Consider the following 230,686-nt stretch of genomic DNA (forward strand, 5'->3'; position numbering starts at 1 on the left):
ATATGGTTCATTAGCGATTGAAGGCACCGGTAATGCTTTATCAGTTAAAGCAATTAACGATAGCAAATAACGCTAATCAAATTACTCTTTCAGTGATACAAAAAACAACTTCGCTCCTAACGTAATGGGAGCGACGAAGTGCATCATAATGATACCAAATACTGCTGTAACTAAATAAGATCTAAAAAAAGAGAAATCGCTTGTAATAAAAATAGTGACACCAATAAAAAAAAGCAAGAGATGCAAAGAAACCATAAATAAAAATATTCTTTTGAGGTTAATTATTGTGACCTCTAATGAAGAATTGTTTCCTGTTGCTTGTTTGTATATAAACTTTATGTCCCTTTTGGAAATAAATTTTTTTCCTATCAAAGTCTTCTCTATACTTTTATCGTCCATAATAACCTACTATCCGCATTAAACAATTTCATATGATATCTGATTTTTGTGTGATACTGCAATCATACAACTTAAAATTAGGATTTTTGCTTGCACAGTTTATACTTAGCACCAGTAATAGCTGTCGGGTTCACTGATATCAAAGTTGCTTGAGATAAAAGCCAGATTATAATTTTTATATACTAATAAAAGATGCCAGAAAGCAAAGTTGGCCTAACGTCATTTTTTCCCCACCGGTGGATTTCATATTTATTATCAACAATTGTTACCCCATTTGGCTGCTGCCCCGAAACTGTTCGTAACACGCATTGATGATGTCTCTGCTGATAACTCCGGTGACAAATAATTTCAATATGGAACTATCTGCGCATTTTTTTACCTTTAAATGCTGAGGAACTTTCTGCACACAGCCAAACCCTATGATTCACGTTTAGAAGTAAAGCTGATTTTTATTTATCAAATTGATTTTTAAAGTAATTTACAGAATTATTGACCTATCGACTTATCCCGTAACCACCACTATATTTCTCTGTAGAAACACGTGCATAACGGTATGCAGCCCTATTATTAGTTGTTATCATTATTACCGCTCTCACAAAGGATATAGTTTGTATAATACTTCAAACTATAAACGTATTTTCTATTCCCTCCTTTTTAAATTTCTGACGGTGAAGCATGGCCTTGGTATCGCAAGCTCGGAGCTTGGGTAAGTACTTTTTATTGCTTGATAACTTATTAGTTGTGTTGGGTTTCTTCGTTGTTTTCCCACTCATCTCTATCCGATTTGTCGATCAGTTAGGTTGGGCTGCGGTACTCGTGGGTCTGGCGCTGGGATTAAGGCAACTGGTGCAACAAGGGCTTGGCATCTTCGGCGGTGCTATCGCTGACCGTTTTGGCGCAAAACCCATGATAGTCACCGGTATGTTGATGCGTGCGGCAGGGTTTGCCTTAATGGCGATGGCCGACGAACCCTGGATACTGTGGCTAGCTTGTGCTCTGTCTGGTTTGGGAGGAACCCTCTTTGACCCGCCACGTACCGCCTTGGTTATCAAGTTAACTCGCCCCCATGAGCGTGGCCGTTTCTATTCCCTCTTGATGATGCAAGACAGTGCGGGAGCAGTCATCGGTGCATTGATCGGCAGTTGGCTGTTGCAATACGACTTTCATTTTGTCTGCTGGACCGGCGCGGTTATCTTTATATTGGCCGCAGGCTGGAACGTCTGGCTGCTGCCGGCTTATCGAATCTCCACCGTACGTGCGCCGATGAAAGAAGGCCTGATGCGCGTGCTACGTGATCGCCGTTTTGTCACCTATGTCCTAACCCTGACTGGATATTACATGTTGTCGGTGCAGGTCATGCTGATGCTGCCGATTGTAGTCAATGAAATTGCCGGCTCCCCTGCCGCGGTTAAATGGATGTATGCCATTGAAGCCGCACTCTCACTGACTTTGCTCTACCCGATTGCCCGCTGGAGTGAAAAGCGTTTTCGCCTTGAACAGCGTTTAATGTTCGGTTTGTTGATAATGACATTAAGCCTGTTCCCTGTAGGCCTGATTACCCATCTGCAAACATTGTTTATGTTTATTTGCTTCTTCTATATGGGTTCTATTATTGCCGAACCCGCCCGCGAGACACTGAGTGCTTCACTGGCAGATTCGCGCGCACGCGGTAGCTATATGGGCTTTAGCCGTCTTGGACTGGCCCTCGGTGGCGCGCTGGGTTACACCGGCGGGGGTTGGATGTACGATACCGGCCGAACGCTGGAAATGCCCGAGTTACCCTGGTTCCTGCTGGGCGTTATTGGTTTAATTACACTCGTTGGGCTGTACTGGCAGTTTAATCAACGCCGCATTGAGTCAGCCATGTTAAGCGGCAGCTAGCGTGTCACTCGCCGGAGCAGCCCGCTCCGGCGTTACCCATCCCGATTCAGGGTTATCTGATTGGCAACCAGCATACTCTGCTGCACTATTCTCCATCCCAACCATCATTGAACAAACAGGGTAAATAATACAAAACGATATGCTAACCAGTTACTATTAGGTCAATTCGGTTTGTTTAATGTCATTGTTACGAGGCTTTAATGAATAAATTAATGTGGGGCGCTGCGGCGCTGGTGGTTACTGCGACACTGGTTGGCTGTAACCAACTGACTCAGTACACTTTGAGCGAACAAGAAGTTAATGATTATCTGCAAAAACATAATAACTATGAAAAACAGATTGGTATCCCAGGGCTGGTTGATGCTCATATCACGTTAACACAATTGCAGAGCCAAATTGGTCGTGCTGAACCCGGCAAAGTCACATTAACCGGTAATGCCAAAGTCGATATTACGTCGATCCTTGGCCCTCAAACTGCCGACATGACATTAACCTTAAAAGCGCAACCAACATTTGATCGCGAAAAAGGTGCCATCTTCCTGAAAGATATGGAATTGACTGACTATACGGTGAAACCGGAGAAAATGGATTCAGTGATGAAAGCACTGACACCTTATTTAAATCAGTCACTGAAATCTTATTTTGATCAGCAACCTGCTTATGTGCTGGACGGTGAAAAGAGTAAAGCTGAGGCGATGGCGAAAAAATTGGCAAAAGGCTTAGAAGTGAAACCGGGCCAATTAGTCATCCCACTAACGGACTAATTGGCACCGCACATTTAATCATAATGATACGGGGTGCTTACTCCTCCGTATCACTGTTTTCTGAAAGTTCATCCCACATGGCCTGCAATGCTTCGCGGCTCAGCTGTGCCAAAGTGCGATAAAAACCACTGGTGGCATGAGCTTCAACTTTACCCAAAAAACGGCCACACCAAGGCAGTAGATAAGCATCAAACAGTTCGATTTGCGCCGCCACTTCATCTTCCGCAGCTTGATCTTCCAGCCACGAGGCCGCCAGTAATAAACCACCAAAATGGTCTGTTGGCGCTTCTCCTAGCGGCATACCGCGTTGTTGAAGAAAAGCTCTAACCTCGGCTTCTGGGCGAGCATCTTCATAATCGGAACCATAAGGCGAAACACTGCGTTCGTCGCCCACAAACAGAGCATTATAATCCGCGGCCAGAGCTTCAGGCAGATACTCCTGTTGCAGACGTACCAATAACTCACTTTGTTCTAGTGGCCAATGCTGTTCTAATTTACCCTGACTGATCAACGTAAAAAGTGGTTCTAACAGTGGGTCCTGTGGCTGACGATAAAAAAGCGACCCAAGAACGCGACACACCAGAGAAAAATCATTCATTTACATAATCCTGTTTCTTATTGGTTTCTAAATCAAAGAAATGTGACAACGTCACATAAAAATCACAACCCGGCCAACTCCGGTATCGGCGCTCGGCCACGCTGCTCAAGGAAATTCAGCAAACGTCGCGGGCTGACATTCAAAATTCGCTCTTGCGGGAAATTCACTTCAGCAATAATGCGCTCACAATGTTCAAAAATTCCCAATGAATAAGCAATATGGGAATCCGAACCCAAGGCCAGCCAGCCACCAGCATCCCTTACTGCTTCAGCAATCGCGCGACAATTCGCTTCGCTCCCTTTACGTGAATGTGTAAATGATGAGTTATTCAATTCCAGCGCCACATTATATTTTGCAGCAGCTTCAGCAATCGCTTTAATATCAACCGGATACTTAGGATTACCGGGGTGGCTGATGATATGCACATTCCCCTGCGCCATAGTGGCAATCATCGCCTGAGTGTTAGCGGCCTTATCTTGAGGCGGGAACACTGGCTCGTGGAAACCGGCAATTAGCAAGTCTATGGCATCCAGCATCGGGCCGGTACAATCAATGTCGCCGTCCAGATTTTTAATATTCGCTTCGATGCCACGCAAGATCCCCACGCCATCAACCAACCGCGGCCATACTCGCATGTTCATAAAGTGCCAATAATGCGGGGCATCAGCCATATCCGGGCCATGATCAGTAATGGCAAACAGTTTGATATTTTTTAGCTTAGCTTCGGCGATATAATCGTGCAGGGTACTATAAGCATGGGTGCTGGCAATGGTATGCATATGTAAATCAACAGGATACATGACTACTCCACAAGGTCTTTTTAAGGCGGGATAGCTTTTTTGCAGGCAAAGCATAGTGCGCTAATGATAGCAGGAATTCTTCTCATCAGCAGCGCTAAAACCTCGCCGGCAATCTCGTTAGTCCCCTCAAACCGTAGCAGCCCCTAAATCAGTACCCCCTCACAACATCAACCAACCCAACAGGTTCCCTTCCTGCTTCCATTGCCTGAATATTGGCAACCACCTGATCCATTGCTACCTCTGGCAAGGTAACCGCAGCAATATGTGGCGTAATGGTGACTCGGGGATGGCTCCAGAAAGGATGCATTGACGGCAGTGGTTCTTCAGCGAACACATCTAATGTCGCCGCCGCGACTTGCCCGGCATTCATTGCTGCCAGTAAATCCCGCTCCAATAAGTGCGCTCCCCGTGCAATATTGATGATATAGGCATTGGCATTCAGTTGTGAAAAGAGAGACTGATTAAGGATACCGGCTGTCTGTGGGGTATGGGGCAAGAGATTAATCAGCAATTGTGTCCCCTGAATGAAAGCGGGTAACTTTTCTTGACCAGCGAAACTGGTCACTCCATCAATGTGTTTTGGCGTACGGCTCCAACAACGGACAGTAAAGCCAAACTCGGCCAGCTTGTGGGCAACACTTTTCCCTAATACGCCCGCGCCGAGAATGCCTATGGTGAATTTATCGTGTTGATGCGGTTCGAGGGGTTGCCACAACTTCTGTTGTTGTTGCAGCTGATACTCATCCATACGACGGAAATAGCGTAATACGGTTGCCACGACATATTCTTGCATCTGCAAAGACATCCCGGTATCTTCCAGCCGCACCAATGGCACGCCCGCAGGTAATGTTCCGGGATGACGCCGCTCTTGATCCAATATAGCGTCCACCCCCGCCCCCAACGCAAACACCCCTTTTAGTTCAACACGACTGGCGAGCATCTCCTGAGGTGGCTGCCAAACCAGCGCATAATCTGCCGGTTGGGTGTCACCACGCCGCCATTGCCTGATATTCGCGGTGGGTAAGCGCGACTGTAGCCCTGATAACCACTGTTTTGCCTCAAAGAATGGGTGATAAAAAATAATATTCATTATTTGCCAGCTCCTTGCGAAAGTATTGAATAGACTTTCGCGATTAGCTCGCAGATGCAAGCGCTACTCGCAAGAAATGACGATGAAATCAGCAAATTGCTGTAACTTTAGCTAAACAACGACAAAGCGCACATAAGAGGGTTGACGCTGGGCACACTTTTGCCTACATTACGCCGGTCGGCCCCATTGAACGTGGCTGATGGTACAAGCAGTAACACGGTGAGGTGTCTGAGTGGCTGAAGGAGCACGCCTGGAAAGTGTGTATACGTGTAAGCGTATCGAGGGTTCGAACCCCTCCCTCACCGCCATATTAAAGTGAAAAGCCCATGAGATTAATGGGCTTTTTTTCATTTCAGACTGTTGATAATAATTTTCGTGGCATACCAGCAACTATACATAACCTTTGTCATTAATTGATTATGTAGCCCTGTGGCATCCCATGCTACAACGTGAGGCGTATTTCGATTTTGGAATATAATCCACAGGGGGTATAAATATATGAAACTTTCTTTTATTTCTTTGTTATTTCTCTTTTATCTACAAACTTCATTTGCTTCCCCTCTTATAGTCGCTCATCGGGCTGGTACTGCCGACTTCCCTGAAAATACCCGGCATGCTATTAGTAAATCCTTGTCAAATAACGTTGATATGGTCTGGATTACCGTTCAACTCAGTAAAGACGGTGTACCGGTGCTATATCGGCCCAAAGATTTAAGCGAGTTAACTGACGGTGATGGCCCAGTTTCTAAATATACGTTTGATGAATTACTATTATTAGATGCGGCTTATCACTTTAAGCAGGGTGACCCCTATATTTACCGTGGCTGGGGATACAAGATTTCTTCATTGTACTCGATACTTTTATCCTACCCTAAGGTAAAGTTTATTATTGATATTAAATCCCCTGATGCTGAGCCAGAAGTAATGGCTGACGCCATAATAAATTTAGAAAATAGCACCGAGTCAGCTGATCGACTCTTTTTCTATTCTACTGAACAAAAATATCTCGATGCACTCCCTCAACATTTTAATAAATTCGAATCACGTAATAAAACCCGCAAAATTCTGGCTAATGCCGTTATGGCTGATAAATGCATAATTGCCAAGAATAGGAGCAATTCATTCCCCAATAGCCAAAACAAATATTATGCTTTTGAATTAAGACGCGATGTAAAAGTCGTGGAGAAGTTTACCTTGGGTAAAGGGACGACCCGTACCCAATTGGTTTGGAATCAGTCAGCAATGGACTGTTTCAGAAGAAGCGAAGAGGCAAAAATCTTGCTGATTGGCATAAACTCAGCCGAGGATTATCAATTAGCTAAAGATCTTGGCGCAGATTACGTGATGGTTGATTCCCCAAGTCAGGCACAAAAGTGGCGTTAAACTCATCTTATTTGTTTGTGAATCAGTCTATCTGCGCGCGGAATAACCAGATGACAAACAACAAATAAATACTGCTTGACCATCTGCTTGCCGGTCACTATAGTACCGCCCCGTTGCAGTGCATAGCGCAGTAACGAAACGGTGAGGTGTCTGAGTGGCTGAAGGAGCACGCCTGGAAAGTGTGTATACGCGTAAGTGTATCGAGGGTTCGAACCCCTCTCTCACCGCCATATTCGAGCGAAAGGCTCTGACGAAAGTCAGGGCCTTTTTCTTTGGTACCAAATTCGGAGTCTATACCCAAAATAATTCGAGTTGCGGGAAGGCAGCAATTGAGTAAATCCCGATGAGCTTACTCAAGTAAGTGATTCGGGTAAGCGAGAGCAGCCAACGCACATGCAGCTTGAAGTATGACGGGTATATTCATTATAAAGAGCGTCGGCGTTTGTCTTTAACCATGCGGTCACCCAGCGGAGAAAAAGGCATTAATCGGCTATAAACCACCTGATTACGACCTTGATTTTTCGCCTGATACAGTGCTTCATCCGTCATTTTCAATGCCTTTAACATCGACATCCCCGGTAAATAAATAGAGGCCCCAATTGAAATTGTCGCCTTAACTTTTCGTCCATCAGGCAATTGCACATCTAAACTCTCTACACGCATCCGAATACGCTCTGCAACCGCTTTAATAGCTTGTGGATCATGGCTATGAGTAATAATAATAAATTCCTCACCACCGTAGCGACCCACAAAATCTTCATCCCTGACGGCTGTCATCAACAATTTCCCAACTTCGGTTAATAGGATGTCACCACCATCATGGCCATAAGTATCATTAACGGACTTAAAGTGGTCGAGATCCAAAATAAGTAAACCGCATGCCTGGCGATTGTGATGAATACTACTCAGGCGATAATCGACACTTGACCGGTTATTCAACTGGGTTAATTTGTCGATGTTTGCTCGATTTTTCATCGCGAAATACGCATAAATATGGCGCTCTTTAAAATTAAGAGCGTGATAACAAATAGCTAAACAAAGCGCAGAAATAAGTTGATATACCACAATCTGCGTCCAAAAGAGAGTATTAGGAACCAATAAAACAGCGGTAAGCATTCGATAGATGGCAATTAAGATAATAGTGGTATAAAAGATACGACTACTCTTTTTCTCCCATACTTTGGAAAACAAAAGAGGAATAATCACTATTGTTATTAATACGTTGTCTAATGTCACCCAACCGGTGAAAGTGAAATTTATCACCAATGCAGTTAAACCACTTAGCCAACCGCCATAAAACGTGACCAAAATAATCGGGATCAGCTCGAAACTGTAGAAATACGCCCCAGAAATAACCCACTGATCTTGATTGAGGTAAAGTGATACTAGCCCCGATATTAGTCCAAATACAATACGCTTCCAAACCTCTCCATTATAGGAGAAAGGGCTGTTCTTACTTAAGGCAAAATAACCAATAGAGAGAGTTGCATAAGTGACACAGGCATCTCGGTATAGCGTCGACAAAGAATCTAATTCACTCATGGCGTAGCATCAGTCCTTTGAATTCTCAGTGTTGATTTTTGGCCGCACACCTGCAGCCGATTTTTTTCTAAAATCAAGTCACGTTCTTGCCCTAAATTATTCATCGGAACCTTAGATATTATGCAGAGATTGATAGTTTCTAACCTAAATCTTAGCTGTGAGATAGGCTTTATTCCTGAATAATTTTATTATGCGGCCTCCGCCTATCCTGGAGTAACAGGATATCCCCTAATCATTTAAACCCCTTCAAACAAACTGCATTCTTCTATTGTTAATACTTTTTACTCAGTTTCTAACACTTGATGCTCAAAGCATGCCCTACTCGCGATAATAGGCAGTTTGAATTCCGCCTTACAGAAAATTGTCTTGCCGGTCATGAATCCGTTCATTTAAACCACTTTATAAAACCAGCTGTTATCTCTATTTCTACCAGAGATTGATATACATCTAGATCTCATGCTGTGAATTGGCGTATCGTGGTTATCTGCTACTCGAGACGGACCCTTATTGGCCCGCCATTTATTTTGTCTTTTCTTTATTTGGTTTGCACCTTAGATGAAAACGCACGGAATTAACGGCATTAGGCCGTTCAGCGCGATTATTGACGCTTGCTGGCGAGAAACCTATACACTTCAACGCTTTATAAAAGATATAATTGCCGGTATTACTGTCGGCATTATTGCTATCCCACTGGCTATGGCACTGGCAATTGCCAGTGGTGTTCCCCCACAGTACGGCTTATATACCTCGGCAATTGCCGGGATTGTTATTGCGGTTAGCGGTGGCTCCCGTTATAGCGTATCTGGCCCTACCGCGGCCTTTGTGGTTATCCTTTATCCGGTATCACAACAGTTTGGCCTAGCCGGGTTATTACTGGCGACATTGCTTTCTGGCGTGTTTTTATTGTGCATGGGGCTAGGCAGATTAGGCCGATTAATTGAATATATTCCGCTGTCAGTCACGCTTGGCTTTACCTCGGGAATTGGTATCACCATCGCCACCATGCAAGTGAAAGATTTCTTCGGTCTACACTTGCCGGAGGTGCCGGAAACTTATGTGGGCAAAGTAGCAGCACTTGCCCAGGCACTGCCAACCATCAACTTCAGTGATACGTTAATTGCAACTGTCACTCTGATGGTATTAATTCTCTGGCCACGATTAAAATTAAAGTTACCGGGTCACTTACCTGCACTCGTCGCCGGTACCGCTGTTATGGCGGTTTTATCGTTATTTGATCATCAAGTTGCTACTATCGGCTCACGTTTTGGCTATTTATTGGCTGATGGCACACAAGGCCACGGTATCCCCCCTATTTTGCCGCAATTTGTCTTACCCTGGCATCTCCCAGCCGCCAATGGACAAGAATTTGTTTTAAATTGGGCAACACTTTCGGCACTGCTGCCAGCAGCCTTTTCGATGGCGATGCTCGGGGCGATTGAGTCGTTATTATGCGCAGTGGTTCTTGATGGCATGACTGGGCAAAAACATCATTCAAACAGTGAGTTAGTCGGCCAGGGGCTCGGTAATATGGTAGCACCGTTCTTTGGTGGTATCACCGCCACTGCGGCTATTGCACGTTCGGCAGCTAACGTCCGTGCAGGCGCAACCTCACCGGTATCAGCAATTATTCACGCCCTGTTGGTGTTACTGGCTTTATTGGTTTTGGCACCGATGTTGTCATACCTGCCGCTGGCCGCCATGGCCTCGTTGCTGCTCATCGTGGCCTGGAATATGAGTGAGGCGCATAAAGTGGTCGATTTACTGCGCCGTGGCCCTAAAGATGACATTATCGTCATGCTGTTGTGTATGAGTCTGACAGTATTATTCGATATGGTGATTGCTATCACGGTAGGTATTGTATTGGCCTCACTGCTGTTTATGCGCCGTATTGCCCGCATGACCCGTCTAAGTGAAATTCCTACTGAAATGAATGAACATCGGCTAGTGTTGCGCGTTAATGGGCCACTGTTCTTCGCCGCCGCAGAGAGGATATTTAACGAATTACTCAGCCGTAGCGAAAATTACGATACCATCATTCTGCAATGGGACGCGGTACCAGTTCTGGATGCAGGAGGGCTGAATGCGTTTCTACGCTTCACAGAGGCCTTAGGCGAACATCAGCAACTCATTATCACCGATATTCCTTTCCAACCGCTGAAAACGCTGGCAAGAGCGCGGGTGCAACCTATTGAGGGTAAGTTGAGCTTCTACGGCTCACTCCCTGAGGCTTTAACGGCCTTAGCGACAAAATAACCTTTTCCGCGATCAAAAAAGGCAGTGTAGATGACCTACACTGCCTTTTGGTCTATTCACCGCAACAACGTCAAGGAAGCAGGTGATAGATTGGATTACTTGCTGGTATCAAGTTCCGGGAAGCTTTTCACCAAATCATCAATCGCTTTCATCTGCACCAAGAACGGCTCCAGCTTGTCTAATGGCAACGCCGATGGGCCATCACATTTAGCGCTGTTCGGCTCTGGGTGAGCTTCAATAAATAGCCCAGCCAAACCAACAGCCATGCCCGCACGAGCCAACTCAGCCACTTGAGCACGGCGGCCGCCTGATGCTGAGCCAAACGGGTCGCGGCACTGCAATGCATGAGTCACGTCGAAAATCACCGGATGACCGCCCGTCGCTTGTACCATCACATTGATACCTAACATATCAACAACCAGATTGTCATAACCGAAGTTACTACCACGATCGCAAAGAATAACCTGATCATTACCGGCTTCTTTGAATTTCTCAACGATATTACCCATTTGGCCTGGGCTAACAAACTGAGGCTTCTTCACGTTGATAACCGCGCCAGTCCGTGCCATCGCTTCAACTAAATCAGTTTGACGCGCCAGGAATGCGGGCAATTGGATAACATCCACCACCTCTGCAACAGGCTGGCACTGGCTTATTTCGTGAACATCGGTGATCACTTTTACGCCAAATTGCTGTTTCAGTTCCTGGAAAATTTTCATCCCTTCTTCCAGGCCAGGACCACGGTAAGAGTGAATTGAAGAACGGTTGGCTTTGTCGAACGAGGCTTTAAAGACGTAAGGAATACCCAGTTTCTGGGTGACAGTCACATAATGCTCGCAGATGCGCATCGCCAGATCGCGAGACTCAAGCACGTTCATGCCGCCAAACAGCACGAAAGGCAGGTCATTCGCTACCTTGATATCGCCAATGCTAACCACTTTCTGTTTCATACAAATACCTTTATAAAGGATAAATCGAAATTAATTACAGTGAGTTATTACTCAACAAGGTGATTACCATAAATATACCCAAAATAATTCGAGTTGCAGGAAGGCGGCCAACGCACATGCAGCTTGAAGTATGACGGGTATCAGTGCAACGTCACTCGTTGTTGCTCAATAGAGTGGATCTGCATTTTTATCATTTCAGCGATAGGGTCTTCCGGGCACTGTTCGACAAAATAGCTTAAATCAGAGATAGCAATATGGTTGCAATCCAGTTGAGCATAAATCAGGCCACGGTCGCGGATTTCATACGGGTCATCGGGATCAAAAGCCAACACCGCTTCACTGGCACGTAAGGCCAGTTCCATCTGCTTCTCTTCCATTAATGCGGCTTTTAAAGTGTCGAGCATTTTGCGCACAATCAAGGTGTTTTCCGCTTCTTCCAAATCTTCATCTTCCAATTCGGCACTCAAGCCCAGATTGCCCTTGATCCACACTTCGAGCATATGCTCGTTCAGTGTTTCACCGTTCAACGGGTTAATCAGCCACATTTCTTCGTCTAGCCAATCCGCGCGAAGAATCAATTGGGTTGGAAAAATAACAGGCATCAATGGCAAGTCCAGTTGATGCGCGATATGCAAGAAAATCACCCCTAGTGATACCGGAGTCCCCTGCCGCTTATCCAGTACTTTATCCAACCAGATAGCATCTGACAGGCGGTAAACACCACCCGCACCACCAAACTTCCACTTACGATAAAACAGATCGATAAGCACTTCTAATTGCTGATCCTGATTGAGACCGTCGGGCATTGCAGCCCTGGCATCATCAACGAGCTGTTGTAGTTGATTGCGTACATCAGCCAGTGGAAAATTCTGTCGAATCTCCTGGGTAACCAGTAACACCCCATCACACAGGGACGCGTTGTTAAATTCGAAATCAGCAATGCTACTCATAGATATCCCATCAGCAGTGGTAACTTAGTTGTTGCCAGTTTTATAATTAAATACAGGCAACCCAATGCGAGTATAAAGGCAAGCCAGCGACGATTCTGGCTGCGAGTTCGCTTACCTAATGCAACATAGCCAAGCAGGATATAGATAATAACGCCAAACAACTTTTCAGTCAGCCAGGTTCCTTGCGGACTGAAAGGATAAAATCCAGTCATAAAAATCAATACAATGCCGCTGACAAACAGCAGCGTATCATTGATATGCGGCGTTATTTTTACCCAGCGTCTATCCATCATAGCTGAACCGCGACATTTCCAGAAGAAACGTAACACAAACAGCGTAATACTGATAACCACTGTGAGTAAATGCAAATACTTCATGGCGATGTAGTCAACCCACATGTCTCTCAGTCCTTAATTTATGCTGAACGGGAATTTTCTTGTTTAAGTACCCATTGACCCAAAGTCACACGATCATTATTACCATAATCTTTATACGTCATTACAGCACTAAATCCGCTATTGTGGAGCAGCTTCTGTACCGCTGTGGCTTGTTGCCAACCATGCTCCAACATCAACCATCCCCCCACCTCTAAATAAGCCGGAGACTGGCGAATAATCTCAGTCAAATCAGCTATCCCCTCAGCCTCAGCCACCAGCGCACTATGTGGTTCATAGCGCACATCACCTTCATTAAGATGGGGGTCATTGGCATCGATATAAGGAGGGTTGCTCACAATCAGCGTAAATCGCCCGCTCACCGAGTCAAACCAGCTACTTTGCAGGAAATCCACATTATTTATCGCGAGTTTTTTGGCATTATGGCAGGCCAGAGCAACAGCATCAGCTTTAATATCAACCCCCATCACCGCGCAATCTGGGCGCTCGCTGGCTAATGCCAAAGCAATGGCACCAGTACCAGTTCCTAAATCCAGAATACGGCATGGAGTGGCAGGCAAATGCGCCAACGCTTGCTCAACTAAGCATTCGGTGTCCGGGCGAGGAATTAATGTGGCGGAGGAAACACTCAACGGCAGCGACCAAAACTCGCGCTCCCCCACCAGATAGGCAATCGGCTCACCTTGTTCACGCCGCACGGCCAATGGCTCTAACACCGCCAATTGCTCGGCGGTAAGTTGGGTTTCACCAAAGGCCAATAAATAGGTGCGGGCGCGCCCTGTAACGAAACTCAGGAGAATTTCGGCGTCGCGCTTTGGGCTGTCACTTTGGTTAAAACGGGCTGCCGCTTGCGACAGCCACTGCTGATAATCCATTAATCTTGCTCGGACAACGCAGAGAGCTGATCAGCTTGATATTCCTGCACAATCGGCTGGATAAGCATATCCAGTTTACCTTCCATCACCTCATCCAAACGGTAAAGTGTCAGGTTGATACGATGGTCTGTCACACGCCCTTGCGGGAAGTTATAGGTACGATTGCGGTCAGAACGGTCGCCAGAGCCTAATAAGTTACGGCGTTCAGAGGCCTCGGCTTGCTGCCGTTTTTGCATCTCTGCGGCACGAATACGTGCGCCCAACACTGACATCGCCTTGGCTTTGTTCTTATGTTGCGAGCGCTCATCCTGACATTCCACTACAATTCCGGTGGGAATATGGGTAATACGAATGGCTGAATCCGTGGTGTTAACGTGCTGACCACCCGCACCTGAAGAGCGGAAGGTATCGATGCGCAAGTCACCCGCATTGATTTCCGGCATTTCAGCTTCGGGAATAGCCGGCATCACCGCCACAGTACAAGCCGATGTATGGATTCGGCCTTGCGATTCGGTTTCTGGCACACGCTGAACACGGTGGCCACCCGACTCAAATTTTAACTGCCCAAAGACACCATCACCGGATACCTTGGCAATCACTTCTTTATAACCGCCATGTTCACCTTCACTGGCGCTCATGATTTCCACTTTCCAGCGACGGGCTTCAGCGTAGCGGCTATACATACGGAACATGTCACCGGCAAAAATAGCCGCTTCGTCACCACCGGTTCCGGCGCGGATTTCCAGGAAGCAATCACGCTCATCATCAGGGTCTTTTGGTAGCAACAGAACTTGCAGTTGTTGTTCCAGCTCTTCACTACGAGCTTTAGCTTCTTTCAGTTCGTCCTGCGCCATTTCGCGCATTTCGGGATCGTCGAGCATCATTTCTGCTGCTTCGATATCATCTTGTACACTGCGCCATTCTTTGAAACAGCGAGTAACATCCGTAAGTTGCGCATATTCACGTGATAACGCGCGGAAACGGTCTTGGTCGGCAATAACATTGGCATCGCCAAGGTGCGCTAATACTTCTTCGTGGCGCTCTTGTAACGCTTCCAATTTGGCAACAATAGAAGACTTCATCCGTGGTTTTAAACCCTGTAATTAGAGGAAACTAATGCTGATCCAGCCCAAGGCTGTCGCGTAATAATTGCAACCGCTCCATATCGCCATCACTGGCTGCTTGCTGGAGGGATTTGGTGGGAGCATGGATCAGGCGGTTGGTTAGCTTATGGGCCAGTTCATTTACCACCTGTTCAACATTGGCACCCTGCTCAATGGCGGCTAACGCTTTTGCCGTCATCTCACTACGAACTTGTTCAGCCTGAGAGCGATAATCACGAATGGTTTCGACCGCCCCCTGAGCGCGTAACCAGGTCATAAAATTCATGCTTTCTTGCTGTACTATCGACTCGGCCTGAACTGCGGCAGCCTGACGTTGCGCCATATTGTGCTGAATAATCGCCTGTAAATCATCAACGCTGTATAAATAGGCATTCGACAGTTTACCGACTTCCGGCTCAATATCACGCGGCACCGCGATATCAACAAACAACATAGGTTGATTGCGGCGACTTTTCAGCGCGCGCTCCACCATCCCTTTACCAATAATGGGCAGCGGGCTGGCGGTCGAACTGATAATAATATCGGCATCGGCTAAACGCGCATCAATCTCTGGCAATGTAATCACCTCTGCTCCGACCTCTGTCGCCAGCGCTTGAGCGCGCTCGCGGGTCCGGTTAGCAATAATCATATGCTTGACTTGATGCTCTCTCAGATGCCGAGCCACCAGCTCAATGGTTTCCCCCGCGCCAACCAACAATACATTCAGCTCTGACAGTGACTCAAAGATTTGCCGTGCCAATGTACAGGCGGCAAAGGCCACCGAAACTGCGCTGGCACCAATTTCAGTTTCTGTGCGAACCCGTTTGGCGACCGAAAATGTTTTTTGGAATAAACGCTCCAATTCGCCAGAGAGCGATTGCTCGCGTTGCGACTCTGCAAAGGCTTTTTTCACCTGTCCCAGAATTTGCGGCTCGCCCAACACCAGGGAGTCCAGCCCGCTGGCAACGCGCATCAGATGGCTGACAGCGTCATTGCCATGATGCCAATAGAGGCTTTTTTTCACTTCATCCGGGCTGAGTTTATGGTAGTTACACAGCCAGGCAATCAGTTGTTCGTGCAGGTTTTCTTGCTGTTCTACGCTGAGGTATAACTCAGTTCGGTTACACGTAGACAACACGACACCGCCCTGCACCAACGGCTGTTGGAGCAAGCTAGCAAGTGCCTGATCGATCGATTCAGGTGAAAATGTCACCCGTTCACGTAACGATACAGGAGCGGTTTTGTGGTTAATGCCTAATGCAAGCAGAGTCATGAGAACGGCTTCGAGTAATACTGATGTTAGTATGGATTCTCGTCTGAACCGCATTCTACTTGATGCGCGGGATCAATAAAAGTCGCAGTGCATCATCCTAAGTATTATCCCAAATTATGTTCAATAATTGATTATATGATGTACAACATAGAACAAGATATTGACGCTCAGCCCTCAGATCGCTAGCGTGAGCAACAATGATGCCCATTATTCAAACACATCAATCGAATTTGCTTTATCATATTGTTGCTTTATAAAACGTGCGCCAGTGAAAAACCCTGCGACCGATAGGATTTATACCCATATGCCTCAGCGCAAAATCAGTTTTTATCGCCTACTTCCATTAGCTACTTTGCTATTAACCGCCTGTAGCACCACACCACCATCCGGCCCTGCGACCAGCCCAACATCGCCACAATGGCGTCAGCATGAGCAACAGTTGCAGCAGTTGAGCCAGTTTCAAACCCGCGGTGCCTTTGCTTATCTCTCAGAAAAACAAAAAGTTTATGCACGTTTCTTCTGGCAACAAACTGCCCCTGAGCGCTATCGCCTGTTGCTGACCAATCCGTTGGGGAGCACCGAATTAGAATTGGTCGTACAACCCGGTGTGACCCAATTGACTGACAATCAAGGCAAACGCTATGTCAGTAATGATCCACAAGAAATGATTCAAAAATTAACCGGGATGTCGATTCCGTTGGAAAGTTTGCGCCAATGGATTCTGGGCTTGCCAGGTGATACCACTGATTTTACTCTCGACGACAAATATCGCCTGAAACAGCTGACTTACCAACAAGATGGCGTAACCTGGGTGGTTGATTATCAAGAATACAATACTCAGGTCACACCGGCATTGCCTAGCCGCATGGAGCTCAGTCAGGGTGGTCAGCGTATCAAGCTGAAGATGGATAACTGGACGGTCAAATAGTATGGCGAATACCAATCAATACGTCTGGCCGTCACCCGCTAAATTGAATTTGTTTCTCTATATCACCGGGCAACGCGCTGATGGCTATCACCTATTACAGACGCTGTTCCAGTTTCTCGATTATGGCGACGAACTGACGATTGTACCCCGCGATGACGATCAGATTCGGCTATTAACCCCCATTATCGGGGTGGAAAACGAACAAAATCTGATAATCCGCGCGGCACGATTGCTGCAACAACATCCCAGCTCAGCAAAAGTACCTCGGGGGGCGGATATTAGCATCGATAAACGCTTGCCAATGGGTGGCGGTTTGGGGGGCGGTTCGTCCAATGCGGCAACGGTGCTAGTCGCACTCAATACCCTGTGGCACTGTGGTCTATCTGATGAAGAATTAGCCGCTCTTGGACTCACATTGGGGGCCGATGTACCGGTATTTGTTCGCGGTCATGCAGCCTTTGCCGAGGGAATTGGTGAAAAGTTGCACCCCGCAGAGCCTATAGAGAAGTGGTATTTGGTGGTTCACCCCGGAGTAAACATCCCAACACCGATTATTTTTTCCGATCCTGAATTAAAAAGAAATACGCCAATTCGCCCACTGGCGGCGCTTTTAAGCGCTCCGTACGCAAATGATTGCGAACCAATCGCAAGAAAACGTTTTCGCGAGGTTGAACAGGCTCTTTCATGGCTGTTAGAATATGCCCCGTCACGCCTGACCGGAACCGGAGCTTGTGTCTTTGCAGAATTTGACACGGAGTCATCGGCACGGCAGGTGTTAAGTATTGCCCCGGAGTGGTTGCACGGTTTTGTTGCCCGTGGAGTGAACCTTTCGCCACTGCATCGCGTACGCTCTGGGAAAATGGAAAACAGTGAGCACAGATAAGAATGCACTACAAAGGTCTAGATCATGGCACCACTGACCTGAGTTTGTGAAAATACCTGTCTCATTTGATTGAAAGCCGGTTCATAATACTGTTTTGGCTTTAAATACCCGTATGTATATTGCAATCAGTATGAATAGTCGCCCGTGATTACTGATCTGACAATATCTTCTCTGGACGCATGCCTGAGGTTCTTCTCGTGCCTGATATGAAGCTTTTTGCTGGTAACGCCACCCCGGAACTAGCACAACGTATTGCCAACCGTTTGTACACCAGTCTTGGTGACGCCGCTGTAGGTCGTTTTAGCGACGGCGAAGTGAGCGTGCAAATCAACGAAAATGTACGCGGTGGTGATATTTTCATCATCCAGTCCACCTGCGCACCCACGAACGATAACCTGATGGAACTGGTTGTCATGGTTGATGCCCTGCGTCGCGCCTCCGCAGGACGTATTACTGCTGTTATTCCTTACTTCGGTTACGCCCGCCAGGATCGCCGTGTGCGCTCCGCTCGTGTGCCTATCACTGCCAAAGTTGTTGCCGATTTTCTCTCAAGTGTTGGGGTTGACCGCGTATTGACAGTGGATCTTCATGCTGAACAGATCCAAGGCTTCTTTGATGTTCCGGTTGATAACGTATTTGGTAGCCCAATCCTGCTGGAAGACATGTTGCAGCAGAATCTGGAAAACCCAATCGTCGTTTCTCCAGACATTGGCGGCGTTGTTCGCGCCAGAGCCATCGCAAAACTGCTGAACGATACTGATATGGCGATTATCGACAAACGCCGTCCACGCGCTAACGTTTCTCAGGTGATGCATATCATCGGTGACGTAGCTGGCCGTGATTGCGTGTTGGTTGACGATATGATCGATACCGGTGGCACTTTGTGTAAAGCGGCTGAAGCCTTGAAAGAACGTGGTGCTAAGCGTGTGTTTGCCTACGCGACTCACCCGATCTTCTCTGGTAATGCGGTTGAAAACATCAAGCACTCCGTGATTGACGAAGTGATTGTTTGTGACACTATTCCGTTGTCAGCTGAAATCAAAGCATTGAAAAATGTACGTACTCTGACACTGTCCGGCATGTTGGCTGAAGCCATCCGCCGTATCAGTAATGAAGAGTCAATCTCTGCGATGTTTGAGCATTAATCAACATTGAGTTGTGGATATCCCTGCGGTGCTAACTGGCCGCAGTTAACTGTGATGAGCCACTTTTGGGCATCATTGTCTGGGTGTTCATAACTTAAAGAAAAACCCGTTGAAGCGGCTGCTACAACGGGTTTTCTACTTTTGGTCTATAGGTTCTTGATCTGCGGATTCTTGGGCCGTCATTAACTCCTCCTGAACATCAGCTCGATTTAAAGCTGCGGTAACAGGTTATATTTTGTCATACACTTCGGGCAACACTCAGATGTTATGAGTGGCGCTGGTTGCGATTGCAGCGTTTATCAAAGTGCTTAACCCACCAATAACGGTCTGCAACTTCTTCACGCCCACCAATACGAGCGCCGACCAGCCATAACAGTGCACCAACAAAAATACTCATCACTGCGCCGTGGGCAAAGAATTGCGGTAAACCAAATTGTGTAACTTCGGCCAAAATTGAGTAACCTACCCCAACGACCATTGTCACCAAACCCAGTCCCATCAGCACATTACCGAGTCTTGCTGCGCTTTTACGTTTCATATGCCACCTCCACTTGGGTTGCCAATAAATAATCACTACGTTCAGCATCCGAAACTGCTTGCTTAATGCGATTATTCATGTCCACTTAATAACTAAGTATAGTCAGGCTGGCAGTAAAGGTATTGCGCTTGCGATCACAACTGGCGAATATATTCCGACAAATCTTTACATTTTCCAGCCATTTGGCACTAAAGTTGAATTGTTACACAAATGAACTATTCACCGTTCTAATTATTAACCCCCAGCAAACTCACACCAGCAGTTTTGTCATTACGCGCCATGACAGGTAAACTGTCACACTTTAATTCCTTTAGTAATAGCGAATGACGACGTGAGTAGCATTAAATTAATCGTTGGGCTGGCAAATCCGGGCGCAGAATATGCTCAAACCCGCCATAATGCGGGAGCCTGGTATGTGGACTTATTGGCACAGCGCCATAACCAACAACTGAAAGAAGAGAGCAAATTCTTCGGTTATACCGCACGGTTAAATCTGGCAGGCCAAGATGTGCGCTTGCTGGTACCGTCTACCTTTATGAATTTAAGTGGCAAGGCTGTTGCGGCAATGGCAGGGTTTTACCGCATCTTGCCAGAAGAAATTTTAGTCGCACACGATGAGCTGGATATCCCACCGGGTGTGGCGAAATTGAAGCTAGGGGGCGGCAACGGTGGCCACAATGGTCTGAAAGATATTCAGAGCAAACTCGGTAATAACCCAAATTTCTATCGTTTACGCATTGGTATCGGCCATCCTGGCGATAAAAGTAAAGTTACTGGTTTCGTTCTGGGCAAACCACCGGCCAGTGAACAAACCCTAATTGACGACGCCATTGATGAATCTATTCGCTGTACTGAAGTGCTGCTGAAAGAAGATATTACCAAGGCTATGAATCGCCTGCATTCTTTCAAAGCGGGCACGCAGTAGAGGTTTACCTAATTCCCCGGAAACCGCCTTGCACCGGGGAATTAACCTTTCACTTTATTGATTTTTGTTGCACAACGCATTGATGCCCTGCTGACCTTCACCGGTCAGGACAACACCGCCAATAATGACTCTAACCCGCCCTAGAAAATGATTACTTTTGGCGTCATATTCATCCGCAATATCTTGCAGTTCATCAGTGCAAAAAAGCGTATCCCAATCGGCAGCTTTTTTCTTATTATCTGATAAATCGTGGCTACGCTCGAACTTGTCATTGATGGCAGTGAATTTCAGTTGAACACCGTCAAAATCCTCATAAAGTGTTTTTTTCTGGTAACCCACATATCTTACGCTTTTGTCTGATCGGTTTTCTATTTGCAGACCATATTGATCAACCAACTCTGCAAAGCTTGGCCCAGCAGGCTCAGAATCTGCCGTCAGAAACCACATTCCCAAGATCCCCACCACTCCCCCAAACAAAATCACTATCAGCCATTTATAGATATTCATTTCCATGGGAATAATCCAAATTCAGTATGCTGACCCTAATGTTTAGTTATCGGACATTAAGCAAAAAACTTCAGGTAACGGAAGCGTGATCCAGAGCACAGAGTTAGAAAAATCAATTACCTATCGGATATTACGATAAAAGCAATTCACACAATGAAACAGCATGATCGAGATAAATCGTCAGAATGTGTATAATGGCGGCATAAATTTTGATTACATCGGCCCGTTAACCCTAACGAGTTGATTTTTAAGTTATTTAAGGTGATATAAAACATGGGATTCAAATGCGGTATTGTGGGCCTGCCTAACGTTGGTAAATCCACCCTGTTCAACGCGTTGACACAAGCGGGTATTGAAGCCGCTAACTTCCCGTTCTGTACCATTGAACCCAATACGGGTGTGGTGCCAATGCCGGATCCGCGTCTGGACCAACTGGCCGAGATTGTAAAACCTCAGCGCATTTTGCCAACCACGATGGAGTTCGTGGATATCGCAGGCCTGGTAAAAGGGGCCTCGAAAGGTGAAGGGCTGGGTAACCAATTCCTGACCAATATTCGTGAAACCGAAGCGATTGGCCATGTAGTGCGTTGCTTTGAAAATGACAATATCATCCATGTTGCTGGTAAAGTTGATCCCGCTGATGATATTGACACTATCAATACTGAACTGGCTCTTTCCGATCTGGAAACTTGCGAACGTGCTATTCATCGCGTGCAGAAGAAAGCTAAAGGCGGCGATAAAGATGCTAAAGCTGAACTGGAAGCACTGGAAAAATGCCTGCCGCATTTAGAGAATGCTGGCATGCTGCGTGCATTGAACCTGACTGCAGAAGATAAAGCGGCCATCCGTTACTTGAGCTTCCTGACGCTGAAACCAACCATGTATATTGCTAACGTCAATGAAGATGGTTTTGAGAATAACCCATATCTGGATCAAGTGCGTGCCATTGCTGCCGCTGAAGGTTCAGTCGTGGTTGCAGTGTGTGCCGCGGTTGAATCTGACATCGCTGAGATGGAAGATGCAGACCGTGCTGAATTTATGGCCGAGTTGGGTATTGAAGAGCCAGGTTTGAACCGTGTGATCCGTGCCGGTTATGAATTGTTGAATCTGCAAACTTACTTCACCGCCGGTGTTAAAGAAGTCCGTGCCTGGACCATCCCTGTAGGTGCAACAGCGCCACAAGCTGCCGGTAAAATTCACACCGACTTTGAAAAAGGCTTTATCCGCGCCCAAACTATCGCTTTTGACGACTTTATTACCTACAAAGGTGAGCAAGGTGCAAAAGAAGCAGGGAAGATGCGCTCAGAAGGTAAAGATTACATCGTAAAAGATGGCGATGTGATGAACTTCTTGTTCAACGTCTAAATAAAATTTGTTGTCTCATGGGGTTTCGCTGAATCTCATAAGAATCGAAAACGCCATAAAATCCACGCAGTTGCGTGGATTTTTGTTGGCAGAGCACACATTGTTCCGTTCTATGCCAGTAGCAGACGTGGCTAACTCTGCACTGCATTAATTATTGGGGAGCAGGTCAATCAGGCTGGTTGGCAAAATTAAGAATGGTGGCTTAGTGCTGCACTTCGGACTTGAATCTGCTAATAGTCCAGCGTCGCCTTATTTAGAACGGCTTTCTATAGGTTTTTTTATAAATAAGCGCGGCGTAATGCCACGCCTCAGACCGCTGACAAATCCTAAGGATTCGATCTTGCAAGGTGAAACCGGTAGAAGAGTAAAGCGTCCGCGCCAAGGACCGTGAGGCTCGAGCCCCTGAGAAGGGTTTACGGCGTCTTTATGATCTACCTGTTTTCACCGTTGCGGGCACTTTGTCATTAATCTCAAGCGCGGCTTAACGCCACGCTTTGATTTAAGTACAGAATGCGTTTTCACTCGGTTACTGCGGAATAGGTGTTACCAACGGCTCGCCAGAAAAATAGGCATTAACATTTTCCAGCACCAGACGCGACATCTCTTTGCGCGTTGCCCAAGTAGCACTGGCCATATGCGGTGTGGCGACCACATTTGCCCGATGTAACAATGCTTGCGGGACTTGCGGTTCGTCGGTGAAAACGTCCAGACCGGCCCCCCCGAGTGTCCCCTCTTCGATGGCTTCAATCAGTGCCCGTTCATCAACTACCGAACCACGGGAAATATTGATCAGAATGCCTTCTGCGCCGAGGGCATTCAACACATCGCGGTTAACGAGACCGCGGGTTTCTGCGCCACCGTTAGTACAGACCACCAGAAAATCACTCGCCTCCGCCAGCGATAGCAATGTTGCATGGAAGGTGTAATCCATGTCGGCAAGTGCGGCTCGATCCGTATAGGCGATCGACATATCAAATGCGGCAGCGCGTTTGGCGATAGTACGCCCAATACGGCCCATGCCAATAATGCCTAACCGCGCCCCTGAGACTTTACGGGTCCACGGGTAACCGCCCTTCTGCCATGCACCCTCTTCGATAAAGCGTTGTGCTCCGGGGATCTGACGTGACGTTGCCAGTATCAACCCCATGGCCAGGTCAGCAACGTCATCCGTTAAAACGCCGGGGGTATGGGTCACGGCGATATCACGCTCTCTTGCTGCGGCAACATCAATACCGTCATAGCCCACACCAAAGTCGCTGATGAGTTCAAGGTTAGGTAGCCGTTCTATAAATTCTCGACTGACCACGGCTTCGCCGTTGGTGAGTACTACACGAAACTCGGCGGCCAACCGGTCAAACTCCCCAGCGGCCATGTCGTTGTATTCATATACGTCGTATAGCGCGTTCAGTTGTGCATTCAACTGATCTGGTAGCGATGCCTGTTTTAATACTTTATGTTTAACCGCGATATTCTTCATAACGAGACCTTAATGTTGCGAAAGCGATGAGGCTGACGATTTTGTCGCCATTATTTTGGATGGGCGACCGACATAGATACCGACGATACCGCCGATAACCAGTGCCGTAGCAATGATCAATAAGCCATAATGGAAACTGCCGGTGACATCCTTTATTCTGCCCAGCAATGGCGGCAATCCCAGACCGGCAAAGTTGGCAATAGCATTAATGAAGGCGATAGAAGCCGCCGCAGCGACACCCGCTAATTTTTCGGTCGTTACCGCCCAGAATATTGGGGTCAACGCGAAATTAAAACCAACGGTCAATACCAGCATAATATAGGCAATAAAGAGGTTACTGGTGTATATCGACGCGGCCAACAGTAAGCCGGAAATAATCAACGGCACCCCCAGATGCAGCGAGCGCTCTTTGGTCAGATCCGAGTGACGTCCATTTACGTACATAAAGAGAGCTGCAAAGGCAAAAGGAATAGCCGACAAAACGCTAATAACGAAATTGCTCTGTTCGGTAGCGACACTTTTAATAATTAACGGCAGGAAGAGTGTAATACCAATTGAGCAAAATGCTTGCAAGAACCACACCAGACTCAATAGCAATACCACTTTATTCTTGAGTGCACTGGTCCATGAATGATGTTTCCCAACGACTGCGGCACCATTATCTTGTTGTAACGTGGCGTTTAGCCATTTTTTCTCGTCTGCACTCAGCCAGGTGGCATGGTTTGGCGTATCCGGCAGACGTAACAGTACCAGGCAGCCGAGAATGATGGCTGGGATACCTTCCATCGCAAACAGCCAACGCCAGCCCGCGATATCAGCAATACCGTGCATATTGAGAATACTTCCGGAAATCGGTAATCCAATCACTGACGCCAGCACCGATCCCATATAGAAGAATGACATAGCACGGGCACGGTTACTCTTGGGAAACCAGCAGGAGATATAGTAGATAATCCCCGGCGTAAACCCGGCTTCGGCCATGCCCAACAAAAAGCGCATCACGTACAGTTGTGTCGGCGTTTGGACCAATGACATCCCAGCGCTAACAATCCCCCAAGTAATCATGATGCGCGCAATCCAGATGCGAGCACCAACCCGAGTCATAATGACGTTACTCGGTATTTCAAAAATGATGTAGGAGATATAAAACATACCTACACCCAGGCCATACATACTGGCAGACAAGCCCAAATCGGCATTCATTTGCAGTGCCGCAACGGATATATTGGTTTTATCCAGATTGGCAACAAAGTAGCAAATAATAATAAACGGTATTATTTTTGCGTTTAATTTCTTTAGTGTTGTAGAGCACAGATCGATGTTCATTAATATCACCTTAATGAGTGTACCCCTGGTGTCAGGGCATAAGATGGCCATTCCACGTAATGTGGATTCAAAACAAATATTTATATATCGATATTTTTATTAATTACTTTATTGATATAGTTTTACTGTATATCCCTATTATTTAAAAATATATAGGATAGGTTACCATTCGGCTACAGCACCATCTTCATAACGCCAAATTGGATTACGCCAATCAGGTGCATTCTTACTGCGCTCAATGACCAGCTCTTCATTAATTTCAACGCCCAGTCCTGGTTTATTTAACGGATAGAAATAACCATCGGTCATGGTAAAATCTTCTTTATTAATGACATAATCCAATAATTCAGCCCCCTTATTATAATGGATCCCCATACTCTGCTCTTGGAATACCGCATTACGCGCCACAAAATCCAGATGTAGGCAAGAAGCCAGTGCGATCGGCCCTAATGGGCAATGCGGTGCCAGCGAAATATCGTAAGACTCCGCCATCGCCGCTATTTTGAAGCATTCCGTGATTCCACCCGCGTGCGACAAATCCGGCTGGATGATGGCTAAACCACCGTCGGCTAATACGCGTTTGAAGTCAAAGCGCGAAAACATGCGTTCACCGGCAGCAATGGGAATATGCGTTTGTGCGGCCAGACGAGGATAATATTCGGCCTGCTCGGCCAGTACCGGTTCTTCAATAAATAGCGGGCGGTAAGGTTCAAGCTCTTTGATCAGGATCTTCGCCATAGGTGCATTGACGCGGCCATGGAAGTCGAGCCCAAACTCAATGCTGTTACCGAATGCTTCACGTATTTGCGCCACGACAGCAACGGCGTCGTCAACTTTACGTGAGTTGTCTATCAAGCCCATCTCTTCGCAACCATTGAGTTTAAAGGTATCAAAACCAATGCCTTTCAACTTTTTAATACCTTCAATCACATCCGCTGGGCGGTCGCCGCCAACCCAACTGTAGGCTTTAATTTTATCGCGAACCAGGCCACCGAGCAGTTGATAGACAGGAACGCCCAGGGCTTTGCCCTTAATGTCCCACAGTGCCTGATCGATGCCGGAAATCGCGCTCATCAGAATCGGGCCACCGCGATAAAATCCACCGCGATAAAGCGTCTGCCAAATGTCATTGATTCGCGCCGGATCCTGCCCGATCACATATTCAGACAGCTCATGCACAGCGGCCTCAACACTGCGGGCACGGCCTTCAACAACCGGCTCTCCCCAACCGACAATACCTTCATCCGTTTCTATCTTCAGGAATATCCAGCGCGGCGGCAGCCGGTATGTGGTTAGTTTAGTCACTTTCATCGGGTCGATTCCTTATAGGCTTTAACAAAGGCTTTGGCTTGCTGTATCGTACGTTCAACCGACTGCCCGGCGCGGTAGAGATCACTGCCCAAGCCTGCACCGACACAACCGGCATTAAGATAGATATGTAAATTTTCAGGAGTGATACCCCCCACCGCAAAAACCGGAACTTCTGGCGGTAACACAGCTTTCAACGCTTTGATGTAATCCGGCCCAAATGAGTTGGAAGGAAAGATTTTCAGCGCCTGAGCGCCCGCATCCAGCGCATTGAAGGCTTCCGTCGCGGTCGCACAGCCAGGGCAAACGGTCATGCCATACCCAACCGCTCGGCGAATCACTTCCGGCTGAATATTGGGGGTGACCACCAGACGGCTGCCCATCGCATGCAGTTCATCAACTTGCGCAGGTTGCAAAACTGTACCAGCACCAATCAGCGCGCGATGCCCAAACTCTTTCACCGTGTCACTGATGCTGCGCTGCCAGTCAGGAGAGTTGAGTGGGATCTCCACTGCATCAAAACCAGCCTCCAACAATGCTGCCACATGCGCCTGAACATCTTGTGGCGTGATGCCGCGCAAAATAGCGATCAATGGAAGATCAGTAGTCCAACTCATTGATAATACTCCTCATACCAGTCTGGAAAGCGCGGTTGCCTTCCAGCGTTTGCCAGGTTAGTCCGGCAAACTTCAATGCTTGCTGATAACGCACGGTCAATTTCGGACTACCAATTAAGGTTATTGGCTTATCGCCAGTGGCGCAGTACTGCCGCTGCATTTGTGCCACTTCATTGCCGATCAACAGCCCTGATAACCATTCACTGACAGCGCTTTTATCTAATTGCCCCAATACATGCGCCGCACGGGTCTCAAAAAGACTGCGAATAATGTTGGTTTCTTTGAAACCACTCTCCAGCCCTTGCTGGAATACCGCCGGATTTGCCTGTTGCTCAGTAAGCCCGATACCAATAAGCGAATGGTGCATCAGCAAATGGTGGAGTTCGCCCGTCATGACGGTGCGGAAATCAACAATCTCGCTGCCATCCATCTGTACCCATTTACTGTGCGTACCCGGCATCAAATACAGTGAAGCTGGACATTCTGTATAAGCACCGATTAACTGTGTTTCTTCACCGCGAATGACATTGCAATTACCTTCGTTGACCACACTCAGACCTGGAATAATCCACGCGTTGAACGGTGTGGCCTGCTCAACCCGCGTTAACTGTTTGGACAAATCAGTCAGCCGCGTCGGGCAAGGCAGATACGGCACCGTCATCCATCCTGCGTTGCTGCCAACCATTCCTGCCATCAGAACCGGTACCTGATGAGCTTGCCATGGCAAAAGTGTGTCGCGGAAAACCTGTTCGGGTGTGCGACCATTGAGCCGGGTAACACCCGCTTCTGACTCCAGGTAATTGGTACATTCACCGTTCAGGTAGAGCCAGGCGCGCAAGTTGGTCGAGCCCCAGTCAATGGCGATATAACTTTCTCTCATGTAATATCCTTCAGCCTTTTGGTCGAGCTGGCGATCATCGTCAATGCCGCCTGTTCTGCTGCATCTGCGTTCTGATGCCGTATCGCATCGTACAGATCCTGATGCTCCTGCAATGTGCGCGGCATATTGGCTTTATCGGCCATATAGGTCCGTTCAAATACGGCACGCTGCAAGGAACTTATCGCCACACTTAGTTGTTGCAGCACCGGGTTATGCACCGATGCCAGTACCGCTTCGTGAAAACGGATGTCAGCCTCATTGAACGCGTCACGATTTTGGTGATAGGCGATCATATCGTTAAGCGCCTTTTCAATAACCGCCAATTCGCTGGAGGTCGCCCTTTCCGCAGCCCAACGGGCAACGACCGGTTCAACCAGATTACGCACCTCGCTCATCGCCGAGATCAGCCGGGGATCGTAATCATTCGCCAATGACCACTGCAAAACATCCGTATCCAGATAATTCCACTGATTGCGTAAAGCCACAAAGGCACCGCGATAACGTTTTATCTCCACCAACCGCTTCGACATCAACGAGCGCAGCACTTCACGAATGATGTTCCGTGACGTCTGGAACTCCTCACACAGCTCGGTTTCCGCTGGCAATGCAGACCCAGGGGCATATTTACCACTAACGATTTGCTGCCCTATCTCGAGAATAATGCGATCGGTTTTACTCAACTCTTGGCTACTCATAAGTGCTCCACGAAAGACAAAAAGGAAAAGTTGCCAAGTATTTTAACTGTATCGAGCCTTTGCGTCGCAAGATCACCGCACAATTTACAACTATTGTTCTTAACCTTCGACTGGATTGTAGTACCAAATATAAACATCGTACTGCAATGCGGATCACAAAACGGTCAATACCTTGCAATTTTGCTGAAAAGTTGGGATTTGCGCGAAGAACGTTTAAAGGTTTTGACACACATTGATGAGCAAAAAAGAAATTCATCGAAGTGATATATGTGGGGGCTAAGGGGACAAAGCCATGCGTAGGGAGGCGTTACATCTCTTGAGAGTTAACTGACAAACATCACAAAAATCCACGCAGTTGCGTGGATTTTTGTTTTTACCATGTTTCAATTTATCTCGTAGAAGCGCAGCAGAAATGTTTAGCTATCTGTCGTCTCAACGCAATGCTTGAAGAATATCGTATGCTGCTTGTACGCGGACTGGATTAGGGTAATTCTTGTTCGCTAACATCACTATGCCAACTTTCTCCTCTGGGATGAATACAATATAAGCGCCAAAGCCATTGGTTGCACCGGTCTTATGAACCCAGGACGCTCGCACAGCAGGTTGCGCAGGTACCAATGCCTCAACCTTACGTGGTTTTAACGCAATATCATTGCCACTATCGGCAATCACCCTCTGTGGATTGATAGGCCAGTTATACATTTCCCATCCCAAGCCCTGGAACATATCCCCCGCTTGGAAATAACGTGATTGAGATGCGATGATCGCTGCTTTTAGCTTATCGTTACCGGCAGGTAAGCTTTCTGGGTCCATATTGGCCTGCATAAATCTCACCATATCTTGCGAGGTGGATTTCACTCCATAGGCTTCCTCACCCAACATGCCCAAGGTAACGCGCACTGGCTGACCATCTTTATATCCCCACGCATAATTTGACTGCATGGATTCGGGGATGGTGATAAAGGTATGATCCAGTTTTAAAGGCTGGAACACATATTCCTTTATATAGTTTTCAAATGTTAACTGACTTCTTTTCACCGCCAGCGCACCAAATAGTCCAATGCTAGCATTAGAATAATTGCGCATCACTCCAGGTGCACACTGTGGCTGCCATTGTTGATAATATTGCCACAATGATTTTTGGTCGGTCACCGAATCGGGGAGTTGCAGAGGAAGTCCACCCGCAGTGTACGTCGCCAGATGCAACATTTTCACATCTTTCCACTGGCTGCCCGTTAGCTCAGGAGCATACTCCGTCACGGGATCATTAAGGTTCATAATACCGGTTTGCATGGCATATTCTCCGGCGACGCCGGTAAAGGTCTTACTCACTGAACCGAGTTCAAACAGTGTATTTTCGGTTACCGGACGACCTGTTTTTATATCCGCCATACCATAGTTAAAGAATTGCGGCTTTCCGTCATAAAATATTGCGACGGCCATACCGGGAATACCTTGTTTTTCGAGTAACGGCGTAAGAGTTTTATTGACGATAGTCGCAACCTGCTGCTCCGTAAGTTTGGTTTGTGCCAAACTATAAAGTGGGAAAGTTGCGATGGCGGTAAAGATCAAGGTATTGATTATAGACTTTTTCATCATTAGTAAATCTTCCATAGACTGATAAATGGCATGCAGTGTGGCTCCTTTTGCGTGAAGGATTCTGCAATGATTGACTATGGATAACAATCGATTATATTTAGCACTTGATAATAGAAAATCTAACAAGTAAATCTATGGTTCGCAGCTATATTCCTTTAAATTCACTTCGCGCCTTCGAGGCTGCGGCCAGACAGTTAAGTTTTACTAAGGCTGCTATCGAATTAAATGTCACCCATGCAGCAATAAGTCAGCAGGTCAAAGCGCTGGAACAACGTCTCAACTGTCGCCTCTTTATTCGTATTTCACGCGGATTAGTGCTCACAACCGAAGGGGAGAATCTGCTCCCCATCCTGAACGATTCTTTTGATCGTATCGCGGATACGCTAGACCGTTTCTCCGCTGGAATAATGCGTGAAAAAGTCAGGGTGGGTGTTGTCGGGACCTTTGCAACCGGCTATTTATTGTCACGACTGAGGGATTTTCAACAACATTCCCCACATGTGGATATTCTACTCTCAACACATAACAATCGTGTCGATGTTGTGGCTGAAGGGCTGGATTATGCCATTCGTTACGGCAATGGAGCCTGGCATGGTACGGAGTCACAATTTTTATGTGATGCTCCACTTGCCCCACTGTGCGCCCCCTCACTAGCAAAAAATTTACGCCACCCTACTGACCTTCAAAAGTTTATGCTGCTCCGTTCTTATCGTCGCGATGAGTGGTCGGCTTGGTTTGCTGCTGCGGGAGGGTCTGTACCTTCACCTTCCCAGCAAATAATGATGTTCGACTCGTCAGTCAGTATGCTGGAAGCGGCGCAGGCGGAAATAGGTATCGCACTGGCTCCACCTGCCATGTTTATGCATCTATTGCGCAGTGAACGCATAATCCAACCTTTTAGCACGACAGTCAGTCTCGGGGGATATTGGTTAACTCGCCTACAGTCTCGTACTGAGACACCGGCTATGCGGGATTTTGCTCTGTGGTTATTATCTGAAATGAAGTCTGAGGGAGAATAGCGCTGTATCGACTGCTAATAACACTGTTTGAACGACAAAAATCCGCGAAGTGCCTATCAAGAAACGGTGGCCTATTGGAAAATACCAAAGGCCACCAGCAAGTAAATTAATCGGTAATGCTTTGCTTTTTCTCTCGAATGTCTTGTTCAATTCCATCACGAACATCTTGCGGAATTTTCAGGGCGTCGCCCAGCGCGGCAAGATAGCTACGCTCCATAAAATGGTCCACATCAATGACGGCGCAACTCAGGAAGTAGAGTTCCAACGCTTCCTCTTCATTTTGAATATCACGCGCCAGTAATTGGGGATCCAATGGCTGATCAATTGCCTGTTGCACCAGACGTTCACCCTGCTCACTTATACCAGCCTCGCGCATATTCTGCTCAATAATACCGCGTTCTTTCGCATCAATATGCCCATCACTTTTGGCCGCAAACACCAGTGCCATGACCAACCGCTGCACACGCTGATCTATCGGGGCAACTTGTTGACCATACTGTGGTTCATCCTGATGATTCTGACGAATTCTGTCTTTATATTTATTCCATAACACGGTTCCCAGTACCGCGCCACCGCCGGCTAATAACGCACTGCTGCCATATTTGCTCAGTAGTTTACGTGAGGATTTACTGCCAACAAGTAAGCCGGCAAGGCCACCCAATGCGCCAGGCACTAACATATTACTCAGGCCAGAAGCCCCGTCACCGTTCTTCTTCGTTGTCTGCCCGAGCATTGACTGTAATTGTTGCATCAAGTTATTCATAAGCTTCACCAATAAAATGGAGTAAACCACCTGAGAATAAAGCAACAAATGTCAAGATGTGTATGAGGATGTAAAAAAGCCTATCTCCCCATATTGAAAATGCTTTTAAAATGCCTCTCCAATTTGAAAAAGACAAATAAAACACTAAAAGCCCATGCTATTGCGTGGGCTTTTGTTGTTATCACCTCAGCAATAATGTCGTGGTGCGCAGTAAGAAATGAGAACATAAATAACAAACATCCGCTCACACTATATTACGCCCACTTTGAGGGTTACCCCTCCAATTAAGGAGGGGCTAGATTTACAGACCTTTTGATTTCAACAACTCAATCTGATTTACAAACAATTGAACTGGGTCAATGTCCTTGCTAACCATACCCGCGGTCTGATTAATCGCATCCACATGGTCTAACTGATAATCCGAACGGATAACTTTCCCCAAGTGCATACTGTAACGTCCGACCAGACCATCATTTTGATTACGTTCTTTGGTGAACAAGAGTGATAAGGCAACCAATGAATGGTGCAGCGGATCGAGGTTGTTCAATCCTTCAGTCAGTGGGTTATAACCCAGAACGCCCCCCCATGAATAATAGTAGACTCCATTATCAAACTCTTTCCCCTCACCTCCCCAGGTTTCAGGTAACCCCTGAGGATATTTGGTATTAAACTTAGCCACATTCTCGGTCGTCAGTGCATCAATAGACTCCATAAAATCCTGCGGCAGGAATGGCTTACCACTTAGCAGAGAAACAAATACACCAAATGCAGACATGATAGTATTAACAATATGTTCCGGAAGACTACCAGGCACCAGCGCTGAGCGAACTAAATCGGCAATTTCCGACCCATGGTTAACCCCATTAACCGAGGTCACAGACGCTATAAGTTCAGGATGCGTTGCAGCAACATAACGACATGCCAAAGGCCCCTGACTATGACCAATAAGGTTAACTTTTTTCGCCCCCGTTTTTGCCATGACTTCTTTGACAAATTTAAGTAATTGCTCGCCGCGTACTTCATTACTGTTGGTGGCGGAAATTGTGGCGATAAAGACTTGTGCGCCCGCTTTTTTTAGCGGTTCTTCGACACCATAAAAATAAGGGTAAACCCCTGCGATTTTGTCGAATCCAAGTAAGCCATGAACTAATACGACTGGATATTTCAAAGTTGAATTTGTAGACATAATAAATACCTTTTAGTTGTACAAAAAAACCGGGGAATTAATCCTCGGCATGGGTTATCACCATCGCGATATTTCGCGACGGTGTAGGACTAAGGTTTCTGTTTTCTTGTGAAATAAATTAGCCAGGCAAACACCTGTGATATATGCCAGCTATCTGATTGGTGATAATGCCAATTTGCTCCAGGGGATTAAATAACCCTGCCGATGGAGTCAGCGAGTCAGGATCTAAATTTCAATAGTCCGAAAACCATTCTTGCTGATTAGTTATTGCGGATATTTCGGCCATATCACATTGAAATTATGCTGCTTGACGGCGGTAATACGTCTACACAGCAAATTACACGGTTATAACAGCGATAAGGGCGGCACTTAATCTGTCAGGCATAATTCCCGCTCTACCTCGCGACGATTCTTTAACCCTTTCCACGACTGACCATCAGCATATATCCAGCGGCGTAACTCATCGCAAGCGCCTTTGATGTCGCCAGTATTGAGCTTTTTAAGCAGCGTAGATTGGATAAAAGCATGCTGCCCGACGTTATAGGTGAACGAGTACAGAGCCGCTTTCTGGTATTGGCTTAGTGGGATTTTCACAGCTGCATCAACAATGCGTTGTACCGGCGTCAGATCTTGTTGCAATAAAGCATCGCATTCCGCATCAGAATATTTTTTACTGGGGATGATATCTTTACCGGTGTGGCCATCGCATACAGTGAGGACATTGACGACATCGTAGTAAGCCACATACTTGCGGCCCTCTAATCCATCTTCACCACCTAGTAATACACCAGCAATAGCCAGTGCTCCGAAAGCAGAAACACCCATTAACTTACTGCGAAGAGTTGGAGACATTTTATTTCTTCCGTAATTGAAATTCTTTTCGCTTATAGTGCCAATTCACAATAAAGGTTCCCGTCGTGCAGACAATACCGACTACCATGGCCCATTCGTTTAGAGATAAGGCACCAATCGTTGTTGTTAACCCGCCGAACCACAAGGATATCGCGCTGGAATATTTATCCATCTTCATTGTCTCCCCCTGCCAGTTGGCCTGGGCATATATTTGCTGCTTTTGGAAAATAGCTCGCCGCCGTGCCCCATCCAGACGCAGAGATTATTTGAGGATAATTGATGCTGGCGATGAACTATAAAAAACCACACAAATAGCGAGGCCTAATAATTTAAATTATTATGTAAAAATACCGTCTCTTTCGGTGATAATAAGCCAACAACATAGACAAAAGGAAAATTGCTCGATGAATACCGGTTTTATTCTGCTCTGTATTTATGTAGTTGGCGTTATTATTTCTACTTTCATTATTTTCCCGCTGACACGTGACCAGAGCTTAGTAGTAAGGTGCTTGTCATCACTTTTAATTGGTATAACCTGGCCCTTAAGCCTGCCCGTTGCCCTGCTGCTCTCGATGTTCTAATTAATACGCGTTAGGAGCTGAGCCCAAAAGTATCGGGCCTCATCAATGCTTGGGGTAAAATGAAAAAACCCCGCCTGAGCGAGGTTTATTTGACTGTGTGAGTGCAACTGCACAACCAACTGTTATCAGACTAATGCACTTTTTGCGGCCGCACCAACACTTTTATCATAAAAAATTAATTTTGTATTTCGGCGTCCATCTCAAGGCGAATATCCATCATAGCAAGGCAACCATCAACAAAGCCCTCAGCCATTTGTAGATTTATTCTTATTGCTCTTTCGTCTTTCTTTTGTTGCCTTGCAATAGCACGTTTGGATTGATTATAGACATAATGCCGAATGACCAATTCCCACTCATCATACCGATGACGTTTTAAACGAGAAACACATCCATCAACGGCTAATCCATCATCATCACAACATGAAGGTCGTGATGAGGTGGTGTATGGGAGTAAACCTTTAAACCCTGCGGCAATAGAGGAATAGTCAATACCTGAATTATCTTTAGCCCATACACCCCAGCGCTCAAGAACAAGTTGAATATTACGCCTTGGTTTTTTCTGCCCTGAAGGCAAGTTTTTCGATATTCGCATCATAACTCTTCTTCCTTCCGTGAAATATACTGTGTGTGCATAACGCCCCGTCCTAATTAGGGTCGATGGTGGCGCTATTAATTAAATGGGGGAGTTTATGGAAAATATGGCATTTCCAGGCCCCTGCCCATTTGGAGGTTTAATTGCACAGCGCGGCAATACATCACAGTATTTGAGGCAAGTTATAGGGGCTGCGTGCTTATCTGCCCACAAGCCGCTATGACGAATATATTTTGTTAAATAGTTGACGTAGCTGCATCTCAACTTGATTTTATAATGCAGATACTCCCTGACTTCGAGCATGGCCGGTGTCAGTATGTTATTGTCAGATTTGATAAATGATAGTTGTGTCATCTTGCCCCCTTGAGTGATGACACAACAACTGCTTAGGTTGTCAGTTGTTCAGGCCGACAGAGCTATTATTCCGTTAAACATCGGGCATTGAAATTGTATACCCGGCTATTTCTGCCAATTCGATTAATACCGGTAAGGTCGCGACAAACTGATTATCTCTTAAGTGTTCCACACTCACTATCTCACCATGTTCGCAACGGAGTAAAACTGTACCATCCGAAGGCAGAAGCTTAATCAAGTTTTCTATAGGAATCATTAGGTAACATCCTTATATTATTAACCCCCTACAGGGGACCCGATTAAACTCGATTTCCCTTCTAACTAAATTAATTAAAACCACATATTAGAAATAGCTGACATAACCCCATGAAAGAGGAAATATCAGCTGCTCTCATTTTATTAAGTGTCTTTTTCCCAAGGGCATAGCTCGGTTAACGCGGTTTCCAGCGTGGAGATATCGTCAGAGCTGAGCAATGGGATCAGCTTTTCAATTTCATCATCTGGTCGTTTATAAATCCGTAGATTTACGATCCTCGTAATGACATCTTCAGAGAAACGGTATTTTATGACCCGAGCCGGGTTGCCACCGACGACGGCATACGCAGGAATATCTTTTGTGACAATACTCCCCGCAGCAATAACAGCGCCCTCTCCGACCGTAATACCAGGCATAACCATACAGCGCATTCCAAGCCAGCAGCCATCATTCAGTACGGTATTTCCTCTGGGCTGATAAGATTTTTTCACCATACTCATAAAGGGATAAAGGCTAATAAAATCAATGGAGTGATTATGATTCCCGCCCATTAATATTACAGCTTCCGCACCAATACAGACATAATCACCAATAATAAGTTGGTCAATATGCCCAAGCGGCTCCCATTGCTGGCTAACGTTGTCGCCGTGGAGATAACGAACAACCGAGAGTTCAAACCCATCATCCCAACAGTCACTGTAGTAACTATGTTGGCCTCTGATCAAAATATTCGGGTTCTTGACGGAAAGATGCAGATACTCGACTTGTGACCAGTGTTTATTTTTCATGACTTTTTCCTTTTCGATAAAAGAAAGCCACGGAACGTGTTGATTTCGTGGCAGTGATTATACGTTCAGATAACCACTGCTTTTAGCTATTCGAGGATGGAACATCAGCGGACAACGGAAATAATTTATATTCATAAAAACCACCTTTTAGCTTATTTTAAGTAGATTTTCTCATATGTTCAATTGTGATTTTTTATAACTAACCTTTTAACACTAGAGTTGCCTACCGCTACGTAATGGGTATTTTTGATCCCAGCCCAGTTTGGGCTGAAGATGGGCATTTTTGTCTGGGTAGCTTCAACCTCCACGTTAAACAGCAACCAGATTAAATCATAGGGTTATATCAAAGTACAACTAAAGAGTTATTTATATAATTAAACCTTTGGTTTATAATCTTGATATGAAAGAAGAAAAAAGCTCACTGGAACCGCCTATTGCGGCTCGACTTTATCACTTAATGAATAAAACCGGCGTGAATAAGTCGGGGCTTGCTCGTATCTGCGGAATAACTCCTCAAGCCGCTGGCCGCTGGTTCACGAAAGGAAAGATAAGCAAAGATTCGGCATTAAAATTATCTGAAGCCTTTGGTGTTTCCCTTTCCTGGTTGCTAAGTGATGAAACGGATAACCCAGAGCTCCCCACCGTCTCAGAAGTCGTTTTAAGTGAAAGACAAAGGGAATTGCTGAATTTGTTTGACCGACTACCTGAAAGTGATAAAGACAATTATATTGAAGCACTTAGGACCAAAGTTGAGAACTACGACAAGTTATTCAATGAGCTATTGAAATCCAGAAATATCAAAGAATTATCCTTAAAGTAGAAACAATAGACAAAATAAATCACCAATGAAACCAGCTCTTGCTGGTTTTTTCGTCTAAATTTCAAAATATTAACCCTATGATTGATAATGAAGTAAAACTAATGATTGATATCAATATAACCCTATGATTTAATCCACTCATCAACGGCACAGCAGCCGCTTAGGTGAGCAAGTTCTGACAATCTGAAAGCAGATAAATCGTGAGTAAAGCATAATTTTTGGAATAAGAATGGAATATAAAAAGATAGACTAAATAACAACTCCATCAATATAATCAACCCACTCATACACCAATTTATATAAGGAGGATTGCCATGTTGACCCGTGAAATGTTTTTAGTTTCGCTCGTCCTTAGCGATCGTCATTGCTCAAGCATTACTGGTATCGTGCTGCGATAACCTGCTTGAGCGAAGCTAACTAAACAATCTGAGAACTTCCCTCCGGCTTACCGGTTATCGTCAGTAATTTTTGACGATAGGCATTTTTATGCCTGAAATCTGGATAAGCATCATGAGTACATTACTTTCTGCGCAATCTGTCAGCTACGACAACACCTTCGGTCCGTTACTGGCTGAGATTTCTTTTAGCCTGAAAAAAGGCGACCGCATCGGCCTGATTGGGCATAACGGCTGTGGCAAAAGTACCCTTCTGAATATCCTCAGCGGTGCACTATCTATGACCTCTGGCACCATCACAACAGCAAATCAATGCTTGATGGCCACGGTAGAACAGCATCTGCCCTGCGCATTAAACGAAGCTACGTTGATAGATGCGGTGCTCAATCATCTGCCGGGCAGCCTGCACCAACCGGAACGCTGGCAAGCCGAAGTCCTACTCGCCACACTGGGTTTTGAGGAAAACGTATGGTCACTGACTGCCGCAACTCTGAGCGGCGGGCAACATACGCGCCTGCTGCTAGCGCGAGCTTTGATCCGCCAGCCGGATTTACTGCTGCTGGATGAGCCCAGTAACCACCTGGATTTACCAACTCTGCTATGGCTTGAACAGTTTCTACAAAATTGGGGAGGCAGCTTTGTACTGGTATCGCACGACCGCAGCCTGCTCGACCGCGTGACCAACTGCACCTGGATCTTGCGCGATAAAACCCTGCAATTTATTCGTCTACCCTGCTCACAAGCCAGGCTGGCGTTAGAAGAAAAGGATAGCGCCGATGCTCATCGCCATCATGCAGAACAAAAGGAGATCGACCGAGTAGCGAAAAGTGCCAAACGGTTGGCTATCTGGGGCAGCGTGTATGACAACGAAAAGCTGGCTCGTAAAGCCAAGCAGATGGAGAAACAAGTTGATCGAATGAAGGAAGATCAAACTCTATTAACGGCCGGCAATCAATGGCAATTGCGGCTCAATGGTGAAGCATTGCCTGCTGATCGTGTGCTGGCACTATCTGATTTGCAGGTGCGTCCTGCGCCGGATGCACCTGTTTTATTCGAACTGGATGAAGTTAGAGTAAAAAGTGGCGATCGCATCGCGCTAGTTGGCCGCAATGGCTGCGGTAAGTCATCGTTATTACATAGCTTATGGCAGGAATTTAACCAGCCAGAAACCTCCGATGCGGGTATAGTTTTTCATCCAAAAGTCCGTATGGGATATTACGATCAAAGCCTACATCAATTACACGATGACGATTCAATCAGCGACGCGCTGACGTCTTTTGCACCATTGACGGAAGACCAGCGAAAAATGGCGCTGATTGGTGCGGGCTTCCCTTACCTGCGGCATCAACAAAAGGTAAGTACCCTAAGCGGTGGTGAACGTTCACGGCTGCTGTTTATCGGCTTAACACTGGCAAACTATTCGTTACTGCTACTGGATGAGCCGACCAACCACCTCGATATAGAAGGTAAAGAGGAACTGGCGGAAACACTAAAAACGTTCAAAGGTGCAGTATTATTGGTGTCACATGACCGCATGCTAATTGAGCAAAGTTGTAATCGCTTCTGGTTGATCCACCAACAACGGCTCGAAGAGTGGCACGACCTGGCTCCGGTTTACAACATTCTGGCCGATAAACCAGTAATAGCGCCGAGTTCAAGTTCAGCCATTGCTACAGCTGCTATTACCACCCTCATGAAAAGTGAGGAAGATTATTTGCTGACAGCCTTGCTGGATCTGGAGGCCAAACTGGCCGAGGATTTGGCGCGGAAACCTAAACACCAAAAAATCACATTACAACGTGAGTGGCAGCAACAAATCGACGAGCTTAATAGTCTGCTAGGTTTAAGAGAGTGAGGACTAACGGATTCAAAAGTTTTTAACTCAAATATCCGCTGGGTGTATGACCAATAAGCCTCATCAGTTTCTGATGGGGCTTATTCCATGCTTTCAGGTTGCTGGCTCCCACAAAAATCAGTACCAGTAAACATAAATCGCCAACTAGACAGTATAACTCTCGCCATAATTTCAAACTATTTTCAGAGCCTCGCTCGCTATAATCCTAGGGTATTACCTGTGACAACATTCACCGTTATCTATCTGGATTCCCATAGAAATGAGTGGGTAAAAATTTCGCCGGTTGAACCTGGCTAAAATAATCAATGTAGAAACCATGGCCGGACATCGATTATTTATTTTTTTATCAGAGATAAGAAAAATATTTACTCCACGAAAAGGCTAAATACAGAGCTTTCTTGTAGAAAATCTATTGAGCAATAGATATACAGTGGTACTGCTTTAGTTAACACCATAAGGAAATGGATATGAGTCTTAGCTTGCCTGGCAATGATTTGTATTACCTGCCACGTGATAATCTTCCCCCCGAAGAGTATGAGCGCATAATAAGCGCGTACGCTGCATGGTCACGTATCTGCCGTGAATATCAATTGGATGACCGCAATAATAATGGTCATTACATTATTAATATGCGTGAAAACAGGGCAGCCTCGCATTCGAGGCCATCTCGTGAGGCTCGGGAAAAAGACAAACTGAAAAAATGGTATTTTCCGGCGATATTGTCATGCTTAGCGACATTCATGGCCCTGCCAAGCTATTTTATATTGGTGAAAACGGTAAGCTTATTTGCACCGATCCACTTAGTTTTCATTTTGATGGTGCGAAAAAGATTATCGCTGAATTTAATAGCTCGGTGAGTAGAAAGGATTATAGTCACTCTGAAGGAAAACCACGACCAACACAGGTTCAGCGTTTGGTACGTGCTTCTGTACCTGATTTGCCAGCACAGCAAGCCTTCCGTACTATTAACACCAAGGCTGCGGAGCGACTGCTGGCTGCCGGAGGCGTTTACAACGGAAATGTTGAAGGTTATACGAAAACAGCCCAAGATTTAGGCGGTTAAGCAAGCTAAAGCAAAAGTGTTAGCTGACGGTACTAGAGAAACGTTCCCTAATGGAAATATGGCGGATGCTCATGCCGAAATAGGTGCTCTTCAACAAGCACATGAAGCTGGGGTCTCGAAGGGAGCCGATATAAACATGGTTGTGAGCGGTAAAGATGTCTGTGGTTACTGTAGAGGCGATATTGCTGCAGCCGCAAATGCCGCTGAAGTAAACTCGCTCACTATACATGCTGTCGATAAATATGGTGACCCAGTAAAATACACATGGGAAACAGGAATGAGATCTATCAAGGTGGCTAAATGAATAAAGATATGGTGTTAGGCGGTTATTTCTTTAGCCCTTCTGGTGATAGGGAACAGTTAAAACCTTTAAAGAACCCTTCTGAGGATGACTTACTCCAAGTCCTTGAACTTTTCCGTGATAACGTTGGTGTGTTGGGTATGAAAAATAACGCTTGTGACGATATCGATCCTGAAGAGTTATCTTTATACACTGAATCTGGACGCTATATGTTGTTGCTAGGTGAAAATGATTGTGATGGTGAATATAACGTCAGGACGTTGCACAACCTAAACTCACCAGGTGGCTTGCAGCTTATGCACGGTGAACCTTATGGAGCATCAACTATAGTTGATGATTTTGATCCGGTGATCACTGCTTTTCGAGAGTATCTAGCTACTGGTAATGTATCGACAGACCTCCTTTATTAATATTGCTTAAGTCATCAAAATGGCGATCCAACCCAGCACCATTGCTAGGTTTTTGTGCTTGATCCCGACATCGTAATTACTCCAATAACGCGTCAAAACTCATGCTTTATTAACGCGTCAAGGATATCCGAATTGGTAGTTTTGAGATTTATTAACGCCAATAAATTTGATGAAAACATCATGCTGCAGATGATTATATTTTTTGAGATAACTTAGATAATTAATTGACAAGCCATATAACCTTATATTTAACAAAGTATTATTTATTCAAATTATGGGGATATAACAACATTCATAAGAAAACCGCATTATTAGACAAGAGATAAAAAACATTGACACCCTCATGAAATATCCGTTGACCAATCAGCTCTGTCTTTAGAGCTACCATGGTTTTTATAACACCGAAACTTTCCCCTACGGCGTGGAGTTCTGTATTCATTCCCTCTTCGGGAAAATTCTCAATTAAGATATCCTCGCCACTTTTATTTTGAAATCTCTCGCTCATAAAATATTCATATCAATAGCATTCCCTTCGGCATGTCTGATTCTTAATGATGGCGCTACGTTAAGCCCTCTCATACCGTACACTTTTACCATATTCTGTGTAGCTTTAATGCTTTTCGCAGTGTCCATACTGCCATCGATCTTTTAATGCGCCCATTGGATGCAAACACCCGTTTCAACCCGTACATATTCAGGCTTGGCAAGGTTTTTTGATATTTTACAAGACCAATGCATCAAATAAACCCTCTCTGGGGGATTAATGTTGCAAATATAATTACTGCCGCGCAAATCTTATTAATTTAGATATAAAATTATCAATGCTTATTTTAAATGACGGACTTAATAATGAATTCCCTTTATAAGTATTATTATCTATATACCAATGATAATACTCAACGTCATTGAACCATCTATTTTAACATTCTCTGTAATGGGGCCTTTCATATCAGCAACACTGCCAAGTCTCGGCATGACTTCAATATCAGCACTGAATACTTTTCCTGGTGCTTTTGTTGCATTAGCATGGACCCAGCTCAGCCCATTCAGTGGCCCAATGCTTAATGATAAAATAGCCGCAGCGGCTTCTTCCTGTTTACGGAAATATTTTGCAGTACCATCAACCTTTGCATTTGAAAAATAAACGCCGTAATCACCTATTTTTCCGGCGCCATTAACAAAACCTAATCCATAGCGACCTCCGGACGTGCTACTGCCAGCACGGTTATCGCTACCGGTCACGCTAACGTAGGTTTCAGCATCACAAATTACTGACCAGTTTTTGGTTATTGAAGGCAATACGGTGAGTGCCGAAGGTTTAACAGTATGCCCTGCAATTTCACCGACGTTATAGACTCCGCCGTCTGGAGCCATGATAATACAACCAGGGGGGCTCACCTGACCTTTGACTGTTAATTCTGCTGTTGGTGCTTTTGCGTTTGCTGCATTGAAGCCAAAAATCTAATAAGACAGTGCTGTTAGTGCTATCAGTTGCTTTTTCATGTTTATAGTCTGAGGTTATTCTAATTATATTAGAAAATGTCAACACAATTGAGGTTATCAAAGTGATAATTTTATCAAAATTTGATATTGATCAACATTTTTCCTTATTGAGGTGATTAAACAATAAACAAAAAGGGGCGTATATCAGAATGGAAGCTGACTTATTGTAAGATATTTCTTATGCGAGATAATTTATTGTTATTTTTACAACAATAAATACGGCTCTGTTGCAGTAATCCGTCGTCAGGCAATATGTTATTTTTTACGATGTTTTCTGCGTATACCACTGAAAATACAGCACTGTTCATTGATATGGTCGCGCAATGTATTTGGCTTGAACCTACACAATTTGGAGGAGATGATGGCAGAGTACGGTATTATCATTGACCATTCCCCGCTTTACCATTGAGTCACGGAGTGCCCCTGCGTCCATAGCCATTTACGTTCAAAATATAGATTGACTCTTTTCACTGTCCGGCGCAGCAGTTAGCTTTTCATGGCCATCAACCTGTCGATATGTTCACATTTCTGGTGGTAATACATAGATAAAGAACGTTGCATTAGATTAGTTAGGCGTCATTTTGCAAACGATGAAGCCGCTAAGTACTTCTTTCAAAATTTCATGAGATCAGAAGTTTAGCCGGACGATTGTATGAAAAGGAAAAAGGTAAGGAATTTGCGATGAAACTACTGGGGCATAAATCGGAGAAGATGACGAACAAGTATCTTGATACGAGAGGGAAAGAATACGTGATGCTATAAAAGACCGAATATCAGATTTCGATAAAATTTCGATAAACAACAAAATTCACCTTTAAAATCAATTAGTTAAAAAGATACCGAATACGATTCCTCTTTTAGATTTAAAAGAATTTTTCTTTTTAAAATCAAATAATTAAATCGATATCACCTCAAAAAACACCTTCCATTACCTTACTTCCCTAGCCTTTAAATTCATATAGTTAACTGCTAATTCGGAACCATTCGTAAAAATTTCGATACGTTGAATGCGTTCGTGTTGTGTTCTGTAGCAAGATACGATTAAGTCTGACTGCCAGCTATGAGCGAGAAGCGGATATAACCGCCTCAAGATAAAGGCTTTCGGTTATATATGCATGAGATTTTAATTAGGTATTTTTTACGGCGTCGGCTACTTTTTCAGCGATTTCTCTTACAGTAAACATTGCAGAATTTAGGGCTACTTTATCAACCAAAGACGGACTTAACTTCATAATTTCATCTTTAGTAATATTGTGCCATATAGGCAAGATAACTTTATCGCCTTCCATTTCTCTAACTACTAATCCGTTAAGCTCATATTGTGTCCAGTTTTTCTCAAAAAACGCCTTAGAAAGAATAATTAAACCATATTTTGATTCAGCTAAACCTTTATCGATTGAACGGCGCAAACTATCACCAATTCGCAATGTATATTCGTCATACCACACTGATAAACCAAGTTCGATCAATTCATCCGCGAGTGGTTTAACAAAATCAGCCTTATCTTCAGAGGCATGAGAAATGAAGAGATCTGTACCTGTTTGTTTCGATTTTTTTTCTGATGGGAACTTAATTTCTACATTTTTTAATTGGGACAAAATACTCTCCTGCTTATCCATTTCTTCATTAATAGCTCGATTTAAAGCTAATCGTGCTTTTTCTTAGCTTGTCCACCGAATTTGATATGTTGACGTTGATTTATTTTACGAGTTTTCTGTTCTTTTTTAGCTTTTAGCTGTCTGCGAGCTTTTAAAACCTGCTTTTCTTTACTCCAGAGTTGTTGTCTCAGCTTGTGAATATCGTCAACAGATGGATTTGCGTTCTTTAATTTATGAACCATCAAATCAAAGTCTATTTCTTTATTTAACAACTCTCTCTGACATCTTTCGATTTCGGCATCTAAAGTACCAATCCCTTTATACTTTGGATGCTTCATGCAACTCTCCTTATATATGACAGTTATTATACAGATATGTATGTAGAACATGTCCGCACAGAATATTCTTTTCTATTTGATAAATACCTAATGCATCACCAACCAATTCCAGCACAACCTAGCCTAAATTTAGGCTTTAGGGATTGCTTTCAGTGGGCTTGAGGCCTTCTCAGATAGCACCTTGATAAAATTGATATCTATCCACTGTCACTTAACAGTTAGCCCCGCCTAATAAGATCATCAATATGGTTAATGAAATCAAGCATTATGTTCACGGTCCTTCAAAAACATTCGTCACACTGTGACCTGCTCCCCGTTGTTTAATACACTGCTATGCTCGCAATGCCCGCTCCAAGTACTAAGCCGACTGTCAGACCTAGCAAAGGTGTTTGATTAAGTATGAGTCGCTACAGATTATTGGTCTCAATTTTAAGTCACCGACCAAGAATACAATGAATAGACCGAGCGATTAAACTCAGAGCTTCTTGATAGCGCTTCGCTGCTGCAAGCTAGATGGCTAGCTTAACTCTTTTCTTCCTCCTCACCGAAAAATTACATAACCATGACAGTCTATTGATCAATCGACACAACTGTTAGAATAGCGTCATTCAAACATGGATGTTTTTTGAAAAATTTAACAGCAGGCAGTCATCTTAATGTTAGCAACAACTCCAACGCAAAAAATAGCATCAAATAAATTTCGTAATGATATCAATGGACTTAGAGCATGGGCGGTCATTGCCGTTGTTCTGTACCATTTTGGTGTACCAGGGTTCTCGGGTGGGTTTGTCGGCGTTGATATCTTCTTTGTTATCTCCGGCTTTTTAATGACCCGGATCATCGTTTCTGGCATGGAGTCAGGCAATTTTTCATTCTTACAGTTTTATCTGGCCAGAGCGCGAAGAATTATTCCCATGCTTTTGGTGCTATGTTTTGCGCTATTAATTTTTGGTTGGTTCTGGCTGCCTGAACAGAATTATAAATTGCTAGCAACTCATGTGGTAAATACACTCTTTTTTATATCGAATATTAAATTTTGGCGTGAATCGGGTTATTTCGATGCGTCCTCACATGAAAAGTGGTTGTTACATACCTGGTCACTTTCTGTAGAGTGGCAGTTTTATATTATTCTGCCTATTGTCATTTTTGTGCTGTGGAAGTTCATCAATTGCGAGGCGGTTAAATTTGCCTTATTTGCACTAGGATTTCTATCACTGTGCCTTTCTATCTATGCTTCACAGCGCTGGCCATCAGCGGCGTTTTACCTTCTGCCAACCAGAATGTGGGAAATGCTGGCTGGGGGGATGGCTTGGTGGGTAACACGTAGAAAGGCCATGCCGGAGACTCTGGCGCGATATACAGAAGTTATCGGTATAGTATTTATCTCTGCGTCAATTGTGCTATTTAACTCATCAATTGTTTGGCCCGGTTCAAATGCGCTATTACCGGTAGCCGGTGCAGTGTTGGTACTGATTTCTGAGCGGCAAAAATCAATTTTCACCGCTAATATTATTGCTCAAAAGTTGGGGGCCAGTTCCTATTCTATCTATTTATGGCATTGGCCTATTGTCGTCGCATTAACTTATTTAAGTTTACTCAGTAACTATAAATGGGTGCTGCTGGCTTTAGTTGCTACCGTGATATTAGGTGAATTATCTCTTAAGTTGGTGGAAAATCCATCACGGAAAGTTTTCGCCAAATTATCCACCACCTCTAACCTGGTCTATATATCACTGTGTACACTGGTCGTTGGTGTGCTGGCACTGACAGTTAGGCACAGTACGCTCGATCGCGGCATTATGGCAGATAAAGAAACCGTTGAACTTTATGCAAAAATACAATCATTTCATGTAATGCCTAACCGAGATAATGGTTATTGTTTTTATAATGTTGACGGTGAGTCCGACCCCATCATCTCAATGGAAAAATCAGTGTGCAAGCTGGGGATTAAGTCATTGAAGCCAAAAGGTCTGCTTTTTGGTGACTCTTTTGCCGGGCATTATGAACCCTTCGTCGATGAAGTCGCGAAGAAACTCGGTATATCAGTAGATTCCGTCACCACTAACTGGTGTTTCCCAAGTTTAACGGATTCCACCAATGGCACTAAAACACGAGTGGCCTATAAGCAGTGCCTGTTAAATAGAGAATATCTAAAAGATAATATTTCAAAATATGATTTCGTTATATTTTCTGGCATCTGGTTTGATTTATATCGCAAAGGTTATCAAAATGAAATTGTTGATGTGATTAAATATGCCAAATCTAAAGGGGTGAAAGTGTATGTAATGGCATCCCCAACACAATACGATATCAATGTTTTTGCTAATTTCATCGCTGCGGGAGTCAATGATTTACCCTTTAGATTAAAAGGTAATTCCAATAAAAAAGATGATGACACCCAAAAGATGGATATTATCTTCTCGCAATTAGAACAAGATGGGTACATAAAATTCATCAAAAAAGATGACATATTTGATGAAAGTGACTCATACCATTACAACGGAATAGAGATCCCCTACTCTCTTGACGGCGCTCATATCTCAGTCGACAGTTCATTGATGGCTGCCAAGCGATTTATTGAAACTGGTGTCTATAAAAAATACTTTTCAGATACGAAGTGAATAAAGATTTTCATAAACAATATGAGTTCACTTCATTCATCATATGCCGGGCAATTAAGCCCGGCTCTACTACATACGACTATTTTTATATCGGCCATACAGGTGTGTGGTAACCATGATTCACCGCTTCAATCAAAAGCCACCGTGGTAACTCCGGTAACTCAACTTGCGGCCAGTTGGTCAGTGTTGGCCATGAGCGATAAGCTGCACGGGTGGCGATTAACTCACTACGTTGCGCCTCGGTCAGTGGCTTATCATCAATGCAATAATCAACAATTGTCATGGCATCGGTTGCCGCAATAAAGGCATCACGATAGCGGCGGGCTGTTGCTGTGATATCATCAGCGGTAACAATAGGGGCAGGAATATCTACCCACACTGGCATTCCCTTTTTATTCGCGCCGCGCTTTTTCCCAATTGGCTGTTTATCAGAGAATTGAGCGTAAACATCATCATCAATTTCTACTAAATCACCCGGTAATGTCCCGGCGTCTGCGTAAATCCCTAGCAACTCTTTCGGGTAAAAGCTCAGTGTTGTGGCTGAGAAAAAGTACATGATGGCTCCCTATTTAAGCGCCAATAGCTAAAATTTGCGGATAAACTGACGTGCCAGACGTGCCGCCGTTTGGTCGTTGCAACATGCATACGGCAGATGAATTTGACCAGTTAGCAACTTGATAAAAAACATCATTATTCCAATTTTGGTCCGGGCATTTTGTTGATGCATACACCATGAAACATGCGTTCGGGAACGCAATTGGAAAATTAGTAACCACATTTTGGGTTTCGTGTATCACGCCGGGGCCAGTACACCACTGGATGAGTAACCCAGTTGCTGAATCTCTAAACCATCCATTCCAATCTTTTGAGGCGGTATTTCGCATGTTGCCAATATAGGTAGATAGTGCCCCACCCCATACAGTGCCGTGAACATTACCATCTACCGCTAATGTTGCGTGCCCCTCGGCGCGGCCCTCACCAGCTATCAGGTCACTTTTTGACAGTAATCGGGCTGCACGTATATCACTGCCAGCGGTTAATGCGCCGGGTAACTGAACATGGGTGCTTTGGCTGCTAATAGCATTCACTATCCGGCTATCATCGCCAGCGGCGACAGTACCGGTAGTTTTTCCGATATCCAGCACTGCCGCCCCTTTAAGCCCTAAATTGGTTCGTGCGGCGGTTTTATCTGCTACATCGTTGAGGTTTTGGTTTTTCTGTAATGCATTGGTGGCAATGGCTGCGGTATCCGTTAAGCCAAGGTTAGCAATGGCGGCAGCTATTGCCTCTGGTCCTGCCGCCGCGATTTCAGCGAGGTTATTAGCCGTTTGCAAATAGGTGCTGTCCCCCTCTTTACGCCACACACCAATATCTAATGTGCCAGTGGGTTCTACGCCGGTATTTTCTGACAATGCAATATAGCTATTGCCGCCGTGACTCACTCTTGCCCCTGCCTGGTAGGGAGCATCAGTAAACCAAATTAGCTGCCCAAGATTTTGCAATTCCTGCAAGGCTAAATCCACTCGGTTATGCCACCAGTTTTCCCACTTGGCCTCGGGCGGATCTTCGGATGCGCCGCCTGCCCAGCCACGCGCAATCAGGCCGTCGCCGGGGCGTTCAAATTGCGCAGGCACACTGGCCCACGGCTGATTAAAGCTGTCATTTCTGGCCATATAGTGGCTCCAATTAGATATAAGCGCCCATGCCGTATGGCTGAGCGTCGAAGGTGCCTTTATAGGCAAAGGGATGATGGTTAACGCGGATTAAGCTGGCTTTGACGCCTTGCGGTCGGGGGATTAAATCAAATAGCTGAATAAGCACTAAGACATTGGCGGGGATCGGTTTGTCGACCCAGATAGTTTTCATGGTCATATCCTGCCCATCGATGATGGCGGAATTAACATCCAGAATGTAATCAACCGCGGTTTTGATTTCATCCAAGGTGGCGTTGGTGTTGTTTTTCTGGATCTTGGCTTTGATTAATACGCGATAGAGATAATCCGATACCGGAACTTTGCCGATTTGTTCATGCGGCGCTTTATACGGCGCGACATTATAGGGCTGTGCGCCGCCGGTACCGTTATAAGCAAATATCGATAAGTAATCGCTGCGGATGAGTGGCCGCTCAGTAAATCCGGCAATGTGGCCACAGATATCCAGTTGATCACCCTCGGCATTATCAATATCCAACAGGTTATTGATTTTAGTGATCTGCTCTTCCAGTGCAGATTGGCTGATGTCCGGTAAAATACTGATCCATTCAAGCAGTTTCGGCGCATTTTTATATTGCAGGTAAATCCGTGACAGCGCTTTTTTGCGGTGGTTATACATAAACCACCTCGATATTCTCAATACTGAAAACGCCGAGCTGATTAAAGGTTATTCTCACTGCATTCTCATTAACCTGCTCCGCTGCTGTACCAACGGTAATCGCATTCACAAAACCATTACCGGCCACCAAATAATTGACTGGGGTAAATAAACGACCCGCACCAATACTTTCACCAATTTTAAAGCCCAACTTAGAAAAGCCATTGGTCTGATCAAAGCCGGTAATGCTGTAATCGACAATCGCCTGTTTTATCTCTTCGTCAATAAATTCGCTATTACTGGCGATCTCTACCCGTACATAAACCGGTATCAATTGGGGGCGAAAAAAGGTTACGGTGATCGGGTTACCTTTTGGGGTAACAGTATCCAACGAGATTTTATTGGGGAAAGTGTTATAACGGTTTAACCCACAGCCGGGGCTTTTATTGATAGCAATACTGTTAATAACATCCTCGATGCTGCCACCATCAACAAATATCGCCATTGAGTGACCGAGCACCCCATTTTCGTCAGCTTGATCTTCAAAATTTTCATAAATCCGCGCCCGTTTAACATCATCAATATTGACCAGCGCCGCATAAATATTATCAATCTGATTGGAGCCAGGTAGCGCCACTGATTCATTGCGCCGGATACGAAATGCGTTATTAGTTTCCTTATCCAACCCCATTGACGCTGCAGTGTTATTTGTCACCGCCGTAATGCCGCCGATCGGTGTGGCAATAATGGTCAGATTATGACTATTGGCCCCCTGCGCACCTGTCAGCGTACAAGTGACATTCACCGTCGCATTCCCTGCCGCGTCAGTAACAACATCACCATCGGTCGCCCATAAGGTATTAGTCGCCCTATTTCTGATTAATGTCCCGGCATTGATCGGCGTAAAAGCGATACCGCTAAAATTAACGGTGGCGGTTGAATAGGTCGCGCTTTTGCGCTTGATTCCAGCGAACGCGGCAATGCGGTCTAATTGTTGGTCAATTGCTGAATTGGGATCAGCGGCGTGATAGGCATTAATAACCGCTTCATCCAGATTGGCTAATGCCTCACACCAAATGGCGATTGCCAGGCCATCCGGCGATTCAGGGTTAATATTCCAACCGTCATCAATAACAAGATAACGCTGGCGCATAGTATCCAAATATTCACTCAGCGTGGTGCCGCTGGCCCCGTCACGATTTATGGTTGCCATCAGATAAGATCCTCCGTGAACAGGAAATCAAATGCGTCGTTATTAATATCAATCACCGTGGCAAATATCGTTATTTTGCGATTCTTCATATCGAGATCCATTTCAAAGCGGTTAATGGTCAGCACGCCTTTGGCCGCCAATAAGCGCTGTTTAATATTGGCTTCGGCAATATCGCGTGAGGTTTTGCCCAATATGCTTTGGAACCACGGCGTTCCCTCGGTGGCATCAAGAAAATACTCGCCAAGAAATAATCGTAGGCAGCAGATCATGGCTTGCCGGGTTTCTTCTTTGCCGCTAGCAAACTGGCTGCCGTGGGTAACAATGTCGCCATTTTGGAAATTGCGGATCACAGTGCCTCCGGAAACAAAAAGCCCCGGCATAAGCCAGGGCGATAATAGGTAGAATGAAATCAGGATAATGAGCTATTGCGGCCCATCAGTGCGATCATTGCCGCGTTGCACGCCGCCGTGGTCGTGGTCACCAACTTCCAGCTCGCCAATCGCCAAGCCACCTTGGGTGACCTCAGTACGGCCATTAAGGGTGGTTTGCCCATTATTGGTAAACTCTGGGCCGCTATAGCTCATGCCAGATTCGGTAAGCGCCAATGTAGTACCGCCAGCCGTCAAAGTCATTCCGGCATCAGTGAGGTGAATACGCACCCCGCCACTTTTGTTACTTAAACCAATCCCCTCGGTCGGCAAGCCCACAATCGCGGTTTGTTGTGAGCGGTAGCCAGGGGCAAAGAAAGCATCGGATGGATTAAACATCCGTGCATCCAATGGTTCTACCGGCCCACCCTGACTAAGCCAATTGTCGATAGAACGCTGGCTGAAATGAATGTAACCCTCGGTACCCGCTGGCAATTCATGAAAAACCGTCCATTCGGCGCTACCAGAAAATTGCACTGGCACATGTTCGATAACGCGTAGTGTCTTAAATTGACCGTCACCGACATGGCGCTGAATGCCGCACTCCACCACTGCGCGTTGTAGATCGGCGTTATAACTAATGACTTTACCAGGCATGCCGATCATCAGGTCACGCACCATATCGCGCTTGAGCAGCATCATGGTGCTATACAGCGGGTTGCTCTCAATCATCATTACCTCAGGGCATTCGCCATTGACTGATCAGCGTGGTTTTCCATGTATCACCCCATAAAGTACCTTCGTGGTAGGTACGCAGCACATTAAACTGGCCGGTCTGCTGCTGAATATTCGCCAAATTATTGAGGTCGGTGTTATACATGCCGCTAAAATTAATCGTCCAAAAACTCGACGTAACATTAATCACATCGGCCGGCTGAATTTGATGATTCATTTTAACGTCAATTTCCATGGTACTGAGATACCAACGCGGGACACTTTCCATACCATTTTTAGCGGTGATCTCATGAGTCGCCCATTTTCTCGCGGCTCCCTCTCTGGCTAATAGCACCCGTGATGGCGTGATCATCCAGTAATATTTCCAGTCATCTTTTACGCTATCGAGAATATCGCGACACAAGCGGCCACCAGAATTATAGGAAGTGGCAAAACGCGGCAAGTCGGAAAAGTCACCAATCACTTCAACATCAAGGCCAAAAGCCGCGGCGACATCTTTGAGCATTTCAATAGCAGGCGTATTCGCCCCCCAGGTTTTAAATATCGTGGTATTCCATGCCAGCCCAATCGTGCGGCAATATAACCGCAGGCAGGTATTTACCCCTTCTTTGACCACTTCGACATTGTGAATGCGTCCGCTGAATATCGTGCCGATGTTGTCGCCATAACCGGCTTTTAATATCAGGTTGCCATAACGTTTTTCTTTGTCGTCATAGCGCTGGATCAAGGCGCGGGTGCGCGCTGAAATGCCGTATAGAGTAATTCTGGCGGTGGCATCGACATTCTGCGGGGTATTATCGACAGCAAAACGGATCTCTAATGGCGGCTGATAGGTAAGTTCATCACCACTCACCGGGGTAATGGTCAGTAAGTAATTACGGCCAAAATAACTACTCATTATCCGGGTACCATGCCAGGCGATTATTAATGCCAAGATTGGCTATAGTCGGAGTATCACCGGCTAATATCAGCGGGCCAATATCGGTATTAAGTCCCGCCAATAAATTAACGCCAATATGCAAAGCACGCCCCAAAACTACCGGCTCGCCCTGTTCATAAATATCGACACAGAAATAATTAAAACGGGTGAGCCAGTGCAAACGAAAAACCAGATAGTGATTATTTAATTGCACTCGGAAACGCTGCACCGCGTAACCATTGTTTAATGGGATAATCTTCATTACGTGGCCTCGACAAAAACTTCACCAAATGAGTATTCACGTTGCCCCTGAGTGGCAGCACTATCGCCATAGGGTAAGTTGTCATTGGTTTCAGCAACGGTGTCGTAAATAATATTGAGCTGCAACAGTTCAACCACAATCTCCAGCCCGCCCTCATTCTCTTTTTTCAATTGGGTGCGGGTATTGGTGATCAGACAGTTTTTATAGGCGGCCCCACGGCTGGCCACTAATTCGAACGGCGTATGTGAACGCTGCAATTCACGCAATTGCTCGAGTAAATTTTGCGAACGGGTTGAGCGCGATTGTGATCCCAAGCTGCCGGAATACAGACTGGTGCCAACCGAAGCAGCCACTCCTGCCAGCGCCGCCGCCCGGCCAGAAAGCAAACTGGCCGCCATACCAGTAGTGATACTGGCACCGGCCCCCAGTAGTCCGGCAATGCTGCTATCTTGCTGGGCCAGCAGTTCACGAAACCAGTTATCGGATACACCGATAATCATGGTTAGCGCCAGCGCGCGGGTAACCGCGTTATCGTGGGCAGTATTGGCATCTTCCAGTGGGAACTCACTGACATCAGTACGCAGCTCACTCGACTCTTCCAGTAATGCATCAAAATAGAGATTGCCGATTTTCGGTCGGTTACGGGTAAATAGTCCGGTAATAGCCATCAGTAGTGCTCCGTATGCATCATGTCGCGTGCTTGCTGGGCCAGTTGAGTGGTGGCCTGTAGCACCCCGTCACGGATGGATTCACTATCACCGCCCACGGTACCCACATTGATAATATTGTGTTGTTCCAGTCTGACATCACCACGGGGTGCGGATGCGGCAACTGATTGCATGGGGGTGGTTTGGCGGTCGCTGTAGCCCTGAATCTCTTCCCATGAACGTTTGGGCTGAGCGTAATTTGATGATGGCAGCGAGGCCCATACACCACCCAATCCACTAGTGGCATCGGCAAAATTACCGTTCGTCACATTTTCTAGCTGACCGGCACGTTGAATCAGAAACAGCGCGGCGAGATCCTGACTGCGTGGTGAAAAGTCGGTCAGATTAAGCGCTTGGGCGGCATCATCCCAAGAGCTGCTGGTGAACTGATAGCGCCCGGCAGCCGAGGTTTTATTTTTAGTGCCGTCTGTTTGGGTGAAATCTTTTAATTGCCGTGGGTGGTCACTATTGTCATAGAATTGGTCGCCGCCAAACATCGTGTTATAGCCAGAATTGGCATAACTGGCAGTTCCCTCGGCTTTGGATAGCACCTCCAGATACTGGCGAACGTTAGGATCATCAACCAGATTATTAAGGTCACTGCTATCACTGGGGTAAGGCACGCCGGGGTTATTTTTAGCCCAGTTCTGGCGTTTAAGCGCTTCGGGATTACTCATAGCTTTGGCATCGTCGGCACTGGTAAAAATATTACCGGGCGTTAATGCCGCCGCAGCGCCGATGGTAACCGGATTGACCAGCAAGCGTGACAACCAGCCGCGCCCACCAGCAGCACCTGCGGGTGGTTTCCCGCCACCGGGCAACATGCCGCCTACAAACTTTAATGCGCCGGCGGTACCGGCCAAACCAGCAGCAGTCAAAATCGCTTTTGACACTTCGGGATTTTCTTTAATAAACTGATTAATACTTTCTAATAACGCATTGATGATTGGCAGTAAGTCGCCACCCATTGAACGGGCCAGATTGTCAAAGTTAGTCGCCAGATCCGCCATCTCTTTATTAAACTCGTTGGCTGAGTCAATAAGCTTGGGATCGAGCGGTTTATATAACTCTTCAAAATTTTTCAGTGAGGCATTAAGCCCCTTGCTACCTCCCTCCAATAAGCGGGTAAAAGGATCATTATCACCGCTGCCAATTCCGCTGCGCAGATTTCGCCGCTGGTCATTATCCATTTTGCCGTAAGCATCTATAAGATACTTGAGCGAGTCCATACCGGTTTTATTGGCAAATTCCGTCGGGTTAAATGCACCATTCCAATAGGCTTTATCGCCTAACTCCCCTTGTCTGGCACGCTGTTGCAGGTCAGGGATTTTCTGCACAATCTGATTAGCCGCATCCGGACTAAGGCCAAGACTGCGCATCGCGTAGCGCAGACCATCGATCTGTTTAACGGTAAAGTTGGTAATCTTACTCAGCCTGTCCATTTCTAATACTGAGGCAGATAAATCCGTAGTCAGGGCTTTTAAGCCAACACCGGTACCGGCTGCGGCGGCCAGTTGCAATATGCCGTCTTTAATCCCTTTAACAGCATCATTGGCGGTTTGAAAGCTCTTTGCATCTGTTTCCAGGCCAAGGGAAACCAATAGAGAATCAATTGTCTCTGACATGGAAACCTCATATTTTAGGTATAAAAAAACCCGCGCAGTGGCGGGTTTGATACTCGTAGGAGTACTTATAATGGTGTTTACTGTAACAATCAGTTCGTCACAGTCACCATGACGCTATTAGAAGTCATAATCATTAATGACTTCTAGCAATTGCTTATTCTCTTGGTATTTGGTGCTTAATTTTTTTTGCAATTCAGTTGCTTTAGGGCAAGTAACATTGACTTCTTTCTCTATGGCAATTTGCCGTTCTTTGGGGATTGATGAGTCCCATTCTCCAGCAAGATATTGGCATTCATCTGCTATTTTTAAAAACTCGCTAATATCAGCCGGGTATTTTTCAGCAGCATGGGAGCATCCAAGTAAAAGAATAAATGGTAAAATAAAAACAATCATTTTCTTCATATTATCTACCATCTGTAGACCAATGAGGTCTATCTTTGGAACCACCATGGTATTTTATAATACCAAAACTTTTTCCTACGGTATGGAGTTCTGTATTCATCCCATCTTTGGGAAAACTCTTAATTAAGACATCTTCCCCTTTTTTATTTTTTATTTTTAAATCTCCCATCCATGAGATATTCATATCTATAGCATTGCCTTCGGTATGTCTGCTTTTTAATGATGGAGCAACATTAAGTCCTGTCATACCGTACGCTCTTACCATATCCTGTGCGGCTTTAATGCTTTTCGCAGTGTCTATACTGCCATCGCTCTTTTTATGTGCCCATTGAATGCTGATACCGGTTTTTTCCGGTACATCTTCAGGCTTGGCAAGGTTTCTTGATATTTTCCAAGACCAATGCATCAAATAAGCCCTTTCAGGCGGTCTTAATGTTGCTGATATAACAATTGTCGCACCCGACTTTGTTAATTCAGATATAAAGTTGTCAACACTTATTTTAAATGACGGGCTTAATGATTGGGTTGAAGCACTTCCCTGAAAACGAGAAACCCATTTTTCTCCACTGATTTCTTTCATTCATAATATCCTTATATTTAATATCCATAAAGATAGTATGTATTACTCTTTGAATTTGCAATTCATTTACATTATAGGCGATGCAGAATAACGGTCTATTGCTAACCCAACCCCCTTTCCACCACCGCCGCAATCTCATCCAACACATCATGCATCAGTTGCACATCATCAATGGTGTAAGTGCCATCCAGCATATCAGACCACCTCGCCAGCGGCGGGCAGTGTTGCCCGGCACCGGCGCAGGGTCGCCATAAAAACCAGTCTACGCGGGAGGGTGCTGCGGATTGTTTTCCGCGCTTTTTCCCTCGCCGCTGAGTTGCCAAAAAGGGCCGATATTTTCCCTCAGTACCTGCCCCAGCAATACCAGGTAATTATGGGCTTCATCCTGGAACAGGTTTTCGCCCACCGGGATGTTATCGGATTGGCGAACGATACTACCGCTGTTAAAACACAGCTCTTTCAAGCGGTTTAAGCTCATCGTATCGACAGAGGCCAAACTAGCTGCCATACCCATTGCGGTGACATTGGGATTGATCGCTGGTAACAAACCAGACTTAGCGGCGATTTGCAGCATTTCCACCTGATCTCTGGCCGGTGATGTTGCCCCGCGAAAAAGGGTGTCACCGATCACGACTTCAATTTGACGCCCCATAATTAGGTTTCCTCTGAGTCAGCAAATTCAAAAATAAATTGTTCATCCGATACACCGCTTTTTCCGGCGCGGGTGGCTGAGCCCCGGTTAGTCATGATGCCGTCGAACCCGGCAAAACGTTCATCAGTGCCGGTCTGTGAAAAGGTAAAAGTGGCATCAATACCGGATTTTTCCAGCGCCAATAACTGGCGCGCCTGCACCGAGCCGGGGATCAGGTTGATGGTCAACCGTTTGGCGCGGGTTTTATTGTCCAGCCGTACTGACGTGCCGCCGATACCGCGCTTTAGCGCGGCGCGGGGTTCTAAATCTTCAATGGTGATCGGTGGGTCGGTATCACCAAAATCATCAATTGGGATACCAAAGACGGTGAGGTTAGAGCCATCAGCGCCGTATCTGTGCATGGTCATAAGGGATTACTCCACGGTGGCATTGATTTCAGCGATATGACCGGCACGGCCTAAAATCACTAACAGGGTGGTTAACGGGTAAACGCGCTTTTTGCGTTGGTCTGAGGTCAGCGCAAGGACATCTTCAGGGCGCGAACGAATGACAAAACCAAAATCAGCCACTTTCGTCACGCCATCGTCAGGATCAACATAAGAGCCGGTACCGAGCACCCCGTTATTGAAAAAGCGTTTGCAGGTAGTGGCAACCGTAGACAGCAATCCGTCATAGTCGCGTGGTGTCAATGCGCGCTTGGTGCCGACATTAGCAATGTAGTTGTAGCCATCCACCTGAATATGGTTTTTCAACACATCCAGATTGACCACATCATCAATAAATTCGCCATAGGACGACATCGATTTACTGTTGATCACCCGGCTGTTATCAATTTGCCCAGCCAGTTCAATTTTGGTAAAAAACACCGCGTTTTTGGCTTTTAGATAATAATCCAGTGACACCGACACGCTCAGCTAAACCGGTGGTGAAACGTGAGCGCCTGGAACTGGATCAGTATCTCGCTATTCGTGAGGTCGCTGACACATTACCGGCGTGGTTCGGGTTATCAATGGATCTGGCGCTAGTCACTGGCCAACGCCGTGAGGATTTATCTCTGATGCGCTTTGACCAGATTGTTGATGGCAGATTACAGATAGACCAAGGCAAAACCGGAGCCATGATCTCCCTGCCCTTAGATCTTGAACTTAAAGCCGTTGGCCTACGCCTTAGCACCGTGATTGAACAATGTAAATTAGCCAGTAAAACAGACTTTATGATAAGTGCTGGCATCAGAAAAAATAGCCCTGACGGATCACTACATCCAGATAGCCTGACAAAGAAATTCGTAACGGCGAGAAAAGGAACAGATTTTCGTTTTGATGAGAGTCCGCCAACTTTTCACGAGATCAGAAGTCTCGCTGGGCGATTGTATGAAAAGGAAAAAGGTAAAGAATTTGCGATGAAACTGCTGGGGCATAAATCGGAGAAGATGACGAACAAGTATCTGGATACGAGGGGTAAAGAATACGTAATGCTATAAAAGACCGAATATCAGATTTCGATAAAATTTCGATAAATTTCGATAAACCACAAAATTCACCTTTAAAATCAACAGCTTAAAAAGAGACCGAATACGATTCCTAAAGGTGAGAATTCTTAAATTTATCTATATAAAACAATAAGATGAAGAGAATTATGACCTTTAGCCTGCGTTTAATACCGTCCTTGAAAGATTAATATAATTATATAGTTAGCATCTATTTCGAAAAAGCTCGGGGAAATTTGGGGCGCTAAAATGAGGAAAATATGACATCAACACTATTTATAGCCTGCCTAATATTGGCCGCCGTAATGATCACCATCCACCCTGCTATCTGCGTTCCGTTTGTTATCGCTGCTTACTTGCTTGCAGGTAAGGGAAACATGCACATGGACAGTAACGCGAGCATCTTATTAGGCATCATCGGATCTATTCTGTTATTGGTTCTGTTCGTCATTGTGAATGACGCTTTCAAATAATTATTGATACTGTAATGTGGATTAGTCGCGACTAAATCTGATAGTTAACTAAGATGAAAGCGGATGTCCAAAAGCAAACAAGGGATCCCTCAAGCGAGGCTTGGTCCTGTTAAGGCACATGGTTCATCTTCTTTTTGGTACGCTAGTGGTATTGGAAAACAACTATAAAACAAAAATAATATCTAACCTACAGAGAAAATATGCAGATCTCACGTAAGTTGACGCGGTTCATGAAATAAGGAATTAAAGGTAATTGGTCAGCGATAAACTCTTGCACTATTGTGATAATTTAATTGAAGCTGCAATATGAAACATATCGCACACGAATTCACGATTTAGTTTTAGTTTTAGCTAGAGGTAGCATCATTTCGCAATTATATGATTTAACTTACAATTAAAGGTGGATTATGTTGAAAGTTACTGGACTCGATAATCTTCAGAAAAACCTCAAAAACGCAGAACGCGTACTGAAAGAATTAGATGGCGAGTTAGGCGTCGTAAATTTTAATCCAAACGATCCCGCCAGCATCGAGGCTGCAATTCAATCAGTTAATCTAATGATTGATGAACGCATTGGGGAATTTTCAGCCAATCCCATCATTGCACCTCTTGCAGAGCAAATGAAAGAGGCCTATCGAGAGAGCATTCTTCAAAAAGCTGCCGAAGCTAGGTTGATATCAAATGAGGATGAGTAATGGCTCAAGACATATTTTCTGAAATCAATAATGCAGTCCTGGATTTACAGGCCTCACAGCTTCAAACTTACGAGCGCCCGCTTAAGAAACTAGGCCAACTTCTAAGGCATTCCAGCCTTGAACTATACAATGCAAATCTTACCGAAGGACTCGATCTTGAAGCTTTCCTCGCTGAAAGCGAAAATTCCGGGGGAAGTATGGTTGGGAGCGCCAAGCTTGCTTGGCCAGATGACATGAATGAAACACTAGGACTTACACTACTTTTACTCGTGAAGCTAGCAGAAGATCCTAATTATGCTGTCAATTTTGGACATCACTTTTTTTATTCTGGAAGGAAGGTCATTGCTGGAATTCATTCGATGACTAGTCAGCTCATCATTCCTTTTGTTCGAGATTACAAGAACTATATCCAGTCAAAAGGAAATTCTAAAACAATGTTGAAACCTAACTTTTCACGCAAGGTTTTTATTGTTCATGGCCATGATGACGGTGCTCGTGAAACTGTAGCTAGATTTCTTGAGCGTATTGGTTTGGAGGCAATTATATTGCATGAACAGGCTAATCAAGGGCGAACCGTTATTGAGAAAGTAATCGCAAACAGCGATGTCGGATTTGCAGTTGTCCTACTTACTCCAGATGATGAGGGTTGTAAAAAAGGAGGGATATCCGAGCCTCGAGCAAGACAGAATGTGTTATTGGAGTTGGGATATTTCATTGGTCGTTTGGGTAGAGAGAAAGTATGCACTCTCAAATGTGGAACATTGGAGATTCCAAGTGATTTTGCTGGGGTTGTATGGGAGCCAATGGATAGCGGTGGAGGCTGGAAACAAAAACTTGCTCGTGAACTTGAAGTTGCTGGTCACCACATCGATTGGAATAAAGCGATGCGAAGTTAAAATAAGCCACTAATTGATAAAATCAGTAAAAAATCATAAGTAGGTCAGATATTTGAGATGGACTAGCAGCAACTTAAAATGGCTGCTTCGAAAATATTAGGTAGCCAAAGATAGCAGTCAGCTATGAGCGAAATATAGTCATTCCCCCCTGAGAGTTACACTTTGTAGTGATTCAGGGGATGCGCTTACTGGTTACCCGAAAGAAACTAAATTAATCAGTGGAAATTCAGAGTGAAGAAAAGCTCACTCTAAGATAATATAGACTATTAGTTCCCGCTAACTAAGGGACTAATTGACAGTTATTTGAGGGAATCACATGCGAGATGATGCGGTATCTTTTGGTTTGCCTGAGGGTGAAACTGGGAACATTTTAGCAATGATAAATTTTGGTGATACTATGGAAGTATATACCGAGAAATCCACCTTTAAAATGATGAGTCCAGATACAATAGATCCGGAAAGAAATCATCATGATACTCCTTGGGTTTACACCAAAATCTCTGATTTTGGTGCTTCGAATCCATTAGTTGCCAATACATTATTGCTTGCTAATGACTTTTTAAAACAACTTTTTTCTGAAAAGGATTCTAAGTATTTAGAAATTATTAAAAAGGTTAGCGACATCAGGAATGTTTTATTGGAGTGTTTGCTTTCTTTGCAGTCTTACTCAGAAGAGCTAAAAAAAGAAATAGAAAAATTTGAATCTAACAAAAAGTCGATGAATGGAAAGGCTCATGCTTATTTCCCACAAATAAAAAATATTGACGGATTCACAACAAGTTTCTTAATTGCAGCAAAAAGATGTATTCAAGAAATTTCCGTGCTAGTTAATATGTATATTCCTTTGAAAGTTAAGCATGGGCGTATTGATTTATTGTTGAAGGAAGTTGAATCCGATCATGCCCATGCTAAAGATTTGATCGAAGTTCTTCGTACACATTTATCAATGTGCGCTCATATTTTCTCATTGAGAAATGCTCAAGAACATGCTGCGACAAGGGATAATCCATTAATAGTGAAAAATTTTAGCATCGAAAATGGGCTTGAGCTATCCTTTCCAAAATGGGGTATAAAAGGAAGTCCTCCAGCTCTCATTCATGTAGAGGCAAATGACATACTCGCATTCTTAATTACGTTTTTTGAAGAAATTTTTCTTACTTGCACAACCCTGATTTTTCCAATTTTTCCTGTGTATAATATATTTATCAATGATAAACCAGATGATAAAATGCCTATCCGTTATAGTCTCCAGCTTTCATTACCAGACAACTTCCCTATTAAGGGTATTTAAAATGAGATCTATTATGGCTAAATTGATCAGAATTGTTTAATAGTGCAAAATTAAATAATTTTTGTATTTGAGTGACAATACTAGCAACAAATTTAGTAGTAGACATCCGCTTCTGACACAGAGCCAACTGTCCTATATTATTACACCTACGCGAGGTTGTTTTTGGATTGGTAAGTAAAAACATCGATGACTGTGACAACATTGCTTCACTCAAAGATTAATAAATCAGGGAGTCCTTTCAAACTCCCTTTCAATTCACTTATTAAAATACGGATTCACCCTTTCCACCGCCTGTTGTACCAGTTTGTTTCTGGTTGCCATCAGTCGGTCAATTTTTTCTCTTTTCTGATCCGCCGTGAGTATCCGGTCCCGCCTCATCATTTCAATCTGGGCATTGAGTGCCTTCACTTGTTTCTGCGTCGCGGTTAGCCCCTGACGCTGCGATAATTTCCCTCTATTGTCCTCTATCAACTCACTGGCATCATCGCCGCGCCCCTGTTTACGGAAGCTGTTAATGGTGCTGTTTATCTGGTTGGCTTCAGTCATCATGCGGTAAAAATCTTCTGTGAACTGGGTAGACTTAGCCGGATCTGAACCTCTGAAGAACGATTTAATCACCGGCATTTCATCCAGGCGCATCGCAGGGGTTTCGCCGTAGTCTTTCAGGTTACGCATCAGCAAATTAGTCGCGCCCATCACATAGCTGCCTAAACTGCCGGTGTAGCCCATCACAATATGATCCAGCATCTTAGGTGACATATTGGTAGCCTGCCCAACTTCACGCATTAACAGGCTGGTCTGGTCGTTATAACGAGCACCCGCAATCAAATTGCTGTCGGCCATATTCTCAATCGGACCACCTTTGAAGAAATCATAGTTAACATAAGCCTCAGCAATCGGCATCGCGACTTGTGGGATCGGGTTGAATGCCATCGTTTCCATAAAGTTATGCGCCACCAGCTTGCCGAATTTAGCCCCGGTATCTTTACCGCCCAGCGCACGAATAAATCGCTCGGGTAAAGTGCCAAATATCGCGCCAAACTCGAACGGTTTTGGAAAGCGAATATGTTGATCACCAATCCATACATGCCAATAGGTGTCTTTATCCCAGTCCTGTAGCTCTTCATAACGCTTATCGTCCCAATTTAGCGCCATCAGTGCCAGAGAGGCCGCCGTAATCATGCCGCCGCGCTTCAGCACTTCACGCGGGTTCTCTTTGATACCTCGGCCTAATTTACTCAGCCCCTGCATGCGGGCGTTGAAGAACGGCAGCATATCACTCAGGTTAATCATGATATTGCTGGCCCCCATCATGCTAAAGTCCATCAAATCACGCGATTCAAATGCTGCCTGCGCTTTGCTTTTCCCCGATTTAATTGCAGCTTCATAAGTGGCCAGCCGGTTAGCATTCTCCGCCGCTTCGCTGAGATTTTTATATTTATGCAAACCCTGTTCAATCTTGCCCATCACCTCTTTGCTGTTACGAGCAATGGAAGATTCAAATTCGTGGATCTGGCTGTCGTTGTAACCTTTACGCCGCAGCACGCTGCGTATCGTTTTGGCCGTCGATGCCGGATCATAGACATTGGAATAACCGCCACCAAAAGTGGCTCCGGCAAACATCATATCTACCAGGCTATCATCAGTGCGTAATGCTTTTTTAAATCCGGCCCATGAAGCGGTAACAGGCTTAAAACCATCTTTGTTAATGGCCCATGAATGAATAGAGTCACGCATAAAGTTACGAATGATAAAGTCAGGCATGGATGTGGTGCTGACGGTCAGCACCTTTTTAGCCTGGCGGGCCGCTTTCATAAAGGTGGAATTACTGCGCTCAAGGTCAATCATGGTAAAGGCGCGATACAGTTCAGGATCATTAACCTGTACCAGTTTTTCCTGCCCATCAACAAACACCTTCACCACATCTTTGCCGATGCGCTCAAAGTCCATCTTGTTCGGTGATTCAATCACCTCCAGCACACCAGTATCAGCAAGGTTCACCACTGACCTGCGCATTGCTTCATTTTTCATCGAAGCATCGACCGATTTCGCCACGTAGTTAAACAGGTTTTCGATAGGATCCTTAATGGTCAAATCGCTGCCCTTTAACTTGCGCACGGTACTGCTCTGGTTAGCAATGCCTTTGCTGGTCCACGGCCCCTTCACCTCACCATTTTCTGCTTCACGGTAATATGGCAAGTACCAGGCATCCTCCCACTGTGCGCGGCTTTCTGGATCAATCAATCCCATATCCTGTTGCAGATCCAGAATCGATTTAATAAAGGCATCATACTTTTTCTTCTGGCCTTCGAATAAAGTCTCATTACCCCGGTTGAGAGTTTTCATATAAGCAATTTCGTCGGCATTAAAGTTGTTCTCTTTGCCCTCTTTCATCAGCCGTTCAGAGCGATGGCCGGCGATCCATTTAAAGAAGTTTTCCCGATGGTTTCCCAGTCCGTCGAGAATACCCATAAGAGCGTCCTCTTTACCGGTACCGGATTGTCGCTCTACTATCCCTTCGACTTTGTTATAGCGAGGTAAGCCATGTTCTAAAGTGGCAGCAGTAACAGAGCCTGCCCCGGCAGCCATACGCGCTCCAATGTAGGCAGAACTTCGTGCATCATTGATACCAGCCGCATCCTCGGCATACTTCAGCGGAGCCATGCCATCAAAGGTTTTAGTATTGAGTTTACGGCCGGTTTCTTTTAGCCAGGCTTTCAGTTCCGTTTTATCTTTGCTGGTCACGGTGCCGTAGAAAGTCTTGGCCTTATCAAACCACCCCTGCTCAACGTTAAAGCCCATTTTGCGGTTGGTTTCAGCATCCATTGATGGGTTAGCAGTGCGGGAGTAAAGTGCCTTATTCTTGCGAATATCGGTCGATGAGAGTATATTTTCAACTGAATCTTGATTTGGTGAACCGCGTTTGAGCAATTGAAGCTCTTGGGCCGTACCAGATTGGGATTCTGAACCCTGGTAAGTGTTCTCCTTGGGCAATTGGAGCCCAACAGAACGAAGCTTATCGGGGTTTTGTTTTTCTCGGCGGTATAACGCTAAACCAGCATCCTCCATACCTTGAACTTTCGCCATGCCCCCCACGGTGCCGTACACTGAAGCAACTCGATTAACTTCCAAGCGCCCACGTTTTGCATTCATATGAATAGCAGTAACCACTGGGTTTCCGTTTGCATCATGAGCCTCCAGAAGAGCAACTACTGCGTTATCCTGTGTTGCTGAGCGATATACTGCTAACGGGTCATGCATCAGCTCAGGAAGCTGCTCAATGACCTCAGTCGGTACGTTGTGTTTTATTCCATTGGTCGCTTTACGTACCGTATCACGAGAAATTACCATCTCCACATTGGGAGCGCCAAGCGCACGGAGTACCGGCGGTGTTCTGCCTATTGAAACCGTTATGTCATCGGACCGTAACGAACGCATCGCTTTATCAAGCTCAGATCTATATTGTTCGGCTTCCACTGGTAATGGCTTGAGTGGGTCCACATCATCATGTTTCGAATACAGTGCGTCTGACCGAGAGAAAGTATTATCGAACTCCCGCGTCCCCGGCTGTTCGCCATCATACATAGCAGTCTTTTTGAAGCGCCCGGCGACCGTGCGCAGAATATTACGTATTTCCGTTGGGGAAATGTCATTCGCATTCATGATGCCCGTTTTCTTCAATCCATTGATCAGCACAGAAACAAAACGGTCCCACATCGCTCCAAGGCCGGTGAGTTCTGAACGCTCAGCCATGTGAGCCAAAAACTCATTAGCCTGCATTTCGAGAGACTCATTGCTGTATGATTTATCGACTTCCCGCCATACATCCTGAATTTCTTTATTTTTGCTGTCACGCGTTTGATGTAACACACGCATGATACGATCATATTCCACATCGCCAATGACGGAAGCTAGCCCGTGGTGCGCCAAGACCTCATGACGCAATTTAGCCCGAAGCTCGCGGTCAGAAGTAATGTTATCCGCTACCACTATCACCCGGCTAAGTTCAGGTTGATAAATGGCATGGACAATGCCGAATTCTTTTGGGATCCCGCTCGGCATCATGGCAGCCGCTTCAGATTGGGTTTGCACTACCTTAACTTTGATTTTGGCTGCACCATTCAAATTGCGCACCCAGACATCAGCGATAACTTGAGCCCGCCCTTGCCTTATTCCCTGAGTGGGTTTGTCGCCAGCAGCAGTGTGACCGGTATCTGAAATCACATTGCCTTTGCCAATGTCAGTACCCTTACGCGAATAGAAAGTGATACCTTTATCGGTTGGCTTGGTTTTGATGGTTTGGAATAGATGATCAAATGCCTGACGCACTCCGCCGTTTAATTCAGCTTCAGTTGGATAGGCATAAGTTTCAGGGTTTGCATGTTCGTCAGCTTTACGCAGGTTCACCAGATAGTCGTTAGTGATGCCTTTACTCTGTGCTTTATCAAGCAAATAACGCTCAAAGGCTCGCGCTGACATTTCGAGTTTAGTCGTCCAGTAGGCTTTGCTTCGGCCACCGTCCAGCAATGCAGCCCGCTCCATCATTCCACTATTGGTGACTTTATCGACGGCACTTTTAAAGGCGTCATGCACTTCTTGCCGGACTGGATGGGTGATTTCTTGCCTTTTGCCGCCGCTAAATTCATAGCGAGGACGTTTACGATCGGTAATAAATTCGGATGAACGTTTACCGGATGCCTCGCCATGTACATCATAGGTGCCAAAATAGTTATCCAGTGCATGGAACCACTCATGCGCTAGCGAGCCTGCGCCATTACCTTTGGTGAGATTGATAACCACTTGCCCAGGCTCATAATGGGCTTTGGTCCCGCCCTTACCCCTTGCGCCAAATGCCAGCCCCAATTCACCATTGAGAGAGAGGGCTTTGGTCGGCACATTCAGTAATTCGGCCATATCGATCAGGGAATCATAGGCATCGTTTAATTCAGATTGACGGCGAGGCCCCTCAACATAGTTACCAAACTGCACCCCGCGAAAGCCGAAGGTATCACTAAATTGTTCAGGCGTTACATTACCCTTACGACGCTCAATACCGGTACGTGGCTCATTGGTGGCTTTGCGTTGTTCCTCCCGAGAGACTTTGCGTAATTTATCCAGTTTGGCTTCGATCTCTGCGCGGTTCTCTGCCAGATAAGCGCGTGCCTCGTTGGATGTTTTGAAGCCAGCTTTAAGAGGCAAAACGCCCATTGCCCCCTTATAACCGATAAAGACACTCTTATCTGCCCGCCGGGTATAGATCTCTAACTTAGCCTGTTTAGGGGCTGCTTCCCCTTTATCACTATTGAGCTGAATCTCAATAAAGGCCTTGGCTTTGGGTAATAGTTCCGCCATGGATCCCGCTGAAATATTTGCTATCACTCCCCTTGGCGCGACCAGCTGATACAGTGTTTTACCGCCGGGATAGCTCTTGCCGTCAAAATAGGTGTAATGACCGGAATGGATCGTATATTTAGACGCCTCTGCCATTTGCGCAGGTTTGAACTGTGAGATCAGATCAATGGTATCAGCGGCAGAACGCAAGGAGGACTTACTGCGAAAAATGGTTTTTATATCGTCAACACTCGCATGACTATTGATAATTGAATTCGCTAAATCACGAACCCCCTTAACCTGTTCAGCCCACTGATTAAGCTTATAAGGGGATCCCGGCTTGGTGGGGATAAACGAACGTAATGCCGCAAGCAATGCCAGTTTCTCTGGTTCAATGCCATTCTCATGCATTTTGGTGTAATCAGGGTGCGGGAATAGTTTCGAAAGAGGCTGTTTCTTAATTTCTTCAATATCATGATCGGCTTTCAGTGACTCTGCCAATTGGCCCCATTTATGCTTCGCCGCTCCCTTAAGTTCCTCACCAAAATCATCAATTTTTGCGTCCCTGTTTTTGGCTTGACCCACTGGCTCAGGTACGGGTAAGCGGACACCGTACCCCTTTCCTACCGGTTCAATCGTGGCACCCGGCATCTTGCCCCATTTGGAATACTTAGCGACTTTTTCACTGTTGAAGGGTTTGCCGAGATGCAGTCTTAATTCACCGACTTGCTGCTCACCAGACGCCACAACGCCCTCATTAGAGGGCGCTGTTTTCGTATTTGCCGTTGTTGGCTCAGGTGGCAATCGCACACCAAAACCATCACCAACCGGTTCAATCACCGCCCCCGGCATCTTGGCCCATTTCGTGAATCTGGCTACTTTTTCATTGGGGAATGGCTTGCCGTGGTGCAATCTCAACTCGCCTTGTGGAGTTCCTGATTCAATATGCCCCTCTTTGGTTGATGCAATACCGCTATCAGTTGATTTTGCAGGTAATCGTACGCCAAAACCGTCGCCTACTGGCTCAATAACAGCACCTGGCATTTTTGCCCACTTAGTGAATCTGGCCACTTTCTCATTAGGGAATGGCTTGCCGTGGTGCAATCTCAACTCGCCAAGAGTTTCACCTTTTGCATAAGCTTCGGTACGTGCATCTATAGGGACACCACCAGCACGCTGACGCTGATCGGTAATCGCTGTTTCAGACTGCGCTCCCATCGCCTCAGTAAAGCGGCGCACATCTTTACGCTGCCCTCCCTCAAACTGCGGCGCTTTCCCTGACTGAACATCATCAGGATTAACTACAGGTCCATCAGCAAAGATGATGTTTTTATCCGTAATGGCCTGCGGATCCGTTTGCCCATCGTAGGTATGGTTTTCTCTGACCGCACCTTGCTGCTCTGCCTGCTCCCTCGGCAAATACACTTGCCCACGAGTCTGTTCCCCGGCTGTGAATTGTGGCGCGGAACCCGCTTGAGGTTCATCACCTTGAATTGGTCCTGGCATTGGGAAACCTTCACCCGGATGAATATTACCGGGAGCTGGCAGGCGTGGAGTTCGCTGCGCCCGGATCTGATCAGCTTGCTGAAGTATCGATATCTCATCAGGTGTATAACCCTGCTCACCCGACTCCATTTGTTGCTGAATCAGATCTTGTGCGGTCGGCTGTGCTTCTGGCTCTGCAAGTGAACGTTGAACATCGCTATCATCAGCAAAGCCTTGTACCCGAGGATCCTGACGTAAGTAAGCTGGGGTATCGCGGAAATCATCAATCTGGGAGTTAGGTACACCATTTTCACTCACTGAATTCTGTTGTACAGCCACTTCAGGGGAAGCCTGATTTTCTGCCTGCGGTTTCATTTCTGGCTGTAGGGAGGGATCGATATTTTCAGATACGGGTGAACCGTCAGCATTAACGGGGGTTTCTGATGTTGCTTCTGCTGCTGACCTGTGGCCGCGAATCCCACCGACAGTACCGGCTGCGCCACCAATGCCAGCCCCTAATACCGCATTATTGGCTCCGGTCTCTACCACCCCTTTCATTGGGTCTATTTTCTGACCTGCGGTGTCAATTAACTGCTGATTTTGAACATAGCGCTGGGCTGCACCCTGAGTGAACTCAGTTCCACCTTCCGCCGCCGCACCTAATGAAGCCCCGGAAATAACACCAGAAGCCGCCCCTTTTTTGGTAAGCAAATTCAATAAGGTATGATCGCCCAATGTAGAGGCTGCAATGTTTATCGCTAGCATGCGCGGGTCTACCGTCACACTGCTGGCGGCCTGTTCTGCAACCTGATTGCGAGCTAGCGTTAATTTTTGTGTATCTGACAGTGCTGAGTTATTTGGATCCGAATCTATGGTTGAAAAGGCTTTTTGAAAAGTAGGGCTTTGCACTAACTGATCAAAGGGCAATGCATTGATCTCATCGCGCATTTCATTACCAGAAGAACCTTGTGCTGTACCAGCCATAATGCCAACAAATCCCGTTTTTTGGGCAATCTCTCTGGCCTTCTCACCGGCCAGTTGAGCAGTCTCCCTCGCAACAGCATCTGGCACAGACTTTTTAAGTCTTTCATAGGTCGCTTGTTCAACTCCCCGCGAAACAGCTTTTGCGCCAAACTTAGCAAATGCACCTGAACCAATCATTTGAGAAATAGTGGGAATAGCGTTAATCAACCACGCATCTTTGTCGAACATCCCAGCACCAGCCTGAAGGTTTCCGTCCTTATCTCGTTCGATAAATGTCATAGCAGCAGCTTGCTTAGCATCATCACTGTAATTATTTTTAATGTCTTTCGATATGTTTTCGGCCAAAGAACCTGCGCGTTCAACTAATGTATTACCGGCATTTGCTATTGAGTTACCGCCACTATCCCGCATCACCTTCAGCATTTCAGGGCTAACCGGAATATCAATCAGCGGTTTCTTCTCACCACTTCGGTATTCTGATGCTTTATCATCCAAAAGCTGATTGCCAGCCTTAAACATTTGAACGTTACCACTAATAATATCAGCGGGCGCTGCTGCCGCAGAAAGGAGTACATCTTTTAAACCTATACTAGGATCATTGGCTTGCGGAGCTTTTGACTGCCGTCCAGCAGCCTCACGCGCTGCCCTGACGGCACCCCAGTCGAAACCAGTATTAGCATTCTCACCTGGTTGCTGGATATTGAGTGTTTCACGATTACTGTTACTGGTTTGCTCTTCTGGACGTTGTTGTTGCGGATCGTAAGTCATTGGGTACTCCTTTATTAGAAATGAACCTTTGGCGCATAGGAAACCAGCCCATCGAGGCGTACCAACCGTACTGGCTCCTCAAAGGCTCATTTCTAATCAGGTTCGATGGTTTGAAGCACATGCGTTGTGCTGGGGAAACCGGAATAAAAAAGCCCCAACAGGCGAACCTGTCGAGGCTAGATTTCGTGCATAAAAAAACCGAAGGGCTTTTTAAAGCTCACTTCGGCATCTTTGGGTAATTTAGCGCACTTTAATGAAATTGAGAAGTGATTAGATCATAGCTATAGTTGAAGCCTACTTAATAAAAAACAACTCTTTAACCAGGTTAACTAATCCGCCTGAAGATAAAGACGGGAAAAATAAATTCAAACATAAATAAATAGCACCAAGAATTACTAGCCCATCGGCTAGGCGATCTATACTTTTTATTCTTGCCTTTGCTTTTGATATTTTTTTCACAAGATCTATTTCTATACTTTTTGCACTTGTAGTAACTTCATCTCCCTCATCAAATCGCAAATACTTTTTAAAAGCACTAGTGATTATTATTTCAAGAGAATTATAGGAATCCCTATAAACTTCATTTGCTGATTTTGTAACTGATGATATCATCCATAGACCGATCATAATGAGAGATGCTTCTAAAACGCCACCAACCTTAACTAAAGCACCGACTGCAATCAATGCCCCAGGAATTGTGAACGCTTTGTTTTGACTAGAAGATATATACTCATTAATTTTACTTGTAAACTCTATGCTTTTTTCATCCAACTCATTAAGCATTTTATTAATTGAAAATCTATTTGTATATAACTCATAAAGTTCGTCATACTTTCTGCCAAGATGTTTACATTTTTCCAACACGGCAGCCATATTAATAGATTCATTTCTATATTCTAAAAGTTCCATTAAAGCTGATCGCGTTACTGATCTACGCTCAGACTTATGAACGTCACTGAAATTCAACTTATCCACTAATACATCAAGACATTTAATGGTTTTTTCTGCATCTTCAATTTTTAATATTTCTTCATTGGTCGCATTATTCTTAACATCTATTTTCTTTCCACCATTCTCATCAGTTATGAAAAATACAAACTCATTATTTATTTCATGATCTGCTGTCAATGCTATAATTTTAATTATAGAAATATATAGTTTATATTTAATAATTTCTTCAGAATCAGTGGCGTCAAGTGACGAAGCTTTACTTGGGAGCAAATAAAACTGTTCAGGGATACATAATGTATCTTTAATCTGTTCCCAGAATTGATCTAAGCTATGATAAATAAGTGCCACTCCCCCTTTCCAGTCTTGAAGTTTTAAGCTAATGAAGAGTATATTATCCCTTGGGGGGGAGTAATTCATAAGTCCACAAAACTCTAGGGAATCTTGAATAGTACCGACATCTGAAAGGTACTTCCCAGATAGTTCCCCAGACAAATAGCCAAGCTGATAGGTAAATATATTGTTTTTCAACATATCGAAAATATATTGATACTTATCAGTACTATTCATAATACCCTCATTTATATCTTGTTTCTGATTGTTTCAGCAATAAGCTGAACATTATCATCACTGATTTTTATAGTTATTGTCTTGTTTTTCTGGTCAAAGACAATAGGTTTCCCCTCACCTTTATTACCAATTGCATTAATGGAAATCCTACAGTCATAATTTTTAGTGTCATCATTAACTGCAATAGATGTAGCTGCAAGCCCTGAAGCAAAAGTTGGCTCAAAAACAGGGTCTACCTTAAACTCTTTTAGATTTACATAATCAACAAACTTATTTTTAATATTCTCTTTATCACAAAAGAATCTATCAATTTCTCTTTCTATATCTTGTAATGTAATTGCTTTACTTACTTTGTCTTTTGCTTTTTTATCTACATAGTTTTTTAAATGATCTCGAATCCCATCTTCTTCAGGGATACTTAATTTCATATCTCTAGAGAAACTAGTTAATGCTTTAAATACTTCTTCAATACTTCTTTTATTATCTATTTTAGGATTGCAACCTAAAGAACGTTTAAAAAACTCACTTCGCGACTTACCTACTATAAATTTCACATATGGTTCACTATCATTTGTAGGGTAGGCTACGTTAAATAAACTAAGATCAATCATCGCAGCTTGTCTTAATGCTTCAATATCTACTGAGTTTAATTTCTTAGGTACTAAGTTTTCATCAAAATCAAAAACTCCTTTATTATCAACCATAATTACAAGCAAGCGTCCAAAGCCATGTAAATCTTCAGCAGTTACATAATGAATGAAAACAACCTCGCCACCAGAAGGTTTACCTTGTCGGTCACTATTCGCTTCCATGCGCATTTTAACCATCGTATTTTCAACAAGAGCTCTAAATGCAATCTTCCCTGAGATATAATTCTTCAATATTTGAGGAATTGCATTAGGTAGTGTGTCTTTTTCTAAAAAACCATGGTGTTTACTTTTTCTTGTAAACTTTCGTTCAACTCTTATCAAGAAATCTAGTGCTGCATTGTTTCCAAGATTCCAATCAGAACCTAATTTATGCTCAAGAATCACACTTCCAGCAGACCTAAATAACTGAGCTGTTACAGCAAATTTAGCTTGATAACTTGCACTACTAGCCACAAGTGTTGGGTCATAATTGCATGAAATACATTTTTCATCTTTTGTAGATTTCTTAGCTCCACACTCCGGACACGTAACATCTTGATTATCGGAATCTTCTTTCATCATTTATCTCTGTGTAGTTAGATTAATAAACATCAGTAATTAAATGAACCATAAATAAAACTCATACTTTTCATATAGTAGCTCTTCTTATTTACATTTGCTTACTGGTTATTTCATCAGTACACATCAATAACTGTATGCATACACAGTACTATGCGGCCGTCGTTTATTCAATTAGTTTTACTCTAAAATTATTTATCTCTTCTGGTACACTCTTTGAATCTCCCTTAACTGTTGGGCTGTATTACTATCAGGAACGGGGCCACCCTGAGTAGCGCCAGGTTGCGCACTCTGAGATGGTTCTGTCATTTGCTGTGGTTGCTGCCGCTTTTGCTTCCATGCCATAAAGACCTTCTGATCCTGTGGGTTGTTCAAATCAGGCGCTTCACCAAACTCATTTTGGTACTCGCCTGCAAATGCTTCCAACTCTGCCGTGTCAATGCCTGATTGGTTCTGTGTTGAACGGCTCCCTCCAACACCGTAGAGTTCCGAGGCCTGCTGACGGCGTTGCTCCGAGCTGCTCTTAATCTCCTGTTTTGCAGCAGTCAGTTGTTTTTCATCCATCATCGCACCATCTTTATTCAGTGCAGCCAGTTGCTTACCTTCATCTTTGCTAATATCCAGCAGTTCTTTACGATAGCCCTCACTTTCCTGACGCATAGCGGCTTTATCTGGCGGGTTAACCATGCTGCCAATGAACTTGGCCCTATCTGGTTGGTTAAGCTGACCAACCATCTGGCTGTAACCTCTGACTTTATTCATAAACTCATCGATAGGGATTTTAGCTACCTGGTTATCATTCACATCAGCGGAACCGAATTGAGTCATAGGTTTGTTGGCGGTTGAACCATCGCTATAAGTGACTTTCAGACCGGGAATAACAAACTTGCCATCTTCACTGATACCAATATGAGCCAACTCTTTGCTCTTAATCTTCTTCCCTGACTCTGGATCGACTTCATCAATATTGCGTTCAATATAGGGAGCCAGCACAGTATTCATCGTTTTTAATACTTTCGGGTCGTTATAGTTCATTTCCCCGGAAAGCACCTTCGGCATAATCTGGTTAATCTCCATCACATTATCAATTGCTCCCTGACCAAAGAAACGCGAAGGGTGAAGCGGGTTATCCTTTGAAATTTGCCCATACAATTGAGGGTCAACCTGACCGGTGGTTTCAATTTGCTTATACAGCGCCTGAACAACCGGCATTTCTTCTTGCATGCGCTGCTGCCGCTCAGCTTGAGAACGTTGGAAATTAAACTCGTTCTTACGCATATTGAGTTCCTGTGCCCGCATGCCCAAGCTGGCATTTGCCGTGCGCTGACTAGCCTGCGCCAAGCCATAGTTCTTATTCCACTGCTCATCACCCACGCTATCACGCTGTGATTTATATTGATGATCACGATTGTCAGTTTCTTTGCGCCAGTTAACCTGATCCTGCGCCAGACCATAGTTACGGTCAGAGTCCTTAACCTGTTGTTGTTGTGCCGCATCCCGCAAACCCAGTTCACGGTCACGACTGATAGCCTGATCCGCAGTATTGAAGCCTGCCAAGAAGCCGTCTGCTAAACCTTGTACACCCATAATAATGATCCTTTAGAAGAAACTACTTGCCAGCAAACCTACTGCGGCACCAATACCCGCACCAATCGGCCCACCCGCAGCGCCATAGGTTGCACCAACCGCCATGCCAGTACCGGCCCCCACGCCAATCATGCTCATTTGGCTCTGTTTCTGTTGGGATTTGAGCTGCTCATTTGCAGATTCGCGCTGTATCTCACGGTTAGAAGCATCACCGAGCCCTTGCATGGCCTGCTGCCGAGTATCCCGTGCAACATCAATCAGTCCGTATCCCATTAGTTACTCCCCCCGCCAATACTCATTTGCTCACGTAGGCTTGCACTGCCACCGGTTAAAATATTCATCTGCCGATCTTGCTCAGCCTCCCGGATACCATTCTTCGCCCCGGCAGTGGCCAGTGCCGAGCGCAGACCTAAACTGTTATCGTTCGGGTTTGCCGTCTGAGTAGTGCCATAACGCGCTAACTGATTTTGAGTACCCAACTGAGCAGAACGCAGACTGTTGGCAGAACTATCACTGACGCGGGTTAATTGCTGATTCATTAGTTCGCCGCTGGTAGCCAAACCCATCAGCTCTTTTTGCTTTGGATAAAAACGAGTGAGCCAATCGTTATACTGATCACGAATAAGATTGGCATAGGTATCAGATGCTTGTCCCATAACTACCTCCTATCATTAGCTGCCGCCAAAGATGCCAGTGGATTTACTACTCACGTCTTTGAGACCATAAGTCGATTTGCTGCTGACATCCTTTACCCCATAATTACGAGCGGCCATACCACCAGCAGCACCAACTAATTGCCCTATTGCCTGTCGGTCGCTAAGTGACTTCTGTGCATCGCTGGTCGCTTTACTTAAACTCTGGCTGGCAATGTTGCTATAACCAGACAGTGCATCAGCTTTTTGCCCTGAACCCATAGCGACGACATCTTGCAAACCGGCAACATATTTATCTTGTTGTGAGGTTTGCGCCCGGTTAGTCGTGTCGATTTGCCCTGCTACCTGGTCACTTTGCAACGTTTGTAGTGTTCCCTGGAATTTACCGCTACTCGGATCAACACCACCCGCAGACAATTCAGTCGCCGCCTGTTGGCGTGCCTTACCAAACTCCTGTTGATAACCTAAGTTGACGGTCCCAGCAGCATCGTCGTATTTCGACTCGTTATTCATACTGTCTACTTTGCTAATAAACAGATTTTCCATTGGCTTAAGTTCGTTCTGGTACAGCGTCCATTGTTTACCCGCAATTTCAGCCGCTGCCAGTTCCTGAGAGGTTTCTTTCACCTCGGTGCTACCGCCACCTTTTCCCATAATGACCTCCCATTTTCACCACCAACGAACTACGGATAGCACGCTGGCCACACCATATAAAATGCCGACCAGTACAGTGGAGTAATACATGCGCCGGAGTGTTTTACTTCGTTCAAACAGTTCTAGAGCTTTCACAACCCATTCTCCTAGGTTAATATTCACCCATCTTCTCCCTTGCCTTTTTCAAGGTGCAGAAAGTAGAAAGCCCCGGCTGCGGCTAACAGTTCGGGGCTTTCGCTTATCTACTCGTTTACATTAAACCGGTATTTTGAATTTCATCAGTCCATCTTCGTCCACCAGACGCTCAAAACCGAGACGCCGCGCAATTCGGATAAACCCTTTTCGTGCTGTATAAAACTCCGCCCAGCGTCCGCCTATCATCCGAGTCAGTTGCTGAACCTCCGGCGTGTACTTAACCAAACCTTGCGGCCCGCTACTGATACCCAGCCAAACCACCACATAAGGAATGCCTTCTTTCATTCGCGGGCGCAGGACTATCACTGCATCGTCCGCTGAAAAGCAAAACGCCTGCTTGTTACGGCAGGCGTCTTGGACATGAATGAGGAGTTCCGGATCACCGGCATCGCTGGCTATTCGGGCCAGTTTAGAAGTGAAAGTAGTTTGCAGCATCCAGCACCATGATAGGAATACTTGAAACGTAATAGGTTAATGGGCCATGGGATGCCGGTTGATTTCTGGCCCATCCCCAAGCAGGGCCAATCTGCGTGCCGTTGCTGTTCACCCAGACATAAACCTGCCACGGGTAACTGTACATCGCACCAATATTGCACGGCGCGTACATTGGTCGGGCAATGCCCTCAACACTCCGCATTGAGCCTAATGCTGCACCGGTTAAAGGAACCAATTTAGGGCGGGCCAAAATATCGTAGCCAGAGTTATAAACCACTGAGCCATTTTGTTTTGAATAGATTTCCAAGCCATATTTGCTGCGATTTAACGCACCATTACCAAAGATACAGACCTTGGCTCTAATAGTCGCGCCGCCACCGCCATTGACATAAAAAACCCGATATCGGCGGTCAGTGGGGTCAGGCGACATACAAATGGTTTTACTGGCATCTGTTGTGTAGAAATAACACATCACCTGATCGGCTGCGAATGCCGGATTAATATAACTGGGTAACCAGCCATCATTTATATCAACTTCACCTTTAAATAACAGGCAAGAGAATTGACTGATATTGCTAATGCCGGTGAAGTTATTAACCCCCATAAATTGGATACCATAACCGCCCACCGATCCAGAAGCGGGCCAGATATAAACACCATAATATGAAGATGGAATAGCACCATAATAATTAACTGAGTTTACTTTCAGTGTACGGTTAGCGTCTAAATAAGGTTGATTATAAGCGAATCCACCTGGTACCCACTGACTACCACTAACGGTGTAATCAAGCCAGGCATAAGAAGACATCCAAAGAAAATAGTCATAGCCAGAAGGAATAGTAATCCCCGTATTCCATTCCCCATATGAAGTACCTTTACTGCCCATGCCAACTATTTTAGTGACCGTAGTTTTGTTATCCATCACGACTGATGTGCCATCAGGGCGGAATACTTCTAAACCGTAGCGCGACACTGCCAGATACCGTTAAAGTTAAAATCAGGAGGGGGATTCTTACCCACGGACATACACGCGGTTAAACTAATCAAGCTTGCCAAGACGAACCATAAGCGCACCTTTCTCATCATAAACCTCTATTCTCTCGTTAGTGATAACCAGGCCAATACTGCCTGCACCTTGCCTGATGGTAATTCTTCCCGTATTTGAAACACTGAATAGGTCGCCAATTTTCAGATTACCGGCGGCATCAACTGTGAACTTACCGTTATTTATCGTGGCGCTATTGAGCGTGGGCGTTGAAATGCTGATCCCCGCTTTAACTTCATCAGCGATAATCGTTTGAGCGTTCAAAATCTTAATAGTGGCTTCACGAATGGCAGCCTCATCAATGACCACTCGCCCGCCGGAAATAGAAAACGGAATCGCATAGGAACCGGTATCGGTTGGATTGTTTGGGTCAAAGACAAAAAACTGACTGGCCGATATGGCGACCTGAGCAATGGGTTTACCCTCAGCATCCCTGCCAGCGACAATTCCGATACCTGCGGTGATGCCGCTGGCATCAACTTTGGTGCTCCACATTTTCTGAAATGCCTGGCCGCCATTCTGGTCAAGATCATTGACGCTATTGGTCAGCTCACCGATTAATGGAGAGTCATTAATCTCCTTATTAATCAGGTCAATGATTTCATCAATATCAGCAGCGGTTTTGGCCGGTGTTCCCTCACTGGCGTTATATGGCCCCGCCACACCAGCAGAATTGATAAAGCGGATCCAGTAATACCCTTGCCAACCCGGGTCAACTGGGTCGCCATAAACCGCTGCCGCCGAGCTGGCTACCATCACCGCATTAGCCAGGTTATCTTCAGTGCTGCGGTAGATTTCCGTCAGCGAATGCCCACGGTAATTCGGCATCTCCCATTCCAGCAGTACCGCGCCAAAACCGCCGTTGGCTTTAAAGTTTCGTGGTTGAGTGGGAAAAGAGGGGGCCGGGCCAGTATTATCATTGGGATGAGGTTTGAGCTGTAATTTACCGCCCGCCCCTGCACGTAACTTGGCTAAATCCAAATCAGCCAACTCGGCATAAGTGACGGCACGATGACGACCGTCACCGCGCTGCCCGGTCAACACCTCAATATTTTCAGAGAGTGCCGCAGCATCACGACCCGCACGGAATCCTTTGGTCATGCTGGCATCTCCGCCATTGAGGTACTCAGGGTAATACGGTCAACTTGCGCGTAACCCCAGACCTCAACCGTCCATTTGCGGCCGGTGATCGGCGGCAACTTCAGAAGCCCATCCATTAAGGAGCCTGGCGGCAGCGACAGCACCGGCGCACCATCAACAATCAAATTGACCCCCACGCGAATTACACTCTCACTCATGATACGCAAGCAGGAAAATGAGGTGCCGGGAGGGGCCAGAAATGGTTTGCTGCGCCATGTGATCGGCAACGGCGTGGTGCTGACTTGAGAGATGGTTAATTTATCGCCTTTAATGGTGTAGAGCGTATCCGACTCCAGATCATTAAAGGCCGTATCAAAAACGGTGGTCAGGTGACGGATATCCATCGCTTGTGGATCGAAAATAAATCCGGCGCTGGTTCCTTTTGCCGTCTGGTAAATCGCCAGATATTCGCCTTCCACCTGCCATGCTTTGATACTTTCAGGATTGAAGTTTTTCCGCCATTGCCGTGGCTCGATAATCTGCTCAGTGGCAACTAATGCATTGCCAGCACTATCAACCGATACCAACCCATTGGGTGACGCGTAGAGCGCAAAGCTATCCATACTCACCATGCTGCGGCGGCTGACACAGGCTTGCATCACCGGTAACTTGGCGTTGGTTATATTGGACGGAGTGATACCACTGAACAGATAAGGCCGCCCTTTGGTTCCCACCACCAGCCCGGCACCAATAGGTGCAATAGCCACAATATCGTGCTCGGTACTTTGCTTGTAATTTTCCGGCCAGGCATAGGGGAGAAACGCCTCAGAGAACATGACTTGGTTACCAGCAAAACCAGCGGCTATACCGTTTGCCATCAGGCACAAACCAATCATTTCATCTGGCGGCATCAGGAAGTTTTCGGTTTCCAATACCGGCCCAAGTTCTTTATCAAGCAAAGTGTCCTGATACACAAGCACACCAACGTCCAACTCGACCAACAGCAGATAATCAGCAACCCCACCGCCAGATGCAGAGCGATAAATGCGGCGGCGGGTGATATTTGAATTCTGGCTGCCCGGTGGTTGCAGGGCGAGATCTACGCTACTGCCGGGGTACACAATGGTCACTTCCTGCGAAACTGGCCCCGGCGGCCCCTCTTCCCCGTAGCCCGTGACATAGGTTTCAACATAAAAACGGGTATCGTCATCGGTTGGATCATCATCACCATGATCAGCTGGCGGCGTAATTGCAGTGACCTCAATAGGATTAACTGGAGCTGGAATGCCCAGCCGAAAACTCACCGCCGGGAAATTACCCTCTCCTTGAGTCGCTATTTCATTGCTGGTGACCTTGGGATATTTGCCATCAGTGAAATAGACCCGCTCATATTTATCCTGCGCCACCGGGCTGCGGATTGCATCTGCCAAGTCAGTCCAGGCAAACCAATAATCATCGCGGTAACGGAAAATAGTGGTTGGCTTCAACTTAAATGTTTTCCCACTATCAACATCCGCCATAACCGGTGTAATAACGCCGTGGCGAAAATGGCAGTTTTTAGCAATGGTCGCCGCTTGCTCTGGCAATAGATGTGGCACTGCCCGCGGCATTTCGCCACGCATGGTAGTGATATCGATAGCTGACATAGTGAGTGATTTCCGACAGGCATAAAAAAAGCCCCACTAAAAAGTGAGGCTTGGCATCTTTGGGTAATTTAGCGCGTTGTTGATAAGAGAGCAATGGGGTATTTATTTAATTTAAGGCGCATAACGACCAGGCTGCGAGGTAGAGGATATTTTTCAATATATGTGGGAAATATCTGATGTTGTTATATTTTCAGAATTTTGCTCGCCATAATTGTTTGGAGTAATCATCCAAATCCAATATGCTTAGGCGGGAATATATAGGGCAATAACAAGGAAAAGTTATGGATACGGTTGAGCAACTCAATGGAACATATTTTTATAAAGGAATGGTAAACCTTACGCCGCAGGAATTATTATTTTGGGTTATGATTGACGTTACAGAGGAGCAGTTAGGTGTACAAGATATGGTAGCTGTTGCATCCCTTATTCTTGGCGGTAACTATATTTCAGTCCCCGGAAAACCATTAACTGCAACGCCGGGAACCTCCCCCGCCTCCCTATTTTTTAGAAAACATCTACGCTATACCTTTAAGAGTCGGGTTCTTCCTACTCTCACACAAAAATCTTTTAGCTTAAGAAAGATAAAAATATTTTGGGTAAACAACCTAGGGGCGTTTGTTGGTCGTGCTGTCCCTGTCGTTGGATGGATTATTTTAGCTAATGATATAACTCAGATCAGCATTAAGACGGCTACACGCTACAACAATATTGTCCGAATGGAAGATCAATTATGGTAACGTCCCCCAATGTTGAACAGCAGGTTATCGAGTTTTTTAAAAAAGAACTTCCTTTGGTAACAACAATTACCTTCAAAAAAATCCCTGTTGAAGTCGATTCTGCGCTGCAAAATAATTTTGTATTTGAAGACATAAGTGATGCCACCGACGCCTATTTCAAAGCATTTAACGTCAATTATGATAATTTCTATTGGAGTAATTATTTTCCTTGGAAAGAAAAAGGACTCTTTTCTCGTAAAGAACCTATCCAAAATAAAAAGCCACTGACAATAAGAATGTTTGCAGAATCTGCAAAAGCTGGCCGCTGGCTATACGATTGAAATAGCCGGGTAATTAAGCCCGGTTTTGCTATCCCTATTCCGGCTCTGTCGGCCACCCAATATCCGGCGCAAGAGAAACATCAACGTTTTTCACTGCAATACGGTATTGCTTCCACGCTTTCAAATCAGATCGCAGTTTATCTGGCACATCTTCTTCACTATCCACCAGCCCCTCAATCTCATCAGTAATAGCACCAATGATGTCCGATGCGTGAGATAAAATAGCTGTTTGCTTTTGCGTAGCTTCAATAATCATCTGTTGCAGAACGCGCGGCGCGGGGCCAGGTAACCATTCACCATTTTCATTTGCGTAGTAAGTAGGATCGGGTCGTGGGCCAGACATGATGACGTAGCTATCTGGCAAAGCAAAAGGTTCGATGTAAGAAATACTCTCGGTAGATTCACCGGGTATCGCGTAAATAACCATAGTTACCTCAATCTATTGTCCATACAGCAACTCTGTATGGGAGTGTTGTAGCAACATTGGCATTATTTGAAAATCCATTTAAAGTCAATGGGCTATACGAACCGAGCTGTTGGTTTGCAGAAACCACAACAATCTTGTCATCTACATATGAAGCGGCTATCCCATAGGATGATGAACCAGAACCAATATTACTACCGTCTCGCATTTCACCCCATGCACCAACTAGAACTTCAACACGGCAATCGGTTTTTCTGCCGGGAAATGGGTTAGTAACTTCAACGCGCTGTGACAGGGTTATATTTCCCGGTGATGCCTGAGTTCCTCCTGGGTAAACATATGCGAATTGTGGTTGCTTTCTAGCCTCTAATGTCGTGACTCGAGTTGTCAGCAATGTTATTTGAGTCGCCAGCTCCAGCGCATTTATCTGACCTTCATTGAATGCCGTACCAGCAAGTAGAATTACATAGCAACCCGTTGCGTTGAGCATCCGAGTTTCTGCCGCAACACGAGGTGTTCCATTTGTTCCATCGTCTTTTAAAACTAAGTTTTCGGTGACTGCGGAGGTATTAGCGATAGTGTTCACCCCAACAGTACCACCGGTACCAACATACGCGAAAACACCACTATTACGTGTGCCGGATAGTCCAATTGCATGCCCTTGAAAAGCATCCATCTGAATAGTGCCGGTAACCCCATTTGATTTAGCGCCATCGCCACGCCGGACAGGCGCACCCACACTACCGGGGGATTTGCCGTTCTCATCGGGCAGCCTAAATGTTGTAGTGCCGTTGCCGCTTGACCACTTCATTCTTTTGAGGGGGTCGGCTTGCCATTCAGCCTCTGTAATTACAAGGCCTTTAGCTTGAGCCGCCGCCCATGCATCTGGGAATAAAGCCCTGCTAAGTTCTTGTCCATCGCGCGGGGCCGTTCCCTCTGGGATGTGTGTGCGGTTTTCTTCCCACCAACTGAACAGTAGCGGTAAACCGCCAGCTGGCTTTGCGTCTAACTGTTGCTTAGTGACTGCACCTTTCGGGTCTGTGGCATCACCGGCTAATATAAGGGGGCCTGTTAACGTGCCTCCTGTCGTATCCAGCTTCCCGGCCAACCCATCTGTCAGCGCCTGATTGCTGGCCTTATCTGCGATGGCCTTATCAAACTCAGTCTGGCTAACTTTCTGATTAATCTGTTGTTCAAGCGCTGATACATCGATGCTTTCTGCTGATGCTTTCGCCCTTGCGGCGAACTGTTCCGCTTCATCCCGAAACCCCTTGGCGGCAGTTTTATCTCCCGCGGCCTCTGTTGCTGCGTTTCCCGCTGCCTCGGCACCAGCCAAAGCAGATTGCTCACTCTGAGCGGCGGCGTTCTTGCTGCTTTCGCTTTCACTGGCGGATTGGGCGGCACTGTTCGCACTACCGGCAGCAGCAGAGGCTAATTGCCCCACTTCAGTATGCAGTCGGTTAACTTCACCGACCTGGGTATCAACCGCTAATTGTGCGGTTTCGGCACCTTCGCGAGCAGCTTCAGCCCGATCTGCATCCGTTTTCACTGCCAGCTTAATTTTAGTGGCGGTCTGTTCAGCTGCGAGTGTTGATACTTCGTCTGCTGCTGACTGGGCCTCATTTCTATACTGCAAAGTATTGGCTTCAGACAAAGCCGCAGCATTGGCGTTAGCAATAACAACACTCTCACTTTCAAACGCATGAATCGCTGATTTAGCGGCGGCAGCGGCACTGACACCCGACTCATCCCGGTAACCTTGTGCGACTGCCAACGCAGTGTCTAAATCCGCTGCATACTGTTTTGCTTCGTCACGATAATGGGCGGCGCTCTCTGTCGCATCTGTGGCACTGCTTTCTAAAACCTTAATGGTCGCCAGATCATTGGCTACCTGCTGTTGGATTTGCCGAAAATACAGGATCACATCAGGTGTTAGCTCTGACTCCATAATCTGCTGCTTCAGCAACTGATTAAGGGTACTGGGGCCGGTAGTGTTATCCAGCGTAACCGCACCATAGACAAAACTACGGCCATTGGCCGCCACCGTAATAGAGTAGCTACCCTCTTCCAACTGGATGCGGTATGCACCTGTGTTGTCTGTTCTTACCGTAACTGAAAAAGTATTTAGGACAGTCAGACTATTTGCTACCGCAGTAAGGGTGATTTGTGCATTGACCACCGGCTCACCCACCGGGTTAATCATAATGCCGGAAACTGTTACGCTCACTGTCCACCTCCCTGATACTGCGCCTCTTTCAATTGCTGGGCGAAACTCTCTGAGTTCTGTTTAACCCCCAACTGGTCGCTGAATGCCTGGTAATGCTGCATCGCTAAATTGAGATTAGCTCCGGCGTCACCATCTTTACTAAATGAACGAAACAACATCCAATCCACCAACGGATTCACATAGAGCTCATCAATCGGTACCGGCGTTTTATCCGCCAGATCATTGATAGCAACGGCCATCGGAACTCTGGCCACGACCGCCTCGATATCCGTAGGCTGAGCAGCGCCCGGAAACAGGTAATACACTTTGGGTGTCAATTCGTTATAGGTGTAACGCTCAATTGAACCAGTCATCTGATGCCAGTCAGGGTATTGGCTATCCAGTACATCGCGCGGTACCGGCCTTAATGCCCGGCCATCGACTAAACGAATCATCTCAATTAAGCGGATCGCGCCCTCCGGCAACCTCTGTCTGGTTCCCACTTCACTGGTCATCACTTCAGTCGTAGCGCCCGCATCAGGTCGCGCCAGAATAACGGCCCGGATAGCATCATTGTAATAATCACATAGCTCCGCCAACGGCCAGCGTAACCATGCAGTATCTTTGAGCTGGGTATTAACCCGCCCAATAATCTCGGCAATAGTGATCATTAGAAGAACTCGTGTTTACGAATTGGGTTATTGAAGGCGGTGATCGGGGAGTTATCCAGCGCCTCACGGAATGCGCGACGATAGCCATCGACAAAGCGCACGCCAAAATATTGTGAGCGCTGCGGATCGGTCCACGGTTTGCCCGGCATGATAAATAAATCTTCCAGCGCACCAATGGCGATCACATCAGCGTAATCATCTGCCAATACATCCGGCACTTCAGTTACATCACGCTTGGGTTCAATGGCAAAATCCACCGTCACTTTGGTCAACGGCTGATTGAAAGTGATTTGATTGGCAGACTTGACGGTAAATTCAATGCCTGCCGTCAGCATGACACCCGGCGCACTGGCATTACTAAGCTGATTAGTGAGGTCTACAACCCGTAGCCGCTTGACGCATTTCACCAGCTCACTGTCCGTCAGGATATAAGTCGTACCCGGAGTAATATCATTAAAAGTGACCGCGTCACGGCAGAATAATGACTCACGACAAAAGGTGATCGCGGCTTCTAAAGCGGCCTGTTTCATCATGATATCCAGCGGGCCGCTGATATGCTTTCGTATGGTTGGCAGAAATGCGTCAAGTGTTGCCATGGTTATTCGGCCTCGGTGCTGGCGGCGCTCTTGGCCTGAATGGCTTCGCGAACACGCACGCGGAAATCATCTACCTTTTCCTGAGCACCCTGCTTGATATCCAGATCTTCAGATTCGACTAAGGTGGCCAGTTGAACCGAGGTCAGTTTGGCAATATCAACCTCATCACCACCGATCTTCAGGACAAAACTATTTTTTGCGGCCTCAAGTTTGGCTTGTTCTATCAATTGCGCCGCTAATTCTGCATGTTCTTGCTCTGAGGCTTGTTGCAGATTGAGCGTACTTTCCAATTCATCGTGACGGATAAATACCGTTGGGAAATCCAGCAGTTGATGAGCAATAGCACTTTCAACTTCAACCGGTTTATGGCGCGGGAAGACCAGGCGACTACCGGTAATAGTGTCACGTTTTTTTTCTTTTGGGCCGATATAGACCACTGCGATTTTATTAGGCATGGGAAACTCCAGATTGCGGGCAGTAAATAACAGACAGTAAAAAGCCCACCGAAGCAGGCTGAGAGGGGAAAGGTATGAAATTAGTAACCGACAGCCACGTACAGGATATTCACCACCAGACGGCCATTTGCTGCACCACCGGCAATCACCGCAGTCACTTTCTCGCCTGCTGTTTGTGTGCTGTAAGGAACAATTGGCACATTCTTTGCGACAGCAGCGGCATGGCTAGCAGCGGCCACTAATGAGGCGGTTCCGCTCTTAACCTCTACGGTGACACCTGCACCCAGCGCTTCGCTGACCACACTCACACCATAAATTCGCATACCGATAGGCAATTCCAAAAACTCAATCACATCACCGGCAGCAGCATCTTTCAAAATAATCTGCCCTTCAGCCAGTGACAGGTTTCCTTGCGGGCCTTGATATACCGCATCGCCAATAGAAGGCGCTTTAATAATTGTCATAACATTTTTCTCCAGACAAAAAGAGAGCAGGCCGAAGCCTGCCCCTTGGGGTATTAGCGTATTGAATTACTGAGGGATTACTTGCCCAGAGTGACCGCTGAGTCCACTACCATGACGCCGTGGTCATTGACTCGGCCATCTTTCTGTTTGAAGCGGATCTTCTTCAAACCGTTAATCCAGCGGATAGAGACTTCAGTACCGTTGCCATGGTCCACTTTCTCTTCGTTGTAACCGAAGAAACCGCCACCATCGCCAGTACCGTAAGCGTTAGCCAGTGCCTGACCGCCCAGCAGCATAGCGCGGTCAATGGTGGTGCCGGTGGTGATAATCTTGGTGGAGGCCGCCAAGTCATTATTGGATACCAGCACCTTAGAACCCGTATTAAAGCGAACGGGGGTACCGCCATATTTCCGCACCAGCACGTTACGCCACATGGCACATTCGCCTTTGAATAGCGGGTGATCGAAGCCCTTAGAACGCTGCACTGCTCGGGTCATCATAGCTTGCCAGTCTTTACCGGACGTCGAGGTATACCAGTCATTCCACTGGCGCGGTGTCACGTACAGCACAAAGTACGGATCCTCATTAGCCAGCTCATCCTTAGACATACGGATGGGCTGTAACGGGTGAGCCATTTCATCAAGGAACAAAGCAATGTTATCGACAGTGGCCAGCGTGAACAGGTCCGCTGCATCCAATGTTTCCATTGAAGTTGCATCACCAGAATAGAAATGGCGATCATAGGTTGGCGGCAACACATCGTTAATCATGATCTTGCCAAACTCACCGTGATCAGCCAGCGGCACAATAGTGTCATCTGCCATGTAATCACCACGCGCCCCCGCCAGATGGAAGGTCGCAGACTGATCCTGCACATCGTTGAAGTAAGTTCCCAGCAAGGTGCGGGCGGTCTTGTTCAGGTTGTGCTTGAAGCGCTGCTCAGACATCTTGCCGCCAGCATCAACCAGGTGGCGGCCTTGGTTAATCTTCAGCGAGAAATCCGCGAATGCCAGATTTTCGCCGCGCCCCGCTAACTTCTCATCGCCCATAGTTGGACGCTTAGACAGTTTGTGCACGATCTGCATATCTACTTCATCACCCTTCTGCTTTTGCAGGTCAGTGATACGCACAACCGGCGCATTGTGGCTGGTTTGAGTGGTACCTTTCTTATCAGGATTGACCGACTTCGGCGCTTCCTGTTGTTCGGTTAACACGTTAACAAATGAGCGGTTACGGTTTGCAGCCGTGAACAGCGCTACCTGCATCAGCTTATTCGCTTGGGCAGAGGTGATAGTGGTCATAGATACTCCATAAATAAAAAACCCGCCGAAGCGGGTTGAGGTTTAAGTCAGTAAGGTGTTTAGATTGCCTGCTCTAACAACGCTTCAATCTGGGCATCAGTCATACCGGCAAACATTGCCTGTAACTGATCTGGAGAAGCGTTAGCGGCCTGCTCCAAGGGCGAAGCTGTATGAGTTGTTGTTACGCCAAGATCTGATGGTGAGCCAGGGACTTGAGTCGCCGCAGTGGCAGCGGCCAGTTTCTCGGCTGCAATCCGTTGCACATCTGCGGTGGTCTGCGTGGCCGCAGTGGTGGTGGTCGTAGCCTGCTCTTGTTGAACCGGTTCGACCGATTCACCGTAAGCAGCCTTGGTGCGTTTCGCGACTTCCGCAAAGCGCTCAGTTAAAGACTTGTCTTTCCATGCAGGGTCATTTTGCAGATTCGTATCAATGTGTACCGCCAGTGTGAAGCGGTCAGGGTCTTGATCCTGCCATGACTTCAAATCAGGTACGGCATTGATGGCATCTGCAACTGGATTACCACTCGGCTGATTAGCTGCTTGTGCTGGCTGGCCTTGTTGCAGGTAATCGATTTTCTGCACCACGGTGTCCAGCACTGCCGCCATCTCAGGAAAGTTTTCACGGATGAAATTGATTTGCTCAGGGGTAACCTGTGCTTTTTCAGGTAAGGGAACGGGCTGCATACCAGCAGAGTTGATTTGTCGCGTTAACGCTGCCAGTTGGCGTTTCGCTTCAGCTAACTCCGTTGCCGTTTGCTGATTGGTGCCTGCTAAGCGCTGTTTTTCTGTCCGCTCAGCCACCAGTACGTCATAAGGAATAACATGCTGACCGTCTTTGCTGAGAATACCTTTTGGCTTCTCAGTACCTTCAGTTGTTGCAGTTTGCGTGGTTGCAGCCGTTTTAGTGATTGGCACTTCCGTGGTTTGTGCTGTACTCGCGCCCGGCGTCGGCTCGTCTTTCTTATCGCCCGTATTGACTACTGCATTGGTATCTTCAGTAACAGCAGCAACTGGGGTAGTCGTTACCGCTGCTGTCTGTGTTATATCAGAAATATCCACATCACCAAACCCATCGATCAGTGCTTCCAACTCTTCTGGCGTTTCATTACCTGTTAATTCAATGTCCACGTTATGACTCCTGCATGACTATTTACCGGATAGATCCGAATGAGAAAGGCGTATCGCTGCCCATGCGAATAAGCACTCTTGGATAAGAGCGCTTAGCGGCATAAACCGAATGAGTAGAAAAAGGAAAGCCCACGCGTTGTGGGCAAGTTATTCAGATGAAAACCAGGGGTACCAGAAAGCAAAAAGCCCCGCGGTTAGGCGAGGCTTAATTCAGTGCAATGTAGTGCATCTTTCGGAAATTTAGCGCGTATTTTGCAGGCATGCAATAGCTATAATGGTATTTGGTCAATTTGACCTTGAATGGTCTGCATCATTTCTTCATGTAACGCACCAATCTCTTCGGTCACATTCTGCATATCTTGCAGCACCTGCCCCGTTTTAGCCTGAGTATAAGCATCATTGAAGCGCTGACCATTCGCTAATGTTGCCTCGCGTTCCGCTTGGGCATTAATACGTTGGGCTTCAGCCTCCAATTTTGCAACCTTACCGGCAATCTCACGCATCGCCAGTTCCTGCTGTTGCTGTTGTAACTGTTGCTCCTGCTGCGCCGCCTGTTGTTCTTCTGGTGTCATCTCATCCGGCGATTTTGGTGTACCCAATGCGCTACGGATCCGCTCAACAAATTCTTGTTTATTTGGCAGGTCTAACAGTTCTACCCACATATCCAACACGCTAACCTGAATCTGCGGTGGCAAGCCGGTGATGACCTCAGACAAACGCTGCGCCAGTTGAGATTTATAGGCTGGCGTCTGTTGAATCGGTGCCAGAGCGATATGCGCACGTAGCCGTGATACATCGTTATTCATCCGTCCAGCCTCTTCGGCGGCATTCAATACCACCTCTTTGCGCTTGCGTGGATCATCACGATTAATCACGACCGGATAATTTCGGCGCTTGGTTAACTCTTCCAGCAAATAGCACAACAATAACTGGCCCACTTGTTGGCAAGCAAACTGATAGTTGTCGTTGATTTCCGCCAAGGTAGTCGCACCCTGCTCTACCAAGTTACTGATCGCCACACCACTGGATGCATTGGAGTCTTGCCCGAGGAACGCTGAGTAAACACCCAGACCATCCTGAATCAACTTCATGGATTCCTGCATAACCTGAAACTGCTGCTGTGCAACTTGAAAGTCTTGCTGGATGTTTAATGCATCTGCCGCTGTCGTCTTATTGGCACGGTTGGGATTTAGGTTAATCACCCCATCCGGGCGTTCAATTTCTTCGGCCAACTGTTTATCGGTCATTTCCGTGGCATCTGCATCTTTAATTACCCGTTTTGCTTGCAGCAGCCAGGTCAACTTGATGCGGCGGAAATTCACTTCATCCTGTGCGGGAATGGCACGGCAGGCCAAACCATACGGCGCTCCCGTTTTATCTTTGCGATAGCCCCAGAACGGAATCAGTGGAAACATACCTTGCGGCGCTGTACATGGGCGGTCAATGATGAAATGAGGACCGACAAACCACGACTCACGGATCCGGCTGACACGAGCCATGGTGACCTGAACCCGGTCAGTGGCCACAGCCACAGCATGCATAACGTTGTTCTTGTCATATTCTACAACGCGGCCATTGCTTAATTGCAGGATTGGCAGGCGCTGGAAGGTCCGATAGTAGATAACCTGAAGCAATACACGCTTACGGTTGGATGATACCCATTCGGTGCTCTCACGGCTCCACGATTGATACTCTTCATAGGCGCTCATCAGATCCGATTCTTGCCCGGCCGCCAGTTCGGTATCCACAAAGCCTTTCCACTCATTGAGGGAGTAATCGATAATTTGCGATTTGTCGGGGAATGTCCCTTTCACCTCATCCACATCCAGCCAACGCTTACGCATCAACCAACGGCAATCACTCAGATCCGCCTCGCGGCTGAACCAATCCCAGAACACCTCATTACGATGAACGGTAGACACTTTGAATTTATTATCGAATGGGTCACTGTTGCGGCGTACCTCAACCCACGATAGCCCGGCTTTAATTTGCTCAGCATAAGCATCACTACGGGCCTTATTCAAACCACTTAGTCGGCAGGTATCGGCAAACTCAGCATTGACTGCTTCGGCCATCACTTCCATTTCTTCATTAGGATCATCAGCAATCACCATTAGATCGGTGCGGGTCTTAGCCTCCATGCCCAGCACGCCGTCGATAGTCGGAGCGATAAGGTTATGTTGCGTTAATGGTTGTCCGCGTTCTCGTAGCTTTGCTACCACTTCCGGTGCAAGCTGGTCACCATCGTAATAGGCGCAGGCGGTATTCGCGTTAGTGCGCCAGTCTGGCTGATGGTCAATATCCGAAGAGATATCCATCAATCGCTCAAGTGTAAAGCGGTCACGGTTTGCTGACTGAGATTGAGGAACCTCAGATTCATTAGTTGGGATATTCATCAGATAGCCATCCAGTGTTTAGGTTTAGAACGGTCAATAGGTTGGTGTTTCGGACGTGCAGGCATTCGCGCACGCATTTCTTGTGCAATGGCATAGCTCATCACCTGGTCATCAAAACAACCCGTTTGGGCATTCATGCGACCTCTTGCGTCATAAACGTAGGTATTCAATTCATTGATGGTGCCAATCCAGCGGACTCCAGAAGCATTCTCACGAAGCAGTGATTTAAGCCCCTCGATGATGACCGGCTTGCTTTGTGCGGTAGTTAGCCAGCCCAGTTTTGGTGTTTCATCATCGTGATCACGGTCGAGATATTGCTCTGAGTAGATAGAACGGTGCGGGTAAACTTCACGTAACTTCTGTATGACTGCATGGCCGTGGTTGTTTCGTTCCGGGCCAATAAATGCAGTGTTGTACCAGCGGCCAACGTGGGCCATTAGTTGAGCGAATAACTCAGCATCCAGATAGCCGAACCAATGGGCGACCTGTTCCCCGGTAGACTTTTTCACCACATCAAATGATGATCGGTCACGGTTTTCCAAGCCCTCAGCCACATCACCACCAATAGCGTAATCCTCATCTGGATCCGGCAGTTCCCACACCAATAAGTGATTCAGTAGCGTGCGTTGCAGTTCTTCTGCATTGCCCGCACGTAACGCCTGAACTTTGGTTCGCTTACCGGTTACTGGCTCAATGTCATATACCAGCAACGGAGACTGACACTGACCTTCGGCCTGCATGACATTGATGGCGGCAAATACGCGGCGGCCAGAGGTGAGAAATGCCTCAGATGGCGTGCTAGGGAATTCCTGTTTCATTTCCTCCTGCTGCTCAATTTCTTTGCGGATATACCACTGCTTTTGTTCATCAAGCAAAGTGATACCCATCGTTTGCTCAACAGCAGCAAAATACGCCTGATGGTATTTACTTAAACGCAGGCCCCCCGTTGGTACTGAGGTCTGATATTTAGGATCCTGCCACCAGGCAAAGAAATGGAATTTATAATCTTGTGAGGTGAGCGGTAGCTTTAATTGGCCTAAATCCATGGCTCGCGTGCTCATGGTGTGGAAATCGCCGCCTACGCCTTCAGCGGTGCTTTCAATAAAAACAATGCAGCCGTCTTTGATGGCGTTGAGCGTTCCCGTTCTGACCTCTTTCGCCTTAGCCGGATACTTGGCGCAAATTTTCCCATGCTCTGAAATATGTAGCCGTTGTACCGTCCCTGAACGGAATGAGGTTGATACGCGGATCTTTGAACCATGAGCAAATTCTATATGCCCTCCATTGGCACCTTCACGTCGGGTATTGATTTGAAACGTTGCGCGTAACCAAACAGGCAAGTTATCGAACGGAATAGATATTTTGGTACTGAATATTTCCCCTGCCGCCGGTAAATCCTGAGCGATGATCCCACAGGAGAGATTTTTGTTAAAAAGCGCCTGATCGAGCAGGTAGATATCTATACCTGTTGAGAAGCCTAGTTGGCGAGCTTTGAGAATGATATTTCGATAGTGCATATTCTTGAACAACTCTCGCTGTGCAGGGCGCATGCGAAAGGTCACTAGCTCGCCATCTTCATTGACTATCTTGTATAGGTTATTCAACCGCCACCAAACATCAGATAAATGAGCTTTGATATAGGCTATCTGTTCTGCCTCAGTCATTACGGCAATATCTGCATCGTTAAGTCTATCGTCTTGTTTCACAGCAAACCGTCCTGTCCTGAGTCCCTAACTTCCTTCACTGCTTCGCTGAGTGGTGTTGTAACTCCCTTGCCTTCTGACGTTAATTTTTGAGTCTCAGCCTCCAACTTAGAAGTGGCTGCTTTAATGCGGTAGGTATCAGCCTTTAAACGAGGTCCGTTGATGGCATCCAACTTCAATTTACTCAAACTGTTCTCTATGGATTCAATACGGCCAATGTTTCTATCCAGCGCTGATTCAGCCTTGAGCAGCTTGTCATACAGTTCTATTCGCGCTTCAACAGACTCCGCTGCCACTAAATCCTCGTGGATTTTCCGCATGGTCTTGGTAACTGATAATGCCCGCGCTCGGGTGAATATCAGTTCGTCATGGAGATCTGAATCTGCCGCCGCCTCAAACAAATCATCTGCATTCAGATACCGCGCATAAGCGCCATGCTTTCTGGCTGCCTGATTGCCGGGAGTAAAAGCGCCAACCGGATTGGGATTACCTGCATTACCTTCTGAATGACGGTTGCCTTTGGTGAATTGCCCATTGCCAGATCTGCCGGAGTTCGGTTTCTCGGTTGGCTCTGACTCGGGATCGCGGTCATCGTCTGTGTCCGATGATAATTTCTGTTCTTCCTCTTCCACGTCATCACTGTTTGCGCACTGTTGCGCAGTAGCATCGGATTGCGCATTGTGCGCAGTTCTACGGGGTTTCTTTTGCGCAGACTGCGCAGCACGAGGTTTGATATAGCGGCGTGCAGATTGGTAATTAAGTCCATGCTGTTCACACCATTGCTGAGCGGTAATTCCTGTAACCGCGTTATCAGCCAGAAAGGCAGCTTGTAACGCTTCCCAATCATGCTTTGCCATAGTGTTCTATTAGTCTGTTGTGGGCCATTATTGAGCCACCTCTTGGGAAGTGACTCTGTAATGACTTGCTTCAGCTCATTTATCCCCATTGGATTGCTGTGATGGCAGACTGCGGATCAACTCTCTATCGTTATTAGCCCGGTCTAACAGGATCAGTAACGGGTCAAGCCACAGCACTGCTTGGCGGTAAGTCATTCTGTGGGGGGAAGTGGTACCAGTAAGGGTTCCGTCAGGTTGGCCGGAATTGCGCATTGCCCTGGCACGTAGACCGTCCGTATAGTCGTACATCCGCTGAGCAGTAGAATCAGGGATATACCGATCAGCGCATTCCTCAACTTTGAGGTCTTTGCGATTTTCAATTTGCCTTTCCTCGCTTTTGGCAGAAATGGTGACGTTATAGCTACCGGCCTGCGCAGCTATCTCATTGGAGCGCTGGAACTGAAAAGCCTGTAATGCCTGGGTGGCTTTTGATTCATCCAGATCACTTTGCAGTTGTGATAATTGCCCGGCCTTCTCAACAGCAGATTTGTGGAAATAGAAAGCGGTACCGCCAAGGCACAGGATCACCACCAGCAGAACGCTGGCAATCGCGATAAGTAGTTTTGTGGACATATCAGGATCCGGGCTTAATGCCGTTTACTATGAAAAAAGCAGGGGTAATGGCATACACCAGTGATTCAGATTTCACGTAGCGTTACCAAAACAGCATGTAAATGGGTGTTATTAGCTAATTTATAACGGTTTTATGGCATCAGACATAATTCGCGCTCGACTTCACGGCGATTGACTAACCCCTTCCAAACCTTGCCGCCAGCCTTAATCCATCTACGCAGCTCATCGCACGCGCCAGAAGTATCGCCACGGTTGAGTTTTTTCACCATGGTGGAATTGGCCATGGCAGTAATACCAACGTTGTAGCCAAATGATGCCAGGGCAGCTTTGCGAAAATCGGACATTGGAACGTTAACGATGCGGTCGATGGCGGCAAATACGGGGATCAAATCTTTGTGTAGCAAAGCATCACATTCAGCATCACTGTAACGTTTGCTGGGGATGATATCTTTGCCAGTGTGACCATCGCAGACCGTTAGCACGCCAACCACATCACGATAAGGCAAGTATTCACGCCCTTCTAGTCCGTCATGACCACCAGTTAACGCCACCGCAATTGCCATAGCACCGCCTGAAGCCGCACCGATTATTTTATTTCGCAATCCAGGAGACATATCACCTCTCCATTCTTTGTAGAGCTTCATTCACTACAGCTATAGCTTCTGGGTTAGTCTCGGCGGTCTTATCTTCTAAGAACTCACGAAGTAACTGCGTCCGCTTCTGTTCTTCTTTTAGTTGAGCATCCTTTTCTCGCCTGTTTGCGTAATACGTTTTTATTGTGAACCATGCACTAATCGCTGCGCCGACAATAAATATGTAGTCCTGTGTGCTTAATACGGAGAACGCGGCAAGTGACCCCGTCCACCAATACTGAAATTGGCTTGTGTCATTCATTTTCATGCACCACCTCCCCGGTTTGGGGAAATAAAAAAGCCTGCTGGGCGAACCATGCAGGCTTTTGGGGTAGTCAGGACTGACCGGAACTGACCAATAAAAAACCGGAGCAGCTTTTAAGCATACTCCGGCATCTTTCGGAAATTTAGCGCATATATGATTCAGGGTCAATCATTGGTCAAAAGTCTTTTTCTAACTGAATTCTCTCAATTAAAACATCACCGGCATTCGACTCTTCTACATATAGCCAGTGCATGCATTCTTTAACTAACGGCACATATTGCGCAGCCCACTCCCCGGGAGGTATCTCAGCCCCTATGATGCCCATGGATTTGCGCAGATGTTCCATTGTTGGCGGTATACGGCCACCACCACCGCATTCGTTACATGTTTCTGGATGAGGTCGCAGAGTTTTACCGGCACCGTGACAACGTGGACATACCTGCGTTATAGATGCCTGCTGCTTAGCCCATGCCCGCAATGCGCCACGCTCTGTTTTGATTTTGGACTGAAGGGTTTTTATTTCGTCTGCCAGTAATGCGATAGTGCCATCATCAAGTGCCTGGGCTTTATCTCTTTCCAGTAATTTGATTTGCTGCTGTAGCCCATCAACGACTTTTCTGGTCATTCCAGTACGGGAGCCGTAACGCCGCAGTAAAGTTGCAATTTGCTCTACCTGCGCCGGGAGATTTCTATCCAATACCATATTCAGCGCTAACTGGCAGGCAGCAATGGCTCGAGGTGGATGTGGTCGCTTATGCAGCCACACACTAATTGCGGCCCGTAAGCGTTGCTCTGCTTTGCAGTCATTGCGGTATTTGGTCATCAAAATATCGAATCCGACAGGGTGTATATGCTGGCACGTAGCAAAGGTACCTAATATCTGGTCTTTGGTCAAAACTGCACGGCCTCGGCCAATGTTCAGCGATTCAATGCTGACGCAGCGCGGATCGTGCATTTTGATAAGTTGTTCAATAGCAGTGGTCATTGGTCAGTCCTGTGTTTGGCGGTCAGGACTGATTGTATAGCTCATACTATGAATCGCAACAATGATTAGAGTCATTTTGAGCAGTCAATGCCTATCCATTGCTCTTTTTTCAAAAAAATAACGATACCTATTATCTATAATAAGCACAAAATCACATTTGTTATACAACCAATCATTTACTCTTATTGAATAGATTATCCCTATGCCACTTAAGATATTTCATTGATCTATTATTAATTTTTATTTTTATATCTGTTTTTATATTGAGTTCTTCTATTATTTCACTAATTAATGGCTCGTCTCCGATAAGCATTTCCCCCTGATCGGAAAAACTAATAAAACCCTTATCGAACAATACATCCACATGCGCGGCCAGCATCAAACCATTATATCGATCTAATCTCTCTTTATCAGAGCTTTCTCGCCACGGTTTTATGTGACTAGCACGGATCATTTCAGGCATACCTATGCCGGTAACTGGGCATTTGGGGTAGAGTTCTATTAATTTTTTTCTAAAACCACCTTGACCTACACGTGCATCAACTAAAAGTTTCTTGGTAGTTTCAGGAATATTATTTGAGTCAAGAACCTCTTGCACATCCTGATAAATATCATCGACTCCCAATGATTCAGCTAATTGCGATTCCCTTACTGACATTGAAATCTTATCAGATATTTTTAATATATTCTTGCTTTCACTCAATTTGAGCAAAAGCATACCGAGCTCTTCACTCAGTTTCGTTAAATAGAACTTTTGATTTCCGCCTCCGTCAGTACGAATTGGCGAGTATTTATTTTCAAGAAGCGGCGAGATTTCTTTTATTTTATCTTTAGGTTTGAATGGAGTCAGTGGATAACTGAAGTCCACGTTAACTTTTTGAAGTGGTTTTTCAAATCCATTTAAATCTGGAGATCTTACAACTTGATACGATGTAGAGGTAGCAACACCTAGAGCACCAATCTCTTGTTTGGCGAATGAAAAAATTATATCACCAAGTTTCACGTCCCGGATATTTGTATAAGTTTGATTATTAGAACCATCCTTATTGGTATAAGGGCAGCGTAAAAAACCACCACTTCGTTCAGTTTTATATAGCTTATTATGATTTACCCAGAAAAATTGCCGTGCCGATGTATCACTCTTCATAATCATCTCATAACATTATAACTTTCAGACAAAGTTACAACCGAAACAATTACATATCAACTAATGTATCTACTTATTAGGAGTTCGTGACCAAAATCACAGAACAATGATAACACATAGTTATTATAATGGATTAGCTCGAGTTTGGGTATAAATATAAAGAACTATTAAAAATGGTATTAATCCTCAATTTTTACTACTAATTTAGGATAAGTAGCACCTTATCTCTGCTTTGGCATGTTCAAATCCATGGCAAACTTTAGCCACATATTTGGCATCAGTTAGTCGATATATCCACCCTAGTTGCATTTTAGTGACCTTTCCGTTTTCCGCTTTCATCTCAATCCACAATCCCGCATAACCACCGCGCGGCAGCGCCAGAAACAAATCTGGCACACCTTTCCGCAATCCAAGCCGCTTAGCATCCCTTGCTGCCTTTGGCCTGCGCTTCCCCTCATTGGGGATATGTATCAGATAGTCCCCGATACAAATACCGTTGATAACAGTTTTATCTGCCCACGCAATAAGCGCGGCCTGTTCCTCGGTTTCCGCCTGGTGGTTAACTTTACGAACCTTCCCGTTACGCACTTCCAGCTTTGCTGCTGTTCCGATGATGCCAATGGCATCTATGCTATTAAGCAAACTGGCCCCCTTTAGCGGTTACCAGCGATTCCTCCAGCCAAATCCTAAGAGTTGCATGCAATGCCTGTAATATCGTTTCCTCAAGCTCTCCAGGCTGCCATTCATATGGTACCCGCCCATCAATAACATCATGGCAGCAGTGGCAGCCAAATACGGCCCAGAAGTCATCTGACTTATACCCCATGCCGTGGGTTGAACTGGGTAAATGGCACAGTACCGTTGTTTCTGGGTTGCCGTTACAGATGCCGGGGATCTGTAGCGTGCAGCATTGGCCCCGCGCGGAATCGCGTAGGGCTTTACTTCTAAATGCCGGAGATTTCATATCAATACTCCAGCAGCCGGTTAACTGCCTGTTCCATTTCATACTCGTTATCAAAGTGCTGGCCTAATGTCTCATTCCAGATAACACCGGCCACCCCTTTGTAAATCCGGTCAAAAGCTCCCTGATCCATATTCACAAACGCTATGCTCCAACGCTGCTTCAATGTGCCACCCTCGGGGTTGGGCATCAGGTCATAGAATCCGGCCTTGATCATGACGTGGTTGAAGTAGGCAGCATCAGTCTTTACCGCCTCACCATCAAACCTCTTCTGGCGCTGCCTGATTACCCTGTCTAATACCGCTTGAGCAATAGACCTGGTTACCTTTTCATAGAGTTCTGGATCTCCAGCGGCACTACCTACAGCTTTAGCCACTTCATGGGCGATCCATTCCTCTGGCGCACTAACAAAGGTCCAATCTGGCACCCAATAAGAGAAACCCAACTCAAGCAGTTTCCAGAATTTACGGTGATGTTTTAGGTTACGGCGGTCACCAATTGGACTCATTGAAATTGGAGTGCCAACAGGCACCCCTTTCATCGTTTCGCGATCATGATCAGTGGCGTACTTGATTCCACCACCAGGTAACAGGACGCCCAGCACCTCAGTCTTTTTCTTTCTCGGGGACTTAGTTCGCTGCGTTGTTGTCATACGGCCCCCATTGAGGACAGCCGCTCGGCCTCTCGACGGATCTGGGCTAAAAATGCTTCGCCAGTGGCAAGTAACTGCTCACGGCTGATATAGCTAATGGCTGGGCCACGCCATTCCTTATCGAAAATGGCAATAGCCGCACCAAACCCGGCATTACAGGCCACCTGAGTGCTATCTTCGGGACGGAACCAAGCCGGTACTTCAAAACCAATTCTGCCGCGAATGAATGCAATATGATCTGCTTCTTCAGGCCACCACACCTCTGACGTTGCCGCTTTGGTCAAATAGACATATCGACCGCCGCGCTGCCGCATTTCAGAGGTATAAGCCATGATGTGCCGCATACCAGTGATATATTGCCCTTCATGCTTCTTCGCCGTGCTGTAGGGCGGATTGGCATATGCTGCACCATTCAACTCGATCAGTTTCGCGGCCCAGTCTTGAGTTAGCGCATTATCTTCAGCAGTGTAATAAGCAGGCGTTTTCGCATTCTCACCGTCACTGAACAGATCCAGGACTAACGGGCCAAACATCGCATTGATGCCCCAGAACAGAGCATCTGGCGTGCGCCACTGATCACCAATCAATTTCAACTTATGCGTTGGGGCGGATTTGAGAACTGCCAGATCATGAACATATTGGGTATTGGCGAAATCAATCATGCAATGGCTCCCCATAACCAGAATTTGGAACCAGGCGATAAAACCAAACACGCTTACCGCTATCCTCATTGCGGACAGTTCTGACCTGTTTCACCAGCCCATGACGGACAGGATTAATTTCACGCAGGCGTGCGCTTATAGCGGTCTGGGTATCACCTTCACCGGGGAACATCTGGGATAATAATTTTTCGAGATCGCGCAGGGTCCGCCAGTCAGCACCACTGGCAGCACTGATCACGCGGTTTAACTGGCTGTTTGCATCACTTAACCGACCAGCCAGGCGCATAGACCTTATATCGTTGTTAATACCAACCCTTTCGGCGTTGGGTACGTGTGGCTTGATCACCATTACGCGCCCTCCCCGACCAGCACTTGGCGGGTTCCGTCTGGCGTTGGTTGTGACACAATGCCTTCAACCTGCATTCTTTCTAGCAGCCAGGCAGCACGGTTATAACCAATGCGGAGTTCACGCTGTAGTCCAGAGATTGATGCCTTGCCGCTTGTCTTGATGAACTTCACTGCTTCAGGGTAGCGATCATCATCGTCCCGTTCTGCACCGTCCAAATCTACCCATGAACTACTGGTTGCCTCTCCGCCTAATGCGGTAACCAAATCCGCAATCAAGGCAGCTAATTCACCCGTCATCAGAATGAAATCGGCATCAAATCGCTGGGCATAATCCTCGCGATCGATATCGTCATTTTGCTCCAGAAGCGTGGCACTGTATTTCACTCTCTTCAGGCTGCCATCATCGGACAACATGAAACTGATACGTTCCCGCCACTCCAAAGCCAACTTGGTAACCAGTTTACCGGCGGCGATATGCCCACGGATCTCGTCACTGACTAAATCCTGATGTTTACTGCGCAGAATGCCACTCTGTTCCAACACAGCCTTTAACTCAGCTTCTTCCTGAAGCACAAACCCAGCAGGCGCGGCACCTGAACGCAACCATTCGGTCAGCGTCAGTTCAATTGGGGTATTAAGTGTCATAGGGACAACAGGCAGTGAACCCATGGTTTTGCGCAGTAATGACAATGCATTTTCAGCTTTCCGCGCGCTAGCGGCATCGATGATGATTAACCCAGCCCCTGCGTTAATCCAGATGGATGTTGTAGAGTATTTGCTAAAGGCCCGTGGCAGCAGAGTCTGGATAACTTCATCTTTCAGCGAGTCTTTTTCTGTTTTTTTCAGTTTACGATGTTGCTCTTGCTCCAAGCGTTCAACTTTACTCGCCAGCTCACGGGCGATAACCGGCGCAGGTAAATCCTTTTTTTCACACTGCAATGTGATCAGGATTTGCTTGTTAGCCACATGCGCTAGCGTGGCGCTTTCGTTACCCATTGGCGATATCCAACCAGTTTTCGCCATATCCTGACTACCACACGGTGTAAATGCGAATTGCGCCATTTGCTCTTCCAGATTGGCGAAAGATACATCGCGGGATAGTTTGTAAATCAACACGTTCTTGAAATTAATGCTCATTGGTCAGTCCTCAGTAACTTGATTATTATGCAAACCGTGGTCGGCGGCCTGCTGCAATGACTCTCGGTGTTTACTGTCCAGAGACTCTTGTAACCTGATACTTTCATCGCGCCATCCTCTTGCCCTTTCCTTCTGATCCTGTTTAATTTTGTCTTTCAACTCGTCTAAAAAATGACGAATTTTTGTTGGTACCCCATTACCCAACTTGCCCTTATCTGATAACAACAACTGATATTTCTCAGCTTTAGGTTTGGGCAAGAGTCCTGTTGTTACCGCCTGTTCAACCGTGCGTTTTACCGTTTCTTTGTCCCATCCCTCCGACACTGACCACTCCGGTGTTCGGCCTGTCCCCTGTGCTGCCTTAGTCAATCGCTCATAGGCCGCAATGAAAGCCATACGCGCACCTACCTTGTCGCCTTCCTGCATAATTGGCTGAGCAATATTCCATGCCTGGGCAATTTCATTCGTCCAGATCACCGTGTTAGCCTCATCTTGCGCAGGTAATGCCAATGCCCACGCCTCATTCGCTGAAAGCCAATCGGGCTTACCGGCAATATGTTGGATATTGCGGATAATATCAGCAGGCTTTGGCGAGAAACGGCCCTGATCCGGATCGGTCAGCCAGTTACTGAATGCCTGGCGCACTGTGTCGATATCGTTGGGCAGCAACGCATTCCAATAGAGTTCCAGCACGGCTTTTGAAGCATCTTTGCCGTATATCGCCAGAGTGGCTTTCATGATTTCTGCAAATTCACGTTTATCATCTAAACCCTGCATACTCACCACCCATCATTGACAAAATCGTCAGCAACCTGTGCATTGCGGGCCTCCAGCGCTTCCTGACGACTCATGCCGGTGTTACCAGCGCACTGATTTTGTGGCCGACTACGATTCTGCAACCATTCAAATTTCAACCCCTGCCAACCGGCGGCCATGGCTTCAGACAACGCATCATCCACAGACCATCCAGCAGCAACCGCTTTACTCAACTCCTTACCCAACATGTTCACCACGGTCTGAGTCATTGGAGCTCGTTTTGCTTTTCGGTGTTTTAGGTAGTCATCCCAAATCTCAGAGCTAACAGCCATCGGAAAAGCGGAGAAGTCTATTGCCGAATGTTTAGCCGCCTTACGTGTGCGCTTCTCTGTAGTAATCTCTGTAGTAATCTCTGTATGATCGAAATGGGGAATCCCTTGCCCGCCAGTTAGGGAATCCCTTGCTGGCGGCTTGGGCTTTTCCTCGTTCGCCAATTGGGGTTTTCCCGTTTCCCGAAATGGGCTTTCCCCATTTGGGGATTTATCAATAGGTTGCGATAGCATCCCATCCAACCGGTCGGTATCAATCTGATAGTAAATACGGTGTTCTAACCGCTTATTTGTTTCTTTCAAAACCCCCGCTTGCTTGAGCTTTTTACGAGCTGTGAGTTGTTCCTCGTAGGTCAATCCTGTTTCAGATTCAATCTCTTCCGTAGTTTTAAAAATGCCAAACTCTGAAGTTTCTTTGCCAGTCCAATAGAAGAACTGGCAGAACAAAATGACTGCGTTTACGCTCCCAAGATATGGAACCAAGCCAGGGTAGTAAGCAATCGGCCGGCCAAATTGGTATATGAGTTCAGATGGCGTCATAGTTCCCCCTACGGCTGCTTTGCATCAGAGGGACTATGTTGGCGGGAATAAAATGCCTGGGTGATACCAGATAAAGCCCCTGTGATAGCCATACGGCGGGCCTCCTGCCCGTCAATAGCCAGTTTTTTACCCACAATACTGGCAATCAATTCTACCGATTGTGTGGTCGTTGGCGTGATGTTAGTCATTGGGATTTCTCCTGGCTGATTGGAAGCTCAGGCAGCCACTCGGGTACCGGCAGCCCGGCTAGTTTTAATTCGGCATGGACGTGAGCCAGCATTTCTGGAGCTTCAGCAAACATCGCCAAAAAACCACGAATTGCAGCCACATTGGTTTCTACTGCGGGGTTTGAATCCAGCGCATTGGCGGTGCTTTTTATGGCCACTGCCTCGCTTTCTGTCCACCTGGTCTTAATCTGATCTTCACGCACGGTATGGAACGGTAAACCGTTCTTTCCCACCTTTTTGCGGGATAGTAATTCCCGCCGAACGTCAGAGGCTATCGCAGCCCCTGCCGTTATACCGGCAGGTTGGTAAATTGTGGTCATTGGTCAGTCCTTAAATATCTTTGGTGATTACACGCATGGACATAAACTGTTAATCGTTTCTTTTTTAGTCCGCCATGGAGGCGCAATGTCCAGTGATAATTCCCTTAGTTACATTAGAGCCTTGGTCGATGTTGTCGCCATTACCGTGCTATCCGGTAGTGATGAACAACATAAGCTCCGCATCAAGCAAAGTCTGGATGCAATCATGAATCATCCGACACTGGAGATTTCACCTGAGGGTCAGGAATTATTTGCTCACTTTGCTGCCCTTCTGGATGGTTCAAGCACTGAGGTTTTCCTTTCAGCACGGATAAGCCAAGAAGATCCAGATCCTGAAAAGTCACACTCTTCCCCTCATTTGCGTTTAGTGAGAGGGGGCAAAGAGGAGTAGCAGTTTTTTGTGTCTTACGTTTAGCTCTCCAGCTAGCGAGCCAACGCTTTGGGCTAATAGTCATTGGTCAGTCCTCTATCTTTACTGATGAGCTGGTTTGGTCAGAACCAGGCTGAGATTTTCCGGGTTACGGCCATAGTCGGCCGGGTTATAGGTGTATGGGATGCAGGAAGATAAATGGCACAACAGGGCAATATCTTCAGGCACACCTTGTGAACGCCACTTACCAACAGCTTGCCCGGTTCGTGGCTTACCTTTTGCAGGAAAGCGGCGGCCAATTTCCGCATTGCTGCCAATTTCAGTTTTCAAAATTTCATATAGTTTCATTGAAACCTCCTCGCTAAGCGTAACTAAAGTGTCGGGTTCGCGCAAGAGAATAACGAAAACAAAGTTTCCAAAGATGGTGTTACTTTGGTGTCAGATTTTAGCTATACACAATATTTGGAGAATTTAATGGCAAGCACTCTGGCTGAAAGGGTTAGCGAACGTAGAGCGGCTTTGAATCTTAGTCAGGAAGAATTAGCCAGGAAAGCCGGTGTATCGAGGGTTGCTATAAGCAAAGCTGAGCTGGGGCTGACCAAAAATTTTAATGGTGATACGCTGTTTAATATTGCCCGTGCTCTTTTATGCAATCCAGAATGGCTTCAGACGGGAAAGGGAAATCCTGAATTACAATCCACATCCAGCGCTAATTGGGATGCGAATGTGAAAGAGAATAAAGACTCGCATCCTGTACAATCCTATGAGTACCCAAAAATCAGTTGGGTTAGCGCGGGGAATTGGTCTGAAGCTATTGAGCCATACAGCCTCAACGAAATAGATGATTGGGTCACTACCACCAAATATGCGGGCCAAAACGCTTTTTGGCTTGATGTTAAAGGGGACTCCATGACCTCCCCGGTGGGGCTAACCATTCCAGAAGGTATGTCAGTATTAGTGAATCCTGATATCGAACCCACTTCGGGTAAATTGGTGATTGCTAAATTAACTGATGATAATGAGGCTACATTCAAACGTTATATTGAAGATGCTGGCAATAAATATCTCAAACCGCTTAACCCTCAGTATCCAATGATAAAAATCAATGGTAACTGTCGTATTATTGGGGTTGTCGTTGAAGCCAAATGGGAAAATTTATAGGGAGATAGCAATGTATTGTATGAAATGCGGCGCATCAGTTGAGCCCCATAGCAAGTATTGTTCATCATGCGGAACTCAAGTTAGTCAACCAAGCCAAATAAATCCCTCAAATACCTGGCTGAGTGATTCGCCTAAAAGGCAGCAAACCATTATTGATCCAAAACCTGCCGCAACAACAGAAAATAGCCTCATAGGTTTTATCAAAAAATGGGGCACGAGAGCTATTATTCTCATTGTTGCTACTATCTTTGCTGTCCTCGCTAAAGATTTAGGGCGCACACTAACAGATAAATCAGATAATGCTTCAATTTGGGAAAAAGCCGTACCAGCATTTGCTGAAGAAAAAATCAAAATTGGCATCCCTAAGCGTTTAGATGACAACACCCTTTTAACTGATATGTTTGTCAAAGAAAAAAGCATTAATTATATATATAAAATAAATGATATGAGTCCTGATGACGAAACGGTTATTCACGCTAAAGCCGTTGCGAAAGAAAGTTTTACCCATGCACTTTGCGACAACATTCTCATCGATAAATATCAAGGCTCAGTTAACTATATTTACCAATTCCCCACAAAGACATTGACCGCCACCTTTAATAAATCAGACTGCCCACCTCGTTAACTCCCCCATCTTTCAGAAAAACCACACTAAATGGTTTTTCACAACAGCGCCCGAAACTAAAGTATCAAATCTCACTTGACGCAATCCGAAACTATAGTTACATTTAGATTCAAGAACAGAACCACCACCCGAAACAATGGGTACGCTCTTTAACAAACAGGTTAAGTGACACTAAACGGTCCGCGTGTACCGGTCACGGCTCAGCTAAACCACGAATCACCCACAATTGAGGAAAAAATCATGAAGTGGACTTACCCTGCCTCTGTCAGTGTGAGGAGGTAGGTATAAGATCACTGATAACGGTGTTTACATGAATAAACCTAGCCTAGATATACAACTACAAATAAAGGAACTACTGGAAAAATATCCGAGCTTTACTTTCCAGCAACTCAATAACTGGCTGAATAAAGACGGTCTTATGCTGTCAATTCGCACTATTGAAGAAAATCAACAGTTAGTGGGCACTGATATAACGATGAGTAACTCGGTTCCCTGTGGGAAGAACCTCAAAAGCAATCTCCAGTAATGGTTCTTCTGGAGTGGTGTTTGCCAGCGATGCATAAAATGCTCTTCTCTCTGGTGGCATATTTCTTACCAGCTTTTCGGCATGTGTACTGATTTCAAATATCCCGCACTCGACACATTTGTAAGCTATGTAGTTAGAAGAATCGGTGAACACATAGCTTCCAGCGCTATCACATAGCGGGCAAGTAGATTCAAATCTTTCTTTCATACAAAAATCCTTACTTGTTGTGGTGACAGCAAGGATAGCACGCGCCGGGCGTGGATAAATATCCCGGAAAAAACCAACTGAGGACTGACCAATGGCCACAACATCTCGTCAAAAGCGTATGGCAAAAAAACGCAATGCCCATATCCAGGCACTGGCAAAGCGTGAAAGTAACCGAGTTGAAAAAGCAGTATTAGTTTTGGTGCGGTGTAAACCGATGCCAGATATGCCAGCAGTACCCAGCAAGCCCAGAACTTCAGCAGATCCAGAGAAACGGATTGCAGCAGTTGCCCGCCAAAAGATGCGTGGTTGCAGTAAGTTACCTCGCGGCGTGCGTTAAGCATTAATTAGCAGGAAAGCAAAATAAACCATCGGAGCTACAGCTTAGGCTGTGGCTCTTTTTTTTCACCTAAAAGGAACCAATATGAGCAATTTACCAGCAATTAGTATGAAGCAGATTGAATCTTCCCAGATCCACAGCATCGGCCATGACCCAGTTAACAACATTCTGGCGATTCGTTTTAAGTCGAAAGGTGAACCGGCGGCCCTGTATCACTACAAAAACGTGTCCGCTGATGATTACGCGGCATTCTCCGGCGCTGAATCAATTGGCTCTCACTTCTACCGCAATATCAAGCCAGATACAGATCGCTACCCATTCCAACGCATTAACGAAAAGAAAGACGGCGAATAAGTGGCTTTACCGCTGCCTCTGTTCGCAGGGGCTTCGGCAACACTCCTTACCGTGAGGTGCATCGTGAATGAATACAACTATCAGCGAATGGTTGAGCAATCGCTGGAACAATATGACCGCCTATTGATTTCGGATCCTGATGAGCAAAAGGAATTAGGCAAGCGGATTGAGTTTTTACGCCGCCATTCGAAAATGCTCGGCGCTTTTAAAACCGCTGTCAAAAATGGCTGCTTTATTGCGGGTGCAAGTACCCATTACCTTGCAGCACTTACCGAAACAACCGCTATGGAACTCTATCTGGATGAGGTGCAGGAGGAAATATTTCTCCGTGTTGCCAAAGCAGAAAGAGCCATGGAGTTAGATGCAACACAAAGCACCTTCATAGACTAGGAATAATAATCGCGATAATTATTTGATAGCCTTTTCAATAAAAATTGCTCTGCAATTAGCAAGGAATTCATTCTTTGTTGCTATTGGATCTGCTTTAATCTCAGCCCCCATTTCTGGGTTAGCCTTAGCCTGATTCAATATCGATCTTAAATAGTAATAAGCCGATTTATTAAATTCAGCATCAGCAGATTTTCCTATTTTTTTATTGAAATCATCCCAAACGCTAACGCCTGCGGCGATAGCAAGCTCGTCTGATTTTCCTTCACTGAAATAAGCTTTTAGTGTTTGAAAACCGGCAAGGCAGTTTGTATCTAATATCGTTAGAGTCTTATACCAAGATGCCTCTGATTCTTTGCCTTCACATCCAGTCAGACGATACTCACTTTTCTCATTCTTAGAAAGATCTGAACTCACGTAGATAGTTTTGTGTTGAGTATAAGCAAAGGGAATGAAATCAGCCTCTTGACTATTTTCCCCTGTAATACGGACCTCACCACAAACAAACGTTTCGCCGGTAGAGTTGGTTACTTCAGTGATTGACCGATATTCCACTGTTTTCGGGTTCTGCATGCCTTCACGCATCACCTTTTCCATGGCTGGAATATCTACAGCAAATGCTGATGGAATACTAAGAATTGATGCTAATAAAACTACAAGTTGTCTTTTCATACCTTTTCTTACTTATCCATATCCTAAAAGAGAAAAGCCCCAGCGATTAAGCCGGGGCTATCCCAGGAGTGCGGGACCAACCGCAAACCTACTGAGGACTGAACAATAACCACGAGGATTATTATCAGCGTGGTTGAGTGACCAAACCCAACCATGGGAAAGCATACCATGACTATTGAATTCATCAAGAAACTCCAATACCGCCACCGCGTTACCGGCGACGACTTCAACCTGTATCCCAAACAATCTGGCCTGAAATTCTTCTTCGCCTGTGTTTTAGGCGCGTTCATGTTTCTGGCTATCGCTGTCAAAATCTGAGGGCTGACCAATGACCACCCAAGCAGTAACAACCAGTAATCTCCCGTCCGCCGTGGTTGGGTTGAATATTGACGAACCAACGTGGAACGCGCTGAAAAACAGTATTTACCCTGGCGCTAAAGATGATTCAGTCATCATGGCGGTGAGTTATTGCCGCGCCCGCCAGTTAGATCCGCTGATGAAACCCGTTCATTTAGTTCCTATGAGCGTGAAAGATGCGGTAAGTGGTAAATATGAAATGCGTGATGTGGTGATGCCCGGTGTTGGGCTCTATCGCATACAGGCAGACCGCTCTGGTAACTATGCCGGTGCACAGGAACCCGAATTTGGCCCTGACCTCACACAAGTTTTTAACGGAGTAGAAATTACTTTCCCTCAGTGGTGCAAATACACCCTGAGCAAACTCATGCCTAACGGCACTATCGTGGAGTTCAGTGCAAAAGAGTATTGGCTGGAAAACTATGCCACCGCGGGCCGCGATACTCAGGCACCCAATGCCATGTGGAAAAAACGGCCCTATGGGCAACTCGCCAAATGCTTTGATGATGAAACTGAAATACTCACTGATGAAGGGTTTCAGCTATTTTCTAAAGTAACAGGGAAAATATTACAAGTAACAACTAATGGTTTGGAATCATCCTCTGCAATTCCATTTGTGCAGCCTTATAGCGGCTCAATGGTAACAGCGAATGGTAGTCGCTTGAATTTTAGCGTAACACCAAATCACGATATGTTAACGAACAACGGAAAAGTAGAGGCAGCAACACTATACCAAAAAGCTACGACAGATAGTTCTAAGTGGGCAATTCCGAGATCTGTTGTTTCAAATCGTCCTGATGCGAATATTAGTGATCAACTTTTATACTTAGTTGGGTACCTATTAGCCGATGGCTACCACTCTGGATACCATCAAATCAGGGTTTCCGTATCTAGGCTCTATAAAATAGAAGCTTTATTTTCTTTGGGATTGCATAGCAAAGTATCAGTAAAAAAAGACGCTGGCAGAGAGGCTGTGACCGGCAAAAGAATCATTAAAACCATCAGGGATAAGAAGAGTTTTACGTATGATTTTAGCTTAGTGTCAAAATATATGACGGCCGATAAGCGTGTTCATCCTGAATGGATTTTATCATTATCATCTCGGCAGGCAAAAATTGTTGTTGATTCCCTTTTAGAATTTGATGGATCTCACAATGGCTCTGTACGCCGCTTACATCAACGAAATACCAATGTCATATCTGCATTTGAGTTATTAGCCATTCAAGCTGGTTATTCAATAAGTAGCCCTTCCGTACAAAAAAGCGATATTGGCTCGTGCTCATTATTCACCCTTTCTGAAACAACCACTTCACCAGTAGTGAAAGGCCTCAGTAAAAACTCATCATCATTAGTAATAACTCAAAACACCTCCGGCAAAGTATGGTGCGTAACAGTACCATCAGGTGTCATTGTTGTGCGTCGCCACGGGTTATCTATGCTCTGCGGTAATTGCGCCGAAGCCCAGGCACTACGTAAAGGGTGGCCGGAAATTGGTCAGCAGCCAACAGCAGAGGAAATGGAAGGTAAAAGTCTTGATGTGAATGAAGGTAAGGAACACAGCCAAGGCAGCCAGCAACCAAGCCAGCCGCAGGCACTACCAGAATACAGCGCGGAACAATTTCAACGCGCGCTGGCTGACTGGACAACACTGATCAATAAAGGCAAGAAAACCGCCGCGCAAATCATCAACACCATCGAAAGTAAATACACCCTCACCTCGGCACAAATCAAAACTATCGAACATCTGGAGGCAGAAGATGCAAATCATTAATGTCCAGCAAGGCACGCCAGAATGGCACGCCTTACGCAGTCGCCATTTCACTGCCAGCGAAGCCCCGGTAATGATGGCAGCCTCCAGTAAAATGCGCCGCGATGAATTGCTGAATATGAAGGCCACCGGCTCGGAACGGGAAATCAGCGATTGGGTACAAACAAACTTGTTCGATAAAGGCCACGCGCATGAAGCCACAGCGCGGGTCATCGTAGAATCCATGATCGGTACCGAATTATTCCCTGCAACTGCCATCGATGACGATGGCTATTTGTTGGCTTCCTTTGATGGCATGACCATGATGGAAGATGTGTTGTTTGAACACAAAATGTGGAATGCCACACTGGCGCTGGCGGTGAAAAATAAAGACCTGCCGCCAGAATATTACTGGCAGTTGGAGCAACAACTTGCCGTAAGTGATGCAGAAAAAGTCATTTTTGTGGTATCGGATGGCACCCAAGAAAACTTTGTCTGGATGGAATATTTACCGGTGCGCGGGCGGCGCAAGGAATTGATGGCGGGTTGGCAGCAATTTGAACAGGATTTGAACGGTTACACAGCCCCTGAGATAAAAGACATACCGCAAGGTAAAGCCTTAATGCGCCTCCCTGCCCTATTGGTGGAGATAGAGGGCGCGGTAAAAGAATCAAACCTGACTGTTTACCAGAATCAGGCGCTGGCCTTTATTCAATCCATCAACACTAATCTGGTGACCGATCAGGACTTCGCTGACGCCGAAGAAACCGTTAAGTTCTGTGAAAAAGCAGAGAAAGAACTGGATCTGATTAAACAGCAGGCACTGTCTAAGACTGAGCAGATTGATCTACTTTTCCGCACCATTGATACCTTGCGCGATGAAATGCGAAACAAACGGCTAGACCTGTCAAAACTCGTTAAGTTGCGCAAAGAAGCTATTCGCCTTGAAATACTGAATAAGGTAAAAGCCGCTCTTGCTGAGCACATTGCCGGTATCAATAAACAGTTGGCTATTGTCACTCTACCTACTATCCCGGTTGATTTTGCCACTGCTATCAAAGGCAAGAAAACCCTCACCTCTTTGCAGAGTGCAGCCAACGATGAACTGGCCCGCGCCAAAATAGCCGCGAATCAATTAGGTAAGAAGTATCAGGCCAATTTAGTGTTATTTGCTGATATTGAACCGGCTTATAAAAATCTGTTCGCTGACATCAACCAGATAATTGCCCTTGAGCACGAACATCTGGCGCTGATGATTGATCAACGCATTACCCGGCAAAAACAGATTGAGGAACAGCAGCGACAACAAGCAGAGCAACAACAAGAAGAATTGAAAAAACGGCAACTGGCCGCCGTAGCGCTCGTAACAGAAACCGCTACCGTAATCACAGCAGTAACTCCCCATCAGCCGTTGCATCCTGAGGGTTCGGTGAGTTTTCCTGACCAACTGGGTAAAACAGCAAATGCGGCAACAATAGACAAGCCAGCTAATTGGATTGCCCAAATTGATGCTGATTTAGTAGCGGCAGGAATTGAGCTTACTACTGAAACAGTTAACCGCCTGTACAACGCGGTAAAAGCTGGCCGGATCCGCTATTTCTCTATCACGCAATAACCTTTCATAACCTGCCCCGGCAGGCATTCCACAGGTAACCCATCATGACCACACAGGCCACAACTGCCAGTGTGCTGGAGTCATCTCTGCGTCCAGTTCGGGCGCAGTTAGACCTTGCCATCGAGCAGACTACCGGCACCGCACAGCGCTCTATAGAGAGCGCGACTGTTTTACTCAACCAAGCACAGTCCCTATGTATTGAACAACTCAACATTGAGACTGACGAGTACAACCTTTTATTCGACCGTTTAGAAAAAACTGAAAACGACCTAACCACGAAATCCTTGGCGTTAACACAAGTGCAGGAACGCATAGAAAATGCAGACCTGTCAGTGAGTGAAGCCAATGCACAGCGAGACAGTATTTCAGCCAAATACAATCTTTCACTTTCAGACCAACGCGTGTTGGCTACTGAGGTGAATCGGTTGAAGTCACTGAATCCTGAAAAAATGAAAATCCAGATCGTTCGCCTCAAAGATGATTTGGAGAGCAAGCGCACGCTGTTAAACCAGCAACTAACAGAGATCCGGCGATACAAAAAAGAGGTGGCAGAAAAAACCAGCAAACTGGCTGTCATGGTCAATGTTAATGACCAATTGAATAATGCCGTTTCTGACCTCACCAACCGGATCCAGCGTATGGATGGTGACGTCGAACCAACCTATTACCGTGGTCATGATGGCACTGAGTTTTACTTTTATACCTTCCAGTGGGGGCTAAAACTGCGCTCAGGTGATTACGATATGCAGCTCATTAACGATATTGACTGGCATATTGAAATCCGCACCACCAGCGGCATTGGCCTGATCGTTTCGGTGAATGAGTGGGCATTGCCGGTCTACCCGATGGTTGATGACTTCAAACAGAACTGGCCGGATGGCCTAACACCCGCAGTTACCCAGCGTATTCGTGATCTGCTTGAGCCTACTCACCCACATTGGGTGAAGCGGGCCGAATGGGCCGAAACCGTACTGACCGAAACCCTGCCGTTGAAAGAACAACATTTAGAACTGCTGGCCCGCGCGGGGATCCATTCTTTGTTTGATGTTGTCCGTCGAACGCCGGATATGTTGGCTAATGTCGTCAAAGGCTTCGGGGCTGCCAGCGCCCGCCAGGTACATGCTCAATGCACCCGAATCGTCAAAGACTGGGAATTAGAGCAGAAACAAAAGGAAGCCGCATGATGGATGAGGAACTGAACCTAAGCAACGGCTGCTATTTTAAGGAAGATGACCGGGCCGACTACACCGCTTGCATCATCTGGCTAATGCGCTCCCGCGCAGAGATCCGCAGTGGTAATCCCTATCGACCGATGCCAAAACCGATTTATCCCGGTAATGAGCAATGGCGTGGCTTATCTCAGGTGAATACGGTCGATATCGGTATTCGTAAACGCTACTCACTGGAAGTTTTACTGGCTATCTATCAGTTTCACCGCGCTGGCCACAATGAAAACGTGATTGCCAGTGATACCGGTATTCCGGTGACCACTATCCGCAAGATGTTAGAGCATAAAACCCAGAGCCAGCGCAAAGCATGGCAATTGGCGCACCAGCTCCGCATCCCCTCCAAGAGAGACATTATCAACCGGTTAATACGGGAGATTTAGTTGTAGAGGAAAACCCCATGAGTATGGGTAATTTATTTCGAAAAAATAAACTGAGGACTGACCAATGACCAACGATAAAACTCACCAGATTGATGCACCAACATTTTCTGTATCCCAGCAACCTACTGAGTTGCCCCTTTCAGCCTTACTTACTCAGCGTTGCGTCGAATTTTCCAACAGCCCGAAAGCTGTCGAAATTATCGACAAAGGCATTGAAAAACTCTTTGGTAACTTGGTTGAAGATGCTTTCGGCTCATATAGCAACTTCAGCAAGGTCATGAAAAACGCAATGAAAGCCGCGCTGCCTACCAACGTCGAGAACATCATCGAGCTGGAACGCTATAACAGCCTTATAACCCGATTAATGCGCGAAAAATGGGAAACGGCTGGTATCGAAAGCGGCATAGTCAAAAAGATGGATGAAATGATAACTGAGTTCACTTCAGAGGGAGTGATACCAAAATTCATTAAAGCATCTGATCTCTGGGCGGCGTTTGTAGAAGATAACAGTGAAAGAGCCAGCGAAGAACGTTGGGATAACCCTCAGTCCATTTTTGAAGATGACCGTGATGATGGTTTTATTTATGTCGGATTACACGCCGAACCGGCTGGCGGTTATAAAACAGAAGTTAGCAAAGCATACAACTGCGATGTCTATTTGGGTTTTCGCGCTGAGCGTGTAGATGGATGGAGAAGCGCGCAAATCCTACACGACGAATGTCCAGTCTATGAACTGTTCTCAGGCAGTTTGGAGCATAACAAGATACTTGGCAAAAGAATCATTAAAGCATATAGCCGCTTTGAGAAGCTTGTACTTGCGCTATATCACGGTGGAAGTCTCTTAGTGTGGGATTCGGCACCAGACGACCTTTATTACCCTGGCAACGATTAATCAGGAGCGAGGTATGTCTCAGGAACTGGCTTTGAAATTTAGCACCGCAGATCCAGAACAACTACTGGGCATACTTCCTACGAAAGAGGTTCTAGATTAATGAATAATGAAATCGCTTTATCAAATAGGTTTGATTATTATGGAGTGGAGATTTCACCACAAAATAGAGATTTACCAAGCATTTATCCATACCAAAAAACATTGGCATAAGTAAGGTTAATACTTTATAGAAATACAAACACCCCTTAATAAATAAGGGGCTGTGTTAGGTTAAGTAGATTAAGCATTAATTAAATGTTTACTTTTCCTTGTAAACATCTGCAGTAGCATGGATTTTATTATTTGTGTTAGCCGAAGTAAGTACGTATATATCACCTCCTTTCTCATCGGCCTTTTTAGATAGTTCAGTCTTTGCATCAGACTGCGATACTTCGCCGGCAGTGGAAATGTGTGCAACTTTTACATAGTGACCTTTCACCTTTTCAAAATCTACTTTTGACATTAACTCTGCTGACATCACATTGAAAGTGAGAGCACTAACGAAAATACACAGTATGTATTTTTTCATAAAATATTCCTTTAGTTGGTAGTGTGTATGGCATTCTAATAAAACTGACTAGTTACATTTAACCAAGTTTAAGTATCTACTAATTTATATATGTAATGAACCACACCTGTTGATAACATGTCTCGTTGTATATATTCCCTCTATTATTTCTGATAAAAGTTTTTCGGGATTATTATCAATGATCAAGGTAGAGATAATGCATCCAACTAGTCATTCGCAGTAGCACCTTACGCATAACAGAAACATGAGTAAAATGGTCAGAATAAACAGCAACCTGAGCAAAAATACCATCAGGTAATGCCTCTACATCAACATTGGATTCCAGTTCAATGACAGCCAATACACCATCAGTACCAGGAGTAATGCTCAGTGATTGCAATGCTCCCTGAGCCTGATATGTTCCTCCAGGAACTACGGGTAGAATTCTGACGAGTTTCCCTTGGAAAACCTGGCCTGGTAATGCATTAAAAACAACTTCAGCTTCATCACCAGCTTGCAGGCGCAGCAATGAATTTTGACGGAATTGCGCAATAATCTGCCGTTTTTGTTCCGGAATAAAAACCATAACCGGGCGCAACGGGAGTGCTGCAGCATAGGTTCCGGGACGGATGAGCACCTGAGTTACATAACCGTTACTGGGAGCGCGGATAATGGTTTGTTCAAGATTGTATTTGGCTTCTGCTAATTGGGCTTTGAGGCTGACTATCTGAGATTGTTCCCCATTTATAACGCTATCTATCTGACTTCTTATTTGTGCCTGTTCGGCTACTGAACCTTTCACGAGCGCATCTTGCGCCAGATAGTTTTGTCGCGCATTATCAATATCACTTTCAGAAAAAGGATTAACTTTTGCTCTACTTCCTCGAACATAGCGTTGGTAGTCTTTATATAATCGATCCCGTTCGGCAGTCACACCCGATGTATTGGCCATCGCCTCATCTAATTGCCCCTTAAGAACCAGCGTATTATGGATTGCCGTTATTAAATCAGCCTGTAGTCGATCAACTCGAGCCTGATACCTAGTTGCATCAATTTTAAAAAGTATTTCACCTTTTTCTATAAATACATTTTGTTTATTAGTGACTTCACTAACCACTCCAGTCACCTGAGGTGTGATAGGAATAGAAATAACGGCCTTTTGTGCTTGAAAAGTATAGGGATGATTATAGTTCATCAATAAAATTAGCGCGCCAATTAAAAAAACACCACCTAATGCAGCGGTGGGAACAGTCCATTTATTTACCGGTATTTTGAATATTTTAAATATGGACCAGGCAAACGCAACATATGTTAAAATAATGAGTAAATCCATGATGTTACTCCGCTGGAGGAATTGTATTATCGGCCAGTTTTACTTCTAAATCTGTTACGCGCTGCTGGAGATGGGCAAATGAAGCCTCCTGACCTTGCATACCCCAACCACGTTCAGGCCGATATAGGGTGGCCCATATCCATAAAAATGGCCATATGACATGCAGAGTGAACAGGCTTACCCATCCTGCAACATGAATAGCATCAGCATGAGGATGATTCCGTGATTTTGCAATCAGATAGGGAATATCATGAAGAATTATTATCCCGTAAAAAATCACGAGGAGGACAAAAATAAGCACACCTAAAGCAAAATAATTAAGGAACATAGCCACCTCGAATAGACGAACTGCTCATCATCAATAAAGATAGACATATCTTTTCATAATTGTTATTGAAACTGTAAAATTTTTTACAGAACTCAATGCATCATATTACTTAAAGAGATAACCGCATTTAACAGGGATGCTTATTTCTTTTCAAAATGAGGGTAATACTACCTGCCATGAATCGATGGATAATTGATAAGTAGAAAACTACATCCTTACATTTTCATCGCACTTAGCAAGAAAGTAGGTGATGTATAACAATGATCACTATTGGACCAAGTTGCCAAATCCGTTCCTTTTGCACCAAAAATCGAATTCGTATTTGTTCACTAGTTGAGTGAGAGATAATACTACCGAACTATCTGCGGCCAAGAACGACGATTCTGTTGGAAATCGCTGCATTATGCTCATAATTTCAAACAATGATCAGCTCATTGAAAATACAAAACAGATTTATTATCTGATCTGCCACTCGTTGAGCATAAATAGTTAAACTTTGTTAGATATATCTGTCTATTGTACTTCAACCATGTATCCATTTAACGATCAACGACCTTACACTTGTCTTTCATCAGAGCCTGAATCAACAACAATTCATCATTACAGTTTATAGTACTGTAGTCTAGCCCCTTTATTTCATTGGAGATCAGGTAGAGAAAACAAGCACTGGGGTAAGCTGCTGGGAAAACCCGGATAATATAACGATTCCCGATATCTAAGTTGCCCCTTGTGGGTAGATTATACCTTTATTGCTTATAAGTGATTGGTCACACCACGAGATTGATAATTGACTACATAATAAATAACACATAATAATTCTAAAGAAACAGTAGTACATGCCCTCAATGTTAGTTCCCAAAATAGGAATTTAATTACTAACCACAAACAAGACACGAATCAACTGTAACCCTCACCATCTAGACATTCATAGCCCCTTACCACCCCAGACCAAACGACCATAATAGGGCGTAACATCTTTGCGCCCTTTCCTACTGAGGAAAGACCAATGACCAAACTACTGACATTAGAAGAATGGGCGGAAGAAACCTACCGCAGTAAGCAACCAACACCCCAGACACTCCAACGCTGGGCGCGAGGCGGCAATATTTACCCTGCACCTGAAAAACATGGGCGCGAGTATCGTGTACAGCCAGGCGCGATTTATATTCAGCCTAAAAGTTATCGGCTGGCAAAAGAAATACTCAAAACGTCATCCAGCACAAGTTCGTCACTGATAGAGAGAATTAATCATGGCATCAAGGCCAAAACGATATGATGCCAACTTACCCAAAAATCTGACATATCGGCGATATTACAAATCTTATTACTGGCGAAATCCACTTACAGGAAAAGAGATCCCTCTGGGACAAATCGCCCGGAGGGATGCCATCTCTCAGGCCATTCAGGCTAACAACTATATTGAATCAAACTTTCAGCCAGTAGCCCTACTGGAACGATTGCAAGCCCCTGCCCCAACTCCTGCGGCTAAAGCCGAAGTTAATACCGTAGCGAGTTGGCTAAAGCGCTATTCAGAGATATTAAAGCGTCGTGAGCTGGCTGAGAACACTATGAAAATGAGAGTCCTGCAAATCGGATATATTAACCAGCAATTTGGAGATAGGCCGATCGAAACCGTTACCACCAAGCATATCGCTGATTTTATTAATACCTATGTCGATAATGGTAAAAGTTCGATGGCGGTAAATCTACGTTCTGTTTTGTCTGATGTTTTTCGCGAAGCAATAGCTGATGGTTTAATTAGCAGCAATCCAGTGGAAGCAACACGCACGCCATCACCAAAAGTTAAGCGGGAACGACTTGACTATGCCGCCTTTTGCAAAATTTATGAGGCTGCTGGCCAACAACGGAACTGGGTTCAACTCAGCCTAGCGTTGGCGCTGATTACCGGCCAACGCCGTGATGACGTGCGGCAACTAAAAAGAAGTGATGTACATAATGGCAAGCTTTGGATAGTCCAGAGTAAAACCAAGATGCAGATAGCGATATCGCTATCATTACGGCTGGAAATAATGAATACCACGGTTGGGGAAATTATAGAGAAGTGCCTGAATAATAGTAAAAGTGAATATCTCATCAGCTCATCCAATAAAAGTTCAGGTAGAAAACCGGGAGCTTTGAATGCAGACTCGCTTACCAAAGCATTTGTTAAAGCATTGAAGGCTACCGATCTGGTTTATGAAATATCCCCCCCCAGCTTTCACGAGATCCGCAGCCTGGCGTCGCGTCTTTATGAAGCGGAATACGGTAAGGAATTTGCACAGAAATTGCTTGGACACAAATCGATGAAAATGACGAATGTATACCTGGATTCACGTAAAAATGAGTGGGTTGAGATTTAGGCCGAGTATAGGATTTCGGGGAAATTTCGGGGGATTTCGGGAGAAACAGAAAAACACCATTAAAATCAACAACTTAAAAAGAGACCGAATACGATTCCTATATTCGGTCTAGGGAAATGGCTCTTGGGAGAGAGCCGTGCGCTAAAAGTTGGCATTAACGTAGGCTTGTTCAGCCATACTCTTTAAGAGTAGTCGAGGACATGTGTTTCGCCAACTTAGCAACAGAAGTAATTAATAACGGTTGCAAACTAATTTAAATGATACAAATTAGCCTACCAGTTAAGAAAGGTAATTATCTGTTAAATAGAAAATAAAGGCCGTAGCGATGCTCAAGTTGTCGTGCTTACTTTTCGCATAAAGTCATCGCACGCTGTTGGAAAGGTAGCAAACTCATCTTTTGACCAGGGTTCTCGCTATCATCTAATAATAAAATATCTAGCGGTTTCGCAAGGACATGGCCTGCTTTCATTTGTTCAGATGCAACATCATTAAGTGGATATTGCGCTAATGTGCTGGGATTTATCACAAACAAAGCTCCCCCTGAGCGGCATTCCAACATCACCTCTTCTCGGGTAAATGCCCATTGTTTGCCAAATTCAAACTTACTGACAGTCACTATTTTCCCAGCGGCAAAAGCATTCACGGATAACATCAGTAACGATAACGTCAGCACCAAACCTTTCATTTCAATCATCCTCAATTAACTGATTGTTTTGATTTTCTCGCATAAAGAGGAGGCGATGCAAGCTTAACGGCAATAACTATCAGGTATAATTTTTCACTATACCGGTGCCATCGTGGCAAAAATACTCACTAAAAGTAATACCGCAGCGCCAAGGACGATTTCAGCACAGCTGTTTACTACTAACCAATAGTGGGCTTTTACTGGCAATTTGCGCAGCATGGGAACAATCAGATAGCGGTTAATGATCGCGACAACAATCATAAACAGTACCAATATTGCCTTGCTGAGTAATAGCATCTGATAGACAGATGTCAGCGTTAAAGAGGCCTCACGTAATATAATAATGCTGTTAATCACACCGGTGGCCAATACCAACGCAACTGCCAAATGTCCCCAACTTGAAAACTGAATCAACGTCGTGATGGCTTCACGTTTCACATCATCCCGACGTGTATATGCAAGGCAAACAAGCAACGCGGGCAAGCATCCCAACCAGTAGCCCGCACTGAGCAGATGTATGATTTGGTTAGTCTGATGAACCCATCCCAGTACACCATCGTGCATTGCAGCGTGCCCGGTAAATGCCAAACTAGCCAGTAGCAAGGTTGAGCAAGCCACCATCAACTGATAGTAAAGACGGGTTGTGCCGAGTAATACTACCCACATACTCAATATGGATAAGCCGAGATGCCATTGCCATATCTCGCCAAAACGAGTCCCCAACACCGCCCACCATACACTCAGTCTGTAGGTATCAGACCAGCCATCGCCCATCATGCCAGCTTGAATGGCTAAAAGCCCGATAGCTGAGGCTAGCCCCAGAAAGGTGCTGAACATAAGGAGTGGCGATAAGCGGTTTTTGAGTATCGAAGAAAAACGGTCTGGTGCGAGTACGGCGGTGAAAATACTGATACCAAACATCAGCATCACCGCCAAAAAATGCAGAAAGCGACACAGAACGAATAGAGTCGCCAGTGACATATTATTTCACTGTGAAGCTGTATGTGCCTTTGGTTTTATGACCATCAACAGACACAACATGCCATGAAACATTATATTTACCTGCTTTCAATGCACTATCGATCGGCAAAATTAATTGCGTGTTGTTGGCTGGATCCAATTTGAGTTCGCCAGTTTTCACCACATCGTTATCTGGGCCTGTCACTTTCACGCCACTGAAATTCAACTCAATACCTTCAGAGAAGCCCAGTGTCACGGCCTCTGGCGCTGAGCCGATGGTGGCATCAGCAGCAGGAGATTCAATTTTCAGATGCGCGTGAGCCAATGCTTGCTGACTGGATAGTCCAACAAATAACACAATAAGTGCCGAAAGCATGCGGCAAGAAGAACGTACTTTGTGAATAAACATAATATCCCTTAGTCAATGGGGAGAAGAATCAATCTGCTACCAACCATATCCTATATTGGCAGCGCGAACCCCTATCACTTCCAGTCAATTGCACTACCTGTGAGGTAGGACACAAAATAAAACGCCAAATTATGAGTGGCGATTGAAATATAACCAATAACTGAGCAGCAATTAATCTCATCCTGCCCGTCACCTTTTATCATAAATGATAACGATTTGAATATAGCAAGACAAGAAACCATAGCTAAACAATATGTTATTAGCACAAAACAATAAAATTAAGAGGAAACAGCAGCGGTGAGGATGGCGTATATACAATAAAAAACCGCAGTTTCCGGTTCCACTAAGCAGTGGATAGAAACTGCGGCAAGTTCAAATCAAGCCCAAATATTAAGCCTGAACGTGGTTTTGCGCTGCCATTGTTTTTAAATCTTTATCGACGAAGAACAATGAATTGCCGCTATTACCCACCAATGCCAGTTTATCCAGGATAGATTTGAACAGTTTTTCTTCTTCATGCTGTTCAGCCACATACCATTGCAGGAAATTGAATGTGGAGTAATCGTGGGTAGTCATTGCAACATGGGCGAGTTCATTAATTTGAGTCGTAATGAGTTGCTCGTGTTCGTAGGTCAGTTTGAATACATCAGCCAGTGATGCAAAATCAACCGGCGGTGCACTGATAGTGCCTAATATCGGCATGGAGCCTGTCCCACTCAGGTATTCAAACAAACGCTGCATATGCTGCATCTCTTCTTGAGAATGCTCTTTTAAAAAAGCAGCAGCCCCTTCAAAGCCTTTATCACTACACCAGGCACTCATCTGCAAATAAAGATTGGCCGAGTAAAATTCCAGATTCAGCTGCTCATTAAGCTTCTGTGCCATTTCTGTTTTCAACATAATAATTCCCTAATTTTTATAATGCAGGTAAGCAACGGTTAACCTGGGGTATTATGCCAAGATAAAAACAAAATAAGAACACCCTATTCACATTAATATCTATAAATAACCTAACAACATGATTTATATCTTTTTTATAAAATATGCATTCATGAAGTTAATTATTATAAGAATCATTCACATTACCGCACAAATACTAAAAAGAATGATTCCTATTTGCGCTCAAATTAAATTAATAACATTACGAATGTTGCAGGTTAATATTATTTAAATACAAAGGGTTTTAAACTAGCATAATTGAACCACATTACCCACTTGCCAATGTCTACCCACTGCATTACCTTTTGCGCCATAACTGCCCACACAGCACGAAGGAGAAGACAATGGGATATAATCTGGCTGAGCTTTCTGACGAAGAAACAGCAAAAATGAATGTTGATCTGGCCGCCTCTGGTGTCGCATTTAAAGAGCGCTACAATATGCCAGTCATACCTGAAATGGTTGCACGAGAACAACCTGATGAGCTACGGGAGTACTTTTTGCAACGGCTGGCACACTACCGTAGTGAGTCCAATAAATTCTCTCGCTTGCCGTATGAGCCCAAAATGAAATCATAAGAAAAAGGCTCCCACATAGGGTCTGCGGGAGTTTGTCGGCAACAACGGCTAGAGTTTTCGAGCAAACTTGTCGGTTGCAAGAATCAGTTGATGCAGGATGCCCGGTTCGTCAAAGGAATGCCCTGCACCTTCAATAATATGCAATTCAGCTTCCGGCCATGCTTTTGCTAAATCCCATGCATTCTGTGGCTGACAAGCCATATCATATCGCCCATGAATAATTACCGCTGGGATATGGCGAATGCGCGTGACATTATCCAGCAATTGGTTATCGCTATCCAAAAAACCCAAGTGGGTAAAATAGTGATTTTCAATGCGGGCAAATGCCAAAGCAAAGTCATCTTCACCGAAGGACGCCGCGCTTTTGGCGGGCAATAGGGTGACAGTTTCGCCCTCCCATAGACTCCAAATTTTAGCCGCCTCTAATTGTATCGCCTTGTCAGGTGAGGTAAGTCGCTTGCGATAAGCTGCGGTGACATCACCCTGCTCTTCTGGCGATAATATAGATAACACTCGCTGCCATTTATCGGGAAAGAAACGAGAAGCTCCGTCCTGATAATACCAATCCAACTCTTTTTTACGCAGCGTGAATATCCCGCGTAAAACCATCTCACTGACTCGCTCTGGGTGTGTTTCGCCGTAAGCCAGTGCGAGAGTTGACCCCCACGACCCGCCGAATATCAACCATTTATCGACACCGGCCATTTTACGTAGCCGTTCAATATCATCGACTAAATGCCAGGTAGTGTTGTTATCCAGGCTGGCATGAGGTTTGGATCGCCCGCAACCACGTTGGTCAAACAGTAATACTTTGTATTTCTTTGGGTTGAAAAGTTGCCGATGATAAGGCGCGATCCCACCACCAGGGCCACCATGAATAAATACAGCGGGTTTACCCTGAGGATTACCGCAGAGTTCCCAGTAAATCTGGTGGCCATCTCCCGTGTCTAGTAAACCACTATCGTAAGGTTCATACGCTGGATAAAGCCCACGTAATTGTTCCATTATTTTTCCATGTTTGTTAAGACACTAAAGTTATCAAAGCCTATACGGCCCTCAGGGTCAACGATAAAACGTGACATTTACGCCAATCAGTCCATTAATTCCATCAACAGGTGATAAATACACCATAAGTTAATTGATTTTGGGGGGCTACGTCACAGCCATTAAGCAGTAATAAGGGCTGTGAGTGTTTAATAATTTGCTTATTAAACAATAGTCTAATTAGATATTCACTTTCTTCCCTTGCAACTCACCCTGATTAGGTGGTTAATAGGAGGGCGTACCAACCTAACCAAAGGTAAAGAGAGGCAAGCCATGAGTAAGGGAATGGACAGCAAAAAGAACGCGAAGAAAAAGCCACTAAAAACGCCAGCTGAGAAAAAAGCTGAGAAACGCGCTAAAAAGTCATCTTCTACTAGCGCAGAATAACGGGCTTTTCGTCTCGTCAGTCAACCCGCCACGCCAGGCGGGTTTTTTGTTGCTAAGATTTAAGGCATTGCGAGGGGAAAAAAAATGTATTTTCGTGTCATCGATACAGAGACTTGTGGCTTAGAGGGCGGTATTGTCGAAATCGCGTCCATCGATGTGATGGATGGGGCATTGAGCAACCCAATGAGTGACTTGGTTAGCCCAGACCGGCCAATCAGTCTCGATGCCATGGTCATTCACCATATCACGGAAGAAATGGTAGAAGGTAAGCCACGGATTGCTGTTGCTGTTAGAAAGTATCAAGGTAGCCCTTATTATGTCGCCCATAACGCCCCCTTTGACCGTGGTGTATTACCGGAGATGGGCGGTCAATGGATTTGCACGCTAAAGCTGGCCCGCATGCTCTATCCTGATATTAAGCACAGTAATCAATATCTGCGTTACGCTTTACGCCTGAATGTTTCAGTGCCGGATAATCTTTATCCGCATCGAGCTTTGTATGATTGCTATGTCACCGCAGCACTGTTGCAACGTATAATGCGAGACTCTGGGTGGAGCGCGGAGCAAATGGCGGAAATCACGCAGCAACCGCAGTTGCTATCAACATTTAAGTTTGGCAAATATCGGGGGAAAAGTATTGAACAGATAGCCCGACAAGATCCGGACTATCTGCGTTGGATGCTGGCCTCAATTACCGACCTTACGCCCGATATGCGTCATACCCTAACATATTATCTGGCCGAGTAAGCCGGTGTTAATCAAGCCAGAGAGAGAATGAAGGCATATTCCAAAGCAATATCTTCATAAGCTTTGAAACGACCAGATTTACCTCCATGACCCGAATCCATATCGGTATAGAGCAATAACTGATGATCATCAGTTTTCATTTCCCGCAGTTTCGCGACCCACTTTGCCGGTTCCCAATATTGAACCTGTGAGTCGTGCAACCCGGTAGTCACCAGCATGTGCGGGTAATCCTGGGCTTTAACCTGATCGTATGGGCTGTATTGCTTGATGTAATCGTAATAAACCTTATCGTTTGGATTGCCCCACTCATCATACTCGCCGGTCGTCAGGGGAATAGATTCATCCAGCATGGTGGTGACGACATCAACAAATGGCACTTGCGCCACAACACCTTTGTATAATTCAGGCGCCTGATTAATCACCGCCCCCACTAGCAAGCCACCCGCACTGCCGCCCATGGCGAAAACACGGCTCGCATCGCCATAACCCTCGGCAACTAATGTTTTGGTTACATCAATAAAATCATTGAATGTGTTCAATTTACTGAGCAACTTGCCATCTTCATACCATTGCTGCCCTAACTCACCACCACCGCGAATATGGGCCAAGGCGAAGACAAAACCACGGTCTAGCAGACTTAAACGACTGCCACTGAATGCAGGATCCATGCTGCTACCATAAGAGCCATAGCCATAGACCAACAGCGGATTACTCCCGCGGGCAAAGTGGTCGCGGTGATAAACCAATGAAACAGGCACTTTGACACCATCCGATGCAGTAACCCAAATCCGTTCACTGCGATACTTTTCTGGTGTGAAGTTTTTAACTTCCTGCTGCTTGAGCAACTGGCGAGCACCGGTATCCATATTAAGCTCATACATGGAGCTTGGCGTGGTCATAGAAGAATAACCATAGCGCAACAGTTCAGTTTCCGGCTCTGGGTTATACGCCAGCCAGGTCACATAGGTAGGGTCATCAAAAGTAATTGATTTTTCTTCGCGAGTAGCCCAGTGAATTTGCCGCAAATGCGTCAACCCTTCACTGCGCTCTTCTACCACCAGCCAGTCGCGGAATAGGCTGAACCCCTCCAACATAACCTCTGTTCTTGGCGCAATTAATGATAGCCACTGAGATTCATCAGCGAAATCAGCTGGTGCTTTCCCGGCTTCTGCGATTTTATACAGACCGAAGTTTTTGCCGTCTTTATTCGAACGAATGTAAAAATGCTGCTTATAGTGATCTAATCCGTATTCATGGTCTTTGCGGCGTGATGCGAACATTTGCGGCAACGGCTGGTGCTGATCGGCATCCAACAGTAAAATTTCAGAGGTTGTGGTGCTACTGAGATGGATGACAATAAAGCGCTCAGACGTGGTTTTTTCCAAACCGACATAGAATGTATCGTCAGTTTCCTGATAAATCAGTTGGTCTGATGCCGGATCTGTTCCCACCACATGGCGATAGACCTGATAAGGCAGTAGCGTTTTTTCATGTTTACGCACGTAATACAGTGTTTTCGAATCATTCGCCCACTCAAAGCTGCCCGAAGTATTGCTGATGACTTCCTCTTGCCAAATGTCGCTTTGTAAATGCTTTACTCGGATATCATATTGGCGACGCGATAAAAAGTCCTCAGCGACCGCCAGTAGTTGATTATCCGGACTAACATCCAGCCCCCCCAAAGTATAAAACTCGCTGTCCGCAGCGCGCTGGTTGCCATCCAGTAATGTTTCCCAACTGCTATCAGCCCAAACCGGCTGGCGCACGTAAATGGCATATTCATTACCTGGCTCAAAACGTGTTTGATAGCGGTAGCCATTACGGGTATAGGGAACGGACTCTTCTTGTGGCGGAATACGGGAAACCATTTCCTGATACAACGTTTCACGCAGCGGTTGCTGCGGCTTTAATACTGCCTCGGTGAATTCATTTTCAGCTTGCAAATAGTTCAGAACATCAGCGTCAGTGCGCTCATCATCACGTAGCCAATAATAATCATCTGTGCGGATATCACCGTGCATTGTCATCGGATAAGGGCGTTTATCTGCCTTTGGAGGTGTGGTCATTAGTTGAAGTATCCATCTGTGTTCGTTACCGCGAGAGTGACACGATTACATGGCGATGCCAAGCAGCGACATAGCCTTATTATTGAGTTGATGAGAGCTCATTCAAGGGTAAACAAAATGATAGACAGGTGCAGGATATGTTATTGCCAGCACCTGTTGGGAGTGATTATTAATTCCAGAGTTGCGGGGTCACGTTGGCAGGGTATAAGTTATAGTGCCTGCCTTACAGTCGAGTACTACCTGGTAGGTCTTATCCCCTTTCTTGCCCCGAGCGGTCAGTGGAACCTGCCAAATATCATCTTTGCCAGTAATGTCTACTGTGCTAATCCAAACGACCGGGCTATCCGTTCCTAACCCTTTTTTATCCGCTTCCCAACGCGTTATTCGGTTTTGTAGGAAATCCCGTTTAACTTGTGTCGCAACTTGTGATGGTGTTAACCCGGTACAAGCAGGGACTTTTGCTACCCGCGGTTCCTGAGCCTGTACATGACTGATGACACCAAGCAATCCGCTGGCCACTATCAAGGCGAGTCCTGTCTTTCTCATCATTCCTCCAGATATTATTATTTCTATCCTATGGCCGGAGCAATGACTGAAAGGGTGGTTACCGAGTGAATAGCGCTACGGAATCAAAGCATTAACACTATTTAATTACACCGAGTAAATTCAATCACGTAAAACTGCGCCAACCCCGGATAGATATCCTTAATCACTTTTTTCAGTTCATCCAACGACATATTTTCTTGCTCCGCATGGCGTTCTGTCAGGGCATCCAAAGTGATTGCCGTGACAGACTTGACCAAGATATTGCAGAAAAATACACCGTCTTCATTGCGACATACGCGCAGGACTTCCCCTGGGCGAAAATCGGATTCACTGCTATCCCGGATAGTGATCGTTTTACGATCAGCCAGAATATCCGCCTCAAACCGGCGAAAGAAGGTGATTTCACGATTCATTTTAGATCCCTTTTTCACTTTTTGCCGAAATCAGGCAGATTAAGCTGCTTGATTTTCTTCAGATTTGGATTTTTTATCTGTGGCGATTTTTTCAACTTTCGCTTTTGGCTGCCCCTCGGCGGAGGCCGCAGGATTGGCACCACGTAGAATTTGCCCTAATGCGTCTTTGTTCTCTGCCAGGAAGAAGCTCAAGGCCTCGCGTTGCTCTTCTTCGAGTGTTAAAGGCGATTGCGACAACCACTCAGACAAATTGTCAGCCAAATCCAGCATTTTATCGTAGGCATCGGCTTCTTTTTTGGTTGTGAAAGTCATTTTTTCCTCACCCTGTCTTACCACGACGAATTTTATTTCAACGGCCATTGATACGCGTCCTCTTCACTTACAGGTAACTGTACATAAACACAGTATAGTGTGATTTATTGGAGCGATGCAACCACCATCGCTCTCCACTATGATTATTTTAATAAACGAGCTTTACAGTTTTTACCTTTGATTTTGCCTTGCTGTAACTGCTGAAGCGCGCGTTTGGCACTGGCCTTGCGAATAGCAACATAAGCATGGACCGGGAACATATCGATTTTACCCACGTCCGCAGCGGTCAGACCGGCTTCACCGGTTAACGCACCCAAAATATCGCCAGGGCGAATTTTAGCTTTACGGCCACCATCAATGCATAACGTGACCATTTCAGGTTCCAGCATAGTGTTGGCACTGCGGCTCACCTGCTCGGCTGGCGTCCATTTCAATTTCATTTGCAGATAATCTTCAATGGCATGAGCACGCGTCATTTCTTGTGGCGTGCACAGACTCACGGCAAGGCCACTCATCCCTGCCCGACCAGTGCGGCCGATGCGGTGCACATGCACTTCCGGATCAAACGCCAGTTCGAAATTGACCACCAGTTCCAAGTCTTTGATATCCAGACCTCGAGCGGCAACGTCCGTGGCAACCAGTACCCGACAACTGCGGTTGGCAAAACGCACCAACACCTGATCACGGTCACGTTGTTCTAAATCGCCGTGTAATGCCAACACACTGATGCCACGGGACTCCAGGGCTTCGTAGACGCTCTGGCAATCTTTTTTGGTATTGCAAAACACCACGCAAGAGGCTGGCTGGTAGTGACTAAGCACCGAGATCAACAATGGCAAACGTTTTTCACGAGTAGTTTCGAAAAATACCTGCTCGATAGCCGGCGCTTCATCGCCATCATCAACTTCAACATTCACCGGTTGGCGCTGAACCCGCGCACTGATTTGTTCAATACCGGCTGGGTAAGTAGCAGAAAATAGCAACGTCTGGCGTTGTGGCGGGGTATAAGCAATCACATCATCAATGGCATCGGTAAAACCCATATCCAACATACGATCGGCTTCGTCCAGCACCAGAATTTTGAGGTCATCCAGTACCAGCGTTTTCTTGCGCAAATGCTCCTGAATACGCCCCGGCGTGCCGACGACGATATGCGGGGCATGCACCAGAGAATCCAACTGATGGCCCATCGGCTGGCCGCCACACAGGGTTAGGATTTTAATGTTCTGAGTAAAGCGTGCTAATCGGCGCAACTCTTTGCTGACCTGATCAGCTAATTCGCGGGTTGGACACAGCACCAAGGCCTGAGTCACAAACTCACCTACGGCAATTTTGTCCAGCAAACCAATGCCGAATGCCGCAGTTTTACCGCTGCCGGTTTTAGCTTTTGCCCGAACATCCTGCCCATTGAGGATGGCCGGTAATGCTGCGGCCTGTACCGGTGTCATCTCGGTATAGCCAAGTTCATTAAGATTGGACAACTGCTCAGCAGGCAGAGTCAGGGAAGAAAAGGAAGTTGTGCTCACGGCAGTAACTCTTATAACTGGATGGAATGGCAGCGATGGCCTGAAGGCGAGCGCAAGATTTTGCCGCGATAATAGCAGAAATAGGGCCATTGCCGGAACTATACTGCATCGATACCGGTAAAATGACGTGATTCTCTGCTTCACAGCCGATACGCAATCGTTTTCGTTGCCGTTTTACCCTATACTTATGCCCGTAAAATTCACCGCGCGATAAGTAACGGTGTAACTTTCCCACTGATGTAGGTACCTAACTATGCTGACTATTGGAACCGCTCTGCGTCCGAACGCCACCCGTGTCATGTTGCTTGGCTCCGGTGAGCTGGGCAAAGAAGTGGCTATTGAATGCCAGAGACTGGGGCTGGAAGTGATTGCGGTTGATCGCTATGCAGATGCACCCGCGATGCATGTTGCCCATCGTAGCCATGTGATTAACATGCTGGATGGCGCTGCGCTCAAGCAGTTGGTCGCGCAGGAAAAACCGCACTATATCGTGCCGGAAATTGAAGCTATCGCTACCGATATGCTGGTTGAGTTAGAAAACATGGGCCAGAAAGTTGTGCCCTGTGCCGAAGCGACTCGTTTGACTATGAACCGTGAAGGTATTCGCCGACTGGCCGCAGAAACACTGCAATTGCCGACCTCCAGCTACCGTTTTGCTGATACTGAGAGTGCATTTCGTCAGGCGGTCAGCGAGATTGGTTACCCATGCATTGTCAAACCGGTAATGAGCTCCTCAGGTAAGGGTCAGAGTTTGATTCGCAATGAGCAGCAACTTCAGCTCGCATGGGATTACGCACAACAAGGTGGCCGTGCGGGCGGCGGTAAAGTGATTGTCGAAGGGTTAGTACATTTTGATTTTGAAATCACTTTGCTGACCATCAGTGCTGTTGATGGCATCCACTTCTGTGCCCCAATTGGTCACCGCCAGGAAGATGGCGACTACCGTGAATCCTGGCAGCCGCAAGCGATGAGTGATGTCGCAGTGGCACGGGCAAAAGAGATTGCCTCACAGGTTGTCAAAGCGCTAGGTGGCTATGGGTTATTTGGCGTGGAATTGTTTGTCTGTGGTGATGAGGTTATTTTCAGCGAAGTTTCGCCGCGCCCACATGATACCGGCATGGTGACATTAATTTCGCAAAATATGTCTGAGTTTGCCTTGCATGTGCGGGCATTTCTGGGCTTGCCTATCGGCACTATTCGTCAGTATGGCGCGGCGGCATCGGCAGTTATTTTGCCTGAATTGACTAGCAACAATATTACTTATCATGGGTTAGAAACGGCATTGGTGGGTGATACCCAGATTCGTTTATTTGGTAAGCCTGATATTGCCGGTAAACGGCGGTTGGGAGTGGCACTGGCGGTAGCGGATGACACTGATACGGCGATTGAGGTAGCAAAGCGTGCCGCGAGTGCGGTCGTCGTGACAGGCAAGTAGTTATGACCGGTAAGTAGTTATGACAGGAAAGTCATCCGTCATATATGAATAACCCGCCATTTCGGCGGGTCAGACAGCTAACAAACCTCGATAACTCGATCTTGCAAGGTGAGGACAGGTAGAAGAGTAAAGCGTCCGCGCCAAGGACGGCGCGGCTCGAGCCCCCAGGGATGGGTTTACGGCGTCTTTACGATCTACCTGTTTTCACCGCTACGGGCACTTTGTTATTAACCTCACCCGCCATTTAAGTGAGTTTCAGAGAATAGAACAGCTAAACGCTGGGTTTACCCCTCGTACGGGTCTTCTATTTCGTCCGCATCCTGTTCATTATCGCGACGATAATCAGACTCATCATGTTCATCAAAATCTGTATCTTCAAAGATAGCCATAGCTTGTGGATCATTCTGGTGCCGCTCACGGATTTCTGCGGCGACCAAGGCAATCGCCTCGCCACTGCTCATCCCTTCCGACATGAATTGATGAATACGTTCGACAGCTTCTTGCTGTTCCTCATGAGAAAGTGAAGGCATACCCGCTAACATTGATTCATCTCCTACATATAATTGATTCAGTATACCTGTTTATTGTTGCCTGAGGTGAATTGAGTGCCGCCTATCAGCAGCCACAAACATAGGGTAATTTATGCTAATCTTCCCCACCGCGGATGGCGAAAGCGAAAATACCATTGCGCCCCCTAATATAGCTACCCGAAAGAAAAGAATAGTGACTCATGAGTGTGAAATCCCTGACCTTCAAAACCCTGCCTTATCAGCCTGATGCCCTGATTCAACAATTTGCCCCGCTGGCTCATCAAGCCTGGGCCATGTTGTTGCATTCCGGATTTGCTGAACATACCCATAACCGCTTTGATATTCTGGTCGCCGATCCGCGAGTTACCCTCACCACGCGGGGCGAGCAAACAGAGATAATCAGTGCGCAAGGCCAGGAATTCTCCGGTGAAGACCCTTTTTCTTTATTACAGCAACAGTTGGACCAATTTCTCCGCCCAATATCCCCCCACCCTGACCTGCCGTTTTTAGGCGGAGCAATAGGGCTATTTGGCTATGATTTAGGGCGGCGGGTTGAGGTATTACCGGTGCTGGCCGAGCAAGATATCACCTTGCCGGATATGGCTGTTGGCCTGTATGACTGGGCATTAATTGCTGATCATCATTTGCAAAAACTGACGTTGGTGTGTCACGGCGATGCAGAACAGCGCCTGCGTTGGTTACAGCAACAAAAATGTGCAGCAGCCACTCAACCATTTAAATTAACCAGCCAGTGGCAGGCCAACATGTCGCGAGAGCTATATGGCGAAAAATTCCGTCAAATTCAGGAATATCTGCACAGCGGCGACTGCTATCAAATTAATTTAACCCAGAGATTCAGCGCAGAATATCAAGGTGATGAATGGCAAGCTTTTCTGTCATTGAGCCGCAGTAATAGAGCGCCCTTTTCGGCTTTTATTCGCTTGCCACAAAACACCATTCTGAGTGTGTCACCAGAGCGCTTTTTATGGCTGGAAAATCACCGCATTCAAACTCGCCCTATCAAAGGCACCTTGCCGCGACTGGATGATCCTAAACAGGATAAGTTGCAAGCTGAGCGGTTAGCCAACTCCGAGAAAGATCGCGCTGAAAACCTGATGATAGTTGATTTGCTACGCAATGATATTGGCCGGGTCGCGCAAGCGGGAACCGTGCGCGTGCCTGAGTTATTTGTCGTCGAGCCTTTCCCAGCGGTACATCACCTGGTGAGTACCATTACCGCGACTCTGCCCACCGAATCATCAGCTACCGCATTATTACAGGCCTGCTTCCCCGGAGGGTCGATAACCGGTGCGCCGAAGATTAGGGCCATGGAAATCATTGAGCAACTGGAACCCCAACGCCGCAATGCCTATTGTGGCAGCATTGGCTATATTAGTTGCTGTGGCACCATGGACACCAACATCACCATCCGTACCCTGCTAACTGAAAACGGCAAGATATATTGCTCAGCTGGCGGTGGCATTGTGGCCGACAGTCAGGAACAGGCTGAATATCAGGAAACATTTGATAAAATTGCCCGAATACTGCCTTTACTGGAAGGTGATGAATAAGTGAGCGATTCTGTGAGTGACAAATTTGTGAGTCAATCAGGGCAAACTTTGTCTGAATTTATCAGCCGATTCCAGCTACAACAGCCGCAACCAGGAAGTTTTTCTGCCAATAGCCACCATGCCGCGGTATTAATTCCTATTGTTTGTCGGCCTGAACCTACCTTGCTGCTAACCCGGCGCTCAGACCATTTACGAAAACATGCCGGTCAGGTCGCCTTCCCCGGTGGCAAAGCTGATCCGCAAGACAGCTCGCTGATTGAAACGGCTTTGCGGGAGGCCGAGGAAGAAGTGGCTATTCCGGCATCCGCTGTACATGTATTAGGGCAACTGGCCCCACTCGACAGCTCCAGTGGTTTTCAGGTCACCCCGATTGTCGGCCTGATTCCTGACAATATTACCTTTCATGGTAATGAAGAAGAGGTCGCCGGGCTGTTTGAAATCCCGTTGTACGAAGCACTCAGACTGTCGCGCTACTATTGGCTGGATATTCATCGTGGGGGAATCAATCACCGGGTCTATCTCTCATGGTATGAAAGCCAGTTTATCTGGGGTTTGACGGCAGCCATCATTCGCCGTCTGGCGCAGCAGGTCAATATTTGACGCTAAAGGCACATGGTAAACAGGGAGAATGAGTGACCAGCTTCACAGCCTTAAGGCTAAAAAAGCTGAATTACAGCATAAAGCGATCTCTATCACCCCACTACATCGATTTTTACTCTATTTTCCCCGCACAACCATTTTAAAAAAACTGTAAATTGCTCTGTCAGCGTTATGAAATACCTGTAAAATATCTTTCATCACTATAAACCACTAAAAATGTAAGGTTAAAACCCGATAGTGATAATCATAAATTGATAGCGATATGTCATTGTTGCGGTATCAAATTAATACCGCCAACACCAGTTTGGCCAAATTAACAGGCTCGGTGATAGCAATACTCAATACGAAGTAACCTGCGGCTATGCACAGAGTTCTTATACTTAATATAAATATTCTTGGCACATTCATATGCGCCAAGAATAACAAAAAGCTTTGTTAAGGAGTTTTAGCGTGATTAGTGTTTTTGATATGTTCAAGATTGGCATCGGCCCATCCAGTTCTCACACTGTTGGACCAATGAAAGCCGGCAAAGAGTTTGCTGATTTGCTGGTAACTCAAGGGTTAATGCCATCAGTCACGCGGGTAGCCGTGGATGTTTACGGCTCACTGTCACTGACCGGGAAAGGTCACCACACCGATATCGCGATTATCATGGGGTTGGCTGGCAATATGCCAGATACCGTGGATATCGACAGCATCCCCGCTTTTATTCGTGATGTTGAATTACGCCAAAAACTGATGTTGGCCAATGGGTTGCATGAAGTGGACTTCCCCCGCGAAGGTGGGATGGTCTTCCGTAGTGATAACCTGCCACTGCATGAGAATGGTATGCAGATCCACGCCTTTGCCGGTGATGAGAAAGTACTTAGCAAAACCTATTATTCCATCGGTGGCGGTTTTATCGTGGATGAAGAGCATTTCGGCAAAGCTGCGGTGAATGCCGTTAGCGTCCCTTATCCTTTCCATTCAGCTGAAGAAATCCTGGCTAACTGCGAACAAACCGGCATGTCTATCTCCGGTATGGTGATGCAAAATGAGCTGGCGATGCACAGCAAAGAAGAGATTGAATCCTACTTCACCGCGATTTGGCAGACGATGCGTGCCTGTATTGATCGCGGTCTGAACACTGAAGGTGTCTTGCCCGGCCCACTGCGGGTACCACGTCGCGCCTCAGCATTGCGCCGTCTGTTGGTTTCCTCAGATAAACTGTCCAGCGATCCAATGAATGTTATTGACTGGGTCAATATGTTCGCACTGGCGGTTAACGAAGAGAACGCCGCAGGTGGTCGCGTGGTGACGGCACCGACGAACGGTGCTTGTGGCATCGTGCCAGCGGTTCTGGCTTATTACGACCACTTTATCGAGCCGGTTACCCCTGAAATCTTTATCCGCTACTTCCTGTCATCAGGGGCTGTCGGAATTCTGTATAAGATGAATGCTTCTATTTCTGGCGCTGAAGTGGGCTGTCAGGGTGAAGTGGGTGTGGCATGCTCAATGGCCGCCGCAGGTCTGGCTGAATTACTGGGTGCCAGCCCGGTTCAAGTCTGTATCGCTGCTGAAATTGGTATGGAGCACAATCTGGGCCTAACCTGTGACCCGGTTGCAGGCCAGGTGCAGGTGCCATGCATTGAACGTAATGCGATTGCCTCAGTAAAAGCGATTAACTCTGCCCGCATGGCAATGCGCCGCACCAGTGAGCCGCGTGTTTCACTCGATAAAGTTATCGAAACCATGTTTGAAACCGGCAAAGATATGAATGCTAAATACCGCGAAACATCTCGTGGTGGTCTGGCCATTAAAGTGCAATGTAATTAATTTATTGCATTGATAGTCATGTTCATCAAGGGGAGCCAGCGCTCCCCTTGATGCTAATTAAAAGATTAATAATAACTTCATGCCTAGCAACCCGCACAGGCAGGATTGCAACATACCTCACAACACCAATCATCATTTTCTTCTGAAGGCGATGGGGTCTGAGTATCGCACGCTTTTCTGTTTATCTCAGCGGCTATTGGTGTCGATAATGTATCATCAAGATGCATTGAAGCCGTCTCTTGGCCTAATGTACAAAATGAAAACAGCATTAATACCAGAGCCAAAATTATCTTTTTCATAGAACCTCCATCACTAGCTTGTAGAATGGTACAAAAAATATAAGCTGTGCGGTGTCCAAAAAGTTGAAAATAAATGCTGCCATTTCAAAACAGATCAAAGCCAATACTTGAAACTGTATTTTTAAGACCTGCAAAAAAATTCCGTTAAAATACCAAGGAAACCGCTTTGAGTATTGACTTGTTTAAGTTGATCTAAGCATAGACTATATTCACTCACTTCTCGTTATTATTTTAAATAATTATTTTTTGTTCTTCTTAGATAAAATTAATCCCATAACATTATGTTTTTTAATGATTTATTAATATTGTTGTTTTTTATTTAAAATGATTTAATTATTTACTGAATTATATCCAATGAATAAATAAAATAATTAGAATAAAAAAAGAAACCATTGTGAATATATGTATCAAATAATAAATAATGAAAACAAATATTATTGCATATGTGATTCCCTGCCTGATAATAAATGCAATAAGTCTTGCGACATACATGTATTATGAGTTTTATAATTTAAAAATGATTATTTTGGAGTGAAACTAAACGTATTCAAAAGCGCTGTAGCATCCATAAAAAATGCGGGTCACCCTAAGATGACCCGCACTAGCCGAACTCTATTTCATTGTCAGAGTGTTACTCTGCCAATTCGTTGCTCAGCTTGGTGATACGCACTAACTCAATACGGTAATCTGACACTTCAATAATCTCGAAGCGCAAGTTATGCAGTTCAATCACATCACCCGCGGTTGGCATATGGCCTGAGTGTGAAAGCAGCATACCCGCTAATGAAGCATAATCTGCCGTCGGGCTGACCAACTCCTGACAATCCAGCGCCTGCTCCAGAGAGTGCAAATCTGCCCCCCCTTTCACCAACCAACCATCACCATCGGCAATAATATCTGGCGTTTCATCTTCATCAGGGAACTCACCAGCGATAGCTTCCAGCACGTCCAGCGGTGTCACCAACCCTTGCACCACACCAAATTCGTCATTCACCACCACTAAGCGGCCTTTCGCTTTACGCAAGACACCCAATAGATTAATCACGTCCATGGTATCAGGCACGACTATTGGTGGTGTCGCCGCAGCAAACTCACAGATAGAATCTCCGCGTTCAATCGCCACTAACAGATCTTTGGCTCGAACCACACCGATTATCTGATCCAATGAGTCACGACAAACCGGGAATAAGCTGTGTGGCGTATCCAACAGTTGCTCACGGATCTCTGCTTGTGAACGATTACAATCTACCCAAGAGATTTCCGTGCGTGGCGTCATCACGCTGCGTAATGAACGGGATGCCAATGTCAGCACACCACTTATCATATAGCGCTCTTCTTCCGCAAAAGCCTCTGCTGGCATGACCAACTGCGGGTCACCGTTTTGTGGCTCCTGCTGCTGACGCCCCCCCATAAGGCGGATGATCGCTTCGGCTGTGCGCTGGCGGCGCGGCAAGCGAGACTCATGCTTAATAAAGTTACGGCGGGCAATCTGGTTAAACAGCTCTATCAGGATAGAGAATCCGATAGCGGCATACAGGTAGCCTTTCGGAATATGGAAACCAAAACCTTCAGCAATTAAGCTCAGGCCAATCATCAGCAAGAAGCTCAAACACAGCACCACCACAGTTGGGTGTGCGTTAACAAACCGCGTCAATGTTTTTGATGCCAACAGCATCACGCCCATAGCAATCACGACCGCGGTCATCATGATGGCCAAATCATTGACCATCCCCACGGCAGTAATCACAGCATCGAGGGAGAACACGGCATCCAATACCACTATCTGTGCAACAACGGCCCAGAAGCTGGCATAACCTTTGCTCGCACTGTCATCGTGCTGGTTTCCCTCCAGCCGTTCATGTAACTCGGTGGTGGCTTTAAACAGTAGGAACAGCCCCCCCACCAGCAAAATGAGATCTCGCCCGGAGAAGCTAAAGCTGCCGACACTAAACAGCGGTGTGGTCAGCGTGACCATCCAGGAGATCACCGACAGCAGCCCCAAACGCATAATCAATGCCAGAGACAAGCCGATAATACGAGCTTTATCTCTTTGTTTTGGCGGCAGTTTATCGGCCAGAATGGCGATAAATACCAGGTTATCGATACCCAGAACAATTTCCAGTACCACCAACGTCAATAACCCTGCCCAGATTGAGGGGTCCATTAGAAATTCCATGTCAGACTCCGATAATAAGAACACGATTCAGATGATGTGCGACCTGCAACAGACACAGCAAAACGCCGCGGTACGGTTGTCAGTATAGATACGCAGAAAGATCGGGTGAAATTATACGCAGCAACTGTGCGTGATTGGATAACCAGATGTAGACCCACTGGTGAGGTATTAACACTAGAGAAACAGTAACTTCGGTGACAGTCCATAGGGAGAGCTGAGGCCCTTAACTCCTGACAATTAATAGAGCCGCTAACTTTATCAGGAATTTTTTTATCAGCATAGTCAGATTTATTACCCTACTGGCGATAAACCACAATCTCGTCAAATTACACGCCTCAGTAAACAGCATGCTTATTTTCATGACTAAAATTTGTTTCCTACCCAAAGTGGGTCATCAGTCAACTTTCATACAAATCGCACAAATATTAAACAATAGAATCATATTGTAATGAATGTATTAGCGCTTAACTCATCAACATTACTCATATAAGTGTCGAATAATTATCCAAGTAAGCGAAATCATTCATAACATGTCCCAATAAATGAGCAGCGTCACATAATTTATTTTTTCACTGACTAAAATAAATCACATCCAGCACATTGCGATATGTACCTGAATCGATTCATTGGTGTTGCGAATAAATCATCAGCAGTACGCTGATATTGTGACTATCATAATAGATTCAATATGTACCGAAGTGTGATGGGGAATTACTGGTTTTATGTTACGTGCGAGAACTCAATTCTGAGTTAACTGAGGGGGTAGCGAGTGAGTATAGCTATTATCATTGGCACACATGGGGTTGCAGCAGAACAACTGCTAAAAACCACTGAAATGCTTATAGGCGAACAAGAAAATGTCGCCTATATCGATTTCGTCCCAGGTGAGAATGCCGACACGTTAGTTGAGAAGTACACAGCTAAACTGGAAGGGTTGGAGACCAGTGCGGGAGTGATCTTCCTGGTTGATACCTGGGGTGGTAGCCCGTTTAACGCTGCCAGCCGAATTGTTACTGACAAAGAGAATTACGAAGTCATCGCTGGCGTTAACATTCCAATGCTAGTGGAAACCTTTATGGCCCGTGATGATAATCCATCATTTGCCGAATTGGTTGGTATTGCATTGGAAACCGGTCGTGCCGGTGTTAAGGCGCTTAAAACATCTCAAGTCGAGCCCGAAACAAAACCTGCTGCTGTACGCAAAGCGGCTGCAGCTCCTGCCGTCGCTTTAGGCCCGGATGATCATATGAAGATCGGGCTGGCGCGTATTGATGACCGCCTGATTCATGGTCAGGTCGCGACTCGCTGGACCAAAGAAACTAACGTAAACCGCATTATTGTGGTCAGTGACGAAGTCGCCGCTGACAAAATGCGTAGCACCTTGCTCAAACAGGTTGCTCCTCCGGGTGTCACCGCACACGTAGTTGATGTTGAGAAAGCTATCCGTGTTTACAACAACCCGCAATATGCCAAAGACCGGGTCATGTTGTTATTTACCAACCCAACCGACGTGGTGCGTTTGGTAGAGGGAGGCGTGGATATTAAGTCAGTCAATATTGGTGGTATGGCATTCCGTCAGGGTAAAACCCAGGTGAATAACGCCGTCTCTGTTGATGAAAAAGATGTTGAAGCTTTTAAAAAATTAAATGCTCGCGGTATTGAACTGGAAGTCCGAAAAGTCTCTTCGGATAGCCGACTCAAAATGATGGACTTAATTAGCAAACTTGATAAATAGCTTTACTAAAAACTACGTAGCAAGGTTATGCCCTGTTCTGTTTTGGAACTTGGTTATTTTTACTCAGCTTTTTTGGTCATAGGAGAAGTACAATGGAGATCACAACTCTTCAGATTGTGCTGATTTTCATAGTTGCCTGTATCGCCGGGATGGGTTCCATTCTGGATGAGTTCCAATTTCACCGTCCCCTCGTCGCCTGTACTCTGGTAGGTCTGGTTTTAGGTGATATGAAAACCGGTATTATTATCGGTGGTACCTTAGAAATGATCGCGCTCGGTTGGATGAACATCGGGGCTGCTGTAGCACCTGATGCCGCGCTGGCGTCAATTATTTCAACCATTCTGGTTATTGCTGGTGGCCAAGACATCGGTGCCGGTATTGCTCTGGCAATTCCGTTGGCAGCAGCCGGTCAGGTGTTAACCATTATCGTACGTACCATTACCGTGGCTTTCCAGCACGCCGCAGATGGTGCAGCCGAACGTGGCAGCCTACGAGCGATAACCTGGATCCACATTTCTGCCCTGTTCTTGCAGGCGATGCGTATCGCTATCCCTGCCCTGATCGTTGCCCTGTCTGTTGGGACATCTGAAGTTCAGATGCTGCTCAGTTCGATTCCTGATGTGGTTACCAGTGGCTTGAATATCGCCGGTGGTATGATCGTCGTAGTCGGTTACGCCATGGTTATCAACATGATGCGTGCTGGCTACCTGATGCCATTCTTCTATTTAGGTTTCGTCACTGCCGCATTCACCAACTTCAACCTGGTGGCCTTGGGTGTTATTGGCGTGGTTATGGCCCTGCTGTATATCCAGCTCAGTCCGAAATACAACAAGTCCCAAGTTGTACAGTCTGGCCCGTCAAATAACGATCTTGATAACGAATTAGACTAGGAAAAGGTGAGAGAAATGGTTGATACAACGACTGTTGATAAAACAACTACTGGTGAAAAGAAACTCACGCCCGCCGATATTCGCGGTGTGTTTATCCGCTCAAACCTCTTCCAAGGGTCGTGGAACTTCGAACGTATGCAGGCGCTGGGTTTCTGCTTCTCTATGGTACCGGCAATTCGTCGCCTGTATCCTGAGAACTCGGAAGAGCGTAAGCAGGCAATCAAACGCCATTTGGAATTCTTCAACACCCAACCCTTCGTTGCTGCCCCGATTTTGGGTGTCACGCTGGCGATGGAAGAGCAGAAAGCCAACGGTGCAGAGATTGACGATGCCGCAATCAACGGGATTAAAGTTGGCCTGATGGGGCCACTGGCCGGTGTCGGTGACCCCATTTTCTGGGGTACTGTGCGCCCGGTATTGGCAGCTCTCGGTGCCGGTATCGCGATGAGCGGTAGTTTGCTCGGCCCATTGCTATTCTTTGTTCTGTTTAACCTGGTTCGTTTGCTGACCCGTTATTATGGTGTGGCTTACGGTTATTCAAAAGGCGTCAATATCGTCAGCGATATGGACGGCGGCCTGCTGCAAAAACTGACGGAAGGGGCGTCTATCCTCGGCCTGTTTGTTATGGGGGCCTTGGTTAACAAATGGACGCACGTCAATATACCGGTTGTGGTGTCCAAAATAACCAACCCGGCGGGTGAGACGACCGTCACCACGGTGCAAACCATCCTGGATCAGTTGATGCCTGGCTTGGTACCGTTGCTGTTAACCTTCGGCTGTATGTGGCTGTTACGCCGTAAAGTTAACGCACTGTGGATTATTATGGGCTTCTTCGCCATCGGTATCTTCGGCTACTGGATTGGCTTCCTGGCACCATAATTTTCTGGTTAGATTTGGCAAAAACCGGGGGGTTACTCCCGGTTTTTTATTTAGGATAGATATCAATACCCAATAGATTTCAAAGTGCAGGAAGGCGGCAAACAAGTGAACCCCGATGAGCTTACACAGGTAAGTGATTCGGGTGAGCGAGAGCAGCCAACACATCTGCAATTTGAAAGATGAAGGGTATTTAGGAGTAAGTGCATGTCGGTTACGGATATTGTCTTAATTATTTTTATTGCCCTGTTACTGGCTTATGCCATCTATGATGAATTCATCATGAACATGATGAAAGGTAAAACCCGGCTGCAAATTCAACTTAAACGTAAAAGCAAAATCGACTGTGCCATTTTTGTCGGGCTGATTGCTATTCTTGTTTACAATAATGTCATGGCAAATGGCGACCCCTTAACCACTTATTTATTAGTGGGTTTAGCATTAATTGCGTTTTATCTCTCTTATATTCGCTGGCCGAAATTGTTGTTTAAAAATACAGGTTTCTTCTACGCTAATGCTTTTATTGAATATCGCCGAATAAAAAGTATGAATTTATCTGAAGATGGGATACTGGTGATTGATTTAGAGCAGCGCAGATTACTTATTCAGGTTCGGCAATTAGATGACTTAGAAAAGATTTATAATTTTTTCGTTGAGAATCAATCATAAAGTTAAATACAGGGAAATGAATCTATTGATAGTTCAGTTAATTGATTAATTTCCCGACACCTTCTCTCACCTCTCCCCCGCTTATTTCCACACCATTACTGATGCTTATATGGGCTATTTTTCATTAAAATTCCGATAATGAAAATCATTATCAATAGCATTGACTTACCATATTATTTTTGGGGTTGTCGTTCCTCGAATTTATATGTTAAGGTTGCGCCGTTCATGGGGAGTAGCCGGTTTCTATTCGTTATATTGAATTGATATATCGATATATAGAGACGCTCGTATCAACATACTCGTTTCATTTATTGGAACGTGGTGCGGGCAGCCAGGTAAGGTTGGCGAGACCATAGACACGTAGCTCCGTCGTTAGGTTGGGGGTGGGTTACGTGTATATGGAGCCGCCCGGCCGAGACTATTTCGATGAATCTATCTGCAACATTAGTGCTTGCTTTTGCTATGTCTATGGATGCCTTTGCTGCATCTATTGGTAAAGGTGCCAGCCTACATAAACCCCGTTTTAGAGAAGCTATCCGCACCGGTCTTATCTTTGGTGTGATAGAAGCTATTACCCCACTAATTGGTTGGTGCATTGGCCTATTCGCCAGTCAATATATTCTGGAATGGGACCACTGGATTGCCTTCAGCCTGCTGTTCATTCTGGGTTGCCGCATGATTTTTGAAGGCGCAAAACAGCAAGTCGAAGAAACCGAAAAAATGCGCAGTCACAGCTTCTGGGTTCTGGTGATGACAGCTATCGCCACCAGCCTTGATGCCATGGCAATTGGTGTTGGTTTGGCATTCCTGCAAGTGAACATTGTTCACACCGCAATGGCGATTGGGTTAGCCACCATGATTATGGCAACACTCGGGATGCTGATAGGCCGCTATATTGGCCCGCTGTTGGGTAAACGCGCTGAAATCATCGGGGGTATTGTGTTGATAGGTATCGGTTTTAATATCCTTTACGAGCACATTTATCGTCTCGCCTAACCTGATAGCCCTATCGTTAGTGCTTTTATTCTCGCCGTAAAATAAAGCGGGTAAGAGGAGCAAAAAGAAACCCCGCATTCGAGATGAATAGCGGGGTTTTTTATTCTATCAACTACCGGCAAATATCAATTCAGTATTAGAAGTCCATTGATACTGATAATTTAAGTGCTCGTGGGTCGCCCTGATAGATGTAAGTGCCAGAATCTTCAACCGACTCCCAGTAACGTTCGTTGGTCACGTTCTCAATATTCGCACGCCATGTCAGGCTGGTATCTTTCATTGGCATGGTATAACGCACCCCCAGATCCAGACGCGTCCAAGGTTTCAGTTTCAAGGTATTGGCTTCGTTGGCATATTGGGAACCAGAGCGCACTACCGTACCGGTTGCGGTCAGGCCTTCAACCACTGGAATATCATATTCGCCGCCAAACACTAACTGGTAGTTGGCAACACCGACGGCATCATTACCATTATTGGCGCTGTCAGCCGCTTTAGTCAGTTTAGGGTCTAACCAAGTTGCGCTCGCTAACAGACGGGTACCAAATACCGGCTCGCCGAATACATTCAATTCAATACCGCGGTTGCGCTGTTCACCGTAGAAACCATAGACGTTAGTCGCTGGATCAACCATACCCGTTGGTCGGGTGATTTCAAATAGAGCCAACGTACCACCGTAGCGTTGGTTATCAAACTTCACGCCGATTTCATTCTGTTTGGAATGAATAATGCCCGGAATTTGACCTGCGTTAACCACTGGCTTGCCATTAAATTGATAAGGTGCGGACTTGCCCGGCCCCAGCGCTTCAATGTGGTTAGCATACAGGGAGACTTTCTCCCACGGCTTCACCATGATGCCGTAAATAGGTGTCACTTTCATCGCATCCAGTGAACCGGCACTGTTTGGTACCCCACTGTCGAAGTTACGAATAGTGACTTCCTGCCGACGTACACCCAGCATCAATGACACTTTATCGTCCATCATTGACAAGGTATCAGACAATGAAAGACCGGAAGCACGAACCTGACTGGTCAGTTGAGGATCTTGACTATCACTCCCAATTATTGTCTGAGGGAAACCAATCACACCCGGATTATAGATATTGGTATCTTCTTGACCAGACATATTCCAAGCAGACTTAGTAGTCCGATAGTTAGCCGCATACCCCAGATTGACTTTATGGCTGATTGGGCCAGTATCAAAGTGGCCGCGAATACCGCCCAGACCGGCAACAGAGTCAGCAACATACGGCACATACAAGCGAGAAATGGTAGCATCACCATTATTATTCGTCAGCATCGGCGCGCCGTACTGACCGGTTTCTTCGTTACGACTGGCCCCCACAGAACCGTAAACTGTCCAGTTCTGGCTAACATCATACTCACTACGCAGCATACCGAAGGTGGTTTCCATATCGGTATACACCCATGACTGCCCATAGTTCAGGGTGGAAGATGGCGGTTCTGGGATAGCTGTCACCATATAATCACCGTTGGCATCTCTACTCAATCCAACATCAGTGCGCATATGATGAATAGTTTGCTTCTGGTAGCCGATATCCAATGAAGTACGAGCGCGGTCACCACGGTAATCAAGCCCGGTGGAAAGTGCGGTTAGGCGATTTTTCTCATCTTTGATGGCCGTTTCGCCTTCGCGGTGCAGCGCATTCACTCGCACGCCAAACTGATCGTCATCACCGTAACGGCGACCGATATCCAACGCCCCACCCACTTGAGAAGCTGAACCATAATCCACCGTAACGCGAGTTAACGGAGTATCACCGGCACGTTTAGGTTCGAGGTTAATCATCCCGCCCACACCGCTACCACTGGGTGAGATACCGTTAATGAAGGCATTGGCACCTTTAAACACCTCGACTCGCTCAACCATACTGGTTGACACGATCTGACGCGGTAAAACACCGAACAGGCCACCAAATGAGATATCGTCGCCATCAAGGTTGTAACCACGAATACGATAATTCTGCGACGGGTTGCCGTAACCGCGTACGTTTTGCACGGAAGCATCATTTTTTACGACATCAGCAATCGAGTTAGCTTGCTGATCTTCAATCATTTTGGAGGTATAGCTAATAACGTTAAATGGCACGTTGCGCGCGTCTTGCTGCCCAAGGAAGCCGATACGACCGCCATTCGCTACCTGACCATCTAAATAGGTTGGAATTAAATCATTACCACCGGCACGGAAAGTCTCCTGCGTCCCAACAACGGTGATGGTGTCATTTGTTTTGCTGTCTTCAGCTTTAGCTGTAGCCGCTGTCGCGCTGGTTTTTTTGGCGTTTTCAGCTGTGCTATCTGTGGCCGCAGCCGCCCATGAGGAAGCGGATAGCGTCCCTAATGCGGCACCGATCATGACGCACAACAGGCGCGGAGCCCGCCGTTTCTGATGTGCGCGAGAAGAAATAGTTTGATTCATCGTTTTGATGCCCCTGAGTTTCACAAAATGATTACAAATGAGAATGCTTATTATAAGGATTCAGAATTATCCGGATAACATCTACCGATGCAAGCATTTCTGCACATCCAGAGGATTATTTTTCGTGTCGTGAATAAATTAGATGGGTTATGTAATAGACATGATCGCTGGCAGTAACGTTATTGCCTGAGGAGATGCAAACGAAACTAAAGTAAAAATATTCTGAAAATGTATTTACAGAGCGCGGGATTAATTCCGTGCTTCCCACTTAAGTCATTTATTTATACATTTCACCGGCCAATTTGCCCCTATTATTAATAAGGTGAACTATTATTACTTATCCATATTGACTCATCCCCCACCGCCAGAAGCCTTGTAAACAGTGGTGTTGCCGCCATAAATAATCCTATAATTAGGCTTTTGAATTCTTTCACTTTATTCCTGATAATAAAAATCTTATTACATTATTTTCGATGTTAGCGATAAACTAGTACATCACATTTATCGCGATAACAGATTTAAACCATCTGGGTTTAGTTCTGCGTAGCAACAGTTTACTGAATAAAAATTCAAGGAATACAGGAATGGCTTTGCATCCGGCATCATTTGACGATCACATTTTTCGGCTATTAATCGAAGCCGTAGATGACTACGCCATATATATCATTGATGCCCAAGGACATATCCTTACCTGGAACAATGGTGCCGAGCGCAATACTGGCTACAATGCCGATGAAATCATTGGCCAATCTTTCGAGCTGTTTTACACCCCTGAAGATTTAGCCACCCAATTGCCCGCCAAAGGCCTGCTGCATGCCAACCAACTTGGCCATTATGAGAATCAGGGCTGGCGAGTTCGCAAAAATGGTAAGCGCTTCTGGGGGCATATCACCCTTAGCGCATTGCATGACTCAGACCATAATTTGCAGGGTTTTGTGCAAGTTACCCGTGATCTAACCGACAAATGGCAGCGGGAAAATGCTTTGCGAAAAAGTGAAGAGCAGTTTCGCCATCTGATAAGTGAAGTCGAAGATTACGCTATCTACATGATAGATACTCATGGGCGTATTCTGACCTGGAATAAAGGCGGTGAGCGCAATGAAGGCTATACCAGTGACGAAATCATTGGCGAGCATTTTGCCTTGCTGTTCACACCAGAAGACATTTCCGCAGGTCTGCCAGAGAAATCACTGGCAAAAGCCATTGCCGAGGGTAATTTCCAGACCGAAGGCTGGCATGTGCGCAAAAATGGTATTCGTTACTGGGCCAGTGTGGCCATTAACCCGATGCATGATGACAGCGGGAAGTTGTTAGGTTTTACCAAAATTGTCCGCGACCTGACTGAACGACGCCAGCGCGAAGAAGCCTTACGCATCAGCGAAGAACGTTTTCGCCTGATGGTCGATACCGTTGAAGATTATGCCATTTTAATGCTGGACCCTTGGGGCCGCGTCAATACCTGGAACCACGGCGCAGAGCGTAATATGGGCTATGCCAGCAATGAAATAATCGGCCAACATTTTGGCTGTTTCTTTTTGCCCGAAGATATCGCCGCCGGGCTACCAGAGAAATTACTGAAAACCTCCGCTTCGGCCAGTCGGGTGGAACGTGAGGGCTGGCTGGTACGAAAAGATATGACCCGCTATTGGGCTGTTACCGTGATTACCGTGGTGCATGACCACCATGGCAAGCTGCTGGGTTATGCCAAAATAATCCGCGATATGAGCGAGCGAAAACAACGGGAAGATGCGCTGCGTGCCAGTGAAATAGCGCGCTATGAAGAGCGGGAGCAATTGCATCGGGTGCTGTCATCCATTCAGGAGGGAATTATCTCTCTTGATACTGAAGGCCGCGTTGTATTAATGAATCCTAAAGCTGAAGAAATGACCGGCCGCAGCCAGAATGAATCTTGTGGCTTGCCCATTGAAGAAGTTTTTATCTTGTGGTCCCCGCTACAGGATAAAAATCAATTAGTTGCCATAAATCAGTGCCTGGCCGAAGGGCGTCATACCTTATTGCCCGAAGGCAGCCAGCTGTTATCCAGCCAGGGAGAGCGCCAGGAGATTCGTTGCTCCGCCTCACCGATTCGTGATCGTGACAATCTGCTTACCGGTGCTGTGGTAGTTTTCCAGGATGTCACGCGCGCGCGCCATGAGCAGCGAGAGTTACAGTATCAGGCCAATCATGACATGTTGACCGGCTTGATAAATCGACGGAGACTGGAAGAACGCCTCAATCAGGCCATCAGCCAGTTGGGTCAGGATGAGCAGCATATCCTCTGTTATGTCGATTTAGATTACTTTAAGGATGTGAATGACAGCGCCGGCCACGAGGCTGGGGATATGGTGCTGCGAATGGTAGCGCAAACCATGCAACAAGCGGTGCGCGAAAATGATATTGTGGCGCGTTTAGGCGGTGATGAGTTCGCTATTGTGCTATTTAATTGCCAGAATAAACCCGCAACAGAAGTGTTGGAAAGAGTTGTTGCCGACATTGCCTCAATCCAATTCCATTGGCACGGTCAATCCTATTCCTTTACCGCAAGCCTTGGAGCGGTATCATTGAATAGGCAAACAGAAACGGCAGCACAAGCTATGCGTCAGGCCGATATTGCCTGTTACGCGGCAAAACATGCTGGCCGCAACCGCTTATCACTTTCGCTATAACTCGACCTCTCTTTTAGCAGGTGACTATAGGGTCACCTGCACCCTCAATGACACAATTTTTACAAGGTTATCTTGATGGCATGTCCAGCAATTAGACCCCGGTCAAAATATCGATTTCAGCAGTGTGATATATAAATATCATCACCTGATTAATTGGAAAAATAACTATGCCGTACTTTACGGTCAGTATCGTTTTGCATAACGCCGTAGAAGGCGATTACGATTCTCTTAATAAGAAAATGATTGATGCTGGGTTTACTTGTCTTATCGGTAGGGAGAAAGTCTATAAATTACCAGAGGGAGAGTTCAATTACGGTAGTGGTACATTGAATAAACAGGAAGTTGCTGATTTAGCACTAAAAGTTGCAGAACAGATACGATTCATCCCCTCTATTTTAGTCACTGAATCTGGAGGGAGAACCTGGCGCAATTTAGATCTAAAATAACTCATCCATTATAAACACTATATTTTAAAAATTTAACTTAAGTTAATTGCTAATCCTCCACCAGGGATTATAACACTACCTCATTAAGATAATAATATTTATCCCTAAGGGGAATTATGCGCTCGTCATTTATTTAGACATTATGAAATAACGAGCAATCACTTATATTAGCTTCTCGTCGCTGCTTAATGTAGCACTCGCAAGATCTTCTCTACGGCGATGAACGGCGATAACAAAATCGGTTTCACAGACAAAGGACTGCCGGGCAGCGAGTTCTTGTCCAGTTTCAATGGAAGCGCGCCAGGCAAAAGGCGTCATCTGCAATAAATTGAAGCTTTGTTTACCGGTTAACTTCATTTCGTAGGCCAATTTTTCACTGCTAATCAGATCAAACCCATCCAAATGCTCTGGCGTATCGTCGTGAAGTTGTACTTGAGCATAAATCAGGGCTTTTAACTGATAGAGATGGCGCGGGCCAGGCGCAACAGTAACAACGATGCCACCGGGTTTCACTGTGCGAGCCAATTCCGTTGCCTTACAGGGGGCATAAATACGTAACACTGCATCAAGAGCATGATTAGCAAAAGGTAACCGATGGCTCGACGCTACACAGAAACTCACTTGAGGATAGCGTTTTGCTCCGTATCTGACGGCGACTTTGGCAACATCTAACCCGAAAATAGCCATCTGACGCTGCCGATTTAATCGGTCCGCCACTGCGGCGGTGTAATAACCTTCGCCACAACCGATATCCAACAACATAGCGGCATCCAGTGGCAGCGCCTTATCCAGCATATCGCAAACCTGCTGTTGCAAGGGTTGATAATAACCCGCATCCAGAAAAGCCCGCCGAGCCTGCATCATCTCTGGGCTATCCCCTGGCTGTTTCGACCCTTTATGCTGCACCGGCATTAAATTGACGTAACCCTCTTTGGCGCAATCAAACTGGTGATTATTGCTGCAACGCCACTGTTGCGGGCTTTGCTGCAAGGCCTGATGACAAAGGGGGCACTGATAAGACATGGTTGAATCCCAGGTAACTGATTAATAACCGCCAGAAATACCGGCAGACGCGGCGTTAGTCTAAAGAAGCGCAGATACTGTTGCAAGCCACGGTTTCCCTTTGTGAATCAACCGAGATTAACTATGCCGAATCACATTGACGGGAATCGCATCGGGCTTCACATTCATGGTGCGTAAAATTTGCCCCATAATATCGCTAAATACCGGTGCTGATACTGCGCCACCATAGTATTTGCCCCCTTGAGGATTGTTAATCACCACCACCAAAGCAAAACGAGGCTGACTGGCGGGAGCAACACCGGCGGTATACGCCACATATTTATCAATGTACTGACCATTGGGCCCAATCTTCTTGGCTGTCCCGGTTTTCACAGCCACCCGATATCCCCGCACTGCGGCTTTCACCCCACCGCCGCCAGGCAATGCTACACTTTCCATCATATGCTCCACCTGACGTACCAACTCTTCGGGGAATATACGCTGGCCCAATACCGGCGGATCAACCTTAGTAATAGACAAGGGTCGGTAAATACCGAAGCTGCCGATAGTGGCATAAACTCGAGCCAGTTGCAGCGGTGTCACCATCAAGCCATAGCCGAACGAGAATGTCGCGCGGTCTAAATCACTCCAACGCTGCCGATGTGGCATTAACCCACTGCTTTCACCGGTAAGCCCTAACTGAGTTGGCTTACCCAAACCAAAAGCTGAGTAGGTCTGCACTAATGCAGACGCGGGCATCGCCAGAGCCAGTCGCGATACGCCAACGTCGCTGGATTTTTGCAGCACACCGGTCAGTGACAAAGCCGGATAAAGCGCCACATCTTTGATAAGGTGCCCACTCAATATATAGGGGTGAGTGTCCAGCACTGCATCAGGTTTCACTATATGGCGCTCTAATGCCGTCATGACCACCATCGGTTTCACTGTTGAACCGGGTTCAAAAATATCGCTGATCGCCCGATTGCGAAAATTCTCTTCAGGAGTGCCGACCCGATTATTGGGATTAAAGGTGGGATAGTTGGCCATCGCCAATACTTCGCCAGTGTTCACATCAATAACCACGGCAGAGCCGGAATCTGCTTTATTGAAGATGACGGCATTGGTCAATGCATGGGAGGCTTCCGTTTGGAGCCGTTCATCAATGCTGAGTTGAACATTTTGTCCTGGATGACTGTCGGTCGAGGAGATATCTTCAACCACCCGGCCGAAGCGATCTTTACGCACCACCCGGCTGCCGGCGGTGCCACTGAGGAGTGTATTAAAGCTTTTTTCTACTCCCTCAATCCCCTGATCATCAATATTGGTGAAACCCACCAGATTCGCGGCAATATCGCCCGACGGATAAAAGCGCCGTGACTCCTCTTTTATAGCAATACCAGGCAACCTCAGTCGTTGAATATATTCAGCAACATCAGGCTCAACTTGCCGAGCCAGATAGATAAAACGGGCATGTGGATTTTGGTGGATACGGCTATTGAGTTGGTCGAGGGGAATGTTAAGTTCCTGAGCCAAGGCCTGCCAGCGCTCTGAAACACCGACACCACCTTTATCCAATACCGTTGCAGGATCCGCCCAGATAGCCTCAACCGGCACGCTGACTGCTAGAGGATGTCCGTTTCTGTCGGTGATCATACCGCGCGTATTCGGTGTAGCGACCACACGTACTGAACGCATATCTTCTTCTTTTACCAACGGATCAGGTTCAATAATTTGCAACCAGGCAACTCTGGCTATCAGACCAATAAATGAAAGTAAAATGCAGCCACATAACAAGCTAAAACGCCAACGGATAAAGCTGGAAGAATCATTTTTTTGTTTAGAAATCACAAAGTTCAATCCTGAATGGTCGCTTGAATAACAGCAGCCATTAAACCCTATCCACAGCATCAATGAGTGCCAAAACAGTGATACAAGATGCGTTATTTTGCAACAATTCACTAACGGCGATTTAAAAGAAAAGGTGACTGGTCAATAAGTTAAAAAACGGCTTACACTGGATAGCGTCTTTTTTCTTCCTTAGGTAAGTCCTATGACTGATTTTTCACCTCATCTCAGCCGAATCACCACTATTTGCCATGGTTTTGGTAATAAATCTGCCCTATTACCTGACTGCCTCCAGCCTTATCAGGCATCACAAGCCAATAAAAAACAGGTTCATGGCACCACGATTATGGATGTAATAACGCCGGGGCAAGAATGTGGTGAAGCCGATGGCCTGTACACCACTCAATCTGGCATTTTATTAACTGTCTTGACGGCGGATTGTCTGCCGGTGATTTTCAGTCAACGGGATGGAAAAGGTATTGCAGTGGTTCACGCCGGTTGGCGCGGTTTATTAGATGGCATTATCTTAAGGATGGTTGAACGTATTGCCCGTGATGATAACCCAGAAAATTGGGTGGCCGCCATCGGGCCAGCCGCCCGCTCCTGCTGTTATGAAGTTAATGAAGAACTGGTGGAACGGTTTGTTAATGAATTACCGCTGGCAAAAAATATTATTTCGCCGCGTTTTCGCCACCTTAACTTAGCAGCCATAGCTGAGCACCAGTTACGAGGTGCTGGCATTCATCAAGTTGATAGGGTCGGTAGTTGTACAATATGTACCACCACGCCAGATGATGGGGATAATGCCCAGCCTCGTTTCAAATACACTAGTTTTCGCCGCACCAGCCAACAGCAAGCGATTGACCCAAGCCATCCCGGCATTAAAGGCCGTAATCAGTATTCGGGATTAATTATCTTGCCTTAACGGCTAGATTGAATTGATGCCGTTCCAGACACAAAAAAACCCGCACAAAGGCGGGTTTTTAACAGCAAAAGAGCTGATTAGATTGCAGTAACGTTTACTGCAGACGGACCTTTCTGACCGTCTTGGATTTCGAACTCTACGTTCTGGCCTTCAGCCAGGGTTTTGAAGCCATTACCCTGGATTGCAGAGAAGTGTACGAACACATCTTTGCTGCCGTCAGCTGGAGTGATGAAACCGAAACCTTTAGACTCGTTGAACCACTTAACTTGACCTTTGATCTTTGCCATCTTGAGTATTTCCTTTGGATTGTTTAACTCGCCCGTAGGCGTTTACATAGACAAACTAGAGTCGTTACTGCTTGAGGCACTAAGATAAGGATCGGCAGAGAAGCGGTATTCAACGCTAACGTCTTTACTCAGAACTTCTTTACTGAAAATGCCACACATATACAGAACTGTACCTCGTTTTACCCATATGCGTTATCACATACTCTGTATTCGATGGCAAGCCATTTTTAATCAAGGGTGAACCTGTCGCACATATTTGAAACGGTTGCTCATAAAGAATGCGTAAATATGCTAAAATTTGTTGAAGGTCATCGTATTTTCTGCTCTATTTTTTTATACTGTCCTATCCCGCTTTCTTACTGGTTTTTAACATTTAAGCTAACTCTTTTTATAATAATCCTTACGTAAACTCTTCTTGGTTTCCATCTCGAATGGATCGCTGAAAGCAGCATTGGTATAAAATTTATTGGTATTAAATATATAATAATTGAATATATCTCATGCTTAGTTTCTCTCGCAGCACCCTTCCATCAAGAGGTTTTGGTTTATCGATTTGTGAGACTAACCCCTTAGTTAACCTCAGATTATGTGCGGGGAAACAGTCGATCTAAAAATTCAAAAAAATGATATTTCTCAATTTAAGAGGATGTGGGAATGAGCACGGCAAAACAAGCAGAAAAAAATCGATTTTCTCTTCAAGAAAAACCGGTCAAAATATCGAACGCAACGATTAAATAATAGCCAAACAAATAACAACTTAATGTGTCATATAGATGCAATACGTTATCCGCAGGAGTGGAAATGCACCATCTAAGTGCAATAGCGCTTTATTTGTTGTGTATAAATATACTAAAAAACATGTCATTTTAGTCAATTAAGGTAATGGAAATGTCACTCATTTTACCCACCAATTGTGCTACAGGAAATAAAATAAGATATTTCTTGATGCTCTGTAATTAAATTTTCACTACTCTGGCGCACAGTTTAAAACTCTATATTACTTTCTCGTTATAGATTCGTTTAAGCTTGAGGTTATATTCTTCTCCTCATTTAAATATGCAGTATTAGTTATTAATTTTGATAGGTTTGAAGATTATCTGGTGCAAGGAAATCTTATTTTACCTTATCAGCATCAGAGAGCTATACCATGAGTTATAAACATCTTATTTCCGCGTGTATTTTCAGTAGCCTATGGTTGGGCCAGGTTAACGCGGTTCAGGCAGAAGACAAATCACCATCAAGCAATACCTCTACTGGCCAACAAAGCGAGCTATCTGTCGAAAATGACAACCTATGGCAACGCCTGTTGCGTAATATTTCTCTCGCGTGGGATTCGCCCAACCAAGAGTTGTATATTCCTCTGAACACGTGGCACAACCGCTGGACCTATGATGATGACAAGATAGAGTCATACAATGAGCGTCCTTGGGGCATCGGCTACGGCAAGTATCGCTATGATGAGAACAATAACTGGCACGCAGTATATGCGATGGCGTTTATGGACTCGCATAATGAAGTTGAGCCGATTATAGGTTATGGCTATCAAAAGATGTGGATCCCAGGGGAAATGGACGGCTGGCGTTTTGGGGTAGGTTTTACGGCCAGTATTACCGCACGTCATGAATACCATTACATTCCAATTCCATTACCATTGCCGCTTATCTCTATTGAATATAATAAATTTGCACTACAAACCACCTATATTCCCGGCACTTATAATAATGGTAATGTATTGTTTACCTGGATGCGTTGGCAATTCTAATTGGATATATCATTCAATACATTTAACCATAATATTAAAGTGGTTATATGTCGTTATTAAGAACCAATCTCAATTAGAGTTAATAATTTCAGAAAAAGACGATATCCCTCACCTATTATAGAATGGGAGTTATCTATCTTATTTATTGCTGATAATGTAAACGATGGATTGTTTTTTAAGTAAAAAATAACCGGGCTTCGTTGTTGCTGCCCGGCTATTTTAATGCCATATAACAATCTAATCAGACAGTGCTGGAGTCCTTCAATTTCGATTGGCTATTCTTACTTTTCCGGCGAGTTAGCATAAATCCGCACCACAATAGTGCAATCCATGCCGGCATCATCAGTACTGAGATCTGAATCCCATCGGTTAGGTACATGATGACCAGAATCAGCATCAGGAATACCAGACACAGATAATTACCGTAGGGATACCAAAGTGCTTTGAAGCGTGGCTCTACACCTTCTCGCACTTTGGCGGCACGGAATTTCAAGTGTGCCAAACAGATCATGACCCAATTGATAACTAGTGTTGATACCACCAGTGCCATCAGTAATTCAAACGCCTTACCTGGCATGACATAGTTAATGACCACACCGGCAGAAGTCGCCAAGGCTGAAAGTGCGATTGATAAAATTGGCACTCCGCGTTTATTCACTTTGGTCAACACTTTGGGCGCGTTGCCTTGGGATGCCAGACCGAACAACATACGGCTATTGCAGTACACACCGCTGTTGTAAACCGACAGTGCCGCAGTCAACACCACCACGTTCAAAATTGTGGCGACCAGATTGCTATCCAAGGCATGGAAAATCATGACAAAAGGACTGCCGCCTTCCACTACCTTGCCCCACGGATAAAGTGATAAAAGCACGGCCAATGAGCCGATATAAAAAATAAGGATACGATAGACAACCTGATTGGTTGCTTTAGGAATACTGTGATGTGGGTCTTCAGCTTCTGCGGCAGTGATGCCCACCATTTCTAGCCCGCCGAAAGAAAACATAATCACCGCCATCGCCATCACTAATCCGCTAAAGCCATGAGGCATAAAGCCGCCCTGCGCCCAGAGGTTAGTGACAGAAGCATTTGGCCCGCCTGAGCCAGATGCCAACAGATACGCGCCAAATACAATCATACCGATAATGGCGGCAACCTTGATGATCGCGAACCAAAACTCAGTTTCACCATACATACGCACATTAACAAGATTGATGGCATTAATCAGAACAAAGAATATAGCGGCTGACACCCAGGTTGGAATTTCTGGCCACCAATATTGAATATAAATACCTACTGCGGTCAATTCGGCCATTCCGACCAAGATAAACATTGCCCAGTAGTTCCAACCAGACAAAAATCCGGCGAAATCGCCCCAGTATTTGTAGGCGAAGTGACTGAATGAACCGGCAACAGGTTCCTCAACAACCATTTCACCTAGCTGACGCATAATGAGAAATGCAATAAAACCGCCGATAGCATAACCCAATATTACTGAGGGGCCAGCCATTTTAATGGTTTGCGCTATCCCCAGAAATAGCCCGGTGCCAATGGCTCCACCTAGAGCAATTAGCTGAATATGGCGATTTTTTAAACCGCGTTTTAATGTTGAATCCTGCAACTGCTGTTCCATCCTATCCTCTGCCGCACTGTTACACACTAGCGTGGTAAAAAGCGCCTTTCGTAAATGAATCTGCGGCGGTTTTTTAACACTTAAACCTGCTTGCGGCAAGGATTAAGGTCATTAGTGGGTGACAGGATGAAAAACAATCGGCTAGCACTATATATGCCGAGTATTCTATTAGCTGAGGCTCTGGATATCCCTCAGAGATGCAACGCAGATATACCACATAACTTACTCAAATTTCGGGCACCAATCATTAATGTAGCCACATAGGACTGACGCCGGGTGACAACTTCGACAGCAACTCGATTATTCTTGTAGCGGATAAGATAAGTTGATGGCCAGCCTTGGCGGCGTTCGCCATAGGATTTTTGATGGTGGTCAATTGCAGCATGAGCAATAACCAAGTGTGACAAATTTGAATCACCTTTAATGATACGTTTCATCATCAGCTCCACGAAAGCAATCAAAAAACGCCTTACCGTTTGTCATTCCCGCGATCTGAGCTTCACGGGACAATCACTATTACTGAGTATGACTAGGGGTGGATTATCACACTTCCTGACTGAGCAAATAACAGATCATCGCCGCGCGCAGCGGGCTTTGGCTATAGGCTTGCCATTCTCCTTGCGGATTGGTAATTCTGGCATTCCACTGATTATTATCATTAATTTCTGGGGAATAGAGACCAATTTTGTTGGCATAGATGATAGGCCATGCGTCGGAAGGGTTCTTGCAGTAATCTTTGCCTTTAATGCCGCCATACGGATACCACTTGTCGGGATCCTCACCGCTCAGTAACGCAATGCTTCTGTTCACTTCGCTGTCACTTTCTTCATACCATTTAATCATCCGAATCACCATTCGCCTATAAAGTTCAGGCTACATTACGGCGAAATTAAGACAAATTTATGACAATCAACACGTTTGTTTTAGCTTGATAAAAGAGTGACCTGACGCCAGAAGGTAAAGCAGAACATCGGGGAAAGCAAAAGGAAAGGGGTATGAATATCACTCTGACACTGTCAACCCACAGCGCCAGAGTCGGTGAGTTTATCTCTCCGGAATAACGCCTTTAAAATCAAGAGGAGAAACGATATCACTGTCACTTTGAAAGTCACTGGTACCTGTTGCGTTAGCCAGTAATGCTTTGAGTAATTCTGTTTGCTGTTTCTGTTGTTCGACGATGTCTTGTAACAAGCGAATTTGTTCGTTTGCTCGCACGCTGGCACGGCTCAAAAAGAACCAAACTATCAAGAAAAAAATGACGGTAAACAGCGAAAAAGCGATTGGGACAATACCCATTGTGCCCATATTTGTATCTAACATTGACTACCCTATTACATGCGTGACGAAGGCTCTATCTTATCACTCTCCGTGTCACAAAGGTTAATCCGAGCAATCGATTAACACTTAATAACGATAACTATCAGAAATAGTTTTTACTGGTTATTATATAACGAGAAGGTAGGTTATCCTTACCATGGAATAATCGAAGTAATAGTGCAAATACCGGTAGAGAAAGTTCCCCCTTGGTCACAATAACTATCAAGGGCTAACAGATAAAACAAGCAACAAACGGCAATGATCCCTACCGTTGCAACAAGTTTTTTAATGTTCAAATCAGGCACCTTATTCAACATTTTCTTTTAATTATACTTTACTAAACATCAACCATTTATAGCCAAGATGTAATTACTCATGTTTGTCATCACGTTAGCATCCCATTTTAGTGACTATTTTACAATTTCGCTCTATAAATCAATAGGGTTTAGGATTTTTACTATTAACCATCTCATTATTACAAGTTAAACTGTTAAACTTATCTATTATATAATAAGTAAAACTAATTACAGGGAGTGACCATATGAGTTTATTCAGACTTCTCTTGGTGGTGGCAATCATATACTTAGGCTTGCTCTTTTCGGGCTATGGCGTACTGATTGGCAGCGAGAAAAACGCCGCAGGCATCGGTTTGCAATGCAAATATCTGACGGCCAGAAGCATCTCAACCGCTCAATTTATAAACGGAGAGAATGGTATCATCGGTGTTAGTAACTGCCCTTTAGTGAAAAAAATTGGTAATAATGTTTTTGAATAACCGATAACAGGTTCGTACTCATCCGCAGCTTGTCCAGCTCACGGGTTTTGGTCTGTGCTCAATGTACAGACCAAAACGCAACTGATAGTACGTTACTTCTGCGTAAACTTCATATCAATCAATGCAATGGCTTTCTCAATTGCACGCTTGGTTACCGGATCAGCTCCCGCAGGATGTGAAGCGAAATCAATAGCTTTGAGTTGATGAGACATCTTATCCCGCACTTCGGTCGGCGCAATAATATCAATCACATCAAGAATTTGTTTGATAACCAATTGGCAAGCAACCAGATCGGAGACCAGTTCTTGGTCATTAGTGAACATTTCAGACATGAATAATTCCTTCACAATAATATTGCACAAGGATATCACGCCCTTGGGCATATATCTTTAGCCGACAGTGTCATACTCACGATTTTATCGGTAAGAATTATCTTCGATTAATGAACAACCTACAGCGATAACTCGGTGCATTAAGTCATCAACTGAAGCGTTTGTTGCGGGTAAAAAAGATCGGTGCGAGGGCTGGGTTAATGATGCTAAAGGTTAAAAATAGGTATAAAAAAACCAGGTTTGATAGTTATCAATCACCTGGTTCGGAAGAGAAGTCATTACATATCTATTGATCACAATATTTCTAGTCTCACAGTTTATCACCTCCTACGCTTTTATCTTTGTGCAGAACCATTACTGGCATCTTTAGAAAGACGGTCACACCCACAACCGCTATCAGAGTCATAATCACTGTTATCAACATGCGATCACCTCATCTTTTTTAATTTCTATTTTTCCAAACTCAACCTTTTATCCTCGGGGTCTCCCCCTTTCAGATGACACTACCCTTTTACTATGGCACCAGAAAGTTCTTTTGCAAACACATCTTGAAAAGCCTTCATGATATATTTGCTACAATCACAGCCAATTTGGTGTTTTGTGTTGTTAGATTCAACTTGTGTATACTGCACTTCTCCTAACCAGAAAAAACAGACTAAATAATGTCACAAGAAAATCATCTCGCGTTAGTCTGCGCCCTCAGTAAATGGGTCGAAACCCATCTGGGGAGAGTCATCTACCTTGAAGAGTTAGCCGCGTACTCTGGCTATTCTCTCTGGCATATGCAGAAAATATTTAAAGAAGTGACAGGGGTGTCATTAGGTAAATACATTCGTGAAAGGCGCTTAGCAGGTGCTGTCTATCAACTGCGTAGCAGTGACAGCACTATTTTTGATATTGCTTTGGATTTTGGCTTTGGTTCACAATCACACTTTACTTACATGTTCAGAAAACGTTACGGCATAACCCCGTATGACTTCCGGCAAAATACAGATATTGACCTCAATATCGCTTTGCCCTTGCATACCACTCACCAAAAACTGGCGTAATCCACACAATACCATTATTCGCCTGAATGCTTACCAACGCTAACCGGCGAATATATTCTCAGTTTTTTTTGTAGCAATTCTGCACATCAACAGTTTGTATTTCGTTACGCTGGCGATCCGCCATGTAGGTCATCACAAACATAGTACTCACCACAATAAGTGCCGCCAGCAGTAAACCAATCAGTGCAATGACTTTATTGTCATCAAACAAGCTCTTGTCCATATATCCTCCCTAATGTCTATGGCGCATCAAATTAACCATAGGATCACAATCAACGTTATTGCGATCAGCAAACATGATGTTGTCAGTAAAACCACGAGCGCAAATTGCGCGTCGCCAATTCCCGTTGAATAGTCGCTATTCTGGGTAATATTTTCTTGTTTTTTCAAAACAATACCTACTGGCAAAACACACCAGCCGTAACCTTGCATAAGAAAAATCGTGTTTTATTAGCGCATGTTTATCAAAAAATCATACTAGCGCTAGCCTGACAGCAGGCTTTTACAACGCGATCCTGTCGTAGTCTGTGTTATATATCAAGCCCACCCATTGTAAAGATGGGGAAATACTCCAAACACATTAAGATAGATAATGTATTGCACTCATCGCTCAGGACCGGAATTCCCAGCCTATTCGCATTTAATATCGTCAATCTTATCACACGGTGATAATACCTGTCGCAAGGCTGTATAGCGCCGCGACTGCAGCAATGAGTGCTACGGCAAAAGCACATTTTTCAATAGCCGAGAAGACTAATTTCTTCTGCTCGCGTTTAGCGATAATAAACAACAAGGTTCCTGGACCGTATATCACTGCCGATAATAATATGTATTTCAACCCTCCGGCATACACCATCAATACAGCGTAGAACGTGGCTATCAATGCAATAATAAAATCTTTCGTATGGTCTTTCGTTCCTACAGAGTATGTCTCTCGGGTCCAGGCCAATTTCAAGCCATAGGCAGCAACCAATAGATAGGGAATCAGGACCAGTGAACTGGTTAACTCAAGTGCAAGTTGAAAAGCATATTCAGTGAAAAGCGTAACAATTAAGAATAATTGGATAAAAATATTGGACATCCAAACCGCTGCGGAGGGTACCCCGTGTTTATTCTCGGTTGCCAAGACACTCGGCATAATATGACTTTTTGCTGCACAATAAAGCGCTTCGGCCGCCAGTAGAGTCCATGACAAATAGGCACCCATCACTGAGATGATCAATCCAATACTGATAAATATTGCCCCCCACCGGCCTACGATATGCTCTAACACCCCCGCCATTGAGGGTTGACGTAAAGCAGCCAGATCAGGGCGTAGCAGTACACCATAGGAAAGCATGGTAACCAACACCAGCAGACATAAAACACCAATAAAACCTAAGACCGTCGCTATACCGACATGTTTTCTTTCCTTAGCATAGCGGGAATAAACACTCGCCCCCTCGATACCGACAAAAACAAATACAGTTACCAGCATAGTGCTACGAACTTGAGAAAATAGAGATTCAGAACCAGCACCTATTTCCAAGGCCGCATGACCGGTATAACCATAATCGTCCAGATGAGAGAGGTCACCCACCGTCCCCAGAGGTTGAGTACCCCAGAAATTTAATGCGAAAGTATCGGTGTGGAAGGCAAATGCTAAAACAATAATAAAAATAAATATTGGAATAACTTTAGCAAAAGTTGCAATGGTATTAATCGCCGCCGCCTCTTTGATGCCACGTAACACCATAAAATGGAAGCTCCACAAAATGAATGAGGCAATTAATACAGCGGATAAAGTATTGCCATCGCCAAATAGTGGAAAGAATGCTCCGAGTGTTGATTTGATCAGTACAAAATAAGAGACACTGCCGATACATGCACCAGCCCAGAAACCGATAGCCGACGCAAACCCGGCATAATCACCAAATCCGGTTTTCGCATAGATATAAACACCAGAATCGAGTTCAGGTTTACGCTGCGCCAATGTCTGGAAAACAAAAGCCAAAGTCAGCATGCCTCCCCCTGCAATAACCCAGGCGATGAGTGCGCCAAAACCTCCAGTAGCGCGGCCAAATGTCGCGGGTAAAGAGAAAATACCGGCACCTATCATTGAACCGACGACCAACGAAGTTAATGACCACAGTGATAACTTTTTATTTGAAGAGGCCGCCATATTTCTGTCCCTTTACAAGAGTAAATCCTATGTAAACCACATTAACCTAATAAAAGCTTAAGACCAGCTGCTATTCAGCAAAAATGTGAGCTTTCGTCAAAAGCTGAATATTCATAGTTTGAGTATAGCAAGCATAAATAATGCACGTAGCCATCATTAAAATGGTGTAGTGCATTGGTGTATTGCTGAACTGAGTTGAGCGTTGTTTTATTCGTTCGGCGTCTGAGTGACATAAAATTTATCTATTTATGTCTATTTCGACGTAATTTAGCTCATCAGGCTTTTCGTTAGATAATAACGATGGTACTCATCCACGACATTTTCTAACGTCATCTGCAATTGATAACCATGCTTTTCATAGAAAGGCCGCGCTTGAAAACTGAATGTATCGACTTGGGCGAATTTACATCCCCGCAGTATTGCTTCTCGCTCAACTGCCTGTATCAGTTTGCTACCCGCTCCAGAATGACGTAACGTATCTGATACCCATAACAATTCTATACTCAGATAATGACCTAACGTATAAGTAGTAATACCCCCTAACTTCTCACCATGCTCACCCGTTATAAACACCGCTAATGGTTTACGCCCATTATCACCGACAAAATTACGGTTAAAAGCCTTCAACCCTGCCATTATTTCAGCTACATCTTCAGTTGTTGGGGTGTCCGTCATCGTTAACTTCATTGTCATTGTTCCTCGTTATGAAATCACTGGCACAACTCGATTTTATCTTTGCTTCTGGATATTCTCACAGATAAGAATTTTATTATCTGCTGATAACTGGCAAAATAAACGCTATTAAGAACTATTTCGATTTATGATGCCGCAAACCGATTTTCTTATTTTGTGTTGTCATTTCCCTCTGTAATTGTAAGGATTTCTGATGCTCCGCCGTTTCTTTTCTTATTACACCCCATACAAAGGGCTTTTCTATCTGGATTTTGGCTGTGCAATTTTGGCTGGGCTGCTGGAACTGAGCTTCCCGATGGCGGTAAAGCTGTTCATTGATAAGCTGCTCCCTAACCAAGACTGGGTGTTGATAGTCTGGGCTGCAACGGGCCTGCTAATGATTTATCTACTGAATACAGCGCTCATGGCAATAGTTAACTATTGGGGACATGCTCTCGGCGTCGGTATTGAAACCGATATGCGTCGCCAGGCCTTTAGTCATCTGCAAAAGTTATCATTTAGCTATTACGACAATATGAAGACCGGCCATATCATCACTCATGTAACGAAAGATTTAGAGGAAGTCGGGGAAATTGCCCATCACGGCCCGGAAGATCTTTTTATTGCAGTGATGACATTTATTGGTGCCTTTATTCTGATGGCATCCGTTCATCTGCCACTGGCGATGCTCACTATTGTTATTGTGCCGTTTATGACCTATTTGGTCAGCCGTTATGGTGCACAAATGACAGATACCTGGCGCCGGCTTTTTGGTCAGGTAGGGAATTTTAATGCCCGGATTGAAGAAAGTATTGGGGGTATTCGGGTAGTCAAAGCGTTCGCAAACGAATCCCACGAGAAGAAATTATTCGCCAAAGATAACGAAGATTACCGTACGACGAAGCTGAAGGCTTACCGCATCATGACCACCAGCATGACCATGAGCTATCTCAGCACCCGTCTGGTGCAGTTGATTGTGATGGTAGTCGGTACTTGGTATGTCGTTCATGATCAGTTGAGCTATGGTGGCTTCGTCGGTTTTCTATTGTTAGTCGAAGTGTTTTTCCGCCCAGTAGCAAAAATAACCTCAGTGCTGGAAAGCTACCCGAAAGGAATAGCTGGATTTAAACGATTCACTCAATTGATTGATACTTTACCCGATATTGTTGATCAACCCAATGCGCGTCCGGTCGGCCATCTTAGGGGCGATATTTGCTACCAGGATGTCAGTTTCGGTTATTCACCACAGAGCAAAATCTTTACTCACTTGAATCTGCAAATCCGTGCGGGCGAAACTGTCGCATTCGTTGGGCCATCGGGGGCCGGCAAGACCACGTTATGTTCATTACTTCCCCGCTTCTATGAACTTGATGGCGGTACAATCACCATTGATGGGATCAATATCCGTGATATGACTCAGCAATCATTACGGAATAATATTGGTATAGTTCAACAAGATGTTTTCTTATTCGGCGGTTCTATCCGTGAGAATATCGCCTATGGCAAGTTGGATGCCAGTGATGACGAAATCATGGCTGCAGCACGACAAGCCCGCTTGGATGAGCTGATTGAAAGCCTGCCAGATGGCCTTGATACTGTGGTCGGTGAGCGCGGAGTAAAATTATCGGGCGGGCAAAAACAGCGCCTTTCTATTGCCCGTATCTTCCTGAAAAATCCGCCGATTTTGATTCTGGATGAAGCGACCTCTGCGCTGGATACTGCGACCGAACAAGCCATTCAGTTGGCATTGACTGAACTATCGCAAGGCCGAACCACCTTGGTGATTGCTCACCGTTTAGCCACGATTCAAAATGCCGACCGCATCATTGTGGTCGATAAAGAAGGTATTGTTGAACAAGGTGACCACCACGAGCTCCTCGCCCGTAACGGGGCTTATGCCAAACTGCATAATGCTCAGTTCAGTGCAGCTTGATACACAGTAAAAACCCACCCGCAGATGGGCTCGAATGGTAAACTGGAGGAAAATTCAGCCAAAGCCATTCCATCGCGGGCTTAAATAGGGTACAAGGACGCCATGAAAATTCCAAAACGAATCCAACCGCTGGTTGATGACGGCTTGGTTGACGAAGTCATCCGTCGTTTAAAAAGTGGCAAAGAAGCAGATGTCTATGTTGTCCGTTGTGGGCAGGATATCCGCTGCGCTAAAGTTTACAAAGAAGCCGAGAACCGCAATTTTAAACAAGCGGTTCAATATCAAGAAGGTCGCAAGGTCCGTAATAGCCGCGATGCGCGTGCCATGGCGAAGGGATCTAAGTTTGGCCGTAAGCAGCAAGAAGAAACCTGGCAAACCGCCGAGGTGGATGCATTGTACCTGCTAGCCAATGCTGGTGTTCGCGTGCCACAACCCTATGCCTGCCTTGATGGGGTGCTGCTCATGGAGCTGGTCACCGATGAAGATGGTCTCGCTGCTCCTCGGCTTAGTGATGTCCCATTTAGCAAAGAACAAGCTCTGATCGACCATGCAATAATGATCCGTTATGTCGTACGGATGCTGTGCGCAGGCTTGGTTCATGGTGACTTATCGGAGTTTAATGTCTTAATCGATAAAGACGGCCCGGTGATTATCGATTTACCGCAAGCCGTTAATGCTGCTGCGAATAACCATGCTAAGGCCATGTTGGAGCGAGATGTGGCGAATATGACACATTATTATGGTCAATATGCCCCGGAATTGCTTGGCACTAAATATGCCAAAGAGATGTGGGCGCTGTATGAAGATGGCAAATTGCACCCTGAAACTCCATTGACCGGCGAATTTGCAGAAAGTACGCAAGCTGCGGATGTTGAGGGTGTGCTGGAGGAGATCCAGGCGGTCATCGCTGAAGAACAAGAACGCCTGCGTGAGGCTCAAGACCCTTATTAGTCAGTCATAACATTACAATCAGAAATGAGGGGGTGAGTAGAGTACGGTGCAACGTCGTTGACTTGCCCTGAATTGCCCTACCCCCTTCAGATACGATTAATTTACAAACTGTTTAGTTATTTAAGCATATAACGTACTGCTATATGGTCAGATGCACAGGTTAGCAGCGCAGCTATCAATGGCACGGTCATCAGTGAACCCGTGTTTCCCCCGCCTTGGTTCAATCTTCCCATAACTGCGTAATCGATGGTTCTGTTCGACTGCTGGGTCATCTGATTAGGAGAGACTATCTGATATGGCTGAGTGAGTGACGGGTTCAATGCCTCAAGGGATATACCCAATTGTTCAGGTGTGCGGTTATAATCTCCCATTATCATCCAGGTGGCTTGCGGACGGTTGGGTTGTATCGTTCTTGCCATATAGCCATCAATGAATTGAACAATTTGCGGTGCTTCGTTATTGGTTCGCGCCTCGGCATGGAGACTAAAAAAATAGTCGTCACCGATTCGGATACCCAATGTGGGCCTGGTGTTACGCCCACTGGTCATCGGTGGTACGATAATGACCTCTTCTGCTCGGAATCTGGAAACAATCGCCAGATTGATTCGCGATGCCGGTCCACTTCGCCCACGATCAAAGTGATAAATATAAAAATCGCTGGAGCGACTGCTGCTACCGACATTCCAGAGATATTCCTGCACCAGACTACTTGAAACCCCACGGCGGCTGGGATTAATAATAGTGTCACTCCCTCCGGCCAAAGAAACCACCGGTACTTGTATATCGGAGCGCGGCATTCTTCTTTCTATTTCAGGGTGTTGACCTGCCACTATAGGTAAAACAATAGCACTTGACGGTACAGCACCGCTTTCCTGCAAGGCTACAATATCGATTCCATCTCTGCTAAATATTGCTTTGACACCCGTTACCCATTTGGAATTACTACCATACCCACTTTGGGCTCCCTGCATATTCCAGGAGGCTAATTTATAGTCAGCAACATCTGCTTGGGCTATTAGACATAAACTTGAAAAACCATAAATTAATCCCTTAAATAATCCCCTCATATTCGAATTCCTTTCTATTTTAATATTAAGGCGCTAATGGTGGGACAATTGCCCAATAAAAGTCTTTATTGGTTTGGTCACATACATCACTGTATATGGAGTAATAACGAATGCCCGAGCTCATATAAATGCACTCACTATTATGTGCAAACTTTATTAAAATAGCGCCGGAGCTGATAAGTTCAAAATTAAACTTTTGCTTTTCATGACTGCCAGTACACTTGTGCTCCACAATCTGATAGTTGGTCCCATAGTGTTGCAGACACAGGCCAGAGTTTTGATTAACAAAAGAAATTGTCCCATCAGAGTTGTACATAAGGTTCCAGTTGGCATTGGCTTTCCAGTCTCCAGATAAATTGTGAGCATAGTCAGCCCACAGATATTGGTTCTGACCATGGTTATGGCTATAAATCAATGCGCCATGATTAACATTATAAATGGATTTATAGACAGGTTCGTTGGCCGCAATAATTTCATTGGTTGATATTAGAGTTAATATTAAAATTGCCGAGTTTAATAAACCAGATTTATTTATTTCCTTATACATATCACTACTCCCTTCTTAAAATCTCATTTAATAAACTAGATTAAGCCAGGCAGTAATTAAATCTCCATTTTTGTTATATATCGAATATTTGTGGGGTAGTAAGCCCCTCTTCCTACCCCACATTTCTCTACATCTATAGCACTAATTAACTCAGTGCCACCGCTTCAACCCGGTTTTTCCCCGCGGTTTTCGCCCGGTATAATGCTTTATCAGCAGCCTCTGACAAATCTGTCGCCGATAAATGCTCACCGGGTTCAGAGACTGATGCCACACCCACGCTGATAGTCACTCGCCCATGAGGTGACATGCCGTGAGGGATATCCAGTTCTTCAATAGAATGGCGCATGCGCTCGGCAACTGCTTTTGCATCTGACAATGTGCTAGGTGCGAGCAAAACAATAAATTCCTCACCACCATAACGAGCCAAAATATCTGAACCGCCACGAATAGATTTTGATAACGTTTCAACAATGGATTTCAAGCAAACATCCCCCATGGCATGCCCGTAGAGATCGTTAAAGCTTTTAAAATTGTCAAAATCAATCATCAACACAGACAGAGTTCCCCTTTCGGCGTAATTTTTCTGCCAAATATGCTGATAAATGTCATCAAAGTGACGGCGATTTGCTACCCCCGTTAGTACATCTGTTTGTGCCAATGCTTTTAGGATAGATTCAGATTGTTTAAGTTCTGTAATATCAAAAAACGAACCATACCAAATAACCGAGCCGTCATCTTTGCGGGTTGGGAAAGACTCACCATGAAGCCAATGCGTCCCCTTTTCCGGCAACACCACACGAAAATCACAACTCCAAACTGATAAATTTTGCTGGGATGTGATAACAGCCTGTTTTAGCATCTCCCTATCGTCAGTATGAATACGACTAAATAGCGGGTTTTTCTCTTGTGGCACGCGCAAGACATCGGCGGGTGCAAGGTCAAATATTTTCCGAATCCCTTCGCTGCAATAACTAAAATAAGATTCTCCATCAGAATTTAAATAGTATGCATAGATCATCGCTGGCAAGTTTTTAGTTAACTTGTCCATCATCTGCTTACTTTTTTCCAGTTCTATCAGTAAGGATTTTCTTTCCGACACATCAGCAATCACACTGATATACCCCATAACATTGCCATTATCAGAGGTTATTTCATGGACACTCAATGTGCCCCAAAAGCGTTTACCATCCTTACGTTGATAGCACCACTCATTGGCTTCGCGCCGATTAAGTAATAAATAGTCCAGATCAACTTGGGATTCGCCATTTTCAGGGATATACAATATGTTGGAAATAGGTTTTCCCAAAACTTCATCCTTAGAATAACCAAACATTCTCTCTGCACCCACATTATATATCGTGATGCAGTTATCTAAGTCTGTAGTAATAATGGCGATCTGTTTTTCGGCATTCAGCAGCACGTCTAACTGAAGAGTAGATAATTCATGCTTCCCATTCTCTCTCTTCACTGGCTCACCTTTTGGGTGTTTACCAAATACTTTCCTGGAAAGAAAATCCAGGCAGCCATGATAAAAAGAAAATAAAGACATAAATATAAATCACCTATTATTTAGCACGTAAAACAAAAAAAATAAAAACATCATTAACTTAGCTAATACTACCAGAAATAACACTTTGAATTATAACATGGAACAATAAGCCAGTGTAGGCCAGCCCTGATAACACCACTTGTCCGATAAGGAATGAAATTTAACTTGATAAAATCATTACAAATCCAGTAAAGAAAACTGAGACATCAATCCGCTATAGTCACCACAATTGATGTTGAACAACTGGAGTAAGAATGAAGACGTTACTTATAATATGTATGTCCACCGTATTACTATTCAATATGACGGCCAGCTATGCGGCATCACCTGCGCATCAAGAGATGCAAAAATCATCAAGTGAGAACTGCAAACGCCCTCCTGAACCGCCTAAAGACAAGAACGGCCACCCATTGCCACCCCCTAAAGATCATAATAATAGCCATGCATCTAAAGGCCAACCACCTCATGATGACAAACATTTATGCCCGCCACCACAAGGAAATAAAAAACCATAATACTGTAAGCCTCTTTTATCAATATAGATAGATTCTTACCACAGCAGATAAGTTAAAAATAGAATGGCTTAATTTATCTGCTTTTCATTATGTAACTTATTTTAAAAAAAATGCATTATACGTTAATTAATAATCATTACCTCACGGAATTAATTTACTCCCCCCCTGGCAAGATATAACTTTATAGCCCATGCTAAATAACGAGAAAAAAAATCTCCCTCATACATTAATAATGTCCTGTGACATATAACAAGTAGCTAAGGAAACAACTATGGTCTATAAATCATTATCTAGTATTGCTATTGCAACTCTCTTAGTCACAACAATGGCTCCGGTATTTGCCTCTTCCACAACGCCAAAGGATATGACTTGCAAAGAGTTTCTTGATCTTAATCCTAAAAGTATGACTCCAGTGGCGTTCTGGATACTGAATGAGGATACTCAGTATAAAAAAGGCGACAATGTCGATTTTCAGGAAGTCGATACTGTATATACTCCTAAAGTCATTGATATCTGTAAAAAATCACCCGATAAAAAAATATCTGATATGAAACCAGATATTATGGCAGCGGCCAAGAAATAAATGTCATATCATTCAAAGCCCCACCTTACTGAGGAGGGGCTTTCTGTGACTTTTAGTTATTATTATTTTGGAGTTATCATGCGAAAAAAGAAAATAATATTGGTAACATTACTGATACTACCACTCAGCCAAGCTCTGGCCGTTGATTGTAAAAATGCAGCAACACAACAGGATATGAATCAATGTGCAAATTCAGATTATAAAAAAGCTGATGCCGAACTTAATCGCACTTACAAAGATCTTCTCGCCAAAACAACTGTAGCCCAAAGGCCATTATTAAAAAGTGCGCAACTGACCTGGATAAAATACCGTGATGCGGACTGTACTTTCCAGTCATCAGCTACCGAGGGAGGTTCAGTACATCCGATGATTATTTCTGCTTGCTTGACCCATAAAACTGAAGAGCGCACCACCCAACTGAAATCATTCTTAAATTGTTCTGAAGGTGACTTAAGTTGCCCGCTGTAGCATCACTCTGACATACGCGATCGCTATGATTTGCGTTGTCTCATCAGAGAGGGTGTTACCCCATAAGCAACTTTAAAACAGTTGCTAAAATGACTGGCAGAGCTAAAACCACACTCCAAAGCAATATGAATAATTGGCATCAAACTGTACCTTATCAATTGATCGGCTCGGCATAGACGAGCTTTTAACACAAACTGGTGTGGTGCCAGTCCAGTACTTTGTTTAAACATCCGTGCAAAATGGAATTCACTCAGTCCAGCCTGTTCAGCAAGGTCAGACAATAACAGCGGTTGTGCAAGGTGGCTGTCGATATATTCCTTTACCCGCTTTAATACTACCGGGGCCAAACCACCGCGAATAGCAGGAATAGCCCACTGTAACTGGGTGTAAGTTTTGAGTAAATGGGTCATCAGCAAAGTTGCTGCACTGCTGAGCGCCAAATGATTTGCCTGTTCTTGCCAATCATAATTAAGTAAAAATTGGCGATACAGCAGTGTTATTTGTGGATCTTCGGCGAAAATACGCTCATCAACCTGAATGGATTGAGGGCTACGCTCCCAGATCTGTTCTGCTAATTGGCGCAGATGGTTATCGGTGCAATACAAATGCACAAATGATAAATCGTCTCTTACATCCCAGCTCGATAAACTGCCCTTTGGCATAATGCAAAAACGATCCGGCCCCCCGCCGTTTTTCCACCCTGCCCGCGTTTTGTGATAGCACTCATAACCATCTGCGACATACAAACTCAAGGTGTGATGATCCGGACTTTCTTGCGTAACGCAGTCATCGCGATTAGACCAGGCCGCCAATTGAATACCCGAGCCGAGTTGCACGCAATCATGCAAGCGAGCTTTATGTTCTCTTAGGGTTTCAAAGGCTTGGTAACGTTCCAACATCGCACTGACTTCCTGTGGTAAAGCTGATGGCCCCAGTTTAGTGACTTGCTGTACCGCAAACCATATTTTCTAGTTATTTATCTCAAAAATGCGCAAGATTTTGCAACTTACCGCAAGTCGCTGAAAGATGCATTTGCCTGTCAGGTAGATACTGATGTTTTGATAAGTGATGAGAAATAACCATGAACGCGCTGCTTTATTTATTAGTTGTCCTGATTTGGGGAACAACATGGATTGCGATCACCCTGCAACAACAAGGGAGTGTTGCTATTACGGTATCTATATTTTATCGGTTCGCATTAGCAGCCGGTGTCATGATGATTATTTTACTGCTTGTTCGCCGCTTACGTCATCTCGCCTTACGTGATCATCTCTTTTGTATCGCCCAGGGATTTTGCGTCTTTGCTTTTAATTTCTACTGTTTTTATCATGCGGCGGCTTATATTAGCAGCGGTTTGGAATCAGTTATTTTCTCCATGGCGGTGCTGTTTAATGCCATTAACGGCATAATTTTCTTCCGCCAACGCCTTAGCCCTAATCTGCTTCCTGCCAGTATTTTGGGGATGATAGGTATTATTGCCCTGTTCTGGCAAGATCTCACCGCGACTCAAATATCGCCCGAATTACTGAAAGGAATTGGCCTGAGCTTGCTTGGAACTTACGGTTTCTCTCTGGGTAATATGATAAGCAGTCGCCACCAGCGCCGAGGTCTGGATATTCTATCAACTAATGCTTATGCTATGACTTATGGTGCTGTATTAATGGGTTTTTTCAGTCTTATTCAGCATCACTCTTTCACGATTGAACTGACTTCAAGCTACCTTGGCTCTTTGTTGTATTTAGCTATTTTTGGCTCAGTCATTGCCTTTGCCGCTTATTTCAGTTTGATCGGTCGTATCGGAGCCAGTGGGGCAGCATACAGCACGTTGTTATTCCCTCTGGTTGCACTCACGATTTCAACATTTTATGAGAATTATCACTGGCACCTGAGTGCCATCGTCGGTTTACTACTTATCCTATTAGGTAATTTGGTGATGTTCTCCAAACCGGGTATGGTGCAATCTTGGTTTAAACGTCTCTCGCTGGGTTAGCTCCCATTGCCGTGCAATAAGTTTCGGACAGTGACACAAAATGCACCTCTAATTCTGAGGTGCATTTTATTTTCATAAGCAACTTGTTATAACTGAGATGCTTTCTGGCTATTACCTAGAGGAGCGGCACGATGTCGTTCTTCCTGTTTACCGATACCTAGCCGGTAAACGGCCAGTATCATGACCGAACCAACCAAAGCAATAGCACCTAATAGATACAAACCTGCAACTGAGGAGTTAAAAGTATTTTCTGCCCAGACCCGAATATTCGGAGCAACGAATCCACCCAGGTTTGCCAGTGAGTTAATCAAAGCAATACCGGATGCCGCTGCTGCACCACCTAAATAGCCGGTAGGGAATGTCCAGAATATCGGTTGCACCGCCAATAAACCTGCGCAACCAATACACAAAGCAATGAAAGCTAATAATGGTGTTCCTGCTAACATGGCTGAACCAGCAACTCCTGCCGCACCTGCGAATAAGGTCAATGAAGCAACCCAGCGACGTTCTCGAATAACAGTGGAAAAATGCGGAATATAGTAAGCCGCAATTAATGCACACAGCCATGGGATACCGGTCACTACCCCAACCAAGAATCCAACCTTGGTCCCTAGAATATTCGCCACTTGCGTTGGCAGGAAGAACGCAATCCCATAAGAGCCGACCTGGATAGTGAAAGCAATCAGGCAGAGAAAGATAACTTTAGGATCCAATAATGCCTGCAAGATACTCTTTGGCCCATGACTTAACTTGTCATGCTCTTCTGCGTTCATGGTTTCACACAACACATCGCGCTCCTGCTGGGTAAGCCAAGTGCAGCGCTCATCTGAAGGCCGGTCATCAAGATAGAAATAAGCCCAAATACCGACCAAAATTGTCAACAACCCTGTTATCAGGAACATAATTTGCCAACCGTGCAGGCCAAACGCACCGTGCATTGATAACAATCCTCCCGACAAAGGCCCGCCCAGAATAAATGCCAGTGGTGGCCCAAACCAGAAGAAACCAGCGACTTTTGCGCGTACATTAATCGGGAACCAGAATGTCAGATACAACATGACTCCGGGCATAAAACCGGCCTCACACGCACCTAATAAAAAACGTAATACGTAGAAACTGACTTCTGAATTAGCAAACATCATGAGGGATGAAATTGCCCCCCAGGTGACCATAATCCGCGCAAGCCAAATACGCGCACCATATTTAAACATAAATATATTACTGGGCACTTCAAATATGGCATAACCAATAAAGAATATACCGGCACCAAAGGCATATGCTGCATTACTTAACCCTGTATCCAACTGAAATGTATCTTTCGCAAAACCTATATTAGCCCGGTCAAGATAGGCCATGATATACATCATAGCCAGAAAGGGTAATAATCTTCTGACTGATTTTTTTATCGCTAACGATAGCAGTTCGCTTTTATCGTTTGGTGACATTTGCCCACTCCTCAATCATTTCTATGATGGCAAAGCGGCCTTTTATAAAAATCAACTTGCTGTTATAACAAGATATATTGCTATAAAAAAACAAAATGTTATAAAAGACATGTAGTTATAAAAGACATATTTTCTAGCTGCGCCATTCTTCACCCTGGGGATACTCAAATCGTGCTAATGACTCTTCTTTCATCGTGACGCTATAGCCCGGCAATTTTGGCGGCATATAACGTCCACGATTAATCGTAATTGGCTCGATAAAGTTTTCATGTAAGTGGTCAACATATTCCAGCACCCTTTTATCCAGTGATGCTGATACCGCGATATAATCGAATAAAACAATATTCTGTGAATATTGGCATAAACCAACACCACCACCATGTGGGCAAACAGGAATATTAAATTTGGCGGCCAATAGTAATACGGCTAATACTTCATTCAATCCACCCAGTCTGGCCGGATCTAATTGACAGAAATCAAGACTACCAGCTTGGAACATTTGTTTAAACATCACCCGGTTATGTGCGTGTTCACCGGTAGCAACACCAATAGGTGCGATCCGCTGGCGAATAGCTGCATGACCTAAAATATCATCCGGACTGGTCGGCTCCTCAATCCACCAAGGATCAAATGCTGCCAATCGGCGCATATTTTCCACTGCCTGATCAACATCCCAAATCTGGTTGGCATCCATCATTAATTTGTAATCCCAACCTAACTCTTCGCGCAAAATAGTGGCTCGACGAATATCTTGTTCAATATCAGCCCCCACTTTTTGCTTCAAATGCGTCCAGCCATCGGCAACGGCCTGACGTGCCAGCGTCCGCATTTTTTCTTCCGAATAGCCGAGCCATCCGGCGGCAGTGGTGTAACCCGGGAAGCCATCACGCAACATTTCCTCTTCGCGCTGAGCTTTAGTAGTGGATACTTTGCGCAACATCGTAATGGCTTCTTCCGGTGTCAGCACATCGGTCAGGTAAGTGAAATCAACGCAATTAACCAATTGCTCTGGCGACATGTCTGCCAGAAGTTTCCATACCGGTTTACCTTCTTTTTTAGCCCACAGATCCCATATCGCATTAATGATCGCCGCAGTCGCCAGGTGGATAACCCCTTTTTCTGGGCCAACCCAACGTAGCTGACAATCCCCCGCCACCAATTCATGCCAATAACGACCAAAATTAGCGGTGATATCTTCCAGATAGCGGTCTTGAACAAACAACTCAGACAATGATTTTACCGCCTGTACGCAAAGCTCATTGCCACGACCAATAGTAAAAGTCAGACCATTACCCACCAAATCGTCATTGGCATCGGTTCTTAACGTGACATAGGTAGCAGAATAATCTGAGATGGCATTCATCGCATCAGAACCATCCAGGTTTTTAGAAGTAGGAAAGCGAATATCTTTGACTTCAATATTAATTATTTTGCTTTTCATCTTATTCCTCGGTTTTAAAAATAGTCATTACATGCTGTCAATACATTAAAGACGTACTTGTATCGAAAAATATTCCCTGGCTGGCTAATTTATCGATATGGATACCGGGTCTCTTTACTGTCTTAGTGAAATTAATTCATAAAAACACTGTGGATATATTATTAATCTTGTACTGTGTCTGCCTATTAACATAGCAAAATACCATTACAATATTAATGTTATTAATAATAAGTTCATACAGAGACTTATTTTTTATAATATCCCACCCCTACTAGATTCGAGATGTCATTTAATTCTCCTTTTCGCTTTCGGTAATAACTCATATCTATCAACTGATTTTGAGGATAGTGGGATAAATATCCACTTCATGTTTTTTATGACAGATTCGTGTGGCAGCTATTATTTTACTGTTTTTAATCTGCTTTTAACGTGTTTTTTATCAGCTTTTTATAGGATTAAAATCGATAAAAAAGCGCAACAAAATTAAAAATAACTTTTAATATCATATTGTTATTTACAGTCATCGATGTGTCAGCATTTACATACCCTGCTAGTTTTGAAAGTAAATTCAATCAGTGTATTGGCTGATCGAATGCATCATTGACTGCTTTGCTGTATCCAAATGTTGGCGCAACTCACGCATTGCATTGAGGTCATTTCGGCAAATCAAGGCACTTAATATGGCCATGTGCTCTTCAGTAGCAATAATGTTTCTTTGCTTTAAATCTGCCTCATCCCATTGATAATGAAAGTGAAATATAACTGATATGATTTCCAAAGATTGATTGAAAAAAGGATTTTCTGCCGCAGACAAAATGAGTGTATGAAAGTCCTGGTCAAGCTGCGAGAAGGTCCGGTAGTTATCACCTATCGTTTCACGTAGTTGTCGATGACGCCCCAATAGCTCTTTGGCTTTTAACCAGCGCTCATCATCGGCGGGAAGATTCATAAAACGATTAAGAGCATGAGTTTCAAGCATTTCCCTTAATTCAAATAATTTCTCAGCATAGTTTTTATCGAATTTCTTCATCCGCCACTGCCCTCGGCGAATACTCTCAATCAGATTGTAACGGCAAAAACGCAGCAAAAACTCGCGCACAACAATCGGGCTGACCATGGCTTCTCGAGCTAGTTGTAACTCCGAAAAATTATCACCTGCACGTAATTTTCGCTGATTAATCATATGGTAAAATGCACGTTCGAAAATTCTGGTTTGTTCTTCGATAGGCTGACTGACACTATCAAAGCCGTCCATTTCATTTGGTTCACGTACAATAAGATAATTGCCATTCACTTTTTCCAACACGCCACATTCATATAAATAATTTAACGTATGATTCACGGTCGTGCGGCTGATGTTATACATTTCCGCCAGAGACGCCTGGGAAGGTAATGGAGATAAAATATGCCCTTTACTTATCCCATCGATCACTTGGTTAATCACATTATGGCGAAGGTTTTGAGTTCTACTCATCATAGCTCCTAGGGTTTTTTATTCATTTAAAACTAATTTAAAGCTGAATAGTCAGCACTAGTTCACAAATAACAGCATTGATTCATCCTGCGGGTGTTTTTTTATTTAATAAAAGAGTCCACCTATCAAGAGGCCCCGTTATGGAAAATATAAATACGATGAAAATATTACTTTGTGAAGAACCTACCAAGTTGGTTTATCAACAACGAGCATTGCCAATACCGAAAGCAGACGAAGCTTTAATAAAAGTTTTAAATGTTGGTATTTGCGGTACAGATATACATGCATGGGCAGGTCAGCAACCCTTTTTTAGTTATCCACGGGTATTAGGCCATGAGATTTGTGGGGAAATAATAGAGTTAGGAGATAACGTTCATAATATGCATGTCGGACAACGTGTTGCTGTTATTCCTTATGTTGCTTGTCATCACTGTAACTCTTGCTTGAGCGGTAAAACAAATTGCTGTGAGAATATTTCAGTTATTGGCGTCCATCAGGATGGTGGATTTAGCGAGTATTTATCGGTCCCCACCAGCAATTTATTACTGGTGGATGATGTAGACCCCGTATCTGCGGCACTGATTGAGCCTTTCGCTATCAGCGCCCATGCCGTGCGCCGGGCAGATATCCATCCCGGTGAACATGTCCTGGTGGTTGGTGCTGGCCCAATTGGCTTGGGTGTTGCTGCAATTGCACAAGCCGATGGGGCTCATGTGGTGATGGCTGACACGAGTACGCAGCGCCGTAACCATGTGGAAAATCTGTTGGATATCTGCGCGTTAGATCCAAGTGATGCGGAATTCGAACAACAGTTGCGCCAGCAATTCTCCGGCATGTTGCCATTGAAAGTGATAGATGCCACCGGTAATCAACGAGCCATGAATAACACGGTCAACTTTATCCGTCATGGAGGCAGCATCGTGTTTGTCGGCCTGTTTAAAGGCGATCTCAGTTTCCCTGATCCTGATTTCCATAAAAAAGAAACCACCATGATGGGTAGCCGAAATGCCACTTTTGAGGACTTTGCCAAAGTCGGGAAATTGATGGCCGCAGGAAAATTATCGGCGAATATGATCCTCACTCATAGCTTTGAATTCAATGCCTTGGCAGATGTTTATGAACAACAGGTTGTGAAGAATAAAGATCTTATCAAAGGCGTTATTCGATTCTGATATCACACATTGTAAGGATGTAACTCTATGTTAACGTTAAATCGTCGTGATTTTCCGGGTCGCCATCACCCTGATAAGGTCATTCAATTTGGTGAAGGTAATTTTCTGCGTGCTTTCGTTGATTGGCAATTGGATTTGCTCAATGAACATACCAGCCTTGATGCCGGAATCGTCGTCGTCCGCCCGATTAACAGCGATTATCCCCCCTCACTTAGCACTCAAGATGGCTTATACACCACTATTATTCGCGGCCTGAATGAGAAAGGTGAAAAAGTCAGCGACGCACGAATCATTCGCTCAGTTAATCGTGAAATAAATATTTATCAAGATTTTGAGAGCTATCTGGCCCTCGCCCGTGACGAAAATATTCGGTGGGTTTTCTCTAATACCACTGAGGCGGGTATCAGTTATTGGGCAGAAGATAAGTTTAGCGACGCGCCCCCGGTCAGTTATCCGGCTAAACTGACTCGCCTGATGTATGAGCGCTTTCAATATTTTTCCGGGGCGGAAGATAAAGGCTGGGTGTTTCTGCCCTGCGAACTCATTGATTACAACGGTGAAGCATTACAAAATCTGGTCCTACGCTATGCACAACAATGGCAATTAGGTGACGCTTTCAGCCAATGGCTGATGCAACATAATACCTTTTGCTCAACATTGGTCGATCGCATCGTAACTGGTTACCCCCGTGACGAAGCACCGATGCTAGAGTCTGAACTGGGCTATCACGATGCTTTTCTCGATACCGCAGAGCACTTTTATCTGTTTGTTATTCAAGGGCCACAATCATTGGCGCAGGAATTACATTTGGATGAATACCCGTTAAACATTCGCATCGTTGATGATATTAAGCCGTATAAAGAGCGCAAAGTGGCTATTTTGAATGGTGCTCACACGGCGTTGGTACCTGTCGCCTATCTTGCCGGGCTAAATACCGTTGGCGAAGCTATAGCAGATCGACAAATCAGTGAATTTGTCGCGCAGCTCATCAATCAAGAAATCATTCCGGTATTAGATTTGCCACCCGATGAGCTACAGACCTTTGCTCAAGCTGTACTCGGCCGTTTCCGTAACCCTTTCATTCAACATCAGTTATTGTCAATTTCTCTTAATGGCATGACCAAGTTTCGCACACGAATTTTGCCACAATTGCTTGCCAGCCAACGCAAAAATGGTGTTCTACCGCCGCGGCTGACTTTCGCCTTTGCTGCATTGCTGATGTTTTATCGCGGCCAACGTGATGATGGCAGCTATCGATTACAAGACGATGCTCACTGGTTAAGCTGCTTTTCAGCACTTTGGCAAGATGTCGAAGCGGGAATATTGCCGATGCGGGATCTGGTGCAATTGGTGTTAGCCGACAGCACCCATTGGGGACAAGAACTCAATCAAATCCCCCATTTGACAGACCAGATTACTGAACAATTACAAGCAATTGATCGTGTGGGGATGCGGGCAGCATTAGCCGCATACAGCTGAAGCTTGCCATACAGAAGCTAATATATATGCAAAAAACCATAAAAATACATCCATTGGATAATGTTGCTGTCGCGCTGAGTTCACTGGAAGCAGGTGAGCAAATTGATATCGTTGGGGATTGCATCACCTTGCTACAAGCGGTGAGTCGGGGACATAAATTGGCCATACAGCCTTTGCAGCGTGGGCAAAATATCATCAAGTATGGCCTGCCGATTGGCCATACGCTCAGCGATATAGCTGTGGGTGAACATATACACTCGCAAAATGCCAAAACCAATCTTAGCGATCTGGATCACTACAGTTATCAGCCGGAACTCGGCATCTTGCCACCACAAATGGCAGAACGTGAAGTACAGATTTACCGACGATCCACAGGAGATGTTGGGATCCGCAATGAATTATGGATTATCCCGACAGTGGGTTGTGTCAATGGTATTGCCCGCCAGATTCAGCAGCGTTTCTTACAGGCAACTCATGGCGCCCCCGGCATTGATGGCATTTATCTTTTTAGTCATCCGTTTGGTTGTTCACAACTGGGCGATGACCACCAGAACACTCGCACCATGCTGCAAAATATGGTGCGACACCCTAACGCTGGCGCAGTGCTGGTCATTGGCTTGGGATGTGAAAACAATCAGGTTGATGAGTTTTGCGAAACCCTTGGCCCGATTGATGAACAGCGAGTGAAATTTATGATTTGCCAGCAGCAGGGGGATGAAGTCGCCGCGGGTATGGAGCAACTTCAGATGTTGTATGAGGTCATGCGCCATGATAAACGCGTCAAGGGAGGGATCAGTGAACTGAAGTTTGGACTGGAATGCGGCGGTTCTGATGGACTGTCCGGTATTACAGCCAACCCATTATTGGGCCGTTTCTCTGACTATGTCATCGCTCATGGTGGGACTTCGGTGCTGACTGAAGTCCCAGAAATGTTTGGTGCGGAACGCATTTTAATGAGCCGTTGCCGTGATATCACCACCTTTGATAAGACGGTGAGTATGGTCAATGAATTCAAACAATACTTTATTGACCACCACCAGCCGATTTATGAAAACCCCTCTCCAGGGAACAAAGCTGGCGGTATCACAACACTGGAAGAAAAGTCACTGGGATGTACCCAAAAAGCAGGACAAAGTCAGGTGGTTGATGTGCTGAAATATGCCGAGAGACTGAAAACACCAGGCTTAAATTTACTGAGCGCTCCCGGTAATGATGCGGTTGCTACCAGTGCACTGGCTGGTGCCGGTTGCCATATGGTGCTATTCAGTACCGGCCGTGGCACACCATATGGCGGTTTCGTCCCTACCGTAAAACTAGCGACTAACAGTGAACTGGCAGCTCAGAAACCCCATTGGATTGATTTCGATGCAGGCAAACTGATTCACGGAGTCAATATGGAGGAGTTACTAACAGCGTTTATCGACTTGATTGTCGCTATTGCTAATGGCCAACCGACATGTAATGAAGTGAATGATTTTCGCGAACTCGCCATTTTCAAAAGTGGCGTCACCTTGTAACGAGGAATGCACGGGCAGGCTCCCCCTGCCCGAGTTTAAATATTACTCGCTCAGCGATCATTGATCAGATTAAGAAATTGCCGAGTCCGGGCATGGCGAGGTGTAACCAAAATATCCTGTGGCATACCGTCATCGATAATTTTACCCTGCTCCATAAAAATCACCCTATCAGCCACATCCCGGGCAAAATGCATTTCATGGGTCACCAATAACATGGTCATTTGTTGTTCATGCGCAATATTGCGGATAACGCCCAGTACCTCGCTGACCAGCTCTGGATCCAGTGCTGAAGTCACTTCATCAAACAGCATCACTTTAGGGCGCATTGCCAAAGCACGAGCAATGGCCACCCGCTGCTGCTGCCCTCCCGACAGGGTGGCTGGCCAGGCATTCGCTTTATGAGCCAGCCCCACTAATTGCAGATAATGATCAGCTCGCGCCCGTGCCTCTTCGACACCTACCTTCAAAACCCGCAAAGGGGCCTCGGTAATATTTTGCTCAACCGTTAAATGGGGGAACAAGTTAAAGTGCTGGAAGACCATACCAACCACATGGTTTACCGGTGGGCGATGGAAGAGCGAATAAGGCTGTCCGCCCGCCTTGACAGGCTTCCCCTCAATATTTATTTGACCAGCAGTAAAGGTTTCCAACCCTTTGATCAACCGTAAAATAGTTGATTTTCCTGAACCACTTGGGCCTATCAATGCCACTTTTTGCCCGGCAGGAATCGACAAGTCAAGGTGGTCCAACACCCGTGTCTCACCATAGTTTTTCACCACTTGCGACAAGGTGATCTGCACTGGAGGAAGTGGAGTTAAAGATGACTTAAACATGTGCGCGCCGCCTTTCCAGATAGCTAAACAATAATGATGTCGGCAAACTAATAAGCAGGAACAGTAATGCCATCAATGTGTAAGGTTCGTTATAACGATAGGTTAGGCCGGCAATCTGCTTCGCTGCCTGAAATAGCTCAGGAATAGTGATAACCGCCAACAGAGGGGTCTCTTTAAACATCCCAATCAGGTAATTACCCAGCACCGGTAACATAGGCTTGAATGCTTGCGGCAAAATGATGCGCGTCCACCGCGTCAAAGGTGGAAAATCCAATGCACGCGCGGCATCCCACTGCCCTTGCGGCACACCATTGATTGCTCCACGGAATGCTTCAGCAATATAAGCGCCGTAATATAATCCCATGCCAACGACGCCAGTGGCCATTGCTGGTAATGCTAATCCGCTGAGTGGTAATGCAAAAAACAAAAAGTAGAGCTGCACCAGCAGTGGCGTATTACGAAAAAATGTCACATACGCCTGACACACAGCGCTGATTATGGGTGATTGCAGTTGCAGTAACACCGCAACCAGCATCCCCAACAACGTCGCCAGCACAAAACCCGCCACCACCACTTCAAGGGTCACCAGCAAACCAGGCAGTAAATCTGGCAAGATTGACCAGGCAAATGCGAAATCAAAATCCATCATCATTCCTCGGCCAAACTCATGGCTAATTCATCTCTCACTAGCGACTCCCTATTTGGCGATAGCGGGTATGATGCTGTTCGTAATGTGCCACTAATCGGGTCAGCGGCCAGGCCATTGCGAAATAACACAGCAATACCATGCTCCAAATCAGTGTCTGGTCGCCCAAGGTGGTAATCAATGATGCCCCCGCAAAGGTCAAGTCACTCAGCGTAATTAAGGACACTATCGACGTCGATTTCAGTAGTTCCACCAGTAGGTTACCGAGCGGAGGAAGCATAAAAGGCAGTGCTTGTGGCAGAATAATGCGGCGAAAAGCCACCAATGGTGGGAAATCCAACGCGCGCAATGCATCGCGCTGCCCCTGACTGACATTGACGATGGCACTGCGAACAATCTCTGCACCAAAAGAAGAGAAATTGAGGCCCAGTCCAATAACCGCTGTGGTCATTGGGCTGATGCTAATTCCGAATAATGGCAGAATAAAAAATAGATAAAACAGCTGTACCAGTGCCGATGTACCGCGCAAAAACTCGATGCAAGCAGCAGTAATGATACGCACGGGCCGCAGGGGCGACAGTCGCAATAGCGCAAATACAAACGAGAGCACCAAAGCCACAACAGCAGATAATAAGGTTATTTGCACAGTGACCCATGCCCCACGGGCCAGTTCACCGGCAACAAATGGCAGATGACTCAATTCCATAATTTCAACTCAGTGTGCGGACAACCTATACCAGTGAGCCTGCGGGTGTCGGAGCCAGGCTGATCAGCCACTCACCCTGATTGATGATATTGTGATTTACTATCATCAATATCAGGCCAGAAAAAGGCGCTATGATATCAGCCACCCATTCACCGTATAGATTCTTAATCACCCCCAGTCGCTGCCCACGGCTCACCTGCTCACCCGCTGCAATATCCAGATACCAACGACCACTCACTGGCGCTTCAATTTTGTCAAAATTATCAACAACAATATTGCGTCGCGTCCGTATTTGCTTAGCCCCTTGCGTCAGCCCGAGTTGGCGAGCAATGTTGGCGACACCATTGAAATGGAATTGGATATTTTCTTTGTCAAGAATACCGTTAGCGCCGCCCTCAGACATCACCGCATGCCGCCCTAACCAGGGTAATTCGTTAGTTGCCCGCCCTCGATTATTGGTTTGGTCTACCGCAAACTCGACAATGGCATCGGCATCAAACTGATGGGCCAGCGAGCGAGTTATATTGTCGAACTCACCATCACCAATCTGTTGGCACATAACAAATTTCGCTACATCTTCACGCAGGTCGCCGCCATGTAAATCAATAAATACCGCAGCCTCTTTCGCCCAGCTATTCAGTACGCTATCAATAAGAACTTCGCTGAAACTCCCTTGAGGATCTCCTGGAGAAAGAAAATTGATGTTTTTATTATCCTCTGGGCAAACAAATTCAGAATGCAGATATAAACCGGGCATATTAAGCACCGGAAGAATGCTTACCGAACCGTGGACTAACTGGTCGGCAAAGTAATTTTTCAAGCGCAAAGCCGCTTCCATGGCCGAGACTTCATTAGGATGCATACCAGCAATGATGGCTAATTTTGGCCCCGGTTGCGGAGCCTCAATATCAAAATAAGGAAGTTCAAGCCCCGCCAATGTCGGATGGCTGAAAAACAATTGCCCCCAACTCACTATTCCAGCCTGACCGATAATACGTTTTGAATACGAAGAGTGTTTCGACATAAATTACCTACAAATCTCAGCAAAAATAATTAAGCCTGTGGCTCACATATCTGACTGGCTTGAACTTCTACCGGGGGTAACTCATTCTCGGTATAGCCATATTTTTGTAGGATTTTCAGTAATTCACCCGAAGCTCGTAATTTCGCTAATTCGGCATTAAATGCTTGAGTGAATTCGGGATCATTATGCGGTAAACCAAACGCGTGATAATTGTAGCCAGGGTTACCATGAGCATCGGGGATTTGCTGGAAAGGCAATGCGCGTTCGACCGTCGGGTCATTTGCTTTTTTCAACAAACTGAGGATTTCAGCATCAGGGAAATAAACAGCGTCAACACGACCGGCTTTCAGAGCCGCCAGTGCTTCAGTATCTTTATCAAATAGCACTACCTTGCTGGCTGCTATTCCACTATCTTTGGCTTCAGTAATTTGGTTCGTGCCATTTTGGGTACCAAGACGAGCTTTATTATTGGCTGCAACATCTTTTAGACTATGCAAATTCAATGGGTTGCCTTTCCTCACGATAAAAGCCCCACCGGAACGTGTAACGGGATTAGAAAAACCAATAACTTTGCAGCGGGCCGGGTTAATAAATAACCCCGCGCCAATCACATCAAAACGTTTTGCCGCCAAACCGGGTACCAATGCGCCAAAATCAACAATCGGTGTTTCTATTTGGGTTATCCCCAATGGTTTCAATACCGCACGCAACACTTCCACATTCGCGCCAGTCGCCTTGCCATCAGTACCGATATAGCCATAAGGCTGTTCATTCGCAATGCCGGCAATCAGTGGTTCATGATTTTTGGCTTTATCCAATAAGCTTTGGGCTGATGCGCTGAATGACAACGCCGCATTTAACAATAATGAGACACTCAATATCCCACTCAGAGATAAAGTTTTATTCAGTTTCATGTATATTTACCTGGTAATAAATAAATTAAGTTTTTCAATCAGAAGGCTATCTGTCTTTTTGATGAAATATTTTTAAGAACTCGATACTAAATAAACATTAATATTTAATGGTGAATAAATTCAATCCCATACAGCCCACCGATGGCATTGATTGTTTCCAGTAAATGCGCGCCATCAGCTTGTGATAAGCTGGCATCACCCTCGGATACAGAGGCTGGCTGCCACCAAGAAAGTCCGGTAAACCATGCAGTAATCTTAGCCATTATTGCCTCCACGCTATTGAGTAAACCAAGTAGAACGCCTGATTTAAGAGTAAACGCTGAACCAAACAATAAATGAAATAAGCATTATTGCTTTCAATATGCAAAATTTAGCTATTAAAGAGCTCACTTGGCGAAATTATCATTTGGGGGATGCCACTCCAGCACCAAGACGTTATATTGGATAGACATTTATCTTTAATAGATAACGATACTGAAGGAGCTCCGCATGTTTGTTGTCAGCTTGACTTACCACCAACCTATAGACGTCGTAGAAGCACTGACTGAAAGCCATAAAGACTGGTTGAAAAAGTATTATGCGCAAGGCGTGTTTATCGCCTCAGGTCGTAAAGTACCACGCACCGGTGGCATTATTTTGGCAAAAAGTATCGGTCGAGAAGAGTTAGATAAAATATTGGCAGAAGATCCGTTTAATGCAGTGGCTGATTATAGTGTGACTGAGTTTGTCCCTTCCATGACTATTGAGTCAGTTGAAGCATTAAAAACGCTTTAATTTTTTGATATAAAGCAAGTAAACAGCCATGGTCATGCATGGCTGTTTTTGCGTATCGACAGGTTATGAAACGGCCCGCTGTTGTCGTTTTTCCATAATCCGGTGCAAGTTTTCCTCAAGCCAGACCGCCAACCCTTCGACTTGCTCCTGAACTTCTTTCCCCAATGGGGTCAGTTGATATTCCACATGAGGCGGTACGACGGGGTAAGCAATACGGTCAACAAACCCGTCTTCTTCGAGGTTTTGCAAAGTTTGCGCCAGCATTTTTTCACTGACACCACCAATCTTTCTTCTCAAGGCACTAAAACGCAAAGTTTCATTACTCAAAGCAATGAGCACCAACACTCCCCAACGACTGGTGACACGCTTGAGCACTTCCCTTGATGGGCAATCTACATTGAGTAACTCACCCCGCCGGACTTGCTCTGGAAATGAAATAGTGCCTGTTAAATTTTGCGACTCTATTATTTTCATACTAACCTTTTCGTGCGTACTTACTTAAAGTTAGTATATTGCATATGATGATCTTAAGGGCGAGTTTTTAGCGAAAATTGTTTCCTAAAAAATAGCTCGCCATCTTCCAACACTATTTGGAGCGTCATAATGATCGCAGTAACCGGTGCTACAGGCCAACTAGGCCGTCTTGTTATCAATGCGTTACTTAAAAAAGTGCCTGCAAATGAAATTATTGCCGCAGTCCGCAGCCCTGAAAAAGCGAGTGACTTGGCCGCATTAGGAGTTCAGGTACGTAAAGCGGATTATAGCCAACCCACTACACTGGAGGCCGCATTCCAAGGCGTTGATAAGCTGTTGTTAATCTCATCAAGTGAAGTAGGACAACGTATTGCCCAACATACAGCCGTCATTAATGCCGCCAAACATGCAGGCGTCAAATTATTGGCTTACACCAGCTTGCTACATGCCGATACCAGCACGCTGGGATTAGGGGAAGAACACCGCGCCACAGAATCACTTTTACGTGAATCAGGCCTACCTGTGGTGTTGTTGCGAAACGGCTGGTACACCGAAAACTATGCCGCAAGTATTGCACCTGCTCTGGCTCACGGCGCATTTATCGGGGCGGTTGGTGACGGGCGTATCGCCTCTGCCACTCGTGAAGATTATGCACAAGCCGCTGCCGAAGTGTTAACTCAAGAAAATCAAGCCGGTAAAGTGTATGAATTAGCCGGTGATGACAGCTACTCCCTGGCTGAATTCTCAGCAGAGATTGCCCGTCAATCGGGTAAGCCGGTGGTATACAAAAACTTGTCTGAAGCCGACTTTAAACAAGCACTGCTTAGTGCGGGTTTACCGGAGGTTTTTGCGAGTTTGTTAGCGGATTCTGATGCGGGTGCCGCTAAAGGCGGGCTATTTGATGATAGCCATACATTGAGCAAACTTATTGGCCGCCCAACTACGCCTTATGCGAAAGTCATTGCCACAACACTGGCTGCAAGCTAAATCTTGTCGTCAGCGTTTTTAACCGGTAACCATTGAGTTACCGGTTTCATCCAACGATACCATTATGTGTCTTATGATTTGGCTGCGTCCAATGCCTGAGTCAAATCATTGAGAATATCGTCAATGTGCTCAATACCAATCGACAATCTCACCATATCCCGCGGCACTCCCGCTTTGATAAGTTCCTCATCATTGAGCTGGCGGTGGGTTGTTGAGGCCGGATGGCACGCCAATGACTTAGCATCACCAATATTCACCAACCGCACGATCAAATTCAGCGCATCAATAAATCGTCCTCCCGCAGCCTGACCACCATGGATACCAAATGATAATATCGCGGCGGGCTTACCGCCAAAATAACGCTGGGCTAACTCATGCTCAGGGTGGTCGGGTAAGCCAGCATATTTAACCCAGCTGACTTGTGGGTGATTTTTCAGATAATGGGCAACTTTCAGCGCATTTTCGGTATGGCGTTCCATGCGTAAAGCCAGGGTTTCCAGCCCCTGTAAAATCAGGAATGCATTGAATGGCGACAGTGCCGCCCCCGTGTTTCTCAATGGCACGACCCGGCAACGACCAATATAAGCTGCTGCACCGAATTGTTCGGTATAAGTCACGCCGTGATAAGACAGATCGGGGGTATTCAATTGAGCAAAACGTTCCGGATATTGTGCCCAAGGGAACTTACCGGAATCCACCACGATCCCACCAATACTGGAACCATGGCCGCCAATGTATTTAGTTAATGAATGAACCACGATATCGGCACCGTGCTCAAATGGCCGACAAAGAATAGGTGTTGCGACTGTATTATCAACAATCAGCGGCACACCATGCCGATGGGCAGCATCCGCCAATTTTTTCAAATCAACAATATTGCCTGCCGGGTTGCCTATTGATTCACAGAAAACCGCTTTGGTTCGGTCATCAATCAATGCTTCTAAAGCGTCAATATCATTATGATCGGCAAATCGGGTTTCTATCCCATAACGTGGCAAAGTATGGGCCAGCAAGTTGTAGGTTCCGCCGTACAACTTCGCCACTGACACAATGTTATCCCCTGTTTCGGCAATGGTCTGGATAGCATAGGTAATAGCCGCCATGCCCGAAGCCACCGCCAGTGCAGCTATTCCCCCTTCCAGAGCTGCAACCCGTTGTTCTAACACATCATTGGTAGGGTTCATGATCCGTGAATAAATATTGCCAGCAACTTTTAAATCAAATAAATCAGCGCCATGCTGGGTATCATCAAAGGCAAAAGAAGAAGTCTGATAAATAGGAACAGCCACAGCCTTGGTAGTTGGATCTGGTGAATAACCTGCATGAATAGATAATGTTTCTAATTTCATTTTCATCCCTTCTAAAATGACGATATCCAGCCCACTACAAGTACGCAACGCAATAGTAGCCGAATGCTATACAAGTAAGCGTGATGGACAGCGGACGCGACGTAGGAACTTACAATAGAGGAATTAGTGAGTGGCACATACCTCACAAAGTAATTATTTAGCTATTAATTATAATAAAATGATATCGATCACAGACTCCATCAGCCTGATGGCATCAGCCATACGCTGTTTTAACCTCCCCATATAGAGGAAGCTAAATTTATTGTTTAGTTGATAATATCGCGCCTCCCATCATATTAATGATTACTGCAATAAATCGTATTATTTACTGGGTCATGACATTTTTTAAAATATATAATTATAACTTTAGAAATAGACACCACGATAATATTTTCATAGTGTAACGGGACATTAATTACTCACATAAGGAATATATATTTCAAATAAAGACCAGTCTTATCTATTTTAAACAATCAAAAAATCAATCTCAATAAATAAGGAATTTCTATGTGTACTTTTTTTCATATTAAAGCAAAAAACGATGCTGTGATTGTAGGCCGCGCAATGGACTTCGGTATCCCACTGAATCCTGCCTTTTATATTCATAAACGCGGTGACTCACTTGGTTCTTCAATTTCTGTAGATGGAGAATCAATCGACATGCCGGAACTGGACATCGGTAAAAGTCTTTACGGCTATGTTGGCGTTGGTGTTACCTATAAATTCATCCCCTTCACTAATCGTATTATTACGGATGGTATGAATGAGGCAGGGCTAAATGCCAGTATGTTATTTATTGAAAATACTAAATATCAACATTTTGTTAATCCTAAAACCTCAATTCCCGCTTTCATTATGTGTAATTGGGTTTTAGGGCACTGTGGCAACGTCCAGGAGGCTCGTGAAAAACTGCCTCATCATCAGTTCTATATGCCTGCATTAATGGCGTCCGACCTCCCGCTTTATATGTCATTAGTTGATAAAACCGGGGAATCTATTGTTGTGCAGTTCCAAGATGGTGAAATGAAAATCCACGAAAATCCAATTGGGCTATCCACTAATGGTCCGTGGTTCCCTTGGCATTTAGATAATATCTCAAATTATGCCAATATAACTAAAGACACGCCTGAACCCTTTAAAATGAACGATTTTGAAGTGAAGCCCAAAGATGGGACAGGTTTATTAGGTATTCCAGGCGATTTTACTTCAGTCTCACGCTTTGTTCGCGTCGCATATGAAAAACATTTCTTAGCACAACCTACGGATAATGATCAAGCTTATGAGCAAGCAACTCATATCCTGAATTCAGTTGATTTTGGCAGTGGTGTTAAACATGGTGGGCGAGAAGATCTGAACACCTATATTTTCACCCGTTGGGCAACAATTAAGGATTTGGACAAAGGTATTATTGCTATACGCACTCATAATAACATGCAATTAAGAGCAATTGATCTATCGAAAATTGATTTTGGTGCTATCAAAAATCATATCGTTCATATCCCTAACCTGGAACCAATGACCTTTATAAAAAACTCTGTCTCTGATAAATTTGAGAATGAAACTGGCTGTTAAATATTATAATTTACCAACAAAAAATAAGGTTCTTCTACGCCCCGCAAAATGAACAGACGAACCGAGTAATAAACTCTATTTATCATTAGTCAACCACTCAATACAGGTGGAGGGATCCGCCTGTATTGAACAATCGAAATAATAAATACGGAAACTTATAGTTCAATATATAAAATGGGCATTAAATTATTATTGGCAACTTAAAACCCTACGGTTATGAATTTTTAAATAAAAACATTAGCTTAAGATAATTTGCTCTGCATCACGAAAAATATAACCTAAGGAATTAAAATAAATAGATCATATTATAAAACTTCGGAGTTTTATGTTTTCGTCAAAAGAGTTAAAGGCCTTTATTGCAACGGCAGAAGAAGGCTCCTTAAAGAAAGCCGCTGATCGTCTTTTCCTGACAATACCACCAGTGTGCAGAATGATCAAAAAACTGGAAAGTCAGCTAGGGATGAAGCTTTTCCTAAACACCGCAGCTGGGCTAAAACTGACGCCACAAGGAAAAGAGGTTTATAACGAGATATCTCCAGTATATTACCAATCAATAAAGGTTATTAAAGATATGTTGCAAGATAGAGAAACCATATTTTTAGCACTAAATAACCCTCACTGGACAACATCAAATATTATCAGAGATTTTTTTGTAAGAAATGAAGTTCGATTCTCATGTTTAGAGGGAAATGATATAAAACCTGATTATTGTGATATTTTTATCACAGATAAAATAGATAATATATCTGAATGTTACCACTGTGAAGTTATCAATGAACATTTCTGTATTGTTTGTATTCCGTCAGTATTAGATAAGATAAAATCATTACCATTTGCACAAATAAAGAGTTTTTTATCTACTGACATTTGCTCAAATCAATTAACTTATTTAGAAAAAAAAGGATTTAGTAAAAAAACAATTGAGTGCCTCAATTTCGATAATAACTTGAATATGCTAATATCTGGTCATGCAGCATCCATTATGTCAAGATATCGAGCCAACCAATACCAGGAACTGGTAGGAAATAAAATCACCATTATTGATGAGATACCAACAACCCGCCCTCTCTATATTTTGATAAATAAGAAATCAAGGCTAATTAATGACAGTGTTTTCCGTGAGTATATTGTGAAAATAAAAAACATGATGGACCGGTGCTAGATTAGCATAAGTTATAAAAAATGGCATATAAAACAAAATTGAGATATTAGTTAAATTAATAAAACTCAGGAATTAAATAATGAGTAGGATGACAAGTTTTACTGCTTATGGTGCCTCTGCTGGCAGCATATTAAACGGAGTGTTAAGTTATTTTAACCCAGAGCAATGGAATACTATTGGTGTTCTCGGTGGAATAATCATTGCAATAATGACTTTCCTAACTAACTTAGTTTTTAAAATTCGTGATGATAGGGATAGAAGGAGGATGATTGATGCATATCAATCTAAAGTTGAAAAATAAACTTGTAGGTTTATCTAGCTGTGGAGGTGCATTGGCAATTGCAATCAGTTTGTTGGGGGGGAATGATGGTTTCGAAGGGCGAGTTTATTATCCCTATCATGACGTAGGTGGAATATTAACAGTTTGTGACGGCCATACTGGGGAAAATATACAGCCCAATAAATACTACACCGATGACGAATGTAATTACTTATTGCAACAAGACTTATTATGGGTAAAACATATCGTAGACAATACTGTCACTTACCCTTTGAATGACTATCAGAGAGCAGCACTTTACTCTTTTACTTATAATATTGGCCCACAACAGTTTATTCATTCAACGTTACTTAAAAAACTGAACAATAATGATCTAATCGGTGCTTGCAATGAGTTACAGCGATGGGTCTATGCTGGGGGAAAGCGTTGGAAGGGACTAGTAAGCCGTAGGGAAATAGAGAGGGAATTATGTTTGATCGTTTTAAAAAATTAATGACCTTCACTTCAATTATATTTTATTTATTACTGTTGTTTTTGATTAGTCGTTTGTACTCGGCTAATCAAGAAAAGAAAAATAAAATCGCATACTTAGAAGTTCAACTAAACATAACACGCAAAGTTATTGAAACGAATGTTAAAAATGAAGCTGCCAATCGATTGATAACGCTTAGGCAATTAGAGTATGAACGAAAACATTGGAGTGAAACGAATGAACAAGTCAAGAAATTACAACAAGTACTGGCCAATGACGCATGTTCTAAAGAACTTTTGCCTGATACTGCTATTAAGTTCCTGCGCGCAAACTGAGTGGATTCCAACGTCTAATTTTCCCGCGGATAGTCTTTTGATCTCCTGTCATAAAAGTTTGTTTACTGGTCAAACATGGCATGACAGCCTCGCTTACACCTTAGCACTGAAACAGGATTTGGATATTTGTGCCAGCCGAATGGATAAGTTGATAAAATGGCATGTTCACCAACTTGAATCCCCGCTTTCTCGCCATCAATAACGCCCTGCGCTGCGAGATCCACACTTTCCATCTACTTGCTTTATATTTTTACAAATCAACGTTCTATAAAAAAGGCCCTAATAGTGCTTTTCTCCCCATATCCTCTTCACGTATACTGTACAAATAAACAGTGGTATTGAATCAGCAACCTTTGGTTATCCCCCTCTCCCTGTAGCAGTTATTTGGAGGCTCTATGAGTGCATTTGGCAATGCTGCACAAGACTATATTGAAAAGAGAATCGATATTAATGAGCACTGCATTGTGCATCCTGCCGCTACCTTTTTTATGACTGCCGAAGGTGAGTCGTTGATCGAGGCAGGCATACATCATGGCGCACTGCTAGTGATAGATCGCAGTTTACCGGCAAAGCACGGAGATATTGTAATCGCCACCATTGGGGGTGAATTCAGTATTAAGCGCCTTTATTTACGGCCCACACCTCGTCTTGAAGCCCTTAATGCAGGCACTCCAGCGTTAATATTGTGTGAGGGAGATGAGGATTTGGTCATTTTTGGTGTTATTACTTTTTGTATCAACAAGTTAAGATAATGTTTGCTTTAGTTGATGTAAATTCTTTCTATGCCAGTTGTGAAACTGTGTTTCGCCCAGATTTATACGGTCGCCCAGTGGTGGTGCTCTCTAATAATGACGGATGCGTCATTGCCCGTAGCCGGGAGGCCAAGGAGGTAGGTATACCAATGGGCGCACCCTACTTTAAAATTCAACAATTTATGCGACAACATGGTGTGATCGCGTTCAGCAGTAATTATGCACTCTACAGTGACATGTCCGCCCGTGTGATGACTATCCTCGAACAACTGGCCCCAGGAATCGAGATTTACTCAATCGATGAAGCATTTCTCAATCTAAAAGGTGTCCAGCATTCCATTGCGCTGGAAGAGTTTGGTCGGTATATCCGTGATCAGATACGGAAATTGACCGGTTTAAATGTTGGTGTGGGCATTGCTCCCAGCAAAACCTTAGCCAAACTGGCCAATCATGCTGCCAAGTTATGGCATAAAACCGAAGGCGTGGTTGATTTATCCAGCCCGGTGCGTCAGCGTAAACTATTGGCGCTGATGCCTGTCGCTGAAATTTGGGGAGTGGGCCGTCGTACCGCGAAAAAACTTGAAATGATGGGGATAACCACTGCCCTGCAATTATCAGAAGCCAGTCCTCCTTTTATACGTAAACATTTCAGTGTTGTATTGGAGCGAACAGTCAGAGAGTTACGCGGGGAAGCGTGTTTAGCTGTTGCAGAATTTGCCCCCACAAAACAACAAATAATCTGCTCGCGATCATTTAGTGAACGAATTACCGAATATCAAAACATACGCGAAGCTGTGTGCAGTTATGCCGAGAAAGCCGCGGAAAAACTGCGAAAAGAGCATCAATATTGCCGCCATGTCTCGACATTTATCAAAACCAGCCCCTTTGCTCCAAACGAGATATATTACAGTAATCATGCCAGCACCTACCTTACCTTCCCGACACTGGATTCACGGGATATTATTGCCGCCGCTCTTAAATGCCTGACGATCATTTGGCGGCCCGGTCATCGTTATCTGAAAGCAGGAATTGTATTAGGGGAGTTTTCAAGCCAGGGCATCTCACAATTGGGGTTGTTTGATGAAAGCAAACCGCGCATCAACAGTGAACAACTCATGGCCGCTATCGACAAAATTAATCAGTCCGGTAAAAGCAAAATCTCCTTTGTCGGACAAGGAATTAATCAAGAATGGCAGATGAAACGCGAGATGTTATCGCCGGCATATACTACTCGCGTTAGAGATTGCCCAACAGCAACCATCAAATGACGCGCTTGACCAATGTTCTGGTGCGTCGTTTTCTCAATAAAAATTGTCAGAAATTTTATTGATTATTCCTAATGAATATTTCTCATATTGATATATACAGCAACTGTAACAAATAATTATTCTTAAATTCATAATTAACAAATATCGCAAACTAAACACTCAATAAACTTCATATCATGCAACTTTTAAGCAAAAAGATTACATGTTTAGCCTCAATGACAGAGAGATAGAAAAGAAAATAAACATTCATTTAAAATCCTCACCAATCAAGTATTAAACAAACCAAGAGATTACGAGTCAATGCATTGTTTTATAACAAAAAAATATCAACACTCATAAATACAAACAAACTTAAAGTTAAAATTAAATAATGAAATTAGCTGGGCTAATATTTTTACAAATATAAAAATGCTCTAAATAAGTGCAATCAGAGTAATTAATAGCACCTTTATGGGGAATGAATAATTTAATTAATAAAGGCATAAAGTTTTATCTATAGCTGCCGATGACTCTCAGTAATTATTGTATTCCACTGTTATAAATGAAATCCCCCATTTACTGAGGTTATTATGCGAGTGAACAAACCTGTCAGCCGACAGGAGTATCCCATTGGTCGCGATACCACCTTGCAATCAACAACTGATATTCAAGGTAATATCACCTACGCCAATGCTGCCTTTGTTCGTGCCAGTGGTTTTGAATATCAGAACTTGCTGGGTCAACCTCACAATGTGGTGCGGCACCCGGACATGCCCCCCGCGGCCTTTGCTGATATGTGGCAAACGTTGAATGCGGGGTTATCCTGGTCATCATTGGTCAAAAATCGCCGCCAAAATGGCGACTATTATTGGGTGCGCGCTAATGCCACCCCATTGCGCCATGATGGCCGTTTGACCGGTTATATTTCAGTGCGAATTGCGCCCACCCGCGAAGAAGTTAAGCAAGCGGAGGCACTATATGGCGATTTCAACTCTGGCAAAGCCAAACAACGCCGCATTGCGCTGCATCGAGGGTTGATTGTCCGCACCGGCTGGCTCTCTTTCCTTTCATTATTTCAAACGCTGCCGCTACGCTGGCGTTTGCGTGGTGCATTACTGATTGCGGCACTGCTGCCGACGGTGGCAGCCAAAAGTATGGGTATTTCCGGTTTACCTTTACTCGGTTTGGGAACGACGACTCTTTTCAGTAGCCTGATCACCTCACTTTGGCTTGAGCGCCAGGTCTCACGCCCGATCGCGGCAATTTTACAGCAAGCGCAGGATGTTTCTTCCGGGCAAGCCGGTGACTATGTGCAATTGAACCGTGTTGATGAAATTGGCTATCTAATGCGTAGCGTCAATCAGTTGGGCTTGAATCTTCGTTCGCTGACAGACGACGTCAGTGGTCAGGTTGATGGTATTAATACCGCCAGCAGTGAAATTGCCGCAGGGAATCGCGAACTAAAAGTACGAACAGAACAAGCCACTGCTAATTTACAGCATATCGTCAGTGCGACGGAGCAATTAGTGGCAACAGTACAAAACAGTGCTAATAGTGCCAATGAGACGACATCACTGGCCGCCATGAGCAGTCATGCGGCAGAACAAGGCAGTGAGTTAATGCATGAAGTCATAAAAACCATGGGCACGATTAATGATTCCAGCCATAGAATTGTTGATATTATCAGTGTGATTGAAGGTATTGCTTTCCAAACCAATATATTAGCGCTCAATGCGGCAGTTGAAGCGGCCAGAGCGGGAGAACAAGGCCGTGGCTTCGCGGTAGTTGCCAGTGAAGTTCGTCATCTGGCACAACGTTCGTCCACTGCGGCAAAAGAAATTAAACACTTAATTGAAACCAGTGTGGAGCGCGTTCGTGATGGTAGCGCATTAGTCCAAAATGCCGGCGCTACCATGGACAATATCGTCAAACAGGCCGGGCAGGTTTCTACTTTAATCAGTGAAATCAGTACCTCAACTCATGAACAGACGCAAGCTCTTGGCCAGATTAGTCAATCAATTGGTCAGTTGGATCAAATGACGCACCAAAATGCGGCGATGGTAGAACAGTATGCTGGCGCGGCAGAGGAACTGGCTCACCGAACCTTACGTCTAACCGCTGCCGTGAGAATTTATCGTCCGGTGAATTAAAGCCCTGTGGATATGATATCCCGTTGAAATAGCATCAATCAATTGAGAGACCAGACACAACCACCGCATTATCTGTTATGGCTGCTATGACAGCTTATTCATCTGTCATAGCAATAAACAGAAACCCCGCTATAGTGGGTAAGTGGTTATTCAATTATTAAATAAGGAGTTTTATGTCATCACTTAATCAAACATCTGTTCGCGCTCAACAAGGTGAAACTGATGCAAACTTACCTGGTGAAGATCATTTGATCGCCCATGAAGCTTTGCTTGTCGCATTAATGGTTGAATGTGCTAACGAGTCCGATAATGATCAGTTTCTGTTTAGTGTCAGAGAAACACTTAATGGGATCTTAAGTTCTTCCCGTTATCTTGATGCGAGCAAGATAGCCAATGGCCTGCTCGATGAGGCTGATGATAAAGCCAACCGTTAGCCCCCAGCCCTCACTCATTGAGGGCTTTTTATTGGTAGCGAAAGCCAGCACCGCCACACGGGTTGATCCAGAATGGCAAGATAACGATAATTAACCGATGAAAGCGGTAACATAACCCATTGAGGAAAGTAATGGCTTCGCTGAAAGAAGTAGCAAATCTGGCGTCAGTTTCATTAATGACAGTTTCTCGGGCGATTAATAACCCAGACCAACTGCGCCCAGAGACTTATCAGCGAGTCATGCAAGCCATTGAGGCCCTCAATTATGTCCCCGACTTTTCCGCCCGAAAAATGCGCGGTAATACCACCAAAACGTCCACTCTCGCGGTGCTTGCATGGGATACCGCCACCACCCCCTTTTCCGTCGAGATATTACTGTCTATTGAGTTGACAGCGCGTGAGTTTGGCTGGAATAGTTTTCTGGTCAATCTGACCTCACATGAAGATAGCGAGCGAGCGGTTAACCAACTGTTAGCCCAGCGCCCCGATGGTATTATTTTTACCTCCATGGGGCTGCGGCAAGTCACCATCCCTGAGCGCCTGCGGGATAAAAATATCGTGCTAGCTAATTGTGTCAGCGAAAACCATTCTATCCCCAGCTATATTCCTGATGACTTTGATGGTCAGTATCAGGCGATGAAAGTGCTGTTGCGCCGAGGATATCAGCAGCCATTGTGTATTTACCTTCCCGAATGTACTTTGGCAGGCAAAGCGCGGCGAGCGGGTGTAGAAAAAGCGTGGCAAGAATCCGCCTTGCCGGTAGAGCAGTTACGTCAGTGCCATTTAGCCTGGGGGGATGAACATTATCAGGATGTGATCCCACTGTTAGAGCGCTACTGCCCTGAGGGCAAACCTGATTTTGATGTGCTTATTTGCGGTAATGATCGCATTGCTTTTCTGGCCTACCAAGTGCTGTTAGCCAAAGGTATAACTATCCCACAACAAGTTGCGGTGGTGGGTTATGACAATATGGTCGGCATCGGAGAACTATTTTTACCACCACTGACTACGGTGCAACTGCCGCATTATGATATTGGTCGGGAAGCGGCCCTTCATTTGATTGAAGGGCGAGAATCACGATCAACACACCGGTTGCCGTGCCCACTGCTGGAGCGGGCATCCATTTAATTTCAACGTAATGATTTAGCCACTAACTGCCAGTATTCGCCGTGTAGTAGCTGGGCCTGACCATTCTCCGCATACAGGGATAAACAGCGTTCATGCTCGGTCGGGTAGATACGACTGCTCATACAAGCTTGCCCGTCATTGATAAATACCTCCAACGACGAACTATCAATAAATATACGTAATGATAATACCCCCTGTTCTGGTAATACCACACTGCGATACCCCGTCAGTCCATATTGTGGGTAATACCTATCCAAAACTAGTCGATTAGCCTGACTATCGACATAAACCGAAACTTTACCACCCGTTCCTTGGGCATCAGCTAACTGCACACCATATCTTTCTGCATGACTGGCTGTGGTATCCCATGTCAATTGCAGTTCCAGACTCTGGCAATTTTCATGTAAAAGTTGTTTCTCTTGGGCCAGTGTCATTGATGTGATGAATTCACCGGCTTGCCTTAGTGCTTCAACCTCCCGCACCGGTTTTATTAATAAATTACCATCACAATCAATACTTAATTCTCGTGGCAAGGTTAAGCAGCCACTCCAATTATCGGCCTTGGTCGGCATAGGCGATTGCCACATATCCATCCAACCAATAATGACTCGCCGCCCATCAGCAGTAAGTAGGGATTGAGGTGCATAGAAATCATGGCCCAGATCCAGTTCGGTAAAAGGCTGCGAAGGCTTAAAATCGGCTCCTGGCTGCCATTTGCCGCGTAAGACACCACTTTGGAACAAATTGCGATTGAGGTAACCTTTTGCTGCCAGCCCCTGCGGTGAAAACATCAGAATACGTTCATTCCCTAATGGGAAGAAATCTGGACATTCCCACATATATCCCATGCTGTCGTCTGCGCGCGCTAAAACTTGCATAAATTGCCATTGCTGCAATGAATTGCCACGATATAGCAAGACTTGCCCATGATCTCGCTCATCTCGAGCACCGACTACCATCCACCAACAATCATCTTCAAACCACACTTTCGGATCGCGGAAATGCATGATTCCCTCGGGCGGGGTCAGTACCACACCTTGTTTGTCAAAATGTATGCCATCCTGACTGGTTGCCAGGCACTGCACCTCGAGAATAGCGCTGTCATCACCCTCACCATTAAGCCAAACATGTCCGGTATAAATCAGGCTTAACACGCCATTATCGTCTACCGCACAACCAGAAAAACAGCCGTCTTTATCCCATAAATCACCTGGAGCTAAGGCAATGGATTGATGTTGCCAACTCAACATATCGTGGCTGGTCGCATGGCCCCAATGCATCGGCCCCCAATTTTCATCATAAGGGTGATGCTGATAAAACGCGTGATACTGTCCGTTAAAAAAGATCAACCCGTTGGGGTCATTCATCCACCCTGCCGGCGGAGCCAAATGATAATGTGGATAGAAATTTTGGCCAACCTGAGAAGCTAAAGTTTGCAGTACATCATTGGCCCGTTCAATTAATGGATTCATAGTGCTCACTTGGTCGTTAATTGCAAAGAAGGATCATCGGTAGGTGGCTCAGCACGTAGCATAAAGCAGGAAATAACGGTTAATCCGAGGACAATCGCCCCCATAACCATATAAGTATCAGCGAACCCGATGTGGTCGTAGCTAATACCTGCCAGCGGTGAAAATATGCTGGCACAGACTTGGGTGACAAACTGGAAGCCCACCAAATACAGCGTCGCTGATAGACGTGGGTCGAAATTGGCAGCGATATACTTAAACATTGCGATCAGCAGTATGGGTAATTCGACCGCATGTAAGAGTTTCATCAGTGAAATAGTAGCGGCATCTTGGGCCAGCCCTGAACCAAATATCCGCATCGCCATGATCAACCCACTCAGTAATAAACCTTTCTTCGCGCCAATACGGTTAACCAAAAAAGGTGCAAGGAACATACCGCCCGCTTCCAGGAATACCTGTAATGAATTAAGGAAACCGTACATTTCATTGCCGTGGCGCGGATCCGCAAATAAAGAAGAGAAATACACCGGGAATTGCTGGTCATATACGTTATAAACACTGACCCCCGTAACAAACACCACCAGCGCCCAGAAACGCGAAAGACGTAATAATGACAACGTATCGTGAAGCGTCAGGGCACTACTCTTACCATATTCCAATTGCCCCATTGCATCTGCTTTGACTTCATGCAGACGCCACAACAACAGTAAAAATAACGCAGCCGACGCCGAAGCCATCCAGAAATTAATGTTGGGATTAATATTAAACAGCATGCCAGCAAAAAAGGTCGCTCCCGCCCAGCCCAGTGATCCCCACATCCGGGCTTTACCAAATTCAAACCCGCTAATCCGACTCACTCGCTCGGTATAAGATTCCAAAGCGCCAATACCGGCAAAGAATGTCATCCCCATATACAAACCGCCTACTACCGCACCGGCAAGCATATTGATGCGCAATAAAGGGGCATAAACATAAATAAAAAAAGGGCCACTGATCAGCAGCAAAATACCAATAGCCCATAAAAGATGTTTTTTAAGTCCCAGCTTATCTTGTATCACTCCGTATAACGGTTGTGCACATAATGCCGTTATGGCGATAGCAGAAAATGTTGCACCGGTTTCTGCTCCTTTTAACCCTACATATTGATTTAGCCAAATCGAGAATAATGAAAATGCCGATGACCAGGTAAAGAAAAACGTAAACAGTAAGCCACTTAAGATCAGATATTGATTGCGGACAGAGTGTTTCATGGCGATATCCGGTTGGAGATTTACGCTCATTGTTAACGTTAACTTTTTATTTTGGAAAGATCTGCTTCGTTTGTTTCGTGATGTTAATCACCAATGTTAACGTTAACAGTGAATTTATGTGATGGGAGTCACATGATATTATCTGGCTCGCCTCATGTGTTTTTTTTGGTTTTACGTTATCGTTAGGTAACAGCTTGGGTTGGCATAATGGGTCAATCTGGCATGCCTTTTGGCCCGAATAATATAAGGAGGAAAAGTGCTACTGGATAAAATCCTACTGGTTGTCATTATGATTTTATTGTCACTTTTTGCCTGGATGTTTTTCTCACCGTATCATATGTATTCAACAGCTTATGAGTTCCTTGAGTTGTTTGGTTTTCAAGAGGGATACAAAAATTTAGGTTTTGGTCCACCAACTGAAATATCTGATTAAACAGATAAAAAAACAGGCGCTATTTTATGCACCTGTTTTCTAGATTTATGAATCTTCTCTCCGTGAATGGCCTATTCTGTTTGTTCCATTTCTAATTGTTCTTTAGGCGGTATCACTGAATAACTGGCAACGATCGCTGTAAGAATAATAAATAAATGCCCTTCCGAGGAATCCAGTAAGAAGGAGTTAAACAGGTGACAAGCCAAATAAGCACAGAGTAAAGACACTAATATATTTCTAAGGTGTGCGGGTAAACGTAAAGCTGAACGGAAATAGCACCACATCCATCCGAGGAATAAAGCTAACCCGATTATCCCTGATTGCACAGTCTGCATCAGATATTCATTATGTGGGTTTATACTGTATGCATCTTCAGAGAAACTTAACCAGAAGCCTCCAGCACCATGGCCTAACACTGGAGCCTGTTCTATCAGCTTTACAGACTCAAGCATAAATGCCGTACGTAACCCCATCGAGCTATCACAAGCCTCTTTATCTGCAGTATCAGTGACCGCCAGACAACTTTGAATCTCTGTCACACCTTGTTGCAGCCGTTCAACAGCGCGGTTTGGTACTATAGCCACTATGGCCGCAACGATAAGAGCGCCAACTACCATTCCCAAACGCTGGCGGTTTGATAGCGACAGTAAACCCCACATCCCAAAAGCCGCAGCCAAAGCAATATAACCGGTTCTGCCCTGCACCATAAATATAATGTTATAAACAGCTAGGCACACCAGCAAAGCATAACCCCAGCGCTTCAGCCCCTGACTGCGGAACGCCAAAGAGAGCCATATAACCGCCGCTAAGGCCATAAAGAAGTTATGTGTGATTTGTAATTTAAAGACATACGGATTTAATGGATCAATCTGACCCAGTGGCATATGCAGTACACCAACCCACAAGCTGGCGGCCAGGATCACGGCATTGGCCAGTAAAAAGCCTTTGGCAAAATAGCTGGCAAGTGAGCGCGAAAGAACAAAAAACATCGCTAATGGCAAGATATATAACAGTTTTGAGTACTTACCTACCATCACTTTACCGTACAGATTGTGATGCCAAAGCAAAGATATAGCCAACAACAAAAACATGAGAGCAGGTAGCCAAATCAACGGATTTTTGACTAAGACTTTCACATAGCGAGTATCGCGGCTTAGCAGTAAACAGATGACAGCCAATACCATCGACAAATTCATTATAAAATTAGAAGTGGGTAGACCAATACCTAACAAAAATGCAGTGGCACAAGAGAACATGCCAATATATCGATGTGCTGGCGGCGAACCGGGCAAAGCAGCAGAAGAAATCATAAGTCGCTCACTTCAGAGTAATCACCAGAAGAGGCCGCATGACACGCGTAACCCAGCATAGCTGGCCTCCATCTATGACATAGCCAACCGGTGTACTCTGGCTGGCTATGAAAAGTATTTTGGATAAATGCTGTTATGCCGCGAGTGAACGGAACAGGTAACGGAACCACCATAATGGCCGCCACCACACTTTACGTTCAGGTACTGTCGGCGGACGTGAATGCACTTTTTTAATTTCCCAATTAAAGTTAAGGAATATTCGGCTATGACCATATTCCGCACCAAATAGGGCAATTTCATTTTTCTTGCGATCATCGATAGGCGCGTTATGCGTCAAATCACGATCCAGTGAATGGTAACTTTTCTTCCTATCAACATTACGTTCAATACAGCGGTATTGCTTAGGCAAATAACGCGGTGTGGAACCATGGTCTTTATGGAACTTCACAAAGCGGTAATCTTCCGAACCGTAATGACCGGCGAACTCTTCGTCATAACCATAAAGTCTGAAGAAACGAGCTCTGGACATGAAGAATAAATTCGGGTGACCACGATAGGCCTTGCCAGTTTTTTCATCGGTACGATAGATACGATACAGCGAGCGCCCTGGGTTACGCGCATTAACCAGATAACGCAGGGTATCTTCGGGCAGCAGGCAATCTAAATCGGTAATGATAATCTTGTCAGATTTGGCATAAGTTACACCAAGATTACGGGAGCCAGCCTGATTCCACTGGATATCAGTGGTTATTCTTAACCACGTGAAATTCAAATCATAATCTTTTACTTCATATTCTAAAGGTGAGCAGTCATCTACGATGACAAATTCAACCGCATCCTTAATATCATCAGGGTAAGATTCATATTCCTTCAACAAAGACTCAACAGAATCCATATTTCCCTGATTACAGTAAAAATGAGTTACATAAGTCAGTTTGATGTGCTGCTTATCTAACGGATGCCGTGCTTTAACAATTTCTACATCCTTCGCCACAATATAAACCTCTGTTTTAAGAGAGAAAATAACAAAATTTATAATTTACTGAGATCTGGTTATTAAATGACAAACACATGCTGAATAACATTGCCGTCAAGGATAAAGAGTTAACCTAATCAGTCAAATATTTTCTTCATATTATTATGGCAGGTCACAGCACCTTGATTGGCCTTCAAAGTTACTGAATTGGCTGAATATACGAAGGTGAGAAAGGCATTCACTTGAGTGGCGAACACATTGAACTTCTTAGTGTCCCTTACTGCTTCTCGACTGAGCTTAAGGACTAGCACGTGCTGACATGAGTGCCAGCGATCTATTCTTGTTGGTGCTGGCATCATCGTGGATCACACGTTCGGTGGCTGAGGGCGAGGGTTACGGTGCACCTGATGAGGAAAAATATTTACTCTGCGAGAAGGCTAAATACAGAGCTTTCTTGTAGAAAATCTATTGCGTAGTAGCTATACAGTCACACAGTTTTACTCAATGCCATAAGGAAATGGATATGAATCTTAGCTTGCCCGGAAATTATCTGTACTACCTTTCAAGAGACAATCTCGCCCCCGAAGAGTATGAACGAATTATCAGCGCCTATGCTGCCTGGTCACGGATTTGTCGTGAGTATGAATTTGATGATGGCTACAACGCCAGCCGTTACCTTATCAATATGAGAGAGGGCCGGACTTATCATACCCCAGCCTCCTCTCGCGGATCGCGTGAAAAAGAGAAACTGGAAAAAATGGTGTTTTCTGGTGAAATCGTGATGCTAAGTGATATCTATCGCCCAGCAGGGCTTTTTCATATTAATGATGACGGTAAACTGATTTGTGCTGATCCATTAGCTTTCCACCTTAATGGCGTAGAAAAAATCATTCAAGAGTATACGGTTTCTGTAAAGCGAAGAGACTATCGACACTCCGGAGGAAAACCACGGTCAACACAAATTCAGCGTTTGGTGCGCACTTCTGCACCTGATTTGCCAGCACAGCAAGCCCTTCGTACTATCAATACCAAAGCTGCGGGGCGGTTGCTAGCTGCCGGGGGGGTTTACAACGGAAATGTTGAAGGCTATGCGAAAGTAGCTAAGGATTTAGGTGGTGATGCAGATAAAGGATTCGAGCAGGTACTGAATAAGCAAACTGCCGGGGCTATGCTTGCTGCTGGCGCTCTACTTGGTGCAAAAAAAGGCGGCGCAGCTTCGATAAAACAGATTGATAACTTGAAAGCCGCGTCAACGAAAGAGTTTAAAGTGGTAGAAATAAAAGCTGGAGAAAAAGGCAGTTGGAGCAAACCACTGAACAAGCCTAGCCCCAATACAATTTATAAAGTTGATGGAAATAAAGTATATCATACAGATGATCAAGGCCGGGTGAAGATGGTTGAAGCCGACCTTACGGCGATGACTAAAGATCGCAATACCTACCAACAACGCAAAGCCGGGAAAAGTGGTGATTCCGGTGATGAAGGCGGACATTTGCTCGCTAGCATTTTTGATGGGCCGGGAGAAAAACTTAATCTTGTTCCGATGGATGCAAACCTGAACAAGGGAGCATGGAAAAAGATGGAGAATAGCTGGGCTAAGGCGCTGGAAGATGGCAAACCAGTTAAAGTGAAAATAAATCCTATTTATACTGGTGACAGTAACAGACCTAGTAGCTTTGAAATAAAATGTACAATAGGCAACGAGCGACCTGTCGTGACTGGTTTTAAAAATGTGTCTGGAGGACAGTAGAGTTATGAGAAACGAACAAAATATTTATCAAGACATAAGTCAAATTCTTTTAAATACATCACCTGATGATGCAGTTAAGGTCATAGTCAGAGCAAAACTTTTCCCTGAAGGTGATGGAGGAGAATACGAGTTCGATTATATTGACTCAGCAGGTACAAATAACTGGTTTGACCCCTATGATGGTGCCGTCAGTGACCTTACTCCGTTAATTGTGGAACTTAGAAAGTATTATTTGGAGCATGGACTTACAAACGGTCTACCTGAATGGATTGGTTGTGAAATGACGTTCGATTTAGAGAAAATGAAACTAAGTATTGAATTCGAATATGATAGCCAAGAAAGTTAACCAATAATCTCATCAGTGAAGTTGCCTGATTGACTTATATCGACGAAAGGGCCTTTTCGAGGTCTTTTTACTTATACTTTATAAGTATCGAGCTCTACAGGAAGTTACATAAAATCGAAGCGGGCCGCGGACTGTTTGATTGAGAGATCAAGCCCTATTCCAACACTGAAATTTTCTGACATTTGGGACGATTTTTTACATGTAGAGCAAAAAGACCGGAGCTAAAGTCTCATTTCCTCTGCCCCTAAGATGTAACGCCATAAATATGACTCTTGAAGATGTCATCGGTATGTATCGCGATAATATCGTAGACGCCTACCTAATCCACTATACGCACAACTATTCCCATTCATGGCGTGGAGCACAGGTAAGACCAAACAGAGTGGACTATCGTGACAGCGTTGTAGCTTATTTTTTGTACCGCTTTGCAGAAGAGTTTTGCAGAGTAACAATGCAGACCAAAAAGCCAACATAATCACTACAATTATGTTGGCTAAATATTATTGGTTACAACTTACATATGCTTAATAATGGCGTCGCCAAACTCTGAACATTTCAGTAACTTAGCGCCTTCCATCAGACGTTCGAAATCATAAGTGACCGTCTTGGCTTGAATTGCGCCTTCGGTGCCTTTGATAATCAGGTCTGCGGCTTCGAACCAGCCCATGTGACGCAGCATCATTTCTGCAGACAGAATAATAGAACCTGGGTTCACTTTATCCTGACCCGCATATTTAGGTGCGGTACCATGAGTCGCTTCAAACAATGCGCACTCATCACCAATGTTTGCACCTGGGGCAATACCGATACCGCCAACTTGAGCAGCCAATGCATCAGAAATGTAATCCCCATTCAAGTTCATACACGCGATAACATCATATTCAGCCGGACGCAGCAGGATCTGTTGCAGGAAAGCATCGGCAATCACATCTTTAACAATGATGTCCTTACCGTTGTTTGGATTCTTGATTTTAACCCAAGGGCCGCCATCGATCAGCTCACCACCAAATTCCTCACGCGCTAACTGGTAACCCCAGTCTTTAAATGCGCCTTCGGTGAATTTCATAATGTTGCCTTTATGAACCAGGGTGACTGATTCACGATCGTTGGTAATGGCATACTCAATTGCAGCACGAACCAAACGCTTAGTCCCTTCTTCTGAACAGGGTTTTACACCAATACCACATTGTTCAGGGAAGCGGATTTTCTTCACGCCCATCTCTTCACGCAGGAACTTAATCACTTTTTCAGCTTCTGGTGAGCCGGCTTTCCATTCGATACCCGCATAGATGTCTTCTGCGTTTTCGCGGAAAATCACCATATTGGTTAACTCAGGGTGTTTTACCGGGCTTGGGGTACCTTCGTAATAACGCACTGGGCGTAGGCACACATACAAGTCGAGTTGTTGGCGCAAAGCAACGTTCAGAGAACGAATACCGCCACCCACTGGAGTGGTCAATGGGCCTTTAATTGCAACGCGGTACTCACGAATCAAGTCCAATGTTTCTTCTGGCAACCAAACATCTTTGCCATAAACATGGGTTGATTTCTCACCGGTGTAAATTTCCATCCAGGAGATTTTACGCTCACCGTTATAGGCCTTCTTAACCGCAGCATCCACCACGTTGATCATGGCTGGGGTCACATCAACGCCAATGCCGTCACCTTCAATAAATGGAATGATCGGATTATGCGGAACAACCAGTTTACCCTGAGCATCGACAGTAATTTTCTTACCTTCTGCCGGAACAACTACTTTGCTTTCCATCAACCTCTCCTTCAGCGCAATTTTGTTAATGCCTTGTAAGATTCGTGTCAATACTACTTGAATATTCGTTCCACGCCAATCCGAAACAGATTGAGGTATAATGCGCTAATCATCCGAAATCGCAATAATCATGAATAAATTCTCTGTTAAAAATCACAAAGTTAACCGATTCAGCACTAAGGCACAGGCTAAACAGGTGAAGCCCATTACCCCTCGGCGCGTACTGTTATTCAACAAGCCTTTTGATGTGTTACCCCAATTTACTGATGAAGCTGGGCGCTCAACTTTGAAGGAATTTATCCCTTTTAACGATGTTTATGCGGCTGGGCGACTCGATCGGGATAGCGAAGGTTTACTGGTATTAACTAATGATGGCAAACTGCAAGCCAGGCTAACGCAACCAGCCCAGAAAACCGGTAAAGTCTATTTTGTACAAGTAGAAGGGTTGCCCGACGAAGATGCACTTAGTCAGCTAAGAACAGGGATAACCTTAAAAGATGGCCCTACTCTGCCCGCGGGTGCTGAGCTGGTTAGTGAACCCGCGTGGTTATGGCCACGCCATCCACCGATTCGAGAGCGCAAAACCATCCCCACAAGCTGGTTAAAAATAACACTTTTCGAAGGCCGCAATCGGCAGGTTCGCAGAATGACTGCCCATATTGGCTTCCCTACCCTGCGTCTGATACGTTTTAGTATGGGTAATTTAAGCCTTGGCGATCTACAGCCCGGCGAATGGAAGGAGATAAACCATGTTTAAGCCCCATGTTACCGTGGCTTGTGTCGTGCATGCGCAGGGGAAGTTTTTAATTGTTGAAGAGACAATTAATGGGAAAAAATTATGGAATCAACCCGCAGGTCATTTGGAAGCCGATGAAACTCTACTGCAAGCTGCGGAAAGAGAGTTGTGGGAGGAAACCGGTATTCGAGCCACCCCGCAATATTTTCTGCGCATGCACCAGTGGATAGCACCGGATAAAACCCCATTCCTGCGTTTCGCTTTTGTTATTGAGCTACTGGCTCGATTGCCCACTGAACCGCATGACGAGGATATCGACCGCTGTCTGTGGCTTACCGCCGATGAAATTCTACAATCGGATAATTTACGCTCACCTTTAGTGGCCGAAAGTATCCGTTGCTATCAGCAGCCCGAGCGTTATTCACTTGATGTGATTGGTTCATTTAACTGGCCATTATAAACGGCAGATTTGATTCACTCAGGTAATTTCATTAAGAGTGCGAATCTACCATGCAGCGACGCAGTCAACGTGATAAAATCCGGCGCTTGTTTTTATAATGCCCTGCCACGCTGAAGAGTGGGTCGGATAATATCATCCGTCATAGCCTTCATTGGGGCTTTAGGTATTTACGTTAGTGAGACTCCCATGTCAGATAACAGCCAGAAAAAAGTAATCGTCGGTATGTCCGGCGGTGTCGATTCTTCCGTTTCCGCCTACCTGCTCCAGCAACAGGGCTACCAAGTTGCCGGTTTGTTCATGAAGAACTGGGAAGAGGATGATGGCGAAGAGTATTGCTCAGCAGCGACCGATTTGGCCGATGCTCAAGCAGTATGCGACAAACTGGGCATGGAGTTGCACACCGTCAATTTTGCCGCAGAATACTGGGATAACGTGTTCGAATTGTTCCTGGAAGAATACAAAGCCGGGCGCACCCCTAACCCCGATATTCTGTGTAATAAAGAAATCAAATTTAAAGCTTTCCTTGAGTTTGCCGCGGAAGATTTGGGTGCAGACTATATTGCTACCGGGCATTACGTCCGTCGTCAGGACGTTAACGGTAAAAGTCGCTTGTTACGTGGGCTTGATGGCAATAAAGACCAAAGCTATTTCCTCTACACATTAAGCCACGAACAGCTCGCTCAAAGCCTGTTCCCTGTTGGTGAGTTAGAAAAGCCTGAAGTTCGCCGTATTGCTGAGCAACTTGACCTGGTCACTGCCAAGAAAAAAGACTCCACGGGTATCTGCTTTATCGGCGAGCGCAAATTCCGTGATTTCCTGGGCCGCTATCTGCCCGCGCAACCCGGCACAATCATGACCGTAGATGGCCAGCATGTGGGCGAACATCAGGGTTTGATGTATCACACCTTGGGGCAGCGTAAAGGCTTGGGTATCGGCGGCACTAAAGAAGGTGGCGATGATCCGTGGTATGTGGTGGATAAAGATGTTGCGAATAACATCTTACTGGTAGCTCAAGGACATGAACATCCGCGTTTAATGTCTGTGGGGCTGATTGCCCAACAGTTACATTGGGTTGATAGAGAACCCGTCACTGCTGCTTTCCGCTGTGTGGTGAAAACTCGTTACCGCCAGCAGGACATTCCCTGCACCGTGACACCATTGGATGACGAACGTGTTGAGGTTCGGTTTGATGAACCTGTAGCGGCAGTCACACCCGGCCAGTCTGCGGTCTTCTATCAAGGTGAAGTTTGTCTCGGTGGCGGTATTATAGAAGAGCGTTATCCACTGCCAGGTTCAGTCGCAAACTAATTCAACCTATACATAAACAAGGACGTTTACAGGAGTAACCGTGGCGAAAAATTATTATGATATTACGTTGGCATTGGCCGGAATCTGCCAGTCAGCTCGCTTGGTTCAGCAATTGGCGCATGAAGGCCAATGTGATAATGATGCATTAAACACTGTGCTCAGTGGGTTGCTACAAACCAACCCGCCTTCCACTTTGGCCGTCTATGGCGGCAATGAACAATCCTTAAAAATGGGGTTGGAAACACTGCAAAGTGTGTTAAATGCCAACCGTCAGGGGCCTGCGGCGGAACTGACCCGCTACACCCTAAGCCTGATGGTGTTGGAGCGAAAGCTCAATGCCAATAAGTCGGCGATGAATACCTTGGGTGATCGTATTAGTCAGCTTGATCGCCAATTGGCACATTTCGATCTTGAATCGGAAACAATGATGAGTTCGCTGGCTGCCATTTATACGGATGTTATCAGTCCACTCGGTCCGCGCATTCAGGTTATTGGCTCACCCGCTATTTTACAAAGCACACTGGTGCAGGCAAAAATTCGTGCCGCCCTGCTGGCGGGAATCCGCTCAGCCGTACTTTGGCAACAAGTCGGCGGAAGCCGCTTGCAGTTAATGTTCTCGCGAAATCGTCTGTTTAAGCAGGCGCAGAGTATTCTTGCTCATATTTGAAATCCTTTCTCAGGAGTTGCCACCGATGGAATTATCCTCACTGACCGCCGTTTCCCCAATTGATGGACGCTACGGCGACAAAGTCAGCGCACTGCGCCCAATCTTTAGCGAATTTGGTTTGCTGAAATTCCGCGTGCAGGTCGAAGTACGTTGGCTGCAAAAACTGGCCGCCTGTGCAGAAATCAAAGAAGTTCCGGCTTTTGATGCCAACGCAAACGCTTACCTTGATAAGATCGTGCAAGAATTCAATGAACAAGATGCACAGCGCATCAAAACCATTGAACGCACCACGAATCATGATGTAAAAGCGGTTGAATACTTTTTGAAAGAGAAAGTAGCAAGTGTTCCGGCATTACATGCCGTCTCTGAATTTATCCACTTTGCCTGTACTTCAGAAGATATCAATAACTTGTCGCACGCTTTAATGCTGCAAACGGCACGCCAGGATGTGATTTTGCCTGAGTGGCGCAAGATTATTGACTCCATCAAAGCCCTGGCACACCAGTATCGTGATTTACCGCTGCTGTCCCGTACCCATGGGCAACCTGCAACACCTTCCACGATTGGTAAAGAGCTGGCGAACGTCGCATACCGGATGGAACGTCAATTCCGTCAACTGTCGCAAGTTGAAATTTTAGGTAAAATCAATGGTGCAGTAGGTAACTATAATGCTCACATCGTTGCTTATCCTGAAGTAGATTGGCATCAGTTCAGCGAAAGTTTTGTCACGTCACTGGGTATCAACTGGAACCCATACACCACGCAAATTGAACCGCATGATTATATTGCCGAACTGTTTGACTGCGTGGCACGTTTCAATACTATCTTGATCGATTTCGACCGCGATATCTGGGGTTACATTGCATTGAATCATTTCAAGCAAAAAACCATTGCTGGCGAAATTGGTTCAAGCACCATGCCACATAAAGTGAACCCAATTGATTTTGAAAACTCAGAGGGCAATCTGGGCCTGTCCAACGCGGTGCTGGGCCATTTAGCCAGCAAACTTCCTGTTTCGCGCTGGCAGCGCGATCTGACGGATTCCACCGTGTTACGTAACTTGGGCGTAGGCTTGGGTTATGCGTTGATTGCCTATCAAGCGACCATGAAAGGCATTAGCAAACTTGAAGTCAACGAAGCGCACCTGTTGGAAGAGTTGGATCACAACTGGGAAGTTTTGGCCGAGCCGATTCAAACAGTTATGCGCCGCTATGGCATTGAAAAACCATACGAAAAATTGAAAGAATTGACCCGAGGGAAACGTGTCGATGCGGCGGGCATGCAAGCCTTTATCGACAGCCTCGCGCTGCCGGAAGCAGAAAAAACCCGCTTGAAAGCCATGACACCCGCCAATTACATTGGTCGTGCCACAACAATGGTCGATGAGTTGAAGTAATACTTTAGTCTCAACATCAGGTGGCAAATCAACGCCACCTGAATAATTTCTTATCCTTTCGCGTACTGCCCCTGTTTAGCCCCGGTTTAGTCACCGTCATTGATAATACTGTTGATGTCAAAAGGACTTTACACTTGCTGGAGCTAATATCACTATGTTGAAGCAAACACTTCTTTCTCTCGCCCTAATGGGAACCTGCACTGCCGCTATGGCAGCGGATTACACTTATGTAGCCGGTGGCCTGCAATATGGCTCAATCAGCAACAATGAGCGCTTCGATAAAGAATTCAATCAAAGTCAGTACAGTCATATCGGTAACCGCGATATGGGCGGCATCTACTTCAATGGTGGCTATGGTTTTGATAACGACCTGTTTATTGATGGTCGTATAAGTAGCATCGCCAATAATGACCGCGGCCTTGCCGAAGCAGTCCTCGGGCTGGGTTACCATTTTGCCTTCTCACCCAATATTGATTTCTATACCTTGGTGGGCGGCAGCCGCCATGCAATGGTATTTGATGCCAGCAAAGATGGCAAAAAAACCAATACTTACAATAGTGCCACAGGCGAAATTGGTATCAAAAGTAAGTTATCACAGGATATCGGTCTGGATGTTGCCTACCGTTTGGCAAACTATGATAGTCGTGCATACCATGAAGCACGTATAACAACTGACTATGCTCTGACACAAAGCCTCTCTGCAGAAGTAGGTTATACCTACCATAACTGGAAAGTCAGTGATCAAGCGATGCAGGCAGGTTTACGTTACACTTTCTAAGTCACTGTTCTAATTTTTACTTGTCGGGTAATATTAGATTACCCGGTTAATGTCTTATCGAGGAATGTAGTATGCGGGTTTTAGTTGTCGAAGATAATGCTTTGTTGCGTCACCATCTTACGGTGCAAATGCGTGAAATGGGCCATCAGGTTGATGCAGCAGAGGATGCCAAAGAGGCAGACTATTTCTTGCAGGAACATGCCCCAGATATCGCCATTATTGATCTTGGTTTACCAGGCGAGGATGGCTTAAGCCTTATCCGTCGTTGGCGTAGTCATCAGACAAACCTGCCAATTCTAGTGCTTACTGCGAGGGAAAGTTGGCAAGACAAGGTTGCGGTACTGGAAGCCGGTGCTGATGATTATGTCACCAAACCTTTTCATCTTGAAGAAGTTATAGCGCGAATTCAGGCATTGATGCGACGCAATATCGGCCTCGCGTCCCAAATTATTGAATTTCCCCCATTTCAAATTGATCTCTCTCGCAGAGAGTTGTGTGTCAATCAGCAACAGATTAAACTGACCGCTTTCGAATACACTATCATTGAAACCCTTATTCGTAATGCAGGAAAAGTAGTTAGCAAAGATACATTAATGCTGCAACTCTACCCTGATGCAGAATTACGTGAGAGCCATACTATCGACGTATTAATGGGCCGTTTACGTAAAAAGCTGCTGGCAGAACATGAAGGTGAAGTGATTACAACTATCCGTGGTCAGGGATACCGTTTTGACGCCAACTAGACATCATGTTCAGGACAAATAGCAAGCCCTTCTCTCTTCGTGCTCGTTTTCTTATGGCGACAGCAGGTGTCATCTTAGCGCTGTCGTTATCATATGGTATGGTCGCCGTCGTCGGTTATATTGTCAGCTTTGATAAAAACACCTTCAGCGCACATCGCGGTGAAAGTAATTTATTTTTCAGCTTGGCCCAATGGCATGACAATAAGTTGAGCATATCGGTGCCGCCAGAACTTGAGCTGAATATCCCGACGCTGGTTCTGATTTACGATAAAGATGGCAATATACTGTGGCGCCAACGGCATGTGCCCGAACTTGAATCTCATATCGAAAAAAGCTGGCTACAAAAACCGGGATTCTATGAGCTGGATACCGGAACACATATCAGTAGCATGATGTTGGGTGATAACCCTAAAGCGCAAGACCAGCTAAAAAAATATGACGATACGGATAACAGTGCTCTGACTCACTCTGTATCCGTCAATACTTACCCCGCAACATCCCGCTTACCACAGCTCACGATTGTCGTTGTAGATACCATCCCACAGGAATTGCAGCGTTCTGATTTGGTTTGGAATTGGTTTAGTTATGTCTTACTGGCGAATTTGCTGTTAGTTGTTCCCTTACTTTGGCTCGCCGCCTATTGGAGCCTGAGGCCCATCAAAGCACTGGTCAGTCAGATAAGTCAGCTAGAAAAAGGTGAACGCGATCAGTTAGATGAAAATCCACCTCGAGAATTGCAGAGCTTAGTGCGCAATCTCAATATCTTACTCACCAATGAACGCCAGCGTTATACCAAATACCGCACGACACTTTCCGACCTGACTCATAGCCTCAAAACCCCGCTAGCGGTATTGCAAACGACGCTGCGTTCTTTACGCACCGGTAAGCAAACGACTATCGAGGAAGTCGAGCCTATCATGCTAGAACAGATCAGCCGCATCTCTCAGCAAATCGGTTATTACCTGCACCGTGCCAGTATGCGTTCCGAGCATAATGTATTGATTCGCGAGATCCACTCAGTTCCCGCTCTACTCGATAGTTTGTGTAGTGCATTAAATAAAGTTTATCAGCGCAAAGGCGTTGTGCTGACGTTGGATATTTCGCCTGAGGTGACTTTCCTTGGGGAGCGAAATGACTTTATGGAGGTCATGGGTAATGTTCTGGAAAATGCCTGTAAATACTGTTTGGAGTTCGTCGAGATAACCGCCCTGCACTCAGAAAAACAGCTCACTATTGTCGTTGACGACGATGGTCCAGGCATTCCAGAAAGCAAACGACAGTTGATTTTCCAGCGTGGGCAGCGAGTCGATACTTTACGCCCTGGGCAAGGGCTGGGATTGTCCGTTGCTGCCGAGATTATTGAACAGTATCAAGGCAAGATAACCATTACTGAAAGCCCCTTGGGTGGAGCAAGAATGATGGTAACTTTTGGCCAGCAGCATGATTATCACGCTGATTAATAAAATTTACCGGCCAATATCTGATACTCATAGCTGGCATCCGTTATAATCACCAGCAAGTTCACCCCCTATCCTGGAATAAACATGGATTACCAACTCAGTCTCGATTGGCCTGATTTCCTGCAACGCTATTGGCAGAAACGCCCCGTCATCCTCAAACGTGGCTTTAAAAACTTTATCGATCCGCTCTCACCAGATGAACTCGCTGGTTTAGCTATGGAAAATGAAGTTGATAGCCGTTTGGTGAGCCATGAAGATGGCCGCTGGCAAGTCGCCCATGGCCCCTTTGAAAGTTTTGATCATTTAGGTGAGACTAATTGGTCGCTGCTAGTACAAGCCGTTGACCATTGGCATGAGCCTGCGGCTGCATTAATGCACCCATTCCGCCCGCTTTCAGACTGGCGCATGGATGACTTAATGGTCTCTTTCTCCGTTCCGGGTGGCGGTGTCGGCCCGCATTTTGACCAGTATGATGTCTTTATTATTCAGGGCACGGGGCGTCGTCGCTGGCGGGTCGGTGAGAAAACGGAAATGAAACAGCATTGTCCTCACCCTGACCTGCTGCAAGTTGGGCCTTTCGACGCCATTATTGATGAAGAAATGGAGCCTGGCGATATCCTTTATATCCCGCCGGGATTTCCTCATGAAGGCTATGCGTTGGAAAATGCCTTGAATTATTCAGTCGGTTTCCGTGCACCTAATGGCCGCGAACTGGTAAGTGGCTTTGCCGACTATGTACTGGCTCGCGAGTTGGGTAGTTATCGCTACAGCGATCCAGATTTGCAATTACGCGAACATCCGGCGGAAGTGTTGCCACAAGAAGTCGATAAACTTCGTGCAATGATGCTCGATTTAGTTCAGCAACCAGAGGATTTCCAAAACTGGTTTGGTGAATTTATTTCCCAATCGCGCCATGAACTGGATATCGCGCCACCAGAACCGCCTTATCAGGCGGGTGATGTCTATGAGCTATTGCAACAAGGTGAGGAGTTACAACGTCTTACCGGGTTGCGTGTTCTACGTATTGGTGATCAATGCTTTGCTAATGGTGAGTTGATTAATACACCACACAGACAAGCCGCCGATGCATTATGCCAACACTTTAGCGTGGATGCGCAGAAGCTGGGGGATGCGCTGGAAGACCCGTCCTTCCTGGCGATGCTCACCGCGTTGGTGAACAACGGCTATTGGTATTTTAGCGACTGATATTTCGAGCCTATTCCGCAAAAATGCCCCGGTAAACGGGGCGTCAGACTGCTGACAAACTCCAACGATTCGATCTTACAAGGTGAGAACAGGCAGAAGAGTAAAGCGTCCGCGCCAGGGACGGCGCGGCTCGAGCCCCCAGGGAAGGCTTGTTTTAATAAAAGAAGTGTGGCGTCTTTACGATCTGCCTGTTTTCACTGCTACGGGTACTTTGTCATTAACCTCATTTTTATCAGTTGGTCAGACTGATGACTCTTTAGCGCGTTTCGCCGTCAATTCAGCAATGCGCATAATAACCGCCACCGCTTTCTCCATCCCTTCCAGCGTTATAAACTCATGTTTACCATGATAATTATAGCCGCCTGTGAAAATATTTGGGCAAGGTAAACCAAGGAAGGATAGCTGCGCACCGTCAGTACCACCACGTATCGGCTTCATGATGGGGGTAATATCACAATCATGCATTGCCTGCTGAGCTATCTCGATGATATGTGGGTGTTTAATAATATGCTCTCGCATATTGTAATAGCTATCATCTATAACGATTTCAATATAGCAATCACGGTGTAAACCTTTGCCTACCCGTTTAGCGATATCCACCATATTTTTCTTGCGTGCTTCAAAACCATCGCGATTAAAGTCTCGCACGATATAGTGCATTTCTGCCCGTTCGACCGTGCCTTTAATACTTTGCAGATGATAGAAACCGTCATAACCATCAGTACTTTCAGGGGTTTCATCCGTGGGTAATTCCTGATGGAAACGGGTTGCCAGTGATAGCGCATTGACCATCACCCCTTTGGCACTACCGGGATGCACATTATTACCGACAATCTTTATGGTCACCGATGCGGCATTGAAGTTCTCAAATTCCAGCTCACCGACACCGCCGCCATCCACGGTATAGGCCCACTGGGCATTAAATTCTGCCACATTAAAGAAGCGCGCACCTTTCCCTACTTCTTCATCGGGTGTGAAAGCGATACGAATATCACCATGCGGGATATTGCTGTGCTTTAAGCGCACCATAGCAGTAATAATTTCCGCAATACCCGCTTTATCATCCGCACCCAATAAGGTTTTGCCATCAGTGGTAATCAAGGTATGCCCAAGCAATTGATGCAAGACGGGGAACATGACCGGCGATAAAACCTCGTCGCCCATCCCCAAAGCAATATCACCACCACGGTAGTTTTCTACAATCTGCGGATTAACATTTTTACCCGAGAAATCAGGTGAAGTATCAAGATGGGCAATAAAACCAATGGTAGGGACCAGCCAGGAGACATTGGCAGGCAAGGTTGCCATCACACAGCCGTGCTCACTCAAACTCACCTGAGAAAAACCCAGCGTCTGCAACTCATGTTGTAACGCCAGAGCCAGCTTGCGCTGCCCTTCAGTGCTCGGCACGGATTTTACATTGGCTTTTGCTTGTGTATCAAAAGAAACATAGTTGAAAAAGCGGTCGAGTAATTTGTCCATGGGCCCACCCTCATAATAGTGAATATCATTATGGGGAAGTGATCACCATCAAATATTGCGTCAGGTCAGTTTTAGACAAACTTAAGCCAGAATAAAAAAAGACAAACCAGGAACAGTGCCGAGTGAATAAGAGCCGCTAATCACATTGCGGCTCTTATTCAGCAAGGTAATTTAGTCGCCTTGACGATTTTCGCCGCGCGTGGTTAAGAATTCGCGCACATATTCTGGAACCACTTTACTGGCTAAACCGTAGTGTTTTTCATCAAACTGGCTCTCGACCTGACTAGGCTCGAGATTCAACTCGACAGTATGAGCACCATGCAAGCTCGACTCATGGACAAAACCGGCGGCAGGATAGACATGGCCGGAGGTGCCAATTGAGATAAAGAAATCAGCCTCAGCCAGCGCCTGATAGATTTCATCCATGCCCATTGGCATCTCACCAAACCACACAATATGTGGGCGCAGCGGCGATGGGAATTGGCAACAATGGCAGCGCTCATCCGCACTGAGATCACCCGGCCAATCCAGTACCTGGCCTGACTGGGTGCAGCGCACTTTCAATAACTCACCATGCATATGAATAACTCGCTTACTACCCGCTCTCTCATGCAAATTATCTATATTCTGAGTCACCAGTACAAAATTATCACCCAGCACAGCTTCCAAATCAGCTAATGCAAAATGGGCAGCATTTGGCGCAATATCAGGCTGCTGTAACTGGCGGCGGCGTGCATTATAAAAGGCCTGAACCAGTTCAGGGTCACGACGATACCCTTCAGGGGTGGCAACATCGTCCACCTGATGCTCTTCCCACAAACCATCTGCCGCACGGAAAGTACGAATACCCGATTCAGCCGAGATGCCGGCCCCGGTCAGAACCACCACAAACGGCTTCTTCATTTCGGATGTTGCAGCACTGTCTCGATGAAAAATACGGGAGCGAAAACGTTGATGGCGCAAGTGCTTATTCTTGCGAAACCGACACAACCGATGGCGAATGCGCATAACCTTTTGCCTCTATTTTAGGTATTTTTATTTGCTATTGATTAATTAACGCTCAGACAAATGCAGGAACGCCGCCCCACGAACACCGCCCGCATCACCATAACGCGCTTTTTCAATGCGTGGCAATCGGGCTACTCGCAATAAATGCTGTGGTAGCCGTTTCGGCAGTTCTTGATAGATATGCTCGAAATTAGATAATCCACCACCGATTACAACGAGATGGGGGTCCAGCATAGTCAATAAATTACCTAAGCAAACAGCCAGTACATCCATAAAACGCTCAACATGAGCTACAGCCTTGGATTCACCGATGTTATAGTTTGCAATAATTTCAGTTGCAGGCAAAGATTGCTGGTTGAAATGTTTGTACATCCATTCAAAACCACGTCCTGAAATATAATTCTCAATACAACCATTATGGCCGCAACCACATGGTACTCGTGGAATATCTGCGCCCAGAATATCCAGCGCATCTACTGGCAAACGAAAATGACCAAATTCGCCAGTAATATGGTTTCGCCCACTGACAATATTGCCGTTCACAATTAGCCCACCACCGACGCCAGTACCAAGAATCAGCCCTAATACTGTTGGATAGCGGCGAAACTCAGGATCCCAGGCTTCCGACAATGCAAAGCAGTTAGCATCATTATCGATTCGAACTTCGCGCCCGATTAACCCGGAAAGGTCACCTTGCAAGGATTGTCCCATAGCCGCGGGCACATTCGCCGTGAATACCGTACCATCATCGGCGTTGGGCAAGCCGGGAATGCCGATACCCACACTGCCTTTAATACCACAAAACTTATCGGCTTCCCGTGTCAGGTCATGTAATGTTTGCAGTAATAGCGAATAGTCTTCGCGCGGTGTAGGGACACGCTTATGCCAGATTCGTTGCAGGTTAGCATCAAAAACGCCTAACTCAATTTTGGTGCCGCCCATATCAAAACCGTAATACATAAAGTTATCCTTATATACCCTAAATAATTCGAGTTGCAGGAAGGCGGCAACTGAGTAAATCCCCAGGAGCTTACATGAGTAAGTGACTGGGGTGACAAATCTGCCGGGAGCAGATTTGAACGCTGTGTGCAGCGGCCTCGCAGAGGCGAGGCCCATGGACGGGCCGAGTAACGAAGGCAGCCAACGCACATGCAGCTTGAAGTATGACGGGGATAATTATTGCCCGCTCAGTACCCGCGCTGGATCAATACGACTGGCACGACGCGCCGGATACCAACTGGCAATTAAACTCAACACCAATGCGGTCGCCAGCACACAAGCCACATCAAACCAGTGCAGTTCTGACGGCAAAAAGTCGATGAAATAGATATCACCCGACAAAAATTGATGCCCGATCAGCTTTTCCAACCCACGGATAATGTTGGTTAATTGCAAAGAGATAATCACTCCCGCGACCGCCCCGCTGACACTGCCGATCAACCCTGCCATCAAGCCATACCAGATAAAGATGGCTCGTATCAGGCCATCTTTAGCGCCTAATGTGCGTAACACCGCGATATCGCTGCTTTTATCTTTAACCGCCATCACCAGAGTGGAAACAATGTTAAAGCTGGCAACCCCGATAACCAGTACCATCGCTAAATACATGATGGTACGAATCATTTGGATGTCACGATACATATAGCCGTAGGTGCCAATCCAACTGCTGATATACACATAGGCATTCGAGACCTCTCCGGCACTGCGTACCAGTTTGTTAGCGTTATAGACATCATCGACCTTGATGGCTATACCAGTGACACTGTCACCCATATCCAGATATTGCTGCGCATCGACTAAAGGTACTAATGCCAGGCTGTGATCCAGTTGCCCACTCAATTGAAAAACACCCGCCACTTGCAAGCGAATACGCTTGGGTTGCAGTAATTTCATCTCAGGGTCGCTATTAGGGATCATGACTGTCAGCCATGACCCCTGCTTCACACCCAAGGCATCGGCCAGACCTTTGCCCAAAATAATCTGTTGCTGACCGGCTTTGAAATTGTCCCAGGCATGATCAAGGACGAAGCTCGGCAATGCACTAAGTCGCTGTTCGGCCTCGGGATCAACACCTTTGACCTGTACGGCACGCAGTTGTGTGCCGTTTTCAATCAAACCGGTGAAATTGATATAAGGTGCCGCTGCCACGATACCGGGTACTTTTTCAATCCGCTGTAAAGTTTGTGGCCAACCACTAAATGGCTGATTGACCACCGCAATTTCACCGTGTGGCACCACCGCCAAAATACGATTTTTTAGCTCACGTTCGAAGCCGTTCATGGCACTTAAGCCGACGATCAACACCGCCACACCCAAGGCAATGCCCAAGGTGGAAATCACCGAAATGAGTGACACCATTCCGCCGCGACGGCGGCCACGGCTAAAACGTAAACCGATTAACAGTGAAAGTGGCGAAACGCCCATCCCAATTGCCACTATTGCGCCCCCACCAACGTCAAGTGCTGCTGTAGCTGGCCGTCACGCATTTCCAACTGACGGCTCATGCGTTTGGCCAATTGCAAATCGTGAGTGACCACTAAGAAGGCGGTCCCCTGACGAACATTCAATTCACCTAGCAAATTAAAGATGCTATCGGCATTCCGTTGATCGAGGTTACCGGTCGGCTCATCAGCCAACACCAGCGACGGGTTGTTCACTAGCGAGCGCGCAATCGCCACTCGCTGACGCTCACCACCGGATAGTTCGGACGGGCGATGTTTGCTACGCTTTTCCAACCCCACAGCCACCAGCATCGCGCGGGCTTTATCCTGCGCTTCACTCGGTTTGGCACCGCCGATAAGTAGTGGCATAGCAACATTTTCTAATGCAGTAAAATCTGGTAGTAAATGGTGAAATTGATAGATAAAACCTAACTCACGATTACGTAACTCAGCTTTTGCCGTGGAAGACATTTGATTCAGCGAGCGCCCCTGATATATCACTTCGCCGGAAGTCGGTGAATCCAGCCCGCCCAACAAGTGCAATAGGGTACTTTTACCTGAACCGGAACTGCCGACAATCGCCATCAGTTCACCAGCTTCGATAGTGAACGACACATTGCGCAAGACGTCGGTATGGAGTTGACCTTCCTGATAGCGTTTGCACAGGTTTAAACACTGTAATAAAGGATGATTACTCATAGCGTAAGGCCTCGGCAGGTTGTGCGGCGGCAGCGCGCCAGGAAGGATAAAGCGTAGAAAGCAAAGCAATCGCCATTGCCAACAGAGCAATCACGGTCACCTGAACCGGATTAATCTCCACCGGTAAGGTTGCGCCATCAATCAATAAACCGAGAACCGGGATAATGGTGTTCAATTGGCTGGCAAGCAAAATACCCAAGCCGGCACCGAGCAATGCGCCAATAACCCCCGCACTGGCGCCCTGCACCATAAACACCAACATAATTTGACGACGACTTAAACCCTGGGTTTGCAAAATCGCCACTTCGCCCTGTTTTTCCATCACTAACAGGCCCAGAGAGGTAATAATATTGAAGGCAGCAACAGCGATAATCAGGCTAAGCAGCAACCCCATCATGTTCTTTTCCATCCGTACAGCCTGGAAAAGCTCGCCTTTCCGCTCACGCCAATCTTTCCATACCGTGCCATCTGGCAAGGTTTGTTGACTCAAACTATCAACGGACAGCGGTTGTGAAAGGAATAAACGCCAACCGGTAATATTACCTGCCGGATAGCGCATCAGACGTGATGCATCCTGCTGATTAACCAGCATTTGGTAGCCATCGACTTCACTGTCGGCGGCAAATGTGCCAATAACATTAAACAGGCGTTGGCTAGGGATGCGCCCCATCGGGGTGAATTGGCTGGCACTTGGCACCATTAGACGCAGTGTCTCGCCGCGCTTAACCCCCAATTGACCGGCCAGTTTTTCACCGAGAATCATATTGTAGCTACCCGGCTGTAAATCTTTCAGGTGCACATTAACCAAGTAGTTGGCCAGAGGTTCATGCTGATTGGGGTCAACCCCCAACATCACTCCGGCGGAGAGATTGCGCGCGCTTTGCAGCACCACATCAGCGGTGGTTAACGGCACAATATCGGTAACGCCAGTCAGTGATTTCAGTGATGAAGCAGGAATTTTATTTGGATCAAGGGAGCCTTGTGGCGTGGTAATCAGCGCCTGCGGCATCATCCCCAAAATATTATTCTGCAAATCGCGCTCGAAACCATTCATCACGGATAGCACTGTGATCAATGCCATCACGCCGAGTGTGATACCAATGGTTGAAAGCCATGAAACAAACCGACCAAAACGGTCAGATGCACGCCCGCGCATATAACGCAGGCCAATAAATAATGCGACAGGTTGATACATGAAATCTGTTTAGATCCTGTTGCTAAAGCAAAGTGATCGAGGATAATAAAGGGTACTACCGCTTTATGGAACCATTTGAATATATATCTTCGGCTTTTATTCCAAATCAAAGCGCCAATCTGTGGCTATACCCTAAATAATTCGAGTTGCAGGAAGGCGGCAAGCGAGAGAGTCCCGATGAGCTTACATAAGTAAGTGATTCGGGTGATGAGCGCAGCCAACGCACATGCGGCTTGAAGTATGACGGGTATATACCTGTTCGCGTGCTAGGATATCCGCCGAGATAATTTCGTCCTGATAAAGAGACTGTTTAACTGCTTATGTCCCAACAACATCGTTATTCATTGCCGACGCGCCGTGGCGACACCCGCCAGTTAGGCCAGTTGACTGGTTCAGCTTGCGCCGTCGAGTGTGCAGAAATCATTGAGCGCCATGATGGCCCGGTAATGTTAATTACCCCGGATATGCAAACGGCGCTGCGACTGCGTGATGAAATTCAGCAGTTTTCCCCCCGTCCGGTGAATACCCTCTCCGACTGGGAAACGCTGCCTTACGACAGTTTCTCACCCCATCAGGATATTATTTCGGCCCGCCTTTCTTGTCTGTACCACCTTCCGACAATGGAACGCGGTGTTATTATTCTCCCGATTAATACTCTGATGCAACGGGTTTGCCCGCACGAATTCCTGCACGGTCATGCTCTGGTGATGAAAAAAGGCCAGCACCTGTCGCGAGATAAATTACGTGCTCAGCTTGAGCAAGCGGGATATCGCAGCGTCGATCAGGTCATGGAGCACGGTGAATTTGCTACCCGTGGGGCCTTGCTTGATCTGTATCCGATGGGCAGTGAAGAGCCTTATCGCATTGACTTTTTTGATGATGACATTGATAGCTTGCGCGTATTTGATGTGGATACACAGCGCACCCTGTCCGAAGTTGATCAAATAAACTTACTCCCCGCCCATGAATTCCCGATAGATAAAAACGCCATTGAATTATTCCGCAGCCAATGGCGTGAACAGTTCGAAGTGCGCCGCGATGCGGAACATATTTACCAGCAAGTGAGCAAAGGCATCTGGCCTGCCGGGATTGAATACTGGCAACCGCTATTCTTCAACCAGCCATTGCCGACACTGTTTAGCTACTTGCCTGAAAATACCTTATTGATTAACACCGGCTCGCTGGAAAGCTCAGCGGAGCGTTTCTGGCAAGATGTTAACCAACGCTATGAAAGCCGTCGTGTTGACCCAATGCGCCCATTGCTGGCCCCGGAAACATTATGGCTACGGGTTGATTCACTTTTCAGTGAGTTAAAAGAGTGGCCGCGGGTTCAGTTCAAGACCGAAGAATTACCGACTAAAACCGCCAATACCAACTTACATTATCAGCCGCTGCCCGATTTATCCGTACAGGCACAGCAAAAAGCGCCACTGGATAATCTGCGGCGCTTTATTGAGTCATTCAGCGGTAGTGTCGTGTTTTCGGTGGAAAGTGAGGGGCGACGCGAAACCCTGCAAGATCTGCTGGCACGGATAAAAATCAGTCCAACCCTGATAAGCGAGCTATCTCAAGCCACGGCACCCGGCCATTATCTGATGATTGGTGCTTCAGAACGAGGTTTCCTTGATACAGATAAGCAATTAGCACTGATTTGCGAAAGTGACTTACTGGGCGAGCGCGTGAACCGCCGTCGCCAGGATAATCGCCGCACCATTAATACCGATACCTTAATCCGCAATCTGGCGGAATTGCGCCCCGGTCAGCCAGTGGTTCATCTAGAGCATGGTGTGGGCCGCTATCTTGGTCTCACCACATTAGAAGCTGGCGGTATTAAAGCTGAATACCTGATATTGACCTATGCCGGTGAAGATAAGCTGTACGTGCCGGTTTCATCACTGCATCTTATCAGTCGCTATTCCGGCGGTGCTGACGAAAATGCGCCGCTGCATAAACTGGGTGGCGATGCCTGGAGCCGTGCGCGGCAGAAAGCCGCCGAGAAAGTGCGTGATGTGGCGGCTGAACTGCTGGACATCTATGCGCAGCGCGCCGCCAAATCTGGCTTTAAATTCAAGTTCGACCGCGAACAGTATCAGCTGTTCTGCCAAAGCTTCCCGTTCGAAACCACACCGGATCAGGAACAGGCTATCAATGCGGTGCTCAGCGATATGTGCCGACCGCTGGCTATGGACCGACTGGTGTGCGGCGATGTTGGTTTCGGTAAAACCGAAGTGGCAATGCGGGCAGCCTTCCTGGCGGTGGCGAATAATAAGCAAGTTGCCGTCTTGGTGCCGACCACCCTGCTCGCTCAACAGCATTTCGACAACTTCCGCGACCGTTTTGCCACCTGGCCGGTGCGAATTGAAATGATGTCACGTTTCCGCAGTGCCAAAGAGCAGCAAGTGATTTTGGAGCAAGCTGCTGAAGGCAAAGTCGATATTATTATCGGCACCCATAAATTGCTGCAAAGTGACCTGCGCTGGCAAGACCTCGGTCTGTTGATTGTCGATGAGGAGCATCGCTTCGGTGTGCGTCATAAAGAACGCATTAAAGCGATGCGCGCCGATGTCGATATTCTGACACTTACCGCCACACCTATCCCGCGCACACTTAATATGGCGATGAGCGGTATGCGGGACTTATCGATTATTGCGACGCCACCTGCGCGCCGTCTGGCGGTGAAAACCTTCGTGCGTGAGTACGATAGCTTAGTGGTGCGAGAAGCGATTCTGCGCGAAATTCTACGTGGTGGGCAGGTTTATTATCTCTATAACGATGTGGAAAATATCGAGAAAGCCACTCAGAAGCTGGCTGAGCTAGTGCCAGAAGCGCGCATTGCCATTGGTCACGGGCAAATGCGTGAGCGGGATCTGGAGCGGGTGATGAATGATTTCCATCATCAGCGCTTTAACGTTTTGGTCTGCACCACCATTATCGAAACGGGGATTGATATTCCGAGCGCCAATACCATTATCATCGAACGCGCCGATCATTTTGGTCTGGCGCAGTTGCACCAGTTGCGCGGTCGGGTCGGGCGCTCCCACCATCAGGCTTATGCTTACTTGCTGACGCCAAATCCGAAAGCGATGACCACCGACGCCAAAAAACGGCTGGAAGCTATCGCGTCGCTAGAAGATCTCGGTGCTGGCTTTGCTCTGGCAACTCATGACCTTGAGATTCGTGGTGCCGGTGAGCTATTAGGCGAGGACCAAAGTGGCCAGATGACCACCATCGGTTTCTCGTTATATATGGAGTTACTGGAAAGCGCGGTTGATGCGTTGAAGGAAGGTAGAGAGCCATCACTGGAAGACTTGACCAGCAATCAGACCGAAATTGAAATGCGTATGCCGGTATTGCTGCCAGAGGACTTTATTCCAGATGTGAATGTCCGGCTTTCGTTCTATAAGCGCATTGCCAGTGCTCGCGATGAAACTGAACTCGATGAATTGAAAGTCGAACTTATTGATCGCTTTGGTAAACTGCCGGATGCAGCCCGTTATCTGTTACATACCGCAGAATTACGCCAACAGGCTCAGAGACTGGGTATCAAACGTATTGAAGGTAATGAGCGCGGAGGCTTTATCGAGTTTGGTGAGAAGAACAAAGTCGATCCGGTTTATCTGATTGGTTTGCTGCAACGCCAGCCGCAAATATTCCGACTGGAAGGGCCAACCAAATTGAAATTTATGCAGGATCTTAGTGACCGTGCGCAGCGATTGAAGTTTATCAGTGAATTACTGGCCGCATTTGCTCAGCATCGCGTAGCTTAAGCCATTGATGGCGCGGGTTTCAGATGTGAGAAACCCGCGTCAATGTTAATGCCACTCGCTTATAAAACACGTTAAACGATCAGAATTAACACTAAGCCGCGGGTTCTTAATGCAAGGTCTTGGACAACAGATTTTGTATTATGCTCGGTTGTTCAGTATCAGTTGACCATTTTTATCGATTGGGATCTGCGTGCCTGGATCACGATCCATGCGAATTTTTCCCTGCTGATCACCAATTTTGTAGGTTACGTCATATCCCAACATTTTCTGTGACTTATCGTAAACAGTTTGGCAACGTTGTTGAGTGGTCGTATAGGTATCGTTATCCTGCATATTGCTTTGGACACGATTACCTGCGTAACCACCGGCCAGTGCACCAGCAACAGTCGCAATATCTTTACCACGGCCGCCGCCTACCTGATGGCCCAGAACCCCACCAGCAACGGCACCCAATACTGAACCCGCAATTTGATTCTCATCCTGCACCGGTTTACGGTGAGTTACGGTCACATTACGACATTCCTTACGAGGCGTTTTAATCGTCTCTTTAATCGGTGTCGCAGCAAGAACTTGTGCATATTGCGGTGCGCCGGAGAATACATTCATACTCGCGACAGCGGCAATTCCCAGAGCGGCCGCAATACCGATACCCACACCTGCTAACATTGATTTGTTCACAGGAAATCCTCCTGAAAGTGTTACCACGCATCTTCTGCCCCAGAGCTTCAAAATGAAAACAAAGGCCTGACAGCATCCGGCATTCAGGGCTACCCCTTATTCCCGGATTACGGCGTGCGTGACTCGCCGTGTGTTTCTACCAAGAAGTCTGCACAATGTGCTTTAACCTAGCAATAAGACAAATGGACGAAACACCCAGATAACAGGTGTGAATGAATGTGTTTAGGAGGAATCTGACTGCGGTGATTTATGGCTGCAGAGTTTTATGCTGAAAATTTGACATTACGTGCGAATGGCTTTAGCAAAACGTGCGCTACGTTAGCGTAAAAAAAACCGCCGCCATCATTAACTGGCAGCGGCAAATTTAAAGCTCTAAACATTCTCCAAAGTCATTGGCGTTACAGGTAGGCAGCCAGCAAATGCACCCCGATGAGCTGACCCTTGTCAGTGATTCGGGTAAGTGCGCGCAGCTAACCCCCCTGTAGCGTCAAGGACGAAGGAGAATTAGTGCAACTTAAGGCGCGGGCGTATTACCCGGTTAATCCCGCCCACCAGCATCATCAGGCCAGTTTTAGTATAGCCATGCAGTGCGACTTGATGCATACGATACAATGAGATGTAAACAACACGGGCAACACGCCCTTCCACCATCATAGAACCGCGCATCAGGTTACCCATCAAGCTACCGACAGTACTAAACTTCGACAGCGACACCAGAGAACCATGATCTTTATAAATGTATGGCTTCAGTGGTTGCTCATTGAGCAATGCTAAAATATTGCTATAACAGCGGCTGGCCATCTGATGTGCAGATTGCGCACGCGGTGGCACAAAACCACCACTTGGCTGTGGACAAGAAGCACAGTCACCAATCGCAAAAATGTTGGGATCTCGGGTCGTTTGCAGTGTCGGCTCAACCACCAGTTGGTTAATACGGTTGGTTTCTAGCCCGGCAATATCTTTCATAAAGTCCGGCGCTTTAATACCTGCCGCCCATACCATCAGATCAGCATTAATAAACTCGCCATCTTTAGTATTCAGACCCTTTTCATCAGCGCTGGTAACCATTGTTTTGGTCAATACTCGCACACCCAGTTTAATCAGTTCCTGATGTGCCGCCGCCGAGATACGTGGCGGTAATGCTGGCAGGATACGTTCACCGGCTTCAACCAACGTGACATTTAGTGCCTGGTTATCCAAGCCCTCAAAACCGTAGCTATGCAGTTGTTTTACCGCATTATGTAACTCAGCAGACAGCTCCACACCGGTGGCACCGCCGCCAACAATCGCGATATTAACTTTGCCTTTCTCACCCGGTTGCGCTGAATACTTCAGGAACAGGTTAAGCATTTCATTATGGAAGCGGTGGGCCTGATGTGGGTTATCGAGGAAGATGCAGTGATCCTTCACGCCCGGAGTGCCGAAGTCATTCGACGTACTGCCCAGAGCGACCACTAATATGTCATAGGATAATTCACGTTTTGTTACCAGCACATCACCGTGTTCATCGCAAATCTCAGCCAGGCAGACAGTTTTGGTTTCACGGTTAATATCCGTTAACGACCCCAACTGGAAATTGAAATAATGGTTGCGTGCATGAGCCAGGTAGCTCAATGCATCAACACCATCATCCAGAGAACCGGTAGCCACTTCATGGAGCAAAGGTTTCCACAGATGGCTGTGGTTACGATCCACCAGAACAATCTCAGCTTTTTTGCTGCGCCCCAACTTATGACCCAGACTAGTTGCCAGCTCAAGGCCGCCAGCACCACCACCAATAATAACGATTTTTTTCTTCGGCGTTGTCAAAATGACCCCCTAAATGTGAACCAATTGTTAGCTAAGGGTAAATTAATAATATCCTTAGATAACATAGGGTTCGAAGATACTAATTCAATAAACTGGAGTCAGAATATCATGCAGGGTTATTTGGTCATACCAAAATTGATATATATCAACTTTTTTTGATTAAAGTACCAGCAGGAGGATTTTTTCTAGAATAGGTTTCAAATAGTTAGCGTTTAGTCACGGTTTATATTTTTTTTATTGAGTGGAAGATAAAGGCCAGTTTTGCCATTTTTTGGCATAAAAATGGCCTAAAAAAAGCCGGCGAAACACTTTTTTCAAGCCAAGTTGCACAGAACAGTAGGTATTACAATTAACCAGTATTTAACAAAGCCCGATTAATTTGATTATTCATCCCAGAGTTTTAAATGCTTTTATCCGCTGCAAATGAGGTGAAAGATCTTTAAACTTGTGGCCTTGCTTTTCATCCCAGACAATTTCGTAATAAGGATGCAAATCACCGGCAGTGCGCTTGCTATCGAGCATTTCATCATTGCGCGACAACACGACTAAACAGCGATCGCGGTTTTTCTCGCGAAAATCACTGATACATTTACTGGCGATATCGACGTACTCTTCCGGCCGGTCAATTTTACCGCTCATATTGTCTTGCGGATAAAGATTGGGGTTGAAGGCAACCTGCCGGATGCCACACAGAAAACCCACTCGTTCGGCCCAAAAGCCCCCTAACCCCACACCACAAATCAGTGACTTGGCATCGCCACCTTGCTGAATAGCCTTATCCACTTCTTTCAATAAATACTGCATATCATGGCGAGGATGCAAAGTGCTGTAACTGATAAAACGCACATCCGGATCAATGAATTGCAGTTGCAGGACTTTCTCGTGATTGCCAGGGCTGTTGGAATCAAAACCATGTAGATAGACGATCATATCTATTTTATCCTCGCGACATATAACTTATCCCAATAGGCTTTTATGTGCATCCCAACGTTCGCTGAGTGCCGTTAATGCCTTATTCGCCTGTTGCCAACGCGGTGATGCCATCAACGCCTGACGGTCAAACTGCCCAGAATGATACAAGCATGCCAGTTGGTCTGCTTTGACTGGCGACAGGTTATCCAACACACTTACCGCGCCCTGACGGTTATTACACACCAAAATCATATCGCAGCCAGCATCCAAAGAGGCTTGCCCACGCTCGGCATAACTGCCCATGATGGCTGCCCCTTCCATCGACAAGTCATCAGAGAAAATGATGCCATCGAACCCTAACTCTTGGCGCAATATGGTTTGGAGCCAGTAAGACGAACCACTAGCTGGACGCGCATCAGCTTCAGTATAAATCACATGAGCAGGCATAATGGCATCCAGTAATCGCCGCGCAATCAGTTCGCGAAATATAACCATATCATGAGTACGGATTTCTGCCAGTGGTCGATTATCCCGAGGCGTCTCTATATGCGAATCT

Annotated in this window: 230 protein-coding genes, 2 tRNA genes and 5 pseudogenes (1 of these 237 cut by a window edge); 91 read left to right on the forward strand and 146 right to left on the reverse strand. The window is 45.6% G+C overall.

Annotated features, from left to right (window positions below):
- The first annotated feature begins 1,074 nt into the window (after positions 1 to 1,074).
- Both mdtH and QSV56_RS05760 read left to right on the forward strand, forming a co-directional pair.
- Positions 1,075 to 2,280 (forward strand): multidrug efflux MFS transporter MdtH, encoded by a 1,206-nt coding sequence (mdtH, locus tag QSV56_RS05755; RefSeq protein ID WP_005161289.1) that lies wholly within the window; start codon positions 1,075 to 1,077, stop codon positions 2,278 to 2,280.
- A gap of 200 nt (positions 2,281 to 2,480) precedes the next feature.
- Positions 2,481 to 3,044 carry a lipoprotein gene (locus QSV56_RS05760; protein ID WP_046050809.1) on the forward strand — a complete coding sequence of 188 codons (564 nt, stop codon included), beginning with the start codon at positions 2,481 to 2,483 and terminating at the stop codon, positions 3,042 to 3,044.
- Positions 3,045 to 3,081: 37 nt separating this feature from the next.
- On the opposite strand, the gene QSV56_RS05765 is transcribed toward QSV56_RS05760, so the two are convergent.
- The 3 genes from QSV56_RS05765 to ghrA form a co-directional block, all read right to left on the reverse strand.
- Positions 3,082 to 3,642 (reverse strand): molecular chaperone, encoded by a 561-nt coding sequence (locus QSV56_RS05765; RefSeq protein ID WP_019083220.1) that lies wholly within the window; start codon positions 3,640 to 3,642, stop codon positions 3,082 to 3,084.
- A gap of 62 nt (positions 3,643 to 3,704) precedes the next feature.
- Entirely contained in the window at positions 3,705 to 4,442 is a 738-nt protein-coding gene (locus QSV56_RS05770) for a phosphatase (protein WP_019083221.1), read from the reverse strand.
- A gap of 148 nt (positions 4,443 to 4,590) precedes the next feature.
- Entirely contained in the window at positions 4,591 to 5,532 is a 942-nt protein-coding gene (ghrA, locus tag QSV56_RS05775; protein WP_046050808.1) for a glyoxylate/hydroxypyruvate reductase GhrA, read from the reverse strand.
- Between the two features lie 218 nt (positions 5,533 to 5,750).
- Here ghrA and QSV56_RS05780 point away from each other — a divergent pair.
- The 3 genes from QSV56_RS05780 (at position 5,751) to QSV56_RS05790 (ending at position 7,145) form a co-directional block, all read left to right on the forward strand.
- Positions 5,751 to 5,840 (forward strand) — tRNA-Ser (locus QSV56_RS05780).
- A 190-nt stretch (positions 5,841 to 6,030) separates the two neighbouring features.
- The gene (locus QSV56_RS05785) at positions 6,031 to 6,915 is read left to right on the forward strand and encodes a glycerophosphodiester phosphodiesterase family protein (RefSeq protein ID WP_050298246.1); all 885 of its coding nucleotides are present in this window, start codon (positions 6,031 to 6,033) and stop codon (positions 6,913 to 6,915) included.
- Positions 6,916 to 7,055: 140 nt separating this feature from the next.
- Positions 7,056 to 7,145, forward strand: a tRNA-Ser gene (locus tag QSV56_RS05790).
- A gap of 193 nt (positions 7,146 to 7,338) precedes the next feature.
- On the opposite strand, the gene QSV56_RS05795 is transcribed toward QSV56_RS05790, so the two are convergent.
- On the reverse strand, positions 7,339 to 8,457 hold the full coding sequence (locus QSV56_RS05795) for a GGDEF domain-containing protein (protein ID WP_050298247.1): 1,119 nt from the start codon (positions 8,455 to 8,457) through the stop codon (positions 7,339 to 7,341).
- Positions 8,458 to 9,012: 555 nt separating this feature from the next.
- Between QSV56_RS05795 and dauA the strand changes: the two genes are divergently transcribed.
- The gene (dauA, locus tag QSV56_RS05800) at positions 9,013 to 10,710 is read left to right on the forward strand and encodes a C4-dicarboxylic acid transporter DauA (RefSeq protein ID WP_019083224.1); all 1,698 of its coding nucleotides are present in this window, start codon (positions 9,013 to 9,015) and stop codon (positions 10,708 to 10,710) included.
- Positions 10,711 to 10,805: 95 nt separating this feature from the next.
- Here dauA and kdsA read toward each other — a convergent pair whose 3' ends face one another.
- The 6 genes from kdsA to hemA form a co-directional block, all read right to left on the reverse strand.
- Positions 10,806 to 11,660 (reverse strand): 3-deoxy-8-phosphooctulonate synthase, encoded by an 855-nt coding sequence (gene kdsA / locus QSV56_RS05805; protein ID WP_019079652.1) that lies wholly within the window; start codon positions 11,658 to 11,660, stop codon positions 10,806 to 10,808.
- A gap of 140 nt (positions 11,661 to 11,800) precedes the next feature.
- The gene (sirB1, locus tag QSV56_RS05810; protein WP_011816540.1) at positions 11,801 to 12,610 is read right to left on the reverse strand and encodes an invasion regulator SirB1; all 810 of its coding nucleotides are present in this window, start codon (positions 12,608 to 12,610) and stop codon (positions 11,801 to 11,803) included.
- Positions 12,607 to 13,008, reverse strand: a complete 402-nt coding sequence (locus QSV56_RS05815) for a SirB2 family protein (RefSeq protein ID WP_046050806.1) — start codon at positions 13,006 to 13,008, stop codon at positions 12,607 to 12,609. The genes sirB1 and QSV56_RS05815 overlap by 4 nt, the downstream gene beginning before the upstream one ends.
- Positions 13,009 to 13,025: 17 nt before the next feature.
- Positions 13,026 to 13,880, reverse strand: coding sequence for a peptide chain release factor N(5)-glutamine methyltransferase (prmC, locus tag QSV56_RS05820; protein ID WP_046050805.1), 855 nt, complete (start codon positions 13,878 to 13,880; stop codon positions 13,026 to 13,028).
- Entirely contained in the window at positions 13,880 to 14,962 is a 1,083-nt protein-coding gene (gene prfA, locus QSV56_RS05825; protein WP_005161322.1) for a peptide chain release factor 1, read from the reverse strand. The genes prmC and prfA overlap by 1 nt, the downstream gene beginning before the upstream one ends.
- Positions 14,963 to 14,993: 31 nt before the next feature.
- Positions 14,994 to 16,256, reverse strand: coding sequence for a glutamyl-tRNA reductase (hemA, locus tag QSV56_RS05830; protein ID WP_005169107.1), 1,263 nt, complete (start codon positions 16,254 to 16,256; stop codon positions 14,994 to 14,996).
- Positions 16,257 to 16,560: 304 nt separating this feature from the next.
- Between hemA and lolB the strand changes: the two genes are divergently transcribed.
- The 3 genes from lolB (at position 16,561) to prs (ending at position 19,212) form a co-directional block, all read left to right on the forward strand.
- Positions 16,561 to 17,184, forward strand: coding sequence for a lipoprotein insertase outer membrane protein LolB (lolB, locus tag QSV56_RS05835; RefSeq protein WP_046050804.1), 624 nt, complete (start codon positions 16,561 to 16,563; stop codon positions 17,182 to 17,184).
- Position 17,185: 1 nt separating this feature from the next.
- Positions 17,186 to 18,067 carry a 4-(cytidine 5'-diphospho)-2-C-methyl-D-erythritol kinase gene (gene ispE / locus QSV56_RS05840; RefSeq protein WP_019079656.1) on the forward strand — a complete coding sequence of 294 codons (882 nt, stop codon included), beginning with the start codon at positions 17,186 to 17,188 and terminating at the stop codon, positions 18,065 to 18,067.
- A 197-nt stretch (positions 18,068 to 18,264) separates the two neighbouring features.
- Positions 18,265 to 19,212, forward strand: coding sequence for a ribose-phosphate diphosphokinase (gene prs / locus QSV56_RS05845; RefSeq protein WP_004390739.1), 948 nt, complete (start codon positions 18,265 to 18,267; stop codon positions 19,210 to 19,212).
- Between the two features lie 265 nt (positions 19,213 to 19,477).
- Here prs and ychH read toward each other — a convergent pair whose 3' ends face one another.
- Positions 19,478 to 19,750, reverse strand: a complete 273-nt coding sequence (ychH, locus tag QSV56_RS05850; RefSeq protein WP_005161340.1) for a stress-induced protein YchH — start codon at positions 19,748 to 19,750, stop codon at positions 19,478 to 19,480.
- Positions 19,751 to 20,081: 331 nt separating this feature from the next.
- Between ychH and pth the strand changes: the two genes are divergently transcribed.
- Positions 20,082 to 20,675 carry an aminoacyl-tRNA hydrolase gene (gene pth, locus QSV56_RS05855; RefSeq protein ID WP_019079658.1) on the forward strand — a complete coding sequence of 198 codons (594 nt, stop codon included), beginning with the start codon at positions 20,082 to 20,084 and terminating at the stop codon, positions 20,673 to 20,675.
- Positions 20,676 to 20,729: 54 nt separating this feature from the next.
- Here the strand turns inward: pth and QSV56_RS05860 are convergent, their stop codons facing one another.
- Positions 20,730 to 21,188, reverse strand: a complete 459-nt coding sequence (locus tag QSV56_RS05860; protein ID WP_019079659.1) for a hypothetical protein — start codon at positions 21,186 to 21,188, stop codon at positions 20,730 to 20,732.
- Between the two features lie 267 nt (positions 21,189 to 21,455).
- Between QSV56_RS05860 and ychF the strand changes: the two genes are divergently transcribed.
- Positions 21,456 to 22,547: a redox-regulated ATPase YchF gene (gene ychF / locus QSV56_RS05865; RefSeq protein WP_019079660.1), complete on the forward strand. Its 1,092-nt coding sequence runs from the start codon at positions 21,456 to 21,458 to the stop codon at positions 22,545 to 22,547.
- A gap of 526 nt (positions 22,548 to 23,073) precedes the next feature.
- On the opposite strand, the gene QSV56_RS05870 is transcribed toward ychF, so the two are convergent.
- The 7 genes from QSV56_RS05870 to ampC all read right to left on the reverse strand — a co-directional run bounded on the left by QSV56_RS05870 (position 23,074) and on the right by ampC (position 30,449).
- Positions 23,074 to 24,024 (reverse strand): 2-hydroxyacid dehydrogenase, encoded by a 951-nt coding sequence (locus tag QSV56_RS05870; RefSeq protein WP_046050801.1) that lies wholly within the window; start codon positions 24,022 to 24,024, stop codon positions 23,074 to 23,076.
- Between the two features lie 9 nt (positions 24,025 to 24,033).
- Positions 24,034 to 25,350 (reverse strand): MFS transporter, encoded by a 1,317-nt coding sequence (locus QSV56_RS05875; RefSeq protein WP_019079662.1) that lies wholly within the window; start codon positions 25,348 to 25,350, stop codon positions 24,034 to 24,036.
- Positions 25,351 to 25,512: 162 nt separating this feature from the next.
- Positions 25,513 to 26,661: a galactonate dehydratase gene (dgoD, locus tag QSV56_RS05880; protein ID WP_019079663.1), complete on the reverse strand. Its 1,149-nt coding sequence runs from the start codon at positions 26,659 to 26,661 to the stop codon at positions 25,513 to 25,515.
- On the reverse strand, positions 26,658 to 27,275 hold the full coding sequence (locus QSV56_RS05885; RefSeq protein WP_019083267.1) for a 2-dehydro-3-deoxy-6-phosphogalactonate aldolase: 618 nt from the start codon (positions 27,273 to 27,275) through the stop codon (positions 26,658 to 26,660). Before QSV56_RS05885 ends, dgoD begins: the two co-directional genes overlap by 4 nt.
- Positions 27,259 to 28,155 carry a 2-dehydro-3-deoxygalactonokinase gene (locus tag QSV56_RS05890; RefSeq protein ID WP_019079665.1) on the reverse strand — a complete coding sequence of 299 codons (897 nt, stop codon included), beginning with the start codon at positions 28,153 to 28,155 and terminating at the stop codon, positions 27,259 to 27,261. Before QSV56_RS05890 ends, QSV56_RS05885 begins: the two co-directional genes overlap by 17 nt.
- Positions 28,152 to 28,850 carry a D-galactonate utilization transcriptional regulator DgoR gene (dgoR, locus tag QSV56_RS05895; RefSeq protein WP_019079666.1) on the reverse strand — a complete coding sequence of 233 codons (699 nt, stop codon included), beginning with the start codon at positions 28,848 to 28,850 and terminating at the stop codon, positions 28,152 to 28,154. Before dgoR ends, QSV56_RS05890 begins: the two co-directional genes overlap by 4 nt.
- 432 nt (positions 28,851 to 29,282) lie before the next feature.
- Positions 29,283 to 30,449, reverse strand: a complete 1,167-nt coding sequence (gene ampC, locus QSV56_RS05900) for a class C beta-lactamase (RefSeq protein ID WP_050130984.1) — start codon at positions 30,447 to 30,449, stop codon at positions 29,283 to 29,285.
- Positions 30,450 to 30,583: 134 nt separating this feature from the next.
- Here ampC and ampR point away from each other — a divergent pair, with 134 nt between their 5' ends.
- A complete protein-coding gene (gene ampR, locus QSV56_RS05905; RefSeq protein ID WP_019083269.1) occupies positions 30,584 to 31,468 on the forward strand; it encodes a LysR family transcriptional regulator AmpR in 885 nt (294 codons plus the stop codon).
- A 106-nt stretch (positions 31,469 to 31,574) separates the two neighbouring features.
- On the opposite strand, the gene QSV56_RS05910 is transcribed toward ampR, so the two are convergent.
- The 4 genes from QSV56_RS05910 to QSV56_RS05925 form a co-directional block, all read right to left on the reverse strand.
- A complete protein-coding gene (locus QSV56_RS05910) occupies positions 31,575 to 32,231 on the reverse strand; it encodes a tellurite resistance TerB family protein (RefSeq protein WP_019079669.1) in 657 nt (218 codons plus the stop codon).
- Between the two features lie 301 nt (positions 32,232 to 32,532).
- A complete protein-coding gene (locus QSV56_RS05915) occupies positions 32,533 to 33,417 on the reverse strand; it encodes a triacylglycerol lipase (RefSeq protein ID WP_046050800.1) in 885 nt (294 codons plus the stop codon).
- Positions 33,418 to 33,786: 369 nt separating this feature from the next.
- Entirely contained in the window at positions 33,787 to 34,269 is a 483-nt protein-coding gene (locus QSV56_RS05920) for a lysozyme (RefSeq protein WP_019079671.1), read from the reverse strand.
- Between the two features lies 1 nt (position 34,270).
- The gene (locus QSV56_RS05925) at positions 34,271 to 34,447 is read right to left on the reverse strand and encodes a phage holin family protein (RefSeq protein ID WP_005161370.1); all 177 of its coding nucleotides are present in this window, start codon (positions 34,445 to 34,447) and stop codon (positions 34,271 to 34,273) included.
- A 226-nt stretch (positions 34,448 to 34,673) separates the two neighbouring features.
- Here QSV56_RS05925 and QSV56_RS05930 point away from each other — a divergent pair, with 226 nt between their 5' ends.
- Positions 34,674 to 34,850 carry a GhoT/OrtT family toxin gene (locus QSV56_RS05930; RefSeq protein WP_005170265.1) on the forward strand — a complete coding sequence of 59 codons (177 nt, stop codon included), beginning with the start codon at positions 34,674 to 34,676 and terminating at the stop codon, positions 34,848 to 34,850.
- Positions 34,851 to 35,025: 175 nt separating this feature from the next.
- Here QSV56_RS05930 and QSV56_RS05935 read toward each other — a convergent pair whose 3' ends face one another.
- Both QSV56_RS05935 and QSV56_RS05940 read right to left on the reverse strand, forming a co-directional pair.
- Positions 35,026 to 35,445: an antiterminator Q family protein gene (locus QSV56_RS05935; protein WP_019083270.1), complete on the reverse strand. Its 420-nt coding sequence runs from the start codon at positions 35,443 to 35,445 to the stop codon at positions 35,026 to 35,028.
- A gap of 750 nt (positions 35,446 to 36,195) precedes the next feature.
- Positions 36,196 to 36,840 carry a CatB-related O-acetyltransferase gene (locus QSV56_RS05940; protein WP_046050798.1) on the reverse strand — a complete coding sequence of 215 codons (645 nt, stop codon included), beginning with the start codon at positions 36,838 to 36,840 and terminating at the stop codon, positions 36,196 to 36,198.
- A gap of 400 nt (positions 36,841 to 37,240) precedes the next feature.
- On the opposite strand from QSV56_RS05940, the gene QSV56_RS05945 reads away from it, so the two are divergent.
- The 5 genes and pseudogenes from QSV56_RS05945 (at position 37,241) to QSV56_RS05965 (ending at position 41,684) form a co-directional block, all read left to right on the forward strand.
- Positions 37,241 to 37,660 (forward strand): helix-turn-helix domain-containing protein, encoded by a 420-nt coding sequence (locus QSV56_RS05945; RefSeq protein WP_026018244.1) that lies wholly within the window; start codon positions 37,241 to 37,243, stop codon positions 37,658 to 37,660.
- A 510-nt stretch (positions 37,661 to 38,170) separates the two neighbouring features.
- Positions 38,171 to 39,910 (forward strand): ABC-F family ATP-binding cassette domain-containing protein, encoded by a 1,740-nt coding sequence (locus tag QSV56_RS05950; protein ID WP_050321650.1) that lies wholly within the window; start codon positions 38,171 to 38,173, stop codon positions 39,908 to 39,910.
- Positions 39,911 to 40,377: 467 nt separating this feature from the next.
- Positions 40,378 to 40,967, forward strand: a pseudogene (locus QSV56_RS21925) (hypothetical protein); the annotation flags it as partial.
- A gap of 64 nt (positions 40,968 to 41,031) precedes the next feature.
- The gene (locus QSV56_RS05960; RefSeq protein WP_046050795.1) at positions 41,032 to 41,277 is read left to right on the forward strand and encodes a hypothetical protein; all 246 of its coding nucleotides are present in this window, start codon (positions 41,032 to 41,034) and stop codon (positions 41,275 to 41,277) included.
- Positions 41,274 to 41,684 carry a hypothetical protein gene (locus QSV56_RS05965; RefSeq protein WP_050130756.1) on the forward strand — a complete coding sequence of 137 codons (411 nt, stop codon included), beginning with the start codon at positions 41,274 to 41,276 and terminating at the stop codon, positions 41,682 to 41,684. The genes QSV56_RS05960 and QSV56_RS05965 overlap by 4 nt, the downstream gene beginning before the upstream one ends.
- Before the next feature lie 292 nt (positions 41,685 to 41,976).
- On the opposite strand, the gene QSV56_RS05970 is transcribed toward QSV56_RS05965, so the two are convergent.
- The gene (locus QSV56_RS05970; protein ID WP_046694919.1) at positions 41,977 to 42,189 is read right to left on the reverse strand and encodes a hypothetical protein; all 213 of its coding nucleotides are present in this window, start codon (positions 42,187 to 42,189) and stop codon (positions 41,977 to 41,979) included.
- Positions 42,190 to 42,560: 371 nt separating this feature from the next.
- Positions 42,561 to 43,145 carry a DUF1120 domain-containing protein gene (locus QSV56_RS05975; protein ID WP_046694918.1) on the reverse strand — a complete coding sequence of 195 codons (585 nt, stop codon included), beginning with the start codon at positions 43,143 to 43,145 and terminating at the stop codon, positions 42,561 to 42,563.
- Between the two features lie 660 nt (positions 43,146 to 43,805).
- Here QSV56_RS05975 and QSV56_RS05980 point away from each other — a divergent pair.
- Positions 43,806 to 43,949: pseudogene (locus QSV56_RS05980) on the forward strand (tyrosine-type recombinase/integrase); the annotation flags it as partial.
- 365 nt (positions 43,950 to 44,314) lie between these two features.
- Here QSV56_RS05980 and QSV56_RS05985 read toward each other — a convergent pair.
- Together QSV56_RS05985 and QSV56_RS05990 are read right to left on the reverse strand one after the other, a co-directional pair.
- Entirely contained in the window at positions 44,315 to 44,785 is a 471-nt protein-coding gene (locus tag QSV56_RS05985) for a toll/interleukin-1 receptor domain-containing protein (RefSeq protein ID WP_301211390.1), read from the reverse strand.
- Positions 44,786 to 44,832: 47 nt separating this feature from the next.
- Positions 44,833 to 45,123: a hypothetical protein gene (locus QSV56_RS05990; RefSeq protein ID WP_301211393.1), complete on the reverse strand. Its 291-nt coding sequence runs from the start codon at positions 45,121 to 45,123 to the stop codon at positions 44,833 to 44,835.
- 656 nt (positions 45,124 to 45,779) lie between these two features.
- On the opposite strand from QSV56_RS05990, the gene QSV56_RS05995 reads away from it, so the two are divergent.
- Positions 45,780 to 47,744, forward strand: a complete 1,965-nt coding sequence (locus QSV56_RS05995; RefSeq protein WP_301211395.1) for an acyltransferase family protein — start codon at positions 45,780 to 45,782, stop codon at positions 47,742 to 47,744.
- A gap of 85 nt (positions 47,745 to 47,829) precedes the next feature.
- Here QSV56_RS05995 and QSV56_RS06000 read toward each other — a convergent pair whose 3' ends face one another.
- The 15 genes from QSV56_RS06000 to QSV56_RS06070 all read right to left on the reverse strand — a co-directional run bounded on the left by QSV56_RS06000 (position 47,830) and on the right by QSV56_RS06070 (position 58,419).
- Positions 47,830 to 48,300, reverse strand: coding sequence for a tail fiber assembly protein (locus tag QSV56_RS06000; RefSeq protein ID WP_057629962.1), 471 nt, complete (start codon positions 48,298 to 48,300; stop codon positions 47,830 to 47,832).
- 13 nt (positions 48,301 to 48,313) lie between these two features.
- Entirely contained in the window at positions 48,314 to 49,417 is a 1,104-nt protein-coding gene (locus tag QSV56_RS06005) for a hypothetical protein (protein ID WP_019079690.1), read from the reverse strand.
- Between the two features lie 13 nt (positions 49,418 to 49,430).
- The gene (locus QSV56_RS06010; RefSeq protein WP_301211404.1) at positions 49,431 to 50,075 is read right to left on the reverse strand and encodes a DUF2612 domain-containing protein; all 645 of its coding nucleotides are present in this window, start codon (positions 50,073 to 50,075) and stop codon (positions 49,431 to 49,433) included.
- Complete coding sequence (locus QSV56_RS06015) at positions 50,068 to 51,267, reverse strand: baseplate J/gp47 family protein (RefSeq protein ID WP_301211407.1); 1,200 nt, start codon at positions 51,265 to 51,267, stop codon at positions 50,068 to 50,070. The genes QSV56_RS06010 and QSV56_RS06015 overlap by 8 nt, the downstream gene beginning before the upstream one ends.
- The gene (locus tag QSV56_RS06020) at positions 51,267 to 51,617 is read right to left on the reverse strand and encodes a hypothetical protein (RefSeq protein WP_301211409.1); all 351 of its coding nucleotides are present in this window, start codon (positions 51,615 to 51,617) and stop codon (positions 51,267 to 51,269) included. Before QSV56_RS06020 ends, QSV56_RS06015 begins: the two co-directional genes overlap by 1 nt.
- Before the next feature lie 72 nt (positions 51,618 to 51,689).
- The gene (locus tag QSV56_RS06025) at positions 51,690 to 52,367 is read right to left on the reverse strand and encodes a Gp138 family membrane-puncturing spike protein (RefSeq protein ID WP_301211412.1); all 678 of its coding nucleotides are present in this window, start codon (positions 52,365 to 52,367) and stop codon (positions 51,690 to 51,692) included.
- A gap of 7 nt (positions 52,368 to 52,374) precedes the next feature.
- On the reverse strand, positions 52,375 to 53,268 hold the full coding sequence (locus tag QSV56_RS06030; protein WP_019079695.1) for a hypothetical protein: 894 nt from the start codon (positions 53,266 to 53,268) through the stop codon (positions 52,375 to 52,377).
- Positions 53,261 to 53,551: a hypothetical protein gene (locus QSV56_RS06035; RefSeq protein WP_019079696.1), complete on the reverse strand. Its 291-nt coding sequence runs from the start codon at positions 53,549 to 53,551 to the stop codon at positions 53,261 to 53,263. Before QSV56_RS06035 ends, QSV56_RS06030 begins: the two co-directional genes overlap by 8 nt.
- Complete coding sequence (locus QSV56_RS06040) at positions 53,551 to 54,219, reverse strand: phage baseplate protein (RefSeq protein WP_019079697.1); 669 nt, start codon at positions 54,217 to 54,219, stop codon at positions 53,551 to 53,553. Before QSV56_RS06040 ends, QSV56_RS06035 begins: the two co-directional genes overlap by 1 nt.
- Complete coding sequence (locus QSV56_RS06045; protein WP_301211416.1) at positions 54,219 to 55,883, reverse strand: glycoside hydrolase family 104 protein; 1,665 nt, start codon at positions 55,881 to 55,883, stop codon at positions 54,219 to 54,221. The genes QSV56_RS06040 and QSV56_RS06045 overlap by 1 nt, the downstream gene beginning before the upstream one ends.
- A gap of 117 nt (positions 55,884 to 56,000) precedes the next feature.
- Complete coding sequence (locus QSV56_RS06050) at positions 56,001 to 56,297, reverse strand: hypothetical protein (RefSeq protein ID WP_102895904.1); 297 nt, start codon at positions 56,295 to 56,297, stop codon at positions 56,001 to 56,003.
- Positions 56,287 to 56,865 carry a hypothetical protein gene (locus QSV56_RS06055; RefSeq protein WP_046694908.1) on the reverse strand — a complete coding sequence of 193 codons (579 nt, stop codon included), beginning with the start codon at positions 56,863 to 56,865 and terminating at the stop codon, positions 56,287 to 56,289. Before QSV56_RS06055 ends, QSV56_RS06050 begins: the two co-directional genes overlap by 11 nt.
- Positions 56,866 to 57,127: 262 nt before the next feature.
- A complete protein-coding gene (locus tag QSV56_RS06060; RefSeq protein ID WP_019079702.1) occupies positions 57,128 to 57,517 on the reverse strand; it encodes a phage tail assembly chaperone in 390 nt (129 codons plus the stop codon).
- A 2-nt stretch (positions 57,518 to 57,519) separates the two neighbouring features.
- Positions 57,520 to 57,924, reverse strand: a complete 405-nt coding sequence (locus tag QSV56_RS06065) for a hypothetical protein (RefSeq protein WP_050321619.1) — start codon at positions 57,922 to 57,924, stop codon at positions 57,520 to 57,522.
- A 6-nt stretch (positions 57,925 to 57,930) separates the two neighbouring features.
- Positions 57,931 to 58,419 carry a DUF3383 domain-containing protein gene (locus QSV56_RS06070; protein ID WP_229712304.1) on the reverse strand — a complete coding sequence of 163 codons (489 nt, stop codon included), beginning with the start codon at positions 58,417 to 58,419 and terminating at the stop codon, positions 57,931 to 57,933.
- Between QSV56_RS06070 and QSV56_RS06075 the strand changes: the two are divergent.
- From QSV56_RS06075 to QSV56_RS06090, 4 genes and pseudogenes are all read left to right on the forward strand, one after another.
- Positions 58,407 to 58,997 (forward strand): annotated as a pseudogene (locus QSV56_RS06075) (tyrosine-type recombinase/integrase); the annotation flags it as partial. The gene QSV56_RS06070 and the pseudogene QSV56_RS06075 sit on opposite strands and share 13 nt — an antisense overlap.
- 886 nt (positions 58,998 to 59,883) lie before the next feature.
- Positions 59,884 to 60,171, forward strand: coding sequence for a hypothetical protein (locus tag QSV56_RS06080; protein ID WP_301211427.1), 288 nt, complete (start codon positions 59,884 to 59,886; stop codon positions 60,169 to 60,171).
- On the forward strand, positions 60,171 to 61,067 hold the full coding sequence (locus QSV56_RS06085) for a nucleotide-binding protein (RefSeq protein ID WP_301211430.1): 897 nt from the start codon (positions 60,171 to 60,173) through the stop codon (positions 61,065 to 61,067). The genes QSV56_RS06080 and QSV56_RS06085 overlap by 1 nt, the downstream gene beginning before the upstream one ends.
- 316 nt (positions 61,068 to 61,383) lie before the next feature.
- On the forward strand, positions 61,384 to 62,358 hold the full coding sequence (locus tag QSV56_RS06090; protein WP_301211433.1) for a hypothetical protein: 975 nt from the start codon (positions 61,384 to 61,386) through the stop codon (positions 62,356 to 62,358).
- Between the two features lie 255 nt (positions 62,359 to 62,613).
- Here QSV56_RS06090 and QSV56_RS06095 read toward each other — a convergent pair whose 3' ends face one another.
- The 11 genes from QSV56_RS06095 to QSV56_RS06145 all read right to left on the reverse strand — a co-directional run bounded on the left by QSV56_RS06095 (position 62,614) and on the right by QSV56_RS06145 (position 80,947).
- Positions 62,614 to 70,926, reverse strand: a complete 8,313-nt coding sequence (locus tag QSV56_RS06095; RefSeq protein WP_301211436.1) for an LPD38 domain-containing protein — start codon at positions 70,924 to 70,926, stop codon at positions 62,614 to 62,616.
- A 294-nt stretch (positions 70,927 to 71,220) separates the two neighbouring features.
- Complete coding sequence (locus QSV56_RS06100) at positions 71,221 to 72,444, reverse strand: hypothetical protein (RefSeq protein ID WP_050880633.1); 1,224 nt, start codon at positions 72,442 to 72,444, stop codon at positions 71,221 to 71,223.
- Positions 72,445 to 72,455: 11 nt separating this feature from the next.
- Positions 72,456 to 73,652 (reverse strand): nucleoid-associated protein, encoded by a 1,197-nt coding sequence (locus QSV56_RS06105; RefSeq protein WP_050880632.1) that lies wholly within the window; start codon positions 73,650 to 73,652, stop codon positions 72,456 to 72,458.
- Positions 73,653 to 73,847: 195 nt separating this feature from the next.
- Positions 73,848 to 75,239, reverse strand: a complete 1,392-nt coding sequence (locus QSV56_RS06110) for a hypothetical protein (protein ID WP_301211443.1) — start codon at positions 75,237 to 75,239, stop codon at positions 73,848 to 73,850.
- 12 nt (positions 75,240 to 75,251) lie between these two features.
- A complete protein-coding gene (locus tag QSV56_RS06115; RefSeq protein WP_050126862.1) occupies positions 75,252 to 75,512 on the reverse strand; it encodes a hypothetical protein in 261 nt (86 codons plus the stop codon).
- Positions 75,512 to 75,895 carry a hypothetical protein gene (locus tag QSV56_RS06120; RefSeq protein ID WP_004712659.1) on the reverse strand — a complete coding sequence of 128 codons (384 nt, stop codon included), beginning with the start codon at positions 75,893 to 75,895 and terminating at the stop codon, positions 75,512 to 75,514. Before QSV56_RS06120 ends, QSV56_RS06115 begins: the two co-directional genes overlap by 1 nt.
- 15 nt (positions 75,896 to 75,910) lie before the next feature.
- On the reverse strand, positions 75,911 to 76,546 hold the full coding sequence (locus tag QSV56_RS06125; protein ID WP_050875400.1) for a hypothetical protein: 636 nt from the start codon (positions 76,544 to 76,546) through the stop codon (positions 75,911 to 75,913).
- Between the two features lie 255 nt (positions 76,547 to 76,801).
- Positions 76,802 to 77,176: a hypothetical protein gene (locus tag QSV56_RS06130; protein ID WP_050946144.1), complete on the reverse strand. Its 375-nt coding sequence runs from the start codon at positions 77,174 to 77,176 to the stop codon at positions 76,802 to 76,804.
- Positions 77,151 to 78,149, reverse strand: a complete 999-nt coding sequence (locus QSV56_RS06135; protein ID WP_050876347.1) for a hypothetical protein — start codon at positions 78,147 to 78,149, stop codon at positions 77,151 to 77,153. The genes QSV56_RS06130 and QSV56_RS06135 overlap by 26 nt, the downstream gene beginning before the upstream one ends.
- A 66-nt stretch (positions 78,150 to 78,215) precedes the next feature.
- Positions 78,216 to 79,322, reverse strand: a complete 1,107-nt coding sequence (locus tag QSV56_RS06140; RefSeq protein ID WP_301211456.1) for a DUF1983 domain-containing protein — start codon at positions 79,320 to 79,322, stop codon at positions 78,216 to 78,218.
- The gene (locus QSV56_RS06145) at positions 79,319 to 80,947 is read right to left on the reverse strand and encodes a hypothetical protein (RefSeq protein WP_050920177.1); all 1,629 of its coding nucleotides are present in this window, start codon (positions 80,945 to 80,947) and stop codon (positions 79,319 to 79,321) included. The genes QSV56_RS06140 and QSV56_RS06145 overlap by 4 nt, the downstream gene beginning before the upstream one ends.
- 281 nt (positions 80,948 to 81,228) lie before the next feature.
- On the opposite strand from QSV56_RS06145, the gene QSV56_RS06150 reads away from it, so the two are divergent.
- Positions 81,229 to 81,684 (forward strand): STM2901 family protein, encoded by a 456-nt coding sequence (locus QSV56_RS06150; protein ID WP_050920179.1) that lies wholly within the window; start codon positions 81,229 to 81,231, stop codon positions 81,682 to 81,684.
- Complete coding sequence (locus QSV56_RS06155; protein WP_019079550.1) at positions 81,678 to 82,004, forward strand: DUF1493 family protein; 327 nt, start codon at positions 81,678 to 81,680, stop codon at positions 82,002 to 82,004. Before QSV56_RS06150 ends, QSV56_RS06155 begins: the two co-directional genes overlap by 7 nt.
- A gap of 34 nt (positions 82,005 to 82,038) precedes the next feature.
- Here QSV56_RS06155 and QSV56_RS06160 read toward each other — a convergent pair whose 3' ends face one another.
- The 27 genes and pseudogenes from QSV56_RS06160 to QSV56_RS06290 form a co-directional block, all read right to left on the reverse strand.
- Positions 82,039 to 82,431: a tail fiber assembly protein gene (locus tag QSV56_RS06160; protein ID WP_239873994.1), complete on the reverse strand. Its 393-nt coding sequence runs from the start codon at positions 82,429 to 82,431 to the stop codon at positions 82,039 to 82,041.
- 7 nt (positions 82,432 to 82,438) lie between these two features.
- Positions 82,439 to 84,655 (reverse strand): prophage tail fiber N-terminal domain-containing protein, encoded by a 2,217-nt coding sequence (locus QSV56_RS06165; protein WP_301211467.1) that lies wholly within the window; start codon positions 84,653 to 84,655, stop codon positions 82,439 to 82,441.
- Complete coding sequence (locus QSV56_RS06170) at positions 84,652 to 85,305, reverse strand: DUF6682 family protein (RefSeq protein ID WP_301211470.1); 654 nt, start codon at positions 85,303 to 85,305, stop codon at positions 84,652 to 84,654. The genes QSV56_RS06165 and QSV56_RS06170 overlap by 4 nt, the downstream gene beginning before the upstream one ends.
- Positions 85,305 to 85,901, reverse strand: coding sequence for a hypothetical protein (locus tag QSV56_RS06175; protein ID WP_172654126.1), 597 nt, complete (start codon positions 85,899 to 85,901; stop codon positions 85,305 to 85,307). Before QSV56_RS06175 ends, QSV56_RS06170 begins: the two co-directional genes overlap by 1 nt.
- Positions 85,902 to 85,903: 2 nt before the next feature.
- Complete coding sequence (locus tag QSV56_RS06180; RefSeq protein WP_301211474.1) at positions 85,904 to 86,356, reverse strand: hypothetical protein; 453 nt, start codon at positions 86,354 to 86,356, stop codon at positions 85,904 to 85,906.
- An 80-nt stretch (positions 86,357 to 86,436) separates the two neighbouring features.
- Positions 86,437 to 86,820 (reverse strand): hypothetical protein, encoded by a 384-nt coding sequence (locus QSV56_RS06185; protein WP_301211477.1) that lies wholly within the window; start codon positions 86,818 to 86,820, stop codon positions 86,437 to 86,439.
- 77 nt (positions 86,821 to 86,897) lie between these two features.
- A complete protein-coding gene (locus QSV56_RS06190; RefSeq protein ID WP_050877567.1) occupies positions 86,898 to 88,121 on the reverse strand; it encodes a N4-gp56 family major capsid protein in 1,224 nt (407 codons plus the stop codon).
- A 59-nt stretch (positions 88,122 to 88,180) separates the two neighbouring features.
- On the reverse strand, positions 88,181 to 89,248 hold the full coding sequence (locus QSV56_RS06195) for a hypothetical protein (protein ID WP_301211483.1): 1,068 nt from the start codon (positions 89,246 to 89,248) through the stop codon (positions 88,181 to 88,183).
- Positions 89,249 to 89,517: 269 nt separating this feature from the next.
- Complete coding sequence (locus tag QSV56_RS06200; RefSeq protein ID WP_301211486.1) at positions 89,518 to 91,644, reverse strand: portal protein; 2,127 nt, start codon at positions 91,642 to 91,644, stop codon at positions 89,518 to 89,520.
- The gene (locus tag QSV56_RS06205) at positions 91,644 to 93,308 is read right to left on the reverse strand and encodes a terminase (RefSeq protein ID WP_301211698.1); all 1,665 of its coding nucleotides are present in this window, start codon (positions 93,306 to 93,308) and stop codon (positions 91,644 to 91,646) included. The genes QSV56_RS06200 and QSV56_RS06205 overlap by 1 nt, the downstream gene beginning before the upstream one ends.
- Before the next feature lie 38 nt (positions 93,309 to 93,346).
- Positions 93,347 to 94,204 (reverse strand): hypothetical protein, encoded by an 858-nt coding sequence (locus tag QSV56_RS06210; protein ID WP_050946153.1) that lies wholly within the window; start codon positions 94,202 to 94,204, stop codon positions 93,347 to 93,349.
- Between the two features lie 75 nt (positions 94,205 to 94,279).
- Entirely contained in the window at positions 94,280 to 94,816 is a 537-nt protein-coding gene (locus tag QSV56_RS06215; protein ID WP_050946154.1) for a hypothetical protein, read from the reverse strand.
- 131 nt (positions 94,817 to 94,947) lie between these two features.
- Complete coding sequence (locus QSV56_RS06220; RefSeq protein WP_050946155.1) at positions 94,948 to 95,430, reverse strand: lysozyme; 483 nt, start codon at positions 95,428 to 95,430, stop codon at positions 94,948 to 94,950.
- A 1-nt stretch (position 95,431) separates the two neighbouring features.
- Positions 95,432 to 95,710 carry a hypothetical protein gene (locus QSV56_RS06225; protein WP_050946169.1) on the reverse strand — a complete coding sequence of 93 codons (279 nt, stop codon included), beginning with the start codon at positions 95,708 to 95,710 and terminating at the stop codon, positions 95,432 to 95,434.
- Between the two features lie 178 nt (positions 95,711 to 95,888).
- Positions 95,889 to 96,698 carry a TIGR02642 family protein gene (locus QSV56_RS06230; protein WP_050946156.1) on the reverse strand — a complete coding sequence of 270 codons (810 nt, stop codon included), beginning with the start codon at positions 96,696 to 96,698 and terminating at the stop codon, positions 95,889 to 95,891.
- A 172-nt stretch (positions 96,699 to 96,870) separates the two neighbouring features.
- The gene (locus QSV56_RS06235; RefSeq protein ID WP_050875397.1) at positions 96,871 to 97,845 is read right to left on the reverse strand and encodes an HNH endonuclease; all 975 of its coding nucleotides are present in this window, start codon (positions 97,843 to 97,845) and stop codon (positions 96,871 to 96,873) included.
- Positions 97,846 to 98,049: 204 nt separating this feature from the next.
- On the reverse strand, positions 98,050 to 98,487 hold the full coding sequence (locus QSV56_RS06240) for a VRR-NUC domain-containing protein (protein WP_301211492.1): 438 nt from the start codon (positions 98,485 to 98,487) through the stop codon (positions 98,050 to 98,052).
- A complete protein-coding gene (locus QSV56_RS06245) occupies positions 98,480 to 98,809 on the reverse strand; it encodes a DUF1364 domain-containing protein (RefSeq protein ID WP_301211495.1) in 330 nt (109 codons plus the stop codon). The genes QSV56_RS06240 and QSV56_RS06245 overlap by 8 nt, the downstream gene beginning before the upstream one ends.
- Position 98,810: 1 nt before the next feature.
- Positions 98,811 to 99,458, reverse strand: a complete 648-nt coding sequence (locus tag QSV56_RS06250; RefSeq protein WP_226719285.1) for a DUF1367 family protein — start codon at positions 99,456 to 99,458, stop codon at positions 98,811 to 98,813.
- Positions 99,455 to 100,120, reverse strand: coding sequence for a phage N-6-adenine-methyltransferase (locus QSV56_RS06255; protein ID WP_226719286.1), 666 nt, complete (start codon positions 100,118 to 100,120; stop codon positions 99,455 to 99,457). Before QSV56_RS06255 ends, QSV56_RS06250 begins: the two co-directional genes overlap by 4 nt.
- The gene (locus QSV56_RS06260; protein WP_049603919.1) at positions 100,113 to 100,469 is read right to left on the reverse strand and encodes a hypothetical protein; all 357 of its coding nucleotides are present in this window, start codon (positions 100,467 to 100,469) and stop codon (positions 100,113 to 100,115) included. Before QSV56_RS06260 ends, QSV56_RS06255 begins: the two co-directional genes overlap by 8 nt.
- The gene (locus QSV56_RS06265; RefSeq protein WP_301211700.1) at positions 100,469 to 100,639 is read right to left on the reverse strand and encodes a DNA translocase FtsK; all 171 of its coding nucleotides are present in this window, start codon (positions 100,637 to 100,639) and stop codon (positions 100,469 to 100,471) included. The genes QSV56_RS06260 and QSV56_RS06265 overlap by 1 nt, the downstream gene beginning before the upstream one ends.
- A 66-nt stretch (positions 100,640 to 100,705) precedes the next feature.
- Positions 100,706 to 101,605, reverse strand: a pseudogene (gene rdgC, locus QSV56_RS06270) (recombination-associated protein RdgC); the annotation flags it as partial.
- Positions 101,606 to 101,608: 3 nt separating this feature from the next.
- Positions 101,609 to 102,382: a hypothetical protein gene (locus tag QSV56_RS06275; protein WP_226719288.1), complete on the reverse strand. Its 774-nt coding sequence runs from the start codon at positions 102,380 to 102,382 to the stop codon at positions 101,609 to 101,611.
- A gap of 2 nt (positions 102,383 to 102,384) precedes the next feature.
- Positions 102,385 to 103,230 (reverse strand): hypothetical protein, encoded by an 846-nt coding sequence (locus QSV56_RS06280; RefSeq protein ID WP_301211508.1) that lies wholly within the window; start codon positions 103,228 to 103,230, stop codon positions 102,385 to 102,387.
- 8 nt (positions 103,231 to 103,238) lie between these two features.
- Positions 103,239 to 103,418, reverse strand: a complete 180-nt coding sequence (locus tag QSV56_RS06285) for a hypothetical protein (RefSeq protein WP_050130888.1) — start codon at positions 103,416 to 103,418, stop codon at positions 103,239 to 103,241.
- Positions 103,415 to 103,777 carry a hypothetical protein gene (locus QSV56_RS06290; RefSeq protein ID WP_301211512.1) on the reverse strand — a complete coding sequence of 121 codons (363 nt, stop codon included), beginning with the start codon at positions 103,775 to 103,777 and terminating at the stop codon, positions 103,415 to 103,417. The genes QSV56_RS06285 and QSV56_RS06290 overlap by 4 nt, the downstream gene beginning before the upstream one ends.
- Before the next feature lie 85 nt (positions 103,778 to 103,862).
- Here QSV56_RS06290 and QSV56_RS06295 point away from each other — a divergent pair, with 85 nt between their 5' ends.
- Positions 103,863 to 104,168 (forward strand): hypothetical protein, encoded by a 306-nt coding sequence (locus tag QSV56_RS06295; RefSeq protein ID WP_301211514.1) that lies wholly within the window; start codon positions 103,863 to 103,865, stop codon positions 104,166 to 104,168.
- Between the two features lie 81 nt (positions 104,169 to 104,249).
- Here the strand turns inward: QSV56_RS06295 and QSV56_RS06300 are convergent, their stop codons facing one another.
- Positions 104,250 to 104,495, reverse strand: a complete 246-nt coding sequence (locus QSV56_RS06300; RefSeq protein ID WP_050148857.1) for a hypothetical protein — start codon at positions 104,493 to 104,495, stop codon at positions 104,250 to 104,252.
- 126 nt (positions 104,496 to 104,621) lie between these two features.
- Here QSV56_RS06300 and QSV56_RS06305 point away from each other — a divergent pair, with 126 nt between their 5' ends.
- Positions 104,622 to 105,308: a LexA family transcriptional regulator gene (locus QSV56_RS06305; protein ID WP_301211520.1), complete on the forward strand. Its 687-nt coding sequence runs from the start codon at positions 104,622 to 104,624 to the stop codon at positions 105,306 to 105,308.
- 10 nt (positions 105,309 to 105,318) lie between these two features.
- Complete coding sequence (locus QSV56_RS06310; protein WP_050877586.1) at positions 105,319 to 105,933, forward strand: zinc ribbon domain-containing protein; 615 nt, start codon at positions 105,319 to 105,321, stop codon at positions 105,931 to 105,933.
- A gap of 454 nt (positions 105,934 to 106,387) precedes the next feature.
- Here the strand turns inward: QSV56_RS06310 and QSV56_RS06315 are convergent, their stop codons facing one another.
- Positions 106,388 to 106,666, reverse strand: a complete 279-nt coding sequence (locus tag QSV56_RS06315) for a hypothetical protein (protein WP_301211523.1) — start codon at positions 106,664 to 106,666, stop codon at positions 106,388 to 106,390.
- A 91-nt stretch (positions 106,667 to 106,757) separates the two neighbouring features.
- Here QSV56_RS06315 and QSV56_RS06320 point away from each other — a divergent pair, with 91 nt between their 5' ends.
- The 3 genes from QSV56_RS06320 (at position 106,758) to QSV56_RS06330 (ending at position 107,747) form a co-directional block, all read left to right on the forward strand.
- Positions 106,758 to 107,003 carry a hypothetical protein gene (locus QSV56_RS06320; protein ID WP_050126800.1) on the forward strand — a complete coding sequence of 82 codons (246 nt, stop codon included), beginning with the start codon at positions 106,758 to 106,760 and terminating at the stop codon, positions 107,001 to 107,003.
- Positions 107,004 to 107,087: 84 nt separating this feature from the next.
- Complete coding sequence (locus tag QSV56_RS06325; protein WP_050297935.1) at positions 107,088 to 107,357, forward strand: KTSC domain-containing protein; 270 nt, start codon at positions 107,088 to 107,090, stop codon at positions 107,355 to 107,357.
- Between the two features lie 63 nt (positions 107,358 to 107,420).
- Positions 107,421 to 107,747, forward strand: coding sequence for a hypothetical protein (locus QSV56_RS06330; RefSeq protein WP_301211530.1), 327 nt, complete (start codon positions 107,421 to 107,423; stop codon positions 107,745 to 107,747).
- An 18-nt stretch (positions 107,748 to 107,765) separates the two neighbouring features.
- Here QSV56_RS06330 and QSV56_RS06335 read toward each other — a convergent pair whose 3' ends face one another.
- Positions 107,766 to 108,416, reverse strand: a complete 651-nt coding sequence (locus QSV56_RS06335; RefSeq protein WP_050876379.1) for a hypothetical protein — start codon at positions 108,414 to 108,416, stop codon at positions 107,766 to 107,768.
- 168 nt (positions 108,417 to 108,584) lie between these two features.
- On the opposite strand from QSV56_RS06335, the gene QSV56_RS06340 reads away from it, so the two are divergent.
- The 6 genes and pseudogenes from QSV56_RS06340 (at position 108,585) to QSV56_RS06365 (ending at position 114,636) form a co-directional block, all read left to right on the forward strand.
- Positions 108,585 to 108,734 carry a hypothetical protein gene (locus QSV56_RS06340; RefSeq protein WP_154295109.1) on the forward strand — a complete coding sequence of 50 codons (150 nt, stop codon included), beginning with the start codon at positions 108,585 to 108,587 and terminating at the stop codon, positions 108,732 to 108,734.
- Between the two features lie 10 nt (positions 108,735 to 108,744).
- Positions 108,745 to 109,272 (forward strand): annotated as a pseudogene (gene bet, locus QSV56_RS06345) (phage recombination protein Bet); the annotation flags it as partial.
- A 1,258-nt stretch (positions 109,273 to 110,530) separates the two neighbouring features.
- Positions 110,531 to 112,135, forward strand: a complete 1,605-nt coding sequence (locus QSV56_RS06350; RefSeq protein ID WP_301211538.1) for a YqaJ viral recombinase family protein — start codon at positions 110,531 to 110,533, stop codon at positions 112,133 to 112,135.
- Between the two features lie 44 nt (positions 112,136 to 112,179).
- The gene (locus tag QSV56_RS06355; protein WP_301211541.1) at positions 112,180 to 113,319 is read left to right on the forward strand and encodes a hypothetical protein; all 1,140 of its coding nucleotides are present in this window, start codon (positions 112,180 to 112,182) and stop codon (positions 113,317 to 113,319) included.
- Positions 113,319 to 113,744 carry a hypothetical protein gene (locus QSV56_RS06360; protein ID WP_301211543.1) on the forward strand — a complete coding sequence of 142 codons (426 nt, stop codon included), beginning with the start codon at positions 113,319 to 113,321 and terminating at the stop codon, positions 113,742 to 113,744. Before QSV56_RS06355 ends, QSV56_RS06360 begins: the two co-directional genes overlap by 1 nt.
- A 64-nt stretch (positions 113,745 to 113,808) precedes the next feature.
- A complete protein-coding gene (locus tag QSV56_RS06365; RefSeq protein WP_301211545.1) occupies positions 113,809 to 114,636 on the forward strand; it encodes a hypothetical protein in 828 nt (275 codons plus the stop codon).
- Positions 114,637 to 114,934: 298 nt separating this feature from the next.
- Here QSV56_RS06365 and yahO read toward each other — a convergent pair whose 3' ends face one another.
- The 3 genes from yahO to QSV56_RS06380 form a co-directional block, all read right to left on the reverse strand.
- Positions 114,935 to 115,204 (reverse strand): DUF1471 family periplasmic protein YahO, encoded by a 270-nt coding sequence (gene yahO, locus QSV56_RS06370; protein WP_050130922.1) that lies wholly within the window; start codon positions 115,202 to 115,204, stop codon positions 114,935 to 114,937.
- A 175-nt stretch (positions 115,205 to 115,379) separates the two neighbouring features.
- The gene (locus QSV56_RS06375) at positions 115,380 to 116,516 is read right to left on the reverse strand and encodes an HlyD family secretion protein (RefSeq protein WP_050130924.1); all 1,137 of its coding nucleotides are present in this window, start codon (positions 116,514 to 116,516) and stop codon (positions 115,380 to 115,382) included.
- A gap of 4 nt (positions 116,517 to 116,520) precedes the next feature.
- Positions 116,521 to 116,844: a DUF3302 domain-containing protein gene (locus tag QSV56_RS06380; protein WP_050130926.1), complete on the reverse strand. Its 324-nt coding sequence runs from the start codon at positions 116,842 to 116,844 to the stop codon at positions 116,521 to 116,523.
- A gap of 1,006 nt (positions 116,845 to 117,850) precedes the next feature.
- Between QSV56_RS06380 and QSV56_RS06385 the strand changes: the two genes are divergently transcribed.
- Positions 117,851 to 118,120 (forward strand): excisionase, encoded by a 270-nt coding sequence (locus QSV56_RS06385; protein ID WP_050130928.1) that lies wholly within the window; start codon positions 117,851 to 117,853, stop codon positions 118,118 to 118,120.
- Positions 118,095 to 119,204, forward strand: a complete 1,110-nt coding sequence (locus QSV56_RS06390) for a site-specific integrase (RefSeq protein ID WP_301211553.1) — start codon at positions 118,095 to 118,097, stop codon at positions 119,202 to 119,204. Before QSV56_RS06385 ends, QSV56_RS06390 begins: the two co-directional genes overlap by 26 nt.
- 343 nt (positions 119,205 to 119,547) lie before the next feature.
- On the opposite strand, the gene QSV56_RS06395 is transcribed toward QSV56_RS06390, so the two are convergent.
- The 4 genes from QSV56_RS06395 to ftnA all read right to left on the reverse strand — a co-directional run bounded on the left by QSV56_RS06395 (position 119,548) and on the right by ftnA (position 122,158).
- Entirely contained in the window at positions 119,548 to 119,889 is a 342-nt protein-coding gene (locus QSV56_RS06395) for a YebY family protein (RefSeq protein WP_005170437.1), read from the reverse strand.
- Between the two features lie 96 nt (positions 119,890 to 119,985).
- Complete coding sequence (gene copD / locus QSV56_RS06400) at positions 119,986 to 120,870, reverse strand: copper homeostasis membrane protein CopD (RefSeq protein ID WP_301211557.1); 885 nt, start codon at positions 120,868 to 120,870, stop codon at positions 119,986 to 119,988.
- Position 120,871: 1 nt separating this feature from the next.
- Complete coding sequence (yobA, locus tag QSV56_RS06405) at positions 120,872 to 121,258, reverse strand: CopC domain-containing protein YobA (protein WP_005170441.1); 387 nt, start codon at positions 121,256 to 121,258, stop codon at positions 120,872 to 120,874.
- 390 nt (positions 121,259 to 121,648) lie between these two features.
- Positions 121,649 to 122,158 (reverse strand): non-heme ferritin, encoded by a 510-nt coding sequence (gene ftnA / locus QSV56_RS06410; protein WP_005170444.1) that lies wholly within the window; start codon positions 122,156 to 122,158, stop codon positions 121,649 to 121,651.
- 383 nt (positions 122,159 to 122,541) lie between these two features.
- Here ftnA and QSV56_RS06415 point away from each other — a divergent pair, with 383 nt between their 5' ends.
- Positions 122,542 to 122,775, forward strand: coding sequence for a DNA polymerase III subunit theta (locus tag QSV56_RS06415; RefSeq protein WP_004389928.1), 234 nt, complete (start codon positions 122,542 to 122,544; stop codon positions 122,773 to 122,775).
- Positions 122,776 to 122,823: 48 nt separating this feature from the next.
- Here QSV56_RS06415 and pip read toward each other — a convergent pair whose 3' ends face one another.
- On the reverse strand, positions 122,824 to 123,780 hold the full coding sequence (gene pip, locus QSV56_RS06420) for a prolyl aminopeptidase (RefSeq protein ID WP_301211562.1): 957 nt from the start codon (positions 123,778 to 123,780) through the stop codon (positions 122,824 to 122,826).
- A 510-nt stretch (positions 123,781 to 124,290) separates the two neighbouring features.
- On the opposite strand from pip, the gene exoX reads away from it, so the two are divergent.
- Positions 124,291 to 124,953, forward strand: a complete 663-nt coding sequence (gene exoX, locus QSV56_RS06425) for an exodeoxyribonuclease X (RefSeq protein WP_005170462.1) — start codon at positions 124,291 to 124,293, stop codon at positions 124,951 to 124,953.
- An 11-nt stretch (positions 124,954 to 124,964) separates the two neighbouring features.
- On the opposite strand, the gene QSV56_RS06430 is transcribed toward exoX, so the two are convergent.
- The 5 genes from QSV56_RS06430 to dbpA form a co-directional block, all read right to left on the reverse strand.
- Positions 124,965 to 127,019 (reverse strand): prolyl oligopeptidase family serine peptidase, encoded by a 2,055-nt coding sequence (locus QSV56_RS06430; protein ID WP_050130937.1) that lies wholly within the window; start codon positions 127,017 to 127,019, stop codon positions 124,965 to 124,967.
- A gap of 189 nt (positions 127,020 to 127,208) precedes the next feature.
- Complete coding sequence (gene yebF, locus QSV56_RS06435; RefSeq protein ID WP_005170472.1) at positions 127,209 to 127,565, reverse strand: protein YebF; 357 nt, start codon at positions 127,563 to 127,565, stop codon at positions 127,209 to 127,211.
- A gap of 101 nt (positions 127,566 to 127,666) precedes the next feature.
- Positions 127,667 to 127,978 (reverse strand): N(4)-acetylcytidine aminohydrolase, encoded by a 312-nt coding sequence (yqfB, locus tag QSV56_RS06440; RefSeq protein WP_046050789.1) that lies wholly within the window; start codon positions 127,976 to 127,978, stop codon positions 127,667 to 127,669.
- Positions 127,979 to 128,017: 39 nt separating this feature from the next.
- Positions 128,018 to 128,338, reverse strand: a complete 321-nt coding sequence (locus QSV56_RS06445) for a YebG family protein (protein ID WP_019083358.1) — start codon at positions 128,336 to 128,338, stop codon at positions 128,018 to 128,020.
- A 95-nt stretch (positions 128,339 to 128,433) separates the two neighbouring features.
- Positions 128,434 to 129,816, reverse strand: a complete 1,383-nt coding sequence (gene dbpA, locus QSV56_RS06450) for an ATP-dependent RNA helicase DbpA (protein WP_005163615.1) — start codon at positions 129,814 to 129,816, stop codon at positions 128,434 to 128,436.
- 253 nt (positions 129,817 to 130,069) lie between these two features.
- Here dbpA and purT point away from each other — a divergent pair, with 253 nt between their 5' ends.
- Positions 130,070 to 131,251, forward strand: coding sequence for a formate-dependent phosphoribosylglycinamide formyltransferase (purT, locus tag QSV56_RS06455; protein ID WP_046694903.1), 1,182 nt, complete (start codon positions 130,070 to 130,072; stop codon positions 131,249 to 131,251).
- A 284-nt stretch (positions 131,252 to 131,535) separates the two neighbouring features.
- On the opposite strand, the gene QSV56_RS06460 is transcribed toward purT, so the two are convergent.
- Entirely contained in the window at positions 131,536 to 131,793 is a 258-nt protein-coding gene (locus tag QSV56_RS06460; protein WP_005163637.1) for a YoaH family protein, read from the reverse strand.
- Between the two features lie 188 nt (positions 131,794 to 131,981).
- Between QSV56_RS06460 and pabB the strand changes: the two genes are divergently transcribed.
- From pabB to QSV56_RS06475, 3 genes are all read left to right on the forward strand, one after another.
- Complete coding sequence (gene pabB / locus QSV56_RS06465) at positions 131,982 to 133,352, forward strand: aminodeoxychorismate synthase component 1 (RefSeq protein WP_050162219.1); 1,371 nt, start codon at positions 131,982 to 131,984, stop codon at positions 133,350 to 133,352.
- Positions 133,353 to 133,379: 27 nt separating this feature from the next.
- On the forward strand, positions 133,380 to 133,952 hold the full coding sequence (locus QSV56_RS06470) for a CoA pyrophosphatase (RefSeq protein WP_172672114.1): 573 nt from the start codon (positions 133,380 to 133,382) through the stop codon (positions 133,950 to 133,952).
- 450 nt (positions 133,953 to 134,402) lie between these two features.
- Positions 134,403 to 135,767 carry an L-serine ammonia-lyase gene (locus tag QSV56_RS06475; RefSeq protein WP_005170488.1) on the forward strand — a complete coding sequence of 455 codons (1,365 nt, stop codon included), beginning with the start codon at positions 134,403 to 134,405 and terminating at the stop codon, positions 135,765 to 135,767.
- A gap of 83 nt (positions 135,768 to 135,850) precedes the next feature.
- On the opposite strand, the gene ystB is transcribed toward QSV56_RS06475, so the two are convergent.
- Positions 135,851 to 136,066 carry an ST-I family heat-stable enterotoxin YstB gene (gene ystB, locus QSV56_RS06480; RefSeq protein WP_072091558.1) on the reverse strand — a complete coding sequence of 72 codons (216 nt, stop codon included), beginning with the start codon at positions 136,064 to 136,066 and terminating at the stop codon, positions 135,851 to 135,853.
- Between the two features lie 631 nt (positions 136,067 to 136,697).
- The gene (locus tag QSV56_RS06485) at positions 136,698 to 138,242 is read right to left on the reverse strand and encodes a TerC family protein (protein WP_019079718.1); all 1,545 of its coding nucleotides are present in this window, start codon (positions 138,240 to 138,242) and stop codon (positions 136,698 to 136,700) included.
- A gap of 769 nt (positions 138,243 to 139,011) precedes the next feature.
- Here QSV56_RS06485 and manX point away from each other — a divergent pair.
- The 5 genes from manX to mntP all read left to right on the forward strand — a co-directional run bounded on the left by manX (position 139,012) and on the right by mntP (position 143,408).
- Positions 139,012 to 139,977 carry a PTS mannose transporter subunit IIAB gene (gene manX, locus QSV56_RS06490; RefSeq protein WP_005170493.1) on the forward strand — a complete coding sequence of 322 codons (966 nt, stop codon included), beginning with the start codon at positions 139,012 to 139,014 and terminating at the stop codon, positions 139,975 to 139,977.
- A 92-nt stretch (positions 139,978 to 140,069) separates the two neighbouring features.
- Positions 140,070 to 140,867 (forward strand): PTS mannose/fructose/sorbose transporter subunit IIC, encoded by a 798-nt coding sequence (locus QSV56_RS06495; RefSeq protein ID WP_004701713.1) that lies wholly within the window; start codon positions 140,070 to 140,072, stop codon positions 140,865 to 140,867.
- A gap of 15 nt (positions 140,868 to 140,882) precedes the next feature.
- On the forward strand, positions 140,883 to 141,746 hold the full coding sequence (locus tag QSV56_RS06500) for a PTS mannose transporter subunit IID (protein WP_005163650.1): 864 nt from the start codon (positions 140,883 to 140,885) through the stop codon (positions 141,744 to 141,746).
- A gap of 204 nt (positions 141,747 to 141,950) precedes the next feature.
- Complete coding sequence (locus QSV56_RS06505; RefSeq protein ID WP_301211580.1) at positions 141,951 to 142,412, forward strand: DUF986 family protein; 462 nt, start codon at positions 141,951 to 141,953, stop codon at positions 142,410 to 142,412.
- Between the two features lie 426 nt (positions 142,413 to 142,838).
- Positions 142,839 to 143,408, forward strand: a complete 570-nt coding sequence (gene mntP / locus QSV56_RS06510; protein WP_005170500.1) for a manganese efflux pump MntP — start codon at positions 142,839 to 142,841, stop codon at positions 143,406 to 143,408.
- A gap of 136 nt (positions 143,409 to 143,544) precedes the next feature.
- On the opposite strand, the gene QSV56_RS06515 is transcribed toward mntP, so the two are convergent.
- Entirely contained in the window at positions 143,545 to 145,842 is a 2,298-nt protein-coding gene (locus QSV56_RS06515; protein WP_301211583.1) for a TonB-dependent siderophore receptor, read from the reverse strand.
- 584 nt (positions 145,843 to 146,426) lie between these two features.
- On the opposite strand from QSV56_RS06515, the gene QSV56_RS06520 reads away from it, so the two are divergent.
- Together QSV56_RS06520 and QSV56_RS06525 are read left to right on the forward strand one after the other, a co-directional pair.
- Positions 146,427 to 148,508: a PAS domain S-box protein gene (locus QSV56_RS06520; protein WP_019079721.1), complete on the forward strand. Its 2,082-nt coding sequence runs from the start codon at positions 146,427 to 146,429 to the stop codon at positions 148,506 to 148,508.
- 167 nt (positions 148,509 to 148,675) lie between these two features.
- Positions 148,676 to 148,954 carry a hypothetical protein gene (locus QSV56_RS06525; RefSeq protein ID WP_005163660.1) on the forward strand — a complete coding sequence of 93 codons (279 nt, stop codon included), beginning with the start codon at positions 148,676 to 148,678 and terminating at the stop codon, positions 148,952 to 148,954.
- 162 nt (positions 148,955 to 149,116) lie between these two features.
- Here QSV56_RS06525 and rlmA read toward each other — a convergent pair whose 3' ends face one another.
- Entirely contained in the window at positions 149,117 to 149,977 is an 861-nt protein-coding gene (gene rlmA, locus QSV56_RS06530; RefSeq protein ID WP_019083365.1) for a 23S rRNA (guanine(745)-N(1))-methyltransferase, read from the reverse strand.
- A gap of 117 nt (positions 149,978 to 150,094) precedes the next feature.
- Positions 150,095 to 151,804 carry a peptidoglycan glycosyltransferase FtsI gene (gene ftsI, locus QSV56_RS06535; protein WP_019083366.1) on the reverse strand — a complete coding sequence of 570 codons (1,710 nt, stop codon included), beginning with the start codon at positions 151,802 to 151,804 and terminating at the stop codon, positions 150,095 to 150,097.
- 202 nt (positions 151,805 to 152,006) lie between these two features.
- Between ftsI and pgeF the strand changes: the two genes are divergently transcribed.
- Positions 152,007 to 152,726 (forward strand): peptidoglycan editing factor PgeF, encoded by a 720-nt coding sequence (pgeF, locus tag QSV56_RS06540; protein WP_050130949.1) that lies wholly within the window; start codon positions 152,007 to 152,009, stop codon positions 152,724 to 152,726.
- Positions 152,727 to 152,803: 77 nt separating this feature from the next.
- Here the strand turns inward: pgeF and cspE are convergent, their stop codons facing one another.
- A complete protein-coding gene (cspE, locus tag QSV56_RS06545; RefSeq protein ID WP_002221949.1) occupies positions 152,804 to 153,013 on the reverse strand; it encodes a transcription antiterminator/RNA stability regulator CspE in 210 nt (69 codons plus the stop codon).
- Positions 153,014 to 153,055: 42 nt separating this feature from the next.
- The gene (locus QSV56_RS06550) at positions 153,056 to 153,172 is read right to left on the reverse strand and encodes a DUF2627 domain-containing protein (RefSeq protein ID WP_002211058.1); all 117 of its coding nucleotides are present in this window, start codon (positions 153,170 to 153,172) and stop codon (positions 153,056 to 153,058) included.
- A 988-nt stretch (positions 153,173 to 154,160) separates the two neighbouring features.
- Here QSV56_RS06550 and pagP point away from each other — a divergent pair.
- Positions 154,161 to 154,775: a lipid IV(A) palmitoyltransferase PagP gene (gene pagP / locus QSV56_RS06555; protein ID WP_046050783.1), complete on the forward strand. Its 615-nt coding sequence runs from the start codon at positions 154,161 to 154,163 to the stop codon at positions 154,773 to 154,775.
- Between the two features lie 241 nt (positions 154,776 to 155,016).
- On the opposite strand, the gene QSV56_RS06560 is transcribed toward pagP, so the two are convergent.
- The 5 genes from QSV56_RS06560 to QSV56_RS21930 form a co-directional block, all read right to left on the reverse strand.
- A complete protein-coding gene (locus QSV56_RS06560; protein ID WP_019079726.1) occupies positions 155,017 to 156,408 on the reverse strand; it encodes an amino acid permease in 1,392 nt (463 codons plus the stop codon).
- A gap of 191 nt (positions 156,409 to 156,599) precedes the next feature.
- A complete protein-coding gene (locus tag QSV56_RS06565; protein ID WP_005163674.1) occupies positions 156,600 to 156,845 on the reverse strand; it encodes a DUF4060 family protein in 246 nt (81 codons plus the stop codon).
- A gap of 106 nt (positions 156,846 to 156,951) precedes the next feature.
- Entirely contained in the window at positions 156,952 to 157,251 is a 300-nt protein-coding gene (locus tag QSV56_RS06570; RefSeq protein ID WP_005163675.1) for a phage protein NinX family protein, read from the reverse strand.
- Positions 157,252 to 157,452: 201 nt separating this feature from the next.
- A complete protein-coding gene (locus QSV56_RS06575; RefSeq protein ID WP_005170543.1) occupies positions 157,453 to 157,728 on the reverse strand; it encodes a YebO family protein in 276 nt (91 codons plus the stop codon).
- Between the two features lie 149 nt (positions 157,729 to 157,877).
- The gene (locus QSV56_RS21930; RefSeq protein WP_005170546.1) at positions 157,878 to 158,021 is read right to left on the reverse strand and encodes a PhoP/PhoQ regulator MgrB; all 144 of its coding nucleotides are present in this window, start codon (positions 158,019 to 158,021) and stop codon (positions 157,878 to 157,880) included.
- A 245-nt stretch (positions 158,022 to 158,266) separates the two neighbouring features.
- Between QSV56_RS21930 and QSV56_RS06580 the strand changes: the two genes are divergently transcribed.
- A complete protein-coding gene (locus tag QSV56_RS06580) occupies positions 158,267 to 158,500 on the forward strand; it encodes a YobH family protein (protein WP_019083367.1) in 234 nt (77 codons plus the stop codon).
- 92 nt (positions 158,501 to 158,592) lie between these two features.
- Here the strand turns inward: QSV56_RS06580 and QSV56_RS06585 are convergent, their stop codons facing one another.
- A complete protein-coding gene (locus QSV56_RS06585; protein ID WP_005170549.1) occupies positions 158,593 to 158,832 on the reverse strand; it encodes a DUF2766 family protein in 240 nt (79 codons plus the stop codon).
- A 662-nt stretch (positions 158,833 to 159,494) separates the two neighbouring features.
- Between QSV56_RS06585 and QSV56_RS06590 the strand changes: the two genes are divergently transcribed.
- Positions 159,495 to 159,881: a helix-turn-helix domain-containing protein gene (locus QSV56_RS06590; protein WP_005158136.1), complete on the forward strand. Its 387-nt coding sequence runs from the start codon at positions 159,495 to 159,497 to the stop codon at positions 159,879 to 159,881.
- A gap of 58 nt (positions 159,882 to 159,939) precedes the next feature.
- Here QSV56_RS06590 and QSV56_RS06595 read toward each other — a convergent pair whose 3' ends face one another.
- The 4 genes from QSV56_RS06595 to QSV56_RS06610 all read right to left on the reverse strand — a co-directional run bounded on the left by QSV56_RS06595 (position 159,940) and on the right by QSV56_RS06610 (position 162,729).
- Positions 159,940 to 160,104 (reverse strand): hypothetical protein, encoded by a 165-nt coding sequence (locus QSV56_RS06595; RefSeq protein WP_005158133.1) that lies wholly within the window; start codon positions 160,102 to 160,104, stop codon positions 159,940 to 159,942.
- A 26-nt stretch (positions 160,105 to 160,130) separates the two neighbouring features.
- Positions 160,131 to 160,313 (reverse strand): hypothetical protein, encoded by a 183-nt coding sequence (locus tag QSV56_RS06600; RefSeq protein ID WP_005170555.1) that lies wholly within the window; start codon positions 160,311 to 160,313, stop codon positions 160,131 to 160,133.
- A gap of 226 nt (positions 160,314 to 160,539) precedes the next feature.
- Positions 160,540 to 162,042 (reverse strand): amino acid permease, encoded by a 1,503-nt coding sequence (locus tag QSV56_RS06605; protein ID WP_019079728.1) that lies wholly within the window; start codon positions 162,040 to 162,042, stop codon positions 160,540 to 160,542.
- Between the two features lie 267 nt (positions 162,043 to 162,309).
- Complete coding sequence (locus QSV56_RS06610; protein WP_046694899.1) at positions 162,310 to 162,729, reverse strand: GNAT family N-acetyltransferase; 420 nt, start codon at positions 162,727 to 162,729, stop codon at positions 162,310 to 162,312.
- Positions 162,730 to 162,928: 199 nt separating this feature from the next.
- Here QSV56_RS06610 and QSV56_RS06615 point away from each other — a divergent pair, with 199 nt between their 5' ends.
- Complete coding sequence (locus QSV56_RS06615; RefSeq protein WP_019079730.1) at positions 162,929 to 164,647, forward strand: ABC transporter ATP-binding protein; 1,719 nt, start codon at positions 162,929 to 162,931, stop codon at positions 164,645 to 164,647.
- A gap of 102 nt (positions 164,648 to 164,749) precedes the next feature.
- Positions 164,750 to 165,598, forward strand: coding sequence for a PA4780 family RIO1-like protein kinase (locus QSV56_RS06620; RefSeq protein WP_005158129.1), 849 nt, complete (start codon positions 164,750 to 164,752; stop codon positions 165,596 to 165,598).
- Positions 165,599 to 165,714: 116 nt separating this feature from the next.
- On the opposite strand, the gene QSV56_RS06625 is transcribed toward QSV56_RS06620, so the two are convergent.
- The 3 genes from QSV56_RS06625 to QSV56_RS06635 all read right to left on the reverse strand — a co-directional run bounded on the left by QSV56_RS06625 (position 165,715) and on the right by QSV56_RS06635 (position 168,761).
- A complete protein-coding gene (locus tag QSV56_RS06625) occupies positions 165,715 to 166,665 on the reverse strand; it encodes a cytolethal distending toxin subunit B family protein (RefSeq protein WP_050130953.1) in 951 nt (316 codons plus the stop codon).
- Positions 166,666 to 166,690: 25 nt separating this feature from the next.
- Positions 166,691 to 167,212, reverse strand: a complete 522-nt coding sequence (locus QSV56_RS06630) for an RICIN domain-containing protein (RefSeq protein WP_019079732.1) — start codon at positions 167,210 to 167,212, stop codon at positions 166,691 to 166,693.
- A gap of 145 nt (positions 167,213 to 167,357) precedes the next feature.
- Positions 167,358 to 168,761, reverse strand: a complete 1,404-nt coding sequence (locus tag QSV56_RS06635; protein ID WP_046050778.1) for a sensor domain-containing diguanylate cyclase — start codon at positions 168,759 to 168,761, stop codon at positions 167,358 to 167,360.
- A gap of 254 nt (positions 168,762 to 169,015) precedes the next feature.
- Between QSV56_RS06635 and QSV56_RS06640 the strand changes: the two genes are divergently transcribed.
- The 3 genes from QSV56_RS06640 to QSV56_RS06650 all read left to right on the forward strand — a co-directional run bounded on the left by QSV56_RS06640 (position 169,016) and on the right by QSV56_RS06650 (position 170,327).
- Positions 169,016 to 169,276 (forward strand): hypothetical protein, encoded by a 261-nt coding sequence (locus tag QSV56_RS06640; RefSeq protein WP_026017874.1) that lies wholly within the window; start codon positions 169,016 to 169,018, stop codon positions 169,274 to 169,276.
- 271 nt (positions 169,277 to 169,547) lie between these two features.
- The gene (gene hdeB / locus QSV56_RS06645; protein WP_046050777.1) at positions 169,548 to 169,859 is read left to right on the forward strand and encodes an acid-activated periplasmic chaperone HdeB; all 312 of its coding nucleotides are present in this window, start codon (positions 169,548 to 169,550) and stop codon (positions 169,857 to 169,859) included.
- Between the two features lie 78 nt (positions 169,860 to 169,937).
- A complete protein-coding gene (locus tag QSV56_RS06650; RefSeq protein ID WP_019079736.1) occupies positions 169,938 to 170,327 on the forward strand; it encodes a lysozyme inhibitor LprI family protein in 390 nt (129 codons plus the stop codon).
- A gap of 23 nt (positions 170,328 to 170,350) precedes the next feature.
- On the opposite strand, the gene QSV56_RS06655 is transcribed toward QSV56_RS06650, so the two are convergent.
- Positions 170,351 to 171,226 carry a helix-turn-helix domain-containing protein gene (locus QSV56_RS06655; protein ID WP_026017875.1) on the reverse strand — a complete coding sequence of 292 codons (876 nt, stop codon included), beginning with the start codon at positions 171,224 to 171,226 and terminating at the stop codon, positions 170,351 to 170,353.
- A gap of 182 nt (positions 171,227 to 171,408) precedes the next feature.
- Between QSV56_RS06655 and QSV56_RS06660 the strand changes: the two genes are divergently transcribed.
- A complete protein-coding gene (locus QSV56_RS06660; protein ID WP_046050776.1) occupies positions 171,409 to 172,317 on the forward strand; it encodes a DMT family transporter in 909 nt (302 codons plus the stop codon).
- 86 nt (positions 172,318 to 172,403) lie between these two features.
- On the opposite strand, the gene QSV56_RS06665 is transcribed toward QSV56_RS06660, so the two are convergent.
- The 3 genes from QSV56_RS06665 to QSV56_RS06675 form a co-directional block, all read right to left on the reverse strand.
- Entirely contained in the window at positions 172,404 to 173,762 is a 1,359-nt protein-coding gene (locus QSV56_RS06665; protein ID WP_046050775.1) for an MFS transporter, read from the reverse strand.
- A 133-nt stretch (positions 173,763 to 173,895) separates the two neighbouring features.
- A complete protein-coding gene (locus QSV56_RS06670) occupies positions 173,896 to 175,203 on the reverse strand; it encodes an enolase C-terminal domain-like protein (RefSeq protein WP_019079740.1) in 1,308 nt (435 codons plus the stop codon).
- Positions 175,204 to 175,771: 568 nt separating this feature from the next.
- Positions 175,772 to 176,677, reverse strand: a complete 906-nt coding sequence (locus QSV56_RS06675; protein WP_019079741.1) for a GntR family transcriptional regulator — start codon at positions 176,675 to 176,677, stop codon at positions 175,772 to 175,774.
- A 149-nt stretch (positions 176,678 to 176,826) separates the two neighbouring features.
- Between QSV56_RS06675 and QSV56_RS06680 the strand changes: the two genes are divergently transcribed.
- From QSV56_RS06680 to QSV56_RS06690, 3 genes are read left to right on the forward strand one after another with little or no spacing between them, the layout of a single operon-like run.
- Positions 176,827 to 177,849 (forward strand): zinc-binding alcohol dehydrogenase family protein, encoded by a 1,023-nt coding sequence (locus tag QSV56_RS06680; protein WP_046052005.1) that lies wholly within the window; start codon positions 176,827 to 176,829, stop codon positions 177,847 to 177,849.
- A 27-nt stretch (positions 177,850 to 177,876) separates the two neighbouring features.
- Positions 177,877 to 179,328, forward strand: a complete 1,452-nt coding sequence (locus QSV56_RS06685; RefSeq protein WP_050328269.1) for a tagaturonate reductase — start codon at positions 177,877 to 177,879, stop codon at positions 179,326 to 179,328.
- Between the two features lie 26 nt (positions 179,329 to 179,354).
- Entirely contained in the window at positions 179,355 to 180,845 is a 1,491-nt protein-coding gene (locus QSV56_RS06690; protein ID WP_046694897.1) for a UxaA family hydrolase, read from the forward strand.
- Positions 180,846 to 180,895: 50 nt separating this feature from the next.
- Here the strand turns inward: QSV56_RS06690 and QSV56_RS06695 are convergent, their stop codons facing one another.
- From QSV56_RS06695 to QSV56_RS06720, 6 genes are all read right to left on the reverse strand, one after another.
- Positions 180,896 to 181,678, reverse strand: coding sequence for an amino acid ABC transporter ATP-binding protein (locus QSV56_RS06695; protein WP_019083375.1), 783 nt, complete (start codon positions 181,676 to 181,678; stop codon positions 180,896 to 180,898).
- Positions 181,671 to 182,324 (reverse strand): ectoine/hydroxyectoine ABC transporter permease subunit EhuD, encoded by a 654-nt coding sequence (gene ehuD / locus QSV56_RS06700; RefSeq protein ID WP_019079746.1) that lies wholly within the window; start codon positions 182,322 to 182,324, stop codon positions 181,671 to 181,673. Before ehuD ends, QSV56_RS06695 begins: the two co-directional genes overlap by 8 nt.
- Before the next feature lie 40 nt (positions 182,325 to 182,364).
- Positions 182,365 to 183,030, reverse strand: coding sequence for an ectoine/hydroxyectoine ABC transporter permease subunit EhuC (ehuC, locus tag QSV56_RS06705; RefSeq protein ID WP_019079747.1), 666 nt, complete (start codon positions 183,028 to 183,030; stop codon positions 182,365 to 182,367).
- A gap of 25 nt (positions 183,031 to 183,055) precedes the next feature.
- Positions 183,056 to 184,054 carry a succinylglutamate desuccinylase/aspartoacylase family protein gene (locus QSV56_RS06710; protein ID WP_301211603.1) on the reverse strand — a complete coding sequence of 333 codons (999 nt, stop codon included), beginning with the start codon at positions 184,052 to 184,054 and terminating at the stop codon, positions 183,056 to 183,058.
- Between the two features lie 29 nt (positions 184,055 to 184,083).
- The gene (gene ehuB, locus QSV56_RS06715) at positions 184,084 to 184,968 is read right to left on the reverse strand and encodes an ectoine/hydroxyectoine ABC transporter substrate-binding protein EhuB (RefSeq protein WP_019079749.1); all 885 of its coding nucleotides are present in this window, start codon (positions 184,966 to 184,968) and stop codon (positions 184,084 to 184,086) included.
- 104 nt (positions 184,969 to 185,072) lie between these two features.
- The gene (locus QSV56_RS06720; RefSeq protein WP_172654081.1) at positions 185,073 to 185,231 is read right to left on the reverse strand and encodes a hypothetical protein; all 159 of its coding nucleotides are present in this window, start codon (positions 185,229 to 185,231) and stop codon (positions 185,073 to 185,075) included.
- 226 nt (positions 185,232 to 185,457) lie between these two features.
- On the opposite strand from QSV56_RS06720, the gene QSV56_RS06725 reads away from it, so the two are divergent.
- The gene (locus tag QSV56_RS06725) at positions 185,458 to 185,742 is read left to right on the forward strand and encodes a YciI family protein (RefSeq protein WP_019079751.1); all 285 of its coding nucleotides are present in this window, start codon (positions 185,458 to 185,460) and stop codon (positions 185,740 to 185,742) included.
- Positions 185,743 to 185,805: 63 nt separating this feature from the next.
- On the opposite strand, the gene QSV56_RS06730 is transcribed toward QSV56_RS06725, so the two are convergent.
- Positions 185,806 to 186,216, reverse strand: coding sequence for a helix-turn-helix domain-containing protein (locus QSV56_RS06730; protein WP_019079752.1), 411 nt, complete (start codon positions 186,214 to 186,216; stop codon positions 185,806 to 185,808).
- 129 nt (positions 186,217 to 186,345) lie between these two features.
- Here QSV56_RS06730 and QSV56_RS06735 point away from each other — a divergent pair, with 129 nt between their 5' ends.
- Positions 186,346 to 187,203 (forward strand): SDR family oxidoreductase, encoded by an 858-nt coding sequence (locus QSV56_RS06735; protein ID WP_046050768.1) that lies wholly within the window; start codon positions 186,346 to 186,348, stop codon positions 187,201 to 187,203.
- Positions 187,204 to 187,274: 71 nt separating this feature from the next.
- Here the strand turns inward: QSV56_RS06735 and QSV56_RS06740 are convergent, their stop codons facing one another.
- The gene (locus QSV56_RS06740; RefSeq protein WP_050130959.1) at positions 187,275 to 188,552 is read right to left on the reverse strand and encodes a bifunctional O-acetylhomoserine aminocarboxypropyltransferase/cysteine synthase; all 1,278 of its coding nucleotides are present in this window, start codon (positions 188,550 to 188,552) and stop codon (positions 187,275 to 187,277) included.
- A gap of 507 nt (positions 188,553 to 189,059) precedes the next feature.
- On the opposite strand from QSV56_RS06740, the gene QSV56_RS06745 reads away from it, so the two are divergent.
- The 10 genes from QSV56_RS06745 to QSV56_RS06790 all read left to right on the forward strand — a co-directional run bounded on the left by QSV56_RS06745 (position 189,060) and on the right by QSV56_RS06790 (position 198,083).
- Positions 189,060 to 190,124, forward strand: coding sequence for a linear amide C-N hydrolase (locus tag QSV56_RS06745; RefSeq protein WP_019083380.1), 1,065 nt, complete (start codon positions 189,060 to 189,062; stop codon positions 190,122 to 190,124).
- 325 nt (positions 190,125 to 190,449) lie between these two features.
- Positions 190,450 to 191,286 (forward strand): LysR family transcriptional regulator, encoded by an 837-nt coding sequence (locus QSV56_RS06750; protein ID WP_019083381.1) that lies wholly within the window; start codon positions 190,450 to 190,452, stop codon positions 191,284 to 191,286.
- A 79-nt stretch (positions 191,287 to 191,365) separates the two neighbouring features.
- Positions 191,366 to 191,587 carry a phage holin gene (locus QSV56_RS06755; protein ID WP_019079757.1) on the forward strand — a complete coding sequence of 74 codons (222 nt, stop codon included), beginning with the start codon at positions 191,366 to 191,368 and terminating at the stop codon, positions 191,585 to 191,587.
- Entirely contained in the window at positions 191,559 to 192,059 is a 501-nt protein-coding gene (locus tag QSV56_RS06760; protein ID WP_019079758.1) for a lysozyme, read from the forward strand. The genes QSV56_RS06755 and QSV56_RS06760 overlap by 29 nt, the downstream gene beginning before the upstream one ends.
- The gene (locus QSV56_RS06765) at positions 192,035 to 192,373 is read left to right on the forward strand and encodes a hypothetical protein (RefSeq protein WP_046050765.1); all 339 of its coding nucleotides are present in this window, start codon (positions 192,035 to 192,037) and stop codon (positions 192,371 to 192,373) included. The genes QSV56_RS06760 and QSV56_RS06765 overlap by 25 nt, the downstream gene beginning before the upstream one ends.
- A gap of 395 nt (positions 192,374 to 192,768) precedes the next feature.
- Positions 192,769 to 193,125, forward strand: coding sequence for a translesion error-prone DNA polymerase V autoproteolytic subunit (umuD, locus tag QSV56_RS06770; protein ID WP_046050764.1), 357 nt, complete (start codon positions 192,769 to 192,771; stop codon positions 193,123 to 193,125).
- Positions 193,125 to 194,393, forward strand: a complete 1,269-nt coding sequence (gene umuC, locus QSV56_RS06775) for a translesion error-prone DNA polymerase V subunit UmuC (RefSeq protein WP_242365302.1) — start codon at positions 193,125 to 193,127, stop codon at positions 194,391 to 194,393. Before umuD ends, umuC begins: the two co-directional genes overlap by 1 nt.
- Before the next feature lie 569 nt (positions 194,394 to 194,962).
- The gene (locus QSV56_RS06780; protein WP_019079764.1) at positions 194,963 to 196,522 is read left to right on the forward strand and encodes a methyl-accepting chemotaxis protein; all 1,560 of its coding nucleotides are present in this window, start codon (positions 194,963 to 194,965) and stop codon (positions 196,520 to 196,522) included.
- Between the two features lie 173 nt (positions 196,523 to 196,695).
- A complete protein-coding gene (locus tag QSV56_RS06785) occupies positions 196,696 to 196,956 on the forward strand; it encodes a hypothetical protein (RefSeq protein ID WP_005170608.1) in 261 nt (86 codons plus the stop codon).
- Between the two features lie 131 nt (positions 196,957 to 197,087).
- Positions 197,088 to 198,083, forward strand: a complete 996-nt coding sequence (locus QSV56_RS06790; RefSeq protein ID WP_046694895.1) for a LacI family DNA-binding transcriptional regulator — start codon at positions 197,088 to 197,090, stop codon at positions 198,081 to 198,083.
- A 2-nt stretch (positions 198,084 to 198,085) separates the two neighbouring features.
- Here QSV56_RS06790 and QSV56_RS06795 read toward each other — a convergent pair whose 3' ends face one another.
- Positions 198,086 to 199,555, reverse strand: a complete 1,470-nt coding sequence (locus QSV56_RS06795) for a glycoside hydrolase family 32 protein (RefSeq protein WP_301211627.1) — start codon at positions 199,553 to 199,555, stop codon at positions 198,086 to 198,088.
- A gap of 5 nt (positions 199,556 to 199,560) precedes the next feature.
- Complete coding sequence (locus QSV56_RS06800) at positions 199,561 to 200,802, reverse strand: MFS transporter (RefSeq protein ID WP_019083386.1); 1,242 nt, start codon at positions 200,800 to 200,802, stop codon at positions 199,561 to 199,563.
- A gap of 256 nt (positions 200,803 to 201,058) precedes the next feature.
- On the opposite strand from QSV56_RS06800, the gene QSV56_RS06805 reads away from it, so the two are divergent.
- Positions 201,059 to 201,235 carry a hypothetical protein gene (locus QSV56_RS06805; RefSeq protein ID WP_005170616.1) on the forward strand — a complete coding sequence of 59 codons (177 nt, stop codon included), beginning with the start codon at positions 201,059 to 201,061 and terminating at the stop codon, positions 201,233 to 201,235.
- 71 nt (positions 201,236 to 201,306) lie between these two features.
- On the opposite strand, the gene waaL-os is transcribed toward QSV56_RS06805, so the two are convergent.
- A complete protein-coding gene (gene waaL-os / locus QSV56_RS06810) occupies positions 201,307 to 202,527 on the reverse strand; it encodes an outer core oligosaccharide ligase WaaL-os (RefSeq protein WP_072082975.1) in 1,221 nt (406 codons plus the stop codon).
- A 151-nt stretch (positions 202,528 to 202,678) separates the two neighbouring features.
- Positions 202,679 to 203,539 carry a glycosyltransferase family A protein gene (locus tag QSV56_RS06815; RefSeq protein ID WP_005170622.1) on the reverse strand — a complete coding sequence of 287 codons (861 nt, stop codon included), beginning with the start codon at positions 203,537 to 203,539 and terminating at the stop codon, positions 202,679 to 202,681.
- A 505-nt stretch (positions 203,540 to 204,044) separates the two neighbouring features.
- Between QSV56_RS06815 and QSV56_RS06820 the strand changes: the two genes are divergently transcribed.
- The gene (locus QSV56_RS06820; RefSeq protein ID WP_019079770.1) at positions 204,045 to 205,271 is read left to right on the forward strand and encodes a DNA/RNA non-specific endonuclease; all 1,227 of its coding nucleotides are present in this window, start codon (positions 204,045 to 204,047) and stop codon (positions 205,269 to 205,271) included.
- Between the two features lie 4 nt (positions 205,272 to 205,275).
- Positions 205,276 to 205,617, forward strand: a complete 342-nt coding sequence (locus QSV56_RS06825) for a hypothetical protein (protein WP_046694892.1) — start codon at positions 205,276 to 205,278, stop codon at positions 205,615 to 205,617.
- Between the two features lie 514 nt (positions 205,618 to 206,131).
- Here the strand turns inward: QSV56_RS06825 and icd are convergent.
- Positions 206,132 to 207,385, reverse strand: coding sequence for an NADP-dependent isocitrate dehydrogenase (gene icd, locus QSV56_RS06830; protein WP_005170624.1), 1,254 nt, complete (start codon positions 207,383 to 207,385; stop codon positions 206,132 to 206,134).
- A gap of 130 nt (positions 207,386 to 207,515) precedes the next feature.
- On the opposite strand from icd, the gene rluE reads away from it, so the two are divergent.
- The 9 genes from rluE to QSV56_RS06875 all read left to right on the forward strand — a co-directional run bounded on the left by rluE (position 207,516) and on the right by QSV56_RS06875 (position 216,139).
- Positions 207,516 to 208,142 carry a 23S rRNA pseudouridine(2457) synthase RluE gene (rluE, locus tag QSV56_RS06835; protein WP_046050760.1) on the forward strand — a complete coding sequence of 209 codons (627 nt, stop codon included), beginning with the start codon at positions 207,516 to 207,518 and terminating at the stop codon, positions 208,140 to 208,142.
- Entirely contained in the window at positions 208,135 to 208,581 is a 447-nt protein-coding gene (locus tag QSV56_RS06840) for an NUDIX hydrolase (protein ID WP_050162198.1), read from the forward strand. Before rluE ends, QSV56_RS06840 begins: the two co-directional genes overlap by 8 nt.
- A 186-nt stretch (positions 208,582 to 208,767) precedes the next feature.
- A complete protein-coding gene (gene mnmA / locus QSV56_RS06845; RefSeq protein ID WP_050130050.1) occupies positions 208,768 to 209,889 on the forward strand; it encodes a tRNA 2-thiouridine(34) synthase MnmA in 1,122 nt (373 codons plus the stop codon).
- Positions 209,890 to 209,929: 40 nt separating this feature from the next.
- Entirely contained in the window at positions 209,930 to 210,556 is a 627-nt protein-coding gene (hflD, locus tag QSV56_RS06850; RefSeq protein ID WP_019079775.1) for a high frequency lysogenization protein HflD, read from the forward strand.
- A 25-nt stretch (positions 210,557 to 210,581) separates the two neighbouring features.
- Complete coding sequence (purB, locus tag QSV56_RS06855; protein ID WP_019083392.1) at positions 210,582 to 211,952, forward strand: adenylosuccinate lyase; 1,371 nt, start codon at positions 210,582 to 210,584, stop codon at positions 211,950 to 211,952.
- Between the two features lie 154 nt (positions 211,953 to 212,106).
- Positions 212,107 to 212,730, forward strand: coding sequence for an outer membrane beta-barrel protein (locus QSV56_RS06860; RefSeq protein ID WP_019079777.1), 624 nt, complete (start codon positions 212,107 to 212,109; stop codon positions 212,728 to 212,730).
- Between the two features lie 71 nt (positions 212,731 to 212,801).
- Positions 212,802 to 213,473, forward strand: a complete 672-nt coding sequence (phoP, locus tag QSV56_RS06865) for a two-component system response regulator PhoP (protein WP_005158018.1) — start codon at positions 212,802 to 212,804, stop codon at positions 213,471 to 213,473.
- A gap of 5 nt (positions 213,474 to 213,478) precedes the next feature.
- The gene (phoQ, locus tag QSV56_RS06870; protein ID WP_005170639.1) at positions 213,479 to 214,933 is read left to right on the forward strand and encodes a two-component system sensor histidine kinase PhoQ; all 1,455 of its coding nucleotides are present in this window, start codon (positions 213,479 to 213,481) and stop codon (positions 214,931 to 214,933) included.
- Positions 214,934 to 215,017: 84 nt separating this feature from the next.
- Positions 215,018 to 216,139: a cupin domain-containing protein gene (locus tag QSV56_RS06875; RefSeq protein ID WP_019083394.1), complete on the forward strand. Its 1,122-nt coding sequence runs from the start codon at positions 215,018 to 215,020 to the stop codon at positions 216,137 to 216,139.
- 240 nt (positions 216,140 to 216,379) lie between these two features.
- Here QSV56_RS06875 and pepT read toward each other — a convergent pair whose 3' ends face one another.
- The 6 genes from pepT to lolC all read right to left on the reverse strand — a co-directional run bounded on the left by pepT (position 216,380) and on the right by lolC (position 222,964).
- Positions 216,380 to 217,621, reverse strand: coding sequence for a peptidase T (gene pepT, locus QSV56_RS06880; RefSeq protein ID WP_019079780.1), 1,242 nt, complete (start codon positions 217,619 to 217,621; stop codon positions 216,380 to 216,382).
- A 171-nt stretch (positions 217,622 to 217,792) separates the two neighbouring features.
- Complete coding sequence (gene cobB, locus QSV56_RS06885) at positions 217,793 to 218,629, reverse strand: Sir2 family NAD+-dependent deacetylase (RefSeq protein ID WP_019079781.1); 837 nt, start codon at positions 218,627 to 218,629, stop codon at positions 217,793 to 217,795.
- Positions 218,630 to 218,674: 45 nt separating this feature from the next.
- A complete protein-coding gene (nagK, locus tag QSV56_RS06890; RefSeq protein WP_019079782.1) occupies positions 218,675 to 219,589 on the reverse strand; it encodes an N-acetylglucosamine kinase in 915 nt (304 codons plus the stop codon).
- Positions 219,590 to 219,805: 216 nt separating this feature from the next.
- A complete protein-coding gene (lolE, locus tag QSV56_RS06895) occupies positions 219,806 to 221,053 on the reverse strand; it encodes a lipoprotein-releasing ABC transporter permease subunit LolE (protein WP_026017878.1) in 1,248 nt (415 codons plus the stop codon).
- Between the two features lie 11 nt (positions 221,054 to 221,064).
- The gene (gene lolD, locus QSV56_RS06900; protein ID WP_005158007.1) at positions 221,065 to 221,769 is read right to left on the reverse strand and encodes a lipoprotein-releasing ABC transporter ATP-binding protein LolD; all 705 of its coding nucleotides are present in this window, start codon (positions 221,767 to 221,769) and stop codon (positions 221,065 to 221,067) included.
- Positions 221,762 to 222,964 (reverse strand): lipoprotein-releasing ABC transporter permease subunit LolC, encoded by a 1,203-nt coding sequence (gene lolC / locus QSV56_RS06905; RefSeq protein WP_046050758.1) that lies wholly within the window; start codon positions 222,962 to 222,964, stop codon positions 221,762 to 221,764. The genes lolD and lolC overlap by 8 nt, the downstream gene beginning before the upstream one ends.
- A gap of 320 nt (positions 222,965 to 223,284) precedes the next feature.
- Here lolC and mfd point away from each other — a divergent pair, with 320 nt between their 5' ends.
- Positions 223,285 to 226,731: a transcription-repair coupling factor gene (gene mfd, locus QSV56_RS06910; protein ID WP_050335169.1), complete on the forward strand. Its 3,447-nt coding sequence runs from the start codon at positions 223,285 to 223,287 to the stop codon at positions 226,729 to 226,731.
- Between the two features lie 138 nt (positions 226,732 to 226,869).
- Here the strand turns inward: mfd and QSV56_RS06915 are convergent, their stop codons facing one another.
- From QSV56_RS06915 to nagZ, 4 genes are all read right to left on the reverse strand, one after another.
- A complete protein-coding gene (locus QSV56_RS06915) occupies positions 226,870 to 227,409 on the reverse strand; it encodes a glycine zipper 2TM domain-containing protein (RefSeq protein WP_005179394.1) in 540 nt (179 codons plus the stop codon).
- A 504-nt stretch (positions 227,410 to 227,913) separates the two neighbouring features.
- Entirely contained in the window at positions 227,914 to 229,218 is a 1,305-nt protein-coding gene (locus tag QSV56_RS06920) for an NAD(P)/FAD-dependent oxidoreductase (RefSeq protein ID WP_005170669.1), read from the reverse strand.
- Between the two features lie 387 nt (positions 229,219 to 229,605).
- A complete protein-coding gene (ycfP, locus tag QSV56_RS06925; protein WP_019079786.1) occupies positions 229,606 to 230,148 on the reverse strand; it encodes an alpha/beta hydrolase YcfP in 543 nt (180 codons plus the stop codon).
- A 27-nt stretch (positions 230,149 to 230,175) separates the two neighbouring features.
- A protein-coding gene (gene nagZ, locus QSV56_RS06930) for a beta-N-acetylhexosaminidase (RefSeq protein WP_219641737.1) crosses the window boundary here: on the reverse strand, positions 230,176 to 230,686 show its end. Its footprint extends 518 nt past the window's final position; the window shows 511 of its 1,029 coding nt (coding positions 519-1,029); its start codon lies beyond the right edge, outside the window; the stop codon is at positions 230,176 to 230,178.

This window comes from Yersinia sp. 22-579, from assembly GCF_030433455.1.
GTDB classification, from domain to species: Bacteria; Pseudomonadota; Gammaproteobacteria; order Enterobacterales; family Enterobacteriaceae; genus Yersinia; species Yersinia enterocolitica.

What these genes read in the sequence shown, in the direction of transcription:
- QSV56_RS06765 (WP_046050765.1), top strand. Translation starts at nt 192,035, where the DNA reads ATGTTTGATCGTTTTAAAAAATTAATGACCTTCACTTCAATTATATTT.
- QSV56_RS06340 (WP_154295109.1), top strand. Translation starts at nt 108,585, where the DNA reads ATGACTATTGAATTCATCAAGAAACTCCAATACCGCCACCGCGTTACC.
- QSV56_RS06100 (WP_050880633.1), bottom strand. Translation starts at nt 72,444, where the DNA reads ATGAATAGTACTGATAAGTATCAATATATTTTCGATATGTTGAAAAAC.
- QSV56_RS05795 (WP_050298247.1), bottom strand. Translation starts at nt 8,457, where the DNA reads ATGAGTGAATTAGATTCTTTGTCGACGCTATACCGAGATGCCTGTGTC.
- rlmA (WP_019083365.1), bottom strand. Translation starts at nt 149,977, where the DNA reads ATGTCTTATCAGTGCCCCCTTTGTCATCAGGCCTTGCAGCAAAGCCCG.
- QSV56_RS06655 (WP_026017875.1), bottom strand. Translation starts at nt 171,226, where the DNA reads ATGTTGGAACGTTACCAAGCCTTTGAAACCCTAAGAGAACATAAAGCT.
- QSV56_RS06740 (WP_050130959.1), bottom strand. Translation starts at nt 188,552, where the DNA reads ATGAAATTAGAAACATTATCTATTCATGCAGGTTATTCACCAGATCCA.
- QSV56_RS06690 (WP_046694897.1), top strand. Translation starts at nt 179,355, where the DNA reads ATGCAAAAAACCATAAAAATACATCCATTGGATAATGTTGCTGTCGCG.
- QSV56_RS06720 (WP_172654081.1), bottom strand. Translation starts at nt 185,231, where the DNA reads ATGGCTAAGATTACTGCATGGTTTACCGGACTTTCTTGGTGGCAGCCA.
- QSV56_RS05960 (WP_046050795.1), top strand. Translation starts at nt 41,032, where the DNA reads ATGGCGGATGCTCATGCCGAAATAGGTGCTCTTCAACAAGCACATGAA.
- QSV56_RS06505 (WP_301211580.1), top strand. Translation starts at nt 141,951, where the DNA reads ATGTCGGTTACGGATATTGTCTTAATTATTTTTATTGCCCTGTTACTG.
- QSV56_RS06055 (WP_046694908.1), bottom strand. Translation starts at nt 56,865, where the DNA reads ATGAAAGAAATCAGTGGAGAAAAATGGGTTTCTCGTTTTCAGGGAAGT.
- QSV56_RS06650 (WP_019079736.1), top strand. Translation starts at nt 169,938, where the DNA reads ATGCGAAAAAAGAAAATAATATTGGTAACATTACTGATACTACCACTC.
- QSV56_RS06115 (WP_050126862.1), bottom strand. Translation starts at nt 75,512, where the DNA reads ATGGGATACGGACTGATTGATGTTGCACGGGATACTCGGCAGCAGGCC.
- icd (WP_005170624.1), bottom strand. Translation starts at nt 207,385, where the DNA reads ATGGAAAGCAAAGTAGTTGTTCCGGCAGAAGGTAAGAAAATTACTGTC.
- QSV56_RS06415 (WP_004389928.1), top strand. Translation starts at nt 122,542, where the DNA reads ATGGGATATAATCTGGCTGAGCTTTCTGACGAAGAAACAGCAAAAATG.
- prmC (WP_046050805.1), bottom strand. Translation starts at nt 13,880, where the DNA reads ATGGATTATCAGCAGTGGCTGTCGCAAGCGGCAGCCCGTTTTAACCAA.
- ampC (WP_050130984.1), bottom strand. Translation starts at nt 30,449, where the DNA reads ATGATGAAAAAGTCTATAATCAATACCTTGATCTTTACCGCCATCGCA.
- QSV56_RS06430 (WP_050130937.1), bottom strand. Translation starts at nt 127,019, where the DNA reads ATGACCACACCTCCAAAGGCAGATAAACGCCCTTATCCGATGACAATG.
- yebF (WP_005170472.1), bottom strand. Translation starts at nt 127,565, where the DNA reads ATGAGAAAGACAGGACTCGCCTTGATAGTGGCCAGCGGATTGCTTGGT.
- QSV56_RS06520 (WP_019079721.1), top strand. Translation starts at nt 146,427, where the DNA reads ATGGCTTTGCATCCGGCATCATTTGACGATCACATTTTTCGGCTATTA.
- kdsA (WP_019079652.1), bottom strand. Translation starts at nt 11,660, where the DNA reads ATGAAACAGAAAGTGGTTAGCATTGGCGATATCAAGGTAGCGAATGAC.
- umuD (WP_046050764.1), top strand. Translation starts at nt 192,769, where the DNA reads ATGAGTGCATTTGGCAATGCTGCACAAGACTATATTGAAAAGAGAATC.
- ftnA (WP_005170444.1), bottom strand. Translation starts at nt 122,158, where the DNA reads ATGTTGAAAACAGAAATGGCACAGAAGCTTAATGAGCAGCTGAATCTG.
- QSV56_RS06060 (WP_019079702.1), bottom strand. Translation starts at nt 57,517, where the DNA reads ATGGGGCGTCAAATTGAAGTCGTGATCGGTGACACCCTTTTTCGCGGG.
- QSV56_RS05770 (WP_019083221.1), bottom strand. Translation starts at nt 4,442, where the DNA reads ATGTATCCTGTTGATTTACATATGCATACCATTGCCAGCACCCATGCT.
- QSV56_RS06755 (WP_019079757.1), top strand. Translation starts at nt 191,366, where the DNA reads ATGAGTAGGATGACAAGTTTTACTGCTTATGGTGCCTCTGCTGGCAGC.
- phoP (WP_005158018.1), top strand. Translation starts at nt 212,802, where the DNA reads ATGCGGGTTTTAGTTGTCGAAGATAATGCTTTGTTGCGTCACCATCTT.
- QSV56_RS06685 (WP_050328269.1), top strand. Translation starts at nt 177,877, where the DNA reads ATGTTAACGTTAAATCGTCGTGATTTTCCGGGTCGCCATCACCCTGAT.
- QSV56_RS06570 (WP_005163675.1), bottom strand. Translation starts at nt 157,251, where the DNA reads ATGATTAAATGGTATGAAGAAAGTGACAGCGAAGTGAACAGAAGCATT.
- exoX (WP_005170462.1), top strand. Translation starts at nt 124,291, where the DNA reads ATGTATTTTCGTGTCATCGATACAGAGACTTGTGGCTTAGAGGGCGGT.
- QSV56_RS06250 (WP_226719285.1), bottom strand. Translation starts at nt 99,458, where the DNA reads ATGACAACAACGCAGCGAACTAAGTCCCCGAGAAAGAAAAAGACTGAG.
- QSV56_RS06745 (WP_019083380.1), top strand. Translation starts at nt 189,060, where the DNA reads ATGTGTACTTTTTTTCATATTAAAGCAAAAAACGATGCTGTGATTGTA.
- QSV56_RS06630 (WP_019079732.1), bottom strand. Translation starts at nt 167,212, where the DNA reads ATGTATAAGGAAATAAATAAATCTGGTTTATTAAACTCGGCAATTTTA.
- phoQ (WP_005170639.1), top strand. Translation starts at nt 213,479, where the DNA reads ATGTTCAGGACAAATAGCAAGCCCTTCTCTCTTCGTGCTCGTTTTCTT.
- mdtH (WP_005161289.1), top strand. Translation starts at nt 1,075, where the DNA reads ATGGCCTTGGTATCGCAAGCTCGGAGCTTGGGTAAGTACTTTTTATTG.
- ycfP (WP_019079786.1), bottom strand. Translation starts at nt 230,148, where the DNA reads ATGATCGTCTATCTACATGGTTTTGATTCCAACAGCCCTGGCAATCAC.
- QSV56_RS06750 (WP_019083381.1), top strand. Translation starts at nt 190,450, where the DNA reads ATGTTTTCGTCAAAAGAGTTAAAGGCCTTTATTGCAACGGCAGAAGAA.
- QSV56_RS06445 (WP_019083358.1), bottom strand. Translation starts at nt 128,338, where the DNA reads ATGGCCGTTGAAATAAAATTCGTCGTGGTAAGACAGGGTGAGGAAAAA.
- QSV56_RS05965 (WP_050130756.1), top strand. Translation starts at nt 41,274, where the DNA reads ATGAATAAAGATATGGTGTTAGGCGGTTATTTCTTTAGCCCTTCTGGT.
- QSV56_RS06610 (WP_046694899.1), bottom strand. Translation starts at nt 162,729, where the DNA reads ATGAAGTTAACGATGACGGACACCCCAACAACTGAAGATGTAGCTGAA.
- lolB (WP_046050804.1), top strand. Translation starts at nt 16,561, where the DNA reads ATGCCTCAGCGCAAAATCAGTTTTTATCGCCTACTTCCATTAGCTACT.
- QSV56_RS06600 (WP_005170555.1), bottom strand. Translation starts at nt 160,313, where the DNA reads ATGCAAGGTTACGGCTGGTGTGTTTTGCCAGTAGGTATTGTTTTGAAA.
- QSV56_RS06730 (WP_019079752.1), bottom strand. Translation starts at nt 186,216, where the DNA reads ATGAAAATAATAGAGTCGCAAAATTTAACAGGCACTATTTCATTTCCA.
- yahO (WP_050130922.1), bottom strand. Translation starts at nt 115,204, where the DNA reads ATGAAAAAATACATACTGTGTATTTTCGTTAGTGCTCTCACTTTCAAT.
- QSV56_RS06210 (WP_050946153.1), bottom strand. Translation starts at nt 94,204, where the DNA reads ATGGCAAAGCATGATTGGGAAGCGTTACAAGCTGCCTTTCTGGCTGAT.
- QSV56_RS06695 (WP_019083375.1), bottom strand. Translation starts at nt 181,678, where the DNA reads ATGTTTAAGTCATCTTTAACTCCACTTCCTCCAGTGCAGATCACCTTG.
- dgoR (WP_019079666.1), bottom strand. Translation starts at nt 28,850, where the DNA reads ATGAGTAGCCAAGAGTTGAGTAAAACCGATCGCATTATTCTCGAGATA.
- QSV56_RS05970 (WP_046694919.1), bottom strand. Translation starts at nt 42,189, where the DNA reads ATGAGCGAGAGATTTCAAAATAAAAGTGGCGAGGATATCTTAATTGAG.
- QSV56_RS06605 (WP_019079728.1), bottom strand. Translation starts at nt 162,042, where the DNA reads ATGGCGGCCTCTTCAAATAAAAAGTTATCACTGTGGTCATTAACTTCG.
- QSV56_RS06320 (WP_050126800.1), top strand. Translation starts at nt 106,758, where the DNA reads ATGGCCACAACATCTCGTCAAAAGCGTATGGCAAAAAAACGCAATGCC.
- QSV56_RS06360 (WP_301211543.1), top strand. Translation starts at nt 113,319, where the DNA reads ATGGATGAGGAACTGAACCTAAGCAACGGCTGCTATTTTAAGGAAGAT.
- QSV56_RS05765 (WP_019083220.1), bottom strand. Translation starts at nt 3,642, where the DNA reads ATGAATGATTTTTCTCTGGTGTGTCGCGTTCTTGGGTCGCTTTTTTAT.
- ychH (WP_005161340.1), bottom strand. Translation starts at nt 19,750, where the DNA reads ATGAAACGTAAAAGCGCAGCAAGACTCGGTAATGTGCTGATGGGACTG.
- QSV56_RS05890 (WP_019079665.1), bottom strand. Translation starts at nt 28,155, where the DNA reads ATGAGAGAAAGTTATATCGCCATTGACTGGGGCTCGACCAACTTGCGC.
- lolE (WP_026017878.1), bottom strand. Translation starts at nt 221,053, where the DNA reads ATGGGCGTTTCGCCACTTTCACTGTTAATCGGTTTACGTTTTAGCCGT.
- QSV56_RS05930 (WP_005170265.1), top strand. Translation starts at nt 34,674, where the DNA reads ATGAATACCGGTTTTATTCTGCTCTGTATTTATGTAGTTGGCGTTATT.
- QSV56_RS06280 (WP_301211508.1), bottom strand. Translation starts at nt 103,230, where the DNA reads ATGACGCCATCTGAACTCATATACCAATTTGGCCGGCCGATTGCTTAC.
- purB (WP_019083392.1), top strand. Translation starts at nt 210,582, where the DNA reads ATGGAATTATCCTCACTGACCGCCGTTTCCCCAATTGATGGACGCTAC.
- QSV56_RS06120 (WP_004712659.1), bottom strand. Translation starts at nt 75,895, where the DNA reads ATGGGACAAGCATCTGATACCTATGCCAATCTTATTCGTGATCAGTAT.
- ehuC (WP_019079747.1), bottom strand. Translation starts at nt 183,030, where the DNA reads ATGGAATTGAGTCATCTGCCATTTGTTGCCGGTGAACTGGCCCGTGGG.
- QSV56_RS06380 (WP_050130926.1), bottom strand. Translation starts at nt 116,844, where the DNA reads ATGTTCCTTAATTATTTTGCTTTAGGTGTGCTTATTTTTGTCCTCCTC.
- QSV56_RS06335 (WP_050876379.1), bottom strand. Translation starts at nt 108,416, where the DNA reads ATGAAAAGACAACTTGTAGTTTTATTAGCATCAATTCTTAGTATTCCA.
- mnmA (WP_050130050.1), top strand. Translation starts at nt 208,768, where the DNA reads ATGTCAGATAACAGCCAGAAAAAAGTAATCGTCGGTATGTCCGGCGGT.
- QSV56_RS06875 (WP_019083394.1), top strand. Translation starts at nt 215,018, where the DNA reads ATGGATTACCAACTCAGTCTCGATTGGCCTGATTTCCTGCAACGCTAT.
- QSV56_RS05785 (WP_050298246.1), top strand. Translation starts at nt 6,031, where the DNA reads ATGAAACTTTCTTTTATTTCTTTGTTATTTCTCTTTTATCTACAAACT.
- QSV56_RS05990 (WP_301211393.1), bottom strand. Translation starts at nt 45,123, where the DNA reads ATGAAGCATCCAAAGTATAAAGGGATTGGTACTTTAGATGCCGAAATC.
- QSV56_RS06590 (WP_005158136.1), top strand. Translation starts at nt 159,495, where the DNA reads ATGTCACAAGAAAATCATCTCGCGTTAGTCTGCGCCCTCAGTAAATGG.
- QSV56_RS06525 (WP_005163660.1), top strand. Translation starts at nt 148,676, where the DNA reads ATGCCGTACTTTACGGTCAGTATCGTTTTGCATAACGCCGTAGAAGGC.
- QSV56_RS05925 (WP_005161370.1), bottom strand. Translation starts at nt 34,447, where the DNA reads ATGAAGATGGATAAATATTCCAGCGCGATATCCTTGTGGTTCGGCGGG.
- QSV56_RS06205 (WP_301211698.1), bottom strand. Translation starts at nt 93,308, where the DNA reads ATGACTGAGGCAGAACAGATAGCCTATATCAAAGCTCATTTATCTGAT.
- QSV56_RS06050 (WP_102895904.1), bottom strand. Translation starts at nt 56,297, where the DNA reads ATGGTAGATAATATGAAGAAAATGATTGTTTTTATTTTACCATTTATT.
- QSV56_RS05875 (WP_019079662.1), bottom strand. Translation starts at nt 25,350, where the DNA reads ATGAACATCGATCTGTGCTCTACAACACTAAAGAAATTAAACGCAAAA.
- QSV56_RS06635 (WP_046050778.1), bottom strand. Translation starts at nt 168,761, where the DNA reads ATGTCTTTATTTTCTTTTTATCATGGCTGCCTGGATTTTCTTTCCAGG.
- QSV56_RS06010 (WP_301211404.1), bottom strand. Translation starts at nt 50,075, where the DNA reads ATGTATAACCACCGCAAAAAAGCGCTGTCACGGATTTACCTGCAATAT.
- QSV56_RS06145 (WP_050920177.1), bottom strand. Translation starts at nt 80,947, where the DNA reads ATGTCAGCTATCGATATCACTACCATGCGTGGCGAAATGCCGCGGGCA.
- QSV56_RS06260 (WP_049603919.1), bottom strand. Translation starts at nt 100,469, where the DNA reads ATGGTGATCAAGCCACACGTACCCAACGCCGAAAGGGTTGGTATTAAC.
- QSV56_RS06840 (WP_050162198.1), top strand. Translation starts at nt 208,135, where the DNA reads ATGTTTAAGCCCCATGTTACCGTGGCTTGTGTCGTGCATGCGCAGGGG.
- QSV56_RS06500 (WP_005163650.1), top strand. Translation starts at nt 140,883, where the DNA reads ATGGTTGATACAACGACTGTTGATAAAACAACTACTGGTGAAAAGAAA.
- rluE (WP_046050760.1), top strand. Translation starts at nt 207,516, where the DNA reads ATGAATAAATTCTCTGTTAAAAATCACAAAGTTAACCGATTCAGCACT.
- QSV56_RS05920 (WP_019079671.1), bottom strand. Translation starts at nt 34,269, where the DNA reads ATGTCTCCAACTCTTCGCAGTAAGTTAATGGGTGTTTCTGCTTTCGGA.
- QSV56_RS06305 (WP_301211520.1), top strand. Translation starts at nt 104,622, where the DNA reads ATGGCAAGCACTCTGGCTGAAAGGGTTAGCGAACGTAGAGCGGCTTTG.
- QSV56_RS06310 (WP_050877586.1), top strand. Translation starts at nt 105,319, where the DNA reads ATGTATTGTATGAAATGCGGCGCATCAGTTGAGCCCCATAGCAAGTAT.
- QSV56_RS05760 (WP_046050809.1), top strand. Translation starts at nt 2,481, where the DNA reads ATGAATAAATTAATGTGGGGCGCTGCGGCGCTGGTGGTTACTGCGACA.
- QSV56_RS06285 (WP_050130888.1), bottom strand. Translation starts at nt 103,418, where the DNA reads ATGACTAACATCACGCCAACGACCACACAATCGGTAGAATTGATTGCC.
- mfd (WP_050335169.1), top strand. Translation starts at nt 223,285, where the DNA reads ATGTCCCAACAACATCGTTATTCATTGCCGACGCGCCGTGGCGACACC.
- QSV56_RS06640 (WP_026017874.1), top strand. Translation starts at nt 169,016, where the DNA reads ATGAAGACGTTACTTATAATATGTATGTCCACCGTATTACTATTCAAT.
- ispE (WP_019079656.1), top strand. Translation starts at nt 17,186, where the DNA reads ATGGCGAATACCAATCAATACGTCTGGCCGTCACCCGCTAAATTGAAT.
- ampR (WP_019083269.1), top strand. Translation starts at nt 30,584, where the DNA reads ATGGTTCGCAGCTATATTCCTTTAAATTCACTTCGCGCCTTCGAGGCT.
- QSV56_RS06675 (WP_019079741.1), bottom strand. Translation starts at nt 176,677, where the DNA reads ATGAGTAGAACTCAAAACCTTCGCCATAATGTGATTAACCAAGTGATC.
- QSV56_RS06550 (WP_002211058.1), bottom strand. Translation starts at nt 153,172, where the DNA reads ATGTGTGGCATTTTCAGTAAAGAAGTTCTGAGTAAAGACGTTAGCGTT.
- QSV56_RS06735 (WP_046050768.1), top strand. Translation starts at nt 186,346, where the DNA reads ATGATCGCAGTAACCGGTGCTACAGGCCAACTAGGCCGTCTTGTTATC.
- QSV56_RS06710 (WP_301211603.1), bottom strand. Translation starts at nt 184,054, where the DNA reads ATGTCGAAACACTCTTCGTATTCAAAACGTATTATCGGTCAGGCTGGA.
- QSV56_RS06485 (WP_019079718.1), bottom strand. Translation starts at nt 138,242, where the DNA reads ATGGAATTTCTAATGGACCCCTCAATCTGGGCAGGGTTATTGACGTTG.
- ehuB (WP_019079749.1), bottom strand. Translation starts at nt 184,968, where the DNA reads ATGAAACTGAATAAAACTTTATCTCTGAGTGGGATATTGAGTGTCTCA.
- pip (WP_301211562.1), bottom strand. Translation starts at nt 123,780, where the DNA reads ATGGAACAATTACGTGGGCTTTATCCAGCGTATGAACCTTACGATAGT.
- QSV56_RS06665 (WP_046050775.1), bottom strand. Translation starts at nt 173,762, where the DNA reads ATGTCACCAAACGATAAAAGCGAACTGCTATCGTTAGCGATAAAAAAA.
- QSV56_RS06300 (WP_050148857.1), bottom strand. Translation starts at nt 104,495, where the DNA reads ATGAAACTATATGAAATTTTGAAAACTGAAATTGGCAGCAATGCGGAA.
- QSV56_RS05995 (WP_301211395.1), top strand. Translation starts at nt 45,780, where the DNA reads ATGTTAGCAACAACTCCAACGCAAAAAATAGCATCAAATAAATTTCGT.
- QSV56_RS06130 (WP_050946144.1), bottom strand. Translation starts at nt 77,176, where the DNA reads ATGCTGCAAACTACTTTCACTTCTAAACTGGCCCGAATAGCCAGCGAT.
- ychF (WP_019079660.1), top strand. Translation starts at nt 21,456, where the DNA reads ATGGGATTCAAATGCGGTATTGTGGGCCTGCCTAACGTTGGTAAATCC.
- QSV56_RS06175 (WP_172654126.1), bottom strand. Translation starts at nt 85,901, where the DNA reads ATGGCAACACTTGACGCATTTCTGCCAACCATACGAAAGCATATCAGC.
- lolD (WP_005158007.1), bottom strand. Translation starts at nt 221,769, where the DNA reads ATGAGTAATCATCCTTTATTACAGTGTTTAAACCTGTGCAAACGCTAT.
- QSV56_RS06625 (WP_050130953.1), bottom strand. Translation starts at nt 166,665, where the DNA reads ATGAGGGGATTATTTAAGGGATTAATTTATGGTTTTTCAAGTTTATGT.
- pgeF (WP_050130949.1), top strand. Translation starts at nt 152,007, where the DNA reads ATGACTGATTTTTCACCTCATCTCAGCCGAATCACCACTATTTGCCAT.
- QSV56_RS06005 (WP_019079690.1), bottom strand. Translation starts at nt 49,417, where the DNA reads ATGGCCAGAAATGACAGCTTTAATCAGCCGTGGGCCAGTGTGCCTGCG.
- cobB (WP_019079781.1), bottom strand. Translation starts at nt 218,629, where the DNA reads ATGCGCATTCGCCATCGGTTGTGTCGGTTTCGCAAGAATAAGCACTTG.
- QSV56_RS06595 (WP_005158133.1), bottom strand. Translation starts at nt 160,104, where the DNA reads ATGGACAAGAGCTTGTTTGATGACAATAAAGTCATTGCACTGATTGGT.
- QSV56_RS06725 (WP_019079751.1), top strand. Translation starts at nt 185,458, where the DNA reads ATGTTTGTTGTCAGCTTGACTTACCACCAACCTATAGACGTCGTAGAA.
- QSV56_RS06315 (WP_301211523.1), bottom strand. Translation starts at nt 106,666, where the DNA reads ATGAAAGAAAGATTTGAATCTACTTGCCCGCTATGTGATAGCGCTGGA.
- QSV56_RS06615 (WP_019079730.1), top strand. Translation starts at nt 162,929, where the DNA reads ATGCTCCGCCGTTTCTTTTCTTATTACACCCCATACAAAGGGCTTTTC.
- QSV56_RS06585 (WP_005170549.1), bottom strand. Translation starts at nt 158,832, where the DNA reads ATGTCTGAAATGTTCACTAATGACCAAGAACTGGTCTCCGATCTGGTT.
- ghrA (WP_046050808.1), bottom strand. Translation starts at nt 5,532, where the DNA reads ATGAATATTATTTTTTATCACCCATTCTTTGAGGCAAAACAGTGGTTA.
- yqfB (WP_046050789.1), bottom strand. Translation starts at nt 127,978, where the DNA reads ATGAATCGTGAAATCACCTTCTTTCGCCGGTTTGAGGCGGATATTCTG.
- QSV56_RS06045 (WP_301211416.1), bottom strand. Translation starts at nt 55,883, where the DNA reads ATGTCAGAGACAATTGATTCTCTATTGGTTTCCCTTGGCCTGGAAACA.
- QSV56_RS06095 (WP_301211436.1), bottom strand. Translation starts at nt 70,926, where the DNA reads ATGACTTACGATCCGCAACAACAACGTCCAGAAGAGCAAACCAGTAAC.
- QSV56_RS06030 (WP_019079695.1), bottom strand. Translation starts at nt 53,268, where the DNA reads ATGAGTAGTTATTTTGGCCGTAATTACTTACTGACCATTACCCCGGTG.
- QSV56_RS05910 (WP_019079669.1), bottom strand. Translation starts at nt 32,231, where the DNA reads ATGAATAACTTGATGCAACAATTACAGTCAATGCTCGGGCAGACAACG.
- QSV56_RS06375 (WP_050130924.1), bottom strand. Translation starts at nt 116,516, where the DNA reads ATGGATTTACTCATTATTTTAACATATGTTGCGTTTGCCTGGTCCATA.
- QSV56_RS06225 (WP_050946169.1), bottom strand. Translation starts at nt 95,710, where the DNA reads ATGAATGACACAAGCCAATTTCAGTATTGGTGGACGGGGTCACTTGCC.
- sirB1 (WP_011816540.1), bottom strand. Translation starts at nt 12,610, where the DNA reads ATGAGTAGCATTGCTGATTTCGAATTTAACAACGCGTCCCTGTGTGAT.
- dauA (WP_019083224.1), top strand. Translation starts at nt 9,013, where the DNA reads ATGAAAACGCACGGAATTAACGGCATTAGGCCGTTCAGCGCGATTATT.
- ystB (WP_072091558.1), bottom strand. Translation starts at nt 136,066, where the DNA reads ATGAAAAAGATAATTTTGGCTCTGGTATTAATGCTGTTTTCATTTTGT.
- QSV56_RS06295 (WP_301211514.1), top strand. Translation starts at nt 103,863, where the DNA reads ATGTCCAGTGATAATTCCCTTAGTTACATTAGAGCCTTGGTCGATGTT.
- QSV56_RS06035 (WP_019079696.1), bottom strand. Translation starts at nt 53,551, where the DNA reads ATGAAGATTATCCCATTAAACAATGGTTACGCGGTGCAGCGTTTCCGA.
- QSV56_RS05935 (WP_019083270.1), bottom strand. Translation starts at nt 35,445, where the DNA reads ATGATGCGAATATCGAAAAACTTGCCTTCAGGGCAGAAAAAACCAAGG.
- pabB (WP_050162219.1), top strand. Translation starts at nt 131,982, where the DNA reads ATGAGTGTGAAATCCCTGACCTTCAAAACCCTGCCTTATCAGCCTGAT.
- pagP (WP_046050783.1), top strand. Translation starts at nt 154,161, where the DNA reads ATGAGTTATAAACATCTTATTTCCGCGTGTATTTTCAGTAGCCTATGG.
- QSV56_RS06230 (WP_050946156.1), bottom strand. Translation starts at nt 96,698, where the DNA reads ATGACCACTGCTATTGAACAACTTATCAAAATGCACGATCCGCGCTGC.
- QSV56_RS06040 (WP_019079697.1), bottom strand. Translation starts at nt 54,219, where the DNA reads ATGGCTATTACCGGACTATTTACCCGTAACCGACCGAAAATCGGCAAT.
- QSV56_RS06620 (WP_005158129.1), top strand. Translation starts at nt 164,750, where the DNA reads ATGAAAATTCCAAAACGAATCCAACCGCTGGTTGATGACGGCTTGGTT.
- QSV56_RS06105 (WP_050880632.1), bottom strand. Translation starts at nt 73,652, where the DNA reads ATGAAAGAAGATTCCGATAATCAAGATGTTACGTGTCCGGAGTGTGGA.
- QSV56_RS05870 (WP_046050801.1), bottom strand. Translation starts at nt 24,024, where the DNA reads ATGAAGAATATCGCGGTTAAACATAAAGTATTAAAACAGGCATCGCTA.
- QSV56_RS06460 (WP_005163637.1), bottom strand. Translation starts at nt 131,793, where the DNA reads ATGTTAGCGGGTATGCCTTCACTTTCTCATGAGGAACAGCAAGAAGCT.
- QSV56_RS06495 (WP_004701713.1), top strand. Translation starts at nt 140,070, where the DNA reads ATGGAGATCACAACTCTTCAGATTGTGCTGATTTTCATAGTTGCCTGT.
- QSV56_RS06385 (WP_050130928.1), top strand. Translation starts at nt 117,851, where the DNA reads ATGACCAAACTACTGACATTAGAAGAATGGGCGGAAGAAACCTACCGC.
- QSV56_RS06365 (WP_301211545.1), top strand. Translation starts at nt 113,809, where the DNA reads ATGACCAACGATAAAACTCACCAGATTGATGCACCAACATTTTCTGTA.
- QSV56_RS06355 (WP_301211541.1), top strand. Translation starts at nt 112,180, where the DNA reads ATGACCACACAGGCCACAACTGCCAGTGTGCTGGAGTCATCTCTGCGT.
- QSV56_RS06795 (WP_301211627.1), bottom strand. Translation starts at nt 199,555, where the DNA reads ATGAATCCATTAATTGAACGGGCCAATGATGTACTGCAAACTTTAGCT.
- QSV56_RS06140 (WP_301211456.1), bottom strand. Translation starts at nt 79,322, where the DNA reads ATGACCAAAGGATTCCGTGCGGGTCGTGATGCTGCGGCACTCTCTGAA.
- QSV56_RS06350 (WP_301211538.1), top strand. Translation starts at nt 110,531, where the DNA reads ATGCAAATCATTAATGTCCAGCAAGGCACGCCAGAATGGCACGCCTTA.
- QSV56_RS05915 (WP_046050800.1), bottom strand. Translation starts at nt 33,417, where the DNA reads ATGTCTACAAATTCAACTTTGAAATATCCAGTCGTATTAGTTCATGGC.
- QSV56_RS06170 (WP_301211470.1), bottom strand. Translation starts at nt 85,305, where the DNA reads ATGATCACTATTGCCGAGATTATTGGGCGGGTTAATACCCAGCTCAAA.
- QSV56_RS06255 (WP_226719286.1), bottom strand. Translation starts at nt 100,120, where the DNA reads ATGATTGATTTCGCCAATACCCAATATGTTCATGATCTGGCAGTTCTC.
- hdeB (WP_046050777.1), top strand. Translation starts at nt 169,548, where the DNA reads ATGGTCTATAAATCATTATCTAGTATTGCTATTGCAACTCTCTTAGTC.
- QSV56_RS06110 (WP_301211443.1), bottom strand. Translation starts at nt 75,239, where the DNA reads ATGGGTGTACAAGGTTTAGCAGACGGCTTCTTGGCAGGCTTCAATACT.
- lolC (WP_046050758.1), bottom strand. Translation starts at nt 222,964, where the DNA reads ATGTATCAACCTGTCGCATTATTTATTGGCCTGCGTTATATGCGCGGG.
- QSV56_RS06015 (WP_301211407.1), bottom strand. Translation starts at nt 51,267, where the DNA reads ATGGCAACCATAAATCGTGACGGGGCCAGCGGCACCACGCTGAGTGAA.
- QSV56_RS06150 (WP_050920179.1), top strand. Translation starts at nt 81,229, where the DNA reads ATGGATACGGTTGAGCAACTCAATGGAACATATTTTTATAAAGGAATG.
- prfA (WP_005161322.1), bottom strand. Translation starts at nt 14,962, where the DNA reads ATGAAGTCTTCTATTGTTGCCAAATTGGAAGCGTTACAAGAGCGCCAC.
- QSV56_RS06215 (WP_050946154.1), bottom strand. Translation starts at nt 94,816, where the DNA reads ATGTCCACAAAACTACTTATCGCGATTGCCAGCGTTCTGCTGGTGGTG.
- QSV56_RS06245 (WP_301211495.1), bottom strand. Translation starts at nt 98,809, where the DNA reads ATGAAATCTCCGGCATTTAGAAGTAAAGCCCTACGCGATTCCGCGCGG.
- QSV56_RS06820 (WP_019079770.1), top strand. Translation starts at nt 204,045, where the DNA reads ATGAATCTTAGCTTGCCCGGAAATTATCTGTACTACCTTTCAAGAGAC.
- QSV56_RS06065 (WP_050321619.1), bottom strand. Translation starts at nt 57,924, where the DNA reads ATGACCATGCACAGATACGGCGCTGATGGCTCTAACCTCACCGTCTTT.
- cspE (WP_002221949.1), bottom strand. Translation starts at nt 153,013, where the DNA reads ATGGCAAAGATCAAAGGTCAAGTTAAGTGGTTCAACGAGTCTAAAGGT.
- QSV56_RS06860 (WP_019079777.1), top strand. Translation starts at nt 212,107, where the DNA reads ATGTTGAAGCAAACACTTCTTTCTCTCGCCCTAATGGGAACCTGCACT.
- QSV56_RS06325 (WP_050297935.1), top strand. Translation starts at nt 107,088, where the DNA reads ATGAGCAATTTACCAGCAATTAGTATGAAGCAGATTGAATCTTCCCAG.
- QSV56_RS06580 (WP_019083367.1), top strand. Translation starts at nt 158,267, where the DNA reads ATGAGTTTATTCAGACTTCTCTTGGTGGTGGCAATCATATACTTAGGC.
- QSV56_RS06670 (WP_019079740.1), bottom strand. Translation starts at nt 175,203, where the DNA reads ATGAAAAGCAAAATAATTAATATTGAAGTCAAAGATATTCGCTTTCCT.
- QSV56_RS05815 (WP_046050806.1), bottom strand. Translation starts at nt 13,008, where the DNA reads ATGTGGGTTGACTACATCGCCATGAAGTATTTGCATTTACTCACAGTG.
- pepT (WP_019079780.1), bottom strand. Translation starts at nt 217,621, where the DNA reads ATGGACAAATTACTCGACCGCTTTTTCAACTATGTTTCTTTTGATACA.
- QSV56_RS06790 (WP_046694895.1), top strand. Translation starts at nt 197,088, where the DNA reads ATGGCTTCGCTGAAAGAAGTAGCAAATCTGGCGTCAGTTTCATTAATG.
- QSV56_RS06000 (WP_057629962.1), bottom strand. Translation starts at nt 48,300, where the DNA reads ATGTACTTTTTCTCAGCCACAACACTGAGCTTTTACCCGAAAGAGTTG.
- umuC (WP_242365302.1), top strand. Translation starts at nt 193,125, where the DNA reads ATGTTTGCTTTAGTTGATGTAAATTCTTTCTATGCCAGTTGTGAAACT.
- QSV56_RS06780 (WP_019079764.1), top strand. Translation starts at nt 194,963, where the DNA reads ATGCGAGTGAACAAACCTGTCAGCCGACAGGAGTATCCCATTGGTCGC.
- QSV56_RS06290 (WP_301211512.1), bottom strand. Translation starts at nt 103,777, where the DNA reads ATGACCACAATTTACCAACCTGCCGGTATAACGGCAGGGGCTGCGATA.
- QSV56_RS06180 (WP_301211474.1), bottom strand. Translation starts at nt 86,356, where the DNA reads ATGCCTAATAAAATCGCAGTGGTCTATATCGGCCCAAAAGAAAAAAAA.
- dgoD (WP_019079663.1), bottom strand. Translation starts at nt 26,661, where the DNA reads ATGAAAGTGACTAAACTAACCACATACCGGCTGCCGCCGCGCTGGATA.
- QSV56_RS06760 (WP_019079758.1), top strand. Translation starts at nt 191,559, where the DNA reads ATGCATATCAATCTAAAGTTGAAAAATAAACTTGTAGGTTTATCTAGC.
- QSV56_RS06275 (WP_226719288.1), bottom strand. Translation starts at nt 102,382, where the DNA reads ATGCAGGGTTTAGATGATAAACGTGAATTTGCAGAAATCATGAAAGCC.
- QSV56_RS06800 (WP_019083386.1), bottom strand. Translation starts at nt 200,802, where the DNA reads ATGAAACACTCTGTCCGCAATCAATATCTGATCTTAAGTGGCTTACTG.
- QSV56_RS06190 (WP_050877567.1), bottom strand. Translation starts at nt 88,121, where the DNA reads ATGACCACTATCACCTCTGCCCAAGCGAATAAGCTGATGCAGGTAGCG.
- QSV56_RS06560 (WP_019079726.1), bottom strand. Translation starts at nt 156,408, where the DNA reads ATGGAACAGCAGTTGCAGGATTCAACATTAAAACGCGGTTTAAAAAAT.
- QSV56_RS06395 (WP_005170437.1), bottom strand. Translation starts at nt 119,889, where the DNA reads ATGAAAGGTTTGGTGCTGACGTTATCGTTACTGATGTTATCCGTGAAT.
- QSV56_RS06390 (WP_301211553.1), top strand. Translation starts at nt 118,095, where the DNA reads ATGGCATCAAGGCCAAAACGATATGATGCCAACTTACCCAAAAATCTG.
- QSV56_RS06660 (WP_046050776.1), top strand. Translation starts at nt 171,409, where the DNA reads ATGAACGCGCTGCTTTATTTATTAGTTGTCCTGATTTGGGGAACAACA.
- QSV56_RS06090 (WP_301211433.1), top strand. Translation starts at nt 61,384, where the DNA reads ATGCGAGATGATGCGGTATCTTTTGGTTTGCCTGAGGGTGAAACTGGG.
- hemA (WP_005169107.1), bottom strand. Translation starts at nt 16,256, where the DNA reads ATGACTCTGCTTGCATTAGGCATTAACCACAAAACCGCTCCTGTATCG.
- QSV56_RS05885 (WP_019083267.1), bottom strand. Translation starts at nt 27,275, where the DNA reads ATGAGTTGGACTACTGATCTTCCATTGATCGCTATTTTGCGCGGCATC.
- QSV56_RS06125 (WP_050875400.1), bottom strand. Translation starts at nt 76,546, where the DNA reads ATGGGAAAAGGTGGCGGTAGCACCGAGGTGAAAGAAACCTCTCAGGAA.
- QSV56_RS05860 (WP_019079659.1), bottom strand. Translation starts at nt 21,188, where the DNA reads ATGGAAATGAATATCTATAAATGGCTGATAGTGATTTTGTTTGGGGGA.
- QSV56_RS06575 (WP_005170543.1), bottom strand. Translation starts at nt 157,728, where the DNA reads ATGTTAGATACAAATATGGGCACAATGGGTATTGTCCCAATCGCTTTT.
- QSV56_RS06235 (WP_050875397.1), bottom strand. Translation starts at nt 97,845, where the DNA reads ATGAAGAGTGATACATCGGCACGGCAATTTTTCTGGGTAAATCATAAT.
- QSV56_RS06185 (WP_301211477.1), bottom strand. Translation starts at nt 86,820, where the DNA reads ATGACAATTATTAAAGCGCCTTCTATTGGCGATGCGGTATATCAAGGC.
- QSV56_RS06220 (WP_050946155.1), bottom strand. Translation starts at nt 95,430, where the DNA reads ATGTCTCCTGGATTGCGAAATAAAATAATCGGTGCGGCTTCAGGCGGT.
- QSV56_RS06025 (WP_301211412.1), bottom strand. Translation starts at nt 52,367, where the DNA reads ATGATTGAGAGCAACCCGCTGTATAGCACCATGATGCTGCTCAAGCGC.
- QSV56_RS06080 (WP_301211427.1), top strand. Translation starts at nt 59,884, where the DNA reads ATGTTGAAAGTTACTGGACTCGATAATCTTCAGAAAAACCTCAAAAAC.
- QSV56_RS05940 (WP_046050798.1), bottom strand. Translation starts at nt 36,840, where the DNA reads ATGAAAAATAAACACTGGTCACAAGTCGAGTATCTGCATCTTTCCGTC.
- ehuD (WP_019079746.1), bottom strand. Translation starts at nt 182,324, where the DNA reads ATGGATTTTGATTTCGCATTTGCCTGGTCAATCTTGCCAGATTTACTG.
- mntP (WP_005170500.1), top strand. Translation starts at nt 142,839, where the DNA reads ATGAATCTATCTGCAACATTAGTGCTTGCTTTTGCTATGTCTATGGAT.
- QSV56_RS05945 (WP_026018244.1), top strand. Translation starts at nt 37,241, where the DNA reads ATGAAAGAAGAAAAAAGCTCACTGGAACCGCCTATTGCGGCTCGACTT.
- QSV56_RS06785 (WP_005170608.1), top strand. Translation starts at nt 196,696, where the DNA reads ATGTCATCACTTAATCAAACATCTGTTCGCGCTCAACAAGGTGAAACT.
- QSV56_RS06515 (WP_301211583.1), bottom strand. Translation starts at nt 145,842, where the DNA reads ATGAATCAAACTATTTCTTCTCGCGCACATCAGAAACGGCGGGCTCCG.
- QSV56_RS05950 (WP_050321650.1), top strand. Translation starts at nt 38,171, where the DNA reads ATGAGTACATTACTTTCTGCGCAATCTGTCAGCTACGACAACACCTTC.
- QSV56_RS06155 (WP_019079550.1), top strand. Translation starts at nt 81,678, where the DNA reads ATGGTAACGTCCCCCAATGTTGAACAGCAGGTTATCGAGTTTTTTAAA.
- QSV56_RS06085 (WP_301211430.1), top strand. Translation starts at nt 60,171, where the DNA reads ATGGCTCAAGACATATTTTCTGAAATCAATAATGCAGTCCTGGATTTA.
- QSV56_RS06825 (WP_046694892.1), top strand. Translation starts at nt 205,276, where the DNA reads ATGAGAAACGAACAAAATATTTATCAAGACATAAGTCAAATTCTTTTA.
- QSV56_RS06565 (WP_005163674.1), bottom strand. Translation starts at nt 156,845, where the DNA reads ATGAAACGTATCATTAAAGGTGATTCAAATTTGTCACACTTGGTTATT.
- purT (WP_046694903.1), top strand. Translation starts at nt 130,070, where the DNA reads ATGCTGACTATTGGAACCGCTCTGCGTCCGAACGCCACCCGTGTCATG.
- QSV56_RS06160 (WP_239873994.1), bottom strand. Translation starts at nt 82,431, where the DNA reads ATGGTTATTTACGCGATACCCGGTGAATCTACCGAGAGTATTTCTTAC.
- yobA (WP_005170441.1), bottom strand. Translation starts at nt 121,258, where the DNA reads ATGTTTATTCACAAAGTACGTTCTTCTTGCCGCATGCTTTCGGCACTT.
- nagK (WP_019079782.1), bottom strand. Translation starts at nt 219,589, where the DNA reads ATGTATTACGGTTTTGATATGGGCGGCACCAAAATTGAGTTAGGCGTT.
- copD (WP_301211557.1), bottom strand. Translation starts at nt 120,870, where the DNA reads ATGTCACTGGCGACTCTATTCGTTCTGTGTCGCTTTCTGCATTTTTTG.
- QSV56_RS06200 (WP_301211486.1), bottom strand. Translation starts at nt 91,644, where the DNA reads ATGAATATCCCAACTAATGAATCTGAGGTTCCTCAATCTCAGTCAGCA.